145 protein-coding genes (1 of these 145 only partly in view) are annotated in these 185,157 nt (G+C 34.3%); 77 read left to right on the top strand and 68 right to left on the bottom strand.

The genetic code is table 11. From position 1 onward, the window contains the following. From ACIDC4_RS02825 to ACIDC4_RS02795, 7 genes are all read left to right on the top strand, one after another. Positions 1-431 (top strand): T9SS sorting signal type C domain-containing protein (locus ACIDC4_RS02825; RefSeq protein WP_488381125.1); only part of this gene is annotated, 431 nt, incomplete at its 5' end. Positions 432-616: 185 nt separating this feature from the next. Then, positions 617-4,474, top strand: a complete 3,858-nt coding sequence (locus tag ACIDC4_RS02820; RefSeq protein WP_412044385.1) for a T9SS sorting signal type C domain-containing protein — start codon at positions 617-619, stop codon at positions 4,472-4,474. A 422-nt stretch (positions 4,475-4,896) separates the two neighbouring features. After that, on the top strand, positions 4,897-8,208 hold the full coding sequence (locus tag ACIDC4_RS02815; protein ID WP_412044384.1) for an RHS repeat domain-containing protein: 3,312 nt from the start codon (positions 4,897-4,899) through the stop codon (positions 8,206-8,208). A gap of 11 nt (positions 8,209-8,219) precedes the next feature. Continuing rightward, on the top strand, positions 8,220-11,789 hold the full coding sequence (locus ACIDC4_RS02810) for a DUF6443 domain-containing protein (protein ID WP_412044383.1): 3,570 nt from the start codon (positions 8,220-8,222) through the stop codon (positions 11,787-11,789). Continuing rightward, positions 11,786-12,277, top strand: coding sequence for a hypothetical protein (locus ACIDC4_RS02805; RefSeq protein ID WP_412044382.1), 492 nt, complete (start codon positions 11,786-11,788; stop codon positions 12,275-12,277). The genes ACIDC4_RS02810 and ACIDC4_RS02805 overlap by 4 nt, the downstream gene beginning before the upstream one ends. A gap of 35 nt (positions 12,278-12,312) precedes the next feature. Beyond that, positions 12,313-12,609 (top strand): hypothetical protein, encoded by a 297-nt coding sequence (locus tag ACIDC4_RS02800; RefSeq protein WP_412044381.1) that lies wholly within the window; start codon positions 12,313-12,315, stop codon positions 12,607-12,609. Positions 12,610-13,060: 451 nt separating this feature from the next. Then, a complete protein-coding gene (locus tag ACIDC4_RS02795) occupies positions 13,061-13,492 on the top strand; it encodes a hypothetical protein (RefSeq protein WP_412044380.1) in 432 nt (143 codons plus the stop codon). A gap of 369 nt (positions 13,493-13,861) precedes the next feature. Here ACIDC4_RS02795 and ACIDC4_RS02790 read toward each other — a convergent pair whose 3' ends face one another. From ACIDC4_RS02790 to ACIDC4_RS02775, 4 genes are all read right to left on the bottom strand, one after another. Then, entirely contained in the window at positions 13,862-14,728 is an 867-nt protein-coding gene (locus ACIDC4_RS02790) for a cupin-like domain-containing protein (protein ID WP_412044379.1), read from the bottom strand. 81 nt (positions 14,729-14,809) lie between these two features. Continuing rightward, entirely contained in the window at positions 14,810-15,898 is a 1,089-nt protein-coding gene (bioB, locus tag ACIDC4_RS02785; RefSeq protein WP_065448788.1) for a biotin synthase BioB, read from the bottom strand. 172 nt (positions 15,899-16,070) lie between these two features. Beyond that, positions 16,071-16,508: a hypothetical protein gene (locus ACIDC4_RS02780; RefSeq protein WP_230033726.1), complete on the bottom strand. Its 438-nt coding sequence runs from the start codon at positions 16,506-16,508 to the stop codon at positions 16,071-16,073. A gap of 119 nt (positions 16,509-16,627) precedes the next feature. Further along, positions 16,628-17,557 (bottom strand): bifunctional riboflavin kinase/FAD synthetase, encoded by a 930-nt coding sequence (locus ACIDC4_RS02775; RefSeq protein ID WP_412044378.1) that lies wholly within the window; start codon positions 17,555-17,557, stop codon positions 16,628-16,630. Between the two features lie 196 nt (positions 17,558-17,753). Here ACIDC4_RS02775 and ACIDC4_RS02770 point away from each other — a divergent pair, with 196 nt between their 5' ends. Beyond that, positions 17,754-20,447 carry a zinc-dependent metalloprotease gene (locus ACIDC4_RS02770; RefSeq protein ID WP_412044377.1) on the top strand — a complete coding sequence of 898 codons (2,694 nt, stop codon included), beginning with the start codon at positions 17,754-17,756 and terminating at the stop codon, positions 20,445-20,447. 155 nt (positions 20,448-20,602) lie between these two features. On the opposite strand, the gene ACIDC4_RS02765 is transcribed toward ACIDC4_RS02770, so the two are convergent. Then, positions 20,603-21,286 carry a ComF family protein gene (locus tag ACIDC4_RS02765; protein ID WP_412044376.1) on the bottom strand — a complete coding sequence of 228 codons (684 nt, stop codon included), beginning with the start codon at positions 21,284-21,286 and terminating at the stop codon, positions 20,603-20,605. Positions 21,287-21,384: 98 nt separating this feature from the next. On the opposite strand from ACIDC4_RS02765, the gene ACIDC4_RS02760 reads away from it, so the two are divergent. From ACIDC4_RS02760 to ACIDC4_RS02740, 5 genes are all read left to right on the top strand, one after another. Then, positions 21,385-22,923 carry a glycine--tRNA ligase gene (locus ACIDC4_RS02760; protein ID WP_412044375.1) on the top strand — a complete coding sequence of 513 codons (1,539 nt, stop codon included), beginning with the start codon at positions 21,385-21,387 and terminating at the stop codon, positions 22,921-22,923. A gap of 245 nt (positions 22,924-23,168) precedes the next feature. Next, positions 23,169-23,999 carry a LytR/AlgR family response regulator transcription factor gene (locus ACIDC4_RS02755; protein ID WP_412044374.1) on the top strand — a complete coding sequence of 277 codons (831 nt, stop codon included), beginning with the start codon at positions 23,169-23,171 and terminating at the stop codon, positions 23,997-23,999. Between the two features lie 173 nt (positions 24,000-24,172). Further along, positions 24,173-24,457: a 3-oxoacyl-ACP reductase gene (locus ACIDC4_RS02750; RefSeq protein ID WP_412044373.1), complete on the top strand. Its 285-nt coding sequence runs from the start codon at positions 24,173-24,175 to the stop codon at positions 24,455-24,457. Between the two features lie 98 nt (positions 24,458-24,555). Further along, entirely contained in the window at positions 24,556-26,607 is a 2,052-nt protein-coding gene (locus tag ACIDC4_RS02745) for a tetratricopeptide repeat-containing sensor histidine kinase (protein ID WP_412044372.1), read from the top strand. Further along, positions 26,604-27,302 carry a response regulator gene (locus ACIDC4_RS02740; RefSeq protein WP_412044371.1) on the top strand — a complete coding sequence of 233 codons (699 nt, stop codon included), beginning with the start codon at positions 26,604-26,606 and terminating at the stop codon, positions 27,300-27,302. Before ACIDC4_RS02745 ends, ACIDC4_RS02740 begins: the two co-directional genes overlap by 4 nt. A gap of 82 nt (positions 27,303-27,384) precedes the next feature. Here ACIDC4_RS02740 and thiL read toward each other — a convergent pair whose 3' ends face one another. After that, positions 27,385-28,431 (bottom strand): thiamine-phosphate kinase, encoded by a 1,047-nt coding sequence (gene thiL, locus ACIDC4_RS02735; protein ID WP_412044370.1) that lies wholly within the window; start codon positions 28,429-28,431, stop codon positions 27,385-27,387. 188 nt (positions 28,432-28,619) lie between these two features. Here thiL and ACIDC4_RS02730 point away from each other — a divergent pair, with 188 nt between their 5' ends. Then, positions 28,620-29,552 (top strand): 1-phosphofructokinase family hexose kinase, encoded by a 933-nt coding sequence (locus ACIDC4_RS02730; RefSeq protein ID WP_412044369.1) that lies wholly within the window; start codon positions 28,620-28,622, stop codon positions 29,550-29,552. Positions 29,553-29,938: 386 nt separating this feature from the next. Further along, positions 29,939-30,421, top strand: coding sequence for a DinB family protein (locus ACIDC4_RS02725; RefSeq protein WP_230033712.1), 483 nt, complete (start codon positions 29,939-29,941; stop codon positions 30,419-30,421). Positions 30,422-30,488: 67 nt separating this feature from the next. Here ACIDC4_RS02725 and ACIDC4_RS02720 read toward each other — a convergent pair whose 3' ends face one another. From ACIDC4_RS02720 to lepA, 4 genes are all read right to left on the bottom strand, one after another. Continuing rightward, entirely contained in the window at positions 30,489-31,439 is a 951-nt protein-coding gene (locus ACIDC4_RS02720) for a helix-turn-helix transcriptional regulator (protein WP_412044368.1), read from the bottom strand. Positions 31,440-31,546: 107 nt separating this feature from the next. Next, complete coding sequence (locus tag ACIDC4_RS02715; RefSeq protein WP_412044367.1) at positions 31,547-32,167, bottom strand: outer membrane beta-barrel protein; 621 nt, start codon at positions 32,165-32,167, stop codon at positions 31,547-31,549. A gap of 270 nt (positions 32,168-32,437) precedes the next feature. Then, positions 32,438-35,917, bottom strand: coding sequence for a fibronectin type III domain-containing protein (locus ACIDC4_RS02710; RefSeq protein WP_412044366.1), 3,480 nt, complete (start codon positions 35,915-35,917; stop codon positions 32,438-32,440). A gap of 211 nt (positions 35,918-36,128) precedes the next feature. Next, a complete protein-coding gene (lepA, locus tag ACIDC4_RS02705; RefSeq protein ID WP_083692450.1) occupies positions 36,129-37,925 on the bottom strand; it encodes a translation elongation factor 4 in 1,797 nt (598 codons plus the stop codon). Between the two features lie 504 nt (positions 37,926-38,429). Between lepA and ACIDC4_RS02700 the strand changes: the two genes are divergently transcribed. Beyond that, entirely contained in the window at positions 38,430-38,639 is a 210-nt protein-coding gene (locus ACIDC4_RS02700; RefSeq protein ID WP_412044365.1) for a hypothetical protein, read from the top strand. Positions 38,640-38,694: 55 nt separating this feature from the next. Here ACIDC4_RS02700 and ACIDC4_RS02695 read toward each other — a convergent pair whose 3' ends face one another. Continuing rightward, positions 38,695-39,420, bottom strand: a complete 726-nt coding sequence (locus ACIDC4_RS02695) for an NUDIX hydrolase (RefSeq protein WP_412044364.1) — start codon at positions 39,418-39,420, stop codon at positions 38,695-38,697. A 21-nt stretch (positions 39,421-39,441) separates the two neighbouring features. Next, entirely contained in the window at positions 39,442-40,158 is a 717-nt protein-coding gene (locus ACIDC4_RS02690) for an NUDIX hydrolase (RefSeq protein ID WP_412044363.1), read from the bottom strand. Between the two features lie 391 nt (positions 40,159-40,549). On the opposite strand from ACIDC4_RS02690, the gene ACIDC4_RS02685 reads away from it, so the two are divergent. From ACIDC4_RS02685 to ACIDC4_RS02620, 14 genes are all read left to right on the top strand, one after another. Then, the gene (locus ACIDC4_RS02685) at positions 40,550-42,043 is read left to right on the top strand and encodes a xylulokinase (protein WP_412044362.1); all 1,494 of its coding nucleotides are present in this window, start codon (positions 40,550-40,552) and stop codon (positions 42,041-42,043) included. Positions 42,044-42,045: 2 nt separating this feature from the next. Next, a complete protein-coding gene (gene xylA, locus ACIDC4_RS02680) occupies positions 42,046-43,365 on the top strand; it encodes a xylose isomerase (RefSeq protein ID WP_412044361.1) in 1,320 nt (439 codons plus the stop codon). A 44-nt stretch (positions 43,366-43,409) separates the two neighbouring features. Beyond that, positions 43,410-46,535: a SusC/RagA family TonB-linked outer membrane protein gene (locus ACIDC4_RS02675; protein ID WP_412044360.1), complete on the top strand. Its 3,126-nt coding sequence runs from the start codon at positions 43,410-43,412 to the stop codon at positions 46,533-46,535. Between the two features lie 11 nt (positions 46,536-46,546). Continuing rightward, positions 46,547-48,118 carry a RagB/SusD family nutrient uptake outer membrane protein gene (locus tag ACIDC4_RS02670; RefSeq protein ID WP_412044359.1) on the top strand — a complete coding sequence of 524 codons (1,572 nt, stop codon included), beginning with the start codon at positions 46,547-46,549 and terminating at the stop codon, positions 48,116-48,118. A 22-nt stretch (positions 48,119-48,140) separates the two neighbouring features. Then, positions 48,141-49,511, top strand: coding sequence for a hypothetical protein (locus ACIDC4_RS02665; protein ID WP_412044358.1), 1,371 nt, complete (start codon positions 48,141-48,143; stop codon positions 49,509-49,511). Between the two features lie 124 nt (positions 49,512-49,635). Continuing rightward, the gene (locus ACIDC4_RS02660) at positions 49,636-52,125 is read left to right on the top strand and encodes a glycoside hydrolase family 2 TIM barrel-domain containing protein (RefSeq protein ID WP_412044357.1); all 2,490 of its coding nucleotides are present in this window, start codon (positions 49,636-49,638) and stop codon (positions 52,123-52,125) included. A gap of 28 nt (positions 52,126-52,153) precedes the next feature. Continuing rightward, the gene (locus ACIDC4_RS02655) at positions 52,154-54,553 is read left to right on the top strand and encodes a glycoside hydrolase family 31 protein (protein ID WP_412044356.1); all 2,400 of its coding nucleotides are present in this window, start codon (positions 52,154-52,156) and stop codon (positions 54,551-54,553) included. Positions 54,554-54,882: 329 nt separating this feature from the next. Beyond that, entirely contained in the window at positions 54,883-56,889 is a 2,007-nt protein-coding gene (locus tag ACIDC4_RS02650) for a glycoside hydrolase family 97 protein (protein ID WP_412044355.1), read from the top strand. Between the two features lie 205 nt (positions 56,890-57,094). Then, on the top strand, positions 57,095-59,251 hold the full coding sequence (locus tag ACIDC4_RS02645; RefSeq protein WP_412044354.1) for a glycoside hydrolase family 3 C-terminal domain-containing protein: 2,157 nt from the start codon (positions 57,095-57,097) through the stop codon (positions 59,249-59,251). Between the two features lie 7 nt (positions 59,252-59,258). Further along, positions 59,259-60,836, top strand: coding sequence for a GH39 family glycosyl hydrolase (locus tag ACIDC4_RS02640; RefSeq protein ID WP_412044353.1), 1,578 nt, complete (start codon positions 59,259-59,261; stop codon positions 60,834-60,836). Between the two features lie 45 nt (positions 60,837-60,881). Further along, positions 60,882-63,122 carry a glycoside hydrolase family 3 C-terminal domain-containing protein gene (locus tag ACIDC4_RS02635; protein ID WP_412044352.1) on the top strand — a complete coding sequence of 747 codons (2,241 nt, stop codon included), beginning with the start codon at positions 60,882-60,884 and terminating at the stop codon, positions 63,120-63,122. Positions 63,123-63,449: 327 nt separating this feature from the next. Beyond that, complete coding sequence (locus tag ACIDC4_RS02630; protein WP_412044351.1) at positions 63,450-64,961, top strand: cellulase family glycosylhydrolase; 1,512 nt, start codon at positions 63,450-63,452, stop codon at positions 64,959-64,961. Positions 64,962-65,065: 104 nt separating this feature from the next. Continuing rightward, positions 65,066-67,015 carry a sialate O-acetylesterase gene (locus tag ACIDC4_RS02625; RefSeq protein ID WP_412044350.1) on the top strand — a complete coding sequence of 650 codons (1,950 nt, stop codon included), beginning with the start codon at positions 65,066-65,068 and terminating at the stop codon, positions 67,013-67,015. A gap of 395 nt (positions 67,016-67,410) precedes the next feature. Then, positions 67,411-69,816: a glycoside hydrolase family 95 protein gene (locus ACIDC4_RS02620; protein ID WP_412044349.1), complete on the top strand. Its 2,406-nt coding sequence runs from the start codon at positions 67,411-67,413 to the stop codon at positions 69,814-69,816. A 603-nt stretch (positions 69,817-70,419) separates the two neighbouring features. On the opposite strand, the gene ACIDC4_RS02615 is transcribed toward ACIDC4_RS02620, so the two are convergent. Continuing rightward, positions 70,420-70,974, bottom strand: coding sequence for a CvpA family protein (locus ACIDC4_RS02615; RefSeq protein ID WP_412044348.1), 555 nt, complete (start codon positions 70,972-70,974; stop codon positions 70,420-70,422). A gap of 391 nt (positions 70,975-71,365) precedes the next feature. Between ACIDC4_RS02615 and ACIDC4_RS02610 the strand changes: the two genes are divergently transcribed. The 4 genes from ACIDC4_RS02610 to ACIDC4_RS02595 all read left to right on the top strand — a co-directional run bounded on the left by ACIDC4_RS02610 (position 71,366) and on the right by ACIDC4_RS02595 (position 73,992). Next, entirely contained in the window at positions 71,366-71,722 is a 357-nt protein-coding gene (locus tag ACIDC4_RS02610; RefSeq protein WP_029270935.1) for a hypothetical protein, read from the top strand. A 192-nt stretch (positions 71,723-71,914) separates the two neighbouring features. Further along, positions 71,915-72,364, top strand: coding sequence for a hypothetical protein (locus ACIDC4_RS02605; RefSeq protein ID WP_412044347.1), 450 nt, complete (start codon positions 71,915-71,917; stop codon positions 72,362-72,364). Between the two features lie 85 nt (positions 72,365-72,449). Continuing rightward, positions 72,450-73,469: a phenylalanine--tRNA ligase subunit alpha gene (gene pheS, locus ACIDC4_RS02600; protein WP_230033678.1), complete on the top strand. Its 1,020-nt coding sequence runs from the start codon at positions 72,450-72,452 to the stop codon at positions 73,467-73,469. Positions 73,470-73,584: 115 nt separating this feature from the next. Beyond that, positions 73,585-73,992: a hypothetical protein gene (locus tag ACIDC4_RS02595; RefSeq protein ID WP_208683283.1), complete on the top strand. Its 408-nt coding sequence runs from the start codon at positions 73,585-73,587 to the stop codon at positions 73,990-73,992. A gap of 195 nt (positions 73,993-74,187) precedes the next feature. Here the strand turns inward: ACIDC4_RS02595 and ACIDC4_RS02590 are convergent, their stop codons facing one another. The 5 genes from ACIDC4_RS02590 to ACIDC4_RS02570 all read right to left on the bottom strand — a co-directional run bounded on the left by ACIDC4_RS02590 (position 74,188) and on the right by ACIDC4_RS02570 (position 82,324). Next, a complete protein-coding gene (locus ACIDC4_RS02590) occupies positions 74,188-75,327 on the bottom strand; it encodes a cytochrome-c peroxidase (protein WP_412044346.1) in 1,140 nt (379 codons plus the stop codon). A 2-nt stretch (positions 75,328-75,329) separates the two neighbouring features. Then, positions 75,330-76,922 carry a DUF6850 family outer membrane beta-barrel protein gene (locus ACIDC4_RS02585; protein ID WP_412044345.1) on the bottom strand — a complete coding sequence of 531 codons (1,593 nt, stop codon included), beginning with the start codon at positions 76,920-76,922 and terminating at the stop codon, positions 75,330-75,332. A gap of 11 nt (positions 76,923-76,933) precedes the next feature. Further along, the gene (locus ACIDC4_RS02580) at positions 76,934-78,244 is read right to left on the bottom strand and encodes a DUF4876 domain-containing protein (protein WP_412044344.1); all 1,311 of its coding nucleotides are present in this window, start codon (positions 78,242-78,244) and stop codon (positions 76,934-76,936) included. Positions 78,245-78,256: 12 nt separating this feature from the next. Further along, the gene (locus ACIDC4_RS02575; RefSeq protein WP_412044343.1) at positions 78,257-80,929 is read right to left on the bottom strand and encodes a TonB-dependent receptor; all 2,673 of its coding nucleotides are present in this window, start codon (positions 80,927-80,929) and stop codon (positions 78,257-78,259) included. A gap of 399 nt (positions 80,930-81,328) precedes the next feature. Then, positions 81,329-82,324, bottom strand: coding sequence for an NAD(P)H-dependent glycerol-3-phosphate dehydrogenase (locus ACIDC4_RS02570; protein ID WP_230033668.1), 996 nt, complete (start codon positions 82,322-82,324; stop codon positions 81,329-81,331). 183 nt (positions 82,325-82,507) lie between these two features. Here ACIDC4_RS02570 and ACIDC4_RS02565 point away from each other — a divergent pair, with 183 nt between their 5' ends. Continuing rightward, entirely contained in the window at positions 82,508-84,994 is a 2,487-nt protein-coding gene (locus ACIDC4_RS02565; protein WP_412044342.1) for a toxin-antitoxin system YwqK family antitoxin, read from the top strand. A 318-nt stretch (positions 84,995-85,312) separates the two neighbouring features. On the opposite strand, the gene ACIDC4_RS02560 is transcribed toward ACIDC4_RS02565, so the two are convergent. Both ACIDC4_RS02560 and ACIDC4_RS02555 read right to left on the bottom strand, forming a co-directional pair. Beyond that, the gene (locus ACIDC4_RS02560) at positions 85,313-86,470 is read right to left on the bottom strand and encodes an iron-containing alcohol dehydrogenase (protein ID WP_230033664.1); all 1,158 of its coding nucleotides are present in this window, start codon (positions 86,468-86,470) and stop codon (positions 85,313-85,315) included. A gap of 178 nt (positions 86,471-86,648) precedes the next feature. Continuing rightward, entirely contained in the window at positions 86,649-87,410 is a 762-nt protein-coding gene (locus ACIDC4_RS02555) for a type 1 glutamine amidotransferase domain-containing protein (RefSeq protein ID WP_412044341.1), read from the bottom strand. A gap of 85 nt (positions 87,411-87,495) precedes the next feature. On the opposite strand from ACIDC4_RS02555, the gene ACIDC4_RS02550 reads away from it, so the two are divergent. From ACIDC4_RS02550 to ACIDC4_RS02480, 15 genes are all read left to right on the top strand, one after another. Further along, positions 87,496-88,401, top strand: coding sequence for a LysR family transcriptional regulator (locus ACIDC4_RS02550; protein ID WP_412044340.1), 906 nt, complete (start codon positions 87,496-87,498; stop codon positions 88,399-88,401). Positions 88,402-88,591: 190 nt separating this feature from the next. Continuing rightward, the gene (locus ACIDC4_RS02545; RefSeq protein WP_065448749.1) at positions 88,592-89,284 is read left to right on the top strand and encodes an NUDIX hydrolase; all 693 of its coding nucleotides are present in this window, start codon (positions 88,592-88,594) and stop codon (positions 89,282-89,284) included. Between the two features lie 76 nt (positions 89,285-89,360). Continuing rightward, positions 89,361-90,188, top strand: coding sequence for a ribose-phosphate diphosphokinase (gene prs, locus ACIDC4_RS02540; RefSeq protein WP_412044339.1), 828 nt, complete (start codon positions 89,361-89,363; stop codon positions 90,186-90,188). Further along, positions 90,185-91,003: a TIGR02452 family protein gene (locus ACIDC4_RS02535; protein WP_412044338.1), complete on the top strand. Its 819-nt coding sequence runs from the start codon at positions 90,185-90,187 to the stop codon at positions 91,001-91,003. Before prs ends, ACIDC4_RS02535 begins: the two co-directional genes overlap by 4 nt. A gap of 183 nt (positions 91,004-91,186) precedes the next feature. Then, positions 91,187-91,522 carry a hypothetical protein gene (locus ACIDC4_RS02530; RefSeq protein ID WP_031455095.1) on the top strand — a complete coding sequence of 112 codons (336 nt, stop codon included), beginning with the start codon at positions 91,187-91,189 and terminating at the stop codon, positions 91,520-91,522. Between the two features lie 2 nt (positions 91,523-91,524). Next, positions 91,525-92,385, top strand: a complete 861-nt coding sequence (locus ACIDC4_RS02525; RefSeq protein ID WP_412044337.1) for a hypothetical protein — start codon at positions 91,525-91,527, stop codon at positions 92,383-92,385. A gap of 130 nt (positions 92,386-92,515) precedes the next feature. After that, positions 92,516-93,598, top strand: a complete 1,083-nt coding sequence (locus ACIDC4_RS02520; protein ID WP_412044336.1) for an adenylosuccinate synthetase — start codon at positions 92,516-92,518, stop codon at positions 93,596-93,598. Between the two features lie 9 nt (positions 93,599-93,607). Then, a complete protein-coding gene (gene ybiA / locus ACIDC4_RS02515) occupies positions 93,608-94,135 on the top strand; it encodes a riboflavin biosynthesis intermediates N-glycosidase (RefSeq protein ID WP_412044335.1) in 528 nt (175 codons plus the stop codon). An 8-nt stretch (positions 94,136-94,143) separates the two neighbouring features. Continuing rightward, a complete protein-coding gene (locus ACIDC4_RS02510) occupies positions 94,144-94,557 on the top strand; it encodes an ADP-ribosylation/crystallin J1 (RefSeq protein ID WP_412044334.1) in 414 nt (137 codons plus the stop codon). Beyond that, positions 94,554-96,026 (top strand): O-acetyl-ADP-ribose deacetylase, encoded by a 1,473-nt coding sequence (locus tag ACIDC4_RS02505; protein WP_412044333.1) that lies wholly within the window; start codon positions 94,554-94,556, stop codon positions 96,024-96,026. Before ACIDC4_RS02510 ends, ACIDC4_RS02505 begins: the two co-directional genes overlap by 4 nt. Positions 96,027-96,166: 140 nt before the next feature. Continuing rightward, the gene (locus ACIDC4_RS02500) at positions 96,167-96,637 is read left to right on the top strand and encodes a macro domain-containing protein (RefSeq protein ID WP_412044332.1); all 471 of its coding nucleotides are present in this window, start codon (positions 96,167-96,169) and stop codon (positions 96,635-96,637) included. 17 nt (positions 96,638-96,654) lie between these two features. Beyond that, on the top strand, positions 96,655-97,203 hold the full coding sequence (locus tag ACIDC4_RS02495) for an RNA 2'-phosphotransferase (protein WP_412044331.1): 549 nt from the start codon (positions 96,655-96,657) through the stop codon (positions 97,201-97,203). 37 nt (positions 97,204-97,240) lie between these two features. Beyond that, a complete protein-coding gene (locus ACIDC4_RS02490; RefSeq protein ID WP_412044330.1) occupies positions 97,241-98,080 on the top strand; it encodes an ADP-ribosylglycohydrolase family protein in 840 nt (279 codons plus the stop codon). Between the two features lie 13 nt (positions 98,081-98,093). Further along, positions 98,094-98,828: a metallophosphoesterase family protein gene (locus ACIDC4_RS02485; protein ID WP_412044329.1), complete on the top strand. Its 735-nt coding sequence runs from the start codon at positions 98,094-98,096 to the stop codon at positions 98,826-98,828. Positions 98,829-98,938: 110 nt separating this feature from the next. Further along, positions 98,939-100,408, top strand: a complete 1,470-nt coding sequence (locus ACIDC4_RS02480) for a nicotinate phosphoribosyltransferase (RefSeq protein WP_412044328.1) — start codon at positions 98,939-98,941, stop codon at positions 100,406-100,408. A 268-nt stretch (positions 100,409-100,676) separates the two neighbouring features. On the opposite strand, the gene nadD is transcribed toward ACIDC4_RS02480, so the two are convergent. The 5 genes from nadD to ACIDC4_RS02455 form a co-directional block, all read right to left on the bottom strand. Further along, positions 100,677-101,282 carry a nicotinate (nicotinamide) nucleotide adenylyltransferase gene (nadD, locus tag ACIDC4_RS02475; protein WP_065448738.1) on the bottom strand — a complete coding sequence of 202 codons (606 nt, stop codon included), beginning with the start codon at positions 101,280-101,282 and terminating at the stop codon, positions 100,677-100,679. Positions 101,283-101,350: 68 nt separating this feature from the next. Next, on the bottom strand, positions 101,351-101,773 hold the full coding sequence (locus ACIDC4_RS02470; protein WP_412044327.1) for a DoxX family protein: 423 nt from the start codon (positions 101,771-101,773) through the stop codon (positions 101,351-101,353). Positions 101,774-101,848: 75 nt separating this feature from the next. Further along, the gene (gene gmk / locus ACIDC4_RS02465; protein ID WP_055094037.1) at positions 101,849-102,424 is read right to left on the bottom strand and encodes a guanylate kinase; all 576 of its coding nucleotides are present in this window, start codon (positions 102,422-102,424) and stop codon (positions 101,849-101,851) included. Positions 102,425-102,518: 94 nt separating this feature from the next. Next, the gene (locus tag ACIDC4_RS02460) at positions 102,519-103,379 is read right to left on the bottom strand and encodes a YicC/YloC family endoribonuclease (RefSeq protein WP_065448735.1); all 861 of its coding nucleotides are present in this window, start codon (positions 103,377-103,379) and stop codon (positions 102,519-102,521) included. A gap of 350 nt (positions 103,380-103,729) precedes the next feature. Next, positions 103,730-104,083 carry an arsenate reductase family protein gene (locus tag ACIDC4_RS02455; protein WP_230033641.1) on the bottom strand — a complete coding sequence of 118 codons (354 nt, stop codon included), beginning with the start codon at positions 104,081-104,083 and terminating at the stop codon, positions 103,730-103,732. A 79-nt stretch (positions 104,084-104,162) separates the two neighbouring features. On the opposite strand from ACIDC4_RS02455, the gene ACIDC4_RS02450 reads away from it, so the two are divergent. Continuing rightward, positions 104,163-104,618: a DinB family protein gene (locus ACIDC4_RS02450; RefSeq protein WP_412044326.1), complete on the top strand. Its 456-nt coding sequence runs from the start codon at positions 104,163-104,165 to the stop codon at positions 104,616-104,618. Positions 104,619-104,657: 39 nt separating this feature from the next. Here ACIDC4_RS02450 and ACIDC4_RS02445 read toward each other — a convergent pair whose 3' ends face one another. The 14 genes from ACIDC4_RS02445 to uvrC form a co-directional block, all read right to left on the bottom strand. Then, positions 104,658-105,152: a septal ring lytic transglycosylase RlpA family protein gene (locus tag ACIDC4_RS02445; protein WP_230033639.1), complete on the bottom strand. Its 495-nt coding sequence runs from the start codon at positions 105,150-105,152 to the stop codon at positions 104,658-104,660. Positions 105,153-105,241: 89 nt separating this feature from the next. Continuing rightward, positions 105,242-105,664, bottom strand: coding sequence for a hypothetical protein (locus ACIDC4_RS02440; RefSeq protein WP_412044325.1), 423 nt, complete (start codon positions 105,662-105,664; stop codon positions 105,242-105,244). Positions 105,665-105,769: 105 nt separating this feature from the next. Then, positions 105,770-108,616, bottom strand: coding sequence for a TonB-dependent receptor (locus tag ACIDC4_RS02435; protein WP_412044324.1), 2,847 nt, complete (start codon positions 108,614-108,616; stop codon positions 105,770-105,772). 319 nt (positions 108,617-108,935) lie between these two features. Continuing rightward, positions 108,936-110,579, bottom strand: coding sequence for a glucose-6-phosphate isomerase (gene pgi, locus ACIDC4_RS02430; RefSeq protein WP_412044323.1), 1,644 nt, complete (start codon positions 110,577-110,579; stop codon positions 108,936-108,938). A gap of 110 nt (positions 110,580-110,689) precedes the next feature. Further along, positions 110,690-111,025 (bottom strand): hypothetical protein, encoded by a 336-nt coding sequence (locus tag ACIDC4_RS02425; RefSeq protein ID WP_412044322.1) that lies wholly within the window; start codon positions 111,023-111,025, stop codon positions 110,690-110,692. A 34-nt stretch (positions 111,026-111,059) separates the two neighbouring features. Continuing rightward, on the bottom strand, positions 111,060-111,680 hold the full coding sequence (locus ACIDC4_RS02420; protein WP_412044321.1) for a hypothetical protein: 621 nt from the start codon (positions 111,678-111,680) through the stop codon (positions 111,060-111,062). Positions 111,681-111,719: 39 nt separating this feature from the next. After that, on the bottom strand, positions 111,720-112,325 hold the full coding sequence (locus tag ACIDC4_RS02415) for an SMI1/KNR4 family protein (RefSeq protein WP_488381124.1): 606 nt from the start codon (positions 112,323-112,325) through the stop codon (positions 111,720-111,722). 33 nt (positions 112,326-112,358) lie between these two features. Continuing rightward, positions 112,359-113,579 carry a M23 family metallopeptidase gene (locus ACIDC4_RS02410; RefSeq protein WP_412044319.1) on the bottom strand — a complete coding sequence of 407 codons (1,221 nt, stop codon included), beginning with the start codon at positions 113,577-113,579 and terminating at the stop codon, positions 112,359-112,361. A gap of 21 nt (positions 113,580-113,600) precedes the next feature. Further along, positions 113,601-114,542 carry a tryptophan 2,3-dioxygenase family protein gene (locus ACIDC4_RS02405; protein ID WP_412044318.1) on the bottom strand — a complete coding sequence of 314 codons (942 nt, stop codon included), beginning with the start codon at positions 114,540-114,542 and terminating at the stop codon, positions 113,601-113,603. After that, complete coding sequence (locus ACIDC4_RS02400) at positions 114,542-115,312, bottom strand: DUF3108 domain-containing protein (protein ID WP_412044317.1); 771 nt, start codon at positions 115,310-115,312, stop codon at positions 114,542-114,544. The genes ACIDC4_RS02405 and ACIDC4_RS02400 overlap by 1 nt, the downstream gene beginning before the upstream one ends. Before the next feature lie 299 nt (positions 115,313-115,611). Next, complete coding sequence (gene hppD, locus ACIDC4_RS02395; protein ID WP_412044316.1) at positions 115,612-116,772, bottom strand: 4-hydroxyphenylpyruvate dioxygenase; 1,161 nt, start codon at positions 116,770-116,772, stop codon at positions 115,612-115,614. A 123-nt stretch (positions 116,773-116,895) separates the two neighbouring features. Beyond that, complete coding sequence (locus ACIDC4_RS02390) at positions 116,896-118,059, bottom strand: homogentisate 1,2-dioxygenase (RefSeq protein ID WP_412044315.1); 1,164 nt, start codon at positions 118,057-118,059, stop codon at positions 116,896-116,898. 307 nt (positions 118,060-118,366) lie between these two features. Continuing rightward, entirely contained in the window at positions 118,367-120,736 is a 2,370-nt protein-coding gene (locus tag ACIDC4_RS02385; RefSeq protein WP_412044314.1) for a patatin-like phospholipase family protein, read from the bottom strand. A 9-nt stretch (positions 120,737-120,745) separates the two neighbouring features. Continuing rightward, the gene (gene uvrC, locus ACIDC4_RS02380) at positions 120,746-122,539 is read right to left on the bottom strand and encodes an excinuclease ABC subunit UvrC (protein WP_412044313.1); all 1,794 of its coding nucleotides are present in this window, start codon (positions 122,537-122,539) and stop codon (positions 120,746-120,748) included. Positions 122,540-122,674: 135 nt separating this feature from the next. On the opposite strand from uvrC, the gene ACIDC4_RS02375 reads away from it, so the two are divergent. The 3 genes from ACIDC4_RS02375 (at position 122,675) to ACIDC4_RS02365 (ending at position 126,220) form a co-directional block, all read left to right on the top strand. After that, entirely contained in the window at positions 122,675-123,667 is a 993-nt protein-coding gene (locus ACIDC4_RS02375) for a succinylglutamate desuccinylase/aspartoacylase family protein (protein ID WP_412044312.1), read from the top strand. Then, positions 123,654-124,223: a 5-formyltetrahydrofolate cyclo-ligase gene (locus ACIDC4_RS02370; protein WP_412044311.1), complete on the top strand. Its 570-nt coding sequence runs from the start codon at positions 123,654-123,656 to the stop codon at positions 124,221-124,223. The genes ACIDC4_RS02375 and ACIDC4_RS02370 overlap by 14 nt, the downstream gene beginning before the upstream one ends. A gap of 446 nt (positions 124,224-124,669) precedes the next feature. Continuing rightward, positions 124,670-126,220 carry a vWA domain-containing protein gene (locus tag ACIDC4_RS02365; RefSeq protein WP_412044310.1) on the top strand — a complete coding sequence of 517 codons (1,551 nt, stop codon included), beginning with the start codon at positions 124,670-124,672 and terminating at the stop codon, positions 126,218-126,220. A gap of 72 nt (positions 126,221-126,292) precedes the next feature. Here ACIDC4_RS02365 and ACIDC4_RS02360 read toward each other — a convergent pair whose 3' ends face one another. The 14 genes from ACIDC4_RS02360 to ACIDC4_RS02295 form a co-directional block, all read right to left on the bottom strand. Then, a complete protein-coding gene (locus ACIDC4_RS02360; RefSeq protein WP_412044309.1) occupies positions 126,293-126,718 on the bottom strand; it encodes a hypothetical protein in 426 nt (141 codons plus the stop codon). After that, positions 126,699-128,024, bottom strand: coding sequence for a phosphatase PAP2 family protein (locus ACIDC4_RS02355; RefSeq protein WP_412044308.1), 1,326 nt, complete (start codon positions 128,022-128,024; stop codon positions 126,699-126,701). The genes ACIDC4_RS02360 and ACIDC4_RS02355 overlap by 20 nt, the downstream gene beginning before the upstream one ends. Further along, the gene (locus ACIDC4_RS02350; RefSeq protein WP_412044307.1) at positions 128,024-129,796 is read right to left on the bottom strand and encodes a bifunctional alpha/beta hydrolase/class I SAM-dependent methyltransferase; all 1,773 of its coding nucleotides are present in this window, start codon (positions 129,794-129,796) and stop codon (positions 128,024-128,026) included. The genes ACIDC4_RS02355 and ACIDC4_RS02350 overlap by 1 nt, the downstream gene beginning before the upstream one ends. Next, entirely contained in the window at positions 129,793-130,392 is a 600-nt protein-coding gene (locus ACIDC4_RS02345; RefSeq protein ID WP_412044306.1) for a CDP-alcohol phosphatidyltransferase family protein, read from the bottom strand. The genes ACIDC4_RS02350 and ACIDC4_RS02345 overlap by 4 nt, the downstream gene beginning before the upstream one ends. Positions 130,393-130,398: 6 nt before the next feature. Continuing rightward, on the bottom strand, positions 130,399-131,034 hold the full coding sequence (locus tag ACIDC4_RS02340; RefSeq protein ID WP_412044305.1) for a lysophospholipid acyltransferase family protein: 636 nt from the start codon (positions 131,032-131,034) through the stop codon (positions 130,399-130,401). Then, positions 131,034-132,005, bottom strand: a complete 972-nt coding sequence (locus ACIDC4_RS02335) for a phosphatidate cytidylyltransferase (protein WP_412044304.1) — start codon at positions 132,003-132,005, stop codon at positions 131,034-131,036. The genes ACIDC4_RS02340 and ACIDC4_RS02335 overlap by 1 nt, the downstream gene beginning before the upstream one ends. Positions 132,006-132,094: 89 nt before the next feature. After that, on the bottom strand, positions 132,095-132,844 hold the full coding sequence (locus ACIDC4_RS02330; RefSeq protein WP_412044303.1) for a tetratricopeptide repeat protein: 750 nt from the start codon (positions 132,842-132,844) through the stop codon (positions 132,095-132,097). 94 nt (positions 132,845-132,938) lie between these two features. Next, a complete protein-coding gene (locus ACIDC4_RS02325; protein ID WP_412044302.1) occupies positions 132,939-134,702 on the bottom strand; it encodes a BatD family protein in 1,764 nt (587 codons plus the stop codon). A gap of 131 nt (positions 134,703-134,833) precedes the next feature. Further along, positions 134,834-135,616, bottom strand: a complete 783-nt coding sequence (locus ACIDC4_RS02320; protein WP_412044301.1) for a tetratricopeptide repeat protein — start codon at positions 135,614-135,616, stop codon at positions 134,834-134,836. Between the two features lie 132 nt (positions 135,617-135,748). Next, positions 135,749-136,783 carry a vWA domain-containing protein gene (locus ACIDC4_RS02315; RefSeq protein WP_412044300.1) on the bottom strand — a complete coding sequence of 345 codons (1,035 nt, stop codon included), beginning with the start codon at positions 136,781-136,783 and terminating at the stop codon, positions 135,749-135,751. A 171-nt stretch (positions 136,784-136,954) separates the two neighbouring features. Next, the gene (locus ACIDC4_RS02310; protein WP_065448716.1) at positions 136,955-137,956 is read right to left on the bottom strand and encodes a vWA domain-containing protein; all 1,002 of its coding nucleotides are present in this window, start codon (positions 137,954-137,956) and stop codon (positions 136,955-136,957) included. Beyond that, positions 137,956-139,590: a hypothetical protein gene (locus tag ACIDC4_RS02305; protein ID WP_230033614.1), complete on the bottom strand. Its 1,635-nt coding sequence runs from the start codon at positions 139,588-139,590 to the stop codon at positions 137,956-137,958. Before ACIDC4_RS02305 ends, ACIDC4_RS02310 begins: the two co-directional genes overlap by 1 nt. A gap of 186 nt (positions 139,591-139,776) precedes the next feature. After that, the gene (locus ACIDC4_RS02300) at positions 139,777-140,640 is read right to left on the bottom strand and encodes a DUF58 domain-containing protein (RefSeq protein WP_412044299.1); all 864 of its coding nucleotides are present in this window, start codon (positions 140,638-140,640) and stop codon (positions 139,777-139,779) included. A gap of 140 nt (positions 140,641-140,780) precedes the next feature. Then, a complete protein-coding gene (locus tag ACIDC4_RS02295) occupies positions 140,781-141,785 on the bottom strand; it encodes an AAA family ATPase (RefSeq protein WP_059116622.1) in 1,005 nt (334 codons plus the stop codon). Positions 141,786-141,997: 212 nt separating this feature from the next. Here ACIDC4_RS02295 and ACIDC4_RS02290 point away from each other — a divergent pair, with 212 nt between their 5' ends. The 5 genes from ACIDC4_RS02290 (at position 141,998) to ACIDC4_RS02270 (ending at position 145,863) form a co-directional block, all read left to right on the top strand. Then, positions 141,998-142,870: an aldo/keto reductase gene (locus ACIDC4_RS02290; RefSeq protein WP_412044298.1), complete on the top strand. Its 873-nt coding sequence runs from the start codon at positions 141,998-142,000 to the stop codon at positions 142,868-142,870. A gap of 15 nt (positions 142,871-142,885) precedes the next feature. Further along, a complete protein-coding gene (locus ACIDC4_RS02285) occupies positions 142,886-143,392 on the top strand; it encodes a GNAT family N-acetyltransferase (protein ID WP_412044297.1) in 507 nt (168 codons plus the stop codon). Between the two features lie 92 nt (positions 143,393-143,484). Next, positions 143,485-144,237 (top strand): SDR family NAD(P)-dependent oxidoreductase, encoded by a 753-nt coding sequence (locus ACIDC4_RS02280; RefSeq protein WP_412044296.1) that lies wholly within the window; start codon positions 143,485-143,487, stop codon positions 144,235-144,237. Positions 144,238-144,275: 38 nt separating this feature from the next. Continuing rightward, positions 144,276-144,665: a four helix bundle protein gene (locus ACIDC4_RS02275; protein WP_412044295.1), complete on the top strand. Its 390-nt coding sequence runs from the start codon at positions 144,276-144,278 to the stop codon at positions 144,663-144,665. A 46-nt stretch (positions 144,666-144,711) separates the two neighbouring features. Further along, entirely contained in the window at positions 144,712-145,863 is a 1,152-nt protein-coding gene (locus ACIDC4_RS02270) for an ATP-binding protein (protein ID WP_412044294.1), read from the top strand. Positions 145,864-146,060: 197 nt separating this feature from the next. On the opposite strand, the gene ACIDC4_RS02265 is transcribed toward ACIDC4_RS02270, so the two are convergent. Then, the gene (locus ACIDC4_RS02265; protein WP_412044293.1) at positions 146,061-146,804 is read right to left on the bottom strand and encodes a DUF3298 and DUF4163 domain-containing protein; all 744 of its coding nucleotides are present in this window, start codon (positions 146,802-146,804) and stop codon (positions 146,061-146,063) included. Positions 146,805-146,909: 105 nt separating this feature from the next. On the opposite strand from ACIDC4_RS02265, the gene ACIDC4_RS02260 reads away from it, so the two are divergent. Continuing rightward, positions 146,910-148,052, top strand: a complete 1,143-nt coding sequence (locus ACIDC4_RS02260) for a cystathionine gamma-synthase (protein ID WP_412044292.1) — start codon at positions 146,910-146,912, stop codon at positions 148,050-148,052. Between the two features lie 84 nt (positions 148,053-148,136). On the opposite strand, the gene ACIDC4_RS02255 is transcribed toward ACIDC4_RS02260, so the two are convergent. Beyond that, on the bottom strand, positions 148,137-148,931 hold the full coding sequence (locus ACIDC4_RS02255) for a THC0290_0291 family protein (RefSeq protein WP_412044291.1): 795 nt from the start codon (positions 148,929-148,931) through the stop codon (positions 148,137-148,139). A 326-nt stretch (positions 148,932-149,257) separates the two neighbouring features. On the opposite strand from ACIDC4_RS02255, the gene gdhA reads away from it, so the two are divergent. Both gdhA and porZ read left to right on the top strand, forming a co-directional pair. After that, positions 149,258-150,601: an NADP-specific glutamate dehydrogenase gene (gene gdhA, locus ACIDC4_RS02250; protein ID WP_194617340.1), complete on the top strand. Its 1,344-nt coding sequence runs from the start codon at positions 149,258-149,260 to the stop codon at positions 150,599-150,601. A gap of 250 nt (positions 150,602-150,851) precedes the next feature. Beyond that, on the top strand, positions 150,852-153,134 hold the full coding sequence (gene porZ, locus ACIDC4_RS02245) for a type IX secretion system anionic LPS delivery protein PorZ (protein ID WP_412044290.1): 2,283 nt from the start codon (positions 150,852-150,854) through the stop codon (positions 153,132-153,134). 247 nt (positions 153,135-153,381) lie between these two features. Here the strand turns inward: porZ and tpiA are convergent, their stop codons facing one another. The 5 genes from tpiA to ACIDC4_RS02220 form a co-directional block, all read right to left on the bottom strand. Beyond that, positions 153,382-154,134 carry a triose-phosphate isomerase gene (gene tpiA, locus ACIDC4_RS02240; protein WP_230037287.1) on the bottom strand — a complete coding sequence of 251 codons (753 nt, stop codon included), beginning with the start codon at positions 154,132-154,134 and terminating at the stop codon, positions 153,382-153,384. A gap of 91 nt (positions 154,135-154,225) precedes the next feature. Next, on the bottom strand, positions 154,226-154,720 hold the full coding sequence (locus ACIDC4_RS02235) for a TlpA family protein disulfide reductase (protein ID WP_173972903.1): 495 nt from the start codon (positions 154,718-154,720) through the stop codon (positions 154,226-154,228). A 421-nt stretch (positions 154,721-155,141) separates the two neighbouring features. Continuing rightward, entirely contained in the window at positions 155,142-155,582 is a 441-nt protein-coding gene (locus tag ACIDC4_RS02230) for a hypothetical protein (RefSeq protein WP_412044783.1), read from the bottom strand. A 249-nt stretch (positions 155,583-155,831) separates the two neighbouring features. After that, positions 155,832-156,932 (bottom strand): BT_3928 family protein, encoded by a 1,101-nt coding sequence (locus ACIDC4_RS02225; protein ID WP_412044782.1) that lies wholly within the window; start codon positions 156,930-156,932, stop codon positions 155,832-155,834. 73 nt (positions 156,933-157,005) lie between these two features. Further along, positions 157,006-157,545, bottom strand: coding sequence for a DUF1599 domain-containing protein (locus ACIDC4_RS02220; protein WP_208687006.1), 540 nt, complete (start codon positions 157,543-157,545; stop codon positions 157,006-157,008). 229 nt (positions 157,546-157,774) lie between these two features. Here ACIDC4_RS02220 and folP point away from each other — a divergent pair, with 229 nt between their 5' ends. The 3 genes from folP to ACIDC4_RS02205 all read left to right on the top strand — a co-directional run bounded on the left by folP (position 157,775) and on the right by ACIDC4_RS02205 (position 159,749). Beyond that, on the top strand, positions 157,775-158,596 hold the full coding sequence (folP, locus tag ACIDC4_RS02215; protein WP_412044781.1) for a dihydropteroate synthase: 822 nt from the start codon (positions 157,775-157,777) through the stop codon (positions 158,594-158,596). Between the two features lie 20 nt (positions 158,597-158,616). Beyond that, positions 158,617-159,063, top strand: coding sequence for a hypothetical protein (locus ACIDC4_RS02210; protein ID WP_412044780.1), 447 nt, complete (start codon positions 158,617-158,619; stop codon positions 159,061-159,063). Between the two features lie 152 nt (positions 159,064-159,215). After that, on the top strand, positions 159,216-159,749 hold the full coding sequence (locus ACIDC4_RS02205; protein ID WP_412044779.1) for a hypothetical protein: 534 nt from the start codon (positions 159,216-159,218) through the stop codon (positions 159,747-159,749). A gap of 47 nt (positions 159,750-159,796) precedes the next feature. Here ACIDC4_RS02205 and rlmH read toward each other — a convergent pair whose 3' ends face one another. From rlmH to ACIDC4_RS02170, 7 genes are all read right to left on the bottom strand, one after another. Further along, positions 159,797-160,270, bottom strand: a complete 474-nt coding sequence (gene rlmH / locus ACIDC4_RS02200) for a 23S rRNA (pseudouridine(1915)-N(3))-methyltransferase RlmH (RefSeq protein ID WP_029269532.1) — start codon at positions 160,268-160,270, stop codon at positions 159,797-159,799. A gap of 104 nt (positions 160,271-160,374) precedes the next feature. Continuing rightward, positions 160,375-160,698 (bottom strand): antibiotic biosynthesis monooxygenase family protein, encoded by a 324-nt coding sequence (locus ACIDC4_RS02195; protein ID WP_412044778.1) that lies wholly within the window; start codon positions 160,696-160,698, stop codon positions 160,375-160,377. Positions 160,699-160,815: 117 nt separating this feature from the next. Continuing rightward, the gene (locus ACIDC4_RS02190; RefSeq protein WP_412044777.1) at positions 160,816-162,231 is read right to left on the bottom strand and encodes an adenosine deaminase; all 1,416 of its coding nucleotides are present in this window, start codon (positions 162,229-162,231) and stop codon (positions 160,816-160,818) included. Positions 162,232-162,653: 422 nt separating this feature from the next. Continuing rightward, positions 162,654-162,938: a GNAT family N-acetyltransferase gene (locus ACIDC4_RS02185; RefSeq protein ID WP_412044776.1), complete on the bottom strand. Its 285-nt coding sequence runs from the start codon at positions 162,936-162,938 to the stop codon at positions 162,654-162,656. Positions 162,939-162,944: 6 nt separating this feature from the next. Next, positions 162,945-163,340 (bottom strand): OsmC family protein, encoded by a 396-nt coding sequence (locus ACIDC4_RS02180; RefSeq protein ID WP_412044775.1) that lies wholly within the window; start codon positions 163,338-163,340, stop codon positions 162,945-162,947. A gap of 3 nt (positions 163,341-163,343) precedes the next feature. Continuing rightward, positions 163,344-164,225: a pirin family protein gene (locus tag ACIDC4_RS02175; protein ID WP_412044774.1), complete on the bottom strand. Its 882-nt coding sequence runs from the start codon at positions 164,223-164,225 to the stop codon at positions 163,344-163,346. A 359-nt stretch (positions 164,226-164,584) separates the two neighbouring features. Further along, positions 164,585-165,685, bottom strand: coding sequence for a DNA alkylation repair protein (locus ACIDC4_RS02170; RefSeq protein ID WP_412044773.1), 1,101 nt, complete (start codon positions 165,683-165,685; stop codon positions 164,585-164,587). Between the two features lie 236 nt (positions 165,686-165,921). On the opposite strand from ACIDC4_RS02170, the gene nadC reads away from it, so the two are divergent. From nadC to priA, 7 genes are all read left to right on the top strand, one after another. Continuing rightward, complete coding sequence (gene nadC / locus ACIDC4_RS02165) at positions 165,922-166,779, top strand: carboxylating nicotinate-nucleotide diphosphorylase (protein WP_230037311.1); 858 nt, start codon at positions 165,922-165,924, stop codon at positions 166,777-166,779. Positions 166,780-166,863: 84 nt separating this feature from the next. Beyond that, positions 166,864-167,784, top strand: a complete 921-nt coding sequence (locus ACIDC4_RS02160; protein ID WP_412044772.1) for a YihY/virulence factor BrkB family protein — start codon at positions 166,864-166,866, stop codon at positions 167,782-167,784. Positions 167,785-167,788: 4 nt separating this feature from the next. After that, positions 167,789-168,217, top strand: coding sequence for a DUF2147 domain-containing protein (locus tag ACIDC4_RS02155; RefSeq protein ID WP_065449570.1), 429 nt, complete (start codon positions 167,789-167,791; stop codon positions 168,215-168,217). 15 nt (positions 168,218-168,232) lie between these two features. After that, positions 168,233-168,967 (top strand): subclass B1 metallo-beta-lactamase, encoded by a 735-nt coding sequence (gene bla-B1-FLAV / locus ACIDC4_RS02150; RefSeq protein ID WP_412044771.1) that lies wholly within the window; start codon positions 168,233-168,235, stop codon positions 168,965-168,967. A gap of 84 nt (positions 168,968-169,051) precedes the next feature. Then, on the top strand, positions 169,052-169,288 hold the full coding sequence (locus tag ACIDC4_RS02145) for a hypothetical protein (RefSeq protein ID WP_065449572.1): 237 nt from the start codon (positions 169,052-169,054) through the stop codon (positions 169,286-169,288). Further along, positions 169,288-169,692, top strand: a complete 405-nt coding sequence (locus ACIDC4_RS02140; RefSeq protein ID WP_412044770.1) for a PIN domain-containing protein — start codon at positions 169,288-169,290, stop codon at positions 169,690-169,692. The genes ACIDC4_RS02145 and ACIDC4_RS02140 overlap by 1 nt, the downstream gene beginning before the upstream one ends. Positions 169,693-169,745: 53 nt before the next feature. Further along, positions 169,746-172,196 (top strand): replication restart helicase PriA, encoded by a 2,451-nt coding sequence (gene priA, locus ACIDC4_RS02135; RefSeq protein WP_412044769.1) that lies wholly within the window; start codon positions 169,746-169,748, stop codon positions 172,194-172,196. Between the two features lies 1 nt (position 172,197). Here priA and ACIDC4_RS02130 read toward each other — a convergent pair whose 3' ends face one another. Then, complete coding sequence (locus ACIDC4_RS02130; protein WP_065449575.1) at positions 172,198-172,896, bottom strand: LytR/AlgR family response regulator transcription factor; 699 nt, start codon at positions 172,894-172,896, stop codon at positions 172,198-172,200. Positions 172,897-173,073: 177 nt separating this feature from the next. Between ACIDC4_RS02130 and rpsF the strand changes: the two genes are divergently transcribed. From rpsF to ACIDC4_RS02105, 5 genes are all read left to right on the top strand, one after another. After that, the gene (rpsF, locus tag ACIDC4_RS02125; RefSeq protein WP_007810575.1) at positions 173,074-173,415 is read left to right on the top strand and encodes a 30S ribosomal protein S6; all 342 of its coding nucleotides are present in this window, start codon (positions 173,074-173,076) and stop codon (positions 173,413-173,415) included. A 5-nt stretch (positions 173,416-173,420) separates the two neighbouring features. Then, a complete protein-coding gene (gene rpsR, locus ACIDC4_RS02120; RefSeq protein ID WP_002987043.1) occupies positions 173,421-173,717 on the top strand; it encodes a 30S ribosomal protein S18 in 297 nt (98 codons plus the stop codon). Between the two features lie 66 nt (positions 173,718-173,783). After that, positions 173,784-174,224 carry a 50S ribosomal protein L9 gene (gene rplI, locus ACIDC4_RS02115; RefSeq protein ID WP_065449576.1) on the top strand — a complete coding sequence of 147 codons (441 nt, stop codon included), beginning with the start codon at positions 173,784-173,786 and terminating at the stop codon, positions 174,222-174,224. A gap of 144 nt (positions 174,225-174,368) precedes the next feature. Beyond that, on the top strand, positions 174,369-174,842 hold the full coding sequence (locus ACIDC4_RS02110) for a DUF6495 family protein (protein WP_065449577.1): 474 nt from the start codon (positions 174,369-174,371) through the stop codon (positions 174,840-174,842). Between the two features lie 1,235 nt (positions 174,843-176,077). Further along, positions 176,078-185,157, top strand: partial view of an Ig-like domain-containing protein gene (locus ACIDC4_RS02105; RefSeq protein ID WP_412044768.1) — the 5' portion only. 1,330 nt of this gene lie beyond the right edge of the window; 9,080 of the gene's 10,410 nt are visible here — the first part of the coding sequence; its start codon is at positions 176,078-176,080; the stop codon falls past the right edge of the window.

Raw genomic sequence — 185,157 nt, 5'->3', positions numbered from 1 at the left:
AGTTTACTATTGCAATAGACCACACAGAAGGAATATTAGACGGGCAAACTATTTATCTTGAGGATAAAAAAACAGGAGCAATACATAATTTAAACACTAGCGATTATAATTTTATTGCTGAAATAGGCACTTTTACAGATCGTTTTGTACTTCGTTACACCAACAAAACATTAGGAACCGGCGATTTTGAAAACATCGAAGACGGTATCTTAGTTTCGGTAAAAAACAAAACTATCAGTATAGTTTCATCAAAAGAAAACATAAAAGAAGTATCTATTTTTGATATTACAGGAAAAACACTTTACAACAAAACGAAAGTTTCGAATACCGAACTTCAGGTTCAAAACCTGCCATCGAGCAATCAGGTTTTACTGGTAAAAGTGACTTTAGAAAATGATTTTACAACGACTAGAAAAATAATATTTCAATAATATACAAACAATACATTTACTTCATAAAAAAATCCATTCGTTGCGGCGAATGGATTTTTTTTTAGAACTAGTTTTTATTAAAAACAAACTCAAAATTTTACTAAATATCACTAAAAGTGGGTATTGCAAAATATAGAAGTAATTTTTAAATTGCAGTTAAATCTTACAATTTAAAAATTTCTGTTTTGATTAAAAACTTACTTTTAGCAATAATTATTTCTGTCGTTTCTGTTGATTCAGAGTTGTACGCACAACAAGGAAAGGTGGATATTAATTTTAATTCGTTTGATGATGGATTAAATGGAGACGGTTTCGATAATCCAGTACGAACTTTATCGTTACAATCAGATAATAAACTTATTGTTGGCGGGGATTATTTAAATCTCAATGGTATTTCGGCTTCTTGTCTAAGTCGTTTGGAATCAGATGGTACTATCGATAATAGTTTTAGTATAGGAACGGGTTTTAAAGGCAAAGTCTATGATTCGTATATTCAAGATGATGGAAAAATAATTATTGCCGGAAGTTTTACTGTTTTCAACGGAAGTAATACAGGAAGGCTTATTCGTTTAAATGAAGATGGTTCTCATGACACAACACTTAATACATCAATAGGGGCAACCGATGGAATTATTTATAAAATTAGTCTTCAACCCGATGGTAAAATTATAATCGTTGGAAGTTTTACAAAATACAATAATACTGCAGTAAACAGGATTGCTCGTATTTTGCCCAATGGATCATTAGATACATCTTTCTTGACAGGTAAGGGTTCTGCCGTAAATATTACAAATGCTGAAGTTTTAGCAAATGGAAAGATAATATTGTCTGGAAATTTTACAGAGTTTAACGGATTTGCGACAAATAAAATTGTGAGGCTAAATCAGGATGGTAGCGTTGACGCTAGTTTTAATATCGGAACTGGTTTTAATAATGATGTCAACGCCATGTTGCAGCAACCAGATGGCAAGATTATTTTGGGTGGAAAATTTACAAGTTATAATGGCAATACGGCAAATAGAATTATTCGTATTAATGAAGATGGAACTCCTGATACTGATTTTTTGTCCGGAACAGGATTTTCAGCAGATGCTGTTCAAACAATCAAAATGGATAGTTTTGGTAATATTATGGTTGGCGGCTCTTTTAAAGGCTCTTATGACAATAAAGAGGTAAATAGAGTTGCGTTTTTAAATTCAAACGGTACGTTTAAAACAGATTTTGATATTGGTTCAGGACCAGGATCTGCATCTGTGTTCGCTTTTGCAAATACCTCCGACGGATCGTGGTATATAGGAGGTTCGTTTTCGGTGTTTGATGGCCAAAATCAAGGTAGATTAGCAAAAGTAAATTCAGATGGAGAACATGATACAGGATATTTGGCATCTGGAGTTGGTTTTGATAATACTGTTCAGAAAGTTTTGTCATTAGAGAACAAAAAAACGATGGTATTTGGAAGCTTTACCAAATTCAATGGCATTTTAGCGCCAAGAATAATTCGACTTTTAGAAAACGGTTTATCAGATAATAGTTTTAATTCAGGAAAAACAGGAGCCAATAATTTAATAAAAACAGCTGTCGTACAATATGATAATAAGATTGTTTTAGGAGGTAATTTTACAAAATATAATGAAAAGACTTGTAATCGTGTTGTTCGAATTTTACCTGATGGGGAAATTGATAATACATTTAATACAGGTTCAGGATTTAAAAGTCAAGTATATGCCTTGTGCATGCAAGAAAATAAAATAATTGTAGCAGGAAATTTTATCACCTATAATGATGCACCGGTGGGAAGAATAGTGAGGTTGCTGGAAGATGGCTCACGTGATCCGGGTTTTAATGCAGGGCTTGGCGCTGATGCTATAATTGAAGCAGTTTTAAATCAGCCCGACGGGAAGATTCTTGTTGCTGGAAGATTTAACACCTTTGGAGGTCAGTCATTTTCTCGTTTAGTTCGATTAAATTATGATGGTACTATTGATTCTTCTTTTCATGTTGGGGATGGTTTTGACAAATACGTATATGCAATAGCTTTACAATCTGATAATAAAATAATTATAGGAGGCTCTTTTGTTACCTATAATGGAGTTTCTCAAAAACGAATTTTAAGATTAAATACCAATGGTAGTTTAGATACTACTTTTGAATCCGGTACAGGTTTTAGTAATGCTGATGTTTTGAGTCTTTTAGTTCAGCCTGATGATCGTATTTTGGTTGGAGGGAATTTTTCGGGCACATATAAGGGTAACCCTTCTATACGATTAATTCGCTTATTAAAATCTGGAGATTATGATTCTTCTTTTCAGGCAACATTAAATGGTAAGGTTTACACAATGTGTTTTACATCAGATCAAAAACTAATGATTGGAGGAGATTTTAATTCGGTTTCAGGAGTTGTAAAACATAGAATTGCTCTTCTAAGACTCTGTTTAGAATCAACGATATGGAATGGAAGTTCTTGGTCAAATGGTTTTCCGTCAGGCGGAAAAGAACTCATATTTAAAGAAGATTATCCCAGTCTAACAACTGCGAATGTTTGTAGTTGTAGTATTGATAAAGAAAAAACAGTAACGCTTTTAAGTGAAAATACTTTAGGAATCATGTTCGATTATTCGGGGTTAGGCACTTTAATTTTAAATGATAGAGCCAGTTTATATCAGGATGATGATGAAATGGTCAATACAGGAATTGTTTATAGTAAAAGAAAATCATCACCCATTTTAAAATTCGATTTTACTTATTGGTCTTCTCCCGTTGATAGTGAGAAATTAATTGATGTTTCTCCAAATTCATCGTTAGATTATTTTTTTTCATATGACTATGTGTCAAAGAGCTGGAAATACGAAAACCCTCTAAGTAGTATTATGAGTTTAGGAAGAGGATATAGTATTATTGCACCTGACAACTTTTCGAATTTAATACCTGAAAAACTTGAAGTTACTTTTAAAGGAATTCCAAATAACGGAAAAATTAAGACGGATTTAGGTGTGGTAAACACGTATAATTTAATTGGAAATCCTTATCCTTCTGCTCTTGATGCAGATCTATTTTTAACCAAAAATGCATTCAATATAAAAGGAGCACTTTATTTCTGGACTCATAATACACCAATAACTAATAATAAATATAACGCAAATGACTATGCAGTATACAATCTATTGGGCGGAGTAGGAACAAGGGCTGTAGCTTTAGGATTAAATGAGACTATTCCGGATGGAACAATTGCTTCCGGCCAGGGTTTTTTTGTAAAGAGTAAAAACTCCGGTACTGTAGAATTTGATAATAGTATGAGAATTGCTGCAAGAAATTCTACTTTTTTCAAACCAGCTCAAAATAAAGAAACTAATAAAACTGCCGTTGAAAGGCATCGGATTTGGTTGAATTTTGAGAATAAAGGAGGGATCTTCAAACAGATACTATTAGGTTATATACAAGGAGCAACGAATTTTTATGATGAAAGTTTCGATGCCGAAACTTTTAACGGAAATGCTTATGCAGATTTTTATAGTGTAAACGATAATAAGAAACTTGTAATTCAAGGACGCGCGTTACCATTTATAGACACAGATACAATTCCCTTGGCATACCGCACTACAATTGCAGACGATTTTACAATTTCGATCGATCATGCGGATGGCGATTTAAGTAATCAGGATATTTATCTCGAAGATAAAATAACAGGCAAAATTCATGACTTAACAGCCAGTAATTACACTTTTACAACCGATGCGGGAACCTTTACAGATCGTTTTGTTTTAAGATATAATGATACTGACAAAACATTAGAAAGTGAAGATTTTGAGAACCTTGAAAACAGTATTTCAGTTTCAGTAAAAGACAAAACAATAAATATTGTATCATCAAAAGAAAATATAAAAGAAGTTACGGTTTTTGATATTACAGGAAAGGGGCTTTATAATAAAACGAAAGTTGTAAATACAGAACTTCAAATTCAAAACCTGCAATCGGGAAATCAGGTTTTGCTGGTAAAAGTGATTTTAGAAGATGAAAATATATTCAACAGAAAAATTGTGTTTTAGGTGTTATTTATATAGTTGAAAAATATTTATCCACTATTATATATTAGGTTTTTTGTGCAAAACAGTACTCATTGGGCTTGTTTAATGTTTTACTTTAAATAATTTACATTTATTTTTATTTTTGTAATTTTTATCTTGTAAAATTTAATTTTTTTATATTATATTAGCAGGTATAATACTGTTAATATAAAGTTAATAAAAATACAGAAATTATCTCGGTTAATGCAATCCATTTTATAATTTTTTTCATTTCTGCGATTCCCTGTTCATGATCGAAAACAAATAAATACCACCTCCATTAAAGAATATAGATATAAAATAACTGATCTATATGGCTGTGCCTTTATATTTCCTAAAATAATAAGTAAATAAAATTTAATTAAGATAGCTGTAGAAAGTAAATAATTATAAGCCTATAAAAAATGAAAAAACTAAAAAGAATAATTTTCCTATTGATCATAATTAATCCTTTGATGAATTTATATTCTCAAAATCAGGACGTGGCATATCCGCACGTAAGTGTTATGACACCAGAAGCTGCAGAATTTGCTAAATATGCAGATTCTCCGGTTTCTTATTATACTGGTACCCCAAATATCAGCATTCCGCTTCACGAAATAGACGTAGATGGTTTTAAACTGCCTATCAATCTTAATTATCATGCCTCAGGAATAAGGGTAGATCAGGAAGCCACATGGGTAGGTTTGGGCTGGTCACTTGATGTGGGAAGCAGGATATCCAGAGCTATAAAAGGTAGTGATGATTTTATGAAGGGCAAATTTGATGTGAATTCTCCTTGGTCTGAAAAGGGATATTATTATGCTCCTGATATTTCAGTAAATTCAGAGAACCAATATCGTCTAGATGGAGTAGATTCATGTCCTGCTTTCGTGGGACTTGAATATCATCAAATATACGATCAGGAACCAGATATTTTTTACTATAACTTGCCAGGTATGAGTGGTAAATTTATACTGGACAAATCCAGAGGGGCAGTGTTATTTGATAAATCACATAATTTGAAAATTCAAATAATTGATATACCGGGTTCTTTAGATGTTAGCTTTAAAATAACTGATAAGGAAGGAAATCAGTATTTTTATAATCAATCAGAAATTACTGAAAATTATTTAGATAATACTCCGCTAAATAGAAATTCAAATGCCAGCAATGCTAAATATGATGATACTGTATACGATTATATCAGCTGGGATTTTATCCGAGCAGGAGATTGTGGGTCTGAAGATGACTATCAGCCGCGTCCGCAAAGTCCTGACCCTTTGAAAACAAGTTGGTGTTTAAGTAAAATAATTACAAACACCAACAAGGAGATAAACTTCACTTATGATTCAGAGATGCAATACTTGCCAACTCAGGAATCCAGTGAAAAATATCGCTTTAATGAAAAAAGCTGGTCGTATTATTACAGATCAAAAATTGTTAATAGAGCTTTGAGGTTAAAATCAATACAGTGGGATTTTGGACACATTGATTTTATTTGTTATGATAGATTTGATATAAAAGGCAGTAGTAAAAAACTTGATATACTCTCAATTTATAATAACTTAAACACCGTAATAAAATCATATAAATTTGATTACAGCTATTTTAATAATGATTATTCGGGAAATAAATATGAACACGTTTTTAAAAGGCTGAAATTAAATAAGGTAACAGAGTACTCAGGAATAACACCTTTAAACGACGGACACAAATTTGATTATTTTGAAGGCAGTTTCCCTGCTAAGAACTCAAAAAATGTTGACTATTGGGGTTTTCAAAACGGAAAAAATTATGGCGAAGATTATGTAATAGGATTGAAATTTTCTAATATAAGTTATTCCGGTGTAAAGAAAGATGCCAATTTTGATAAGGCAATTATTGGAACATTAAAAAAAATCACTTATCCAACAGGAGGAACAGAAGAATACAAATATGAACCTCATTTAACTACTAGTGGTTATTTTGAAGGTGCAACATATGAACCATTAACAATCTTTAATAGTACTATTAAAGATATACCTGTTTATAATTTTTTCAGTATAAATCCTTACCCGGAGGTTTATCCGTCTTCTTATGTTCACACGTTTCAAATTAAGACACCTACAACATTAAAAATGACTTGTAGTATGGAAAGTTCGACTGGTCAGATAGATCCATATTATGATTATAATATTACTAACAATCCTTTAGGAAGACTAAGAAAAATAAGCCCATCTGCAACTACTCTTTATACTTATAGTTGCCCCCGCGTCTATGATTCAGGTCCTTATGCCGAAGGCAGTGAAATCAAACTTCTCGACAAAGAGATCAGTTTAAGTATAGGTACTTACGAATTTATAGCCTACACTCCACCAAGAAATGTACAGGCCTATTGGAGGTTATTTTATCGGGAAGATTACAACCCTATGGCAAATTATCAGATGGGAGGAATACGAATAAATGAAATCATAACAGATGCAAAACGACGAAGATTTAGATATGATGGGTTTGAAATGCTTACTCAACCTATGCTGTACTATTTTGGAAAACGCATAGGAATTCCAAATTATATTGGGAGTTGTACTGTTCAAGTATCAGAATCTAAGACCCCGTTGTCTTCATTTAATAATGGATATTCCTTTGGGTATCATTCGGTAGAAGAATATTCCTGGGATGAGGAGGATGATACTTCTACTATAAAATATAATTTTTATAACGAACCTGAATCGGAAAAATTTGGAGAGTTCTTTCCAGATTCACCTTCGTTTTTAATTTATAGAAACGGATTAATTAAATCTATTGAAAAATTTAAAATGTATGCAGGACAGCTACGTACTCTTGTAGAAAAGGATGAATTCGATTATACCTCTACTTATAGTAATACTATTAAAGCAATACGAGATATAAGCCATAAAAAAATTGATTCGGATATTTTAGGATATTATTATAAAGTCGAGTGGCCTCTAAAAACCAAGCTTACTAATACACTCCAAACAGATGATGGAAAAAGTATAGTAACGGAAACTAACTATACATACAATACAAAGGATTTAATACAATCGACTACATACAATGTTGACAATACTCAGATTATTGAAAAAGTAAAATACCCTTTTGATTTTTCTGATAGTGTAAACTCCGCTTTGACAGCCAAAAATATTATTGGAACGCCTGTAGAAAGTATCACTTTAAAAAATAATATAGTAACACAAGCAACAAAAACGGAGTACTTTAACAATTTTGGATTATATCTGCCTAAAACAATTTATAAAACAGAATCTGATATTACTGTTTCAGAAGCTAATTATGCATCATATTATAAACCCGTCATGAGTTTTGACCATTATAATAATAAGGGGAAATTATTGCAATTTAAAAATGTAAATGGTCCGTCTACTTATTATGTATGGGGTTATAATGATCAGTATCCAATTGCAAAACTAGAGAATTTCTCTGCAATTGATGCGACAGGCATACAAAGCATTATTACAGAGGCGGTAAATGCATCAAATAAAGATGCTTCACCAGCATTAGAAAATACATTACGGATAGCTTTAGCCAATTTACGTGATGCTGCACCCAATGCTATGGTAACTACTTATACCTATGATCCGTTAATAGGGGTAACAAGTATAACAGATCCAAAAGGTTATACGATGTATTATCAGTATGATGGGTTTAACAGATTAAAAGAAGTCATCGATGCTGATGGGAATATTGCCGGAAAAAACGAATACAATTATAAACAATAATAGAGGGACTTATGAGAAGGTTACTTTGTATTTTAACGATTCTGTTAGTGTCGCCATGGGCTTTGGCACAAACAACTACAAGAAATTTCATCAAATCGACAACCTTTCAGGTAAGAACGACTACCGGGAACGTGGCAACTGATGAAAAAATAGAAACCATAAATTATTTTGATGGTTTAGGACGTCCTTTACAACGTATTGATAAACAGGCAGGAGGTAATAAGCAAGACATTATAACTCCTTTTGCATACGATTATTTTGGAAGACAGGTTAAGGATTTTTTACCATATGCCAGAACAGCTAGTAGTTTAAATTTTGATTCTGATTTGATGGATCTTTATGGATATAGTAATGAACTTAGCGTTTTCTATACATCTAAATATCCTGACGATTTTCAAGTACTATATCCTGAAGATGCAAATTCGTTTTCTGAGAAATATTTTGAAGCATCTCCTCTTAACAGGATTAGAAAACAGGCTGCTCCAGGGGTTGCCTGGAAACTGAGTAAATTTTATGATAACGACCACACCATTAAATTTGAATATTATGCAAATGATGCAAATGATAATGTAAAGCTATTTAAAATTTATTTTACTAATGAAAATAAGGAAGCTCCTTATTTAGAACAACAGGGTATTTATACTAATTTGCAGTTATATAAAACCATTACCAAAAACGAAAACTGGACCTCAGGAAAAAATAATACAACAGAGGAGTTTAAGGATAAAGAAGGGCATGTGATATTAAAAAGATTCTACTCGGATTATAAAGATTCTAATGGGCAGCTTATTTCCAGTCAGACACCACATGATACATATTATGTATATGACAGATATGGAAACCTGACGTTTGTAATTCCGCCAAAGGCTGCAGACCTAATTGGCAACACGTCAGGAATACCATCAGACCCAACATCAACAGCTGTATTAACCGCAAATAGTGGTCCTTTAAATATTAAAGCTACTAATTCTATCCAATTATTACCTGGTTTTCATGCCATGGCCGGAAGTACTTTTAGCGCTGTAGTTGTAAACGGAGACCAAGCCATTTTGGATAATTTATGCTACCAATACAAATATGATAGCCGTAATCGTTTGGTTGAGAAAAAAATACCAGGAAAAGATTGGGAATATATCATTTATGATAAACTAGACAGACCCGTATTAACACAGGATGCTAACTTAAGAGCTCAAAACAAATGGATATTTACCAAATATGACATTTTTAGCAGACCTGTTTATACCGGAGAATATGTAAACTCAGGACAAGTTACACGTACAGGTATACAAAATTTGGCAAATACAAATAATGTTTTGTTCGAGAACAGACTTAGCTCTCCTATAGCCATTAATGGTACCAGCAGCAGTTATTCTAATCAGGCTTTCCCGGATAGCGGAATTGATTTGCTAACCATAAATTATTATGATAACTATAATAATATAGATTTAGATGGAGGAATAGCTGTTGCCACTTATAATGTGACACCTATTACGAATGCAAAGGGATTAAGTACATGTTCTAAAGTACGTACTTTAGGTACTTCGTTATGGACAACAAGCGTTATTTATTATGATACAAAAGGAAGGGCTGTTTATACGTACAGTAAAAATAATTTTTTGAACACGATAAATACTACTAAAAATTATCTCGATTTTGCAGGTAAATTGCTTACAGCTACAACGACACATCAAAAAACGGGAGCTCCAAATATTACAATATCAGATGTTTTTACCTATGATCATATGGGTAGGATGTTAGGCCAAAAGCAAACCATAAATAATCAGCCTCAGGAAATCATTGTGGCTAATACTTATGATAATTTAGGACAGTTGGTAACAAAAACGGTGGGTGGCGTCCAGACTGTTAACTATAAATACAATGTTCGCGGATGGCTTAAAGATATTAATGATGTAAACAATATGGGGAATTCTTTGTTTGCGTTTAAGGTAAATTACGATAAACCAACTACGGGAACATCGTTGTTTAACGGAAATATAAGTCAGACTCTCTGGAAAACAGCTCATACTGATGCTAGTTTAAGAAGTTATGTGTATGAATATGATGACTTAAATCGCTTAACGGCTGCTAAAGATAATTTAGACCGTTATAACGAAAACCCAACTTACGACAAAAATGGCAATATCATGACGATGTTTAGAAATGGTAATACAATTCTAAATACGTCTAATTATGGTATAATAGACAATTTGGTTTATTCTTATGATGCTGGAAATAAATTATTAAAAGTCGAAGATAATGCTAATAATGCACAAGGATTTAATAACGGAAACAGTGGTACTAATATCGACTACAGTTATGATGCTAATGGTAATATGATAACCGATGCCAATAAAGGGGTTACTGCAATTTCGTATAACTATTTAAATCTTCCGGTTCAGATTACCATGCAGTACGGAAACATCAATTATACTTACGATGCTGCCGGAGTAAAACAAAGAAAAGTGGTTAAGGGTATCACTACAGATTATGCAGCCGGATTTCAATATGAAAATAATGTCATGCAGTTTTTTTCACAACCAGAAGGATATGTGCGTAATAATTCAGGAGTTTATGAGTATATTTATCAATACAAAGATCATTTAGGAAATGTACGTTTAAGTTATAATAAAAACTTAAACATCATCGAAGAGAATAATTATTATCCTTTTGGGTTAGAGCAAAAATCTCATCCAAATATTATAAGCACATTAGGAAACGCTATTGCGCAAAAATATAAATACAATGGGAAAGAGTTGCAGGACGAGCTGGGACTTAACTTTTATGACTATGGAGCAAGAAATTATGACCCTGCACTTAGCAGATTTATGAATTTAGATCCTATGACTGAGAAACGTATTTGGTTATCTCCTTACAACTATGTACAAAATAATCCAATTCTAAAAATTGACCCAGACGGAATGTTAGATGGCGATTATTTTGATTCAGAAGGAAATTATATGGGATCAGACGATGTAAATGATAAAAAAATATACATTGTAAATAATCCCACTTCACCATTAGAAATGAAAAAAAATTCGTTTAACTCTCCTGCTAATTTTTATAATAAAGACGGAACAGTTAATAGAAAGGTCGGATTAAAAAGTTCAACAGAGATTACTGAAATTAATTCTTTAGAAGATAAAGGAAATTTTGCGGAAGGAGTTCTTAATTATTATTATGAGCAAGCAGGATACAATTTGAAAGAATTAAAAGCAAATGGAATAACAGATGATTTTGAAAGCGGACTGGCATTAACGCGTTATGGTGGAGTATCCCCAAATTCTAGTGACTTGAAAAAAGGAGAGATAGATATTAGTGTTACCTATGGGCATCTTGGAATAGCTTTGCAAAATGGTCATGATATAATAAATCTTTTTTCACACGAAAGAGGGCAGCATGTGGAAGATTATAAAAAGTTAGGAAAGGGAATTTATGATACCCGTTATGAATACAATGCGTATATGCATCAATTTCAGGATAAGTCTTGGAAAGCTACTTCTCCAATTTATAAAGAATATATACAATCGGTGGCGGGTAAATATATACATCATTCAGAAACAACTAAATATTTTAAAAAATGAAAAAAACTTTGATACTAATTGCATTAATTGTTTTCTCTTGCAAATATTATAAATCAGATGATAATTTTTGTTTAAAAAAGATTGCATATGTAAATCAACGATTGAAATTAATTCATTCAATTATAGAAATTCAAATTGAAGATTCTAATGGTATCTTAGAAAAAAAATTAATGTCTGGTAAATTGAAAAATGTGATTTTGTATTCTGTTAAAGAAAGTGATAGAAAATACTATTACTTAACACCTTTTGGTACGGGTAAACAATTTAAAATTCAAAATAATTTAATAATTATACCATTAATAACAACATTATTTGAAGATGATTTGGGAAACAAATTGTCTGATGCCGAAATTCAGGAAAAAATTAAAGGCGACGTAGGGTTAACATTTGATAAAGATACTATTATAATTAAAGGGTGCCTTTCTCCCCTCGCTTCGCAAAGTGTAGCTGCTGTGCAAACGTCTGTGACTTTGCACCTGCAACAATAAGACATAGAGAAACTAAAACAAGAAAGCCTCGCTGGATGAAAATTGACCCATTGGCTGAAAAATCAAGACGGTTTTCTCCATATACTTATACTCTTAGTAATCCTGTTTATTTTATTGACCCAGATGGGATGGAAGCTATGTCTCCAATTTACAATAGTAATGGCGACTTTCTTGGAACAGATGACCAAGGATTGCAGGGCAAAGCAATTGTTATGGAAAATAAATACTTTACTCAAAATATGAATCATAGAGATGCAATGAAAAAACAGATTATATTAAATTTTATAACCATTATACTGATTTATCAAATCGACCTGATTATGATGGTGTAGTCCAAGATTGGGAAGCTAGACAATGGTGGAACAATGGAACTGGAAAACCCTTATATATTGATGTAGCTCAATTAGATTTGACTCCTTTGACTCCTTTGACTCCCGCATCTTTTACTGATACAATCGTCGACTACAATATAATTTTTTCCTCATGCTGGCACGAGCATCTTGCTCGTGAACGCAAAGAGAGTAATTCTTACTGAGAAAAATAGATGAAGACAATATATAAAACGTTATTACCCGCTTGATTTTACTATTCGTGGATTAGACAGGTCAGGAGATAATATTGGCAGGAAGGGAAGCGCTTCACATTTTAAATCAAGTGATCTTGTAACTCTAGGAAATGTTAGATCTTTAAGTGACAAATCATTAAGCGTGGTTAAAATCTTGGAGCAAATAGGATATATTTAGTAACACTTAAAAGACTAGTTTAATTTTAAAAATATTTATTTTGAAAAAACAATTAATAATCATATTATCATTAGGAATATTTCTAATCCTTATTCTGTTTTTAGTATTTAGAAATTCATTTTTTAATGAAACTCCAACTATCAAATACTCTAAATTAAATAAACAAAAAACAATAGTACAAGGAGAATGGATAAGTAACTTAGATTCTTTATCAGGAATTAGTATTAGAGAGAATAAAATAGCTTTTTTTAAAAATATGGAGTTTACCTCTGACGATATTTACGAATATCAGATTATTGATTCCATACATCAAAGTAATGGAAGAGATATAAAAGTTGGAGAGTTTTTAATGATGAAAGACTTTAAAGACACAATATGTTATCAGATTATGAATAGAAATGATAGTAGTTTTACGTTAAAAACAGATAAAAATAAATCAGAAATTTTTAAGCATAAGGCATTTAAAAAATAATATGTCAGGTCTCCGAAGTGTTGCTATAAGGTACTGGCGAATGTCTCTGACTTTTCCACTCCCGCGCGAATCATTTCGTGTGGCACAAAGAGTATTGATAAAGAATATAAAAAGAAAACCACTCGAGAATGAGTGGTTTATTTGTGTTTTATAGAGTTAATACGTTAGAAAGTCCCAACTGGCAGAAGAGTCTCGCTTGTGAAAGAAAGGAGAATCGCTAATTAAGCAAGAAACCTCGGTCAAAATAGATGAGCTTTTTGCTTCGAAAAAATAAAATTTCCAGATCAGATCTTGCATTTTTTGAAAGAATGATCATTTTAATTTAAGAAGTTGTAGTATTTACTCCAGCTGCTTTTTTGCTTCAATTTTTTACGCGCTCTTTCTCAGGTTTTCATGAGTATTTGTAATTGCTTTTTCATTCTTATAATCAATCCATTTTTGGCCTTTAAATTTCCGCATCAAAATATCAAAATGACGCATGATAAAAACGTTGTAAACGGCTTTTGATAAATTGGTAATGTTTTTAGGAAAAGCACGTAAACTCATAGAGAAACCTGGAGTTAAATATTTCATATAATGCCAGTAACCTTCGGGCATATACAAAACTTCGCCATGTTTGAGATTGGTGATATAGCCTTCGGCATTTTTTAGGGCGGGGAATTTTTCATAATCGGGATTGTCAAAATCAATGTCTTCTCTCGAAATTAAAGCATGCGGAACTTTGTACATATACTTCGACTGATCAGGAGCAAAAATCATACATTGTTTTTCGCCATGAAAATGAAAATGCAGAATATTCGAATAATCAATATCATAATGCATGAATACTTTCGAGTTTTCTCCGCCAAAAAACAACATCGGCATTTGCTTGACTAATCTTAAACCAATATCCGGCCATAAAAAGTCATCCTTTAATGTTGGTACTTCCTTCATTAAATTATAAAGAAAGATGCGGTAATTGGTAGGCTTGGATTCTAATAAATTGATATAATCGCTCATTTTCATTTTAGTATGCGCTTCATTAAAGCCATCTTCATGATTTACGGGTCTATTATCGTACAAAGGAACGACAGTATCACCGGCGATTTCTTTGATATAGTGTAGTTTCCATTTATGATAAGCCGGCCAATCTTCGGTCAGCTCTTCAATAACAACTGGAATTTGTTTTTTTACATATTGGGAAATAAAATCAGATTTTGAGATCTTTTTTACCCTTTCGATTTGTGTTAACTTCATCTCTTTAAATAAAAAAATTGCTTATAGCTCTCTGCTACAAGCAATTTAAAAATATTTCTTGAAACTTATTAACTCTTTTAATTAATTTTTTGATTTGATCGAAGCCTCAAGGTTTCTTTCAATCGTATGTCCTGGTCTAGACCATTTAGGTTTTTCGCCTAATGGAGCGAACTGAGAGTCAGCTGCTTCAACGGTTTGTGGCTGCGAAACTTTAACAAATGGTTTTTGCGGAATCAAGCCTAACAAGTCAAACATTTTCATGTCTTCCTGAACATCAGGATTTGGTGTTGTAAGCAACTTATCTCCGGCAAAAATAGAATTTGCACCAGCAAAAAAGCACATTGCCTGTCCTTCACGGCTCATATTGGTTCTTCCTGCAGAAAGACGTACCTGAGTATCCGGCATTACAATTCTGGTTGTGGCAACCATACGAATCATTTCCCAAATTTCAACTGGTTTTTCTTCTTCCATCGGAGTTCCTTCAACTGCAACTAATGCATTAATTGGTACAGATTCCGGTTGTGGATTTAAAGTCGAAAGAGCTACAAGCATTCCGGCTCTGTCTTCGATGCTTTCTCCCATACCAATAATTCCTCCGCTACAAACCGTAACATTGGTTTTACGAACATTTTCTATTGTTTGCAAACGATCTTCGAAGCCACGGGTCGAAATAACATCTTTATAATATTCTTCAGAAGTATCTAAGTTGTGATTATAAGCATATAAACCAGCTTCTGCCAAACGTTGTGCCTGATTTTCGGTAATCATACCCAGAGTGCAGCAAACCTCCATGTCTAGTTTATTTATGGTACGAACCATTTCTAAAACCTGATCAAACTCTTCGCCATCTTTTACATTTCTCCAAGCAGCTCCCATACAAACTCGGGACGATCCGCTGGATTTGGCACGCAAAGCCTGCGCTTTTACCTGACTTACACTCATTAAATCATTTCCTTCGACACCCGTGTTGTAACGTGCAGCTTGCGGACAATAGCCGCAATCTTCAGGACAGCCGCCTGTTTTGATCGAAAGTAAAGTAGAAACCTGAACCACGTTTGGATCGTGTTTTTGCCTGTGTATTGTGGCTGCTTCATACAGCAGGTCCATCATCGGTTTATTATATATGGCGATTATCTCGTCTTTTGTCCAGTTGTGTTTGGTAACGTTCATAGGTTATTGTTTTTTTGGAACTTCAAATGTAATTAAATTGTTCTAATCAAGAATGTAGATTGCCTGAAATGAATATTCTGCATGAAATTTCAAAAAAGAAGCATTCTAAAATCATATTTTTTTGTAATTATATGATTTTAGAATGCTTAAATGATTGTTTTATTTTGAAATATTAATCGGCTACATATTTATTGTTCCAATACAGCATCATCATTAAAGTGACAATTACCGACGACGCGACTCCTTCAAATAATAAACAAATACAGTAAGTTGGTACCGAAGGGTTTCCTCCAAACATAAAAGCTTCAGATAGCGTTTTTACATAGGCATCTCCGCCTCGTGCATAACTATAAACCAGTAATCCGAAAACGCTCATCGCCACACCAACCACAGAAGTTGCCATAGCAGAAACGGCATTCGATACAAAATTGGTTTCTCCTTCCTGCAGATTCATCTTCATTGTTTTATTTACTCCGTAGAATATAAAAAATACATTCAGGGTACGTAAGTAGAATAAATGTGCTAAACCTAATACGTTCATCAATAAAAAATAGATTCCTATACCTAGGAAAATCAGGAAACCGTTGGTTATTTCTTTAGGTAATTTCATAGTAGTTATTTTTAAAGAAGTTAATGGTAAATATTTGATAAACAGAGTTCTATATCAAATTTACTAAAAAAATAACTACGATGATTTAAAAATGGCGAAAAGTATAATCAGGTACTTTTTTAAAGGTGGCTTACAAAAGCCAAAGCATCTTTTTTATCCTGATTTAATTGGGCTTTAAGTAAATCTAATGAGCCAAATTTTTGTTCTTCGCGAAGATATTGTAGTAACGAAACTTCGATTTTTTGACCATAAATATCAGCATCAAAGTCGAATAAGTTGACTTCGATAGTTTGATTTTGCCCATTTACAGTTGGGTTGTAACCAATATTCATCATCCCAAAAACTTCTTTTTCATTTATTAAAGCTTTCACTATATAAACACCAATTTTTGGAATTAGCTTGTATTCTTCTTCAATTTTGATGTTGGCAGTAGGGAAACCAATTGTTCTTCCTAATTGTTTTCCTTTTACCACTTCACCGGTTAAAAAATAAGAATATCCCAAATAGTCATTGGCCAAATCCATATTTCCTTCGTTTAAAGCTTTTCTAATTTTGGTTGAACTTACAGATACATCCTGAATTTCCTGAGCCGAAATTTGTTCGACTTCGAAACCGTATTCAGCCCCAAAAGCAATTAGATCATCAATATTGGCGGTTCTGTTTCTTCCAAAACGGTGATCGTGACCAATAATTATTTTCTGAATATGAAATTGATCTACCAAAATAGAATGTACAAACTCTTCGGCAGTTAATCTTGAGAAACTTTCGTTAAACGGATGAATAACAAGATTTTCGATTCCGGTTGCTTCCAGCAGTTTTGTTTTTTCAGCAATAGTATTCAAAAGTTTTATTTCTGATTTTTCCTGCAAAACCATTCTTGGATGCGGGAAAAAAGTAAGCACTAAACTTTCGTATTTTCCGTTTTCAGTATTTTGAGTAATTCGTTCAAGAATTTTTTTATGACCAATATGTACGCCGTCAAAGGTGCCAAGAGTTAAAATTGTTTTCTTGGTTGACTGAAAATCGTTTATAGAATGAAAGAGCTTCAAAACAAATAATTTAAGATGGTGCAAATTTATACTATCTATTTTAAATTTTATACTAAGCCCAATTGATTTTTAATGAGAATCGGGCTATTTTATATAAAATATAACAACTTGTCGACTAAAAAGCATTAATTGTCGCAGATATGTAAGAGTTTAATTTAATTCACTTAATTTTGATTCGTCAATTATCATTCTGGGTATGAAAAAAAATCTACTTTTTTTATTTTTTATTTTTTGTTGTGCAAATATCTATGCTCAAAGTGATAATTTGTGGCAAAAAGTAAGTTCAGTTTCTGTGAGCAAAAGGATAAATTCGTCTAATTCAGAAAGACTCTACTATAAACTTAATACTGATTTTTTAAAATCGAAACTTTCCGGTACAACAACCCAATCATCAAAAAAGAATACAATACAAATTACAATTCCAAATTCTAATGGTGTTCTGGAAAGATTTACAGTGTGGGAATCTTCTAATTTTGAACCGGAACTACAAGCAAAATATCCGGAGATAAGAGCGTATGAAGGAATTGGTGTAGACGATAAATCGGCTAAGATTCATTTTAGTGTTGCACCTATTGGTATTCAGACTATGGTATTTCGTTCTGAGAAACCTTCTGAATATATTGAACAAAATCCCGAAGACAAGTCAGGATATGTTTTATTTACTAAAAACGATATGGCATCTACGGCACGATTAGAGTGTAAAACGACAAATGAAATTCCGAATCTAAATACTTCATCAAAAACAGCTAAGTCAGCTGCAAATAATAAAGTTTTCAAAACGTTGCGTTTAGCTATTTCCTGTACGGGAGAATATACCGCTTATTTTGGCGGAACGGTAGACGGTGCATTAGCAGGAATGAATGCTACGATGACAAGAGTAAACGGAGTTTTTAATAGAGATCTAGCTGTAAAATTGGTTTTAATTGCCAATACAAATGCAGTTATTTATACCAATGCCGCAACAGATCCATACTCTGATGCTTCCAAAGGAACATCCGAAGATAAATCAGATGGTAATGATTATTGGAGTAAAGAACTTCAAAGTACATTAACAACCGTTATTGGCGATGCAAATTATGATATAGGACATTTGTTTGGTGCATCCGGAGGTGGTGGTAATGCAGCTTGTATAGGTTGCGTTTGCAATAGTCCAACACCATCAAATGTTATTGGTAAAGGAAGCGGATATACCTCGCCATCTAACAATAAACCTCAGGGAGATACTTTTGATATTGATTTTGTTGCACACGAAATGGGACATCAATTGGGAGCCAATCATACTTTTTCTTTTGATGGTACCGAAAGAACAGGCATGAATGTAGAACCAGGAAGCGGATCTACCATTATGGGTTATGCAGGAATAACAAATTATGATGTTCAGGATAATTCAGATGATTATTTTGCCTATACCAGTATTTGGCAAATTCAGAGCAATCTTGCTGCAAAAAGCTGTCCGGTAAATACGGCAATAGCAAATAATCCGCCCGCAATTATTGCCGGCTTAGATTATACAATTCCAATAAGTACACCATTTATTTTAACGGGCTCAGGGTCTAATAGTGCTGCCGTAACTTATACCTGGGAACAATTTGATAGTGCGATATCATCATCAACGGCCAATAGTAATAGTGTTGCTTATCCCACAAAACCTGACGGGCCATTGTTTAGATCTATAATTCCGTCTACTTCTCCGGTACGTTATATGCCGGCTTTAAGCACTGTTCTTGGAAATAAATTAACCACAACCTGGGAGTCGGTTTCGTCTATTGCAAGAACGTTGCATTTTACTCTAACAGCAAGAGATAATGGAGCTGAGGGACTGGCGCAAACGAATAGTGATGAAATGGTAGTGAATGTGGCTGGTAATGCTGGTCCTTTTGCAGTAACCTCACAAAATACCAATGATGTAAGCTGGCAAATAGGATCATTTCAAACCGTAACCTGGAGCGTAAACAATACCAATACTTTGCAAGGCTCTTCAAATGTAAATATAAAATTATCTACAGATGGCGGATTGACATTTCCGATTGTTTTGGCTTCAAATACACCAAACGATGGTTCTCAATCTGTTCAGATTCCAACAAGTGTAGAAGCTTCAACAAATTGCAGAGTTTTGATTGAACCAACAGCTAATATTTATTATGCCATAAATAGCCAGCCGTTTGCAGTAGGTTACACCTCTACGACAACTTGTGATTCTTATAGCTTCGGAAACGCTTTTGATATTCCTTTTGCATCTACTTTTACAACCAAAACGGTAAATGTACCTGCTTCGACAGGAACAGTTTCTGACGTAAATGTGATGGTAAATTTTACACATGAAAGAATTTCTGATGTCGAAATTCAAATCGTAAGCCCAAAAGGAACAATAGTTAATTTATATAATAATAAAAGCTGTGGCGGAATCCAGTCTACTTTAGCCTTGCAGTTTGATGATGCCGGAGTTCCTTTAGATTGTTCTAAAATCACCAGCCAAATTGTTATTCCGGTAGATTTGTTAAGTGTCTTTACTGGGCAGGATCCTAAAGGAACCTGGACTTTAAGAGTTCGTGACGCCGTTACAGGCAGATTTGGGAAAATAAACTCGGCTTCGGTAAATATTTGCAATCAAACTTTTAGTTTAGGGCAGCCTAGTGAGGTAAAAGTAGAATTTGCAATACATCCAAATCCAACCAGAGGAAATCTTACCATTCAGCTCGAAAGTGATTCTTTGCAGAGAATTGAGGTTTTTGTACACGATATGGCAGGCCAAAAAGTCTATTATAATTCTTTTGATAAAGCACATCATTTTAATCAGAACATTGATTTAACAAATCTGTCTGCAGGAATGTATTTTGTGACCGTTATTGATGGAGATGACAGAACTGTAAAGAAGTTGATTGTTTATTAAACTTTTAAAATTCCAAAAAATAAATTCCAATAGCTATAAAAGTTGGAATTTGGAATTTATTTTTTGGAGTTTCCTCCAAAGATCAAGTTTGGAATTTCCATTTAAGGTTTGGAATTTGGAATTTTATCCCGATGTTTCGGGATTGGAATTTAATTTTAAGAGTTCGCCATCGCCATACAAACAATACTAATTTTAGCTCCGGGAATTTTTAATAAAGCTTTTGAGCATGCTTCGAGAGTAGCGCCGGTGGTTAAAACATCGTCTACAATTAAAAAATGTTTGTTTTGATTTTCTTCTGTAAAAATCACATCAAATATGTTTTCGATATTATCAGATCTTCCAATAAGGTTCTTTTTTGATTGCGTTTTCGAATATTTCTTTCGATATAAAACAGCATCATTATAATCAATTTTTAATCCTTTGGCCAAAGCTTTTCCAAAAGTGGTAACCTGATTGTAGCCGCGTTCCCTGAATTTTTTAGGATGTAAAGGAACAGGAATAACAACATCAAAAGGAGTTTCTAAAGCGAGTTCTTTTAAATCTTCTACATACCAATTTCCCAAAACGGTTCCAATCTCTTCGTGGCCTTTATATTTTAGGTTATGAATAAGTTCCTGAACAATTCCTTTTTTGTTGAAATACAAAAGCGCCGATGCATGTTCGATAGCAATTTTGCCATAGAATTTCTTAACTGCTTCGTTTTTTGAATCTAAATGATATTGGGTAAGAGGCAATTCATGACGGCAAACGGTACAAAATACAGTTTCGTTGGTGATCAAAATAGTATGACATCCAGTACAAACTTTAGGAAAAAACAGGTCAATAATATAATTAAACACAAATAGACAGAATTTAGTTACAAAAATAACGAAATCAATGTCTCAATCTTTATAATTTTTCTTTTTTTTAAACGTACTTTTTATATTTTTGCATCACTATGGCAAAACAAGAAGATTTATTTAAGAATGTGGTTTCGCACGCAAAAGAGTACGGATTTATTTTTCCGTCAAGCGAAGTATACGATGGATTGAGTGCAGTATATGATTATGCACAAAATGGTGTCGAGTTAAAAAAGAATATCCGTGAATATTGGTGGAAATCAATGGTTCAGATGAATGAGAATATTGTAGGCCTTGATGCTGCAATATTGATGCATCCAACAACCTGGAAAGCTTCAGGCCACGTTGATGCTTTTAATGATCCGTTGATTGATAATAAAGATTCAAAGAAAAGATATAGAGCAGACGTTTTGGTTGAAGATCATGCTGAAAAGATCAATCAAAAAGCTCAAAAAGAAATCGAAAAAGCGAGAGCTCGTTTTGGAGATGCATTTAATGAAGAAGAATTTGTTACCACAAATGCACGTGTTGTAGAATATCTTTCAAAATATAAAGAAATTTTATCAAGGCTTGCAAAAGGAATGACTGATGATCTTCAGGATGTAAAAGCTTTAATCGAAGAATTAGAAATTGCTGATCCTGAAACTGGTTCTAAAAACTGGACAGATGTAAAGCAGTTCAATCTAATGTTCGGAACTAAACTTGGAGCTTCTGCAGATTCTGCAATGGATTTATATTTACGTCCGGAAACAGCTCAGGGTATTTTTGTGAATTTCCTGAATGTTCAGAAATCAGGTCGTATGAAAATTCCTTTTGGAATTGCTCAAACGGGTAAAGCATTTAGAAATGAAATTGTTGCAAGACAATTCATTTTCCGTATGCGTGAATTCGAACAAATGGAAATGCAATTTTTCGTTCGCCCGGGTGAAGAAATGAAATGGTACCACCATTGGAAAGAGACACGTTTAAACTGGCATTTATCTTTAGGATTAGGAAAAGAAAATTACCGTTTTCACGATCACGAAAAATTAGCGCATTACGCAAATGCTGCGGCAGATATCGAGTTTAATTTCCCTTTTGGATTCAAAGAACTAGAAGGAATTCACTCTCGTACTGATTTTGATTTAAAAGCGCACGAACAATATTCTGGTAGAAAATTACAATATTTTGATCCGGAACTGAACGAAAATTACGTGCCATACGTAGTAGAAACTTCAGTTGGTTTAGATCGTATGTTCCTGGCTGTTTTTGCAACTTCATTACAAGAAGAAACTCTTGAAGACGGTTCTACAAGAACAGTTCTAAAATTACCATCAGTTTTAGCACCAACCAAAGTGGCTATTTTACCATTGGTTAAAAAAGATGGATTGCCGGATATCGCCAAAAAAATCATTGATGATTTAAAATGGGATTTCAGTGTGGCTTATGATGAAAAAGATGCTGTAGGACGTCGTTACAGAAGACAAGATGCTCTTGGAACTCCGTTTTGTGTTACAGTAGATCACCAAACAATCGAAGACGAAACAGTAACAATTCGTCATAGAGATACAATGAAACAGGATCGTGTAAAAATTTCTGAATTGAAAGATATTATCGAGAACGAAGTTTCTATGAAAAACTGGTTGATGAAAATGTAATTTTCTTAAAACTACAATATAAAAAATCCCAAATTCCATATCGGAATTTGGGATTTTTTTAATTTTACAAATGCATTTCATCGGACTTTTTTGCATTTCATCCTTATGTGTTAACATTTGTTTGCAATGTATTAACAATGAAATACTAAAATAATTGAAATTCGTATTTTTAATTGCGGATAAACCATTAAAATAAATTTTTTCAAAAGTATTGATGAAACTAGAGGGATAGTTGTCGGGGATTCATGAAAAATCAACAAAAACCAATATTGAAAAAGTATTCGTATATTATTATTGACGATGATGCTGAAAGTATTTTGAAAACCAGAACAATTGCAGAAGGTTTTTCGGAGTTAACTTTTCTGGCCTCGGCTACGAATTATCAGGACGGTTTGCATTTGGTATTAGAACACCGGCCTTCGATTATTTTTTTAGAAATTGATCCCACTGAACTATCCAGTAACCTCTCGCTCGCTTTTATAAACGAGCTGTACAGGTTCTTATCCCTGTTACCCAAGATAATTGTTACAACAACAAAAAAAGAGCTGGCATTTGACGCCATTCAATACGGAGTATTTGATTATGTTTTAAAACCGGCACAGTCAATTGACTTACTAAAGGTAATTTTAAAACTTGAAAAGACAATTCCGGAAATGAATACTGTCGAAATAAGAAATGAGATTATTTCTCCGCTTCCATTAATGCAAAAATTGCAAAATATAGAGAAGCCACTTATTTTGTGTATTAAATCCTATGGTGATTATCGCTACATAGATGCCGCAGATATTTGTTATCTTCAGGCTGATAATAATTCGACAGATATTTATTTGAATTCAGGTGAAATGATCACTGCTTTTAAAACTTTAAAGCATTTTGAAGCCATATTATCGCACCCTTTTGTTCGAATTCATAATAGCTATATCATCAACAAAAATTACATTGCGAGAATTCATAACGGAAACTCAGTTTGTTACATCAAAAATTCGATTAAAAAGATCCCTTTTTCTAAAACCTACAAATCGAATGTCGACCTAATTATTGCAGATTTTTCTATAGGAAATTACTTAGAAGTCTAAAAATTAGGAGTTTACATAAATTTGGTACCCATTGACTATCAATTGGGTATGTTCTACCATAAACCTGTTTTTTTGTATAAATTTTTTTTGAATCCGGAGTTAGTTTTACACCATGATTCGCACAAAGCGATGATTCTCCATAACAAAAAAATCAACATTTAATACCTCAGATCATGAAAAAAGCAACTTTAACATTCGGATTATTTTCTTTAGTAATGGTAGCAACATCTTTCGCTACTCCTGAAACTACAAATTTTTTAACAGCTTCAGACTCTATTAAAATTGTGCCTATAGATGGAGGTGCTACAGGTAAGCAAAAGAAAGGTGATATCATAGCATATATAGACGGAGGCGCTACAGGAAAACAAAAGAAAGGCGATGTAATACTAAACAATACAAGACAATTAACTTTTGCTGGTGTTAATCAATCTATCGGAACAGATAAAAAAGTAGATTAATCTACAATTCTAATAAGTTTATATTAGGCTGTTAATTTTTAACAGCCTTTTTTTGTGTCTATAGTTTTAGTATTTTTGGTAAAATTCAAAGACACAAATTGAAAAAGAAATGTAAAATAATATTAATTTTATTCTTCGTTTTATTGGCATGTACCAAAAAAACAACATTAGATAAAAATATAATTTCCTCTGTAGACAGTCTTCCTACGTATCTTTCGTTAGCAAACGAAAATAATTTGCCTTTAAAGATCAAACAAAACTATTGTCAAAAAGCTTTGACTATAATTTTAAACCAAAAAGATGACTCACTTAACAAAGTAAATCTTTTTAAAGTTGCTAATCGTTACTACAACATGAGCGATTGGAAATCATACCTCAAAACAACCAAACTAATTTTAGACAGGGCACAAAAATCTAAAGATTCAGTGCACATGGCCAAAGCTTATATGTACTTAGGAGATTATTATGAATCACAGGCAATTTCTGACAGTGCATTTTTGAATTATTTTCAAGCCGAAAAACTTTATATAAAAATAAATGATCAATACAATTTGGCAAAAACGTTTTTAAATAAAGCAAGCCTGCAATATAATGAAGGTGATTTTTTTGAAAGTGAAATAGGGGTTTTTAAAGCATTACGCAGTTTAAAAAAACAGCAAAAGGTAAATGATCTCTATTATGAAAGTTATAATCTGTTAGGAATCTTGTATAATGAACGGGAAGAATATACAAAGGCATTAGAATTTCAAAACAAAGCTTTGGCAATTTTGCAGGATAAATCAATATTATCATTTTATCAGTATAAAGCAGCATCACTCAACAATATAGGCTTTATCTATATGAAAATGGGTAATTATAAAAGGGCTAAGTTTTTCTTCGAAAAAGGATTGGCACAAGAAAATCTATTTGAAGACAGAGCAAGTTTATACGCAATTCTGCTCGATAATCTGGGATATTCGAAATTCAAATTAAAAGAACAGGATCAATTGCCGGATTTGTTTTATAAATCTTTAAAAATCAGAGACAGCCTTGATCTTACTTCAGGAGTTGTTTCGAGTAAAATTCATCTGTCGGAGTATTTTGCTTTCAAAAAAGATACCTTCAAAGCATTTCAGTTTTCAAGACAAGCTTTGGCTTTGTCCCGTACATCAAATAAATTTGTCAATACACTCGAAGCGCTCAAGCAAATTGCTATTGTCGATCCTAAAAATGCATCTTCCTATTCTAAAGAATATATTAAGCTAAATGATAAGATGGTAAAATCAGAACGAAATATGGGAGAAAAGTTCTCTCGCATTGAGTATGAAACCAACGAAATAAAAGATCAAAACTCAAATCTGCAAGAGAAAAACAAGACCCTTATCTACGTTTTTAGCATCTGTACCTTAATAGGTTTGTTTTTTTATGTTTACAAAACCCAACAAGCCAAGAACAGGGAATTGCTCTTTAAGCAACAGCAGCAAGTAGCAAACGAAGATATTTATAATTTGATGATTTCGCAGCAAAACGATATCGAGCTCACCCGTATTAAAGAAAAGAAAAAGGTAGCCCAGGATTTGCATGATGGCGTATTAGGAAGGATGTTTGGCGTTAGGATAAGTCTGGATAGTTTAGATAAAGTAGATGAGGAAGAAGCAGCTCCAAAAAGAAAAAAATACTTAGCAGAACTTAAAAATATCGAGCAGGATATTCGTGAAATTTCGCATGATTTAAATAGAGAGAAATCCGAATTAATTAATAATTTTATTGCGATTTTAAACAAATTGTTCGAAGACCAACAAAACACTTATGAGGCAAAATTAATAACCTCTTTTGATTCTAATATCAAATGGGAATTGGTTAGTAACGCTGTTAAAATTAATTTGTACAGAATTGTTCAGGAGGCACTTCAAAATTGTAATAAATATGCAGATGCAAACACTATCAAAGTGGAGTTTAAAAGCGAAATAGATCATCTGGTTTTGTCCATTGCTGATGATGGAATTGGTTTTAATGCCAAAAGATCAAAAGATGGTATAGGTTTGCATAATATTCAATACAGAACCGCAGAATGCAAAGGCACAGTAGCTTTAAAATCTGCCAGAGGAGAAGGAACGCTTCTTTTAATTAAAATCCCTATCGATCAGAAAATTAACCTACAAAATAGATGACAATTGATTCAAACGCCTCAGATTCTCAATTAATTAAAAAGAATATATTAATTGTCGATGACCACCCTTTTATTATCGAAGGGTATAAAAATGCGATAACACGTTACCACCCTCATCAATACGAATTTTTAATTTCGCAGGCACATGATTGTAAATCTGGGTATGATTTAATCGAAGATGAAAAAACGCCACAGTTCGATGTTGCTTTTTTAGACATTAGTATGCCGGCTTATGAGGAAAAAGATATTTTTTCCGGCGAAGATCTGGCAAAACTCATCTTGAAGAAAATGCCAAACTGCAAGGTTATTTTACTAACGATGTATACGGAGTTGCTAAAAATAAAAACCATAATCAGAACCATTCAGCCCAATGGTTTAGTTATTAAAAATGATCTTACTTTCGACGAATTGCTTTTTGCATTTGATAAAGTAATGAAAAATGATAAATATTACAGTCAGTCGGTTCAGAAAATAATCAATCAGTCACCTCATAATTCTATTGAAATAGATGAGTTCGACAAGCAAATTTTGTTTCATTTATCAAAAGGAACTCAGGTAGAAGATATGCCGCAGTATATTCCGATTTCTATTAATGCAATCGAAAAGCGTAAAGTAAGCCTGAAAGAATTGCTTAAAGTAAAATCAGGTTCTGATGAAGATTTATTGAAAGAAGCCAGAAGTAAAGGGCTTTTTTAAAAGGAAATTCCAAAATAAAAAAAATCCAATTGATAATCATATCGTTGGAATTTGGATTTTTTTTATTTTGGAATTTAAAAGTTTACTCGCTCAAAGCATCCCAACCTCTAGCTTTCAAAGGAATTTGAGTATTGGCGCGTGTTACTAAATTGATTCCTTCGCTTTCATCTGCCATATGACCAATAATAGAGAAATTTGGGTTTCCTTTTATTTTATCAAAGTCATTAATGTCAATTGTAAAAAGCAACTCATAATCTTCGCCGCCATTAATAGCAACTGTTGTACTATCAATATTAAACTCTTCGCAAGTCGAAATAAATTGCGGATCCAGCGGCAGTTTATCTTCGTATAAATTACAACCCACTTTTGATTGTTTGCACAAATGAATAATCTCAGATGATAATCCGTCAGAAATATCGATCATCGATGTTGGCTTAATTTCAAGAGCATGCAGTAAAGTACGAACATCTTTTCGTGCCTCAGGTTTTAACTGGCGCTCGATTAAATAACTATACATATCAAGATCAGGCTGACTGTTTGGGTTGACCTGAAAAACCTGCTTTTCGCGTTCTAAAACCTGCAATCCCATATAAGCAGCGCCAATGTCACCGGTTACTACAAGTAAATCGGTTTTTTGGGCACCATTTCTATATACAATTTCATCTTCGTTTGCTTCACCAATAGCAGTAATGCTTATGATTAATCCTTTTTGCGATGAGGTAGTGTCTCCGCCAATAACATCGACTTTATATTCTTTTGCAGCGTGTGTAATCCCTTCAAATAATTCTTCTAACGCTTCTAACGGGAAACGATTAGAAACGGCTACAGAAACCGTTATTTGCGTTGGTCTGGCATTCATGGCACAGATATCAGATATATTTACAACAACTGCTTTATATCCTAAATGTTTTAAAGGCATATAAGCCAAATCAAAATGTACGCCCTCGATCAGTAAATCAGTAGAAACCACTACTTTTTTGTCTTTAAAATCAAGAACAGCAGCATCATCGCCTATACTTTTTAAGGTAGATTCCTGAGTAACATCAAAATTTTTGGTTAAGTGTTCAATTAAGCCAAACTCGCCTAATTGCGCTATACTGGTACGTTGCGGATTTTTATCTTCGATCATTTTTTTTTAAGTTCCAAAGTTTCTAAGGCGCAAAGGTACAAAGGTTTTATCGAATTTAACCGGAAGTTATTTCCAACCGCCTTATCTCTGTGTAAAGATGCACGGCAATACATTTATGTCTCCTGAATTTTATTCTTTTGCAAACAGCATTTTTTTTCGGATCTTTAGTAGAATTAAAAAAAACAAAAATGAAAACATTCGATATAATTACCTTAACCGTAAACCCTTCGGTAGACAAAAGCACCCATTTTTCAGGCCTGATCGCCGAGCAGAAAATACGATGCGGAGCTCCACAATTTGATGCAGGCGGAGGCGGAATAAATGTTTCTAAAGCTATTGCTCGCTTACGCGGAAATTCATTAGCTATTTTCACTTCAGGCGGACCAGTTGGCGAAATGCTGAAAGACTTAGTAAAACAGGAAAAAGTAGATTTTGAAGCTATTGAAACCCAAACAGCAACCAGAGAAAACTTTATAGCCGTTGATGATAACACTAATTCTCAATATCGTTTTGGGTTTACAGGAGATATTTTAACTGATTCAGAAGTTCAGAAAGTTTTAGAAACCATTTCAAATCTAAAACCAAAATTTCTAGTCGCAAGCGGAAGTTTAAACGAAGGTTTATCGACTGATTTTTATCAGAAAGTAGCTGAAATTGCCAAAGCATCAAATTCAAAATTAATTGTAGATACGTCAGGCGAAGCCTTAAAGAAAGTTCTGGAAACCGGAGCATATCTCATAAAACCAAACGTTGGTGAACTCGCAAAATTAGTTGGAGTAGGACGCCTTGAAATGGAAGAAGTAAATGAAGCCGCCAAAAAAATCATTGCCAAAGGCGGAGCCGAAATTGTCGTAGTTTCTTTAGGGCCACAAGGGGCTGTTTTGGTTACAAAAGACGATTACGAATATGTTCCTGCGCCAAATGTTGCCAAAAAAAGTACTGTTGGTGCCGGAGATAGTATGGTTGGAGGGATGGTTTGGGCATTGTCTCAAAATAAAAGCCTGAAAGAAGTCATTCGCTGGGGAGTTGCCTGCGGATCTGCTGCAACAATGAACGAAGGAACGCAATTATTCAAGTACGAAGATGCACATCGTTTGTTTGAATGGCTTAAAAATAAATAAAGATTTAAGAAAAACGAAATGTAGCCACAATCTATATCCTAGAGGCGCAGATTGTAGACATGCGTACATTGTAGAGACGCGCAGTAACCATAAAGTAAACCCGACAGGTTTTTAAAACCTGTCGGGTTTCGTATGTAATGACACAAAGATTTTAATTGTAGAGGCGCACAGCAGTGCGTCTCACGCACAGTAACCCCATTTTTATTGCTCTATTGTTCTTTTTACACAACGTTAATATATTGTGGTTACGTTGTGTGAGACGCACTGCTGTGCGTCTCTACGTTTGTCAGCAGGAAAAAAAGTAAATCTTTTTTTTCCTGCTGACAAACTGTTGTCACCGACCCTCAATACTTTTGAAGTATTAAAAATAATTAAACTTTAAAATTATGAAAACATTAGCTGCCCAAGTAATTACTCCCGAAGATTTGTTGAAACACTGGCAAGGTCACCGCGCCCTTACACGTAATGTTATTGAAGCGTTTCCTGAAAAAGATTTCTTCGAATTTTCGATAGGAGGAATGAGAACTTTTGCTAAACTGACTGATGAACTTTTGGCCATTGCAGTTCCGGGACTTAAAGGAATCGTAAACAAAGAAGTGAAACCATTTAGCGAAGAAGCATCAGAAAAATTGATTTTTAAAGCCCAATATCTTGAAAAATGGGACGAAGCAACTGCAGAAATCAACAAGTATTGGGAGAAATTATCGATTGAAGATTTTAATGAAAACTTTAATCTTTTTGGTCAATACGAATTTCCGGTAATTCAGAACATTCTTTATTTTATTGATAACGAAGTACACCACCGCGGACAAGGCTATGTGTATCTAAGAGCTTTAAATATTGAACCTCCTTTTTTCTGGGAAAGATAGCATTTTTGAAGATTGACTGAATAAAAAAACTCCTAAACTGAATTTACTTTCATGTTTAGGAGTTTTTTTATGATAATCTCTCCAGATAATTTTCGACTAATTCCCGGATTCTGGTTTTGAGTTTTTCGGGTTCTATAATCGAAGCATAATCGGCATACATCAAAAACCAACGTGGAAATCCTTCCTGGATATCGCGGGCCATAAACGTCATTTCTATTTGGTCACCAACATCTTTTTCAGAAACATAACCGTGGTATTTTTGTTCAAATCGAATATAATTGATGATTTTTTTCGAAACTAAAATTCGAACCTTAATCGTCGGAATTGTTTCATTTTTCTTTAAGTACGTTTCTAATGAATCATGTTGTATGGTAAAACTACATTCGGTTTTTTGAATACCCAGAATTCTGTCTGTTCTAAACTGGCGATAATCTTGTCGTAAATGGCAATAACCCAGAAAATACCAATTGTTATGATCATGAAAAACGCCAACAGGTTCAATATTTCGATTACTTGCTTCTTCAGCGGTTTTGTATGAAAGAAGAATTTGTTTTTTCTCTGCAATACTTTCAAACAAGATGGCCAGCGTATTAGGCGAACTATCATGAAATAGAGGTTCCTGATTTTGCATCAAAATTTTAGATTCTATATTCGAAAGCCAGTCTTTATCAGTACTTCTTAAAACCGATTTTAGTTTATACATTGCCGATGCATGATGAGATCCTAAAGAAGGATCCGTAAATTTCTGCATCAATTTTTCGGCAGCGATAAAACTGCTCACTTCTTCGCGCGTAAACATAACAGGAGGCAATCTGTAACCATCCATTAAAGCATAACCCACTCCGGCCTCGCTATAAATAGGAACTCCCGAAGCTTCAAGAGTTCGAATATCACGATATATGGTTCTTAAACTCACTTCAAAACGATTGGCTAATTCCTGCGCCTTTACAATTTTTTTAGATTGTAACTGAATAAGAATAGCAATAATACGGTCAAATCGTTTTGGGGTTTCGTCCATTTTTTCTTTTAGTTGAAGATTCAAAGATACAAAGGTTCGAAGTTTTGAAATAAAAAAAGCTGTCCCAAATTGAGACAGCTTTTTTTGAAGATTTAAGCGATATAAATCTAGAATCTGTATAAAAGACCAAATTGTGGTTGATCGAAAATGTTTTCAAATAAATTAATGTTTAAATTAAAAGTATCCGATGATGGTCCATTTTCAGGAGAAACACTATTATACGCTAATACATTAGCCAATGTAAAAGTTACCGCAATGTTTTTGGTCACAAAATAGTTTAATCCAACAGTAATATCTGCTGTAATACTATTATCAGTGTCATCTTCAATTCCTTCAATTTTAGTCTTATTGCTTCCAAAACCTAAACCAGCTTCAGCGAAAGCTTTAAAACGTTTTTTGTCTAATTCTAAAAAGTAGTATCTCGCAAAAGCACCAACTCCGAATACGTTGGTTTTTGTTTCCGGAACAGTTTCTTCTTTTTCACTAGAATAATTTAGTTTTGCTCCAACGGCAAATTTGTCATTTAGTAAATACCCAAATTTTGGACTAAATCCATAATAATCGGTTTCTCCACCTGTACTAATTTTAATAGAACCTTCTAGGAACATATCACCTTTTTCAAAAGTTATTCCTTTTGCAGAGTTTGTTTCAGCGTCTACTTCGTCTTGTTGTGCATTCGCGAAGGAAAAAGTTAACATTGATAAAATAACAAAAAATTTAGTTTTCATAATAATTGCTTTTAAAAGTTGTAAGATTAAAATTATGTTTTTAGAATTAAAACTTTTGCGAAAGCAAGCAATTGCATTAAAAATGAAGTTATTGAGTTAATAATCCTACTTTTTTATAAGTATTTACGTGTTTATTTTTGAGGTTTTATTATGATTTAATTAGTAGTAAAGATTGAAAATCGGGCTATAATTGTATGAAAACCGACTTTTTTAAAGCAAAAAACCCGATAACTTTTTGCTATCGGGTTTTGATTCAATTTGGTTAAAAGATTACTTTTTAATGAATTTGCTTGAGATAGGTTTTTCACCGTCATTCAATTCGATTATATAAATTCCGGAAGGCAGCATGCTGACATCTATAGCTTGTTCTGTTACGTTCCCTGTTTTTATAATTTGGCCACCAATATTGCTTATTTTGAAAAAAGCAGCTCTGTCATTACTTGCCTTTATAAATAAATTATCATGCGATGGATTTGGATAAATTACATAACGTTGCGATTTTGAATCATGCTCCTCTATTGAAAGGTTAGCTGTAGTTAACGAAATTGGATCGCTTGAAGCGGAAATGTTTTTAGCATAATCTTTTGCTTTTATGGTATATGAGTAAACCGTTTCGGCACTTAATCCAGTCAGCGTATAATTGGTTACGTTCGTAGTGCCAATTAAAGTATTTCCTTGGTAAATATCATAACTCGTAACCGCTATATTGTCTGTTGATTCTTCCCATGATAAAATAGCTGAGGTTTTAGTAATATTTGATACACTTAAATTTTTTGGTGTGCTTGGAGCTTCAAATTCAATAATAGGATCTTTGATATCCAATATATAATCTTGAATTGCTCCATTATAAAACTTTTCACAAGGAGACGGAATCCCATTTTCTTTTAAGGAAATTCTCATCTTTGTCCTTCCAGGAGTTACCGTAACTGGGATTGTGAATTTTTTGATTGCTGTAAATGTTTCAGCAGTAATAATGGTACTGAAAATCAATTCTCCATCGTCATCAAAGTCTGAATCTCCATTCAAATCAATCCAGTACGCTAATCCGCTGGGTTTAGAGCCGGAATAGTATTTAGAAACAGATACACTTATCGTATTTTCTTGTCCGGGAATTACGAATCCTCCTGTGCTTTTAAAATCACTATACACCCCAGATGAGGCAGAATTATTAATTTTACCTAGTGTAACATTAGTAATATTATCATTGTTTTGTGCGGTACTTCCCGGAATGCAGTATTTTGGTATAGACACTGTGGTAACAGAAAGAGGACTGCTGGATGTTTTGTTCAAACCTCTGTCTCTGGCAACTACAGTAAAAGAATAGGCTGTCCCTTCTTTTAATCCTGTCACATTATAATTAGTAATTTCCCCTGATACAGAATAAAGTAAATTTGCGCCATTATAAATATCGTAATACGTAACATATTCATCATCTGTAGCGGCGGTCCAGGACAAGTTTGTCGTAGTTGTTGTTGTTTCAGTTGCTATAAGCTGAGTTGGAGCCGCTGGAGGAGTTGTATCTTTTAATGTCATAACCGAAATAGCAGCTTTGACCGATTTATTTCCGAATTCATCAGCAGCTTGAACACTAAAGTTATACGTAACATTATTTGCAAGTTTAATTATGGCTGCTTTAGTATCTTTTACTGTTGCAATTAAATCAGCATCATTATAAATTAAATAGGATATACCGCCACCGTTATTAGTCGAAGGATCCCAGGAAATGGTGATGTTTGTAGCCGTTATTGTTGTTGCTCTTAGATTTGCAGGAGTTGTTGGGCTTGTTGTGTCTTTAGGTGTTGTTACTGAAACCGGAACACTTGATTTTGATAGAAGTCCGTTTGAATTTTTAGCTTTTACAGTAAATAAATAAACGTAGCCTTGCAGCAATCCTGTAACATTAAAATTAGCTGTTGCTGAAGTTCCAATTAAAATATTTTCCTTATAAATTTCATAACCTGTTATATCTGCATTGTTTACTGGTGCTGTCCAGGATAAGTTCGTCGTTGTCCAGGTCGTGCCGGATGCAGTTAAATTTGCAGGTGCTTCCGGTGCATTCTCATCTACTGTATTATTTATTATGTCAGCAGTATAATCTTCTGTTTCGCCGTAATTATAAGTGTTGGTGTAATCTCCACAAGGCGATGGAACTCCTGCTGCGCCACCATCTCTAACAGTTATCCTAATTCTGGTTTTGGCTGTAATAGCATTAACAGGAACCGTAAAAGTTCCTCTTACGGGTGAGTTTGTTGTAACTTCTTGAGACCAAATCAATTCTTCCGAATCATAAAAATCCATATCGCCGTTATAGTCAATCCATGCAGCATATCTTAACCCAAATTGAGTTTTTCCGCTGATCCACTCTTTTGGTGTAACGGTAATAGAATAAGTTTCGCCTTTTTTTAATTCTGTCGCAATATTTGTAGCGTCAGTATAGCTAATAGCAGAAACATTTGATTTTTTGTCGATAGTTCCAATTTGAACTCTTGCTATATATTCATCAAATATTTGACTGTAGCCTTTAGACACACAATATGCAGGATTTGTTTTTAAAGTAACAACATTGCTTGATGCTGATGAATTTCCAGCTGCATCTTTGGCTTTTACATAAAATGTATAATTTGTATTTGGTGCTAACGTAGTTATTCTGAATTCTAAAACATTTAGAGTCGTTGATAAATTGCCATTTACATAAAGTTCATATCCAGTGACTTTTTTATTATCTGTTGAAGCAGTCCAGGATAGATTTACTGATGTATCGCTTATTTGAGATGCTGTCAAACTTGCGGGTGTGGTTGGCGGAATTGCATCAAGAGTTTCGCATACCAGTGGGATCGTTGCGTTCGAAATATTTCCGGCTGCATCTCTGGCTTTCACGGAGAATGAATAAAAATTATTTGCTTGTAACCCTGTTATTGTATAGTTTGTGTTAGCTGTATTTCCAATTAGTAAATTTTCTCCTTGATAGATGTCATAAGCTGTAACACCTTCACTATCTGATGAAGCCGTCCAGGACAAATTTACTGATGTGGTTGTAGTGCCAGAAGAGGAGAGGTTGGTTGGAGTCGTAGGGGGAATAATATCCAGGGCTCTAACCGATACAATATTACTTTCTAAAGAACTGTTTAGTGCCGCATCAGTAGCCTTAATTGAAAAATTATAGGTAGTTGATTGTTTTAATCCTGTAGCGTTGAAAGTTCTTGTGGCTCCGTCTACTTTTGCCCATAATGTAAAAGTGTTATTGTATATCGAATAACCGGTAACACCAACATTATCTGTTGAACCGGTCCATGATAAATTAACTGAAGTTGCGGTTATATCTGATGCTGTTAGATTTGTTGGTGTAGTAGGTTTAGTTCCGTCTGGCGTAGTAACCAAGATCAAATTGCTTGATGAAGAAACGTTTCCAGCCGCATCTTTTGCTTTTACACTAAAGGTATAAGAAGTTAATTCTGTTAACCCTGTGATTTTAAAATATGGAGCAGATTGATCTGATGTGCCTATCAGAACAGTTCCATTATATATCTCATAATAAGCAACTCCAACATTATCTGTTGAGGAAGTCCATTGTATGGAACAGGTTGTGGCAAAGGTTTGATACGCTTTTGCATTAGTTGGAGCTGTAGGAGCTTCGGTGTCTGCGATTTGAAATGAAAATGAGTCTTTGTAATTAGCGTGTATAAATAATGGCATTAAGAACAGAATCACTAAAACTAATTTGAATTTTTTTTGGAGTAAAGTTCGTTTCATAGGCAGAGTCTTGAACAATTTCTGATTTAATAATATGTTTTTTTAGTATGTAATTTTTGTAGTAAATCTATTGTTTTTTATGCATTAAAAAAATAGTATTAATTTTTTTTTGTTTAAAGCAAATTTGAAATAATGAATTTTGAAAGCAACAAAAAACCCGACAACTTTCGTCATCGGGTTTAGTCTATATTCTTTATTCTAAAAAACAAATCTAATCGTTAAGTTTCAAAACAGCCATAAACGCTTCTTGAGGAATCTCAACGTTTCCTACTTGTCTCATACGTTTTTTACCTTTTTTCTGTTTCTCTAGTAATTTACGCTTACGCGAAATATCACCACCATAACATTTTGCGGTAACGTCTTTACGAAGTGCTTTTATCGTTTCACGAGCAATGATTTTTGCACCAATTGCAGCCTGAATCGGAATATCAAATTGTTGTCTTGGGATTAACTCGCGTAATTTTTCGGTCATTTTTTTACCAATGTTATACGCATTGTCTTCGTGAATCAAAGCTGAAAGAGCATCAACCGTTTGAGCATTCAAAAGAACATCCAGTTTTACCAGTTTCGAAGTTCTCATTCCAATAGGAGAGTAATCAAAAGAAGCATAACCTTTAGAAACTGTTTTTAGACGATCGTAAAAATCGAATACAATTTCCGCCAATGGCATATCAAAATTCAATTCAACACGTTCTGTTGTCAAATACGTTTGATTGGTAATTTGACCACGTTTTTCGATACACAAACTCATTACGTTTCCAACGAAATCAGATTTTGTAATGATGGTTGCTTTAATATAAGGTTCTTCAACTCGGTCTAAACGCGAAGGTTCAGGTAAGTCAGAAGGATTATTTACAACAAATGGAACTTCTGGTTCTTTTTTGGTATAAGCCAAATACGAAACGTTAGGTACAGTTGTAATTACCGTCATGTCGAACTCACGCTCTAAACGTTCCTGGATAATTTCCATGTGAAGCATTCCTAAGAACCCGCAACGGAAACCAAATCCTAAAGCCGCAGAACTTTCTGGAGTAAAAACTAGCGAAGCATCATTAAGCTGCAGTTTTTCCATAGAAGAACGCAAATCTTCGTAATCTTCAGTATCTACTGGATAAATTCCGGCGAAAACCATTGGTTTTACATCCTCGAAACCAGTAATCATATTAGTAGTTGGTGTTTTAGCATCTGTTAGTGTATCACCAACTTTTACTTCTTTGGCTTCTTTAATTCCTGAAATTAAATAACCAACATCACCAGCAGAAATCACATTTTTAGGAACTTGATTTAGTTTTAAAGTTCCAATTTCGTCAGCAAAATATTCATTGCCTGTAGCCATGAATTTAATTTTTTGCCCTTTTCTGATTTCACCGTTTACAACCCTAAAGATTACTTCGATTCCACGAAACGGATTATAATGCGAATCGAAAATCAAAGCTTGTAATGGCTCATCAACATTTCCTGACGGAGGTGGGATTTTTTCGATAATGGCAGCTAAGATATTCTCAACACCAAAACCGGTTTTTCCCGATGCATGAATAATATCTTCCAGTTTACATCCTAATAAATCGATAATATCATCACTAACTTCTTCAGGATTAGCACTTGGTAAATCTACTTTATTCAAAACCGGAATAATTTCAAGATCATTCTCTAAAGCCAGATATAAGTTAGAAATCGTTTGTGCCTGAATACTTTGTGCAGCATCAACAATCAAAAGTGCCCCTTCGCAAGCTGCAATAGATCTTGAAACTTCGTATGAAAAGTCAACGTGACCAGGAGTGTCAATAAGATTTAAAATATATTCTTCTCCTTTATAAGTATATTCCATCTGAATGGCGTGACTCTTAATGGTGATTCCACGCTCACGTTCCAGGTCCATGTTGTCAAGCAATTGAGCTTTCTCTTCACGAGCTGTAACGGTTTGTGTAGCGCCCAATAAGCGGTCTGCCAATGTACTTTTACCGTGGTCAATGTGTGCAATAATGCAAAAGTTACGTATCTTCTTCATTTTAATATTTCAATTCTCTTAGCGAGTTTTAAGTAATTTTCAGGGTATAAATTTGCGCTGTAGCAATTGCTGTTGAGCGTGTTATTAAGCCGCAAAGATAGCGCAAAGTTTTGGATTCTGGAATGTACTTCTCCGATTTTGAGTTTTGAGGCCAGAAAGCTGTTTTTTAAGAGATAGAATTATGCTAATTCGTTCATTATCAATTATAACTTTGTGCCCAAAAATGTAAGGATTATCTTTTTTATTGCCTTCATAAGAAAACATCTTTGCTGAAAAAAAAACATAACTAAGTTTTGTTTGAATAATCTGTATTTTTTGTGCGAATACTTGTCGATTTCTGAAAATACAACTATACTTGTAGTCATTGTGACTATAATAATAATTGCGTTATAGTTGAAATTTTGATATTGCTTTTTATGAAAAATCTGTGCGCAGGATTTTATTGCAAAAAGTACATCAAAAGAGAGTGTTTATTTTTTACTAATAATTAAAATCAAACAAATTATGAAAAAACAAACCATGCAGCTTACTGAAAAATTTGGCAAGCTTAGTAAAGATGAAATGAAAAATATTATGGGCGGTGTAACTCCCGTTGGCAGATTTACTGTTCCTAAAAGTATTTGCTCGTCCGGTTACGGATTAGTGGCTACAGGTTGTCAGGGAAGTTCTTATCCTATGCTTGACGGTTATACCTGTGTTTTAATGTGTTTCTAATCAGTAAAATTAGTATAAAAAAAGAGGTATCAGGAAACAGATACCTCTTTGTGTTTTAGAATTCAAAACTAAATCCTTTTTCAGTAAGTTTTTTATAAGTATCAGAATCGAATTTGTACAATTTAGCCGCTCTGTGCGATACAGCTTTTTGTTTTTCATCGAGTTCAACAAGCAATTTCATATGGAGAATTTTTCTTCGGAAATTAGATTTGTCTAATTCGATTCCTAAAATTTCTTCATACAAATGCATTAATTGCAATAAGGTAAATTTTTCAGGTAAAAGATTAAAACCAATTGGAGCCTGACGAACGCGATTACGCAACTGCATCAAACTAAAGTTGAGGATTTCGCTATGGTCGAAAATTAATTCGGGAACCATATCAATCTTGTGCCACTTTGCTTCAATGACAGATAAACTTGCTTTGATATTATAATCTTCACGATTGACCAAAGTATAATAACCAATAGTAACCACTCGTCTTTCAGGCACACGATCCGGATTTGTAAAAGCTTTTAACTGCTCTAAATATATATTATCCAGACTCGTAAGCTCATACACAATGCGGTGTGCGGCATCATCAGCGCTTTCTTCTCTCTTCATGTATCCGCCCAGAAGTCCCCATTTACCTATGCTTTCTCCTTCAGCGTGCTGAACTAAAAGTACTTCGAGACTTGCTTTATTAAATCCAAAAATAACGCAGTCAATCGTCATTCCGTCTATTTCCGGAGTAGTCGTTTTATTGGTAGTATCCGAAATGTTTTTAGAAGATAAAAAAGTCATTTGCTAAGATTGTCGATAGTTTTAAAATTCAAAATTGAATCCCTTTTCGGTGAGTTTGTTGTAAATCTCCGGATCAAATTTATACAATTTAGCAGCTCTATGCGAAACATCTTGCTGTTTTTCGTCTAATGCAACTAATAATTTCATGTGAAGAATTTTTCTTCGGAAATTAGATTTATCCATTTCTACACCTAAAATCTCTTCATACAAATGCATCAATTGCAATAAAGTAAATTTTTCAGGCAAAAGATTGAATCCAAGCGGTGCCTGGCGTACTCTGTTTTGAAGATGTTTTAAACTATAAGCCAAAATTTCGTTATGATCATAAATCAAATCCGGAATGCTATTGATCTTATACCACTTGGCATCAGAAGCCGTAAAACCTGCTTTAATATTATAATCTTCTCGTTTTACCAAAGCATAATAACCTATAGTGATAACGCGTCGAAGCGGAAAACGATCCGGATCTCCAAATGCTTTTAGCTGTTCTAAGTAGATGTTATCCAGACCCGTAAGTTCGTTTAGTAAACGATGCGCGGCATTGTCTGTACTTTCCTTTTTATAAATCCATCCTCCCGGAAGTCCCCATTTTCCTTTACTGATACCTTCTCCGTGTTGTACCAATAGTACTTCTAAACTCCCTTTATCAAATCCAAATATGACACAGTCAATCGTGATCGCATTCATTGCGGTTTGTTCGGCTTTTAAAGCTGAATCGTCGGCTACATTTTTGACCATATGCTACTTAAATTTTAAACAAATTAAATAAATAAAATGACTAGTTGCTTTTATAAATCCTTTATATTTTTTTTAACGAAATAATTTTCTGACAATCAGCTGTTTGTAATTTGTTAAAAAAAGTCATTCTTAAATTATAATTCCTAAACGGCTGATTGTCAAATTGCTAATTCGTTATTTTTTTGATATTTTTTTATTCTATTTAAGCCAATATTTTATTGTATTCATAAAAATGAGGATCCAATTATCAGAATTGAAAAAATATAACCCTAATATTTTGTTAATATAGAAAAAATGTTTTACACTTGTAGTCAAATTAACCATAAGATAAGTTCAGTTTGACTATAAGTTTAAAAAGGACAAATCTATAACTAACTTAAAATACCACCAAATGTTTTTTTTAGGAATTGATTTAGGAAGCTCTTCGATAAAATTATCAGTTTTCGATCCCAAAAAAGGAGCGACCATTGGAGCCGTTAGCGTTCCTGATTTTGAAATGCCAATTATTGCTCAGGAATTTGGCTGGGCAGAACAAGATCCTGAATCATGGTGGCAATTTGTAAAAGACGGAATCAAACAATTAGGTTCAAAATCTAATATTGATTTAAAGAAAATTGCCGGAATAGGGATTGCCTATCAAATGCACGGTTTGGTTTTAACCGATGAAAATTTGAATCCCGTTCGTTCTTCGATTATTTGGTGCGACAGTCGTGCAGCCATTATTGGAGATGAGATTTATGCTAAAATGGGTGCTGAGAATTCTCAAAAACAAATTTTAGGAAGCCCCGGAAACTTTACAGCATCAAAACTAAAATGGGTAAAAGACAATCAGCCGGAAGTTTTTGCAAAAGCAAAATACATGATGCTTCCAGGCGATTTTATTGCTGCGAAATTATCAAAAGTGGCTCAAATTAGTACTTCAGGATTGTCAGAAGCCGCTTTGTGGAATTTCTCTGAAGGAAAACTAGCAACAGAAATCCTTTCTCAAATGGGATTATCATCAGATATAGTTCCGGAAATTGTCTCCAATTTTGGAATTCAGTCAACCATTCACCCGGAAATAGCACAAGAATTAGGGTTAAATCCTAATGCAAAAATTACTTACAGAGCAGGAGATCAGCCCAACAATGCATTGTCATTGAATGTTTTGAAACCAGGCGAAATTGCTACGACAGCCGGAACTTCGGCAGTGGTTTATGCCGTAAGCGATCAGGATGCTTACGACAAACAAAACAGAATCAATACTTTTTTACACGTCAACAATACAGAAACTGAAAAACGCAACGGTGTTATGGTATGCATTAACGGTTCTGGAATTTTATACCAATGGTTACGCAAAATCATGTCGGTCGACAGAGCGGAATTAATTGCGTACGAAAAACTAAATGCCGAAGCTGCAAAAGTGGCGGCAGGTAGCAACGGACTTCGTTTTTACCCTTTCGGAAATGGTGTTGAACGTATCTTCAACAATAAAAATGCCACTTCGGGAATTCAGAATTTAAACTTCAATATTCATCAACCCTCACATTTGGTGCGTGCAGCCTGCGAAGGAATCGTGTTTGCCATGAATTACGGTTTTGATGTGATGAAAGAAGTTGGAGTTTCTGGAACTATAGTTCGCGCCGGAAATTCGAACTTATTTTTAAGTCCGGTTTTTAGAGAAATCTTCACCAATACAACACAAACAACTTTAGAATTATACAATACATCCGGAGCCGAAGGTGCAGCAAGAGGTGCCGCTTACGGTTTAGGATTTTACAATTCGCTGGACGAAGCTTTCGCAGGATTGCAATGTTTAGAAAGAATTGAACCCAACAAAATCCTGACATCGCAATATCAGGATTACTATCAGGAATGGAAAAGTCAAATTAAAATAGAACAATAATAATGAGCACAACTAATCAATATTTTAAAAACATCGATACTATTAAGTTCGAAGGCAGAGAAAGTACTAACCCATTGGCATTTAAATGGTACGACGAAAATCGTGTTGTTGCGGGAAAAACGTTGAAAGAGCATTTACGTTTTTCAATGGCATACTGGCACACGCTATGTAACACAGGTGGAGATCCGTTTGGAGCTTCGACTGAAACTTTCTCCTGGGATAAAAACGAAAACGTGATCTTAAGAGCCAAAGACAAAATGGATGCGGCTTTTGAATTCATGACAAAATTAGGTTTGCCTTACTATTGTTTTCATGATGTAGATGTGGTAGATGACGCACCAACATTGGCAGAATTTGAAACTCGTATTCAGACTATGGTTGAATATGCAAAACAAAAACAACAAGAATCCGGAATTAAATTGTTGTGGGGAACTTCAAACTTATTCAGCAATCCTCGCTATATGAATGGTGCAGCGACAAACCCAAACTTTGATGTTTTGGCGTATGCAGGAGCTCAGGCAAAAATTGCAATCGATGCAACAATTGCTCTTGGCGGAGAAAATTATGTTTTCTGGGGAGGTCGTGAAGGATACATGAGTTTGTTGAACACAGACATGAAAAGAGAACTAGACCATTTAGGAAGATTCTTAAATACTTGTAAAGATTATGCTCGTAAAGAAGGTTTTAAAGGAAACTTCCTGATCGAACCAAAACCAATGGAACCTACAAAACATCAATACGATTATGATGCAGCGACTTCATTAGGTTTCATTAATAAGTACGGACTTCAAAATGATTTCAAATTAAACCTTGAAGTAAACCACGCAACGCTTGCCGGACATTCGTTCGAGCACGAATTGCAGGTTGCTGTTGATGCCGGAATGTTAGGAAGCATTGATGCCAACAGAGGTGATTACCAAAACGGTTGGGATACAGATCAATTCCCTATCAATCTTCAGGAAGTGACTCAGGCAATGTTAGTTATCCTTGAAGGTGGAGGAATTCAGGGTGGAGGCGTAAACTTCGATGCAAAAGTGAGAAGAAATTCAATCGATTTAGAAGATAAATTCATTGCGCACATTGCAGGAATGGATGTTTTTGCAAGAGGATTAATCTGCGCAGATCACATACTACAAAATACAGATTACAGAAAATTACGCACGCAGCGTTACAGTTCATTTGACGGCGGAAACGGAGCGAAGTTCGAAAACGGAGAATTATCTCTTGAAGATCTTAGCAAAATTGCCCGTGCAAGTGGAGAACCTCAACCACTAAGTGGAAGACAGGAATTATTCGAACAGATTATTTCGAATGCGTACTAAGACTAAAAATTACTAACTATAATTTAAACCAATTCTTAACTATTATGAAAAGCAAACATTGTATTAAAACAACACCGCTCTCGTTTTGTATGGCGCTGTTGCTTAGTGTATTTATGATGCAGTCCGGTTTTGCCCAAGAGCAATCGATAACCGGAAATGTAAAATCAGGAGATGATGGTATGAGTGTTCCCGGTGCTACTGTAGCTATCGAAGGCACGAAGACAGCAACATCTACAGATTTTGATGGAAATTTTAAATTAGACGCCAAAACGGGTAACGTAATCGTGATCAGTTTTATGGGATTTAAAACGCAACGTATTACCATTGGAACTCAAAAAACAATCGCTGTTACTTTACAAACAGAAGCGGCAGATCTTAAAGAGGTTGTCGTTATTGGGTACGGTTCACAAAAGAAAACACTTGTTACTAATGCTGTTACTCAGGTGAGCGGAGAAAATCTTGCCAAAACCAATACAACCAATGCACTACAGGCACTTCAGGGGCAGGCAGCGGGTATCCAGATTACCTCTACTTCAGGGCAACCGGGAGAAGGATTAAATGTGGTAATTAGAGGTGTGGGTTCAACAGCAGGAAGCAGTCCGTTATATGTTGTAGACGGAATACTTACAACAGATATTTCTTATTTGAGCAATTCAGATATCGAATCTATTTCTGTATTAAAGGATGCTGCATCTGCTGCAATCTATGGTTCTCAAGCTTCTAACGGAGTTGTTTTGGTAACAACCAAAAAAGGAAAAAGAGGTTCTGCAGGACAAGTTACTTTTGATCAGTATTATGGAGTACAATCAGTATCCAGAAAAGTTGATTTACTAGATGCAACAGAATATGCTACTATCTTGAATGAAGCAGCTGTAAATTCAGGGAAAAATCCATATTTCTCCAACAGCCAGATTGCTTCAATGGGAAAAGGAACCAACTGGATGGATAAAATGTTAGTAGATAATGCAGCGACTAAAAACTTCTCATTTGGTGTTTCCGGTGGTTCAGATACTTCTGTTTATTCCTCATCTTTATCGTATTTAGGACAAGAAGGAGTTGTAGGAGGTAAAGATTTATCAAACTATGAGCGTTATAATTTCAGATTCAATTCAGAACATAAATTATACAAAGATGTATTGACTTTTGGTCAGAACTTAAGTTTTGCTTACATCAATAAAAACGGAATTGGAGTTGGAAATCAGTACAGCAATTCTTTAAGAAGTGCTTTCCAGGTATCACCATTATTACCAATGTACGATGCAAATGGTAACTATTACGATAGTACCAAGAACAGCGAGCCTTGGTTAGCGGGTCAGGCAAATCCTTATGCATTAATGGAGTACAACAATCAAAATGAAAATAACAACCAAAAATTATTGGGTAATGTTTATTTGCAAATTGAGCCAATAAAAAACTTAACATTCAAAACTACTTTAGGTCTTGATTATTATGCTGGCGAAGGACATTCTTATTCTCCTAAATATCAATTGTCGATTTATGCAAACAGTGCTTTTGATAAAGTAAATCAAAACATGAACAAAGGTAAAACACTTACCTGGGATAACTTATTGACGTATAAATTTAATGTGGCCGAAACGCATCATTTTGAAGCAATGGTGGGAACATCGTCTATTAATTTTGACGGAACGACTATATCGGCTACAAATGCAGATTCGTTTTTTGATGATTTAGAACATGCCTGGTTAGACAATACGACTAATAAAGACGGAGCTAAAATAGCATTAAATGGTATCAAGCAACAGACTAAAAGAATGTCTTATTTTGGTAGGTTAAACTATAATTTTAGAGAAACCTATTTATTAAATGCCACTTTTAGAGTTGATGGATCTTCTATTTTTTCTAAAGAAAATGAGTGGGGATATTTCCCATCAGTTTCAGCAGGTTGGATTGCATCAAACGAAGAATTTTTAAGAGATTCAAAAGTGATCAATTTTCTTAAGTTAAGAGCATCCTGGGGGCAAGTTGGAAATCAGAACGCAAGAGCTTTTCAATATCTGTCACCAATAAAAGTGAATAATACTAATTATAATTTTGGAGACGAAGAAGGAGTACTTACTCCGGGAGCATACCCGGACAGATTATCTAATCTGGATTTAAAATGGGAAACTTCAGAGCAAATTGACCTTGGTCTTGATGCAAGATTTTTAGACAATGCATTGAATTTTACGGTTGATTTTTATAAGAAAACAAACAAAGACTGGTTAATATTAGCTCCAATTTCAGGAATTAAAGGTGCTAACCCACCATTTATTAACGGAGGAAATGTTGTAAATAAAGGTGTTGAGGTAAGTTTGAATTACCAAAACAGTATTGGAGATTTTAAATACAGTGTGAGTGCAAATGGTGCTTACAATAAAAACACAGTAGGTGAGATACCTGCAGACGGTGGAATAATTCACGGTTTACCAAATGAACTTTATGATAATTCACCTGAATTTTACAGAGCACAAAACGGATATCCGTTAGGCTATTTCTGGGGATATAAAACTGGAGGTGTTTTCCAGAATCAGGCACAGATCGACAATTATAAATCGGCAAACGGTGTAGTATTACAACCTACTGCAGCTCCTGGAGATATTATTTATGTAAATACAAACGGAGATGATAAAATTGACGCTACCGATAAAACAAGTATAGGAAATCCTAATCCTGACTTTACTTACGGATTCTCTTTATCTGCAAGTTATAAAGCTTTTGACTTTTCTCTTTTAGCAAATGGAGTAGCAGGAAACCAAATTGTACAATCGTACAGAAACCAATCTGGTGCTTACGGAAATTATACTTCTGCAATATTAGATCGTTGGCACGGAGAAGGATCTTCTAACACAGTACCAAGAGTAACAGAAGACAACAGAAACTTTACACAGTTTTCTGACTTATATGTTCAGGATGGTGATTTCTTAAGAATTAGCACGGTAACATTAGGATTTGATTTGGCAAAAATGAAACAATCAAAACCATTTTTTGCAAGCCAGTTTAGAGTTTACTTTTCAGTATTAAACCTTTACACTTTCACGAAATACAATGGTATGGACCCTGAAATTGGATTTGGATCTTCAAACGATGACCAGAAATTTTCATCAGGTGTAGATGTTGGATATTATCCAAGACCAAGAACATTCATGTTAGGATTAAATGTTAAACTTTAATAAATAAAAAGATGAAAAATACATATTTATATATTTTCTGTTTGAGTTTATTGTCTCTGGGTTCTTGTAGTTTAGAAACAGAGCCTTTGACTCCAATAGATACAAGTTTTTACAAAACCAAAGACGATGCTTATGTAGCATTAGTAGGTTGTTATGATGGAATGCAGGTAGCAACAGGCGGAGCAGGAATGGGAATTCCTGTAATAAGCGAAATAATGTCTGATGATTGTTTTGGAGGTACCGGAAATTCAGATGGTTACAATTATGCCGCTATCGACGAATTTGATATTTCAAGATCTCCCGGAGATACTGATTTACTTAATTCCAACTGGATCGCTTATTACAAAGCAATTTACCGTTGCAATATGTTATTGTCTAAAATGGATCAGATCGAATGGCAGGGAGATACTGCTTTAAGAAATACATACGAATCTGAAACTAGATTCATAAGAGCATATATTTATTTTGAAATGACCCGCTTATGGGGAAGTGTGCCTTTAGTGACAACTCCAGCAGCTGAAGATGAAGCTCAGGCGACTCCAGAAGCAATTTATAAAGTAATAGCAGATGATTTGGTATTTGCATCAAACAATTTACCTACAGAAGCTTATAATGCAAAACCAAACGGACGCATTACAAAATGGGCAGCAAAATCTTTACTAGGGCGTGTTTATTTATATTACACAGGATATTACGGGAAATCTGATTTAGTTGGTGTAGTAAATAAAACTCAGGCTTTAGGACATTTAGAAGATGTTATTGCTTCTAGTGGTCATGGTTTAGTAGCTGATTTTTCTACTTTATGGCCGGCAGCTTCAGTAGATAAGTATGCAGGAGAAGGTAATAGAGAGTTTGTGTTTTCAATAAAATACACTTATACAAGCGACTATAACGGAAATACTGATAGTAACCAATGGATGGTAATGTTTGGTATGAGAGAATTCTCTTCTTATCCATACGGCCGTGGTTGGGGAGTTACCGTAAATTCAAAGTTATGGAATGCTTACAGCGCAACAGATACAAGACGTACTGCAAGTATTATTGGAGTTGATGAAGAAAAGATACCATTTGATAAAAAAAATAGCCAAAGAGAATATACTGGATATTACAACAAAAAATATTCTCCAATGGTGAATAAAGACGGAGTAGATCTTCCTATTGCTATGGGAAGCCAGTTTTGGGATATCAGTCAGTTTCAGGATTATGTCGTGTTAAGATACTCAGATGTTTTATTGATGGCTGCAGAACTAGGAAGTGGAAATGCGCAGCGTTACTTTGATGAAGTTAGAGAAAGAGCTTACAAAGAAAACTTTGTTTCATTACCGGTAAATGCTGATAATATTTTGAATGAAAGACGTCTGGAGTTTGCTCTTGAAGGAGTAAGATACTATGATTTATTACGTCAGGGTATTGGAAAAGCATCTTCTGCCATTGCAGAATCTACAACATTATTAAATGGTGGAGTTCCTACAACAAAAACAATTTCGGCAGGTAAAATTCAGGAAACAAAAGGACTGATCCAAATTCCGAATACTCAGATTACATTATCCGGAGGACTTTTGAAACAAAATGCTGGTTGGTAATTTTAACTAAAAAATCAAAGAAATGAAAAATATTAAATTATTAGTTACATCATTTTTGGTGTTAGCACTAATGCTGGTTTCGTCTTGTTCTCCAGATTCATATGCTCTGGACAGCGCAATGGACAAATCGGATATACATTTTGAAATTACCCAGGATTTAGTAACAGATCCGGGTGGAAACACTGTAATACTAAAAAATACAACTCCCGGAGTGGTATTAAACTGGGATTATGTTACAGGAAAATCAAGTAAGGCAGAACAAAAAGTACAATATGCTTTTAAGGGTACTTATACAATCAAAATTTCTGCAACAACTGGTGGTGGTCTTGTTGAGCTTGATCCGGTAACTATTACGGTAAGTCAGGATAATTTAAACTATGTTAATGATCCGCTTTGGACTGCATTATCTGGTGGAGTTGGCCATAAAAAATCGTGGGTACTTGACAATGGTAAATATGGTTTAGCGCAGGGAGCAATGTCGTATGCAGATCCAAGTACAGTTGTAGAATGGAATAAATTCTCTCCAAACTGGGAACCTGCAGGAAATGCAAATTCAAGTACAGATGCAGATATGCACTGGGGTAGATACATGACATTCAGCCTTGACGGTGGACCATTTATGACTACTCATGAAGCTGACGGAACTAGTATCGAAAGCGGAGCTTATTTCTTAGATGTTAATGCACATACTTTAACAACTACAGGAGCAACTATCCTAAGACCGGACAATTATATTGCAAATGCAAGCAACTGGACAAGTGAAATCAAAGTATTAACACTTACAGACAATCAGTTACGAATTGCAATTAAGAGAACCAACAGCGAAGGACCATGGTGGTACATCTGGAATTTTGTTTCTAAAGAACATGCAGAAACCTACGTTCCTCCAGTTACAGTACCAGTTTTTGACGAAGGTTACAATCCAACTTTTGCCCCTGGCGAATTGTTGACAATGTTAACCGGTGGTGCTGGTGCAGGAAGAGTATGGAAATTAGATGCAGGAGGAAACCCTGTTGACTGGGTAGGAAAAGGTATAGGCTGGACAGTTGATGCCAGCAGCTCTTCTGATTGGGGATGGAACCCTGGCTGGGCTACAGTAGCAGGTAATTCATGGATTCGTTTTGATCAATGGGGAGGTAAATTAAACTATACCCGCAGTCAAAATGGTGTAGTAACTACAGGTTTATTTACCATAAATGCAGCAACCAACGAGATTAATTTAGGAACAGAAACATTGATTCAAAATTCAGATAGCTGGATGAGTCCAACTGTAAATGTTATTAAAGTAGTAAAAGCATACAATAAAGATTATCTTCAAAAAGGTATTTGGTTAGGGACATCTTACGATGCGACTAAAGATGAGTGGTTCGTTTTCCATTACATCATCCCTTAAATAATGGCGGTTTTTATAACTAAAAACCAAATTGTTTAAAAGTATAAAACAACCGGTAGGGGATTTACAAAGTCGCCTATCGGCATGTTTATATTTGTTTTTAAATATTAAAAATCCTTTCAAAATGAAGAATAAAAGAAAATACTTCAATAATGGACTACCATTATTAATGCTAATCGGAATTATCTTGTTGGGCTCTTGCAGCAAAAAAGAGGATGCTTTTGCAAATAGAAAAGTTTCTTTTAATTCAGATTGGAGTTTTCATTTAAATGATAGCATAATTGATAAAGATACCATTGGCACTTCTACCAAATGGAGAACCTTAAACGTTCCTCATGATTGGAGTATCGAAGGTAATTTTGACGAAAAAAGTCCTGCCGGATACGGAGGCGGAGCATTAAACGGAGGTTTAGGCTGGTATAAAAAAACATTCAAAGTTGCTGCTGAAGATAGTAGTAAAGTAACTTCAATTACTTTTGATGGCGTTTACAAAGACAGCGAAGTTTGGGTAAACGGACATTATTTAGGAAAACGTCCAAACGGATACATTGGTTTTCAATATGAAATCTCCAAATACTTAAATTACGGAGATAAAAACAATGAAATTATTGTAAAGGTTGACAATTCAAAACAACCCAATTCACGCTGGTATTCAGGATCAGGAATTTTTAGAAATGTCTGGATCGAAACCACCGATAAACTACACGTTGCACAATGGGGAACTTATATGACAACGCCCAAAGTTACTGCAGAAAAAGCTTCGGTACATTTTGAAACTACCATTCAAAACCAAAACACAGCTTCAAAAAAAGCAACAGTAACCACTACTATTTTTAAAGAAGATACAAAAGTAACATCGGTTACTCAAAATATAACGATTGGTGCAAATGCCAATCAAACCATCAAACAAGAAACTCAGGTAGAAACGCCAATTTTATGGTCTGTTGAAAAACCTGAATTGTATATAGCAGTTACAGAGATTTCGGTAGATGATAAAATTGTAGATCAATACAAAACCAATTTCGGAATCAGGGATTTTAAATTTGATCTTGATAAAGGTTTTATTTTGAATGGAAAACAGGTAAAAATAAAAGGAGTTTGTTTACATCACGATTTAGGTCCGTTGGGTGCAGCTATTAATACGCGTGCTATCGAACGTCAATTGGAAATCATGAAAGAAATGGGCGTAAACGGAATCAGGACTTCTCATAATCCTCCCGCTCCGGAACTTTTAGATCTTTGCGATAAAATGGGTTTCATTGTCATGGATGAAGCTTTCGACATGTGGAAACAAACCAAAACCAAATACGACTACGGAAACGATTGGGACAAATGGCACAAAAAAGATTTAATTGATCAATTGCTGCGCGACCGTAATCATCCAAGTATTTTTGTTTGGAGTATTGGAAACGAAATTCCGGAACAATGGAATGAAAAAGGGGTTGAGATTGCCAAAGAATTAGCCGCAATAACACGTCAATACGATAAAACACGTCCGTTGACAGCAGCGATGAATCCGCCGGTAAATATGAATATTGATGACGTAACGTTACAATTCGAAAAAAATAATGTTCAAATCAATCCGCTTGCAGCATCTGGAGTTTTAGATTTAATTGGTTACAATTATGCGCATCAAACGTACGAACATCATCAAAAGAACTTTCCAAATACACCTTTTATAGCAACAGAAACAACTTCAGGTTTACAAACAAGAGGTTATTATGATGCTGTTTCAGATACCATAAAAAAATGGCCGGTTAGTTGGGATAAAAAATTTGAAGGAGGAAATTCGGGAAATACGGTTTCGGCTTACGATCAGGTACAGACACCTTGGGGTTCTACGCACGAAGCGACCTGGAAAGTAATCAAAAAACACGATTTCCTTTCAGGAATGTACATTTGGACAGGTTTCGATTATATTGGAGAACCAACTCCATACGAATGGCCGTCGATCAGTTCGTATTTCGGAATTGTAGATTTAGCCGGTTTCCCAAAAGACGTTTATTATATGTACCAAAGCGAATGGACAGACAAAACCGTCCTTCACATTTTCCCGCATTGGAACTGGAAAGCAGGACAAACCGTAGACGTTTGGGCTTATTATAATAAAGCAGATGAGGTTGAACTTTTCCTTAACGGAAAATCAGTCGGCATCAGAAGTAAAAAAGGAGATGATTTACATGTAATGTGGAGAATTCCTTTTCAACCCGGAACACTAAAAGCGATTTCCCGTAAAGACGGAAAAACAGTTCTGGAAACCGAAATTAAAACAGCCGGAAATCCTGAAAAATTAAAACTGACAGCAGACAGAAGTAATATTAAAGCCGATGGAAATGATCTGTCATTTGTAACCGTAGACATTCTCGATGCAAAAGGAATTTTGGCACCAAATGCAAACAACGAAATCAATTTCTCATTAAAAGGAAACGGAAAAATTGTTGGCGTTTGCAGCGGAGATCCGGTAAGTCACGAACCGTACAAAGGAACTAAACATAGCGCTTTGGCAGGAAAATGTTTGGTCATTGTTCAGTCGGATACGAAAACAGGAAGACTGGAATTAACCGCTAAAGCGAATGGACTAAAACCGGCCACAATTGTAATTACAGCAGAATAACCACTATTAATAAACTAAAAAAGACACAATGAAAAAAATACAGATAGCCTCATTATCTCTATTCATGGGTTTTGCATTATTGCTTTCGCCAAAAGCGTCAGCACAAATTCAGAACGCAGATGTGCTTAACGCTCCGATAGACATCAGCAAAGATTTTCAGAATTACCTGAATACCTTTTATTTCGCCGATGAATTAGCTTCTTTTGATCCTGCAACAGGAAAAGGAACGATTAAATATCTGAGATATAACTATAAAACACGTCAGGCTTTCAACAACATGATGATGAAACCAGATGTTGAAAAAGCAAACGAATTTCCAACAACAGAGTATGAAGAATCTCCTGTTTTGCCATTCGAAATCCAGTTTGTTTCCGACCGAACCATCAGAATCAAAACAACTTCAGGGCCACAATTTCATCCTCAAAAAGAGTCTTTGATGCTGATAAATGGAGTTGCGCCCAATCATCCTGAATTATGGAAATATTCTAAAATCGAAGGCGGACACAAATACACCAGCAAACACGGAGTTGTAGAAATCTTGACAAAACCTTGGCACGTAAAAATCTACGATGAAAAAGGTAAATTGCTGACCAGTACGCTTCACGATACCGATTTTAAAAACACCTATACACCAACACTTCCGTTCTCGTATGTGCGCAGAAACAGCGATTACTCCAGAAGTATGGGAGCTGCTTTTAGCTTAGAACCGGACGAGAAAATATTTGGTTGTGGAGAATCTTTCACACAATTCAACAAACGCGGACAAAAAGTAGTTTTATGGACGGATGACGCCAACGGAATCCAGAATGAAACCATGTACAAACCAATTCCGTTTTACATGAGCAGCCGTGGTTATGGCGTTTTCATGCACCATTCGACACCTATTACTGTTGACTTTGGAAAATATTTTTCAAGTGCCAACGAAATGTATATTGGTGATGACGAAGCCGATTTATTTTTCTTTATCGGAGAACCAAAAGACGTTCTGGATCAATACACAGATTTGACAGGAAAAGCAGCCATGCCACCACTTTGGTCGTTTGGTTTCTGGATGAGCCGAATCACTTATTTTTCTGAAAAAGAAGGACGTGACGTTGCAAGAGATTTACGTAAATATAAAATTCCAACCGATGTAATTCATTTTGATACCGGTTGGTTTGACGTAGATTGGAGAAACAATTACGAGTTTGCAAAATCTCGTTTCCCGGATGCTACAAAAATGATGTCGGATTTGAAGAAAGACGGTTTCGAGGTTTGTTTATGGCAATTGCCCTATTTCACACCAAAAAATACCTTGTTTCCTGAAATCATGGAAAAAAACTTAGCCGTAAGAGACCGCAAAGGAAATCTTCCTTATGAAGATGCCGTTTTGGATTTTTCTAACCCTGAAACTGTAACCTGGTATCAGGCAAAATTGAAAAAATTATTCGATCAGGGCGTTTCGGTTTTCAAAGTAGATTTTGGAGAAGCAGCACCGCCAGACGGAATTTACCATTCAGGAAGAACAGGTTTTTACGAACACAATTTATACCCGTTACGATACAATAAGGCTGTAGCCGAAATTACCCAAAAAGAAAAAGGATATACTTTAATTTGGGCAAGAAGTACGTGGGCAGGATCTCAGCGTTACCCGTTGCATTGGGGAGGAGATTCTGAAACCTCAAACGGAGCAATGTCGGCAGAATTACGCGGCGGACTTTCATTAGGATTAAGCGGATTCAGTTTCTGGAGTCATGACGTAGGAGGATTTGCCACAAAATCACCAGAGAATTTATACAGAAGATGGGCACCTTTCGGAATGTTTACTTCGCACGTAAGAAGCCACGGCGAACCTCCGCGCGAACCTTGGTTGTATAGCAAAGATTTCCTTGAAGGATTTAGAAAAGCAGATAATATGCGTTACGAATTAATGCCATATATCTACGCTCAGGCAAAAGAAAGTTCTCAAAAAGGATTACCAATGATGCGTGCTTTATTTGTAGAATATCCAAATGATCCGGGAGCATGGTTAGTTGATAATGAATATTTATTTGGATCAAGCATGTTGGTTGCACCGCTTTTTGAAGAAGTAGAAGAAAGAGACGTTTATCTTCCGGAAGGAACCTGGATCGATTATCAAACTAAAAAAGTATACCAATCCGGATGGCATAAAATCAAAGCCGGAGAAGTACCAATTGTAGTGTTAGTAAAAGACGGAACAGCTTTGCCCCACATCGCTTTAGCACAATCTACAAAAGACATGGATTGGAGTAAATTAACATTAAAAGTATACGCAAGTGACAAAACAACTTCGGCGACAGCCAAAGTATTTTTACCGGACGGCGATGCAGTACAAGAAATAAAAGTAACCAAAAACGGAAGCAATTTCGAAGTTGCACCAAATGCATTAAACGGAAAAACCACTTTCAAAACGGAGTGGGTGAAATAAAAAAGGGTTGCCACAGATTAAAATAATTAAAAATTGAGAATTAAAAATTAAAAATCTGCCGAATCTGCGTGAAAAAAATTAAACACATAGAAACATAGGTTTCTTATTCTTTAAAAAAGAAGACGAAAAGAAACCAGTTTCTTCACACATAGCTATGTTTGTTAATGCAAGTGAAACGCCTTTTTTAAGTCTACAAAATCCTATGTTTCTATGTGTTTAAAATAAAATAATCCCAACTTAGGATAAAAAATAAGTTTTTGTTGAGTTTCTAAATCGGGTGAAAGCACTAGCAACACCCGATTTATTAAAAATGAATTAAGAAAAATATCATGAAAAATTACCTCATTCTTCCCGCTTTAATCCTTTCAGTTTCGATGGGATACAGTCAGAAAAACAAAAATGCTTACGAATTGGCATCGCCAAACGGGCAAAACAAAATCAAATTCGAGTTAGTAAAAAACGCTCCTAAATATGCTGTGTCACACGGGAAAACCGAAGTGATTACACCATCAGATTTAGGATTTTTACTAAAAGGAAATGAAGACTTTAGTTCTAATTTCGAAATCAAAAATGTAAAAAACTCAACCTTCGATGAAACCTGGGAACAAGTTTGGGGAGAAAAGAAAAACATCAGAAATCACTACAATCAGTTAGTAGTCGAGTTACAGCAAAAAAGCGGCAACAAACGTAAATTAGAAATTCAGTTTCGTGCTTTCGATGACGGAGTAGCTTTTAGATATGTATATCCAAAACAAAATGTAAAAGACAGTATTTTCATTATGGATGAAAAAACGACTTTTAACCTGAAAGAAGATGGAAAAGCATGGTGGATTCCGGCCAATAGAGAAAACAGAGATGAATATTTGTTTGAAGAAGCACCGGTTAGTAAACTCGATACCGTTTTAACACCGTTAACAATCGAAAGTAAAAGCGGATTAGCATTAAGTTTTCACGAAGCAAACCTTATTGATTATGCAAGTACAACTTTGGTAAACAATGTAGGAACACAACTAAAAACAGATCTTGTGCCTTGGTCAGATGGTGTAAAAGTTCGTGTAAAAGATACTTTCACATCTTCGTGGAGAACCATTCAGATTGGAGAAAAACCAACAGATTTAATTACATCTTATCTGATTTTAAACCTGAACGAACCAAATAAGCTAAAAAATACAGACAGTTATTTTAAACCTTATAAATATCTTGGAATTTGGTGGGGAATGCACATTGGAAAATATACTTTCTGGGAAAGTAACAAACAAGGCGCAACCACAAAACACGCTGAAGAATATATCGATTTTACCGCAAAAGAAGGATTTCATCATTTATTGATCGAAGGATGGAACAAAGGCTGGACGCCGGGTTGGTATGAAAACCGCATGCACATGTTTAGTTTTACAAAAAATGCAGACAATTTCGACCTAGAAAAAGTAGTAGAATATGCAAAGAAAAAAGATATTGAATTAATTGGATATCACGAAACAGGTTCGAACCTGATCAATTATTTACAACAAGTTGACGAAGGTTTTGCTTTATACAAAAAACTCGGAATTCATACGGTAAAAATTGGACACGTAGGTTCTAAATTAAACATGAAAGAAATGCACTTCGGGCAATTTGGAGTAAACTATTTCAGATATATTTTAGAAAAAGCAGCACAATACGATTTAGCCGTTTTATACCACGAATCGATTAAAGACACGGGAGAACGCAGAACTTTCCCCAACATGGTTTCGAGAGAAGCAGCGCGCGGACAAGAATATAATGCATGGAGCGAAGGAAATCCGCCTAACCATTTAAGCATTATTCCGTTTACAAGATTACTTTCTGGACCAATGGATTTTACACCTGGAATTTTCGATGTTGAGGTAAAACAAGGATATCCGGGAAAAAGAATTCAGGGAACCGTGGGGCAGCAATTGGCGATTTATGTAACAACCTATTCTCCAATTCAAATGTTGGCCGATCTTCCTGAAAATTACGAAGGAAAACCAGCATTACAATTCTTGAAAGATGTACCAACAGACTGGGAAGACACAAAAGTACTGAACGGCGAAATTGGTCAATACATTACAACAGTTCGTAAAGACAGAAATAGTGCCGATTGGTTTTTAGGAAGTATCACCAATGAAAATGCAAGAGATCTTGAAATTTCATTATCATTCTTAGATAAAAATGCGACATACGAAGCACAAATTTATGCTGATGCCGAAGGAACAGATCAAAAACACAATCCGGAAGCAGTAGCAATTTCGAAGAAAACCGTTAAAGCTTCAGACTCACTAAAATTACATTTAGGCGGAGCAGGAGGAACAGCAATTAGATTCAAAAAATTATAGATATAGAATTTCAAACCCGACAGATTTTTAAAACCTGTCGGGTTTATCAACGTAACGATTAGATTTTGTTATAATAACAGGTTTCTAAAACCTGTTAGGTATTTACCAGGCACAACAATTAGATTTTAAAAATATAATTTATAAAAATTCAGACCCGATACGTTTCAAAAAAAGGTTTCGGGTTTAATAACCACAATTTTTTTAAATGAAAAACCTCACCCTGCATATTGTTTTTCTTTTGTCGGTCAATTTGGTGTTATCACAACAAAAGCAATATCCTTTTCAGGATCCTAAATTAGATACTGAAAAGCGTATTGATAATTTGTTATCATTGATGACCCTGGATGAAAAAGTTCAGGCTCTAAGCACGAATCCGTCGATAAAAAGATTAGGCGTTACAGGAACAGGACATGTAGAAGGATTGCATGGTTTGGCACTTGGCGGACCGGGAGAATGGGGCGGAAAAAACAAACAACCCGTTACAACCACCACTTTTCCTCAAGCTTACGGTTTAGGAGAAACCTGGGATGTTGATTTGCTTCAAAAAGTAGCACAAGTTGAAGGTTACGAAACACGTTATGCATTCCAGAAATACCATCGCGGCGGATTAGTCGTTCGCGCTCCAAATGCAGATATCGCAAGAGATCCGCGTTGGGGTCGTACCGAAGAAAGTTATGGCGAAGATGCTTTTTTTAACGGAAAAATGACCGTTGCTTTTGTAAAAGGATTGCAGGGAAATAACCCAAAATATTGGCAAACAGCTTCGTTAATGAAACATTTTCTGGCCAACAGTAATGAAGATGGCAGAACCTATACATCGTCTGATTTTGACGAAAGATTGTGGCGTGAATATTATGCTTTGCCTTTTTATATGGGCGTTGTCGAAGGCGGCTCGCGAGCGTATATGGCGGCCTATAATAAAGTAAACGGAATTCCGGCAATGGTACATCCGATGCTTAAAAATATTACCCAAAAAGAATGGGGACAAAACGGAATTATTTGCACCGATGGAGGCGCATTCAAATTATTACTTTCAGATCATAAATATTACGACAATCAATATCTTGGTGCTGAAGCTGCGGTAAAAGCAGGAATCAATCAGTTTTTAGATGAATATATCGAAGGCGTTTACGGAGCACTTTCGCATGGATATTTAAAAGAAAAAGATATTGATGCTGTTATTCGCGGTAATTACAGAGTCATGATCAAACTTGGGATGTTGGATGTTTCAGATGAAAATCCATATTCTAAAATTGGAACAGAAAAAGATACCATTGATCCGTGGAAAACCGAAGCGCATAAAAAAATCGCTTTAGAAGCCACTCAAAAATCGATTGTATTACTTAAAAATGATTCGGGATTATTGCCTTTACAAAAAGAGAAACTAAAAACAATTGCCGTAATCGGACCTCGTGCTGATGAAGTATTGCTGGATTGGTACAGCGGAACTCCTCCGTATACAATTTCTCCTTTACAGGGAATTAAAAATAAATTGGGAAGCAACGTTGAAATCCTTTACGCTAAAAACAACATCGACGGCAAAGCAGCAGAAATTGCTAAAAAAGCAGATGCTGTAATTGTTATCGTTGGAAATCATCCGGTTTGTAACGCCGGTTGGGCAAATTGCCCCGTTCCGAGTGAAGGAAAAGAAGCCGTGGATCGTCAATCATTGACTTTAGAACAAGAAGACTTAATTAAAGTTGTGCATCAGGCCAATCCTAAAACTGTTGTTGCCCTGATTAGCAGTTTTCCATACGCCATAAACTGGACACAAGAACACATTCCGGCAATTGTACACATGACACAAAACAGTCAGGAAACCGGAACGGCTTTGGCCGATGTTTTATTTGGAGATTATAATCCCGCCGGACGATTAACGCAAACCTGGGTAAAAGACATTACCGATTTACCTGAATTATTAGATTATAATATCCGCAATGGCAGAACGTATATGTATTTTAAAGGCAAACCCTTATATGCTTTTGGTCACGGATTGAGTTATACTACTTTCAAATACAATTCGGTTGAAACCAATTCTGAAACCATTCCGAAAAATGGAGAATTAAAAGTTACCGTTTCTATTACCAATACAGGAACCAAAGATGGAGACGAAGTTGTTCAGTTGTATGTAAAACAATTAAATTCAAAAGTAGAACGTGCCCAAAAAGAACTAAAAGCATTTCAGAGAGTTTTCTTTAAAGCCGGAGAGACCAGGAATGTTTCTTTAATTTTAAAAGCTAAAGATTTAGAATATTGGAATACAGCCAAACAACAATTCGAACTCGAAAATAATGCAATTGAGATTCAAGTAGGAAGTGCTTCGGATGCTATTCTTCTCAATAAAAATATAACTGTCAAATAATATTATGATGAAAAGAAATTTAATACTACTCTATATCTTATTTTGTCTGACAAATATTCAATTGTTTGGACAAAATAATGCTCAAAACAGAATCATAAAGGTAGATTACAACAAAACTTCGGGCGCTTTAAACACCATGTTCAAAGAATGTATTGGTGCCGGAAGAGCAAACGAAGGCCTGCGCGCCGACTGGCAACAGCAATTGGCCATGACCAAAAAAGAATGTGATTTTAAATACATCAGAATGCATGGTTTATTGTCTGATGATATGGCGGTTTACAGAGAAGATTCAAAAGGAAATCCCGAATACAATTACCAATATATTGATGCTTTGTATGATTTTCTTTTAAGTATTAAAATAAAACCTTTTGTAGAACTAGGTTTTATGCCTAATGCATTAGCAAGCGGAAGTCAGACTATTTTTTGGTGGAAAGGAAATGTAACTCCTCCAAAAGATTATAAAAAGTGGGAAGATTTAATTCGAAATTTAACCCAACATTTCACAGAACGTTACGGAGCCGAAGAAGTAAAAACATGGTATTTTGAAGTTTGGAACGAACCTAATTTAACACCGGGTTTCTGGACAGGAACTCAGGCAGAATATTTCAAATTATATGAATATGCAGCACGCGGTATAAAATCTGTAAATCCTGCATACAAAGTGGGCGGACCAGCAACGGCGGGAGCAGCTTGGGTTCCGGAAACAATAGATTTCTGTGCGAAGAATAATGTGCCGTTAGATTTTATTTCGACACATACTTATGGCGTAAAACAAGGATTTCTAGACGAATTTGGGACTACAGGAACTGTTCTTAATAAAGAAGAATCGAGTATAAGCGGAGATGTAATCAATTCACGCAAACAAATTTCAAATTCGGCTAAGCCAAATCTTGAATTGCATTATACAGAATGGAGTTCTTCCTATACTCCGGCAGATCCTGTTCACGACAGTTACCATTCAGCAGCGTATATTTTGCAAAAGCTAAAACAAGTTGGCAATGCTGCAAACTCGATGTCGTATTGGGTTTTTACCGATATTTTTGAAGAACCGGGTCCAAGATTCACGCCTTTTCACGGAGGTTTCGGATTATTGAATACGCAGGGAATCAAAAAACCCGCCTATTTCTCTTATGCCTTTCTAAATAAATTAGGCGAAACAGAACTTCAAAATAAAGACAGTTCTTCATGGGTAACTAAAAATAAAAAAGGAGATGTTCAGTTGCTGTTTTGGGATTTTACCAATACACATCCGGGAGATTCAGTTAATAATCAATCGTATTATATTAAAGATTTACCCTCTCAACCCAAAGGAAGCGTAAAGATTGAAATTGATGGTTTGCAAAAAGGAAACTATACTTTAGAAATATATAAAGTAGGATATAAAGTCAATGACGCTTACGCCGATTATCTGGCTTTGGGAAAACCAAGTCAGTTAAATCGTGAACAAGTTCAAAAGATAAAAGAAAAAAATAATGGCGCTTTGATCGCAACAGAAAAAGTAACCATCAATGCAAAAGGAACTTACAGTAAAGTATATAAAATGAATGAGAACGATGTCGTCTTGTTCAATTTGGTAAAACAATAATTCATTAAAAACAGCTATCAAGAACTAAAAATAAATTTATTAAGCATGAAAAACAAAATCATATACCTATCAGCAGCATTAGCTTTTGCAGTATTTACATCTTGTAAAAATGATGCAAAAAGTACAACAAGCTCAGATTCAGGTGAAGCAAAAGAGTATCAGGGAAAAGAAATAGGATCAGAATTTGATGCCGAAATCGACAAGTTAGTCGCTCAAATGACATTGGAAGAAAAAATCGGAATGTTGCACGGTAACAGCATGTTTACTTCCGGTGGTGTAAAACGTTTAGGTATTCCTGAACTTAAAATGGCCGACGGACCGCTAGGAGTTCGTGAAGAAATTTCACGCGACAACTGGGCTCCGGCAGGATTAACAAATGACTTTGCTACCTATTATCCGGCAGGGGGAGGTTTAGCCGCAACTTGGAATGCGGATATGGCATACACTTTCGGAAATAGTTTAGGACAGGAAATGCGTGCACGTGATAAAGATATGTTGCTTTCGCCAGCGATAAATATTGTAAGAACACCGCTTGGAGGAAGAACATATGAATATATGTCTGAAGATCCGTTTTTGAATAAAAAAATTGCAGTGCCATTGATTGTTGGTTTACAGGACAACGATGTTATGGCTTGTGTAAAACACTTTGCAGCCAACAATCAGGAAACCAATCGTGATTTTGTCGATGTTCAGATTGACGAACGTACACTTCGTGAAATTTATTTACCGGCATTCGAAGCTTCTATAAAAGAGGCTCATGCGTATAGTGTAATGGGTGCTTACAATAAATTTAGAGGAGAATATTTATGTGAAAACGATTATATGCTAAATAAAATCCTTCGTGACGAATGGGGATTCAAAGGCGTTGTCGTTTCAGATTGGGCTGCGGTGCATTCGACAGTAAAATCTCTTAAAAACGGATTAGATATTGAAATGGGAACTCCAAAACCATTCAATGAATTTTTCCTTGCCGATAAATTAATAGCTGCCGCAAAAAACAAAGAAATCTCAGAAGCAGAAATTGATGTTCACGTAAAAAGAATCCTTCGCACCTTGTTTCAGGTAAAAGCAATGGGAGGAAAAGAACGTGCAAAAGGAAGCATTGCAACCGAAGCACATTATCAGGATGCTTATAAAATTGCTGCGGAAGCCATCGTTTTATTGAAAAACGACAACAACGCACTACCATTAAAATTAGACGGAGTAAAATCTATTGCTGTAATTGGAAACAATGCAACAAAGAAAAATGCGCTTGGCGGATTTGGTGCAGGAGTAAAAACAAAAAGAGAAGTTACACCACTTGAAGGTTTAAAAAACAGATTGCCATCGTCAATAAAAATCAATTATGCCGAAGGATATTTAGAACGTTACGACGAAAAAAACAAAGGAAATTTAGGAAACATAACCTCAAATGGTCCGGTAACAATCGATCAGTTAGATCCGGCTAAATTGCAGGAAGCAATAGAAACCGCTAAAAAATCTGATGTTGCGATCATTTTTGCAGGTTCAAACCGTGATTACGAAACAGAAGCTTCTGACCGTAGAAACTTAAAATTACCATTCGGGCAAGAAGAATTAATTCAGAAAGTATTGGCAGTAAACCCAAAAACTATTGTAGTGATGGTTGCCGGTGCGCCTTTTGATATTGATGCAGTAAGCAAAAAAACGTCAGCTCTAGTATGGACATGGTTTAACGGTTCTGAAGGAGGAAATGCTTTGGCAGATGTAATTTTAGGAAAAGTAAATCCGTCAGGAAAATTACCTTGGACAATGCCTAAACAAATCATGGATTCTCCTGCACATGCGACAAACAGTTTCCCTGGAGGAAAAACAGTAAACTATGCCGAAGGAATCTTGGTAGGATACCGTTGGTTTGATACTAAAAATGTTACGCCATTATACCCTTTCGGATACGGATTGTCATACACCACTTTTGCTTTCGATAATGCAAAAACAGACAAAGAATCGTACGCACAAAACGAAACAATTACTGTTTCTGTAGACGTAAAAAACACAGGAAAAGTAGATGGAAAAGAAGTAGTTCAGTTATACACTTCAAAATCAGATTCTAAAATAACACGTGCAGCACAAGAATTAAAAGGTTTCCAGAAAACATTGGTAAAATCAGGAAGTTCTAATACTGTAACCATCAAAGTTCCGGTAAAAGAGTTGGCTTACTATGACGTAGCTGCCAAAAAATGGACGATTGAACCAGGGAAATATACTTTGAAACTTGGAAATTCTTCCCGAGATATCAAAAAAGAGGTTGTTGTAACAATTAAATAAAACGTGAGATAGTAACACAAATTGCACGAATTTGCACAAATTTTAAAAGTTAGCTTAGTTTGTGAAATTAATTTCACCAACAAAAATTAGTGGTAATTAGTGCAATTCGTGTTTATTTTTATGTTTAGGTCCAGATGGCAGGATATTTATCGGGACTATGTGTGAGAAACTAGTTTCTTTTTGATTTACTTTTTTTTACAATCATAATATCTATGTTTCTATGTGTTTAATTAAATTTTATGCATTACACCAACGGTTATTTTAATAAATAAAAAAGATTTTGCGTGAATAAAACTTAAAAACTAACTATTAAACCAACCAAACCAAATGAAAAATACTATTAAGAGTTACCTGTTTAGTGCCATTTTATGTTTGTCTTTCTTAACTATCTGGGCTTGTAGTGCAGACAAAGATGCAGCAGATCCGGCACCGGTAGAAAATACGCTGACTGCAGATACCAATAAAATTGATTTTTTAGGCAAAGGCAACGAATCTATTGTAAAAGTTACTGCCAATGTGCAGGCCTGGACAATTACGAGTACAAATGCAAACTGGATAGAATTAAGCCAGACATCAGGAGTAAAAGGAACTGTTATCGTAAAAATAACAGCTTTAGAGAACACTACTAAAGAGGCGAGAACGGCAACCTTAACATTAAGCTCAGCTGAAGCCCCATCAATTCAAATTGCAGTTTCGCAAGCAGCAGGAAATCCTGTTACAGGATTGTACCCAAGTTACAACACAAACCCAATTGCGGCTGATGCTTCAGGAATGTCAAGTACCGCAGTGCAATTGGCAGCAAAAATTAAGTTGGGCTGGAACATTGGTAACACTTTAGAAGCCACTAACGGAGAAACCGCCTGGGGAAATCCAAAAGTAACCAAAGCACTAATCGATGCTGTAAAAGCAAGTGGATTTAATGCGATAAGAATTCCGTGTTCTTGGAATCAGTATTTAGAAAATTCGGCTACAGCCAAAATCAAAGCAGATTGGCTCAACCGTGTAAAAGAAGTCGTGCAATATTGTATAGACAATAATATGTATGTGGTAGTAAACATTCACTGGGATGGTGGCTGGTTAGAAAACAATATCACCGAAGCCAAAAAAGAAGAAAACAATGCCAAACAAAAAGCATTCTGGGAACAAATTGCAACACAATTGCGCGGATTCGACGAACATTTACTTTTTGCAAGTGCTAATGAACCAGCGGTTGAAGATGCGGCACAAATGGCAGTTTTAACCTCTTATCACCAAACTTTTATCGATGCAGTTCGCTCGACCGGAGGTAAAAACGCTTACAGAACATTAGTAGTTCAGGGTCCAACAACAGATATCGAAAAAACAAATAAGTTAATGACCATCTTACCAACAGATGCAGCAGTAAATCGTATGATGGTCGAAGTACATTACTATACACCATGGAATTTTGCCGGATTAACCAAAGACGAAACCTGGGGAAAAATGTTCTATTATTGGGGAACAGGTTATCACTCGACAACAGATACAGATCGAAATGCAACTTGGGGAGAAGAAGCTGATTTAGAGAAATACTTTAAATTAATGAAAACCCAGTTTGTCGATAAAGGAATTCCAGTTTTACTAGGAGAATTTGGTGCCATTCGCAGAACCACTTTAACCGGCGATGCATTAACTTTACATCTAAATTCAAGAGCTTATTATTTAAAAACAGTGGTAAAAACAGCCAAAGCAAATGGTCTATTGCCATTCTATTGGGATGAAGGAAGTCTTGGAGACAACAGTTTCGGAATCATTAATAGAGCCAATAATACAGTTTCCGACACTCAGGCACTAAATGCAATGATCGAAGGATTACAATAAAAATAATGAATTCACCACATAAGTGATATAAGAAAACATAAGTACAAGCTGCGTGCAAAACTTAAATTATCTTATATCACTTATATGGTTTAAACAAAAAAACAATGAAGAAAAACATCATCTTTCTTTTTATAATGTGCAGCATCTTGGCCAATGCCAATGTTAGAATGCCTTTATTATTTTCTGACGGAATGGTACTGCAGCGCAACAAAGAAATTCCGGTTTGGGGTTGGGCAGATGCCAATGAAAAAGTCGAAGTTCATTTTAATAAACAAACCAAAACCATCCAAGCCGATAAAGACGGAAAATGGATGATAAAACTATCTGCAGAAAAAGCTGGTGGACCTTTTGAATTATCTATTACAGGAAAAAACAAAATCGTCATCAAAAATGTTTTGGTTGGTGAAGTATGGATTTGCAGCGGACAATCGAACATGGAATTCCAGATGTACAAAACCATGAATGCTGATAAAGAAATGGCAGATGCTGATTATCCTATGATTCGCCATTTTGGCGTAGCACAGGATTTAAGCGGAACTCCAAAAGAAGATCTTAAAGCCGGAAAATGGTTGGTTGCCAACAAAGAAAATATTCGCGATTTTACAGCAGCAGGTTTCTTTTTTGCCAAAAAATTATATGCAGAACTTAAAATCCCAATCGGAATCATAAATACTTCCTGGGGCGGAACCAATGTAGAAACCTGGACAAGCCGTGAAGCATTCGAAAAAAGCGACGACTTTAAAAGCATGATTGCCGATGTACCTCAGGTGGATATAGATGCTGTCTTTGAAGTATACAAAAAATCAGTTTTAGATAACATAAAGAAAGTTCAGGGTTTTGATGTTTCGATGGAAAACGAAAACCAGTTTGCAGCATTCAATTTTAATGATAAAAACTGGCCCGAAATAAAAGTTCCATCTTTATGGGAAAACCAACAAATAGGCAATATTGACGGCGTAGTCTGGATGCGAAAAACAATAACGCTATCTGCCGATCAAGCCAAAAGTGAAGCCGTTTTACATCTTTCAAAAGTAGACGATGAAGATATTACCTACGTAAACGGCGTTGAAGTTGGAACCAATAAAATTTGGGAAGCCTTAAGAGTTTATAAAATACCAGCAGGAACATTAAAAGAAGGCAAAAATGTAATCTCAGTAAGGATCGCAGATTATTCCGGTGGTGGCGGAATCTACGGCGATCCGGCAGATCTTAAAATTCAGTTTAAAGACACTAATTTACCGGTAGAAGGACTTTGGAAATTCAATGTCGTACAGGTAAAAATTGCCGTTTCACCAAACAGTTATCCGTCATTATTATACAATGCAATGGTCAATCCGTTGGTTCCGTATGCGTTTCAGGGCGTTTTATGGTATCAGGGCGAAGCTAATGTCTGGAGAGCAAAACAATACAAAAAAGCATTTCCGTTAATGATCAACGATTGGCGAACAAAATTCAAACAAGGCGATTTTCCTTTCTATTTTGTACAATTATCAACCTTCAACGAGTTCAACGGAAACAGTAAAGTCGGAAGCCGTTGGGCAGAACTTCGCGAAGCACAATCAGAAACTTTAAAATTAAAAAATACAGGAATGGTCGTAACCACAGATATCGGTAACGCAAAAGACATTCACCCCACAAACAAACAAGACGTTGGTTTGCGTTTGGCCGCAATCGCGCTAAACAATGTTTACGGCAAAAAACAAATTTACAGCGGACCAACTTTTAAATCTCAGGAAATAAAAGGAAACCAAATCATTCTTACTTTCGATAATATCGGTTCAGGATTATCAACTCCGGACAATTCAGAAAGCGTAAAAGGATTCGAAATCGCCGGAGCCGACAAAGTTTTTCATTCCGCGAAAGCGATAATAAAAGACAACAAAATAATCGTTTCCAACAACGAAGTAAAAAATCCCGTTGCTATTCATTACGGCTGGGCAGACGACGATACCGAAATCAATCTTTTCAATAAAGAAAAATTTCCCGCATCGCCTTTCAGAACCGACAATTGGGAAATGATTACGGCAAATGAAATATATAAGGTTAGTAAATAATATTTTTGTGTGACATTTGGGCGTGACCGTATTTACAAAAGGCGCTACTTAACAAACCGCTTATGTGCGCCTTTCGCAAATACGGTCGGGCTTTCACTGCTACTGCGGTAGCTTAGCTCTATCCCTCACGCACACACATTGCGTTTCAATATCCTAACAGGTATTTTCAACCTGTTAGGTATAATTTGTAAAAGACGTTAAATCTAAATACCTAACAGGTTGAAAATACCTGTTAGGATGCACAAATAAAAAAAATAGAGATTTTTAAAAGTTCCGGAGGAACGGCATATTTGTAGCAACGGATGTTAATCCGTTGATAAAAAAATCAGGAACGTAAAGAGAGTTCCATAGGAACGGCATATATTTAAACGAAATTCAAAATCAAAAAAGAATACATGAAATCAAACCTCATAAAAATATTCTTCATTGTACTATTAACCCCTTTCTGTACAAATATGACGGCACAATCAAGTCATGTTTTATGGTACAATCAACCCGCAGAATTCTTTGAAGAAAGCTTAGTTTTAGGAAACGGAAAAATGGGAGCAACTGTTTTTGGCGGCGCAAACTCAGATAAAATTTACCTGAATGATATTACGCTTTGGTCAGGCGAGCCAGTAAATGCCAATATGAATCCCGAAGCCTACAAAAACATTCCCGCCATTCGCGAAGCGCTCAAAAACGAAAACTACAAACTAGCCGAAGAATTAAATAAAAAAGTTCAAGGTAAAAATTCCGAATCTTATGCTCCGCTTGGAACATTAGAAATCAATAATTCCGAAAAAGGAAAAGCTGTAAATTATCGCAGAGAATTGGATATTTCGAACGCAATATCAAAAGTAAGTTATGAATTAAACGGTATAAAATTCACCCGTGAATATTTTGTTTCGGCACCAGACCAAATCATGGTAATTAAACTGACGAGCAGTATAAAAGGCGGTTTAAATTTTGACATTAATTTAAAAAGTTTACTAAAGTCAAATGTCGAGGTAAGAAATAATATTCTGGTAATGACCGGAGTTGCACCAATTCATGAAAATGCAGGATATCAGATTGTACCAAAATATCAAAAAATACAAGACAGAGGAACAAGATTTACCACTTTAATTCAAATTAAAAAAACAGATGGAAAAGTGACAAGTTCCAGAGACTTTTTAAGCTTAAAAGATGCCACAGAAGCATATGTTTACGTGTCTGTTGCGACAAGTTTTAATGGTTTCGACAAAAACCCTGCAACCGAAGGATTAGACGATGTATCAATTGCCTTGCAAAACCTAAATAAAGCATATGCAAAATCATTCGATCAATTAAAAGAAAACCATACAAAAGATTATCAAAAATTCTATAATCGCGTAACTTTAGATTTAGGCAAAACAACCGCTCCGGATTTACCAACAGACGAACGCTTATTGCGTTACGCTGACGGAAAAGAAGATAAAAACCTCGAAATCCTCTATTTCAATTTCGGACGTTATTTGCTCATAAGCAGTTCCAGAACTTTGGGCGTTCCGGCCAATTTACAAGGCATTTGGAATCCGCATTTAAATCCGCCCTGGAGTAGTAATTACACCATGAATATCAATCTGGAAGAAAACTATTGGCTGGCAGAAAACACCAATCTTTCAGAAATGCATTTGCCGCTTTTATCTTTCATAAAAAATCTTTCGGTAACCGGAAAAATTACAGCAAAAACTTTTTACGGAGTTGATAAAGGCTGGGCTGCGGCACATAATTCTGATATTTGGGCAATGACCAATCCCGTTGGGCAATTTGGCAAAGAAGATCCAATGTGGGCTTGTTGGCCACTCGCTGGCGCATGGTTAAGCACGCATATTTGGGAGCATTATATTTTTACACAAGATAAAGCCTATTTAAAAAATGAAGGTTATCCGTTAATGAAAGGTTCTGCTGAATTTCTTTTAGGATGGATGGTAACCGATAAAAACGGAAATCTAATCACATCGCCATCCACATCGCCCGAAAATCAATACCTGACACCAGATGGTTTTGTTGGTGCAACCATGTACGGAGGAACGGCTGATTTGGCCATGATAAGAGAATGTTTCGATAAAACGATAAAAGCTTCGAAAGCCTTAAATACCGATACCGATTTTAGAGGGAAACTAGAAACAGCGCTTTCAAAATTATATCCGTATCAAATTGGCAAAAAAGGAAATTTGCAGGAATGGTATTTCGATTGGGAAGATAAAGATCCTAAACATCGTCATCAATCGCAATTGTTCGGACTTTTCCCCGGAGATCATATCACGCCAGAGAAAACTCCTGATCTAGCCGCAGCTTCAAAAAAGACTCTGGAAATAAAAGGCGACGAAACCACAGGTTGGTCAAAAGGCTGGAGAATCAATCTTTGGGCAAGACTTTGGGACGGAAATCGTGCCTATAAAATGTTCCGCGAATTATTGCGTTACGTAGATCCGGACGGAAAGAAAACCGAAAAACCAAGAAGAGGCGGAGGAACTTATCCAAATTTATTCGACGCGCATCCGCCATTTCAAATCGACGGAAATTTTGGAGGAGCCGCAGCCGTTGCTGAAATGCTGGTTCAATCAAACGAAAACGAAATCAGATTATTACCTGCTTTACCTGACGCCTGGGAAACAGGATCTGTAAAAGGAATTTGTGCCCGCGGCGGATTTGAAATCGAAATGAATTGGGAAAATAAAATCCTAAAGAAAGTAACGGTTTCCTCTAAATTAGGAGGGAAAACAACTTTAATTTCTGGCGATAAAAAACAAAATATCACCTTGAAAAAAGGAGAAAAACTAGAAGTAAATTGGTAAAATAGTTCTAAACGCAATCTTTGTCAAACCCGACAGGTTTTAAAAACCTGTCGGGTTTCGCTATAAAGGCGTTTATTGTTTTTTACAAATATTCGGGATTGGAATTGTTGGATTTACTTTTTTCAAGCTCCATAGGAGTGGCATGTTTATAGCAAATAATTGTACGTCCGGTAAATCCAGCTCCATCGGAGCGACATATTATATTTCACCCCGATGGGGTTCTATGCTGATAGGATTAAAAATTTCTATAAATATTTCGTCCCTCTGGGACTTAAATTTCTTTTGAAAACAAAAATAATAAACCCGACAGGTTTTTAAAGTCTGTCAAGTTTTGCTGTAAAGGCATTTATTCTTTTTTATAGATCTTCGAGATTGGAATTGTTGGATTTACTATTTTAAGCTCCATAGGAGCGGCATATTTATAGCAAATAATTGTACGTCCGGTAAATCAAGCTCCATCGGAGCGACATATTATATTTTACCTCGATGGAGTTCTATGGTTATACCGTTATAAATTTCTTTTGAAAACTGATGTCATCCTGAGCGAAGTCGAAGGCTTGTTTTATATAAAGAGCTTCGACTTGACTCAGCCTGACGATTTAATTATTCCTTTTCGGTAGTAGTTTTATTAGACTTCTCTTCAGAACTTTTAGCATGTTCTTCTTTAAAAGTATCATACCATTTCTCAATTGAAGGATAAACAAAGGCCGCTACTTTTTTTATTGGATTATAAAAATAATATTTATCGAGCGTTTCTTTTTTAGCAAACGTTTCATTGAAGTTCATTTTCTCAAAAAGGGCGATAAAAATACTCATAATCAGGATCGTTTTCAAAATTCTGAAAAAACCTCCACCCAATTTATTCGCCCATCCCAGAAAAGCAAAATCAGCAATTCCGGTAAGGATTTTGGCTAAGAAATACACACCAATTACGACCAGAATAAAAGTCAGGATAAAAGCCGTAACCTGTATTGTGTTCGGGTTCCAGGAAACATGTTTCATGATGAGTTCCTTCATAAACGAAGAGAATTTAATCGCAATATAAATTCCCAACAATAACGAAATAAAAGAAGCGATTTCTACAAAAAGGCCATTTTGGATTCCCTTATATAAACTAAAAGCCAAAAGAGCGGCAACAATAATATCAAAAAAACTCATGGTTCTGTTTTCATTTAATTAAGGCGCAAATATAAAAGAATTATCTGCTTTCGGCGGGCAAAGTTTTTGAGTAAGTTTTGATAGCCCACAGATTAAACGGATTTAGCAGATTAACGCTGATTAATATTATTTCAATTGGCTGAGGTTTTGCTTATACATGGCGAAAGAATTTACAGCGCAAAAAAAGAAACCCGTGTTAATCCGTTCAACCCGCTAAATCCGTGGCCCATTTATTTTATAATGTATGAGAAATCTTTAATTTTAGGTCTTTGGATTTGAACTTCCTATCTTTGCGATAATAATTTTAGAGCTATGATAGTAGAAATTAAGTTTAAATAATCTTTAAATCGTTCTTCAATCTGAAATCTAAAATCTAAAATCCACAAATAAAATGTCCAGAGATACACAACTAAAAGAGCGATGGGAAAAGCTCGTCGATATACTATCTAATCAGTTTTCGCAAGGAGAAGACTTGGATTTAGATGCCATAATTTACCTAATTGGAGTTCAGGAACTAGGAAAAGTACACCGTGAATTCAAAAAGGATGAAAAATTAAACCTGATGCACATCGCCATTTGTCGATTATTAGAGCCTTATGGGTTTTATGAATTCGATTTTTTTGATGCCGAAGGATGGCCACACTACAAAGTAAAAGAAGAATTACCACCACTAAAAGCAGGAGAACAATCGGTTTTGATGAAAGAAGCCATTGTGAATTATTTTTTAGAAAGAGAACTTATTGAATAGTTTTTTAGTTTTCAGTCGCAGTCTCATTTTTCAGTGTCAATTAAACTGCAAACTGAGACTGTAAACTGAGACTAAAATCTGCGACTGAAAACTGCGACTGAAAACCAGAAAGAAATGTGTAGATATGCAATGGTTTCTTATAAACCACATTATGCTTGTTTTAATTGTCGAAAGACATTTAAAAGAAGATTGATGAATGACATACAAAGAGGCGAACAATCAGTTCAGGAAGCAAAATGTCCGGAATGCGGGGACTTAATGGCGAGTATGGGACTTGATTTTGAATCGCCCAAAAAAGATGATCTCAAAAAATGGGAACATATGAAAAATCTCTATTCTGTTGGAATCGCTTTTCATTCTTGTGGCTGCAGCGGGCCGGGTTATATTCCTAATTCTAAAGAAAAACTAATTGAGTATTTTGAAGATTTAAAAGAAAAATACTTTAAAAATATAGAGTTTTGGCGTTCCAGAACAGAACCCGCAAACAATATCGAGCGAGATAAAGAATGGAATAAAAGCTGGGCTGAACTGGGTAAAGTAGCATCAAAACATAAAAAAGAAATTATTAAAAACGACGAAGGAATAACTTTTTGGCTGGAAAAAGTCAAACAAATAGAACATAAAATTAGTTTGATAAGATAGATTCAAGAATTTGAAAGGAAACTTTAAATTTTAGACCTCATACTTAGAACAAAATCCTTAAATTTGCACCTTCAAAGTAAGATCGATGATAGACAAGATAAAACAACATATAGAGGAAGCTAAAGCCTTTAATGATAAAAATAAAGAATCCTTAGAGCAATTCCGTATTAAATATTTGGGGAGTAAAGGATTGTTGAAAGAACTTTTTTCAGAGTTCAAAAATATTCCAAACGATCAGAAAAAAGATTTCGGACAAGTTATAAATACTTTAAAAGCTGTTGCCGAAGAGAAAGTTCGTGTTATACAGGAAGAACTTGAAAGCAAACAGGAAGTCAAAGGAATGTTTGGTGATTTAACGCGTGCAGCAGAACCGGTAATTATTGGTTCGCGTCACCCTATTTCGATCGTTAAAAACCAAATTATAGATATTTTTGCCAACATTGGTTTCAACGTTTCCGAAGGTCCGGAAATCGAAGACGACTGGCATAATTTTACTGCATTGAACTTACCGGAATACCATCCGGCGCGTGATATGCAGGATACATTTTTCATCCAGACCAATCCTGATGTGTTGTTGCGTACGCATACATCATCTGTTCAGGTGCGTTATATGGAAAATCACAAACCGCCAATTCGTACTATTTCTCCGGGACGTGTATTTCGTAACGAAGCAATTTCGTCACGTTCTCACTGTATTTTCCACCAGGTCGAAGGTTTATACATTGACAAAGACGTATCGTTTGCCGATTTGAAACAAACACTGCTTTATTTTACGAAAGAAATGTTCGGAAAATCGAAGATTCGTTTACGTCCGTCATATTTCCCTTTTACAGAACCAAGTGCCGAAATTGACATTTATTGGGGTCTGAAAACCGAAACCGATTACCGTATTACAAAAGGAACCGGTTGGTTAGAAATTGGAGGTTGCGGAATGGTAGATCCTAACGTTCTTAAAAATTGCGATATCAATCCGGACGAATACAACGGTTTTGCTTTCGGAATGGGAGTAGAGCGTATTGCAATGTTATTGTACCAAATTGGCGATATCCGTATGTTTTACGAAAACGACGTTCGTTTCTTAGAGCAATTCAAAGCCAATATTTAATTTTAGAAATTAGATTGTAGATTTTAGATTAATTTTTGAAAGATATAATTCTCATTAATACAACAAACCTTTGTTGAAGTTTAGACTTTAACAAAGGTTTTAAAATTTAATAAAAATGAAAGCAGATATAACAATCCCGGAAGTAGAAAACGTATTTATTGCCGCTGTTCAGGAATGGAGCGACGATTTTATGGAAAAAGTTTGGTACGCTTATCTAGTAAACGACAGCGACTTTAATCTTGACAGCGTGATGGTCGTTTCTAAAGCATTTGGAACGATAGATGGCGAAATGAAAAAGACTTCGGTTTTACGTCACGCATTTGTAGAAGTTCCCGCAGTTTCGGTAGTAAAAATCGAAATGGTCGAAAAAAGTTTGTTGGTTCTAAACAACGAATTCATGGTGACTTTCTTCATTGATAATAAATTATATGACAAGAAATTCATTTTCAAATCAAACATAATCAATGAGAACGATACAGAAGAAGTGCCGATTCTTTTTGTTGAAGGGGTGATGGTGAAGTAGGCTAGTTTTTAGTCTCAGTCTCAGTCTCAGTCTCAGTCTCAGTCTCAGTCTCAGTCTCAATTTTTATCAAGCTTATAAAGTTAGAATAATTTATAAATAAAAAGAGTCCGGAAAATAATTTTCCGGACTCTTTTTATTATTTTTCAAGTACTCACATTGAAACTGAAAACTGCGACTGCGACTGAAAACTAACCACTATTGCGGCAATTCCGGTGGTCTCATTTTATAAGCGCCGGTTGATAAACTACCTATAAAAGCTTCCAAAGCATTTAATTCTGATTGTTTCAATTGTAACTTTTGAATCAATCTGGAAGTTGTAGGGAATAATGTATCGTTTGCTTGGCTTTCTTTTCTTTTGGGTTGAGGCATTCCGGCATTGTACATGTTCAAAACACCACGTAAATTTGGGAATAAACCATTGTGCATATAAGGGGCATTTTGTGCAACTCCTCTTAAAGATTGGGTTTTAAATTCCCCCACATTTTCTGCTTTTCCGGTTACATTATATCTGCCTAAATCTTCATATTCTCTTCCGTAATACGTTAAACCAATATTGTGGAATTTATTATCAGAGAAAGTAGCCGTATTATGGCAATTGATGCAACGGGCTTTGGTACGGAATAAATGCAAACCTTCAACTTCTTTATTAGTTAATTGAGTAGAATCTCCTGCAACAAATTTATCAAATCTGCTTTTTGGGCTTATTAAAGTTCTTTCGAAAGTGGCGATGGCTTTTAAAATTTCTGTCTGAGTTAGTTTTTCTTTTCCAAATGCTTTTTGAAAATAAGGTTTGTATCCTTTTATTTTATTCAGTCTTTTTGTAGCCAGATCGATATGGAAGTTCATTTCTTTGGTATCTTTTATAGGAAAGCTTGCCTGATCTTCAAGCGTTGCCGCTCTTCCGTCCCAGAAGAAAACTTTCGCATAAGCGATATTCATTAAACTCGGAGAATTTCGAATACCCTGTAATCTTCCTTCTCCGTAAGAAACCCTTCTCGCATCTCCCCAATTTAATTCCGGATCATGGCAATTGGCACAGGAAATTTGCCCCGATTTGGATAACCTCGGATCAAAAAAAAGGACTTTTCCTAAAGCTGCTTTTTCTTCGGTGTATTTATTGTTTTCAGGAAATTCAGGTTGGCCCAGAGTTCCTATATCTTCAAAACCCTGCGCGTAAACAAGCGAATCAACTTCTGGTTTTGGCCATTTTTGATAATCGCCGCTGCTGTATAATCTCTTTAATTCAGAAATAGAAAGCGTTGGGTCAATCTTAGCATAAGAAACGATAATAAGTGATAATACCATTACGCCAATGGCAATAAACTTTGTTTTCATTTTTAATAATTTAATTGTACACCACATTGAATCCAATAAGTAGTATTGGTATTGATAATGGCGTTGTAGTCATTTTGTTTTTTTAATGCTATTTTCTCTTTCAAATTGGTAAAGAAAACCACTGTTTTGTTGTTTTTTACCGGATAACTGTATTCTAAACGTAAGGCAGGAGCAAAATAATTGGTTGTGTTGACTGCATAATCGTAAATAATTACTTCGTCAAAAAAACGGGCATTTGTGCCGCCAGAAGTATCGTAATAATCTAGCTTAGATGATGCTAATGGGAAATACATATTGAAACTTACAGTCGAGTTTAGTTTGCTTTTTTTGAATGAAAAATCTTTACTGGTATAAATTCCGGTATTCAATGAATTTAATTCAATATGAGTTGTTGCCAGTATGTCGTTGTATTCGTTTTGTTGATAAAGCATATTGAAGCCAAATAAATAATCTATTTTAGAACCTGTTTTTTTAGAAAGCGAGGTTGTCCAGTTTACTTTATTTATTGAATTGGTATAGTTATAACCATTACTTTGCACATCAAAATTGCGCGCATCACTTTGATCAAATTGTAAAGTAGACTGAATTTCTTTTTTATTCCACTTATGAAAAGCAAACAATTCTGCATGCTTGCTTTTTGTTTTTATTTTCATTCTTTCATTTTCTGTTAAATCAAGAGAACTAGTATAAAAAACATTGTTTGAATTCTGGGTGTAATATAATGCAGTGAATATTGAATTTTTACTTGTATATGTATAACCTAATCCAATTTTATCTATAAGATCTTTATATAAATAACCAGACTCGGTATGTTTAAAAGAATTCAGTATTCTGCCGTAACCAGCATTAAAACGTAAGTATGTTTCGGGATATGCTTCATAGTTTAGGCTGAGGTTGTTGTACGTGTAATTAAAATCTTTTTGATCTTGGGCATAGCTGCCTAAAACAAAGGCTTTGTGATTTTTTGAAATTTGATAACCAATTTGTGCTTCTCCTCCCAATTTTCTATTGGTGATTTGTGATCTGGCATCTAAAGTCCTGCTAAATTTTTCTGCACCATAATTGGCTTTCACAGCGACAGATAAATGATTGGTAATATCTTTAGAAAAACCTCCACTCAAGGCATAAGTTTGATTGTCCCAATTGGCTTTTCTGGGAACGTAAAAATAATGCGGCGTAATAACTTCCTGTTCTTCAGCACGATCATCAGTAAGTACCCATCCTAAATTTTTTTCCAGTACTTTTTTGATAGCAAGATCGCCAAATAACTTCCATTTAGATTTTGTTGTAAAATATCCCTGCGCTAAAAACTGAAAGGTATTGATTTCGTTTGCAACTTGCTTTCGGGCAAATTCATTTTGCTGATGTTCATAAGAAACTTCAGTAAATGTAAAATCCTTAATATTTGGAGTTGTATATGCGATTGGATATCTGAAAATTTGATTTTTGATTTGATTGTCAATAATATGATTTTGCACTTTTATAGTGTCTTGTGCATTGACAGTAAAAACGAAAGAAAATAACAAAAGAAGTAATGCCCAGTATTTCAGGGCATTACTTTTAATGTTGTTTATTTTAATCTTATAGATTTTCATTAAAGAAAATTTTAGTTAAATCCTCTAGGATTTGCAGTTACTTCTACAAAGTCATTTGTAGAATTATTCGTGTCCTGAAGAACAATTCTTCCGGCAATTGTAGTCTTAGTTTTTCTCATTACCGATTTTGAAGAATAGGCTCCAGATGGTAAATAAGTATTTCCTCCGTCAATTTGAGATGGCAGTTTTTTAGGAATTAAATTTGAACCTAAATCTTTTGTAGTATCAACTCCGTCAATAAGAACTGAGTTAGGAATTTGAAGGAAAAAATTCTTGTCAGCCTTAGGGTTTTTGTATTTTTTTAGAGCTGTAAATTCTCCTGCGTCCATTTTAAAAATAGCATACGCTTGTCTTCCGTTTGAGTCTAATATCATATCATTATTGGTATTTCCCCAATAAGCGATATCTACATCCGGAACAGCAGGATTTTGAATGTCATATTGATAAAGATCGCCTGAATATGTACCTAAAAATGATTCGAAATCCGCCGTGCTTAAATCTACAGTTAATTCCGGGCTTACAATACTAACTGCTTTACCATTATTGTCGATATAATTTGCTTTATGATTAACTGCATTTTGAGCAATAACAATACTTTTTCCTGGTTGTACGGGATATTGCGTGCCGTTGCCAGGGATTTTAATGATATTGATTCCGTAAACGTAATCTGTATTTGCGGTACTTCCTATTGTCATTCCTTCAGATTTGCTCCAGTCAAACTGACCATTTGGTAGAGAGTAAGCAAATACTGTTGATACTGTAGATCCGGTAAGTTGTGCCATGTATAAACCGTCTGCGTACTGAACGGTATTGGAGTTATTATAAATTTCTATAAACTGATCTCTAAAAACAGCTCCTTTTTTGGTGTCAGATCCGCCATAATAAATTTGTTTAATAACAAAGTCGCCTACTTTAGAAGTTTTCATTTCTATATCTGCGGTAGTAGCAGTAGCATTTACAATAACACTGCTTGCAGCGCCATTAAAGTTAATTTCAGCTTCTGTAGGAGTATATCCAAAAGTCTCTGTAAATTCTGTTGCCTGTATCACTTTTGTTGCAGAAATAGAATAACTACCCGGTAAGATCTGCTTAAAAGTTGCTACGCCGCTTTCATTAGATTCTACAGTGTATTTATTTGCAGTTTCTGTATTGACAATAGTGACACTTGCTTTTTTAACATTTAAACTGTTAAAAGCAACCTCATATTTAAGCGAAACACTAAAGTCTACTGGTTTTAATGCTTCACTTTCGTTATCATCATTGCTGCAGGACTGAATGATTAATCCAAAGAGTATTATAAAAATAGAGAGAGTTTTTTTCATGGTTATATATATTTAAAATTGATAATTAATTCTGGTTCCAAATGAGAAGTTTGCGATGTCGTACATGCTCCGTATATTGTCTTTGTCGTAATAAGGCTTTAGGTTTAAAAAATTGGTAGAATAAAATGAAACGCTAAATCCGTTTAAGAAATCTTTAGAAATACGCAGATGAAAATTATGTAACATATCGCCAAGTTCGGTTTGCGTACCTTTTAGCGTTCGAATAATGTGACCGTATTTTTGCATATCAGTACGCTCTGCTTCTGGAATTTCGTGGTAATTCAATTGAGCGTCTAAATAACCATTTGGATATTCACTCGTAGGAATACGGGAAGTACGTAATATAATATGCTCGCTTCTCAAGGACAGTAACAAACCTACTTTTGGGATATGGTAACTAAAATTAAAACTTGCTGTAAAATTCTCGTTTGTTGTTGACATTGAAGGAAATACTCCATATTTTTCTCCAGAGAGTAAGTTTGTCGAAGTATAATAATTTATAGATTTACTATTATCTTTAGATCTAATATAAGATGCATTCATGCTGACATCCAGATTTAATGCTTTAATTTTTCGGAAATTTATTATTGTTTCAATACCTGCATCCTCAGAATTCGTATTGTTTTGAATGCTGTTGGTTAAATAATATAGTTTTGATGTACCAATAATCTCGTAAGTTGGAATTTCGGTTCCGTTTGTAATGACGTTTGCATTTGGGATTTCTTTAGAAACAGGAATCTGCTGGCCTGTAAACCCATTATTCAGTTTGTTATAATATCCTGTTAGATTTATATTGGCGATAGGAAGATCTATATCTATTCCACCTTCAGTTTTGAACGATTTAGAAGGTTTTAAATTCAAGTTGTCTCCGGGACTCACGACGGTTAAAATCCATGCTTTTTGATAAACGCCCGGATAGGAGTAAATTCCGTTGCCTAATAACCTGTCTAAATAGCGGTCTCCAGTGTATAATTGATTAAGTGAAGGAGCTTTAGAAGATAATCCAAATCCGCCTCGAACTCTAAAGGTTTTATTTATTGAATAAGATGAATTAATACGCGGCTGTAAGGATATGTTTCCGGACTGATTTTCATATCGTATTCCGTAATCAATATTTAGAATTCTGTCTTCTTCAAATTTTTTATATACTCTGTCTTCCAGATAAGCAGAAAATTGGGTTTCAGTTTGAGTTCTGTTAAAATCATAATCTCTATAACCTAGTTTGCTGTCGCCTCCTTCGGCAAGGACATAAAAATTGATTAAACCGGTCGCACTGCTTTTTCTTCCTTCTCCTTTATTAGAACTTGATCTTCCTGATAGTCCAAATGAGAAGCTGTGAATCCAATTAGCTTTATTAGTAATCGTTTTTGTAATATCAAGATTAACAAAAGTAGAAATCGGAATACCTTCTACCGTGCTTACACTGGTATATTGCGATGGAAGAACGAAAGCCTCATGAATCCCTTCTTCTTTACTATCTGTTGCTGCAGTTAAGGATCGATTTATCCATCTTTCTTTTCTGGAAAACTGTCTGTCATACGAGAAACCGCTGTTTACATTTATACCATCCAGCCATATATTAGCAGGTTTCCACATGAAATTGTTAGAGATAGAAAAACCTTGCTTTTCATTTTTAACCACATCCTGTGCAATATTATCCGGATCATGTTTTGCATCATCAAGATTTGATTTTACAGATAGATTTAAAGTGTTTTTTATTTTAGAAAGCTTATCTGTAGTTTTCCAGGCCAGACTTCCACTTATACGTTGATAATTCAATAAGTTATCTCTCGGATCTGCTTTAGAATCCAGGAAATTGATTGCAAAATTCATTGAGTTTCTTGAATTTAACTTAACTCCTTTGGTTAAATTCAATTCACTTGTGGCATCTCTTATAGAAGCAGAAACTCTATAAGGACTATTTCCAACTTTAGTTGTAATTAAAACTAATCCTGAAGTTAAGTCTCCATATTTTGCAGAAGGGATTCCCTGAATAACTTTTATTTCTTCAATATTATTTGTTGAAATTTCCCTAAGATCAATACCAACATTTGGATTAGTGAAAGTATTTTGACGAATACCATAATCATTGCCCCCTAAAGTAGAAACATTTGGATTTAAAGCCTGCATGTTTTCATTGTTGGAAATAGGAATGTCATTTATCATAAATGAGGTTCCAAAAGCTTTACTGTTTTTAGAATTTCCATCAGATGCCGTACGAAAAACAATATTTTTAAATTGATTTAAATTAAAATCTGTAGTGGTCTGCCCAGGAAGCTGTTGTAAAACATCATCAAGAGAAAAAGCCTGAACATTATTTATCGCATTTGTACCCAATGTTAATTCAGAATATTTTCTTTCCTTTTCGGCAGTAACAACTACTTCTTTTAAGTGTAATGTATTGTCTTCTAAATAAACTGTAATATAGTTTTGATCATTTTTTACAACTTCGTTGATGTCTTTTTTTCCAAGAATAGAAAAATTTAGTTCAACGTCCTGATAATAAACAAGAGTGATTTTAAACTTTCCATCTTTATCAGAAATACTCCAGTTGTCAGATTTTGTATCCCGAATAAAAACTCCAGATAAAGAAGTTGAGGATTCTTTATCTATGACTTTACCTGTAATCACTCTTTGAGAGAAAACAGAACCCGAAATAAGAAGGAAAAATAAAATAAAGCGCATTGTGTTTAATTAGAATCAATAAAAATAATGCGCAAATCTATCAATAATTCTTTGTGAAGCAATGCAAAATAAGGGGATTGTAAAAAGGAGTATACTTCAATTTGTCAGAAAAACATATTCGGCAGGATTCTAAAATTTTCATTTAGAGTATTGATAAACAATCGAATAGTACTTTGGTAATTTTGTAAGTACAACGACTTAACTTTTTTTTGGTAAGATGTAGGTTTGATGTATTCTGAAGCAGAGTATTTCTTGTTAATTCGTGTGGTTCAGCTTTAGATTTTAAAAATTGAGCATAAAAAAAGAGTCAGGAACTTTATATTTCCCTGACTCTTTTTTTTATTATAGTAAAATATAGTCTTTACACTGCTATTGAAAACTGTGACTGCGACTGAAAACTTAATCTAATGATTCAGTCAGTTTCTTGAATACAGATTTAGCATCTTTTCCTTCATACAAAATGGCATAAACAGCATCGATAATTGGCGTTTTTGCTCCGTAACCCTGGTTTAGTTTATAAGCACTTTTGGTAGCATAATAACCTTCGGCAACCATACTCATTTCCATCATGGCACTTTTTACGGTGTAACCTTTTCCAATCATGTTGCCAAACATTCTGTTTCTCGAGAAAACAGAATATCCCGTAACCAATAAATCGCCTAAATAAGCCGAATCATTAATGTTACGTTTCATTTTGTGAACTTTTTTGATGAATTTTTTCATCTCACGAATTCCGTTACTCATCATAACCGATTGAAAGTTATCTCCATAACCTAAACCGTGAGCAATTCCGGCGGCAATCGCGTAAATGTTTTTAAGCATTGCAGCATATTCAGTACCAATAATATCATCAGAAATTTTGGCTTTGATGTAATTTCCGGACAATGTTTTAGCAACCACTTTGGCTTTTTCAGGATCACCACAAGCAATTGTCAGGTACGAAAGTCTTTCTAAAGCTACTTCCTCAGCGTGACAAGGACCCGTAATAACACCAATATTATAATACGGAATGTCGTATTGAATATGAAAATGTTCTCCAACAATTAAACTCGTCTCAGGAACAATTCCTTTAATGGCCGAAAAGATGATTTTATCAGACAAAGAAACCGTTAGGTTCTTTAATTCAGCATCTAAGAAAGCAGACGGAATAGCAAAAATTACATAATCGGCATATTCTACAGCTTCGTTTATATTGTTCGTTAACTTAAGTTTTGCGGTATCAAATTCAACCGAACTTAAATAATTTGGATTGTGTTTGTATTTCTGAATGTGCTCGATCGCAGCATCGTTACGCATATACCAGGCAATTTCTGAAAGATTCACGCATAACATTTTTGCAATTGCCGTAGCCCAGCTTCCTCCTCCAATCACTGCAAATTTTAGATTTTCGCTCATTTTTTTAATAATTTAAAACAAAAGTACTTAATAATGCAGTAATATCACAAAATCTGATTTAAGAAATTAAAATTGATTGTTGAGATCTAAATGTCAGGAGTTGAATTTTGTGCACTATTTTTTATCTTTAAAAAATTAAATGAATTCAAAAAAGCCTTACATTCGGTGAAATTTCTCTCAAATATGACAACTAAAATTTTCAATATTATTTTGATTTTGACAAGCAGTTTTTCTTTTTCGCAAAATTCAGATCGTATTTATTATGATAAAGACTGGAAAGAAACTACTAAAGAAAACGCTTCTTTTTATAGAATTAAACCATCAAAAAAAGTAGATAATTTGTTTTTAATGGAAGATTTCTACAGTAATAAAACTCCGCAATTTCAAGGTTACGCTTTGCAAAGCGACGAGAATAGTTATGTTGGAGATATTGTTTGGTATGATGAAAACGGTTTCGATACATCGGAGTATCAATATTACAATAATTCTGCCGTTCCCGTTTTGACCTATTATTATCCTAATGGAAAAAAACGTAAAACCATTGAATATAAAAAAGGAAGGAAAAACGGATTTTCGATTGTTTATCATCAGGACGGAACTGTTTTAATGAAAGGAAAGTATCTTAACGGCAAACCGGTCGAAGGAGATTTTGAAGAAGTTAGAAACTGGGATGATTACCGAAACAACAAGTCAGAGGAAGAAGCTTATCAGGAGCAGACCGATGTTATGGTTGAAACGGCACCTGTAATGGTTGAAGATTATCATGCAGGAACTAAAAAAAAGGTTATAACGAAAATAGTGAAGAAAAAAATATTCTGGATCGACTCAAAACAATTGGCTCAGGAAATATGGTACGATATTGAGTACGACCGAATGCATCCTTTTAAACAGATAAATTATGATGTGACAGGAAAAGTGCTGCAAACCATCAATCAAAATGATTTTGAGGAATACGGTAGTGAGATTTCAAACGGTAATGATTATCAATATTATACTCAAAACAAATTTGCAGTTTCTATTAAATCGAAAACTGGTTATAAACAAGGACAAAAATTTGGCGAAGAAATTAAGTATTATCCAAATGGTAAAATTCACGAATTGACTAAATATACCGATGGTGAAAAAGTAGGCGATGAAATCGTTTATAATAAAGATGAAACCATAATGAAAAAGCGATTATATAAAAATGGCGAACCCTTTGAGGGGAATTTTGAAGAAAATTTTGCCGGAAGATTGCTAATTAATCAAAGTTATGTAAAAGGTTTAAAAGAAGGAGAAGCAATCGTAAAAACGGATACTGACAGTATTGTCGCCAAAGGTATTTACAAAAATGACAAACCTTATAATGGAACATTTGTTGTAAAAACCGGAGAAGATCTTCATGAGTTAATTCATGTTGCTGATTTTAAGAAAAACGGATTGCAAAAAGTTTTTAATTATGACATTAATAATCCTGTAAAGACGTACAACGCTGTAAATGATATTATAGATGGTGAAACTATTTTTTATGATAACGGAGAAGTAACCGGAAAACTCGAATATAAAAATGGTTTGCCTTATGAAGGAAAATTAGCTGAAGCTGAAAAAGCCATCATTTATAAAAAAGGAACAATTGCTGAGGAAATCTTTTATAGAAGTACATATGGAAGAACGGATGAAAACAATATTTTAAAATCAAAACATTATACAAACGGAAAACTCTCAAAAATAGACGATCGCTCTTTTACCCTTGCAGAAAAAATGCAGGATTCTTATGAAGGAATTTATAAAGATGAAAAACCCTATTCGGGATATTTCTCAGCAGATCTCAGAGAGTTTAATTATGTCGATTATTATGAAAATGGTACAAAAAAGTATCAGTATTCAAACAATTATCTGGAAAATCTCGAAAAATATCAATACCCAAATTACGATATAAAATCGACTTACAAAGACGGGAAAATAGTCGACGGTCCTGAATACATAAAACAAGGCAGGCAGTTTATTTCGAAATATTGGAAAAATGGAGTTTTAAAGAGTTTTGATTTTGATGTTTTTGCCATGCATTATTTTAATCGTTATCATTTTGAGTTAAAAAACAATGCTATCGAACTTGAGGAATTTAATAATAAAGTAAAAGGGAAAATCGTCTTAGAAAAATCAGGTAATAGAAATATCGGGAAATTTAGTATTGATAATAAAGTGCTTGCTAATAGTTGTTTATTAGAAGTTAATGATGCCGCACCTGTAGAAACAGGAAGTGTTTTGTATTTTGAAAACAACAATAAAATTGAGGCAAGGCTTTTTACTGTAACAGAAGGAAATGACGATAAAAGACGAGATTCAGAAATGTTTAATACCGTATTTACGTTGTATATAGACCATAACAAAACGATCGAAGAAAATTTTAATATAATAGCTGAAAGAATTTCATCAGAAAAGGATGTTGAATTATTATTTGGCAATGAACCAAAAGGAAATATGATCGCCGGTCTAAGACTTAATCAGGCAAAAAAACCGGAAATTGGAACGCTGATATTGAAAAACAAAAACAATTCGTATGATTTGAAATTATTTATGAAGGAAAAGCTTTTAGCAGAAAAAAAGAATGTTGATCTTAAAAATGTAAAAACAGAAACGAAACTATTGCATGAAATTCTGGAAAAGAAAATGAATGAAGACTTTAAATAAGCCGTTTTCTGCGATTTTAGAAGAAGATCAAAAAAAATAAAAATTATTTTTAATTATACACAATAAAAATAAAACTACTACGTTGTAACTACTTGTAAATTAGAATTTAATGAGTTTAGCAAAAATTGAGTTAGTTAGTTTTGTTTTAGTATTGTAAAAAGGCGTTCCTGAAAAATTCAAGAACGCCTTTTTTTTAAATTCCAATTTAGAAATCCCAAATTCCAAACTTTAGAATTTAAATCCCAAAAAATAAATCCCAAATCCCAACAATTACATCTGCATTGGAATTTGGAATTTAAAAAATTGAAATTTTATTTTTTAGTAGCTCATTTCAACAATCGATTTTACTTTATCTAAAGTAATCAATTGTTTTTCTCCTAAACCTTTCCAGCCTCTTTTGTCGAAACGATTTACAATAAAATCTGCTGTTTTGCTGTAATCCTCAATATATTGAGAAAGTTTAGTATCCATTCCCATAGTATGGAAAAATTCAACAGTTTTGTCGATAGCTTCTTTGGCTACTTTGTCATCAGAACCTGTTAAACCGAAAATTCTTCTTCCGTATTGCGCCAATTTTTCTTTTTTAGTATCAAACATCACCTCGTATAAACTTGGGCCAATAATCGCCAAAGTTCTCGCGTGATCAATTCCGTATAAAGCAGTTAATTCGTGACCAATCATATGCGTTGCCCAATCAGACGGAACACCTTTTTGGATCAATCCGTTTAACGCCATTGTACAACTCCACATAAAGTTCGAAGCCAAAGCATAATCAGTTGGATTTTCAACCACTTTTGGACCAACTTCAATTAATGTTTGAAGAATTCCTTCAGCAATTCTGTCCTGCAAATACCCTTCGTGCGGATACGTTAAGTATTGCTCCATTACGTGCGTGTAGGCATCTACAACACCATTTTGTAATTGTCTTTTTGGTAAAGAAGCAATAACAGTAGGATCGCAAATAGAAAATTGAGGAAACATCGCGCTTCCGCCAAAAGCCAGTTTTTCCTGAGTTTCGGTGATAGTAACCACAGCTCCTGAATTCATCTCACTTCCTGTTGCCGGCAAAGTTAAAACAGTTCCAAAAGGCATTGCATTTTCTTTAATCAACAAACGTTTTTGCAAAATATCAATCGGATTTCCGTCAAAGTTTACGGCTGCCGAAATGAATTTCACTCCGTCAATAACAGATCCTCCACCAACAGCCAGGATAAAAGTAATTTTCTCCTTTTTGATTACTTCTACAGCTTTCATTAAAGTCTCAAAATGAGGATTTGGCTCAATTCCGCCAAATTCAACAATATCAAAACCTTTAAGATTCTTGATTACCTGTTCGTGAATTCCGTTCTGAAAAATACTTCCGCCACCGTAAGCCAATAAGATTTTAGCGTCTTTTGGAACCAAAGTCGAAAGTTTTTCTATTTGTCCTTTTCCGAAGATTAAATTCGTCGGATTATATAATTCAAAGTTTAGCATGTTTTTTTAAGTTTCTGAGATGCTAAGTTTCTGAGATTCTAAGTTTTTTTTCTTTGAATTTACCCAGCAAACTTAGCATCGTTATTATTTAAATTTTATTAATTAGTGAATAAGAGATTGAGCTTTTAAGTTGCCAGCAGAAAATCTTAGCAACTTAGAACCTTAGTCCCTTAGCATCTTACTTTAATTTCTCCAATAATTTACCAGCTACCAATTTAGACGAAGCCGGGTTTTGACCTGTAATCAAAAGACCATCTTCTACAGAGTATGGTGCCCAGTTTGGTCCTTTTGAGAATTTACCGCCGTTTTGAGTTAAAGCATCTTCTAATAAAAACGGAACAACTTTAGTTAATCCAACCGCTTCTTCCTCTTCATTGGTAAAACCGGTTACTTTTTTGCCTTTTACTAAAAATTCACCGTTTACTTTTACGTTTTTCAAAACTGCCGGAGCGTGACAAACAAAAGCTACCGGTTTTTTGTGCGTATAAAAAGATTCGATCAAAGCAATCGAGTTTTTATCTTCGACTAAATCCCAAAGTGGTCCGTGACCTCCAGGATAAAAAACTGCATCATAATCTTTTTGATTAATAGTCGAAAGTTTAAGCGTGTGTTTTAATTTTTCCTGTAATGTTTTATCGGCATCAAAACGTTTTGTATCTTCAGTTGCAGATGCAGGATCGGCGCTTTTTGGGTCGATTGGCGGCTGACCTCCAAGCGGAGTTGCAATGGTAATTTCAACTCCCTGATCTAATAATTCATAATAAGGTGCAGCAAGTTCTTCTGACCAAAATCCAGTTTTTTCTCCTGTATTGCCCAGTTTATCGTTACTGGTTACAACAAATAATACTTTTTTCATACTTTTTTTATTTGTTTTTTGAGCTATAGCGGTTGAGCTAAAAGCTGTTAAGGTTATAATCGCGAGTAATGCTATTTTTTTCATAAGTTTAAATTTTCATCAAATTTACAGCTTAAGTGATATTTGTAAAAATAAAATAAACTATGTTTGTTATAAATAAATTTATGTCATGGTAAATCTCGAATGGTACAGAACATTTAAAGCGGTTTATAAAAACGGAAATTTTTCTATCGCTGCAAAAGAGTTGTTTATGAGCCAGCCTGCAGTGAGCCAGCAAATCTCAATGCTGGAAGCTCATGTTGGAAATAAATTGTTTAACCGAAAGTCAAAGGGCGTAGAACCAACGGAATACGCTAAGTTACTGAATAATTTAATCATTGATGCGCTCGATCGCCTTGAAAATGTAGAGAATACTTTTAGGGCAAAGGCCGAGGATGCAAACAGATTAATATCGGTAGGTATTTCGAAAGATCTTTTTAATTGTATTGGCAATTTGTTAATCTCTAAATTTGATTTAATCGATTTTACCTTTGCAGACAACGATGCGCTATTTGCGCTTGTCGATGCCAAAAAACTTGATTTTGCCATCACCACAAAACGTTTTGATACGTTTGACACTATTTATGAAATCGTCGGAAAAATTAAATTGATCATGGTGGCACCGGTAAATTTGGATGCAACAGAATTTCGTCAGAAATTAAAAGCAGACAATTTTACTGATTTAGAGCTATGGCTTAACGAACAAAAATGGTACAGTCACGATGCTAGAATTCCGCATATAAAATTATTCTGGCTGCACGCTTTTAATAAAAAACGCCCATCTATGGTGCCCAATTATATTATTCCGTCAGAATCTGAAATGCTTAGAATGTTGTCAGATAATGAAGGAGTAGCCATAACGTGGAATTGTAATGCGAGAAAATATATCAAAGAGAATAAACTGCAATTATTATGGAATAGTTTTCACGTACCGGAAGAATACGTTTATTTATTAACTGCTAAAAACAATAATCTGAATTCTTTTTTTGATATTATATCTAAAGAACTGAAGTTGTTTTTTGGTAATAGATTATAATTTTTTTAGCCACAAAATCTTTTTTTTTGGCCACGAATTCCACGAATTCGCACTAATACTTTGTGGTTAAAAAGTTAGTCACGGATTAAAAGATTCTAACAGATTCGAAATCATTTTAATCTTTTAATCTATGGCAAAATAATAATTCGATAAAATTAGTGCAATTCGTCGCAAACTCTTTTTTTAAGTTATGGAAAATTTACAAAATATTAGAATCGCCGTTGATGCCATTGTTTTTGGATATAAAAACAACGGTTTGTATGTTCTTTTAATCGAACAAAAATTTGGCTCTGCCGATAAATACTGGGCTTTACCAGGCGGATTAGTAAAAAATGATGAATCTTTGAGTGATGCGGTAATTCGGGAATTACACGAAGAAACCAATGTCCAGCTTACTTTTATGGAGCAACTGTATACTTTTGGAGATGATATTCACAGAGATTCCAGAAACCGTGTTATTTCGGTTGCGTATTATGCTTTAGTAGATGCTTCGAATCTTGAAATTAAAGCCGATACGGATGCGGATAAAGTACAATGGTACAAAATTGACGAAATCCCTTCTTTGGCATTCGATCATAATTTAATTATTGAAAAAGCCATTTTAAGATTAAAAGCAAAACTGACTTACGAACCCATTGGTTTCGATTTGCTTCCGGCAGAATTTCTGTTTTCAGACCTGGAAAATCTTTATTGTACCATTTTAGAAAAAGAAATCGACCGACGAAATTTTAGGAAAAAAATACTCAGTTATGGGTTTTTAGAAGAAACAGAAAAATTTTCACCCATAAAAAGCGGTCGTCCGGCAAAATTATTTCGATTTAATAAATTGAAATACAATGAATTAATTGACAAAGGCTTTCACTTCGAAATAAAGTTTGCGTAATTTTTACACAAAATAAATTGTTTATTTAAAATTTAATTCTACATTTGCGTATAATTAACGCAAACTATAAAAAACTATGATACTTAACCTAGACCCACAATTCGCTCCGATACTTAATCAGGAAGAAATCAAATTTCAAAGTTTTACATTTTCTGGCGGAGAACCACACATTAAAATCAATCCAGATTTTGATACAACTCAAAAAGTAACCATCACACATAGATTAAATTCATTCAACGATTTGGGTTTATTGTGTATCACGGTAGATGCTTTACGCAGAATGGATGTTAAAATTATCGATTTGTTTATTCCGTATTTTCCGGCGGCAAGACAAGATCGTGTCATGATAAAAGGAGAACCGCTTTCTGTAAAAGTTTACGCGGATATCATAAATGGACTTCAATTGAATAAAGTTTTTGTTTTTGATGCGCATTCTGAAGTTACTGCGGCATTGGTAAACAATTGCGAAGTGATTCCGAATCATACTTTTATTCAACAAGTTTTAAAAGTTACAGGCGAAAACGTAAAACTAATTTCTCCGGATGGTGGCGCTCTTAAAAAAATCTACAAAGTTTCTGAATTTTTAGGCGGAGTTGATGTAGTAGAATGCAGTAAAAGCCGCGATGTAAAAACCGGAAGATTATCTGGTTTCAAAGTATACGAAGACGATCTAAACGGCATAGATTGTTTAATTGTAGATGATATTTGCGACGGCGGCGGAACTTTTGTTGGCTTAGCCGAAGAATTAAAAAACAAAAATGCCGGAAAATTATACTTAGCCGTAAGCCACGGAATCTTTAATAAAGGTTTTGAAGTTTTAGATTGTTTCGACAAAATATTTACAACGAACTCTTTTAAAGATTTTGACAACGAAAAGGTTGAGGTTGTAAAATTAGAATTATGAATAAAAATTACAGAGTAGAAATAGCCGATAAGACCTTAGAAATCGTAAAAAATGGTTTTTATGAATACAAAGGAAAAAAGGTTGTTATCGAAAAAGAACTCAAAGAATCTATAGAAAATACGTTTACAATTGCACCAAACGATTGGGATGCAATCCTGAAAACACCAATTTCAAATACGTTTGAAACAGAAATTGTCACCAAAAATTGTTCTACAATTGAAGCAATCGTTGATGAGAAAAACGGAAAAATCTGTGTTTTAAATTTTGCTTCTGCAAAAAATCCGGGCGGTGGATTTTTAGGAGGCGCTTCGGCTCAGGAAGAAAGTCTGGCAAGATCTTCAAATCTTTATGAAACGCAGATAAAAGACAAAGCGATGTATGACTTTAATAGAAATCAATCTTCGTTTTTATATTCAGATTACATGATTTATAGTCCGAATGTTTTGTTTTGGAATGATGATAATGGAAATTATTTTGAAAAACCATTTATCGCAGACGTAATTACAGCACCTGCACCAAACAAAGGCGCGATGCTGCAGCATAACAGGAAAGAAGAAATTGCTGAAACAGAAGAGGTCTTAAAAAATAGAATGGATAAAGTTTTGGCAATTGCATTAAAACAAAAAAGCGAAACATTAATTTTAGGAGCATGGGGTTGTGGGGTTTTTAGAAACGAACCCAAAGATGTAGCACAATTATTCAAAGAAATTATTGCAGAAAAATACGCAGGTGCTTTCAAAAAAATAGTTTTTGCAGTATTTGACAATTCCGAAAAAAAATCAAATTTCAAACAATTTGAAGAAACTTTAAATTAAGTTGAAAGGTTTCAAGTTTCAGGTTTCACGTTCTATACGGTAACCTGAAACAAGAAAAACCTGAAACCTGAAACAAAAAACAAAAAGCTATTAACCGTTTCAAGTTTAAGATTCCAAGTTTTAAGTTCAACGCGCAACTTGAAACCTGAAACAAAGAAAACCTGAAACAAAACCACAAAAGACATGAGTGATGATTTAAAACCAAGATTTATTGAGTCTTTAAAAAGAAACAATGATCAGATTAGAGAAGACAGAGCCAAAACCATTGGTGAAGATTCTGAATTAATTTACAGACGTCGAGTTGAAGATATCGAACTTAAAATAAAAAGACTCGAAAGAGAGCAGGAAGGCCTTATCGATATTAGTCCGCTTGACAAGAATAGTTTGACTTTTGCCGACTTTCAACCGGAAGCATTTGTACAAAAAGATATGGAATTATCATTAACAATCAGAAATTTAAATATTCAGTTTGAAGTGACAAAAAAGAGATTCGAATATTTATTTGGTAAAACATTTTAGTTATGGGAGGTACAAGATATGACTTAGGCGCTCGTTTGAGCAGAGCAAAAGAAGCAGGTTACGGATTTAAATCTGCAAGTGAGATTTTTGTTCAAAATCAATTAGGAATGGCACATGAATCTATGAATCCAAACGGCATTACTTTTCGTGAAGCCAGAGATTCAGAAGTTCATCCAAACACAGTTCCAATTATTTTAGGATTGGATGTAACAGGAAGTATGGGACACATCCCGCATGAATTGATCAAAGACGGATTACCAAAATTAATGGGCGGAATCATTCAGGGCGGTGTTCCCGATCCGGCACTTTTGTTTTTAGGAATTGGAGATCATGAATGCGACAGATTTCCGCTTCAGGTTGGACAATTCGAATCTGGGGACGAAGAACTGGATATGTGGCTAACCAGAACTTATATTGAAAGTGGAGGCGGAGGAAACGCCGGAGAAAGTTATTTATTAGCCTGGTATTTTGCCGCTTTTCATACCAAAACCGATGCTTTCGAAAAAAGAGGTCAAAAAGGATTGTTGTTTACCGTTGGTGACGAACCAAATTTGCCAACGCTTCCGGCATCTGCCATAAAAGAAATTATGGGTTCAGGACAGCAAACGTATACGTCCCTTGAATTATTAAAAGAAGCTCAAAAACGTTACGAAGTGTATCATATCAGCGTTTTACATTCTGATCAGGCGGTAAGAGCAAATGTAGCGTGGAAAGAATTACTGGGACAAAATTGTTTGTCAATCGAAGATCACAGAGAAATCCCGAATGTAATCAAGAAAATCATTTGCGATACACATAAAAGTTCAGTGTCAGGTTTAGGAACAATTCCGCTTGATGGATTAGATAATATAGAAATGCTTTAAAAACTTTGCGGCTCTGCGTCTTTGCGAGATTATTATTAATACTAGCGTGAAATTTGCTCGCAAAGTCGCGAAGTCGCAAAGTTTTTTTTCTAAAGTTTAAGTTGAAAGAACTTAAAAAATATTTTACAAAATGAAAACAGCTCAAATAGTTATAGGTTTAGGATTTGGTGATGAAGGAAAAGGAATTACAACAGATTTTCTGGCGAAGCAAAATCCTGAATCTATAGTTATTCGGTTTTCAGGCGGACAGCAAGCCGCGCATACCGTAATGATTGAGGGCAAAAAACACGTTCATTCGAGTTTTGCCAGCGGAGCACTTCGCGGTTTGCCTTCTTATTATAGCGAACATTGCACGATTCATCCGGTTTTTTTATTCAATGAAAAAGAAGAACTCGAAGCAAAAGGCGGAAATGTTGCACTTCATATTCATCCGTTAGCCAAAATAACAACTCCGTTTGATGTTTGGCAAAACCGAAACAATGTGAGAAACCTGGATCACGGAACTTGCGGAAAAGGCGTTGGAGCGACAATGAAACGCAACGAAGGTCAGTATAAACTTTTCGCCATAGATTTAATTGCGCCAAGACAAATGCTTTTAGAGAAACTGCAAAAAATCGCTTATTACTACGGTTTTTTAAATGAAAGTGAAATCGATGAAGAAGTAGATCATTACCTGGAAATCATTGATAAAATAAAATGGAATATCAGTGATTACAGTTATTTAGAAAAGTATGAGAACCTGATTTTTGAAGGAAGCCAGGGAATTTTACTCGACATGGATCATGGTGTTTTTCCGAATGTAACGTATGCGAATACAACATCCAAAAATGCAGTTGAAATCTGCCAGAAATTAAAAATAGAGGATGTTGAGATTTATTATGTTACCAGAAGTTATTCAACGAGACATGGAAGCGGCTGGATGGCAAATGAAAGAGAATTAAAATTAAAAAATAACGAAGAAGAAACCTGTGTTTACAATGATTTTCAGAAAGAATTGCGAACAGGCGATTTAGATTATGAACTATTAAATTATAGTTTAAAGTTGGATGCAGCTTATAGTTTAAATGCCAAAAGAAATATGGTTGTAACCTGCATGGATCAGATCGAAGTGGATTATGAATTTGAAAAAATAACAACAGAGTTTAAGGAAATTTACGGATCATTTTCACCCGATTCTAAAGATTTCAAACAGGTAACTTCTTTGTATCAATAAAGAGAAAAAATGAAATATACTATAGAAAATATAACTCCGGAAAATAAATTTTTATTTTTCTGGGGACACCAACCCAATAATGACGGAAGCATTTCTAAAACCTGTTTTAGTCAATGGTGGCTGAGCTCTTTTGAAGTTGATAAAGTGACTTACAAAACTGCAGAACACTGGATGATGGCCAAGAAAGCCGAATTGTTTAAAGATGATGCCGTTCTGGAGAAAATCCTTCAGGCGAAATCTCCTGCCGAAGCTAAAAAGTTTGGTAGAGAAGTGAAAAATTATAATGAAACGCTTTGGCTGGCAGCCAGATTTGACATTGTAAAAGAAGGGAATTATCATAAATTCAGTCAACATCCTGAGTTAAAAACTTTTTTACTAAACACAAAAGACAGGGTTATAGTAGAAGCAAGTCCCGTTGATGCGATTTGGGGAATCGGGATGGCTGGTGATCACAAAGATGTTATGAATCCGAAGAAGTGGAAAGGCTTGAATTTGCTGGGTTTTGCTTTGATGGAAGTTAGGGATGAATTGAAATAAAATTAATTATGGAAACAACAAGATTATATCGTCCGGTAGGAATGAAGGAAATGGAACTGATTGCAGAGACAGATTATAAATTGTTTCCTCCAAGATTAGATTGGCAGCCTATTTTTTATCCGGTAACGAATCAGGAATATGCTGAACAAATTGCTTTCGAATGGAATACCGTTGATGAGTTTTCCGGATTTATCGGAATCGTTACAGCTTTTGAAGTAAAAACAGCCTTTTTAGAAAAATATGAAGTTCAAAATGTTGGAAGTAAAAATCACAATGAACTTTGGATTCCATCTGAAGATTTAGCAGAGTTTAATGCCAATATCCTTGACGGGATAGAAGTTGTGAATGGTTATTTTACAGATCGTTCTTTCGTAAGTGAGAATGTGGAATTAAGAGATAAACTAAACAAGTTTAGAAAATGATTGTAGAAATTCTCAAAGCAGACATTACTGAAATTCATGTTGATGCAATTGTAAATGCAGCCAATACTTCTTTGCTTGGCGGAGGTGGAGTTGACGGCGCTATTCACAGAAAAGGCGGGAAAGCAATTTTAGACGAATGCATCCAGATTCGAAACAGACAAGGCGGTTGTAAAGTAGGAGAAGCAGTCATTACAACAGCAGGTAATTTACCTTCTAAATATGTAATTCATACCGTTGGTCCGGTTTGGAATAATGGAAAAAGTTTTGAAGAGGAATTGTTGAGATGCTGTTATTTAAGTGTTTTGGAATTAGCGGTTGAAAATAATATCAAAACGATTGCTTTCCCTAATATAAGTACGGGTATCTATAAATTTCCCAAAGCATTAGCAGCAGAAATTGCAATTAATATGATTTCTATTTCTGAACACAGAGAGCAATTCGAAAAAGTCATTTTTGTTTGTTATGATGATGAAAATTTCAAGATTTATAATGATATAATAGAAAGCATTTTTGAATATAAAGTTAAATCAGGATTGTTCGGTCTGGCAGTTGGAGATGCATTAGGTGTTCCTGTAGAATTTTACTCCAGAACTCATCTAAAAGAAAATCCTGTTTCTGAAATGACTGGTTTTGGAACTCATTATCAACCCGCAGGAACCTGGAGCGATGATAGTTCTTTAGCTTTTTGTTTAGCCGAAAGTTTATGCACAGGGTATGATTTATCAGACATTGCCAGAAATTTTGTAAAATGGTATAGCACAGAATTATGGACTCCGCACGGAAAAGTTTTCGACATTGGAATCGCAACAAGAAATGCAATTCATAATATCGGAAAAGGCCATCAACCGGAATTATGTGGTGGTTTTGAAGAAAAGGATAACGGAAATGGTTCTTTGATGAGAATTTTACCTTTAGTATTTTATCTTCAAAATGAAAGAGATATTGAAGCTATTTATAAAAAAGTAAAAGATGTATCCTCAATTACTCACGCACATTTTAGATCTGTATTTGCCTGTTTTATTTATGTTGTTTATTGTTTAGAAATTTTAAATGGTTCTGATAAAATAGAGGCATATAAAAATATGCAAAAGATTGTTTCTGGTTTTTTAGGTGATAAACAATTTAATCCTATTGAAATTCAGTTGTTTGATAGGATTTTAAAAAATAATATAGCGGATTATTCTGAAAATGAAATTGAATCATCAGGTTATGTTCTTCACAGTTTAGAAGCTAGTTTTTGGTGTTTTTTGAATTTTAATACCTATGAAGGCTCTGTTTTAAAAGCAGTGAATTTAGGAGGAGATACTGATACAACTGCAGCAATTACCGGAGGCTTGGCAGGAATGTATTGCGGAATTGACAATATTCCACAAAAGTGGATTTCCACATTAGCAAGAAAAAATGATATTGATGATTTGTGCGAAAGACTGTCTTTAAAATTAAAAAAAAATGAAATAGACAGTTTATAATTTTTAGAAAGAATAGATCGAAAGTAATGAATTGTAAAAGCGCGATTTAGTGTTCCATAGGAACATCTCATCGGTAGATAAAAATAGTGTCGTATTGTATTTACGTTCCGTAGGAACGTTTGATTAAAATAATGAAATAAATGAAAGATATTCAATATACAAAAGGAGATGCAACGTCTCCTCAATCAGAAAATAATAAAATCATTGTGCATGTTTGTAATGATATTGGAGGTTGGGGAAAAGGATTTGTTATGGCAATTTCTAAAAGATGGAAAAAACCGGAAAATCAATATAGAGAATGGTTTAAATCAAAAGACGGTTTTGAATTGGGTAAAGTTCAGTTTGTTCAGGTAGAAGAAGATCTTTGGGTAGCAAATTTAATTGGTCAGCATAAAATCAATAAAGATGAAAACGGAAATGCTCCAATACGATATGATGCTATTGAAGATGGCTTGAAAGAAGTAGCTTCATTCGCAAAAGAAAATAATGCCAGCGTTCATATGCCAAGAATAGGCTGTGGTTTAGCAGGCGGAAAGTGGGAGATGATAGAGCCTATTATTCTCAAAAGACTTTCAAATAATGATGTTGAAGTCGTTGTATATGACTTCTAGAAAAAAATATATTAATCATGAATGAAAATATAGCAAAAACAGTGAGCAAATTTCTAAGTTTAGTACTTAGACATTCGCCGGAAAAAATAGGATTAAAACTAGACGAAAATGGCTGGGCAGATGTAGAAGAACTAATATTGAAATGTTCTCAAAAAGGAAATAAACTAGACGCTATTCTTTTAGATTACGTAGTAGAAAACAACGATAAAAAACGTTTTGCTTTTAATGAAGATAAAACGAAAATCAGAGCAAGTCAGGGACATTCGATTTCGGTTGAATTGAATTTAGCAGAAACAGAACCTTCAGAATATTTATACCACGGAACCGTTGGGAAGTTTATGGACAACATTCAAAAAGAAGGTTTGAAAAAAATGAGCCGTCAGCATGTACATCTTTCAAAAGATAAAGAGACTGCCATAAAAGTAGGAAGCAGGCGAGGAGTTCCTCAAATTCTAACCGTAAGAAGCGGTGCGATGCACAGAGACGGATTTAAATTTTATTTGTCTGAAAATAATGTTTGGTTAACAGATGAGGTTCCGGCAAAATATATTGAGTTTAAATCATAAACAGAATCCCCCAAATTAACAACCAAAAATAATACTTATGATACTAGAAGCAGCAATAGGCGACGCATACGGAGCAGGTTTTGAATTTCGAGATTTAGATTTTATTTCTCAAAACAACGACTTGACTCAATATCATAAACACGGACTTTATACGGAGATTTATAAAAGATATACAGACGATACTCAAATGGCAATTGCAATTTCGGAATTGTTATTAGAAGATGAAAATTGGAATGAGATTAAAGTTGCGGATAAGTTTGTCGAAGTTTTTCACAGAGATAAAAGACGAGGATATTCTGATAGAGTTTACAATGCTTTAGACGCCAGTAAAAATGGAACTGATTTTATCAAAATAATCAATAACGGCAGTAACGGAAACGGTTCTGCAATGCGAGCATATTCTATTGGTTACGTAAAAAATATAGAGCAATTGATGGAGTTTTGCGAAATTCAGGCAAAGACTTCTCACCTTACGGTTGAAGGAATTAGTTGCGCGAAACGTATCGCTTTGGCTGTGCATTATTTTAAATACAATTTAGGTGACGGATCGACTTTGATTGAATTTCTAAATGAAACTTTAAAGGAAAATGAGCATTATAGAATTACTTCTCCAATCGATATGCACGGTTATCCAACGACACAAGCCGTTATAAAAATTGTTTGTGAAGCAACTTCAATGAAAGATTGTTTGAAAACAAGCATTGATTATGGAGGAGATACAGATACTGTTGCCGCTTTGTGTATGGCGATTTTAAGTCATAAACAAAATTGTGATAAAGTTTTGCCTTCGTTTTTATATGAAGAACTAGAAAACGATAAATTCGGGAAAGACTTTTTGACTAAATTAGATTTGGACCTTTTGAATAAGTTTCAATAATTAAGCGAATATCATGAAACGAACATTAGTTTTTGGAGATATTCACGGCGGTTTAAAAGCATTGATTCAATTATTAGAACGAATTGATTATTCAGAAAATGACCGATTTATTTTTCTTGGAGATTATGTCGATGGCTGGAGCGAATCGGCACAAGTGATTGACTTTCTGATTGAATTATCCCAAAGGCAAGAATGCATTTTTATAAGAGGAAATCATGATGTTTGGTGTCACGAATGGCTGAAGAATGATGTTGTAAACGACATTTGGTTTCTACACGGAGGAAAATCAACTATAGAAAGTTATCAGAATATTGATTCTTTCGAAAAAGAAAAACATTGTAATTTTTTTGAAAACAGTAAAGATTATTTTGTAGATGAAAATAATAATTTGTTTATTCACGCAGGATTTTCGTCGATGCATGGTCCGGACAAGGAACATTATAAAACAAATTATTCCTGGGACAGAACTCTTTGGGAAATGGCATTAACAATGGACAAAAGGATCAAAAAAGATTCGCTATCCTATCCTAAAAGATTATTGCTTTATAATGAAATTTACATTGGCCATACACCAACGCTTCATTATAATATTGAAATTCCAATGCAAGGCTGTAATGTCTGGAATATTGATACCGGAGCAGGTTTTTACGGAAAATTAAGTTGTATTGATGTTGCAACTAAAGTATTTTGGCAAAGCGATGCTGTACAGACATTTTATCCCAATGAAAAAGGAAGAAATAAAGTTTAAATATTACACAAAGACACACGAAGAAAAACACAAAACAGCGCAAAGAAAATTAAAACTTGGCGAGTCTCTGTGAAACCTAAAATTTACGAGAATTTAAATAATTAAAAGATATGAACCCACTATTATTAACAGACGGTTACAAAGTTGACCACAGAAGACAATATCCGGACAAAACCACATTAGTATATTCTAACTGGACACCTAGAAAATCAAGAATTGAAGGTCTTGATGAGGTGGTGTTTTTTGGATTGCAATATTTCATCAAAAAATATATCATTCACGATTTTGATGCTGATTTTTTCAAACAGCCAAAAGAAGAAGTGGTTAAAAAATACTCACGAAGAATCAATAATTATTTAGGCGAAAACCAAGTCGGAACAAAACATATCGAAGACTTACACGATTTAGGATATATTCCGATGGTTTTTAAAGCCTTGCCGGAAGGATCAAGCGTGCCTTTGAGAGTGCCAATGTTTACGATGTACAATACGATTCCGGAATTTTTCTGGCTAACAAATTATTTCGAAACCTTACTTTCTGCCGTAATTTGGCTTCCTTGTAACTCGGCTACAATTGCCAAAGAATACAGAAAAGTATTAGACAAATATGCAGATGAAACTTCATCGGTACCTGAATTTGTAGATTGGCAGGCTCACGATTTCTCGATGCGTGGAATGGGCGGAATCGAAGCGGCAATAACTTCTGCAGCCGGACATTTATTGAGTTTTACAGGATCAGATACTATTCCGGCTATTGATTTCTTCGAAGATTATTACAAAGCCAATTCCGATAAAGAATTAATCGCAGGTTCAGTTGCCGCAACAGAACATTCTGTAATGTGTATGGGAACTACTGAAGGTGAATGCGAAACCTTTAAAAGATTAATTACACAAGTTTATCCAAAAGGAATTGTTTCTATCGTTTCTGATACCTGGGATTTATGGAAAGTTTTAACGGATTATTTACCTCGCTTAAAAGAAGATATTGTTGCCAGAGATGGTAAAGTCGTAATTCGTCCTGATAGTGGTGATCCGGTTGATATTATCTGCGGAAATCCAAACGGAAAAACAGAACAAGAAAAGAAAGGCGTGATTGAGCTTCTTTGGGATGTTTTTGGAGGAACAACTAATGCAAAAGGATACAAAGAGCTTATTCCGCAAATTGGAGCTATTTACGGCGATAGTATCACGGTTGCAAGAGCAACTCAAATTGCAGAAAGATTAAAAGAAAAAGGATTTGCTTCTACAAACGTTGTTTTAGGAATTGGTTCTTTTACATATCAATATAACACCAGAGATACTTTTGGTTTTGCCATGAAAGCTACGTACGGAGAAGTAGACGGAGAGGGAAGAGCGATCTTCAAAGATCCAATCACAGATGATGGAACTAAAAAATCAGCCAAAGGATTAATGAAAATTGATTTAGTCGACGGCGTATATCATTTAACCGATAATGTTTCATGGGAAGAAGAAAAACAAGGCGAATTGAAAGAAGTTTTCAGAGATGGAAAGCTTTTAGTTGATCAGTCTTTAAGTGATATTAGAGCGAGAGTTAAAAACGAGATAAACATTGAAGCGTAAAAACAAAAAAAGCCTGAATTTTTAATTCAGGCTTTTTTTGCTCTATTTTTCATTTCGAGGAAAAAGGAATTTTCATAAACACCAATATTTTATATTCCGTAGGAATATCTCATCGGTAAAAAAGTAGTGTCGTTTTGCGCTGTGTCCTGTAAGGACACCTGATTTTATTGATACAGGATATCCGTACCGTTAATCAAACGTTCCTACGGAACGTATAATCATAATTTAAATTTAGTTCTACCCAGCAGACATTCCTACGGAATGATTTTTATTTCTTATAAAAATTATTATGATCGATATATTCCCAAACTTTTGGAGGTAATAACGGTTGAATATTTTTTCCTTCTTTTATGCTTTTTCGAATAAAAGTAGCAGAAATTTCTACAATTGGCGCATCAATAATATGAATATTAGGGTGCGATTTTAAAGTATTTGGTTCTTCTTCTAAAGTTTCACCAGTTTGCGTTTTGTCTTCGAGTCTTGGATAAACATAAATTTCGTAGTGCTCTAAAAGAACCTCATAGTTTTTCCATTTATGAAGCGTTTTCAGATTGTCTTCGCCCATGATTAAGGAGAAATCATGCGTTGGATACTTTTCATGCAAATGAACCAAAGTATTCACTGTATAATTAGGCTGAGGTAATTTAAACTCAATATCCGAAGGTTTAATTTTTGGATAATCTTCTGTTGCCAGATGCACCATTTCTAAACGTTGATGATCGTCTAATAAGGTAGATTTCTTTTTTAGCGGATTGTGAGGCGTAACCACCATCCAAATCTGATCTAAATCGGCAAACTCCGCCATGTGATTGGCAATAATTAAGTGGCCAACATGAATGGGATTATACGTTCCGAAATAAAGGCCTATCTTCATAAAAGAGTTTTTTTCATAATTCAAATGGTAAATATTACATTCAAATTAATCTGTGGTATTAAAATAACTTAGTAACGATTCTTTTTTGAAATCAAATAATCAATAGAGAATTTACCACTTCCGGTTACCAAAAGAAGTACATAAAACAGTAAATATAAAATTCCCATTTCTTTTACATCGATTGGGTCAGCACCATGAATAACAAATACAGCAACTAACATTGTAATAATTAATGGCAAAGTCGCCAATCTTGTGGCTAAACCAATGAAGATAAAAAAGGAGCAAAGTACTTCTGCAAAAATGGCAAGAGTCAACGAAGCTGTTTTTCCTACTCCAAGCGGGTCAGGAAACTGAATTTCACCTCCGGCCAAAAGCATATTCAGTTTAGATAAACCATGAGAAATCATCAATGTTGCAATAGCTATTCTAATGACAAGAATAATGATACTCAGATAATTTTCGTTTCTTTTTATTTCAAATAAATTAATCATAATACAGATATTAATAGCGGTTACATCAAAAGCTAACGGCTGTTTTTCTAAAAAAGTATTGATTTTATGAAGTTTCTAGTCTTTATTTACAAAAGCTTTCACTAATTGATACGCTTCTTCTTTAGCCGTATCTAAATCGTAATTTTTTATAATCGTGTCAAACTGAGGCGCAGTAGCCAACTCAACAGAAGCTTTTGCAATACGCATATTAATTTTGTCATCACTTTCGGTAGAACGCTCTTTCAATCTGCGTTTTAGTTCATCTACACTTGGAGGTTTTACAAAAACAGCAAGCGTTTGATCCGGAAATTTATGTTTAATACGCAATCCGCCGGCAACATCAATATCAAAAATCACGTTTTTGCCCAAAGCCCAGATACGTTCAATTTCGGCTTTAAGAGTACCGTAAAAATTGTCACGATATACTTCTTCCCATTCCAGGAAATTTTCGGCTTTAATGTGTTTTTTAAATTCTTCCAGCGAAATAAAATAATAATCTTTTCCGTGTTCCTCTTCTCCGCGTGGGTCGCGTGAAGCCGCTGAGATCGAAAATTCTAAATTTAAATCTTCTTTCCCAAGTAAGTGTCTTACTATAGTTGTTTTTCCTGATCCGGATGGTGCAGAGAAAACAATTAATTTTCCTTTGTTCATTAATATATGCTTTAGGCTTAAGCATTACGCTTTAAGCTTTAATTTGATGCTTTTATTCCTGCTTATAGCCTATAGCTTAAAGCATATTGCTTTTTTAAAGCACATTCAAAACCTGTTCCTTAATCTTCTCCAATTCATCCTTCATCATCACGACCAATTTCTGCATTTGCGCATGATTCGATTTAGAACCCATTGTATTGATCTCGCGACCCATTTCCTGAGTAATAAAACCTAATTTACGACCATTCGCTTCAGTACCTTTTATAGTTTCTAAGAAATAATCTAAATGATTCGTCAAACGAACTTTTTCCTCCGTAATATCCAGTTTTTCTAAATAATAAATCAATTCCTGTTCAAAACGATTTTCATCTACATTTACTTTCAATTCAGAAATTGCAGTTTGCAAACGATCCTTGATAGCCTGAACACGTTCGGGATCAAGAGCCAAAGCATCGTTCATATATTGGCGAATATTTCCAATTCTTAAGTTGAATTCTTTTTCCAGAGATTCACCTTCATCTTTTCTAAAAGTCAAAATGTTTTGTAAAGCCTCCTCAATAATCACCTGAATTTGTTCCCAATCGTTTTCATCGATTTCCTCACGTTCCGTTTTTAGCGTATCAGGCATACGAACGGCCATTTTCATCAATTCAGTTTCGTCAGCGCCAGGATAAACTTCTCTAAGCTGAGCAATGTAGTTTTTTACAACAGGTACATTTACTTTTGTCGAAGTTTGTTCAGAAGTACTTTCAATGTAAATCCCGAAATCAATCTTTCCTCTTTCCAGTTTTGTAGAGATTTGAGTTCTTAAACCAAGTTCCATTTCGCGATAAAGCGACGGCATTCTTACGTTTAAATCTAAACCTTTACTATTTAAGGATTTTACTTCAACGGTAATTTTTTTTGTAGGCAATTGCAAAGAAGCTTTGCCAAACCCTGTCATAGATTGTATCATATAATTGAGTATAAAGGCGCAAAGATAAATAAAACTTTGCAGTCTTGAGTTTTAAATCGCTAATCTGTTAAAGTCAGCTTTGTATAAAGTTTTTTTACCGCAAATTTCACAAATTTCCACAAATTTTTTCCAGGCTAACTTTGAAAATATTTTCAGAATTCAAATTAAAAAAGAATGAAATTTGTGAAAATTTGTGCAATTTGTGGCTAACTTTTTTCACCACCAGCGTTTTAGTTTTTGGGCGTTCCCTCCGGTCGGGCTATCCGCTCCCAATCTTTTTTTGAGCAGAAAAAGCTCAAAAAAAGGATTTCCGCTGCTATCCCTAACGCAAACCCGGACACTTTAGAACTTTATTTTTCTAAAGCTTTCATCACCTGCAATGTTACAGGTTGTGTATTACCAATATAAATCTTTTCATCAATAATAAAAACCGGACGACTGATAAATGTATAATGTTCTAAAATGTATTTTTTATAATCTTCTTCAGTCAAAGATTTGTTTTTCAAATCCATTGATTTGTACAATTGCGCTTTCTTGCTAAACAAAGCTTCGTAACTTCCGGCAAGCTTATGCATTTCCTCTAGTTCTGCCTCCGTAATAGGGTTTTGTTTGATATCGTGAAAAACCAGATCATTATCTTTAGGTAAGCTTTTGATGATTTTGCGACACGTATCGCAAGAAGCCAAATAGTATATTTTATTCATGTTTTTTAAATTTAAGAGACTACAAAGAAAATTCATTTAAAACTGAAAAATGCCTAATTTTAGAAAAAAAAATAAAATTATGAACTCAGTTTTTGAAGTACAGAAAACCATTCGGGAAATTCTGCTAAAGGTTTTAGATCATCATTCATTAGAACAATTAAACAAAATTCCGCAAGGATTTAGTAATAATCTAATCTGGAATATTGCGCATTGCATCTCCTCGCAACAGGTTTTAATCTACAAATTGTCAGGTTTCCCTACGATGGTTTCAGATGAATTTATTGCAAAATACAAAAAAGGAACCAAGCCAGAAGGTGATGTTTCGCAAGCTGAGGTCGACGAGATCAGAACCTTACTTTCTACAACTTTGCACCAAACCGAACAAGATTTTGCAAATAGCCTATTTGTGAATTACAACGAATACACTACAAGCTTAGGATTTACACTAAAAAATATAGATGGAGCTTTAGACTTTAATAATTATCATGAAGGAATCCATACCGGAATTATCATGAGCATAAGAAAGTTTGTTTAAAAGAAAATCCCGTCTTGAATGATTCAGGACGGGATTCTTTTATTCTACTATAGTTTCTATTGTTACCTTCATAGCACCACTTCCTTTACTTTTGGTGATTTCCATAAAAGCCCTTTTAGATAAGTCAAGTTCTCTTGTTCTTACAAACGGACCACGATCTGTTACTTTTACGATGACAAATTTTCCGTTAGCTTCATTTGTTACTTTTATTCTGGTACCAAATGGCAGTTTTTTGTGTGCTGCAGTATATTTACTATTGCTGAATCGTGCTCCACTTGCAGTTTTTTTTCCGTTAAAACGGTCAGCGTAATAAGAGGCGTGAGCATTTTTTTTATAAGGTTTTAGCTTTAAACCTTTATCAGTAAAAACAGAATCAGTTGGAATGGCAAGTATATCCGGTTTTACCATTTTTACCGTATCCTGAGTAATTTTAGGCTTAGGCTCTGTGGGTTTTGTTTGACTTATAACATAAGTAAAACAGCTTAAAAAAGTTATTGTAAGGCTGGTAAGTATAATGTTTTTTTTACTTCTCATGGGTTATTTTTTTTCAGACTTGGGGAGTTTGTACAAATAATATGCCGAGATAAAAAAAGCCCTATTATTTTAGGGCTTTAATTGGTTTTTTAGAACCAAAGGTTCCATGGGATTCTACTTAATATAAGCAATAATCCTAATCCGTAATAAATAGCAAAAGTTTTAAATTTAGCTTCGCTATTAATTAATTTTTTATGTTTCGACCATCCAATAGTGATCAAAATGATCGCAATAAGATTGATTAGTGGATGTTCTAGTGAAGTTAATCTTAGTTCTGCATTAGACATTTGTCCAAAAGCTGCTTTTCCAAGCGGAGAAACAAAATAAAGTATTATTCCAATCAATAATTGAGTGTGAGTTCCTATTAAGGCGAACAATGCAATTTTACGATCTTTAGCTGTAAAATCTTTCTTAGAAGTTACTCCAATAATGGCATTTACAACTGCAATTAATAAAAGCAAAAGTGCTAAATAAGCCCAGCCAGAATGAAGTTTTTGTAGAAAATGGTACATAAATTAAATTTTTTGTTAAAACAAATATAGCAAAAAAGGCATAAAAAAAACGGCATTAGACTAAAAGTCAACGCCGTTTTTTGGTATTTATTTAGATTCTAAATATTAGAAATCATAACGTAGTGTAAAGTTCCATGTTCTTCCAAATCCGAAGAATACTGTGTTCACGTTAGCAACTCCATTATAAAGCATTCCGTTAGAAGCATAAGTTCCTTTTGAACCTGGTAGTGCAGGACTACTTGTAGGAAGATTATCATCAGCAAAAATATTAGTTCTTGCTTCAGCAATGTAAATTTTATCAAAAACGTTGTTTACGTTTAATCTGAAGTTTACAGATTTGTCTTTGTTTTTACCAGTTAACATTTTATATGAGAAACCAGCATCCATTAAACCGTAAGAAGGTAATTCTAAAGCTCCTTTGTTTGTTGCAGATGTAAAGTTTACCGGGTTTAATCCAGCATATAATTTGTCATTAAAGTTGTAATTAGCGTCAATAGTTACTCTTGTTACAACTTCATAAGAAGCTCCTAAAGATGCAGTCATTTGAGCAGCATCACCTACTTTTACTTTGTCCATGTATACAGTAGCTGCAGTATATCCTACAACTGGTGTATTATCTGCTTGGTTGTAAGCGTTTACAGTAGCATTTCCTTTGTATTCCCAGATTCCGTAAGAGAACATACCTGTTACTTTTAATCTTTCAGTAATATTTGAACTACCTTCAAATTCAAATCCAGAGTGAACCTCGTTAAGACCTACGAATTCAGTATAAGTTGAGTTTGCAGGAATAGTTGGTGTTGCAGTAAGTGCATTACCTTTTAAGTACCTGTCATTCCAGGTTGTGTTGTAAAGGTTTACAGTAGCATTAAAGAATTTAGAACGGAAACCGTAACCAGCTTCAAATCCAGTGATTTTCTCGTTAGTAAGGTTAGGGTTTACTGTAGATCTGTTGTTTGGATAAACTGAGTTAAAGAACGGTTGTCTTGAGTAGTATCCAGCATTAACAAAAACATTGTGTTTCTCGTTGATGTTATAGTTAGCTCCACCTTTTACGTTTCCACCAGTGATGTTTTTGTAAGGAGTAGAAGATAATGGATCAGTTGTTTTGTATACAAAGTTATCTTCTCTTTTGTAACCTTGTTGTGAAATTGCTCCCTGAACGAATGCTGTTAAGTTGTCTTTAGCATATTCTAATTGAGTAAATACACCATACCATTTTACATTACCAGTACTGTTGAAAGAGATTTTCTCGTAGTTTGCTTTTTTGAAAACATTCCATTGAACATCTGTATCGTAAGTTGTAGTCAAACGTCTACCGGTTGGTTTTTGATCAGCAATAAAATTGTCATAATACTCACCTCCGCCTAATAAGTCATTTAGAACTGTATAGTGGTATCCTTTGTAAGTTCTTCCGTCAAAACCAAAATCTAAAGTTAATGTATTAGATAATTTTTTGTTTAAGTTGATTACTGCACCAAACCAGTCATGAGAGTTGATAGATGAAGTTTGTGAAATACCAGTTGTATTAACATTTGTTTGTGGGTTGTAATCCGCTATGTTAGAACTTGTATTAAAGTAAGAACTGTTTTGGTAAACTCCACCGATTTGTTGTCTTTGGCTAAGTCCAGGGAAACCTGTAATAGCTACTGGTGTACCAGAGTTGTAAGCTACGATTTTATCGTAATCTACTAAACCGTCAGGTCTTCTAAAAGTTACAGCATCACTGTATGCTTTTCCTTTAATTCCTCCAGTTGCACTAGCTCCTGCACCACGTCCCATAGAAGCGTAAAGAACAGAAGAAAGTTTTGTTGTTTCGTTGATTTTGTAATCCCAGTTGAAAGATGCAACAGGTTTGTGGTAGTAATTTTTTCTGATGTTGTATTCTTCACCATTCAAATATCCATTATCAGCATTGTATCTGATATTTGGCTCACCATTACGTCCATATTGTTGGTAAGTAGCAATTGTAGATATTGTAGATCTTTGGTTGTGCCATTGTGGAGCACCTGTTACAGTAAGTTGAAAATCATGTTTACCGCTTTTGTTAGTGTATCCTAAAGCTACATAATAGTTAGAACCTTCAAATTGAGTTCCGTCAACGTAACCATCTCCCATTGTTTGAGATAATAAGATAGAAGCAGAAAGTCCATTATCTAATTTTCCAGTGTTGTATGAACCCTGAATTTTGAAGTTTCTTCCATTACCAAAACCAGAAGCGAAAGATCCACCTTCTTTTTTGTCAGAAGATTTAGTTACAATGTTAATAGTTCCCCCAACTGATGGAGTAGCAAGTTTAGAAGCTCCTAAACCTCTTTGAACCTGCATTGCAGATGTTACATCAGATAAACCAGCCCAGTTACTCCAGTAAACAGAACCGTTTTCCATGTCGTTAACCGGCATACCGTTGATCATTACAGCGATGTTATTTTGGTTGAATCCACGAATGTTGATTCTTGAATCTCCAAAACCACCACCTGATTTAGTAACATATACTGAAGGAGTGTTTCTTAAGATCTCCGGAAATTCCTGAGTTCCTAATTTTTCCTGAATTTCAGCAGCTTTAATTGTAGAAACTGCTACAGGAGTTTTTCTGTCCTTTGCAATATCGACAACTGAACTTTTTACAACAATTTCGCTTAATTCGTTTGAATTAGAAGTTAAAACGATTGTTCCTAAGTTTGTAGAACCGCCAGAAACTGAAAATTTTACAGTTTTGTTTTCGTAACCTAAAAAAGAAATAACGATTTCTCCTGTACTTGTTGTTGCATTCAAAGTAAATTTACCGTCAAAATCTGTAGAAGTTGCAGTCGTAGATCCTTTGATCACTACGTTTGCTCCCGGTAATGATCCAACTCCGTCGGTAATCATACCTGTAATTTTTCCTTGAGAAAATGCGGTTGAAACTATCATGAACAATAGTCCAGTGAGTAACCAATTTTTCATTGTCTTCATTTGTTATTAGTTTATTGTTTTTGGCAAAATTATAACAATTAAATCAGATAGTGTTATCAAAATGTTAAGAAAAATAAGTTTTATCTAATCTGTTGCGCATTAAAATGATTTTTTCTTTTTTTCTTAAATAAAATAACGTTTTTTTGATTTTTTGGGATAGTATTTTGTTAAAATCGTAATGATTCTCATGGTCTTGTAGTGCTAAACTTGCAAGAATCAGTGTTTTAGCGTTATTTTGGGTGGTTTTTATACGAAAAAACGCCTTAATTTCTCTTAAATTAAGGCGTTTCAGTTTGTTGTGAATATTTTTATTAGAGTTCTATTTGTTCTTCAAAAAGTGATTTAACAAAAATGAAGTTGAACTGTCATGATTTTTCACCGTCTTAGTGTTAATTTCATCTAAAATAGAATTCGCTAATTGCTTTCCTAATTCTACTCCCCACTGATCAAAACTAAAAATATTCCAAATAACACCCTGAACAAAAATCTTGTGCTCATATAAAGCAATTAACGAACCTAAACTTTTAGGTGTCAATTTTTGAATTAAGATAGTATTAGTTGGTTTATTTCCTGTAAAAACTTTGAATGGTAATAAATACAATGCTTTTTCTGCAGAAAGTCCTTGCTTGTCAAATTCAGCCTGAACTTGCGCTGCCGTTTTTCCGTTTAATAAAGCTTCTGTCTGAGCAAAAAAGTTAGACATCAGTTTATCATGATGATCTTCGTTTCCGTATAATGGTTTTACGAATCCAATAAAATCAGTAGGAATTAATTTTGTTCCTTGGTGAATCAATTGAAAAAAGGCATGTTGCGAATTTGTTCCCGGTTCTCCCCAAATGATAGTTCCGGTTTGGTAGTTAACTGGTTTTCCGTCGCGGCCAACACTTTTTCCGTTACTTTCCATAGTTGCTTGCTGCAAATAAGGAGCCAGTTTAGATAAATATTGTGTGTATGGAATCAAAGCTTCACTTTCTGCTCCAAAGAAATTATTATACCAAACACTTAATAAAGCCAGAATTACAGGAATGTTTTCGTCGAATTCTGCCGATTTAAAATGTTCGTCCATTTCATTGGCACCTTTCAATAAATCATTGTAATTATCGAAACCTATTGCTAAACTAATGCTTAATCCAACAGCACTCCATAAAGAAAATCTTCCTCCAACCCAGTCCCACATTGGGAAAACATTGTCAGGATTGATTCCAAATTCAGTTACTTTTTGAATATTAGTTGAAACAGCAACGAAATGTTTTGCAATATCTTCCTGAGAAGCCGATTTCAAAAACCATTCTTTGATTGTTTCAGAATTTGATAAAGTTTCCTGAGTAGTAAAAGTTTTAGAAACAATTAAAAATAATGTTGTTTCAGGATTTAATTTTTTGATGACTTCGTTTACGTGATCACCATCAACATTTGAAACGAAATGTAAGTTTAAATGATTTTTGTAAAATTGCAATGCTTCAACTGCCATTACTGGTCCAAGGTCAGAACCTCCGATACCAATATTTACAACATCAGTAAAAGCTTTTCCGGTGTATCCTTTTCTTTCTCCCGAAATTACTTCGTTGCTGAATTGTTTGATTTTATTTTTTACTTCGTAAACTTCAGGAATTACATTTTCTCCGTCAACTTTTATAACTGCCGATTCCGGAGCACGTAATGCAGTGTGTAAAACAGCACGGTTTTCTGTTTGATTGATAATTTCTCCACCAAAATATTGAGCGATCGCTTCTTTTAATCCAATTGAATTGGCTAATTCTAATAAAAGAGAAACAGTTTCCTGGCTGATATTGTTTTTGGAATAATCAACTAAAAAGTCATTCCATTGTAAGTTGAACTTTTCAACGCGGGCATTATCTTGTTGAAATAATTCTTGTATCGTAGTTTCGTGAATTGCGTTATAGTGGTTTTGCAGATTTTTCCACGCTTCAGTCCCGGTTGGGTTTGTTGTGTTTAAAGCCATTTTTGTTTAATTGAGAATGTGGTTATAAAAAACAAAAATACTGAAATTACTTTTAATAGCTTTAAGCTTCACAATTATATAACAAATAGTTACGAAAACGATTTATAAGTTTATTTGGTTTGAAGTTTCGCCGTTATTATAATGGCGCCATCATTTTCTCTTTCATTATAAATGATGCGACTACTATTTTTGTTTAAAAAATTTAAATCTATGATATCAGATTTTTTAAGGGGTAATAATATGGTGTCTTGTTTTTTGTCGTATTTAAAAGGAATTCCATTTATTACAATCAAAGGCGATTTGTCAATCTGATCTTCTTCAAAGGCATGATTGATTAGTTTTAAGACATGATATTCGTTTTCTTTTGTATCATTTAAAACAAAAGCATGCGGTTGAGAACAACCTAAAATTATTGTAGAAGAAAATAGTAGTAAAGTTCTTTTCATTAAATGATTTATGGTTTAGTAGAAAAAACGGTTTTTACCAAATCTTCCACCATGGCTTTTTGTTAACTTCAATTGTTTTCTTGGCAATATTAATTTCTATTCTTTTTAATGGTTCAGTTTTAATTTTAGAATCATCAAAAAAAAGTTGGCCATTTTCATCTATTCCAATGGGGGATTTAGTTCTTTCTTTCCATTTTTCGGTTTGCAATTCCGGAACTAATGGTAAATTGATTTTGTCTGAGAATTTTTTCCTCGCCTTTTCTATAATTTCTTCTTCTAAGTTTGAAGTTGAATTTTTAAGAAGTGTCAATGAATTATCAGGAATATTTAAAAGAAATACCTGAGTTTTATTTTCGATTTTATAAATGTCTAATACTTTAAAATAAGCAATAGAATCCAAAAGAAAGTGACCGTTTTTTGCGGAATCAGGGTTGAATTTCGATAAATCTTTTGGATGAGCACTTGCAATTAGATATCTTAAGTTGCCGGAAAGTCCGCCACCCAAAGAACTCATGTCGGTAAAACCTTTTTCCTGAATAATTTTCCCGATTTCATATTTTGAAATTAAGTCATAGGATAAATTGGTGTCTCTGTAAAATAGTTTTAAGCCTGAAAAAGTTTCATTATAAATTGCTTTAAGACGAGCGTTTTTCATTTTACTTCTTTTTAAATAATTATTTTAAAGCTGGTATTTTTAATAATGCCATTTTTTAACGATTGTCTTTCCAAATAAACTTTTTACAATTTGTTCAGTCCATTTTTCAACTTTATCCTGTCCAACTTCTCCAAAAAGATCAGTTTGAGCAAAAATTAAGCATCCTTTAATATAATCATCTACATTGTCAAACATTTTTGTTATGTATGGTCTGGTATCGTGATCGTAATAATAAATTTCTTTTGTTTCGCTATGAAAACAAAACATATTGCCGTTTCCTAAATAGTCACTAAATGAAATTAAATAGGGTAGTGAGATTTTGTGTTCTTTTGTGAATTCTTGTCCATAAGGATCATTTTCATCCCATAGATCTTTTAGCCACATCATATCTTCAAAGTTTTGCAATTCTTCTCCAATATCAGCGATTCCAAAAGTATTATAAAAAATCTTTAATCCGTTAGGAAGAGTTGTTCCTAAACGATTCTCTAAATTGTCGATTTCCTCGATCGAAATAGGGCTTTCTAATTCATTGCTCCAATTTTCAGCAAGGGATTCAATAATTATTTTTGTTTTTACTTCCCAGTCATTATCTCCTATTTTTTCAAAAGGAATTATGATGTCTTCTTTTTTGTTGATATCGATCATTTGTATTCTTTTCACAAAAATAAAGAATTATTCTTACAGATTACCAATACTATCTAATTCCCTTTTCAAAGGTTCAATTTGTTTCATGAAACGAGTTCTGTCATTTCCGGTCAGGGATTCTCCGGTAGGTAAATTCAAGCGAAGAGCATCGACCTGAACTCCGTTTTTCCAGAAACGGTAGCAAACGTGAGGTCCTGTGGCTAATCCCGTGCTTCCTACTAATCCTATGGTTTGTCCTTGTGTAACTCTTTGTCCGCGTTTTACTAAAATTCTCGACATGTGTAAATATTGAGTCGAGTAGGTTCCGTTGTGTTTTACTTTTACAAAGTTCCCGTTTCCTGCTGTATATCCTGTTGCCTCTACAACTCCGGATGCTGTTGTTGAAATTGGCGTTCCGGTAGGGGCAGCATAATCTGTACCTTTGTGTGCTTTCCAGGTATGTTGTACAGGGTGAAATCTGTTTGCAGTAAATCTTGAAGTGATTCGGCTAAATTTAATTGGTGTTTTCAGGAAGAAATTTTTCAATGTTTTTCCTTCATTATCATAATATTCTACTTTTCCTGAAAGTGTATCTTTTTCAAACGGAAAAGCATAAATGATCTTTCCTTTATATTCAAAAAAAGCAGCTTCGAGATCTTCAACTCCGTCGTACGTTTTTCCGTTTATAAAACGTTCGGTAAAAATCAATCCGTAACGATCTCCTTTTTTAAGTTTAAAGAAGTCAATAGACCATGAGAATACTTTTGTAATTCTGCTGGCAAGTGCTGTTTCTACGCTTTCGTTTCCTAAAGTTTCAGATAATGAACTTTTTAAAACGCCACCAATAATTTTACGTTTAAGTGTAACAGGTTTTACTTTTTTATACGCTTTTGCAATACTATCGCGAAAATCGATTACATAATAAGATAATGCATCCGGCTGATAAATAAAAACCTGTAGTTTATTTGTTTTATTTTTTGATCGAAGAATAGTATAAGGTTTGTTGTATCGAATAGTTCTTACATTAAAAGAATCTTTGATTTGCTCCACAACATCAAAGACTTTTTTGTCTCCAATATTTTGGCTTTGAATGATCGATCCAAAAGAATCTCCTTTTTTTATAGTATCCTGAACCACATTAAAATCAGTGTAATTAAAACCAAATTCTACCTTTTTTACTTTAGGTTTAGTGATTTTGATTTCAACTTTTTCAGCGGTTTTATTACATGAAACTATTGATAATAATAAGGTTATAAGTACGAATGCTTTTTTCAAACTTTAAAATTTTTTAGGAAATTAAGTGGTTGTTTCATTTCCCCAATTGGACAATTCTTCTTCGGTCCACAATTTAGGAAAAAAGATGCGTCTTTGGTATTTTGGATGCATATATTTTTGCCAGTCACTTCCGCCTGTGGCTTCACCATTGCCTTTTCCGCTTTCTAAAATATATTTTCGAGCGGTATTTAAATGTTGCATAACCCAAGTGATATTCACCGTTTTATCGTAATGACGCATGGCTGCAATTAATTCCTGATTTTGCTGATCTTCGATAGGGAGTTGTGTGAATTTTTGCCAGATATTTTTTGTTTTGAATGAAGAAATTTGTCTCAGAAATTGATCTTTATATTTATTTTCAAATTCTTTAAGCAAATATGATTTCTCTCCGGTATGATAATCTTTTCCGGCAGCCTGCCAGTACAAATGTTCAAAACTGGTTTCTAAATCTGTGTTTTCATCAAAATTATCTTTGTATCTGCGATCCGTTAAATTGATGACATCTGTCGAGGCAAATTCGATCAATCTATATTGTGCACTTTGAAAACCACTTGCAGGAGTTAGTGTATTTCTGAATTTCATGTATTGATCAACGTTCATTCCGTTTTCCATAATGCTGAACGAATTGGTCAGCATGTCGAAATAACGGGTTATTCTGGATAGTCTTTCACTAAAAAAATCAACCTGAATGTTCTGCGTTTCGGCAATTTGGTCAATTTCCCACAAGATCATTTTAAAAATCAGTTCGTTTACCTGATGATACATGATAAAAACCATTTCGTCAGGAAGCGTGGTGCGTTGTATTTGTAAATTTAGCAGCGCATCAGTCTGAATATAGTCCCAATAAGTAATTGGTTTTGACCAAAGCAATCCCTCTAATTGAACCTCAGTTTTTTGATTTATTGCTTGAAATTTAAGGTCAATTTCCTTTAAAATTGATTCAGAATGATCTGTGGTATTCATTATTTTTTTACTTTAAACGGATTTTTTAATCCTTTATATTCGTCGAGATCTGCCTTAAGTGAACCTACAGCAAGATCTGCTTTTATTCTAACAGGAACTTTGTTGTCATCATCTGTGATCCAAAGTGTTACGCTTTCTTTTTCTTTAAAAACGCGTCCTGTTTGTACCAAAGGCTTAAACATCATTGTAGAAACGGTTCCAAATTTAGTTGTAATATCTTGACGACCTACATATTTTAACTTAAATTTTGTGATTTCGTCGTCAAAAAACATGTCAATTGTAATCGCTTCGCCTGTTTTAAGCTTGTCGATATTAGGGTGATTTCTTAAGTAATAAAAAGACGAGATAATATCCTGTACATTTTCTGAGGTTACAATTGTCTTTTCGGTTTTGCGTTTATAATCTTTTACAAGAACTCTGTTTTCATTTTGGTTAAAGAAACCTTCCTGATCTTTTGTGTAACCGCCTTCGTTAATTTTTCGAACATAGCGATAAGGACTTCCAGTTTGTTTGTCAAAATAACTTTCGTACAAATCTTCTACTTTAAAAAATAGTTTTGACATTCCGGTAGTGTAGCCTTTACCCACAGCATGAAATACTTTTTTATTGCTTATTGTGGCATCTTTTACCTCAAGTGTGGCGTAACCTGCGTTTATAATTCCGTAGTGAATGCGGAATTTAAAGTATTCTCCAGTATCAAAAGCATCTTCTTTGAAGGTGTCGAAGCTCATTGAGGTGAGAATTAATATAAGTAGGATTAATTTTTTCATAGTACAATATTTACATTTTATTATAAAGATAAAGAAATGCAAATTCTATTCCAAATGTACCAAAACAAAAAAACTCAGTCAAGGAATGACTGAGTTTTTATGCTATTAACTAACCAAAAAACTATAAATTATGAAATTTATATCAATTCAGAAGGAAACCACCCCTTCTTGATTTGCGAGTGCAAAGATATGTAGAAAATTCAAAAAAGAAATAGCAAAAGGTAAGTTTAACATAACATTTGCATAAAAACCATCGTTTTACAGAGAATTATGCTGTTTAATGTAAAAATTTTGTGATTTTATAGTGTTCCTCTCAATTCTTGCTCTCTCTCAATAGACTCAAAAAGGGCTTTAAAGTTCCCTGCCCCAAATCCTTTTGCACCCATTCGTTGAATAATTTCGAAAAAAAGCGTCGGTCTGTCCTGAACTGGCTTCGTAAATATTTGTAATAAGTAACCATCTTCATCGGCATCGACCATAATGGCTAATTTTTCAATTTCGTTAATATCTTCTTTCATCATATCCATATGAACTCCTAATCTTTCAGGAATTGCCTGGTAATAAGTATGAGGAGGAGCAGATAAAAATTCAACTCCGCGTGCTTTTAACTGCGAAACTGTTTTTATAATATCGTCGGTTGCAATGGCAATATGCTGAATTCCGGGACCGCCGTAGAAATCAAGATATTCTTCGATTTGAGATTTTTTCTTTCCTTCGGCTGGTTCATTAATTGGGAATTTAATTCTTCCGTTTCCGTTAGACATTACTTTACTCATCAATGCAGAATATTCTGTAGTGATTTGTTTGTCATCAAACGAAAGGAAATTTACGAATCCCATTACTTCTTCGTAAAATTTTACCCAGGTATTCATTTCGTTCCATCCCACATTACCAACCATGTGGTCAATATATTTTAAACCTGTTGGTTCAGGATTGTAATCTGATTTCCATTCTTTGTAACCAGGAAGGAAAACACCATTATAATTTTTTCTTTCTACGAAAATATGAACGGTTTCTCCGTAAGTATAAATTCCTGAACGAACTACTTCTCCAAATTCATCTGATTCTACAGTTGGTTCCATAAACGAACGAGCACCACGTTTCATGGTTTCTTCATAAGCACTTCTGGCATCTTCAACCCAAAGGGCGGCAACTTTTACACCATCGCCGTGTTTTTTTAGGTGTTCGTGAATTGGCGAATCCTGTGTTAAAGGCGTCGTCAGAACAATTCTGATTTTGTCTTGTTTTAAAACATAAGAGGCTTTGTCTCTAACTCCGGTTTCTAATCCTGCGTATGCTAATGACTGATATCCAAAAGCAGTTTTGTAATAATGTGCCGATTGTTTTGCGTTTCCTACATAGAATTCTACGTAATCGGTTCCTAATAATGGAAGGAAATCTTGTGCTCCTTCGAAGATTTTTTCTAAACCGTATTCTACTGATTTTACTTCTTTACTCATGATAAGCCCCCTAGCCCCCGAAGGGGGAATTCCTATTAGGGGTAAATAGGATTTTAGTTATAAATATTTTAATCTTAGATTCTTTTTAATCGTGTCAAGAATTTTTAATTCCCCCTTCGGGGGTTAGGGGGCTTCAGTCCAGGATTTATAGTATTGCCCATCATCTAATCCCATTGCTTCTTCGGTTACCATAAGTGGTCTGAAAGTATCAACCATAACGGCTAATTCGTGGGTTTCTTTATGACCAATACTGCGTTCCATTGCGCCAGGTGCGGGACCGTGCGGAATTCCTTTTGGATGTAAAGTAATGTGACCTTGCTCTATATTATTACGGCTCATAAAATCACCATCTACATAATATAGTACTTCGTCTGAATCTATATTGCTGTGATTGTATGGCGCCGGAATTGCTTTCGGGTGATAATCGTAAAGTCTAGGGCAGAAGGAACAAACGACAAAAGTAGCCGTTTCAAATGTTTGATGTACCGGTGGCGGTTGGTGAACACGTCCTGTTATAGGTTCAAAATTATGAATCGAGAATCCGTATGGGAAATTGTAGCCGTCCCAACCCACAACATCAAAAGGATGTGTGGCGTAAACTACTTCGTGAATCATTCCTTCTTTTTTGATTTTAATTAAAAAATCACCTTTCTCATCATGCGTTTCCAGTTCGTTTGGTAAAATAAAATCACGCTCGCAAAATGGAGAATGTTCTAAATGCTGACCCGATTGGTTTTTATAACGTTTTGGAGTATAAAAAGGAGAATATGATTCGACATAAAAAAGTCGGTTTTCCTCAGTTTCAAATTCTATTTGATAAATAATGCCACGTGGAATAATTAAGTAATCGCCATATTCAAAAGGAATATTTCCTAACATGGTTCTTAGTTTTCCTTTTCCTTTATGAATGAAAAGCATTTCATCGGCATCGGCATTTTTATAGAAATAATTTCGAAGCGATTCTTTTGGAGCTGCTAAACCAATGATGCAGTCTTTATTGACTAACATGGCTTTGCGGCTGTCCAGGAAATCGTTTTCAGGTTTCAATTCGAAACCTTTAAACAATAATGATTTTATATTTTTTCCGATTGCAATTTTTGGTTCAACCGAATAAGAATTTAAAATTTCTTTAACCTGCGTTGGCCTGTGAAAATGATAAGACAATGATGAATGTCCGTGAAAACCTTCGGTACCAAATAATTGTTCGTAATAAAAACCTCCGTTGGGTTTTTCGAATTGGGTGTGTCTTTTTTGAGGAAAGTTTCCGAGTTTATGATATAATGGCATGGCTTTTCTATTAGATAATTGTAAATTAGATAATTCGAAAAATTTGAATTGTGTGAACAGATAATTAGCTCAATGTTGTCATTGCCTAATTATCTCAATTCGGTAGTTTTATTCAGGATTTCTCTTGATAAGGAATTGAAGATACTCTAATAAACCTGTCCATTTTGTTTTCATTATAACAAATGTCGTAATTTTTATTGATTTAAATTATATATTGTGTCAATTATTAACGCTAAAAAAACATTAAAAATATTTTTAAGTATAAAATATTAATCTTTATTGGGTTAATGTTTTTACGTAAAATGTATTAGAATTGGAATCCGATACTAAACCAGGTAAAACTTTTTGACATTTGAGGAGACCATGATTGTTTGATTTCGATAGGGCCAATAATTGTTTCCAGTCCGTAACCTACAGCATATCCTGAATATTTAGGCATAGAAACCCAGTCGACACTAGTAAAAATGTCATCGCCTAAGTTGGCGAAATTGGCAGTAAAGTTAATGTGATTCTTTTTTAGAATTTCGTAATCTAAATTAATGTCGGCCTTTATAAAACTATTTCCGGCAATACTTAGAAAGTCGTATCCGTAAAAATAATTGAAGTTGTTGATTTTGCTGTAGCCAAAACCTCCTAGTATAAAATCGAAAAACGGAACACTGTCACTGCCAATATTAAATCCTGCATCGGCTCCAATTTTAATTGTTGCTTTCCTGAATAAAGTTCTCGCAATAGCAATCTCGGCTTTTGCAATCGAGAAAGGCTTGAATTGTTTGGTATAATCTGATGATGCCAGATAGGTTTGTAACTCTCCGGAAAAATATAAACCAGTATGAGGGAAATATTTATTATCGAACGAATCGTATTTTAAATATCCAAAAAGGCTGAAATAATTACTTTTCTCGATGGTATTTTCTGTGTTAGAAAGAGTTGGCGAGTCTATTTTTAGGTATTTATATTCCAGACCGCCACCCATTAAAAACTTTTGTACAAAGATGGTCTGAAAATAAGCCTGATTGGTAATGTCTAAAAAATCGACATTAATCAAATTTACATTTGAATTTTGAGCAAACAAATTACTAATGCTCGTTGTTACATTTCTATTAAACTGGTTCATTCTTGAACGAAAACCAAAGCTAATGTTGAAACCATTTTCGACATAATAGTTTAAATCATACCTGAAATTGTCGCCAAGGATAATGTCCAGCGATGTTACATCATTTTTTAGAAATGTTTTTTTATGAGTAAGATTTAATAGAATAGCACTTTTGTATAATCCGTCGTAATGCAGCCCAAGTTTTAGGTAGGTTTGTGTTGGATTTTCTTTTAAAACCAAATCAAGATCGTCTTTTGTGCCGTCTGGTTGCAGGCAATAAGAGATTGCGCTGAAGTTTTGAGTAGCATTTAAGTTGTTTATTCCTGTTTTAAGATCATCGTATGTAATCGTGCTTCCGGGTTTAAAACGAAGTTTTCCGCGAATGTACTCTCTGGTATAATTGTCTAGTTTGTCACTGTTTATTTTTTCTATTTGTATGGTATCGGTAGCAATTTTTAGTTTTGGTTTTTTATAAAAATTGTCTTCGTTGGCCAATGTTTTAATTTTTTCGTAAACGGCAAAAGCGGCTTCTTCACCTTTTCTGATGATTTGTTCGCCTTTATCAAATGAAATAACGCCATAATCACGAATGTCCGGTTTGATATAAACATCAGTATCTTTTATTTTGTTTTTCATTTTATCAATCGACTGCAGATTGGTAATCTGAACTAATATTCGGGTAGCGTTTTTTAGGTTTTTTCGTTTCATTAAATCGTCCTGAACATCGACACCAATAATAATATCAGCGCCAAGATTGCGAACTTCCTGAATAGGATAATTGTTTACTACACCGCCATCGACCAATAAATTGCCATCGATTTCTACAGGAGTAAATAACGATGGGAATGCAGCGCTTGCCATCATGGCCTGAACCAGATTTCCTTTGTTTAGTAAAACTTCTTCGCCGGTTTCGATATTGGTACCAATACACAAAAATGGAGTTGGAAGTTTATTGAAGTCGCGTACATGACGCACGTTACGGGTAAGACTGCTCAGTAAATTGTAATTGTACATTCCTTTTGAAAGTGCTTCTGGAATCCCGACTCTAAAATTGCTGAATGGTAAAACGATGGCGTATAATTCGTCATTTTTTTTGCCGTAAAAGTTTTTTGAGGAACGCGGAATGTAGTCATTTATAAGTTCGTCGAAATTGGTTCTTTTAAAAATCGAATCAATTTGAGTGGCATTGTAACCGGAAGCATAAAGTCCGCCAATGATAGATCCCATGCTGGTTCCGCCAATATAATCGATTTTGATTCCGGCTTCTTCAAGAACTTTTAGAACTCCTATGTGTGCAAATCCTTTTGCGCCTCCGCCACTTAAAACCAAACCTATTTTGGGTCTTTTGGCTTCGTCCTGTTTTGCCTTTTCGGTATTTTCTTGTGAAAAAGAGTTTTGTGTATGGAAAAATAAAAGCGTGAAAAGCACCAACTGTACGCCCCAGATGGAAATGGAAAACTGCGAGAGGCAAAACGATATTTTTTCCTGTAAAAAAAGAGCGACTTTAGAAGCTCCTTTTTTTGTAATAGAAAAAAATCGTTTTGACCGAGTATTTGAAATGGACAGCTGGATTGGGCGCATAAAAAATAACTAGTTGGTTTTGTAAAAGTCGACAATTTTTTTGGCTTTTGATACACCAACGACATCAGATATTTCTTTTTCGGTTGCGAGTTTCAATCTTTTAACACTTTTGAAATGTTGTATTAACGTAAGCATGGTTTTTTCGCCAATGCCCGGAATGCTTTCTACAGAGGAATTCAGGGCTGCTTTACTTCGTTTATCACGATGAAAAGTGATCCCGAATCGATGCGCTTCGTTTCGTAATTGCTGAATTACTTTTAATGTTTCGGATTTTTTATCGAGATATAATGGAATGGAATCTCCGGGATAAAATAATTCTTCGAGACGTTTTGCGATCCCGATAATGGCAATTTTTCCTCGTAATTCTAATGCATCGATACTTTTTAAGGCGGCAGAAAGTTGTCCTTTTCCACCATCAATGATTATTAATTGCGGCAAAGGTTGGTTTTCGTCTAATAATCTTTTGTAACGGCGATACACAATCTCGGTCATCGAGGCAAAATCGTCAGGACCTTCGACGGTTTTTACATTAAAATGACGGTAATCTTTTTTGCTGGCTTTTCCGTCTTTAAAAACGACGCAGGCCGCAACGGGATTTGTTCCCTGAATATTCGAGTTATCGAAACATTCTATATGTCTGGGTTCAACAGGCAATCGCAAATCTTTTTGCATTTGCGCCATGATACGATTGGTGTGTCTATCCGGATCTACAATTTGCAATTGTTTGAGCTGTTCGATTCTGTAAAACTTAGCGTTACGAATCGACAAATCCAGAATTTGTTTTTTGTCACCCAATTGCGGAACGGTTGTTTTGATGTTTTCGCCCAAATTCATTTCGAACGGAACAATAATTTCTTTTGAAAGTAACTGAAAACGTTCGCGAAGTTCGATGATGGCGAGTTCTAACAATTCTTCATCGGTTTCATCGAGCTTTTTCTTCATTTCTAAAGTATGCGAACGAATGATCGATCCGTGCGAAATTTGAAGAAAGTTGACATAAGCAGCACTTTCGTCAGACACGATCGAAAAGACATCGATATTGGTAATCTTGGGGTTTACAATCGTAGATCGCGATTGGTAATTCTCGAGAACTTCTATTTTTTCTTTGATTTTCTGCGCTTCTTCAAAACGTAAATCCTGTGCGTATTGATTCATCAATCGCTTAAAATCTTTCATGCTTTCTTTAAAATTCCCTTTCAGGATTTCGCGGATCGCATCGACTTGTCTTTGATATTCTTCGAGAGGTTCAAGACCTTCGCAAGGACCTTTGCAATTGCCAATATGGTATTCGAGACAAACTTTGAATTTGCCTGAATCGATGTTGGATTTACTTAAATCATAATTACAAGTTCGTAACGGATACAATTCTTTGATTAACTCCAGAATGGTATGTACGGTTTTGAAACTGGTATAAGGACCAAAATATTCTGATCCGTCTTTGACCATTCTTCTGGTCGAAAATATTCTCGAAAACGGTTCTCTTTTAATACAAATCCAAGGGTAACTTTTGTCGTCACGAAGCAGTACATTGTATCGTGGCTGCAGGGTTTTGATTAAATTGTTTTCCAGCAAAAGAGCATCGGTTTCGGTAGGAACGACGATGTGTTTTATGGTTACAATTTTTCGAACCAATACATTTGTTTTGGCCGTGTCATGAATTTTATTGAAATAGGAGGAAACCCTTTTTTTTAAATTTTTGGCTTTTCCAACATATAAGATCTTTCCCTCTTTATCATAATATTGATACACGCCAGGATTGTCCGGCAGGGTTTGGATTTGAAGATCTAAAGACGGTTTTTGCATTCTGTTTTGTTTCTGAAGGAGCTATAAAGCATTTTCGAAAGTTGTTTTGATTCCGGAAAAAAGCTTAACACTGATTTAGTTTCAAATTTACGAAATCAAAAGAATAATTTCTATATTTAGATTTTATAATTCTACATGAAAAATAGTACACCCCTGGTTATTTTTGGCGAATCGATTTTGCCTGGAGAAAATAAAACAATAAATGTTGAAATTGCAAGGCTGCATACAACAACAAAGCTTAATATTCCGGTTATTGTACGCCGATCAAAAATTGAAGGCCCGGTAGTTTTATTCTCGGCCGGAATTCATGGCGACGAAATTAACGGTGTTGAAATCGTGCGCCAGATCATCAGCAAGAAGATCAATCGTCCTGCAAAAGGAACTATTATTTGTATCCCGATTATCAATATGTATGGTTTTGTAAATAAATCCCGCGAATTTCCGGACGGACGTGATTTAAACCGCGTTTTTCCGGGAAGTAAAAAAGGTTCGCTGGCGAGTCGTTTTGCGTATCATATCGTTGCCGAAGTTTTGCCTATTATAGATTATGCAGTCGATTTTCATGCTGGAGGTGCGAGTAGATTTAATGCTCCACAAATTCGAGTGACCGAAAACAATCCCGAATTGAAAATTCTGGCAGATGTTTTTAATGCGCCGTTTACTTTATATTCTAAAAACATCAACGGTTCTTTTAGGAATACGTGCGAAAAAGCGAATATAAAAATGTTGCTTTTTGAAGGCGGAAAATCATTAGATATAAATAATGTAATTGCCAATGAAGGTGTAATGGGAGTGAAGCGTTTGTTGCATTATCTGAATATGCTTGATACTAAACAAGTGGTTGAGTATGCGAAGGACGAATCTATTTATATTAAAAATTCGGTTTGGCTGCGTGCTAAATGTTCCGGTTTGCTGCACGATTATAATTTGATTGGAAAATTTGTGACCAAAGGAACTATTCTGGCGATTATTACGGATCCGTTTGGTAAATTTGAACAGAAAGTAAAAGCGCCACATGACGGTTTTGTCATCAACGCCAATCATTCGCCCATAGTTTATGAAGGCGATGCGATTTATCATATGTCTAAAAATAGCCCCGATAACAATCCTGAAAATGCAGAAGAATAAAAAGGAATTACGCTTACACTATAAAAATCTCCGGGCAGCACTTTCTCTTGATGATCTTGAAGAAAAGAGTTTGGCTGTAGCCAATAATCTAATCAAATTACCCATTTGGGATAAAACGTATTATCATGTATTTCTCCCGATCGAGGAACAAAAAGAAGTAAATACGGAATATGTTCTGCATTTGCTTTCCGGAAAAGATAAAGAAATTGTGGTGTCTAAAAGCGATTTTGACACTCGCGGAATGACGCATTTTTTATTAACGGATAATACCAAAATCAAAAAAAACGAATATAATATCCCTGAACCTGTAAATGGTTTGCCGGTTCCGTCAGCAACTATCGATGTAGTTTTTGTACCGCTTTTGGCTTTTGATCTTTCAGGAAATCGTGTTGGGTATGGGAAAGGTTTTTATGATAAATTCCTAGCCGAATGTAAACCGGAAACGATTAAAATAGGTCTTTCTTTTTTTGAAGCCGAAACTGAAATAGAAGATGTTTTTGAATCAGATGTGAAGTTGGATTATTGTGTTACTCCTGAAAAGGTTTATAGTTTTTAAATCCTATAAGTGAATAAAACTGGATGTGGTTTTTTACCGCAAAGATCGCAAAGAAATAAGGCTTAGTTTGTGATGATTTTAAGTTCGCAAAGTTTGTAATATGAGAGCTTTATCTATTATAATTTTAATCTTTTTTAATTTTTACATTTTATTCTGTAGAGCCCCACAGCAGTGCGTCTACACAAAGTTTGTCGACATTCTAGATGTAGACGCACTGCTGTGCGTCTCTACAATATGCTGGGGCGGATACTTCTAATCAGACTTCAATTTACTTATATCACTTATATGGTGAAGTAAAAAACATATTTTTCAGTATAAAATATTTAACAGGAATCTTGGCATACAATTTGGATTGCGGGAATTACAAATAATTTTCTTAGTACATCCGGAATGCTAATTATTATTTGAGAGAAAAATCAATTACTAATTCTTAAAATTTATTTTAAATGAAAAATAAACCTTTTTATTTGTTGGCATTCCTTTTACTTATTGTACTAAGTTGTAAGAGACAGGATGCATCTACAGAAGATTATGCCGTAGAATCTGCAGATATTGCAGTTGCTACCGATGCAATTTCTGAAGAATATATTTCAGATCCAAATACTGAAAGTTACACAGGACTTGACGAAAATCCTTTTGAGTCTCCAAAAAAATCTCCTCTTTCCACTTTTTCTATAGATGTTGATAATGCTTCTTATACCAATATTCGTCGCTTTATAAACGAAGGTCAAAAAGTTCCTAAAGATGCTGTTCGTATCGAAGAAATGATGAACTTTTTTAAATACAAATATCCACAGCCGGAAGGACAGCATCCTTTTTCTATCAATACCGAAGTAAGCGACAGCCCTTGGAATAAAAATTCATTGCTGTTGAAAATTGGTTTACAGGGAAAAAATGTTCCCATGACAAATCTTCCAGCTTCAAATCTTGTTTTTTTAATTGATGTTTCTGGTTCAATGGATGAACCTAATAAATTACCATTACTAAAAGAATCAATGAAAATTTTGGTAAAAGAGCTTCGTGCCAAAGACAAAGTTTCGATTGTTGTTTACGCAGGTTCTGCGGGAGTGGTTTTAGAACCAACATCCGGAGACAATAAAGATGAAATTATGAATGCTTTTGACGATTTACATGCTGGCGGAAGTACAGCCGGTGGGGCAGGAATTGAATTAGCGTATAAATTAGCGCAGGAAAACTTCATTAAAGAAGGAAATAATCGAGTTGTAATTGCTACAGACGGCGATTTTAATGTGGGTGCTTATGAAGATGCTGACATGGAAAAACTAATTGAAGACAAAAGAAAATCAGGTGTATTTTTGACTGTTTTAGGTTTTGGAATGGGAAATTACAAAGACAGTAAAATGGAAATTCTTGCCGATAAAGGAAACGGAAATTACGCCTATATAGACAATATTCAGGAAGCCAATCGTTTTTTAGGAAAAGAGTTTAAAGGATCAATGTTTGCAATTGCAAAAGATGTGAAGATTCAAATTGAATTTAATCCTAAACATGTTCAGGCATATCGATTAATTGGTTATGAAAACCGAAGATTAAAAGATGAAGATTTTAAAAATGACGCTGTTGATGCCGGAGAATTAGGAAGCGGACATACTGTAACGGCACTTTATGAAATTATTCCAACTGGTGTTGAAAGCGATTATGTTCCGTCTGATTTAAAATATACAAAGACTAAAACAGATGAATCTAATTACAATGATGAATTGGCAACAATTAAATTCCGTTATAAAAAACCTGATGGAGATAAAAGTATCGAAATCATAAATACAATTCCAAACAAAAAAGTAGCTCTTGACAACAGCTCTTCTGATTTTAAGTTTACAACTGCTGTTGCCTGGTTTGGATTGAAATTAAGAGAATCAAAATTCATTTCGAATTCAGCTTCTGCAGATATTAAAAAATTAGCAAAATCTGGATTAGCAAATGATGAGGAGGGTTACAGAGCGGAATTTATTCGATTGGTTGAGGCTGTGAACTAATTTCAAGTTCGAAAAAAGAAAATCCCAAATTCCAATTGTTACTATGGAGTTTGGGATTTTTTATTTGAGGTTTTAATGAATTGAAAACATAATCCATACACATAATCCAAAAAATAAGGATAAGTGGAAAATTATAAGGGCAAAAAAAAGCCTTGCAATTTTGTAGCATGATTGAATACGTAGTTCTAAACATTTATTTTTATTTTTTTTACGGAATAACTGATAAAGGCTTTCATCCATATCAGATATTTCAAATTTTTCTGCAGCAAGATTTTTTAATAACATACCGTCAAAATAAAGATGCCATGCTTTAAAACCAGTTATAATTGCTGTTATTATAAATAATAATAAAGTTATATTTTCAGTTATGTTTAAAACCTGATTTTTGATTAAAATAAAAAGAACGGGAGTGGTGAAGAAAATCAGAAATCCCATTTTGCTAATTGCCTTTATTGTTGTTGCGGCAACCAGACATTCTTTAGAGGTTCGTTCGGTCATTATTTAGATGTTTTTCCCAATATATTGTCAATAGGTTTTTATGTTTCTCGGATAATTTGAATTGGTAATTGTTTTGATGAAAGAAATCATAGCCTTCATTGACAGTTTTTATTTTATTAGAATATAACAACCATGCAAAAACCAATGTTGCACTTCGTGACATACCTAATGCACAATGTATAAAAACCTTATCATTGTTTCGGACCAGATCATCCAATTTTTCTACGCCAATTGATAGTTCTTCTATTGTTGGAATTACTAAATCGATAAGTGGATAACTCAAGTAACAATCAATATCATTTTGACTTTTTTCGTACTCTGCACATACATCAAAAATCACCTTAAAATCATGTGTCTTACTCATAGAGTAAGATCCTAAATACAAATTTGAAGTAATTTTTTGTGGGGTATCATATGATTTGAAAAATAAATATCTAATAAGACGAGTGCCACAACGATAAGGGAGAAACAGAATTTTGGCAGCAAAAGTAAAAGATCCATTTTCTTTTTTTTGAAAAATTACAGCTCCTAAACCGAGATATCCTAATCCTATAAAAAAGAGTGAAAATCCAATCCAAATTATAATAATTGCAATATAAACCGGGACTGTAAATGCTAAAATAAAAGATAAAATTGCAATTGATAAATGTATGACGGTTAAAGGTATTGATTTGACTTTTTGCCATTTCCAGTAATTCATTTTTGATAAAGGAAATAAATAACAAATTACTACGCCTGCTAAAAATCCGGCAGGGATATCTATAAAATGATGCTGAAAAGTGGTTAATACTGAAATACCAATTAAAAAACACCAAAAATTCCAAAGTAATTTGCTTATTCTGCCTAGATGCGGCAGATAAATCCTCCATAAAATTACAAGTAAAATAATATGCAAGGACGGAGATTGATTAAAAGGTTTGTCGAATCCCATCAGAGCATCAAAAAGTGATTTCCAAAGTCCAAAACATTCTGGTTTTGGAGTTGAAAATGTCATAGGAAAACAGTAGAAAAAAAACACTGCAACTGGTGTAGCGATCAAAAGTCTTAAAGCATGCTGACGTTGTATAAACTTAGTCATTGGCAAGAACAGCGATAAACCATAAAGTAAATCGATGCTCCAATACGGCACTATGGTAAACGGTATAAACGGAATGTGTTTTTCCCAGTCGTATACAATTTCATTAATACTTTCTTTTGGCAATGCAACGCAGTAATTATTCGCCCATCCATAAAGGGTAAAAAAAAGAGGTGCCAGAAGCAGTAACCAAAGAAATCCGTTACGCCATTGAATTTTGTTTTGTTCCATTATTTTTTTACTGCAACAGATACTGTAAAAATTCCCCAGTCATCTTGTAATTGTTCGATTTTTTCAAATCCTGCTTTTGCTACTAATTGATCCATTTCTGCCTGAGTTCGTCTGCGCATAACCCAACGGCCTTTGCCCTGATGATTGTTTAGGGTTCTTGCTATTAGTTCAACCTGAGGATGCCATGGCTGATTGGTATAGATTAAGTATCCTCCTTTTTCAATGGCTTTGTATAATCCGTTCAAAGAATCTTTCAACAGACTATTATCCGAAAACAGTTCATAAACTCCTGAAACTACTGCTATGCTCGGTTTAGGATCAACATTTGCAATTCCTTCTTCATCAAAAGCATCTGCATTTTTAAATTGTGCAAAATCAGTTAGTTTTCTTTCTTCAATCATTTTCGATCCTGCTATTACATTTATATCGCTATAATCGCGTAATAAAACTGAAGCAACTTTAGATTGATGCGGGATTATCGCATCGAGTATATATCTGCCATGTCCCGAGGCAATATCCATTATGCGTACGGTTTTGTTTTCGTTATAAAGGATCTCGATGTATTTGCCAATTAGTAATTCTAAATTTTGCTTTCTAACACGAATTCCTCTCCATCCAATTGCATCAAGATAGCCTCTGTCAATGATTTTTCCTAAACCAATTAGTTTGTAAAAACCTAATCCCTGAGCTTTATTTAAATAAACATAATCAAGAGAACTTCCGGAATCAAAACCTGTTTCAACACCAGTTTTTATTCCTTTTGAAGCTCTTTTGCCAATTAAATTCATTGAAGCACGAGTTATGGAAAAATTGATTTCATTGATAAAGGAAGATGCTTTTGGTTTTAATAATTCCGTATATTCATTATATGTATATCCTTTTTTATCTCCATCGATTAGATTAATTACAGAAGAATTTGATTCTACTTTCTGTATAAATTTACGTATTAGATCAAAAGCTTTTTCTCTTTCCAGTTCGCCTAAAGCATCATGAAAAAAACCTTCTAAAATATGTTTTTCTTTTAAGGAAGAACTTAAACCATCAAAAAATTGATGCTGAGGTTTGTCTCTTACTACTGCATCGCTTCCTGAAATTAATAATTGTGTAGGAACTATTATAGCTCCGGCATCAGCAATAATTCTGTCTGAAACCGTATAAAGATCAAGTAAAACTCTGGAGCCTATTGGTAAAGTGATAAGAGGATCTGTATGATATGATTTTATGCGTTCCGGATCATGAGTTAGCTGCTTGCCTTTTACATATGATTTTACAAAAAACTCTCCGAATAATTTTTGATATAATGCAATTCCCTGCTTTGCACCAGGAACAATCAGATCTACACTAAAAGCGGGTGATGCCAGTATTAATGCTTTAATTTTAGGTGCATAATCATGTACCCATGTAGCTGCAATAACAGCACCAACGCTTTGTGCAATCACAATAATATTTTCAACCGGAATCCCATATTGAGTATTAATGTGCTTTATAAAAACATCTAAATCATTAACCCAGGTCATAAAGCCTGGAGCATAACCTCTTGGGCCTTCTGTACGACCGCAGCCTCTAATGTCCCATGCAAAAAACGGAGTATCATCCATCTTTAGTTCATTGACAATGTGCTCCATTCTGCCCGAATGTTCATGTCCCCGATGTAGTAATACTATAACTCTCTCAGCTGGCTGAGTAGTTGTTTCTTTCCAGTTTCTATAAAAAATTACTTGGCCATCATGACTAGTAAATGTGTGCTCTGTTGCTTGTCTTTTGATATTCATATCGATAATGATTTTTTTAATCTTATAAATGTACTTAGGCTTACTAATAATATTAAGCAGAGAAAAATATAGGGTGAAAATGAAAAATTATTAATACCAAAAAAGGATAACAATCCGTAGAGACCGATGATAAAAGCCCGGTCACTTTTGCCCATTGGTCCGTCGTAGCGCCTTTCGCTGGAAACCACCTTTGCCAGAAGTCCGGCAAATTCGTTGATAATGCTCAAACAAATGAAAACCACTATGAGATATAAAGAATTTGGCTCATACTTTATTAGGGGTAAAAACAGAACAAAATCTGAAATCACATCACTTAATTCATTTAGAATTTCACCTAATTTTGATTGCTGGTTGTAAATTCTTGCCATCATTCCGTCAAGAGCGTTCAATGCCATTCTAATAAATAGCCCAATAGGAAGTGCTAAGAAAAAATAGCTGTTTAAATCTGCAAACCAAAAAAAGGCAGCAATTAAAAAAGACCAAAGAACAGAAACTAATGTAATTTGATTTGCGGTTACTCCTTTTGAGTGTAAAAACTCAAGTACAGGTTTTAATAGTGCTTGAAACTTAGGTTTTAAATTATATACTGATATCATAATATTCTATTCGGCTTTTAGTTTTAATTCTTCAATCTCATTTTTCATTTGTTCTAAAATAGAATCGACTTTTAAACTTGAAATTTTATTAGGTTGTCCGTATAGTATCGCGCTTTCATGCGGTACAATTAAGTTATCTCCTTTAGGCATTGCTTTGCCCATAGCTTTTAGATACACTGGTACATATGGAATATTAGGATTCTCAATTAAAATCAACGCGACTCCGGCTTTAAACTCTTTTGGTAAATTAGGTTCTCCGCGAGTACCTTCCGGGAAAATAATCAGAGAATAACCTTCTTTAAGCGCTTTATTCATTTTATAAATGGGATCATTCTCTGGATTTTCCTTGTCTGATTTTCTTTGAATGAGTAATGCATTTATAAAATAATTACTTAGCCATGCCTGCCATTTGGTTTTGCCAAAATGATCTTGCGCGGCAACAGGTCTCACATTAATTATTTTTGATTTAGGTACTGAAGCCATTATTGACATGGCATCAAGATGACTGTTATGGTTGGCAATAATTATAAATTGTTTTTCTTTTTTTAAAAATGTTGGTTTGGTAAATTTTACACCCACAACAAGTTTTAAAAAATTGCGAACAATAATCGAGTAGCAAATAATAAGTACTATTTTTTTCATTAGAAAGCCCAATAATAAACTAAGTGAAAGAAAATAGGAGCAGTATAGGTTAAAGAATCCAATCGGTCTAGAATTCCGCCGTGTCCGGGAATAGCTGCTCCGGTATCTTTTACACCCAAATCTCTTTTTACTGCAGACATAACGAGGTCTCCAAAAAAGCCCGAACAGGCAATTATGAAGCTTGCCAGAATAACTTGCCAATCTAGTAAAGGGGTTAAGAAACCGAGAAAATGTCCTATTATCGTAGTACTAATAACGCCTCCTATAAAGCCTTCCCAGGTTTTATTAGGACTAACTTTTGGGGTTATTTTATGTTTACCCAAAAGTTTGCCCCAAATAAATTGTAAGACATCATTTATTTCAGTTAAAAAAACCAGAAATAATAATAATCCCTGACCTCCATTTTTGAAGTTTGGAATATTATCAGGTAATGCAAGAAAGTACGCTAAGTGGCTAATTCCAAAAACAGTGAGCATTAAAGCCCATTGCATCGATGCCATTGATTTTATTATTCCTTTTGTCTCACCTTTGATTACCAATCGTACAGGTATAAATAAAAACATGTATACCGGAATGAAGATAATAAACAGCAGGTACCATTCGATATATGCCAGATAATATTGAATAGGAATGGCAATGAAAGCCCAAAAGATAGCTCTTCTGTCAGAATCCCTAAAATCTAAAATAGAATAAAGTTCTCTAAATGCGATAAAGGATAGCATTCCGATTGCGGGGAAAGTGATGGCTCTGTCTAAAAGAGCTGAGCAAACAAAAAACACAACCATGATCCACCACGAATTTGTTCGTGATTTTAACTCGGTTAAATTAGTTGTCGGTTTTAGTTTGCCCCAAACAAAGAATAAAATTGATGCAAAAGCCAGAAGTGAAAATATTATTACAACAACTTGTAAAATATCTGGCTTATTAAATAAGTCTAAATTTGAAAGAAATTTTGTGATTTTATTTTGCATGCAGGAAAAATATTAAAAAATAATGCAAATGTAATGCATTATAATGTATATTTTCCTACAATTAAAAAGTATTTAAGTTTTTACTTAACCTACTTCACTTCCTTAATAGTCGATCCGTCAATCCAGCCTTCGGTTCCGTCAGTTAGTTCAATTTTTTTCCATTGTCCTACAGTTTCGGTAACGTAGACTTTTGCTCCTTCGTGCAATAATATAATGGCAGCGCCTGCTTTTTGTGGTTCGCTGCGAACTTCGCTTATTTCGGCAAAAACAATCGCCGGACGATCATTGGTAAAATGGTCTTTTTCTGTCATTGCTGCAGAAACACTCAATAACAAAGCGAGCAAAAGAACAAACATTCCTATAAAATAAAGTCTTTTTGAAAGCGTAAGCTGAGAAAAATAATAGCCAATAAAACTCAATAAAAATACAAACGCAATCGCAACAGAAATCTTTGCCCAGGTATTATAATCAAAAATTCCTGTAAAGCTTTGAATTAGTTTTGCAAAACCCACCTTTGGGATTTCCTTTATCTCGTCGATCGTTAGTTTTTTTGCAAATTTTAAATTGTTTAAAGTCTCCGGATCGTGAGGTTTTAAAACCAAAGCTTTCTCGTAATTGTAGATCGAAGGCGCTACTTTGTTGAGTTTGTAATACGCATTCCCTAAGTTAAAATATAACTCTGCAGAATGTTGCTTGTCATCTCTAACAATGCTTTCGTACACATCAACAGCTTGCTGGTATTGTCCCTTTTGGTACAAGGCATTTCCTTTCTCAAAGCTGTTTTGAGCAAAGAAAACCTGAGTGATTAATAAAAAAAGATATACTACTATGTTTTTCATTTTCCTGATTTGTAATAACATTTTCAACTTTGCGAACTTTAATTCAACGAAGCTAAATCAATTTTCTTAGCGCAATTTGCGGTTAAAAATTAAACTAAACAATTTGCTTTTCTAATTCTGAAATGATCAAAACCGCTTTGTCATAATCCTGCTGGATCGAAGCGCTTGATGCCGGAGCATAACGGGCAAATTCACAGTTTTCTGTCAGATTAATGAAATTCTGAACTGATTCAGGATTTGCATTTCTCGACAATAACAGCTCCTGAATATTATTCTTGCTCATTTCTGAGGTTTCAATATGCAATTTCGCTTTTAGGAAATTATGCATCGCTTTTTCTAACGCAATATAAAACGCCTCTTTATTGTTGATTTGTTTTTTAGCCTGAGATAAATATTTCTTAGCTAATTTATTGTTCATTCTAATACGGTTTCCTGTTATGTCACCGTCAATTGCTTCTTTTCGTTTCTTAGCCAAAACAATAATTGGTAAGATAACGAAAGGCGCGAACAACAGAAGATAATACAAATTCGAACCGTAAAAATCGTTTTTAGCTATTGCAACTAATGTTGTTTTTGGTTTGATATATTTGAATTGTTCTGTTTTCGTAATTACATTTTTAGACGCATTTGCTGTTGCATTTGCTTCTGCCTGCATTGGTCCGTCTAATACATCGACCATAATTTCTTGTGAGGTGATGGTTTTATAAGAACCGGTATTCAAATCAAAATAAGAAAACTGCATTGGTTTTATTGCATATTTTCCTTTGTATTGTGGTACAATAGAATACTTATCGGTAATTTTTCCGGACATTCCTGAAAGTGAAGTCGTCACCTGTTCATCATGAACCGGATCGTACATTTCTAATGCGTTAGGAACAACAGGTTTTGGTAAAGTAAACAATTTCATGTTTCCGTTTCCTGAAGCGCTCACGATTAAATCCAGACTTTCTCCACTTTTAAGTGTTGTTTTAGATGGCGTAACTGTAAAATTAAATTTACCTACAGCACCGCTAAAACCTTCTGGTTTGCTTGCTTCCGGTAACGCTTTTACATTAATAGTTTTGGCTCCGGCCGAAACTACTCTGTTATCAACTGTCAGAATCATTTGTCCGTACATATCACGACGATTTGAAGGCAATTCTACACCAATATCCAGCGAAAGCGGTTCGATTGTTAATCTTCCTGATTTTTGTGGATATAAGATGGTTTTTTTCAGGATTACATAATAGCATCTTTGTCCCTGAAAAGTTCCTTCTTCAATAGACGGTTGTTTGATATCTATATTCTGGTTCCAAAAATCATTATACTTAGGTTTGGCCAATTCTTTAAAACCGGTAACATTAAGATTGTTAAAGTATAATTTATAAACAACCGTAATTGGCTCATTTAGATATGGATTTGTTTTCGAAATCTCGGCTACAAGATTTATGGTTTCATTAGGAATACCTTGTTGACCTTGTGGTCGGCTATTGTCATAAGGATCTCTTTCTTGTGCAACGGCATTTGTTACTACGATTTTTATAGGCTGTGTTTTGTAAATCTGGCCATTATATTCGATAGCAGCTTGTTTGATAGAAAATGTTCCTTTTTGATTGGGCTGTAAAATATAAGAATATATTTTCTGAAAAGAGCTTCTACCGTTTACCCAAGACTGACTTACCTGCTGACTTGGTCCGCCTACAACTCTAAATCCGTCAAATGAAGGCTGATCAAAGTTATCTCCATCAACATTCATGATGAAGTCAATACGGAATCTTTCGTTCAGTCCGAGCGTGTTTTTGCTTACTCTGGCTTCAAATTGAACTTGAGCCATAAGCCCTTGAAAAGTGAATAGTAATAGAATTAAATATCTTTTCATTAAATTGTTTCAGTTTTGTTTAACTGTTTAATTGTTAATTTGTTTAATCGTTTTTTTTAAAGTTTTATTGCTTAATCGTTTTATTGTTGTCAAATTAACAGTTAAACGAATAAACGGTTAAACCAAAAAAACTACCAGTCTTTTTCTGTTTTTCTAGGGGTTCCTTTTACTTTCTGAGCGTTTACTTTATCCTGAATTTTCTTTTCTTCGTTGTTTACGGCATCTAATAAATTCTGAACGCGGTCTTTAGAAATTCCGCCCGGCTGTGGTTTTGGTTCTCCTTTATTGTCAGACTTGTCATCTTTCTTAGGGTCATCTTTACCATCTTTTTTGTCTTTATCCTTATCGCCTTTGTCGTCTTTCTTGTCTTTGTCCTTATCCTTGTCTTTATTTTTATCCTTGTCTTTGTCTTTATCTTTATCTTTGTTTTTATCCTTGTCTTTGTCCTTATCCTTATTCTTGTCTTTATTTTTATCGTTTTTAGGAGGATTTTCTTTTAGCTTTTGTTTGGCTAAGGCATAATTATAACGTGTTTCGTCATCGGTAGGATCGTTACGCAAAGCTTCTTTATACGCTTCAACGGCTTGCGTATAATCTTTCTCTTTCATGAAAACATTTCCTAAGTTATGGTAAGCTTTATGTTTTTCAGGTCTTGTTTTGGCGTTCTTTATGGCTTTCGCGTAGGCGAATTTAGCTTCAGAAACCTGATTTTGTTTGTAAATAGTATTTCCTAAGTTATAGGGAGCAGTAGCACGTTTTGGAAATTTTGATTCTGAAATTCTGTAATTAGCTTCAGCGTCAATAAATTTATTCTGCTTATATTCTTCATTGGCATCAGGCAATGTCTTATCTTTCTCCTGAGCTGAAACCGCCAAAGAGAACGTTAGTAAAATATAAAGAAGTAAATTTTTCATTCTAATTTTTTATGTTTTTTAGTTTGCCACGAATTTCACCAATTCTCACTAATTAATTCTTTGCGTTAGTTTTACGAATAAAGTTTAAATAGTTTTATTCGTGTAAATTCGAGTAATTAGTGGCTAACTTTATTATTTCTTTTCGTTAAATAAATTCAACTCTTTTATCCAATTTGTTTTTCTTTCTAAAAGGAAAATGTCAACAAACAATAATAAGAAAGCAAAGCCAATGAACCACTGAAATTGCGATTGAAAATCGGCCATTTGTGTTGCTTCAAATTCAGTTTTTTGTATGTTGTTTAAAGCATTTTTGATGTATTCTAAAACTTCCTTAGTGCTTCCGCCGTATACATAACCGCCTTTTGTAGCTTTTGCAATGGTTTTTAATCCTTCCTGATTTAGTTTTGTAATAACAGTTTGTCCGTTTTGATCTTTTTGGTAGTTTTTGACTACGCCATTTTCTTTCAACGGAATTGTGCCTCCTTTTTCTGTTCCAACACCAATTGTAATGATTTTCATTCCCATTTTATTGGCTTCTTCAGCTGCTGCTGAAGCTCCTTCAGAATGGTCTTCTCCATCAGAAATCAAAATCAATAATTTGCTGGTTTTGCTTTTTTCGTCAAAATAAGTCGATGATAATCTTATCGCTTCATCAAGCGAAGTTCCTTGAGATGAAACCATATCCGGCGTCATACTTTGCAGGAACATTTTGGCAACACTATAATCTGAAGTGATTGGTAAAACCGGAAAAGCACTTCCTGCATAGGCTACGATTCCAATTCTGTCGCTTCCTAAATTATTGATGATTTGCGAAACCAGTTGTTTACTTTTTTCTAAACGACTTGGTGCCACATCTTCGGCAAGCATACTTTTAGAAACGTCGACAGCAAAAACGATATCAATACCTTCGCGTTTTACGGTTTCCATTTTTGTTCCAATCTTCGGATTCACTAATCCGATAATTAAGCAGGCAAGCGCCAAAAGTATTACTGATAATTTTAATACCGGTTTAAAAACAGATCTTTCCGGGCTTAGTCTTTTCACCATTTCGAGATCACCAAATTCGCGCTGTTTTTTTCTTTTCCAATACATATTGAAAAGAAAAATACACACCACAATTGGGAGTAATAATAAAAGGTATAAATATTTTTTTTCGTCTAATTCCATAAATATTTTAAAATTCCAATCCCAATTGTTGTGGGGATAAATTCCAAATTCCAATTTTATTGTTTGTCTAAAAGCTAATTTTTAAATTCCAATTTATTTGTTTTTAAACTTTACTATTCCGTTTTGGAATTTGAAATTTAAAAATTTGGAATTTTTTGATTTTTTCAAAAATCAAATGAAGCTTCTGTAAACTGTATTTCTTAAACCAACTTCTAACAATAATAAAAAGGCAGCCAATAAAACAAATCCTCTGTATTTTTCGTCGTAATCATAGAATTTTAATTCCTGGATTTCAGTGGTTTCTAATTTATTAATTGCGTTGTATATTTCGGCTAATCGATCATTACTTGTTGCTCTAAAATAAGTTCCATCGGTTTTACGGGCAATATTTTTCATTAATTGTTCGTCGATTTCAACTTTTTGCATTTTATATAAAAAACCTCCGTTTGGTGCATAAGCATAAGGAGATTCGGCCATTCCGTTAGTACCAATACCAATAGTGTATACTTTTATTCCGTACTGTTTTGCGATGTCTGATGCAGTTTCCGGCTCAATAAAACCAGCATTATTTACACCATCGGTCATTAAAATAATAACACGGCTTTTTGCTTTACTGTCTTTAAGACGGTTTACGGCAGTTGCCAATCCCATCCCAATTCCGGTTCCATCCTGTAAAACTGTATCGTATTTAATGCTTTTAATGGCTTCAAGAATAATAGCTTTATCACTTGTAACAGGTGTTTTTGTATAAGCTTCAGAAGCGTATAAAACCAATCCAACTCTGTCATTAGGTCTTTCGCCAACAAAATCTGCGGCAACTCTTTTTAAAGCTTCCATACGGTTTGGCTTTAAATCCTTTGCCAGCATACTTCCTGAAACGTCAATCGCCAAAACAATATCAATTCCTTTTGTGGTTTTAGTCTGACTGCTAATATCAACCGTTCTTGGTCTGGCCAAAGCTATAATTAAGGAGCTTAGTCCTAAAATTCTAAAAACGTATAAAGCAGGTTTTAATTTCGTTAGCAACGATTCGCTATTTTTAAAACCCTGAGTCGAACTCATTTTTAAAGTAGCCGATTGCTGGTTGCGTTTCCAGAAAAACCAAGCTATTGCAATTGGGATTAATAGAAACAACCAAAAAAATTCCGGATTTAAAAAAGTTATTTTATTCATTAGTTACTCGCTTTTCTAAGTTCAACAGAATTTAAAATTCGGGTTGCAATATCGTTTCCGTATGTGTCACCTTCTTCATGCAAAATCATAATTTGTTGTAATCCCTGATCTTGTTTGAATAATAAAATCTCGTAATAGGCTTTTGTGCTCGTTTTATCAACCGGATTTAAAATCGACATTGTGCCGTATCCTTTTAATCCCTGAACACCTTCATTGGTCTGAAAATCTTCTTGTTTTACAATAATATTTTGTCCGCCCTGTGCTTCAATTATTTTCAAAGTACCTTCTAAAGTTTTTGCCAAATCAAGTTCTACAGGATTTTTGAATTTACTTGTCGAAACGGTAATATAAAAGTTGTCGATCATGCTTCCGTATGAAAACAGTTGCATTTCTTTAATCAATGCCATAGTTTCTTTCGGAAGTACTTTTTGAGTATCCATACGTTTTAAAACCTTTGGAGTTTCGATTAAAACACCAGGATTTCCGTATTCACTTTTTACCCATTGACCTTCTAATAACTCTTTGGTTGGATGCCCAATCAAATTATCTTTTACAAATTTGAAACCTTTGGTCACAATAAAGAATGCCGTAGTTGCGATTAATAAAAACAAAACAGTTCCTACTGCAATAGCAATACGTTTGTTGCGTTTTTTTAATAATTGCTGTTTAATTTGTTTTTGTCTTTGCGCTTCATTCAACAATTGATCTTCTTCTTCGGCAGGAACTTCTGTCGGAATTGCATTATCCAGCGTTAAAATTACTTTCTGAATTTTATTTCTGTCATCGGTAATTTCAAAATCAAGCGGTTTCGATTTAGCAAATTTTACTAAATCGGCCTGACGTAAAACACGTTCCAGATTTTCAACAGTTTCAGGAGTTAAGGTCATCTTCTTTTTAGTTGATGCCGTTCTGATCGCCTGAATCAATTCAGAAGTAGTACTTTCCATTGCCGGAATATGAATCGCTTCTTCGATGTAATTACGGGCAATATCTGTTAATTCGCTATAATATTCTTTGATTTCTCCTTTTTGAACCAGTTCTTTTTGTTCCAGATTGTTTAGTAAACTTGTCGCTTTTTCGATAGGAGTTTTATAAACTTCTTCTTCAATTTTCTTTTGTTGGCGTTTTTTAACAAACCAATAAACGAAAGCTCCAATTCCAAGAATGATTATTAAACCTAAAACATATTTCCACCAATCACCAATTCCGTTGTCAACAGCTGTAATGTCTTTGATATCGTACATTTTTTGCTGTAAAGTATCCACTTTTACACTGGCCACTTCAACACGGATAGAATCTGTTAAGAAAGGTTTTTTATCAATTAAAATTTTAATACTCGGAATAGTATATTTCCCGGAATCAAATTGCGTTAAGCCATATTTTTTGATTAATTCGTAAGTGTCATTTTTCTTAACCGTGTCAATTGGATACGACTGAATTACTTCAAGTTGTCCAATGGTTTTTAGTTTAGGGAAAACAACTTTCGACTTTGAGCTCACAACCGTTTTAAGTGTTAGCTTAAATTCGGCCCCAATTTTATTTTTTGTAGTATCAATGCTCGTCTCTACTTGTTTTTGCTGGGCAAAAATAGATGAGGAAAGTAAAAATAAAAATATGTAAAACTTTAATTTCATTTGATTTTGTTTTCAGATTTTAGTCTAAAACGTATTGCTTAATATGGCACGCGGATGACGCGGATGGCACAGATTTAAGCGGATTTTTTATTTGTATAATTTTAAGCAGAAATCAATAATCATAAATCTTTAGAAAAATCTAAAATCTATCCCGATAGCTATCGGGACTGCAATCTAAAATTATATTTATCTTGACTTGAAATAGCCCAGTAATTTGGTTACGTAATTTTCATCAACTCTGGTGTTTACAACTCCAGCTCCGGATTTACTAAAAATATCTTTGAAATAATTAACTCTTTCCTGATAGTGTTTTTCGTAATTCATTCGCACTGTTTTTGAACCTGTATCTACCAGTTGAATTTTTCCCGTTTCGGCATCAAGCATTGATACCATTCCTAAATTCGGAATTTTTTCTTCACGAATATCGTAAACCCTAACACCGGTAATGTCGTGTTTTTTAGACGCAATCTTCAAAGTTTGCTCATAATTTTCAGACATAAAATCAGAAATCACGAAAACAATCGCTTTCTTTTTCTGAGTTCCTGATAAAAATTTTAAAGCAGCTCCAACATCTGTTTTCAGGCTTTTTGGTTCAAATTCGATCAATTCACGAATGATTCTTAAAACGTGGGAACGACCTTTTTTTGGCGGAATATACAATTCTACATTATCAGAAAATAATATTAAACCAATTTTGTCATTATTTTGTGTAGCCGAAAAAGCCATCGTTGCCGCAATTTCGGTGACGATGTCTTTTTTAAATTGACTTTTAGAACCAAAACCCTCTGAACCTGAGATGTCAACCATTAAAACCATGGTCAATTCGCGTTCTTCTTCAAAAACTTTTACGTGGGCTTCGTTATAGCGCGCAGTTACATTCCAATCGATGTTACGAATGTCATCGCCATATTGGTATTGACGTACTTCACTAAAAGTCATCCCTCGTCCTTTAAATGAAGAGTGATATTCTCCCGAAAAGATATGATTGCTCAGTCTTTTGGTTTTGATTTCTATTTTCCGTACTTTTTTTAAAAGCTCTTTTGTATCCATTTTTTGTTAGTGTTCAGTGATCAGTTAGAAAGTGTTCAGTTAAAGTTCAAATTCTAAAAGCTCTTTCCATCTTTTATTAGTGTTCAAGGATCAAAGTATCAGTTTACTGAATACTAAAACCTGAACACTGAGCACTTTTTTTAAGGTACTTCAATCTCGTTTACGATTTTGTTGATAATGTCTACAGAAGTAATGTTTTCGGCTTCAGCCTCATATGTTATCCCAACTCTGTGACGTAAAACATCATGTACAACTGCGCGAACATCTTCTGGAATTACATAACCACGACGTTTGATAAAAGCGTAACATTTTGCTGCAACAGCTAAATTGATACTTCCACGTGGTGATGCTCCAAAACTAATAAGAGGTTTTAAGTCGGCCAATTTGTACTTCTCTGGATAACGAGTAGCAAATATGATATCTAAAATATATTTTTCGATTTTCTCATCCATGTAAACTTCACGAACCGCTTCTTGCGCGCGTAAAATTTGTTCTACAGAAACTACAGCATTTACTTTTTCGTAAGTTCCTTTTAAGTTTTGACGAATTACAAAACGCTCTTCGTCAATTTTTGGATAGTCAATTACAGTTTTTAACATAAAACGATCGACTTGCGCTTCCGGAAGTTGGTATGTTCCTTCTTGCTCTACTGGGTTTTGAGTCGCCAGTACTAAAAACGGACGATCTAGTTTGAAAGTCGTGTCGCCAATAGTTACTTGTTTTTCCTGCATCGCCTCCAAAAGTGCCGATTGAACCTTTGCCGGAGCACGGTTAATCTCATCGGCAAGGACGAAATTTGCGAAGATTGGCCCTTTTTTGATAGAAAACTCGTTTGCTTTGATGTTGTAAATCATCGTTCCAACGACATCGGCAGGTAATAAGTCAGGTGTAAACTGAATACGACTGAACGAACCTTGTACTGCTTGAGACAAAGTATTTATGGCTAAAGTTTTTGCTAATCCGGGAACACCTTCAAGCAAAATATGCCCTTGTCCCAAAAGTCCAATTAGTAAACGCTCGACCATATGTTTCTGGCCCACAATAACTTTGTTCATTTCCATTGTAAGAAGGTCTATAAAAGCACTTTCTCTTTCAATTTTTTCATTTATCGCTCTAATGTCTAAAGTCGTTGTATTTTCTTCCATATAAATATTTTTAAAACCTTGATTTCTATGCGTAGCTTTTGAGAGTGCAAATTGAATATTTTTTGAGAAGTAAGATGTTAAAGAATGGTTAAAACTTCGACCAATGACCTAATTTTAAGGACTAATTGTGAATCTATTTTTATATTTTTAAGAACTTTGGTGATTATGCTTCAGAAAAGCATATTTATTACCAAAAATAACGCAATGAAACCATGAGTAAAACAGCATTATCGCCCATAATTTCGGGCACTATGAATTGGGGAGTTTGGGATAAAAACCTTACAACTAAAGAAATGGAAAACCTGATACAACTTTGTATCGAAAACAAAATTACAACTTTTGATCACGCAGATATTTACGGATCGTATACCACAGAAGCTGATTTTGGAAAAGCATTTCACAACAGCAAAATCTCGAGAGAGAAATTACAATTAATTACCAAATGCGGAATTCAGATGATCGCCGAAAACCGCCCAAACAAAATCAAACATTACGATTACTCCAAGGATTATATTGTTTGGTCAGTTGAAGAATCATTAAAAAAACTGAAAACAGATTATGTTGATGTTTTTTTATTGCACAGACCAAGTCCGTTAATGCAAGCCGATGAAATTGCAGAAGCGGTTGAAAAATTGAAAGCAGAAGGAAAAATTATCGATTTCGGACTTTCAAATTTCACAAGTTCTCAAACCGAATTAATTCGTCAGAAAACAGAAGTAAGTTACAATCAGGTACAATTTTCGGCAACGAATTTTGAACCAATGGTTGACGGAAGCTTTGATTACATGCAAACACACGGAATCCGTCCGTTATCATGGAATCCGCTGGGAACTGTTTTTAGAGAAGACACTAAAAAAACACGTCGTTTGAAAAAACTATTGGCTGATTTAGTTCAGAAATACGGTTTTGGGTCAGATACGCTTTTGTTGGCCTGGATTTTAAAACATCCTTCAGCGGTTATTCCAATCGCAGGAACAGTCAATATTGCCAGAATTCAATCACTGATGAAAGCTGTTGAATTAGAAATGGACAAAGAAGACTGGTTTGCCATCTGGACAGAAAGCAGAGGAGAAGAAGTTGCTTAAACCTTTGATCATATAATGATACGATTAGAAAAATTCGATGCAGCGTTTTATCCGCAATTAATTGATAGTATAAAAGATGCTCGTGAGTTGATGCAATTTGCAGGACCGGAATTTACTTTTCCTTTAACCGAAGAACAGATAGCAAAATCACTTTCGGATAGCAACAGGATTGCTTTTAGGGTTGTAACTATTTCTGATGGTTCGACTATCGGGCATTGTGAAATTTGTTTTAAAGACGAGTTTGCAAATCTGGGAAGAATTTTGATTATGGATCAAACCATAAGAGGAAAAGGAATCGGGAAACAAATAGTGACTTTGCTTCTGGAATTTATTCTAGAAAATAGTAAGCATAGAAATGTTGAGCTAAATGTTTTTGATTTTAATATTGGTGCCATCAAATGCTACGAAAAGATTGGTTTTGTCATTAATCCTGATAAAAAGTTTGTTAGGGAAATGGATGATGAAACCTGGACGGCTCTAAATATGAAGTTGGATTTAGACAATTGGATCAGAAAAGATTGAAAAAATTTTTTTTTGCCACAGATTGAAAGATTCTCACAGATTATACATCATTTTAATCTGTGGCAAAAAACTTTTAAAATAAAAATAGTAGAATGAAAAAAACAGTTTTAATTACTGGAGCCACAAGCGGAATTGGTAAAGCAACCGCTCAAATAATGGCAAAAAATAACTATAAAGTGGTGCTTTGCGGAAGACGTAAAGATCGTTTGGCCGAACTTGAAAAAGAACTTTCGGCTTTTACCGAAGTACATTCTTTGTCCTTTGATGTCAGAGATAAAAATGATGTTCTGGAAAGTATTAATTCTTTGCCGGAAGCATTCTCAGATATTGATGTTTTGATCAATAATGCCGGAAATGCACATGGTTTAGACCCAATTCAAACCGGAGATTTAGACGATTGGGATGCCATGATCGATATTAATGTAAAAGGACTTTTGTATGTTTCGAAAGCAGTGATTCCGAAAATGACAGCCAAAAATTCCGGACATATTATTAATATTGGTTCGACAGCTGCCAAAGAAGTGTATCCAAACGGAAATGTATATTGCGGAACAAAACATGCAGTTGATGCCATTACTGCCGGAATGCGAATAGATTTGAATCCGTTTAGTATTAGAGTAGGAGCAATTCACCCGGGAATGGTAGCTACAGAATTTAGTGAAGTGCGTTTTAAAGGTGATGTCGAAAGAGCTTCGAATGTTTACAAAGGTTTCGATCCGTTGCAGGCAGAAGATATTGCCGATATTATTCATTTTGTGGTTTCAAGACCCTATCATGTAAACATCGCCGATTTGGTGGTGATGAGTACCGCGCAAGCGTCGTCCACAATTGTTAAGAGAGGTTAATTATTTTTTATTATTATTTCTATTTTTTATTTTTAAGCATGGCGAATTATAGTTCTTTTGAAGAGATGGTTATTTATCAATTAGCTCGAGAACAGTGTAATCAAGTTTGGAATTTAATTATGACTACCTCATTAGGTCAAGATTACAAATTAAGAGAACAAATAAACGGGTCTTCGGGATCAGTTATGGATAACATAGCTGAAGGATTTGGTAGAGGAGGGAACAAAGAATTTATCACATTTTTAGGTTATTCAAGAGGATCTTGTTGTGAAGCTAAAGCTCAACTCCAAAGATGTTTTGATAGAAAGCACATTAGAGAAGAAGTGTTTTTAGAACTAAATTTAAAAGCGCAAAATATAATTGATCAGATTTCAAAATTTATAAATTACTTAAAAACGTCTGAAAGGAAAGGTTCAAAGTATGATTAAGTAATCAGAGAATAAAAAATAGAAATAAAAAATAAAAAATATTCACATGATCAACAAACGCCTTTTAATAAAAAATCTACTCGCCCATAATGACGAGAGCAGTTTTTATGATAAAAAAAGGCAATTGAATTTGCATTCTCGTGAAGGAAAAGGAAAATTCCTGAAGCATATTTGTGCTTTGTCGAATTCAAACCCAACCAATAATTCTTATATCGTGGTTGGTGTAGAAGATCAGGATAACGAAATTGTAGGCGATGACTTTTTTGATGATAGCCGAATTCAGAATCTTGTAAATGCCTTTCTGGAAAATCCTCCAAAAATTCAATATGAAAATGTACCATTTCCGAATCTTCCAAAAGATAAAGTAGTAGGATTGGTTACGATTAAACCCAAAAGCAAAACATCTTATTTCAAAAAAGGAATTCATACAACTCCGGCTAATAGTGTTTTTATTCGCCGCGGCAGTAATTCGGTTCCGGTTGAAGGGGAAATTGAGAAAAATTACCAGAATACTGAAACGGTTATTGGGATCGAAAATAGTTCTCGAAATAGTATCCAGTATACACTTGATGGTGTTTTTGATTTTATGAATTTTAGGCACAAAGACATGTCGCCTAAATATCATGTTTTTAAAGAATTGTTTGTGATTTGCTGGGCAGGAGTCCCTCATAAATCACGTGATAAAACGTTCTTATCCCGTGTTGATATCGAATTGATCAACGAACAAATCAAACTTTTTTATTCGGCGCAGGATGTGGTTACGATTGTTTTTGATGACGATAGTTTTACCATAACCGAATATGTTCCGTTAGGCTTAAATGATAAAACGAGTTATTATCCTCTGGAAAAACAAACGATTCATTTTTTTGATAATGGTTATTATAAAATCGACCGCGAAATGCTTTTTCAGCCTCCTGAATTCAACAGAAAAATGCTGTATCATATTTACAATGCGAATATGGCATTGCTTCAAAAACTGCAAAAAGGAATTGCCCTGTCAGAACGTGAATTGAAAGATCTCGAAAATCTTCCGTCAACTTTTATGATTTGTTATCTTAATGGTTTTGATGATGCCAAACAAAAACTTATTGATGCCAAATTGCTTTTGAAGCCTTTTGGGAATATTTATTTATCGTTTAAAGAAGCTTTAAGGATTTTAAGGAAGATGAAATACGATTTTCAGGAAGGGAGTAAGTAAGGTTCTAAGTTGCTAAGGGACTGAGATACTAAGATTTAAAAAAAAATGACAAAGGTTTTATGTAGAGACGCACTGCAGTGCGTCTAACCTGATAGTTTATAATTTTTTTGAATAGCCTCCAGCTTTAGCTGGAGATAATAATTAAGAGGTGTTCTTTGGCTTTAGCCAAATTATTTTAGCACCTGTTAATAATATACTTATCGATATTTCAAATATTTACGCACTTTTTCATACGGAAACAAAAGTTCTTTTGGTCCATCTGCATACGAAGCGGCTTCGTATGAGTTATAATATAAAAGCAACCCACCATTAGTATAAAAGATATTTTGCGGCAACTGAAATTTGTCGTTTTCGAACATTAAACCTGTTGCGTTAATATTTGCTTTTGCAGGAATTTTATATTTCTTTCTGAATTCTCCTTCGGCGAAAGCCTTAAACTCTTTTTCGTTTTTGAATATTTCATCGGTAAAAATGGTTTTTCCGGTTTTAGGGTGAAATAATAACGATCGAAAACCCTGATAACCGTGAGCTCCGCCGGTAAAAGTATAATGATCGATTTTGATATTAATAATCTGATCAGACTCAAACTCAACATTACCTTTTATTTTTCCTTCCCAGCCAAAAGTTTCGGTGGGGAATTTTTTATGCATTTCTTCATACGAAGTAATAAAAGAGGCGGCTAAAGATTTGTAATCATTCGCTTTTGAAGGATCTTCTTCAAAATAAACAATTTCTTTTACAACCCAAAAAACCTTTTTGTTAATGCTGTCAGCGACAATAGGGATGTTTTTAGCAATAGGCACGTCAATCGTAATTTTTGGACAATCTTTTTTGCAAGGAATAGTAGATTCTTTTTCAAATGTCTCATTTTCAAATGAAAGCTCTTTGTTGCAACTTGCAAATGTCAGGAACAAAAAGGCTAAAAAAGTGTAATGTTTCATATCAAAAAGTGTTAATTATATACAAAGGTAAGAAGTTGTGTCAGGATTAAAATAAATTTAACGGTAAATTTGTACCACGTTTAAGCATCTAAAATTTGTAACTATATGAAATTCAATACAAAAGTAATACATGGTGGTCAGCATCATGATCCAAGTACAGGAGCTGTTATGCCTCCGGTGTATCAAACTTCAACTTTTATACAAACTAGTCCGGGAAAACCTTTGGCGGATTATGAATATAGCAGGGCGTCGAACCCAACCCGTACCGCATTAGAGAATGCTTTGGCAAGTATCGAAAATGGTACTCGCGGATTGGCATTTTCATCTGGTTTGGCTGCAACAGATTGTGTTTTGAGATCATTTAAATCGGGTGATGAAATCATTGCAATGGATGATTTATACGGAGGAACGTATAGAATGTTCTCTCGAATTTATAAAGATTCAGGAATTAAATTTCACTTTGTTGATATGACAGATATCGAGAAATTGAAATCATTAATCAACGAAAATACCAAACTGATTTGGGTTGAAACACCAACAAATCCGTTAATGAAATTGGCTGACATTGCTGAAGTTGCCAAAATCACCAAAGCCAATAATATTTTATTTGCTGTTGATAATACTTTTGCAACACCATATTTGCAAAAACCTCTTGATTTAGGAGCTGATATTGTAATGCACTCGGCTACAAAATATTTAGGCGGACATTCTGATGTTATTGCCGGAGCTTTGATTGTAAAAGACGAAGCTTTAGGAGAACAATTGCATTTTCAGCAATTTGCAACCGGAGCAACTCTTGGGCCAATGGATAGTTTTTTGGTTTTAAGAGGAATCAAAACACTTTCGTTACGCGTGCAAAGACATTGTGAAAACGGAGAAAAAGTGGTAGAATATTTAAGCAACCATCCTAAAATAAATACGGTTTATTATCCGGGACTAAAAAGTCACCCATTTCATGAAATTGCAAAAAAGCAAATGAAAGCTTTTGGCGGAATGGTTTCGTTTACTTTTAAATCAGGTAAAAAAGAAGATTCGATTGCATTTTTAGAGAAACTAAAAGTTTTTACTCTGGCAGAATCTTTAGGCGGAGTAGAATCATTGGCCAATCATCCGGCTTTGATGACACACGCTTCGATTCCGGCAGATAAAAGAGCCGAAGTTGGTATTACCGATGATTTGGTTCGATTGAGTGTGGGTATCGAAGATGCAGAAGACTTAATCACAGATATCGAGCAGGCTTTGGCATAACAGAATAAAATTCTAAAATAAAAAATCCCAAATTCCAGTTGTAATAATCTTGGAATTTGGGATTTTTTTTATGTTGGGATTTCTTTAAAATTCTAGATAATAAATATATCCTGCGTTGAACCAAACTTGTGAATCGTTTGATTTGTTTTCTTTATAAATATCTTTATTTGGATTTAAACCATCAACCCAATCAGAAGCGTAACCCTGATAACGAACTTCAAACATTAAATCGCTCATTGTCGTTAGTTTGTAATGTACACCAGCACCTGCTGTTCCTGATACAACTAAACCATTTTCGTTAGAAAAACCAAACTGGCGTCCGTCAGAAGGAGTTAGGTATTTTGGATAAGTGGTTAATGGAAGTCCTAATGTGCCAAGTCTTGACTCAACTTTGGTTCTATAATAACTCACCTGGAAACCTAAACTTATATACGGGCTAAAACTACCAATTGTATTTTCGAAATCATGAATTTTCATAAAAGGAGAAAATTCTAATTGAGCCCCAAGATTTACTAAAGTCGAGGTGCCATGCATTCCTCTAAGATGTTGTACAAGATTTTTCTTTTTTTCGATATCAACCCATTCGCCAAAATGTTCCAGCTTGGTTTGATTAAAAGAAAGTTCAGATCTTACTTTAAAATGTTCTGTAAAAAAACTCTCCCTATTGTTATTGGCAGAAAAGTTTATAAAGTGAACAATTCCAATTCCGAATCCTGTGTTTCCAACATTAGTGTCAAAGTTATTTCTTTGGCCAAAATCAGATTGAAACGTAGAAGGTCCGAATATTATTCCTACTTCTTGGGCGAGACTAGATTGTGCATTTGCTATTGATGGTATTCCGAAAAAGGCGAATAGCGTGATTATTATAGGTTTGAGCATGTTTTTGGGCTTTCAAATCTTGGCAAATATATAAAAAACCCTGTCGAATCAAAATATAAAATACCTGTATTAAAAATTTAGTAACAAAACACTTAAATGTCTAACTTTAAGTGCTGTAATTTCATGCAAATTCAACAGTGTAAAATCGTATTTTTAGTATTGTTTAGAAATAACACAATTTTGCTCCAAAAACGAAAAATATTAACAAACCATGATCGTTTTGCATTATCTTTGCGCGTCATTACGAAAACGTTTTCTTAAAGCATGTTTTTTTAATTGAATTGACTTAAAATTTATAAACTATTTATTGAATAATTTATTTAAAAATGGAACAAAAAATAAATGAATTTATGGCTCTTGTTGAGTCTAAAAATCCAAACGAGCCAGAATTTCTTCAGGCCGTTAGAGAATTTGCAGAAACGGTAATTCCGTTTATCGCAGAGCGAAAAAAATATGATGGAAAAAATTTACTTCTAAGAATTGCTGAACCGGAAAGATCTATAATTTTTAGAGTTCCATGGGTTGACGATAAAGGAGAAATAATTGTAAACAGAGGATTCAGAATTCAGATGAACTCTGCAATTGGACCTTATAAAGGCGGAATCAGATTTCATCATACAGTAAATTTATCTGTTTTAAAATTCCTTGCTTTCGAACAAGTTTTTAAAAACAGTTTGACAACATTGCCAATGGGTGGTGGAAAAGGAGGATCTGATTTTGATCCTGAAGGAAAATCTGATGGAGAAATTATGCGTTTCTGTCAATCATTTATGACTGAATTATGCCGTCATATTGGTCCGGATCTTGACGTTCCTGCAGGAGATATTGGTGTTGGAGCAAGAGAAATTGGTTACTTATTTGGTCAGTACAAAAGAATCAGAAATGAGTTTACCGGAGTTCTTACCGGAAAAGGACTTGCTTACGGTGGTTCATTAATACGTCCTGAAGCTACAGGATACGGAGTTGTTTATTTTACAGATCAAATGCTTCGTACTATTGGCCATGAAATAAAAGGTAAAAGAGTTGCTATTTCAGGATTTGGAAATGTAGCCTGGGGTGTGGCACTAAAAATAAATGAATTAGGCGGGAAAGTAGTTACGATTTCAGGACCTGATGGATATATTTATGATGAAGAGGGAATCTCTGGAGAAAAAATCGAGCATATGGTCGAAATGAGAGCAACCGGAGATAACAGAGCTGAACTTTATACAAAGAAATATCCAAATGCTGTTTTTCATAAAGGAAAAAGCCCTTGGGAAGTAAAAGTAGATATTGCTATTCCTTGTGCTACTCAAAACGAATTAACAGGAGAAGATGCTAAAAAATTAATTGATAATGGTGTTTTATGTGTAACCGAAGCTGCAAATATGCCTTCTACATTAGATGCTATTAAATTATTTTTGGATAATAAAGTTTTATTCGCACCAGGTAAAGCTGCAAATGCAGGAGGAGTTGCTGCATCTGGATTAGAGATGACGCAAAACTCAATTCGTTTGAACTGGACAAGTGAAGAAGTGGATTTGAGATTAAAAGATATCATGGTTGGAATTCACAACCAATGTAAAAAATACGGTATGGGAGAAGATGGTTATGTGAACTACGTAAAAGGAGCTAACATTGCCGGATTTGTTAAAGTAGCCGATGCTATGCTTGCTCAGGGTGTAGTGTAAGTTTTAATTACAATGCTAAGATGCCTTCATTTGTCTTTTTAAAAGATGATTGAAGGCATTTTTTTATTTTCCACCACGAATTCACAAAGTGGTTTGGTTTTAAATCACCTTTTAGGATAGATTTTTTTTCATATTTAAAGCTTAAATTTTCTTAATCTCTTAATGGTTCAAAAAAGAGCTTTATTTAAACCAGAACAAAATTCAAATACTTTCGTTTGTAGTATATTTGTCTATCCGAATATCTGAAGTAATGAAGAGAAGTTTTCTGTATGTTTTGTTTTTACTGTTGTTTCAATTTAGTTTCGCGCAGAATAAATTGTCATGGCAGAGTTATTTTTCATTTAATGAAATAAAAGATATTTCAGAAGCGCCAACAACAGTTTTTGCAGCTTCAGAAAATGCATTGTTTTCTAAAAACACGGCTACAAACAGCATTAAAACAACAACTACTGTTGATGGACTTTCGGGTCAGACGATTTCGGCTTTATACCATAGCGAAGGATTCAAAAAAACGATTATTGGTTACGAAAACGGTTTGATGATCGTAATCAATGAAAAAGACGGCAGCATCTTAAAAGTGGTAGATATTATCAACAAACAATTGCCGGCAAACCTTAAGAAAATTAATCATTTTATGGAACATAACGGTTTGGTTTATGTTTCTTGTGATTTTGGAATCGTGCAGTTCAATTTAACAACTTCCCAATTTGGAGATACTTATTTTATTGGTGATAACGGAGCAGAAATCAATATAAGACAAACCGCTTATTTCGATGGATTTATTTATGCAGCGACTTCAAACGGAATAAGAAAAGCTAATAGTACCAATGCCAACCTGATCGATTATAATCAATGGACTTTGGTAAATTCAGGAGATTGGTCGAGCGTAGAAACTTTAGATACAACACTTATCGCTGTCAATTCAGGCGGATATATTCATCGTTATAATTCAAATACATTTGTTGGGTTTTTGCAGCTTCCGCAACCTGCTACAGATATGCGTGCCGTAAATCATAAATTGTTTGTTACAACACCCAATACGGTTTTTGTTTATTCAAATCAAATGGTTTTAAATCGTCAGATTGCAAATACTCAGGTTTTAGATAATACATTAAGTTTTACTTGTGCCACTGCTATTGGAGAATTGCTGTACATTGGAACAAAAGAAAAAGGATTGTTTGCATCAACTTTATCAAATGTTTCAGCTTTCGAGAATAATACACCGCCGGGACCAACACGAAACAATATATTTTCGCTAGATGTAGCGCCAAATGTGCTCTGGACAGTTTATGGCGATTATACTTCGTCTTATAATCCTTATCCGCTAGATAGTTATGGTATAAGTAAATACGATACTTCCGGATGGCTAAATTTACCGTATGAAGATGTTTTTGGAGCAAAATCTATGACCCGTATTATCGTAAATCCTAACAATGACAAGCAAGTTTATGCAAGCTCATTTTTTTCGGGTTTATTAAAAATTGAACAGGATGTGCCTACGTTTTTATATAACGAAAAAAACAGCGGTTTAGAGAGTATTACAACCGAAGGGCCCAATTATATAGATGTTCGTATTAACGGAACTGCTTTTGATAAATCAGGAAATCTCTGGATCACCAATAGCAGAATCAAAAATGGTTTAAAGGTTTTAAAAACAAACGGACAATGGCAAAGTTATTCCACGGCGACAATTCTTGACAATGCCGAACTTGCCAGTTATGCCAATATTGTTATTGATAAAAATAATACAAAATGGATATCGACCAATAGAGAAGGAGTGATTGGTTTTAACGAAAGTACCAATACATTCAAAAAAATAACTTTTGGTGCAGATGTCGGAAATTTACCAACTGCAGATGTTCGATCTGTTGCTGTCGATACTAAAGGGCAGTTATGGATTGGGACTATAAAAGGATTAAGGGTTTTGTCTAACGTTGGGAGTTTTCAAACGGAGAGTCAGCTTAAAGCAAATCCTATTATTATAATGGATGATAATCTGGCGCAGGAATTATTATACGAGCAATTTATAAATGTAATTGTGGTAGACGGAGCCAATAATAAATGGATTGGGACCGGAGATTCCGGCATTTTTATGGTATCGCCAAACGGTCAGGAAACCAAATATCATTTTACAATAAATAATTCGCCATTACCAAGTAATGTTATTAATGATATTAAAATTAATAGTGCAACAGGCGAGGTTTTTATTGCAACAGATAAAGGTATGGTTTCTTTTAAAGGAATTGCAACCGAGGCCAACGAGGATTTAAATAATGCTTATGTTTATCCTAATCCCGTTCGTCCCAATTATTCAGGAACAGTAAAAGTAGCAGGATTAATCGATAAGGCCAATATCAAGATTACCGATATCGAAGGCAATTTAGTATACGAAACCACTTCGACAGGCGGAACGATAGAATGGGATACAACAGCTTTCGGGCGATATAAAGTAGCCTCGGGAGTTTATATGGTTTTTATCTCGGCACAAGATGGTGGAGAAACCAAAGTTAAGAAAGTGATGATTATTCGATAGTTTTCAGTCGCATTCGCAGTCGCATTCGCAGTCGCATTCGCATTCGCATTCGCAGTCGCAGTCGCAGTCGCAGTCGCAGTCGCAGTCGCAGTCGCAGTTTTCTAAAAAAAATAAAAATTGATTAATCAATTTTTATTTTTTTTAGAAAATCTAAAATCTAAAATCTAAAATCTAAAATCTAAAATCTAAAATCTAAAATCTAAAATCTAAAATCTAAAATCTAAAATCTAAAATCTAAAATCTAAAATTAGATAGCCGTTACAATAGCTAAGAAGTCATCAGCTTTTAAAGCAGCACCTCCAATTAAACCACCGTCTACGTCTGGTTTACCAAAGATTTCTTTAGCGTTGTCTGGTTTTACAGAACCACCGTATAAAATAGAAACTTCGTCAGCGATTTCAGCTCCGTAAGCTTTACGAACAACTTCTCTGATGAATTCGTGCATTTCCTGAGCTTGTTCAGGTGAAGCAGTTTCTCCAGTTCCAATAGCCCAAACTGGCTCATAAGCTAAAACAACTTTAGACCATGATTCTTTTGAGATCTGGAATAATCCGTCACGTAATTGGTTTTCAACAATATTAAAGTGATTGTCAGATTGACGGTCTTTTAATTCTTCTCCAAAACAGAAAATTACTGTTAAGTCATGTTTCAATGCAGTGTCTACTTTATTAGCGATTAAAGCATCAGTTTCGTGAAAAATTGCGCGACGCTCAGAGTGACCAAGAATTACGGTGTTTACACCAATACTAGTTAACATATCAGCAGAAATTTCTCCTGTAAAAGCTCCACCTTCAGCCTGGTGAACGTTTTGAGCAGCAACACCAATAGTTGTATTTTTAACTTTAGCAACAGCTGCCTGTAAGTTTACAAATGTTGGAGCTACAATTACCTGAGCAGTAGTTTGAGCTGGTATTTTAGTAATTAATTCGCTTAATAATTCTTCAGTTTGTGCCGCGTTTTTATGCATTTTCCAGTTTCCTGCAACAATCTTTTTTCTCATTTTGGTAGTTTTTATTTTATTTTTTTTGTTTTTTGTTCTGTGTTATATAACATGGACATTGAATTTTGCAATTGTCATTGTTATTATTTTTTTATTTTAGGCTTTTCAAAGTTTCATTGATTTTATCAAAATCCTTTTCAATAGCACGATACAATACAATTTTTCCTGTTTTGTCTACAATGATATATCTCGGAATCCAATCCAGATCAATTGCTTTTCCAAAAAGGCCTTTCATTCCATCATTCATCATAAAATGATCACCTTTTAATTCATGTTTTTCAATTCCTGCTTTCCATTTATCAGCTGTTTTATCAGCAGAGATAAACAAGTACGAAACATCAGGATTGTTGGCTTGTAATTCTTTTAATTGCGGCATCGCTTTTACACAGTCACCACACCATGAAGCCCAAACTTCGATAACCAAAGTTTTACCTTTGTATTTTTTTAAAATATTTTTGAAAGTAACCTGACTTTCATCAGTTGCTAATAATTTTTCAGACAAAGCTTCTTTAGAAAAACTTGTTTTCTGAGCTTGTGAGCATGAAAATGTAATAAAGGCAATTACAACAAGGGCTAATTGTTTCATACGTAGATACTATTTGTTTTTTTTAATTCTAATTGAAGACCCTCTTTATACTTATTAATTATTAGGTTTTAAAATCCTAATGATTTCAGGTAATAAAAGATCATCAACAAAGTTAAACAAACAAATTGAATGAGAAATGGAGATTAACAAAAATTGAACAGTCCTGTGTTTTATAACAAAAGATAAAGTTTAGGTTAAAAAACCGAGAGTGAAATCGTAATAGTAGAGCAATGAAATACGAATTTTGAACTATTTTTTGATTTAATTAAAAAACAGATCACAAAAAAGTTTTGTTTTAATTTAAAAACTTCTCGTTTTAGACCAAAAAAACGTCTGGAAAAAGTCTTTTTCAGGAAAGGAATTCCTTGTATTTTTTTTCAAAAATAAGAATGAAAATAGTAATGTAATTTATTTTATGAAGTTAGTCAAGAGAGGCCAGAACATTATAAACGCCTGATGTTTTATCCCGTTTAAATGTTGTATTGGTAATCGCTATATTTTTATATTCAAAATCTAAACCTTTTTTTACCAAAATGGCGTCTACATGAAGTTCAAAAATACTTTTGTCGCCCACATTTACAGAATAATTGATATTGTCACTTTCTCGTCCCACATTTTCAAGAACGATTATGTTTAAATTGTTATCAGATACAAAATGATGTTTGACCAAATCGTTAGAATCCAGATTTTTTACAGTGATTTTTTTCGGGTCCAATGTGTTGTTCGAGAATACATTTTCTCCGTTATGATCTAAGATCTGAAAAGCAAATGTTTCCGGTGCTGTGAGATTATCTGTAATATCAGCTTGACTATTACATCCAATAAATAAAAAAATAAATACGAGGCTCGACAATTGTTTCATAGTTATTGATTTAAATTAACAATTTCTAAGATTAACAAAAGGTACGGCTTAAAATTTATATTTTTTAGCAGAGAATATTATTTTAACGTATTTTTTAGTTTAAATTATGATTGCATTTGGTTGCTTTTGCCGGGTATAATTCATTAATATGTGTTAGGTAAATATTCAAATTCTATTTGTTTTTAAATAAAAAAAACACCAATTCAACTAGAGAAGAATTGGTGTTTCTGAATTTTTAGTTTTGATGTCTTATAACTTCAAATCCTGAATATCATTATAATGAACTTTTTGAATTATAGTTCCGTTTTGTATCACAACAATGCTAGGATTTGCTCTTTCTACTGTTTTTAAAGCCGTAGCGTCACAGAAATAAAAATCAGCATCCAAACCATATTGTTTCTTCGCTTTTGCAATTTCATCAGCTCCAGAAGCTGTCATTCCAATTACTTTGTATCCTTTTGCTTTCGCATCTTTGCTTACAGCTTCTAATTTTTTCATTCCGTCAGGATTAGATAAAGCCAAATCATACGTTACGAAAACTAGTAATTTAGGTTCTTTTAATAATTCTTCTTTATAATCAGAATCTTCTTTCACCATAGTGAAATCATGAATTGGCGGAATATAACCTTCTGTAATTATTTTGTCTTTTCTGTCTACAAAAGTCGCTCCCTCAGGAATATTGGCCAGATCTTTTTCGGTAAATTCTTTGTCAACTCCATTTACTTTGTAGATAAAAATCATTTCAACTACAGATTTTGGCGCGCCTTCAGGAATTTCCATTCCTTTCTCGATATTCGTTCCCACTTTGTAAGGACGGAAATCTTTTATCGGATTATGATTTAAAACCCAAACGGCCATGAAAATACACAATACAACACTCGCGTAAGTAATAATATTGGTTACAGGACTTGAGAATAAAGGTTTTACTAATTTTTTATTGATGAATAAAATCAGAATAAAGAATAGTAAAACGATATCTTTTGTAAACGATTGCCAAGGTGTTAAATGCAAAGCGTCTCCAAAACATCCGCAATCTTTTACGACATCAAAATACGCAGAGTAGAAGGTAAGGAACGTAAAGAAAACGATTAATAGCAATAAAGCCCAAATCGTTAGTTTTGATTTGTAACCCACCAATAACATAACGCCCAAAACAACTTCAAGAATTACTAAAAAGATCGCTAATCCTAAAGCCAACGGCTCTAAAAATGGCATATTAAAAACCGGTTCGCTAAAGTATTCTGCTAATTTATAAGAGAATCCAACAGGATCATTCAGTTTAATTAATCCGGAAATAATAAATAATACTCCGACAAATAATCTTGAGAATTGGGTAATGATGTTTTTCATATTGTTTAAATTTAAAGTCCAAAATTCTAATTTTAGGTTTGGAATTTGGAATTTATTTTTTGGAATTTGATTTTTATTTTATTGGTTCAAGTATCAATGCAAAAACAGAATAATTAATCATATCCTGATAATTGGCATCAATACCTTCAGAAACTAAAGTTTTACCTTTATTATCTTCAATTTGCTTTACGCGAAGTAGTTTTTGCAGAATCAAATCGGTCAATGAACTTACGCGCATATCACGCCAGGCTTCGCCATAATCGTGATTTTTGGCTTCCATTAACTCTTTGGTTAATTTTACTTTCGCATCATATAGTTCAGTTGCTTGTTCTACACTTAAATCAGGCTGATCTACAACACCTAATTCTAACTGAATCAAAGCCATAATCGAATAATTGATAATCCCGATGAATTCTCCTTTTTCATCTTCATCAACTTTACGCACATCGTTTTCTTGTAAACTTCTAATTCTTTGTGCTTTTATGAATATCTGATCCGTAAGTGATGGCAATCTTAAAATGCGCCATGCACTACCATAATCTTTCATTTTATTGATGAATAAAGTACGGCAAACCGTAATTACATTATCAAATTCAAGGGAAGTATTCTTCATTTATTGCTGTATATTTGCTAAAATTTCTTCAAAAATAAGGATTAAATTAAAGAGTTTCAAGTTTCAGGTTTTCTTTGTTTCAAGTTTTTTCTAAACAAAGTGTTAACGGCGGTAACTTGAAACTAAAAATAATGTAAAAGTTTCAGGTTTCAGGTTTTCTTTGTTTCAAGTTCAGGCTTGTGCAATCGAGATTAACCTGAAACTTGAAACAAATAAAACTTGAAACAAAATGTTTATTAACTGCAAAGGCCAACTTATTGATTTGTCAGTTCCTAAAGTAATGGGAATTTTGAATGTTACGCCAAACTCCTTTTTTGATGGAGGAAAATATAAAAATGAAGGCGAGATTATCTCGCAAGTAGAGAAAATGTTATCCGAAGGCGCAACATTTATAGATATTGGTGCCTATTCAAGCAAACCAAGCGCTGAATTTGTAACAGAACAAGAAGAAATAGACCGAATCGTTCCTGCAATAGAACTGATTTTAAAACATTTTCCTGAAACGTTATTATCGATTGATACTTTTAGGGCTGCCGTTGCAAAAGCAAGTATAGAAAGTGGTGCAGCGATTATAAACGACATAGCCGCAGGAGAATTAGACGATAAAATGTTTGAAGTTATTGCTGATTATAATGTTCCGTATATTATGATGCACATGCGCGGAAACCCGCAAACCATGCAAAGTATGACTCAATATGAGGATATTGTAAAAGAAATGATGTTCTACTTTTCTGAAAAAGTAAAAAAAGCAAGAAGTCTCGGAATCAATGATTTGATCTTAGATCCCGGTTTCGGATTTGCCAAAACAACCGATCAGAATTATGAAGTTTTACAAAAAATGGAACTTTTTAATTTATTAGATTTACCTGTTTTAGCCGGAGTTTCGAGAAAATCTATGATTTATAAAACACTTGGTAATACAGCACAAGAAGCCTTAAACGGAACAACAGTTATTAATACAATTGCATTGACAAAAGGGGCAAAAATCCTTCGTGTTCATGATGTAAAGGAAGCTGTGGAATGTGTTACTTTGTTTAGTAAGTTGAATTAATATTTATCGATGATACGTTTATGGAAAAGCCAAATATTTTAAATACGTTGAACATACTTCAAAAAGTTGAAATCGGAGAAAACAGCACTTTTTTATTTTATTTTGGAGATATCCCTAATTGGACAAAAAATCAATTTGTCCATGGAATAGGCGATCCTGTAGATTTTTATGAAGTATTCGAAATAAATTTCAATTTGAATCATGAAGATATACTTAGTTTATATTGGAAAATTCGTAGATACGTTGGTGAAAAATTTCTCATAGCTTTTGATGAAAATAAAATGAATATCTGGAACGGAGAGATACACGAATATGAAGAAGAATGGAATTTTTTTGATGATTTAGATGATGAGATTTTAATTTTGAATTATTCAAAGTATAACGCCCCAAAAACCGCTCAAGATTGGAAAAATGATTACATTAAATTAGAAAAGAGATATTATTCATTATTAGAAGAAAAAATCTAGAACTAGATGATTTTCAAAAATTAAATTTTAAAGAATAAAAATGGTTTTAATTAAAAAATTATATGAAATACTTTAGCTTAATATTCATAATTCTTCTTTTCTCTTGTGAAAAAAAAGAAGACGTTTTACTTCCAAAATCAAACGTAACAATTGTGAAAGACGTACAAGATCATTCACCAATTTATATCTTTTTTAAAATAGAAGGAAAAGATACAATTGCTGATGTAAACAGAAAAAACAGTATTATTTCGACCAATTGGCTTTTCAATATCGATAAACGTTTGCCATTAAAACTGGTTATTCCGGAAGTAATAAAACTTCAGGAGAAAAAACGAGCTGATAGTGCACACAAAAACGAAAATGCCGAAAACTACTTTTCATACGCAGATTTTATCGGGAAGAATTTAGCTTTTTTACCTTTCACGAAAGTGTATTATAAAACAGAGAAACCAAAATCAGAAGGTTTGGTTATTTTCTTTAAAAATAATGAAACGGTTGAAGTTAATAACCAGGTTCTTAAAAAAGAAGAATTACTAAATTATATTGCAAGCCTTGATTTTGCGGTTAAACCTAAAATGCAATTCTGTTTTGATAAAAATATGATTTATGGATCTTATATTCAGGATAAAATTTTAGTTCAAAAACTGGAATCATTTGCAGAAGTAACAGAAGAATTCATCTTCTAAAACTGAATACTAATCCCGATAGCTATCGGGAGTGACTGAAAACTCTTCTATTGATGATGATAAGGTTCATTCCTTAAAATCGTAAATCCGCGATACAATTGTTCGATAAAAAATAATCGAACCATTTGGTGTGAAAATGTCATTAGCGAAAGCGAAATTTTTCCTTGCGCTTTGCTGTAAACCGTATCTGAAAATCCGTAAGGTCCGCCAATGACGAAAACAAGCGTTTTTATTCCGGAGTTCATTTTCTTCTGCAATTCTTCAGAAAAACCAACACTGGAGAAGTTTTTTCCGTTTTCATCCAATAAAATCAACTGATCTGTTGGGGTTAATTTCGAAAGAATCAATTCGCCTTCTTTTTCCTTTTGCTGGCTTTCAGATAAATTCTTTACGTTTTTGATATCGGGAATAATCTCCAAATCGAATTTGATGTAAAACGACAAACGTTTGGTATAATCATCAATCAAAGTTTGAAGTGATTTGTTATCTGTTTTGCCTATGGCGATAAGTTTGATATTCATTTTAATGTTTTTTTGCCACGAATTGCACGAATGCGCACGAATTTTGTAAATAATAATCTGTGTTAATCTGTTCAATCTGTAAAATCTGTGGGCAATTTTGCGAACTATTTTTTATTCTCAAAAACCGTTTCGAAATGTTCTACAACAGGAAACGGTTCGTAATAATGATGTAGAATTTTCTTCCATTCCAGATATGCTTCAGAGTTTCTAAAACCTACTGTATGATCTTCAAGAGTATTCCAGTCGACCAATAAAAGATATTTATTTTCGACTTCAAGACACTTTTCTAAACGATGTCCCAAATAACCATCAATTGATGAAATGTATTGACTTGCTTTTGCAAAATCTATTTCAAATTGATTTGATAAATCAGTTTTTACGTAAAGGAATGCAGCTTCTAAAATCATATAATTTTTTATTTTTTTCACGCAGATTTGGCAGATTTGAGCAGATTTTATTTTTGATATTTAGCATGAAAAAATCTGCGCTGATCAGCTTTAATCTGTTTAAAATCTGCGTGCAATTTCGCAAAGATTGGCCAGTTTTTAGTTCTTAGAAAATTTATCTTCAAAAGTTTTAAATCTTGTATCTAAATCTTTCGCTAATTGTTTTTTTACAGCTGCATCCTGAATAAAACTATAATTAATACTGTTGTAAACATATTGTTTTATCGTAGCGTATGAAACATCTGGATATCTTTTGGCAAGCAAAACATATTGTTCCGTCATATTAGTTCTTAAAATCCCCGCGTCGTCTGTACTGATTACGATTGGCACATTAAATTCTTTGTAAAGTGTAAACGGATGTCTGTTTTCTTTTACTTTCAAAATGAATTCGTTACTCGTTAAGTTAATCTCAATCGGAATGTTGTTTTTTGCCATATAACGCAATAAATCGTATGAATTTGCTTCGTATGCAATATCAACTCCATGACCAATTCTGTTTGCTCCGGCAACGTAAATCGCATCGTTGATATGCCAGGTTAAATCTTCGGGTTGAACCAATCCTAAAGTCAGTTCGCCAGCGTGAAGCGTATATTTTACCTCTGGATATTTAGAATGACAATATTTAAACATCAACATATGCAACCAATAATCTTTCATAGAATTTTCGCCATGTTCCGGAGAAACGATGTTTACACCCGCAACCAGTTTACTATCGTTTGCAGAGATAAATGCAATGGTAAGATTCTTGAATAAATCAACAGGATTCATAAAACGAAGCACAAAATTTTGATAACGCATAGTAAATTTGTCGTCGTCAATTTTTAAGTCTTTATGTAGTTTTGCTATAAAATTGTTGTTGAAATCTAAAGCGTATTTTTTAGCATCTTTCTTTTGAATCGATTTGTACAATTCGTCTAAAAGTTTCAAAACCGCTTTTTCATCTCTTTCAATGGCTGCCTGACGCAATTTCGAATTAAAATCGGTTAAATCTGAAACATTCATGTCACACGGAATCGTTGATAATTGTGTTTCGATATAACTTACATTTTCAGCAATGGCACGTTTTTTTAGTTCCAGCATTCCTTCTGCAAAATGTCCCTGAATAGTAGGTTCAAATTTTTGAAAAGAATCAAAAAACTGATCGTCAGAAGGAACGGAACCATTATAATCTTTAACCGACCAGGTTTGCATGATTTGCTGTTCGTAATAATCCAGTTTTTCGAGTTTTTTTATACTATCGAAATTTATCCAGTTTCCTTTTTCAGGTTTGGTTTCAGAAACTGCCAGAGTTTCTAAATTCAAATAAAAATTTTTTGCAATCGCTCTTTCTAAAAGAGGTTCTGCATAAACTGATCCTGAAAAATGATGGTGTAAATCGCCGCCTTTTGGCATTTGCTGAAAGAAAGCTGTTAAGAGAGCTTCGTTATTTCTGATTTTATTTAAATAATTTTCAGCCGTTTGAGAAAAGCCGATTTGTGCTATGAAAAAACAGAAAAGTGTAATTATCCTTGACATACTCTAAGTTTAAATTACATGCAAATATAATGGTTTTTGAGGAGATTTTAAAATTTGATTTTCTGGATGGGGATTTTACCGCAAAGAACGCAAGGTTTTTTATCTGTAAGATTTAATATAAACGCAAAGTTCGCAAAGCTTTACCTAAAAACTTTGCGAACTTTGCGTATCCCGATAGCTATCGGGATTGCGAACTTTGTAGTTAAAAAAACTTAGAACCTTAGCACCTCAGAATCTTAATACCTTTAAGAAAAAATCACATTATGATTTTCGGGATGGGGATTTTACCGCAAAGAGCGCAAGGTTTTTTATCTGCAAGATTTAATACAAACGCAAAGTTCGCAAAGCTTTACCTAAAAACTTTGCGAACTTTGTAGTTAAAAAAAAACTTAGAATCTTAGTGTCTCAGAACCTTAGTACCTTCAAGAAAAAATCACATCATTAATTTCTTCTACTTTATCAAAAACGCTTTTCGCAAAAGGACAAAGTGGAATAATTTTTAGATTATTAGTTCTGGCATATTCTACAGCGGCCATAACCAGTTTTTTACCAACACCTTTTCCGTTAAAATCAGGACTTACTTCGGTATGATCGATGATGAATTTAGAATCTCCAGCCCAGGTGTAGGTCATTTTTCCGGCTTCTATTCCTTCTTCTATGGCTTCAAAATAGCCTCTTCTTGTATCGTTTATTTGTTTGATTTCCATGATTATTTATACTAATGAGGTTTCTATTTTAATTGTATTTACAAGGGTTTTGTGAACAGGGCAGCTGTTCGCAATTTTCAAGATTCGTTGTTTTTGTGCATCATCTACGTCTCCTGTAATTAGGATTTTAGTTGTAAACAAAGAAACGGTATGCTCTTCATTTTTTTCAAAATCTACCCAAATACTAAGTTCTGAAACATCCCAGCCTTTGCGGTCAATATACATTCGTAATGTAATTAAAGTACAGGAAGCCAGAGACGAAGCCAAAAGTTCAAAGGGACTAAAACCTAAATTTTTTCCGTCCATTTCCTGCGGTTCATCTGAAATAAGAATGTTACCCGTTTTAGAGGTTATTTCGGTACGATATTTTCGTGTATCAATAGTTGCTTTAATTGTATCCATAATTTATTTGATTCTAGGTTGAGGTAAAGGCACAAATTCAGTTTCTCCCGGAACTTTTGGGAAAGTTTGTTCGGTCCAGTCTTTTTTAGCTTTTTCGAGTAAGTTTTTGTCTGATGAAACGAAATTCCAAAAGATAAAATGTTCTTCAGGAAACGGTGTTCCACCAAAGATATATACCGTAGAGTTTTCGGCTAATTCAAACTCGCATAAAGTGCTGTCGTTTGTAATCAGAATTTGCTTAGGATCATAAACATGTTCGCCACTTTTGATGCTTCCTTCCAGAATATATAAACCGCTTTCGCCGAACAAATGATTTCCGATATTTATTTTTTTAGCTTCGGTACTTTTAATCTCAATAAAATATAACGGACTATAAACAGGAACTGGGGATTTTTTTCCAAAGGCTTCTCCGGCAATTAATTTATAGGATACGCCATCTTCTTCCCAAGCCGGAATATCATCTGCTTCAACATGTGTGAAATTCGGTTCCATTTGCTCTAATTCTTTTGGTAAAGCCACCCAAATTTGCAATCCGTGAAGCATTTTGTCAGAATGTCTTAAATATTCAGGCGTTCTTTCAGAATGTACGATTCCTTTTCCGGCCGTCATCCAGTTTACAGCACCTGGTTTTATTTCCAATTCGGTTCCTAAACTATCGCGGTGCATAATGCTTCCTTCGAACAAAAAAGTCAAAGTCGAAAGTCCGATATGCGGATGTGGAGGAACATCCATATTTTCATGATCACTTAAATGTGCAGGTCCCATATGATCGATAAAGACAAATGGTCCAACAGCTCTTTTTTCACGGAAAGGCAATAATCTGCCTACCATAAAGTTGCCAATATTGGCAGCACGTTCTTCGATAATTAAACTGATATTTGACATGGTATTCGTTTTAGTTGAAGCAAAATTACAGTGGTAGTCACCATCTGTAACTTAATTTAGATTAAGAAAATTTGTTTCTGGTATTATTTATAAAAGTAAGAAATAGAATTATAAGGATTTCATTAGATTAAAAATATAACACGAATTTCACGAATTAACACAGATTAAGTGGTGAATATAGTATGAATTATGTGTTTTTTTGTCAGACTGAGCGAAGTCGAAGTCCCATATGCTGAATCACTTTGAGGGACTTCGAATTCGCTCAGTCTGACAATGCGGTTAAAGATTATTCGTTTCTCAGATTGATAAAAAACTAAAAAATCAATTAGTGATAATTAGTGAAATTTGTGTTTAAAATTTTAATCCGTAAGTTCAAATTCCAGTGCTTGACTTTCATTTCCATTAATAATAATAGACAATTGATGCATTCCGGTATGAAAAACTCTTGTAGTAATAATTTTGAAGGATTGATTTCTATCCATCTTAATTAATTGGTTGGGCTGATAGGTTTTCTCACTGATTTTAAAGACTTTTTTTGCCAAATGTCCTTTTGATTTTTTGTAATGAACAGCATATTCTAAACGAACAGTTTTAGCTTCGTTGTTTTTATTATTTAAATGAAATTGAAACTGCAAATAATCTCCAATCTTTACAACAGGAGTTTTAATTTCAAAATCAGAAAGTTCAATATTGGCGCTTTCTAAACCATAATGACTTAGTATTTCAGGATGTCCTTGTTTTAGTAAAGTACGAGCACCATGTTTGATGATTCCGTCTGTTTCTTTACTGTGATTTTTCCATTTATTGGCAATTTCTAATACAATCTGCGGATTATCTTTTGCAATATCATTCAGGTTATTGGCAACGCTTCTGCGCACATATTCCGATGGATCATTTTTCAGGTTTTCCAGAATTGGCAGGATAGAAGTTGGATCTTTCTTTAAGAACGGAATCGCCATTGCCCAGGGTAATCTTGGTCGGCTTCCTTCGCTTGATAATCTGCGTACGTGATGATTTTCATGCAGAGACCATTTTGTCATTTCGTCGATCATTTGTTCTTTGTACTTTAAAATAAAAGGACGAACGGCAAATTCGCAACTGATAAATTGAGTGATCGAAACAAAGGCTTTCGCCGAAGTTTTAAAATCGTCTAAGCCATACATTTCGATATAATCAGCAAAGAAAATAAAAGCCAGGTTACCATCAGTAAAATTATTTTTCTTCAGGCTTTCGATGATTTTATCAATTAAAACAACAGCTTCAGGAAAATTTTGTGGCATAAATTGATGCAACACAACCGTGGTGTGTTTCATACGTTCTTTCCATTCTTTTTGAGCAAAATCGCCTTCGTAAATCGTATCAATAAATTTTTGTTTATCGAAAGCACGATGTACTTCGGCCACAGCCTGACCAAATTTTTCGTAAAAAGTAACCGAGTAAATATCTTTAATTAAGCCCATGATCTTGTTTGAATGAACCTCAAAGATATTTAATGTTTTTTTGTTTTGAACTATTAAGTTTTTTGTTTTTTGAACCATTAAGATATTAAGTTGATAAAGAACGGTAGCTTAATTTTCTTAATATCTTAATGGTAAAAAAAAGACGTATTTTGCTGTTAAAAAATAAATTCACTTTAGTGTAGTTTTCAAATCCACAAAATATGTCCTACTTTAGCATCTCATAAAATTTAAGAAAAATGATTAGCGAAGTACAATTTCAAACCGAATTACAACTATTAATTAGCAATGCAATTCGCGAAGATGTAGGCACAGGCGATTATAGTTCATTGGCGTGTATTCCGGAAACGGCGCACGGTCAAGCCAAATTATTGGTGAAAGATCAGGGAATTATTGCGGGTGTTGCGCTTGCAAAAATGATATTTGAATATGTAGATCCAAAACTAAAAATCAAGACTTATATAGAAGACGGAACGCATGTAGAATACGGTGATGTTGTTTTTGAGGTTTCTGGAAGTTCTCAGTCTATTCTTAAGTCAGAAAGAGTAGTTTTGAACACCATGCAACGTATGTCGGCAATTGCTACAAAAACAGATTATCTTATGCAACTTTTGGAGGGTACAGGCGCTAAAATATTAGATACGCGTAAAACAACTCCAAATTTCAGAGTTGCAGAAAAGTGGGCTGTAAAAATAGGAGGCGGCGAAAACCATCGTTTTGCCTTGTATGATATGGTGATGTTAAAAGACAATCATATTGATTTTGCAGGCGGAATTACTTTAGCAATAAAGAAAACAAAGGAATATTTGAAAGCCAATAATTTAGATTTAAAAATTATTGTGGAAGCCAGAAATCTGGATGAAATTCGTGAAATCCTTTTAAGTGACGGAGTTCACAGAATCCTGATTGACAACTTTAATTATGAAGATACCAAAACGGCTGTTCAGTTAATTGGTTCAAAATGCCAGACAGAATCTTCGGGAAATATCAACGAAAAAACGATTCGTGAATATGGCTTGTGTGGTGTAAATTATATTTCATCAGGCGCTTTGACACATTCAGTTTACAATATGGATTTGAGTTTGAAGGCTTTTTAAGGAAGTTGTGAATTATGAATTTTGAGTTATGAATTTTAAACAATAAAAATCTAAACTCAATAATCTAAAATCTAAAATAATATTATGTCTCAAGAGATAGAAGATCGGATTGAAAAGATTCCTGTAGTGCGTTCTCTTGTCCGATTGTTAAAGAGAATCAAAATGCCTTGGCTCGAAGGTTTTTCGATATATGATTTGCTCGAAATGTATACTTTAGGAATTCTTGAAGGGGCATTTTCTTATCATGCGAGTGCCGTATCTTTTAGTTTTTTCATGGCCTTATTTCCTTTTACATTATTTATTCTAAACTTGATTCCGTTTATTCCGATAGATAATTTTCAGGGAGATTTTTTGCTGTTTGTGCAGCAAAGTGTTCCGCCAAATACGTACGATGCTATTAATAAAATTATTAGTGATATTTTAAATAATAGTCATTCGGGTTTGCTGTCATCAGGTTTTTTACTTTCTATTTTTTTGATGGCCAATGGTATTAACGGGATTTTAAGCGGTTTTGAATCTTCGAAACATGTTTTTGATAAACGAGGCTGGTTTAGTCAGTATTTAGTGGCGCTTGCAATATCACTTGTAATGACCATTATATTGTTTGTAACCGTGGCAACAATTGTAGTTTTTGAGGTATTCATTCAAAAAACAATTATTCAGGATGTGCTGAGCGATCGTATTCCGCTGATTATTTTGGGTCGATATTTGTTTGTTGTTTTAATGATTTTGATAACAACTTCAATATTATTGCGTTATGGTACAAAGCAATATAATAAAGTACCTTTTATAAGCATCGGATCTGTTTTTACAACCATATTAATTGTTATATCTTCGTTCTTTTTTGGGATTTGGGTTATAAAATTCTCAAAATACAACGAACTTTACGGCTCAATTGGTACATTATTGATTCTAATGTTTTATATTTGGATAAACTGTATGATTCTGCTTTTAGGGTTCGAATTGAATGCTTCTATCAGAAAATTAAAACAAAAAAACAAATAATATTATGAAAAATTGGATGTTAACTATTGGTGTCTTTTTCTTTGCATTGAGCATTCAGGCTCAAAGTGTTATTGGAAAATGGAAAACAATTGACGATGAAACCGGAGAAGCAAAGTCTGTTGTAGAGATTTATGAAAAATCAGGAAAAGTGTATGGTAAAGTAGTAGAGATACTTCGTGCCGATCATAAAAAAGATGTTTGTACAAAATGTGAAGGAGCAGATAAAAACAAACCAATTTTAGGTTTAAATATCATTAACGGACTTAAAAAAGATGGTGATGAATATAGCGGAGGAACTATTTTTGATCCTACAAGCGGTAAAAAATACAAATGTTATATAACACTTGAATCTGCGGATAAACTTAAGTTACGCGGTTATGTTGGAATTTCTATCATGGGAAGAACCCAATATTGGACAAGAGTGAAGAATTAATATCATTACAATAAAATGCGAAAGTTAGCATCAATACTTTTATTCTTAGGGATACTCTCCAGTAGTTTCGGACAATCTAAGAATTCGCCATTACAAATAAGTCATCTTACAGGTGACTTTTATGTTTATAAAACCTTTCATGAGTATAAAGGAACGCTGATTTCTGCCAATGCACTGTATCTTGTTACCAATAAAGGCGTTGTCTTGTTTGATGCACCTTGGGATAAAACGCAATTTCAGCCCTTATTAGACAGTATAAAAGCAAAACATCATAAAGAGGTTGTGATGCATTTTGCAACGCACTCTCATGAAGACAGGGCAGGAGGTTTGGATTTTTACAGACAAAAAGGAATTAAAACCTATACTATAAAATTAACAGACGAGATTCTGAAGAAAAACAACGAAAAAAGAGCTCAATTTATAATCCCAAATGATACGACATTTACAGTAGGACAGCATACTTTTGAGGTTTATTATCCAGGTAAAGGCCATGCTCAGGATAATGTTGTAGTTTGGTTTAATAAAGAAAAAGTACTTTACGGAGGTTGTTTTATCAAAAGTACAGAAGCAAAAGATTTAGGTTATTTAGGCGATGCAAATGTAAAAGATTGGGAAAAGTCGATTAAAAAAGTACAGGTAAAATTTAAAAATCCTAAATATATTATTACCGGTCATGACGGCTGGAAAGATCTAAATTCTTTAAATCATACTTTAGAATTAGTGAAGGAATATAATGCTGCCCAGCACTGATTATTGTGAATGTTTCTTTAATTGGTATTATATAAAATAGCTTAATTTTGCTTATATTTGAAAACTAATTTAATTAGATTTAAAATGACAATAACTGATAAAAATATACTTGAAAGCTACTCAGATTTATTTGAGGGGCTAAGTTTTTCGAATAAACTAGAACTTATCGAAAGACTTACAAAATCTTTAAAAGTTGCTAAATCTAAAGAGAATAATTTTTATAAGTCTTTTGGGGCATTTTCTTCTGAAAAATCTGCAGAAGAAATTGTTTCTGAAATTAAATCCAACAGAAAATTTAAAAACACTGAAATTAAATTTTAATGAGATATTTACTTGATACAAGCATTTGTGTTTTCTTTTTAAGAGGAAGATTGAATCTTGATAAAATAGTAAAGGAAGTTGGATTGGATAACTGTTATATTTCTGAAATTACAGTTGCAGAACTTCGATTTGGTGCTGAAAATAGTGATGATCCAATAAAATCGAATAAAGCCGTGGATATTTTTTTAAAAGGTTTAGCTATTATTCCAATTTTTGGCTCGATTAAAAGATATGCAATCGAAAAAGTACGGCTTAGAAAAATTGGAAAGCCAATAAATGATGAATTTGATCTTTTAATAGGTGTCACTGCAATTGAAAATCAATTAATCTTGGTTACTGATAATACTAAAGATTTTAAACTTTTAAACGGAATTCAAATGGAGAATTGGTTTGAAAGAGTTTAAGTTTTTCTGATTGATTTTTTCAGATAGTTTTCTAAATCCTATAAAATATCTACATGTTTTTTGTCGAAGTTGTTCTACCGCTTTCTTTAGCCAAAACCTTTACTTATCGTATTTCTGAGGCCGAATTCCATTTTATTAAAAAAGGAATGCGCGTTGCGGTGCCTTTTGGTAAAAGTAAAATATATACAGCTTTGGTTATTGATATTCATCAAAATGAACCAAGCTTATATGATGCCAAAGAAATTCATCAAATATTAGACGAAAAACCTATTGCGACTGAAATCCAGATCAAACACTGGCTTTGGGTGGCAAACTATTATATGTGTGGCATTGGCGATGTATATCGTGGCGCTTTTCCCAGCGGATTATTGCTGGAAAGTGAAACTGTAGTTTCGCATAAGACGGATACGCTGGTAAATGATTCTGAACTTTCTGATGACGAATTCTTGATTTATGAAGCCTTGCATCATCAAAGTTCGCTAAAGGTTGGGGAAATTGTTTCTATTTTGAACAAAAAGAATATTTTTCCGATCCTTCAAAAACTAATTGCAAAAGATATTATTGTTTTAGAAGAAGAAATAAAAGAAAGTTATAAGCCAAAATTGGTTCGGTATGTAAAACTGCATGCAAAATACGAATCAGATAATGGTTTGGGAGAATTGCTGGAAGTTTTAAAAAGTGCTAATAAACAAAAGGAAATTGTTTTGGCTTACTTTCAACTAATGGCTTCTGAAAAGAAACCCATAACTGTCAAAAAACTGGTTGAGGTTTCGAATTCAACTTCAACTACAGTAAAAGCTTTAATTGATAAAGAAATTTTCGAAGAATACCTTTTGCAACAAGATCGTGTTTCATTTTCCGGACAAGCAACTGAGAAGCAATTATTGTTAAGTGAAGCTCAGAATACTGCTTTTGAATCGATTAAAAATAGTTTTTTAGATAAAGAAGTTTGTTTGCTTCACGGTGTTACATCAAGCGGAAAAACAGAAATTTATATCAAGTTAATCGAAGAGTATTTATTGACAGGAAAACAAGTTTTGTATTTGTTGCCTGAGATCGCGCTTACTACTCAATTGGTATCGCGTTTACGACTTCATTTTGGCGATAAGGTAGCAGTTTTTCATTCTAAATACAGCAATAATGAAAGAGTTGAGGTTTGGAAACAAACACTCGAAAATTCAACAAAAGCCCAAATTGTAATAGGAGCAAGGTCGGCTTTGTTTCTTCCGTTTGAGAACTTAGGTTTACTAATTGTTGATGAAGAACACGAGCAGACGTTTAAGCAAACGGATCCTGCGCCAAGATATCACGCCAGGGATTCGGCTATTGTTTTGGCGAATTTTCATAATGCAAAAGTTTTACTGGGATCAGCTACGCCAAGTATCGAAACGTATTTTAATACGCAAACAGATAAATACGGTTTGGTTACGCTTACAGAGCGTTATAATGATGTTCGAATGCCAGAAGTGCTTTTGGTCGATTTAAAAGACAAGCATTTTAGAAAACGAATGACAGGGCATTTTAGTGATCTTTTAATTGAAGAAATTGCAGAAGCTTTGTCTTTAAGCGAGCAAGTGATTTTGTTTCAAAACAGACGTGGATATTCGCCTATAATAGAATGTATGACTTGTGGACACGTACCACATTGTCAGCAATGTGATGTGAGTCTGACTTTTCATAAACATAAAAATCAATTGCGTTGTCATTATTGCGGTTATTCTATTGCAAAACCAACGCATTGCCATAGTTGTTCAAGTATCGATTTGACGACAAAAGGTTTTGGAACGGAACAAATTGAACAAGAGTTAGTGTCACTTTTTCCGAAAGCTAAAACAGGCAGAATGGATCAGGATACGACTCGCGGAAAGTTTGGTTTCGAAAAAATAATTGATTCGTTTAAAAATCGCGAAGTTGATATTTTAGTAGGAACACAAATGCTGGCCAAAGGTTTAGATTTTGATAACGTAAGTCTGGTTGGTATTATGAATGCCGATAATATGCTGCATCATCCTGATTTCAGAGCTTTTGAACGCAGTTTTCAAATGATGACGCAGGTCGCCGGACGAGCGGGGAGGTCAGAAAAACAGGGGAAAGTAGTAATTCAGACTTATAATCCTAATCATAATACAATTCAGCAGGTTACAAACCATAATTATATGGGTATGTATAAGGAACAATTGTATGATCGTCAGATTTATAAATATCCACCTTATTTCAGGATTATTAAACTAACATTGAAGCACCGTGAGTTTGAAAAACTTAAAGAAGGTTCGATGTGGTTGTATCAGGTTTTGAGTCAAAATCTGGGTATTCCGGTTTTAGGACCTGAGGAGCCGGCGATTAGTAGAATCAGAAATGAATATATCAGGACTATCCTGATTAAGATTCCGAATAATATGCCTTTAGCGGGCACAAAAAAAACTATTCAGAAAATGTTGAATAGTTTTGAAGCTGTTGCTCAGTACAGAGCTATAAAGGTTATTGCCAATGTCGATTTTTATTAAATTATGACGACGTTGACAATGCTTTTACTAAATCTTCTTTTTTGTTTCGGCTAAGCGGAATTTTGGTAATACCAATTTCAGCAAATTTACTGTTAAAGCGTTCTACCTTATCAATGTTGATGATATAAGATTTGTGTACACGAATAAATTTGTCTTTTGATAAATCGTTTTCAAAAGATTTCATTGTAGACAGTACCAGGTTACTATCATCCTCGGTAACCACTCTTACATAATCCCCAAAAGCTTCAATCCATTTGATTTTTGCGGTGAAAATTTTAAGTTTTTTAAGGTTACTCTTGATGAATATATGTTCGCCTTCTTCTTCTTTTACGTCTTTTTTAAGCAAATGCATATCTATTGCTCTCTTTACAGAGGCATTAAAGCGATCTACCGCGATAGGTTTTTGCAAATAATCAGTAGCATCATAATCGAAAGCTTTTAAAGCGTACTCTGCTTTAGAAGTAATAAATATAATTTGCGGTTTAGATTTTAAACCGTCCAGAAAATCAAATCCATTAATAACAGGCATTTCTATATCAAGAAAGATTAAGTCTATATTATTTAGAGAAATACAGCTTTTTGCTTCTATTGCATTAGAAAAATCCCCGATTAAGTGCAAACCTGGGTGATTATTAACTAATTTTGCAATAATGGTCCTTTGTATAGAACTATCATCTACAACAACACAGTTTAGTTTCATAACATTAAAATTTAGAATAAATTCAGGATAGCAGTAGTAAATGTATTATTTTTTTGTAAAAAAAACTAAAAACAGCCTGCATTTTTTACATTACAACGAATAAAAGTAAAAAAGTGTTGTATATATAAATTAAATGGTTACTTTTGCACCCAATTTTAACAAATAAATATTGTATTTATGAATCATTATGAAACTGTTTTCATTTTAAATCCCGTTTTATCTGAGGTTCAGGTGAAGGAAACAGTAACGAAATTTGAAGAATTTCTTACTAGTAGAGGAGCTGAAATGGTATCGAAAGAGGATTGGGGTCTGAAAAAAATGGCTTACGAAATCCAAAACAAAAAAAGTGGTTTTTACCACTTATTCGAATTCAAAGTAGCTGGAGAAGTTCTAATTGCTTTTGAAACTGAATTTAGACGTGACGAAAGAGTTATGCGTTTCTTAACTGTAAGTTTAGACAAACATGCTATTTCATGGGCTGAAAGAAGAAGAGCCAAATTAAAATCTACTAAAGCTTAATTATTATGTCTACAATAGAGCAATCTGCAAAAGGAAAAAAAGACGGAGATATCAGATATTTAACGCCTTTAAACATTGAAACTAACAAAACTAAAAAGTACTGTCGTTTCAAAAAATCAGGAATCAAATATATCGATTATAAAGATGCTGATTTCTTATTGAAATTCGTTAATGAGCAAGGAAAAATTCTTCCTCGTCGTTTAACTGGAACTTCATTAAAATACCAAAGAAAAGTTTCTGTAGCTGTAAAAAGAGCTCGTCACTTAGCTTTAATGCCATACGTGGCCGATTTATTAAAATAATATTAAAAGAATAGTTGTTGGTTTCCGGTAAGATGGAACCTAACTTCTCAAATAAAGGACAACAACATGGAACTTATTTTAAAACAAGACGTACAGAATCTAGGATTTAAAGATGATGTAGTTACTGTAAAAGCTGGTTACGGACGTAACTTTTTAATTCCTCAAGGTTTTGCTGCTTTAGCAACTCCTTCGGCTAAAAAAGTATTGGCTGAAAACCTAAAACAAAGAGCTCACAAAGAAGCTAAAGTTGTTGCTGATGCAAAAGCATTAGCTGAAACTTTAAAAGCTATCGAAATTAAACTTTTTGCAAAAGCAGGTGGTGAAAAATTATTCGGTTCAATCACGAATATTGATATCGCTGAAGCTTTAGCTAAAGGTGGACAAGTAATCGATAGAAAATTCATCACTAGCGGTATCGTTAAACGTACTGGTAAATACACTGCAAATGTGCGTTTACACAGAGATGTAATCGTTGAATTACCATACGAAATTGTTGCTGAAAAGTAATCGTTTTTTATACTATACAAAAATCCCGATGCGAATCGGGATTTTTTTGTTTAAAAGAAATAATAATTAATCAGACTTAGAGTTATTTGCGCAAAGCATCCTGCTTAAAGCTAATAGCGTAAGGCATAAAGCCTAAAAAAGAAAATGAAATACGCAAGACTAACAAAGGAGCAATTTGATGAATTGCACGCAGAATTCGCTAATTTTTTAGCTACACAAACTATTGATAAAGCAGAGTGGGATTCTATCAAAATAAATAAGCCGGAAGTGGCTGAGCAGGAACTGGATGTTTTCTCTGATTTAATTTGGGAAGGTGTTTTGTCAAGAGCAGAATATTTAGAGCATTTCTCCAGAAATCATATCTTCTTGTTTAAGTGTTTTGAAAAAGATGTACAATCTATAGTTTTAAAATCATTGGTTCCTGAAACTGATTTCCTGACTAAAGATGGCTTACAGTGGTTAAGCGATAATATGTTTACAGAGAACATAGAAATGAAGGTTGGGAAAAAAGTATTTACAGAAGACAGGAATGCTTCTATTTTTGAATTGATCCAGCAAGGTGCTTTTTTAAGCGATGGTCAATTATTTACTCAAATTAATACTATTATCGAATCGTAATTTTTTGTTATTCTACATTATAAAAAGGTAAATGATTGATGTTAAATTGTTTGCCTTTTTTTTATTATTTTAACTTTCGTTTAAACTTTTTTGTTTTTTTTACCCCGTATTTATACTTGTTTTTTTTGAATAGTGTAAAGAATTCTTTTTCTTAGAAGTGAAATGTAAGTTTTGCTTTTCAAATTAACTTTTTATGTTGCATTTCAATCGATTACTAATACTTAAAAGTAATCCTAAACCTACTTTTTGTATATTTAACAAAAAATGAAGTTACTTTTTTATGAAATTTATAACAGATGTTTTTCTGTTAAAGGCGTAGGTTTTTCTGATGTTTTGATCGTTTTTTATGATTCTGATCTTCTTTTAATTTAAAAAAATAAGAATTTTATGCTTGTTTTACATTTTTGTTTTTTATAATTTTAGAATACAAAAGTTAAACAAAGTAGTTTTTGGCACTTTTTTAAAATAAAGAAAAGATGATTTTTTAAAATTTTAAAAAACAAACTTCATTGATACTTTAATTGAAAACTGAAGATTTAAATAATAACTTAATTAGTTCGCTTATGGAATTGACATTTACTCTCTTTATCAGGTTTGCATTAATTATTCCTATTATTTTGACTTTGTTTTTTATCTGTATCAGAATTAATCGATTTTTCTTGAAATTCGATTTTTTATTAAGTGCAAACTTTTTTCAACAATTTTATAGTTATACACGTTTTTTATTTTCAAAGCCCAATCGGCGACTTTGTTGATGAAGACCTTTTTGTGTTTAAAAATTTTTTAAACCAGAAAGTGCTTCTTAATTAGCATAATGATTCAATTTTTAGAATTAATTCTAAATCAACAAAATTTACAGATTGCCTAATCAACTTTCTATAGATATTGAATCATACTATATATTAAGAATTCCCCCAGTTCTACTCAACTTAAATTTTCTTTTATGAAAATTAATCCTGCAACAAATCACTCCTCCTGGAAGATTGATTCAGATCAATATTCCCTAAAGTTTTTCGGACATTTTTTATTCTACAGGAATAAAAACTGCTCTTTGGTATACTTCGGTATACGTAATACGACATGATTTTTTTACTGAAATGCAGTTTACATTCTTAGTATACTACGAATTTAAATTTCATTTTAACTAGTTGATTTTTAGTGTTTTTAAGAATTGCTTAAGCATACGTGCTTATCGCAAGAGGTATTTTATTGTCCATTTTCTAATCTTCCAAATTATGAAAAAAACTTTTACTTTTTATGATCTCATCGTTAAGAAGAGATTGTTAGCCGTCTGGCTTTTATTGTTTTTATTTCTTATAAGTAATAAAAACTTTGCGCAAACCTTTTGTCGGCCAACCTCACAAACAAATACAGCCGGAGGTGGTTTATTGTGTATTGGAACAAGTGTTGCTAATCCAGATAATGCTATTGACGCAAGTTTGGATACTTTTTCTTCATTAACCAATACGGTTGGTGTGGGTAATTGTATAGCACAAGAAACATTTGTTCTTGGTCAGATGGCAAAAGCCGGGGATCAAATAGTTGTTTATTACGGTTCCAATTTGACCTTAAATGTTAACTTATTGTCTAACATTAGTATTCAGTCAAAAAACTCAGTTGCAGTAACTGAGGGGCCTGTGATTGCATTAAATAATCCGCTGTTGAATGTGGGGTTATTGGCCGGAGATACAAGAGGTTCTTTTAAATACACACTTACGGCTGATGCAGATCAAATTAAAATACAAGTTGGAGGATTTCTTAGCTTGTTGACAAATTTGAGAATTTATGATGTACGCTTGCAATTTGCAAGTCCTACAATTGCTAATGGAGAAACACAATCAGTATGTTTTGGACAATCTGTAGCGCTTTCTGCAACAGCTGCAGCTGGTACTACAGTTGCGTGGTATGACTCGCCAACAGCGATTGCACCACTTTCGAATGTAGGAACTTATACTACGCCAGCACTAACGGCTTCAACAACTTATTATGTAAGTACGTCAAGAAACGGTGTTTGCGAAAGTGATCAACGATTACCCGTAACTATTAATGTCGTTCAGCCTATAGCGCCTGTTATTAGTGCCACCGGAACGACTATTTGTTCTTCGGGAGCCACTCAGGCAACTACTTTATCGGTTATAAATCCGGTGTTAGGTACGACTTATTCCTGGTTTAATGTCGAAAATGGCGGCGTTGCTATAAGTACTGGTGCTACTTATACACCAACTGTACCTACAGGTATTTCTACTTTTTACGTCGAGGCATCTATTGGTGCGTGTAAATCGACTCGTACGAGAGTAGATGTTACTTCAACTCCGGTTCCTGGACCTGCAACGATATTAACGCAAAGTGTATCGATACTTTCTGGTCAAAATGCGACTTTAACGGCTTCTACAACTGAACCGGGTGTTGGTTTAGATTGGTATGAAACTGCTACAGGGGGAACAAAATTATTAGCTAATTCTAATACTTTTACAACTCCAATTTTAACAGCAAGTAAAACCTATTATGTTGAATCGGTTAATCTTGCGGGAGGATGTGTGAGTGCAACAAGAGTACCTGTAACGGTAACGGTTCAACCAGCTGCTTTAGGCGGATGTCGTGAAGCCAGCAGTCAAATAACTACTCAAGTTGGTATATGTTTATTGTGTAATGCTACAAACCCAAATTTTTCTGTAGACGGAAATCCTGCAACTGCCGCAAGACTCACTGTTCCTGCCAATGTATTAGGATCTATGCAGCAAACATTACAATTTACGAATCCGGGAAAAGCTGGTGATATTGTTGATGTTGACTTGGAATTGCCAGGAGGTTTAGCAGATGTTCAGTTGTTAAGCGCAATTAGTTTAGCAACTTATAATGGCGCGACTTATAATAATGATAGAGTTACGATTAGTAACCCTCTTATTACTTTACAGTTATTAAGCGGTACTAGATATAGAGCAAGTATTACGGCTGGTGCTAATTTTGACCGTGTAGAAGTTCGTTTAGGAGGTGTGCTTGGTCTTTTAACTAATTTGGATATTTATCAGGCAACTTATAGATATAAAGCACCTGTTATTTCTGGTAGCCAGGCAATTTGCGGTGGACAAACTACTACTTTAACAGCTGGCTTAGCTTTGGGCGAAACAGTTAAATGGTATGATGCCTTAACAGGAGGAAATCTCTTGGTTAGTACGGCAGCTTATACAACTCCTGCATTAACTGCTAATACAACTTATTATGTTGAATTGACTCGTAATGGTTGTGTCAATGGTGAAAGAAATCCTGTTACGGTTACAGTAAATAATCCAGTGGCACCAACAGCAATTTCTACCGTTCCTGCAAATTTATGCAGCGGAGAAACTACAACCATAACAATACAATCTCCAGTTGCAGGTACAACGTATAATTGGTACGATGCTGCTACAGGAGGAACATTGGTATTTACAGGAACTTCTTTTGTAACTCCAAGTTTGACTGCTCCAACTACTTATCATATTGAAGCGGTAATTGGAACTTGTTTAAGTGCTCGTACACCAGTTAATGTAAATGTAAATCCAAGACCTTCAGCGCCTGTTCAGATATCTTCAAATGTTACCATTCAATCTGGACAAGATGTACAGTTGTCTGTTGTAAGTAGTCCAGGGGTTTCATATTTTTGGTATGATGCTCCAACGGGGGGAAATCTATTGCAAGGTAGTGGTAGTAGCATATATACGCCTAATCCGGTAGTAACGGCTAATAAAACATTTTATGTTGAAGCTGTAGCTCTAGCATCTGATTGTAGAAGTAGTTCAAGAGCGGCGATTAATGTATTGGTTACCAGCACGGTTAGTAGTTGTTTGAAGCCAAGTACACAAGCAATAACTGTTGATCCTGGGTTATTATGTGTTTTATGTAATGGTATTAACGGAAATAATGCTGTTGACACAAACCCAAATACATTTGCTTCTTTGACTATAACTGCAGGAGTACTTGATTCGTATATTCAACAAGCGTTGGAGTTTACTACTCCTGGGCAGGCAGGCGACATTATTGATGTTGAATTAGAATTACCAGGCGGTCTTGCTGATATTACATTGCTAGGATCTGTAAGTATAGGAACTTCTTATCTAGGGGCCGAAAATCCTGGAAGACTTGCAGTAAATAATAGTATATTGAATCTGCAAGTATTGTCAGGAAACAAATTTAAAGTTAGTTACCCAGCAACTGCAATATTTGATAAAGTTGAAATTAGATTGGGAGCATTAGTTGGCTTATTAACTACTTTGAATGTTTATGGGGCTTCTTATAGATTTCCAAATGCTACAATAACGGGAGTTGCGGATCCAATTTGTGCGGGAAGTACCGCTACATTGTCCGCATCTTCTGTGTCAGTAGATGATGAATTTAAATGGTATGATGCTCCAACAGGAGGAAATGAAGTTGCTGTAAGTCCAACTGTTCCTTTAACAAGTACCACTATCTATTATTTAGAAACTACTCGTGCAGGATGTATTAATAGTGTTCGTCAGCCTGTAACGGTTAATGTATTATCTATTCCAACAGCTGCGAACATTACAATTGCAAGCCCTTTGACTGCTTCTTGTAATGGAACTGTAGTATTGGCTCCAACATCTGCTTTAGCAGGAGCAACATTTAAATATTATTTAGATCAAAATAAAACACAAGTTGCTACGGGAACTATAGATTCTTCAACGGGAGCTTTAACCGTTAACGGACTTACTGCCGCTAATTCACCTTATACTTATTATGTATCTGTTCTTAACGGAGGAACTTGCGAGAATGTAAACGGAACTTTAAAAGAAGTAGTAGTAAATTATCCTGCTGGTTCAGCTTTAACAGTTGCAACTCCATTTGCTGGTTGTGCTAAAGTAAATCTAAAAGATGCTATTACAAATTTTGATACAACAGGAAATACAACTTATACTTTCTTTGATTCAGCCAATAATCCAATTACAGATGCTGTTGCTGCTAATATCACCGCTACTGGTAATTATTTTATTCAGGCTCAGACAACTGGCGTGGCTTGTCCATCTGTAAAGTTACCAGTAGAAGTTAATGTAAATCCTGTACCGACATTAACGGGTGTAACCAGTTCAATTGCGGTTACAAAAGGTTCTTCAGTTAACTTAACTGCAACATCAAACGGAACAATTGCATGGTATGATCCACAAGGGAATTTAGTGCCTTCAAGTAATGTAGGGCCTCTTAATACTGTTGGCATTTTTACCTATACTGTAATTGCTACTCTTGGAACTTGTACTACTAGTCAGACAGTAACAATTAGCGTTATAGATCCTGCTACTTGTGATACATTATTAGAGCGAGTATATGCTAATACTGAATTATCAGGAACAATTATTACCGGAGCTGTAACAAGCGGACCTTTGGCGGTAGATAATGATCCAAGTACTTATTCAACAATAACTACTGGTTTAGGAGTTTTGGGTATTGGTACAACATGGCAAAACTTACAATGGCCAACTACTATTGCTAAAGGAACTCCGGTCACAGTTAAACTAGGTTTACAAAATAGTTTACTTGCAGTAGGAGGAAGTATTTCGGTTGTAGGTACAAAACGTGATGGATCTAGCAATCCTGTTGATATTGGAACTTTACAATCTGTGTCAGGATCATTATTAACTTTATTGCCAGGTCAAAATTCATTCGAATATACATTTGTTCCTTCAAATACTTCTGGAGTTCAGGATTATGATGGTATCAGGGTTCAGCTAGGATCTGTTTTAAGTGTAGCACAAAATATTAATGTTTATGATGCTTACTATAAAAAACAAGTAACACAAATTGCTTGTGGTCAAGGCGATATCGAAGATATTTTCTCTGGTGCAAAAGAGCTTGCGGGACTTGGAGTATTAACTGCTACTGTAGGTGTTTCTAACCCTTGGAATGTAGCCGATGGAGATGTTGCTACTTATGCTACAATGTTTAATGGCGTAGGAGTACTTGCCAATGCTGAGTTAGCAGCAACTTTTAGAACACCATCTATGGTGGGAGATAGTTTACGAATTACAATTTCTAAACCGGGAACTCTTTTAAGTCTTGGTGTACTTTCGGGACTTAATATTCAGCTTTATTCAGGAAATATTGCTGTTGGTCCCCCAATACAAGGTGATGATGGAAGTCTGTTGACCTTAAAATTACTTGCAGGAGATACTATGGCGATGACAATTGTTGCGCCTCAAACACAACCTTATGATCGAGTAGTGATTACTTTAGGCGGGGCAGCAAATGTTTTAGATCAGCTTAGAGTACATACTATTGATCGTGTAACCAATACTCAAGTTATTGGAGGCGATCCGGATAATAAAATTACGGTTTGTCCCGGAGCAACAATTACGCTCGCGGTTCCGCCAAAATCTTGTGCGGATTACGCCTGGTATGACACGCCAATTGGAGGAACTCCTTTAACAAGTGGTCAAACGTACACACTTCCTGCTACTTTGGCAGCGGGTACTTATAAATATTATATTCAGCCAATTCGTTACGGTTGTGCGGCTTTAGAAAGAGGAGAGGTAACAGTTGTTGTTAGAGCAACTACTCCGGCAGCTGCTATAGCAAACGTAACAATAAATGGAGGACCTGGTACTATAATTTGTTCTGAAACAGGAACAGTAACTTTAGATGCAGTTTTAAATGGAGTACCAGCTCTTACTAATCCAATATATTACTGGTATAGTTTCAACGGAACAACAAGTCAGTTAATAGCTGGTGAAACGACTCCTAAATTGATAATAAATGGATTAGCTCCGGGAACTTATACTTATTATGTAGGAGTTAGTGCAGATGAATATTGTGAAACTGCGCCTGCCGACAGAAAACAAGTAACATTTACAATCTTACCAAGTTCTCTTGAATCGGATATTGATGTAAATAACGCTTCTATTTGTCTTGGTACGCCTGCAACCTTAACACCAACGACAGCATTAGGTAGTCCGGTTTTCTTCTGGTATTTAGATGCTAATAAAACGCAGCCTATCTTTGATACTTCGGTAATTAATGGAGTAACTTACACAGTTAACGCCGCGACAGGAGCTTTAACAGCTACCGGATTAACAACAGCAATGAGTCCTATTTCTTATTATGTTTCTGTTACCAGCGATAATACATGTCAGAATAAAAATGGAGAGCTTAAAGTAGCAACTGTAATAGTTAATGATCCTGCTACGCCAACATTGATAACAGCAGGAACACAAAACTTCTGTTTGGCCGATGCACCAACTTTTGCAAGTGTTCAGTTTAACGAAGCAAATATCGTTTGGTATACAGCTTTAACAGGAGGAACAGCGATTCCATCTACTACAGCGCTAACAAGCGGAACCTATTTTGCAGCAATAAAAGATGCAACCACAACTTGTGAGAGTTCAGTAAGATTATCAGTAACCATTAGTGTAACTGACCCAGCTACGCCAACATTGGTAACAGCCGGAACGCAAAACTTCTGTTTGGTAAATGCGCCAACTTTTGCCAGTGTTCAGTTTAACGAAGCCAATATTGTTTGGTATACAGCTTTAACAGGCGGAACAGCGATTCCATCTACTACAGCGCTAACAAGCGGAACTTATTTTGCAGCAATAAAAGATGCAACTACAACTTGTGAGAGTTCAGTAAGATTATCAGTAAACATTAGTGTAACTGACCCTGCTACACCAACATTGATAACAGCAGGAACGCAAAACTTCTGTTTGGCCGATGCACCAACTTTTGCCAGTGTTCAGTTTAACGAAGCAAATATCGTTTGGTATACAGCTTTAACAGGAGGAACAGCGATTCCATCTACTACAGCGCTAACAAGCGGAACTTACTTTGCAGCAATAAAAGATGCAGCTACAACTTGTGAGAGTTCAGTAAGATTATCAGTAACGATTAGTGTAACAGATCCTGCTACACCAACATTGGTAACAGCAGGAACACAAAACTTCTGTTTGGTAAATGCACCAACTTTTGCCAGTGTTCAGTTTAATGAAGCAAATATTGTTTGGTATACAGCTCTAACAGGTGGAACAGCGATTCCATCTACTACAGCACTAACAAGCGGAACTTACTTTGCAGCAATAAAAGATGCTACTACAACTTGTGAGAGTTCAGTAAGGTTATCAGTAACCATTAGTGTAATAGATCCTGCTACACCAACATTGGTAACAGCCGGAACACAAAATTTCTGTTTGGCAGATGCACCAACTTTTGCCAGTGTTCAGTTTAACGAAGCGAATATCGTTTGGTACACAGCTCTAACAGGAGGAACAGCGATTCCGTCTGCTACAGCGCTAACAAGCGGTACTTATTTCGCAGCAATAAAAGATGCAACTACAACTTGTGAGAGTTCAGTAAGATTATCAGTAACCATTAGTGTAACTGACCCAGCTACGCCAACATTGGTAACGGCAGGAACACAAAACTTCTGTTTAACAGATGCACCAACTTTTGCCAGTGTTCAGTTTAACGAAGCCAATATTGTTTGGTATACAGCTTTAACAGGCGGAACAGCGATTCCATCTACTACAGCGTTAACAAGCGGAACTTACTTTGCAGCAATAAAAGATGCAACCACAACTTGTGAGAGTTCTGTAAGATTATCAGTTACTATAAATGTTTCGGATCCTGGAACACCAACATTGGTAACAGCCGGAACACAAAACTTCTGTTTGGTAAATGCACCAACTTTTGCAAATGTTCAGTTTAACGAAGCAAATATTGTTTGGTACACAGCTCTAACAGGCGGAACAGCGATTCCATCTACTACAGCGCTAACAAGCGGAACTTATTTTGCAGCAATAAAAGATGCAACTACAACTTGTGAGAGTTCAGTAAGATTATCGGTAACGATTAGTGTAACTGACCCTGCTACACCAACATTAGTAACAGCGGGAACACAAAACTTCTGTTTGGCAGATGCACCAACTTTTGCCAGTGTTCAGTTTAATGAAGCCAATATTGTTTGGTATACTGCTTTAACAGGCGGAACAGCGATTCCGTCTACTACAGCGCTAACAAGCGGAACTTACTTTGCGGCAATAAAAGATGCCACTACAACTTGTGAGAGTTCAGTAAGATTATCAGTAACGATTAGTGTAACTGATCCTACTACGCCAACTCTGGTAACAGCAGGAACGCAAAACTTCTGTTTAACAGATGTACCAACTTTTGCCAGTGTTCAGTTTAACGAAGCCAATATCGTTTGGTACACAGCTTTAACAGGCGGAACAGCGATTCCTTCTACTACAGCGTTAACAAGCGGAACTTACTTTGCAGCAATAAAAGATGCTATTACAACTTGTGAGAGTTCAGTAAGATTATCGGTAACGATTAGTGTAACAGATCCTGCTACACCAACATTGGTAACAGCCGGAACACAAAACTTCTGTTTGGTAAATGCACCAACTTTTGCAAGTGTTCAGTTTAATGAAGCCAATATCGTTTGGTATACAGCTCTAACAGGAGGAACAGCGATTCCATCTACTACAGCACTAACAAGCGGAACTTACTTTGCAGCAATAAAAGATGCCACTACAACTTGTGAGAGTTCAGTAAGATTATCAGTAACCATTAATGTAACTGACCCTGCTACGCCAACATTGGTAACAGCCGGAACGCAAAACTTCTGTTTGGTAAATGCACCAACTTTTGCCAGCGTTCAGTTTAATGAAGCCAATATCGTATGGTATACAGCTTTAACAGGCGGAACAGCGATTCCGTCTACTACAGCACTGACAAGCGGAACTTACTTTGCAGCAATAAAAGATGCTACTACAACTTGTGAGAGTTCAGTAAGATTATCAGTAACCATTAGTTTAACAGATCCTGCTACGCCAACAACGACACTAGCTACTCAGGGTTTCTGTTCAGAAAATAATCCAACTGTTGCAAGTATTCAGGTAAACGAAACTAATGTAGTTTGGTATAACGCAGTAACTGGAGGAACTCCAATCGCTTCGACAACAGCTTTAGTGAGCGGAGATTACTTTGCAGCATTAAAAGATGCAACTACAAATTGCGAAAGCAGTGTTAGATTAAAAGTTACGGTTACTGTTGGAAACGCAAATAATCCAACAACAAATAATGCAGCACAGAACTTCTGTTCAACAAGTGCTCCAACATTTGCTAGTATTCAGGTAAACGAAAGTAATGTATCCTGGTTTAATGATCCAACCGGAGGAACAGCGATTTCATTAACAACAGCTTTAACTTCTGGTGTTTATTACGGGGAAATCACAAATCCTGTAACTGGATGTAAAAGCGCAACTCGTTTAGCGGTTACGATTACTATTGTTAATCCAATGCCAACACCTACAACAGGTTCATCAACTCAAAACTT

Source organism: Flavobacterium sp. C3NV (assembly GCF_046825355.2).
Lineage (GTDB): Bacteria > Bacteroidota > Bacteroidia > Flavobacteriales > Flavobacteriaceae > Flavobacterium.
Note: the sequence above shows the minus strand (reverse complement) of the source record. Positions and strands in the feature narration are given on the sequence as shown.

Bases quoted from the DNA above. Each gene is read 5' to 3' on its own strand.
- ACIDC4_RS02815 (WP_412044384.1), top strand. From the start codon at position 4,897: ATGAAAAAACTAAAAAGAATAATTTTCCTATTGATCATAATTAATCCT.
- ACIDC4_RS02810 (WP_412044383.1), top strand. From the start codon at position 8,220: ATGAGAAGGTTACTTTGTATTTTAACGATTCTGTTAGTGTCGCCATGG.
- ACIDC4_RS02805 (WP_412044382.1), top strand. From the start codon at position 11,786: ATGAAAAAAACTTTGATACTAATTGCATTAATTGTTTTCTCTTGCAAA.
- ACIDC4_RS02800 (WP_412044381.1), top strand. From the start codon at position 12,313: ATGAAAATTGACCCATTGGCTGAAAAATCAAGACGGTTTTCTCCATAT.
- ACIDC4_RS02790 (WP_412044379.1), bottom strand. From the start codon at position 14,728: ATGAAGTTAACACAAATCGAAAGGGTAAAAAAGATCTCAAAATCTGAT.
- bioB (WP_065448788.1), bottom strand. From the start codon at position 15,898: ATGAACGTTACCAAACACAACTGGACAAAAGACGAGATAATCGCCATA.
- ACIDC4_RS02780 (WP_230033726.1), bottom strand. From the start codon at position 16,508: ATGAAATTACCTAAAGAAATAACCAACGGTTTCCTGATTTTCCTAGGT.
- ACIDC4_RS02770 (WP_412044377.1), top strand. From the start codon at position 17,754: ATGAAAAAAAATCTACTTTTTTTATTTTTTATTTTTTGTTGTGCAAAT.
- ACIDC4_RS02760 (WP_412044375.1), top strand. From the start codon at position 21,385: ATGGCAAAACAAGAAGATTTATTTAAGAATGTGGTTTCGCACGCAAAA.
- ACIDC4_RS02755 (WP_412044374.1), top strand. From the start codon at position 23,169: ATGAAAAATCAACAAAAACCAATATTGAAAAAGTATTCGTATATTATT.
- ACIDC4_RS02750 (WP_412044373.1), top strand. From the start codon at position 24,173: ATGAAAAAAGCAACTTTAACATTCGGATTATTTTCTTTAGTAATGGTA.
- ACIDC4_RS02740 (WP_412044371.1), top strand. From the start codon at position 26,604: ATGACAATTGATTCAAACGCCTCAGATTCTCAATTAATTAAAAAGAAT.
- thiL (WP_412044370.1), bottom strand. From the start codon at position 28,431: ATGATCGAAGATAAAAATCCGCAACGTACCAGTATAGCGCAATTAGGC.
- ACIDC4_RS02730 (WP_412044369.1), top strand. From the start codon at position 28,620: ATGAAAACATTCGATATAATTACCTTAACCGTAAACCCTTCGGTAGAC.
- ACIDC4_RS02725 (WP_230033712.1), top strand. From the start codon at position 29,939: ATGAAAACATTAGCTGCCCAAGTAATTACTCCCGAAGATTTGTTGAAA.
- ACIDC4_RS02720 (WP_412044368.1), bottom strand. From the start codon at position 31,439: ATGGACGAAACCCCAAAACGATTTGACCGTATTATTGCTATTCTTATT.
- ACIDC4_RS02715 (WP_412044367.1), bottom strand. From the start codon at position 32,167: ATGAAAACTAAATTTTTTGTTATTTTATCAATGTTAACTTTTTCCTTC.
- ACIDC4_RS02710 (WP_412044366.1), bottom strand. From the start codon at position 35,917: ATGAAACGAACTTTACTCCAAAAAAAATTCAAATTAGTTTTAGTGATT.
- lepA (WP_083692450.1), bottom strand. From the start codon at position 37,925: ATGAAGAAGATACGTAACTTTTGCATTATTGCACACATTGACCACGGT.
- ACIDC4_RS02700 (WP_412044365.1), top strand. From the start codon at position 38,430: ATGAAAAAACAAACCATGCAGCTTACTGAAAAATTTGGCAAGCTTAGT.
- ACIDC4_RS02695 (WP_412044364.1), bottom strand. From the start codon at position 39,420: ATGACTTTTTTATCTTCTAAAAACATTTCGGATACTACCAATAAAACG.
- ACIDC4_RS02690 (WP_412044363.1), bottom strand. From the start codon at position 40,158: ATGGTCAAAAATGTAGCCGACGATTCAGCTTTAAAAGCCGAACAAACC.
- ACIDC4_RS02685 (WP_412044362.1), top strand. From the start codon at position 40,550: ATGTTTTTTTTAGGAATTGATTTAGGAAGCTCTTCGATAAAATTATCA.
- xylA (WP_412044361.1), top strand. From the start codon at position 42,046: ATGAGCACAACTAATCAATATTTTAAAAACATCGATACTATTAAGTTC.
- ACIDC4_RS02675 (WP_412044360.1), top strand. From the start codon at position 43,410: ATGAAAAGCAAACATTGTATTAAAACAACACCGCTCTCGTTTTGTATG.
- ACIDC4_RS02670 (WP_412044359.1), top strand. From the start codon at position 46,547: ATGAAAAATACATATTTATATATTTTCTGTTTGAGTTTATTGTCTCTG.
- ACIDC4_RS02665 (WP_412044358.1), top strand. From the start codon at position 48,141: ATGAAAAATATTAAATTATTAGTTACATCATTTTTGGTGTTAGCACTA.
- ACIDC4_RS02660 (WP_412044357.1), top strand. From the start codon at position 49,636: ATGAAGAATAAAAGAAAATACTTCAATAATGGACTACCATTATTAATG.
- ACIDC4_RS02655 (WP_412044356.1), top strand. From the start codon at position 52,154: ATGAAAAAAATACAGATAGCCTCATTATCTCTATTCATGGGTTTTGCA.
- ACIDC4_RS02650 (WP_412044355.1), top strand. From the start codon at position 54,883: ATGAAAAATTACCTCATTCTTCCCGCTTTAATCCTTTCAGTTTCGATG.
- ACIDC4_RS02645 (WP_412044354.1), top strand. From the start codon at position 57,095: ATGAAAAACCTCACCCTGCATATTGTTTTTCTTTTGTCGGTCAATTTG.
- ACIDC4_RS02640 (WP_412044353.1), top strand. From the start codon at position 59,259: ATGAAAAGAAATTTAATACTACTCTATATCTTATTTTGTCTGACAAAT.
- ACIDC4_RS02635 (WP_412044352.1), top strand. From the start codon at position 60,882: ATGAAAAACAAAATCATATACCTATCAGCAGCATTAGCTTTTGCAGTA.
- ACIDC4_RS02630 (WP_412044351.1), top strand. From the start codon at position 63,450: ATGAAAAATACTATTAAGAGTTACCTGTTTAGTGCCATTTTATGTTTG.
- ACIDC4_RS02625 (WP_412044350.1), top strand. From the start codon at position 65,066: ATGAAGAAAAACATCATCTTTCTTTTTATAATGTGCAGCATCTTGGCC.
- ACIDC4_RS02620 (WP_412044349.1), top strand. From the start codon at position 67,411: ATGAAATCAAACCTCATAAAAATATTCTTCATTGTACTATTAACCCCT.
- ACIDC4_RS02615 (WP_412044348.1), bottom strand. From the start codon at position 70,974: ATGAGTTTTTTTGATATTATTGTTGCCGCTCTTTTGGCTTTTAGTTTA.
- ACIDC4_RS02610 (WP_029270935.1), top strand. From the start codon at position 71,366: ATGTCCAGAGATACACAACTAAAAGAGCGATGGGAAAAGCTCGTCGAT.
- ACIDC4_RS02605 (WP_412044347.1), top strand. From the start codon at position 71,915: ATGAATGACATACAAAGAGGCGAACAATCAGTTCAGGAAGCAAAATGT.
- pheS (WP_230033678.1), top strand. From the start codon at position 72,450: ATGATAGACAAGATAAAACAACATATAGAGGAAGCTAAAGCCTTTAAT.
- ACIDC4_RS02595 (WP_208683283.1), top strand. From the start codon at position 73,585: ATGAAAGCAGATATAACAATCCCGGAAGTAGAAAACGTATTTATTGCC.
- ACIDC4_RS02590 (WP_412044346.1), bottom strand. From the start codon at position 75,327: ATGAAAACAAAGTTTATTGCCATTGGCGTAATGGTATTATCACTTATT.
- ACIDC4_RS02585 (WP_412044345.1), bottom strand. From the start codon at position 76,922: ATGAAAATCTATAAGATTAAAATAAACAACATTAAAAGTAATGCCCTG.
- ACIDC4_RS02580 (WP_412044344.1), bottom strand. From the start codon at position 78,244: ATGAAAAAAACTCTCTCTATTTTTATAATACTCTTTGGATTAATCATT.
- ACIDC4_RS02575 (WP_412044343.1), bottom strand. From the start codon at position 80,929: ATGCGCTTTATTTTATTTTTCCTTCTTATTTCGGGTTCTGTTTTCTCT.
- ACIDC4_RS02570 (WP_230033668.1), bottom strand. From the start codon at position 82,324: ATGAGCGAAAATCTAAAATTTGCAGTGATTGGAGGAGGAAGCTGGGCT.
- ACIDC4_RS02565 (WP_412044342.1), top strand. From the start codon at position 82,508: ATGACAACTAAAATTTTCAATATTATTTTGATTTTGACAAGCAGTTTT.
- ACIDC4_RS02560 (WP_230033664.1), bottom strand. From the start codon at position 86,470: ATGCTAAACTTTGAATTATATAATCCGACGAATTTAATCTTCGGAAAA.
- ACIDC4_RS02555 (WP_412044341.1), bottom strand. From the start codon at position 87,410: ATGAAAAAAATAGCATTACTCGCGATTATAACCTTAACAGCTTTTAGC.
- ACIDC4_RS02550 (WP_412044340.1), top strand. From the start codon at position 87,496: ATGGTAAATCTCGAATGGTACAGAACATTTAAAGCGGTTTATAAAAAC.
- ACIDC4_RS02545 (WP_065448749.1), top strand. From the start codon at position 88,592: ATGGAAAATTTACAAAATATTAGAATCGCCGTTGATGCCATTGTTTTT.
- prs (WP_412044339.1), top strand. From the start codon at position 89,361: ATGATACTTAACCTAGACCCACAATTCGCTCCGATACTTAATCAGGAA.
- ACIDC4_RS02535 (WP_412044338.1), top strand. From the start codon at position 90,185: ATGAATAAAAATTACAGAGTAGAAATAGCCGATAAGACCTTAGAAATC.
- ACIDC4_RS02530 (WP_031455095.1), top strand. From the start codon at position 91,187: ATGAGTGATGATTTAAAACCAAGATTTATTGAGTCTTTAAAAAGAAAC.
- ACIDC4_RS02525 (WP_412044337.1), top strand. From the start codon at position 91,525: ATGGGAGGTACAAGATATGACTTAGGCGCTCGTTTGAGCAGAGCAAAA.
- ACIDC4_RS02520 (WP_412044336.1), top strand. From the start codon at position 92,516: ATGAAAACAGCTCAAATAGTTATAGGTTTAGGATTTGGTGATGAAGGA.
- ybiA (WP_412044335.1), top strand. From the start codon at position 93,608: ATGAAATATACTATAGAAAATATAACTCCGGAAAATAAATTTTTATTT.
- ACIDC4_RS02510 (WP_412044334.1), top strand. From the start codon at position 94,144: ATGGAAACAACAAGATTATATCGTCCGGTAGGAATGAAGGAAATGGAA.
- ACIDC4_RS02505 (WP_412044333.1), top strand. From the start codon at position 94,554: ATGATTGTAGAAATTCTCAAAGCAGACATTACTGAAATTCATGTTGAT.
- ACIDC4_RS02500 (WP_412044332.1), top strand. From the start codon at position 96,167: ATGAAAGATATTCAATATACAAAAGGAGATGCAACGTCTCCTCAATCA.
- ACIDC4_RS02495 (WP_412044331.1), top strand. From the start codon at position 96,655: ATGAATGAAAATATAGCAAAAACAGTGAGCAAATTTCTAAGTTTAGTA.
- ACIDC4_RS02490 (WP_412044330.1), top strand. From the start codon at position 97,241: ATGATACTAGAAGCAGCAATAGGCGACGCATACGGAGCAGGTTTTGAA.
- ACIDC4_RS02485 (WP_412044329.1), top strand. From the start codon at position 98,094: ATGAAACGAACATTAGTTTTTGGAGATATTCACGGCGGTTTAAAAGCA.
- ACIDC4_RS02480 (WP_412044328.1), top strand. From the start codon at position 98,939: ATGAACCCACTATTATTAACAGACGGTTACAAAGTTGACCACAGAAGA.
- nadD (WP_065448738.1), bottom strand. From the start codon at position 101,282: ATGAAGATAGGCCTTTATTTCGGAACGTATAATCCCATTCATGTTGGC.
- ACIDC4_RS02470 (WP_412044327.1), bottom strand. From the start codon at position 101,773: ATGATTAATTTATTTGAAATAAAAAGAAACGAAAATTATCTGAGTATC.
- gmk (WP_055094037.1), bottom strand. From the start codon at position 102,424: ATGAACAAAGGAAAATTAATTGTTTTCTCTGCACCATCCGGATCAGGA.
- ACIDC4_RS02460 (WP_065448735.1), bottom strand. From the start codon at position 103,379: ATGATACAATCTATGACAGGGTTTGGCAAAGCTTCTTTGCAATTGCCT.
- ACIDC4_RS02455 (WP_230033641.1), bottom strand. From the start codon at position 104,083: ATGAATAAAATATACTATTTGGCTTCTTGCGATACGTGTCGCAAAATC.
- ACIDC4_RS02450 (WP_412044326.1), top strand. From the start codon at position 104,163: ATGAACTCAGTTTTTGAAGTACAGAAAACCATTCGGGAAATTCTGCTA.
- ACIDC4_RS02445 (WP_230033639.1), bottom strand. From the start codon at position 105,152: ATGAGAAGTAAAAAAAACATTATACTTACCAGCCTTACAATAACTTTT.
- ACIDC4_RS02440 (WP_412044325.1), bottom strand. From the start codon at position 105,664: ATGTACCATTTTCTACAAAAACTTCATTCTGGCTGGGCTTATTTAGCA.
- ACIDC4_RS02435 (WP_412044324.1), bottom strand. From the start codon at position 108,616: ATGAAGACAATGAAAAATTGGTTACTCACTGGACTATTGTTCATGATA.
- pgi (WP_412044323.1), bottom strand. From the start codon at position 110,579: ATGGCTTTAAACACAACAAACCCAACCGGGACTGAAGCGTGGAAAAAT.
- ACIDC4_RS02425 (WP_412044322.1), bottom strand. From the start codon at position 111,025: ATGAAAAGAACTTTACTACTATTTTCTTCTACAATAATTTTAGGTTGT.
- ACIDC4_RS02420 (WP_412044321.1), bottom strand. From the start codon at position 111,680: ATGAAAAACGCTCGTCTTAAAGCAATTTATAATGAAACTTTTTCAGGC.
- ACIDC4_RS02415 (WP_488381124.1), bottom strand. From the start codon at position 112,325: ATGATCGATATCAACAAAAAAGAAGACATCATAATTCCTTTTGAAAAA.
- ACIDC4_RS02405 (WP_412044318.1), bottom strand. From the start codon at position 114,542: ATGAATACCACAGATCATTCTGAATCAATTTTAAAGGAAATTGACCTT.
- ACIDC4_RS02400 (WP_412044317.1), bottom strand. From the start codon at position 115,312: ATGAAAAAATTAATCCTACTTATATTAATTCTCACCTCAATGAGCTTC.
- hppD (WP_412044316.1), bottom strand. From the start codon at position 116,772: ATGAGTAAAGAAGTAAAATCAGTAGAATACGGTTTAGAAAAAATCTTC.
- ACIDC4_RS02390 (WP_412044315.1), bottom strand. From the start codon at position 118,059: ATGCCATTATATCATAAACTCGGAAACTTTCCTCAAAAAAGACACACC.
- ACIDC4_RS02385 (WP_412044314.1), bottom strand. From the start codon at position 120,736: ATGCGCCCAATCCAGCTGTCCATTTCAAATACTCGGTCAAAACGATTT.
- uvrC (WP_412044313.1), bottom strand. From the start codon at position 122,539: ATGCAAAAACCGTCTTTAGATCTTCAAATCCAAACCCTGCCGGACAAT.
- ACIDC4_RS02375 (WP_412044312.1), top strand. From the start codon at position 122,675: ATGAAAAATAGTACACCCCTGGTTATTTTTGGCGAATCGATTTTGCCT.
- ACIDC4_RS02370 (WP_412044311.1), top strand. From the start codon at position 123,654: ATGCAGAAGAATAAAAAGGAATTACGCTTACACTATAAAAATCTCCGG.
- ACIDC4_RS02365 (WP_412044310.1), top strand. From the start codon at position 124,670: ATGAAAAATAAACCTTTTTATTTGTTGGCATTCCTTTTACTTATTGTA.
- ACIDC4_RS02360 (WP_412044309.1), bottom strand. From the start codon at position 126,718: ATGACCGAACGAACCTCTAAAGAATGTCTGGTTGCCGCAACAACAATA.
- ACIDC4_RS02355 (WP_412044308.1), bottom strand. From the start codon at position 128,024: ATGGAACAAAACAAAATTCAATGGCGTAACGGATTTCTTTGGTTACTG.
- ACIDC4_RS02350 (WP_412044307.1), bottom strand. From the start codon at position 129,796: ATGAATATCAAAAGACAAGCAACAGAGCACACATTTACTAGTCATGAT.
- ACIDC4_RS02345 (WP_412044306.1), bottom strand. From the start codon at position 130,392: ATGATATCAGTATATAATTTAAAACCTAAGTTTCAAGCACTATTAAAA.
- ACIDC4_RS02340 (WP_412044305.1), bottom strand. From the start codon at position 131,034: ATGAAAAAAATAGTACTTATTATTTGCTACTCGATTATTGTTCGCAAT.
- ACIDC4_RS02335 (WP_412044304.1), bottom strand. From the start codon at position 132,005: ATGCAAAATAAAATCACAAAATTTCTTTCAAATTTAGACTTATTTAAT.
- ACIDC4_RS02330 (WP_412044303.1), bottom strand. From the start codon at position 132,844: ATGAAAAACATAGTAGTATATCTTTTTTTATTAATCACTCAGGTTTTC.
- ACIDC4_RS02325 (WP_412044302.1), bottom strand. From the start codon at position 134,702: ATGAAAAGATATTTAATTCTATTACTATTCACTTTTCAAGGGCTTATG.
- ACIDC4_RS02320 (WP_412044301.1), bottom strand. From the start codon at position 135,616: ATGAAAAATTTACTTCTTTATATTTTACTAACGTTCTCTTTGGCGGTT.
- ACIDC4_RS02315 (WP_412044300.1), bottom strand. From the start codon at position 136,783: ATGGAATTAGACGAAAAAAAATATTTATACCTTTTATTATTACTCCCA.
- ACIDC4_RS02310 (WP_065448716.1), bottom strand. From the start codon at position 137,956: ATGAATAAAATAACTTTTTTAAATCCGGAATTTTTTTGGTTGTTTCTA.
- ACIDC4_RS02305 (WP_230033614.1), bottom strand. From the start codon at position 139,590: ATGAAATTAAAGTTTTACATATTTTTATTTTTACTTTCCTCATCTATT.
- ACIDC4_RS02300 (WP_412044299.1), bottom strand. From the start codon at position 140,640: ATGGATACAAAAGAGCTTTTAAAAAAAGTACGGAAAATAGAAATCAAA.
- ACIDC4_RS02295 (WP_059116622.1), bottom strand. From the start codon at position 141,785: ATGGAAGAAAATACAACGACTTTAGACATTAGAGCGATAAATGAAAAA.
- ACIDC4_RS02290 (WP_412044298.1), top strand. From the start codon at position 141,998: ATGAGTAAAACAGCATTATCGCCCATAATTTCGGGCACTATGAATTGG.
- ACIDC4_RS02285 (WP_412044297.1), top strand. From the start codon at position 142,886: ATGATACGATTAGAAAAATTCGATGCAGCGTTTTATCCGCAATTAATT.
- ACIDC4_RS02280 (WP_412044296.1), top strand. From the start codon at position 143,485: ATGAAAAAAACAGTTTTAATTACTGGAGCCACAAGCGGAATTGGTAAA.
- ACIDC4_RS02275 (WP_412044295.1), top strand. From the start codon at position 144,276: ATGGCGAATTATAGTTCTTTTGAAGAGATGGTTATTTATCAATTAGCT.
- ACIDC4_RS02270 (WP_412044294.1), top strand. From the start codon at position 144,712: ATGATCAACAAACGCCTTTTAATAAAAAATCTACTCGCCCATAATGAC.
- ACIDC4_RS02265 (WP_412044293.1), bottom strand. From the start codon at position 146,804: ATGAAACATTACACTTTTTTAGCCTTTTTGTTCCTGACATTTGCAAGT.
- ACIDC4_RS02260 (WP_412044292.1), top strand. From the start codon at position 146,910: ATGAAATTCAATACAAAAGTAATACATGGTGGTCAGCATCATGATCCA.
- ACIDC4_RS02255 (WP_412044291.1), bottom strand. From the start codon at position 148,931: ATGCTCAAACCTATAATAATCACGCTATTCGCCTTTTTCGGAATACCA.
- gdhA (WP_194617340.1), top strand. From the start codon at position 149,258: ATGGAACAAAAAATAAATGAATTTATGGCTCTTGTTGAGTCTAAAAAT.
- porZ (WP_412044290.1), top strand. From the start codon at position 150,852: ATGAAGAGAAGTTTTCTGTATGTTTTGTTTTTACTGTTGTTTCAATTT.
- tpiA (WP_230037287.1), bottom strand. From the start codon at position 154,134: ATGAGAAAAAAGATTGTTGCAGGAAACTGGAAAATGCATAAAAACGCG.
- ACIDC4_RS02235 (WP_173972903.1), bottom strand. From the start codon at position 154,720: ATGAAACAATTAGCCCTTGTTGTAATTGCCTTTATTACATTTTCATGC.
- ACIDC4_RS02230 (WP_412044783.1), bottom strand. From the start codon at position 155,582: ATGAAACAATTGTCGAGCCTCGTATTTATTTTTTTATTTATTGGATGT.
- ACIDC4_RS02225 (WP_412044782.1), bottom strand. From the start codon at position 156,932: ATGAAAAACATCATTACCCAATTCTCAAGATTATTTGTCGGAGTATTA.
- ACIDC4_RS02220 (WP_208687006.1), bottom strand. From the start codon at position 157,545: ATGAAGAATACTTCCCTTGAATTTGATAATGTAATTACGGTTTGCCGT.
- folP (WP_412044781.1), top strand. From the start codon at position 157,775: ATGTTTATTAACTGCAAAGGCCAACTTATTGATTTGTCAGTTCCTAAA.
- ACIDC4_RS02210 (WP_412044780.1), top strand. From the start codon at position 158,617: ATGGAAAAGCCAAATATTTTAAATACGTTGAACATACTTCAAAAAGTT.
- rlmH (WP_029269532.1), bottom strand. From the start codon at position 160,270: ATGAATATCAAACTTATCGCCATAGGCAAAACAGATAACAAATCACTT.
- ACIDC4_RS02190 (WP_412044777.1), bottom strand. From the start codon at position 162,231: ATGTCAAGGATAATTACACTTTTCTGTTTTTTCATAGCACAAATCGGC.
- ACIDC4_RS02185 (WP_412044776.1), bottom strand. From the start codon at position 162,938: ATGGAAATCAAACAAATAAACGATACAAGAAGAGGCTATTTTGAAGCC.
- ACIDC4_RS02180 (WP_412044775.1), bottom strand. From the start codon at position 163,340: ATGGATACAATTAAAGCAACTATTGATACACGAAAATATCGTACCGAA.
- ACIDC4_RS02175 (WP_412044774.1), bottom strand. From the start codon at position 164,225: ATGTCAAATATCAGTTTAATTATCGAAGAACGTGCTGCCAATATTGGC.
- ACIDC4_RS02170 (WP_412044773.1), bottom strand. From the start codon at position 165,685: ATGGGCTTAATTAAAGATATTTACTCGGTTACTTTTTACGAAAAATTT.
- nadC (WP_230037311.1), top strand. From the start codon at position 165,922: ATGATTAGCGAAGTACAATTTCAAACCGAATTACAACTATTAATTAGC.
- ACIDC4_RS02160 (WP_412044772.1), top strand. From the start codon at position 166,864: ATGTCTCAAGAGATAGAAGATCGGATTGAAAAGATTCCTGTAGTGCGT.
- ACIDC4_RS02155 (WP_065449570.1), top strand. From the start codon at position 167,789: ATGAAAAATTGGATGTTAACTATTGGTGTCTTTTTCTTTGCATTGAGC.
- bla-B1-FLAV (WP_412044771.1), top strand. From the start codon at position 168,233: ATGCGAAAGTTAGCATCAATACTTTTATTCTTAGGGATACTCTCCAGT.
- ACIDC4_RS02145 (WP_065449572.1), top strand. From the start codon at position 169,052: ATGACAATAACTGATAAAAATATACTTGAAAGCTACTCAGATTTATTT.
- ACIDC4_RS02140 (WP_412044770.1), top strand. From the start codon at position 169,288: ATGAGATATTTACTTGATACAAGCATTTGTGTTTTCTTTTTAAGAGGA.
- priA (WP_412044769.1), top strand. From the start codon at position 169,746: ATGTTTTTTGTCGAAGTTGTTCTACCGCTTTCTTTAGCCAAAACCTTT.
- ACIDC4_RS02130 (WP_065449575.1), bottom strand. From the start codon at position 172,896: ATGAAACTAAACTGTGTTGTTGTAGATGATAGTTCTATACAAAGGACC.
- rpsF (WP_007810575.1), top strand. From the start codon at position 173,074: ATGAATCATTATGAAACTGTTTTCATTTTAAATCCCGTTTTATCTGAG.
- rpsR (WP_002987043.1), top strand. From the start codon at position 173,421: ATGTCTACAATAGAGCAATCTGCAAAAGGAAAAAAAGACGGAGATATC.
- rplI (WP_065449576.1), top strand. From the start codon at position 173,784: ATGGAACTTATTTTAAAACAAGACGTACAGAATCTAGGATTTAAAGAT.
- ACIDC4_RS02110 (WP_065449577.1), top strand. From the start codon at position 174,369: ATGAAATACGCAAGACTAACAAAGGAGCAATTTGATGAATTGCACGCA.